Source organism: Vibrio sp. TRT 2004 (assembly GCF_050113735.1).
Lineage (GTDB): Bacteria > Pseudomonadota > Gammaproteobacteria > Enterobacterales > Vibrionaceae > Vibrio.
The window spans coordinates 1-182005 of record NZ_JBNJOH010000003.1; the positions used below are offsets into that span (position 1 = coordinate 1).

The 182005-nt window shown below is 45.4% G+C and carries 152 protein-coding genes, 4 tRNA genes, 1 rRNA gene, 2 other RNA genes and 1 other annotated feature; of the genes, 111 read left to right on the forward strand and 48 right to left on the reverse strand.

The window, feature by feature from the left end:
- Nucleotides 1–132: 132 nt before the first annotated feature.
- The 3 genes from ACQEXR_RS01880 to ACQEXR_RS01890 all read left to right on the forward strand — a co-directional run bounded on the left by ACQEXR_RS01880 (nt 133) and on the right by ACQEXR_RS01890 (nt 529).
- A tRNA-Thr gene (locus ACQEXR_RS01880) sits at nt 133–208 on the forward strand.
- A gap of 58 nt (nt 209–266) precedes the next feature.
- Nucleotides 267–382 (forward strand): 5S ribosomal RNA (rrf, locus tag ACQEXR_RS01885).
- Between the two features lie 70 nt (nt 383–452).
- Nucleotides 453–529: transfer RNA gene (locus tag ACQEXR_RS01890), tRNA-Asp, on the forward strand.
- Nucleotides 530–638: 109 nt separating this feature from the next.
- Here the strand turns inward: ACQEXR_RS01890 and ACQEXR_RS01895 are convergent.
- The 5 genes from ACQEXR_RS01895 to leuA form a co-directional block, all read right to left on the reverse strand.
- Nucleotides 639–1421, reverse strand: a complete 783-nt coding sequence (locus ACQEXR_RS01895; protein ID WP_427019675.1) for a DUF547 domain-containing protein — start codon at nt 1419–1421, stop codon at nt 639–641.
- Nucleotides 1422–1541: 120 nt separating this feature from the next.
- Nucleotides 1542–2144 (reverse strand): 3-isopropylmalate dehydratase small subunit, encoded by a 603-nt coding sequence (gene leuD / locus ACQEXR_RS01900; protein WP_427019676.1) that lies wholly within the window; start codon nt 2142–2144, stop codon nt 1542–1544.
- A gap of 11 nt (nt 2145–2155) precedes the next feature.
- Nucleotides 2156–3556 (reverse strand): 3-isopropylmalate dehydratase large subunit, encoded by a 1401-nt coding sequence (gene leuC, locus ACQEXR_RS01905; protein WP_427019677.1) that lies wholly within the window; start codon nt 3554–3556, stop codon nt 2156–2158.
- Between the two features lie 71 nt (nt 3557–3627).
- Nucleotides 3628–4719: a 3-isopropylmalate dehydrogenase gene (gene leuB / locus ACQEXR_RS01910; protein ID WP_269376496.1), complete on the reverse strand. Its 1092-nt coding sequence runs from the start codon at nt 4717–4719 to the stop codon at nt 3628–3630.
- 56 nt (nt 4720–4775) lie between these two features.
- The gene (gene leuA, locus ACQEXR_RS01915; RefSeq protein ID WP_426950684.1) at nt 4776–6323 is read right to left on the reverse strand and encodes a 2-isopropylmalate synthase; all 1548 of its coding nucleotides are present in this window, start codon (nt 6321–6323) and stop codon (nt 4776–4778) included.
- A gap of 502 nt (nt 6324–6825) precedes the next feature.
- Here leuA and ACQEXR_RS01920 point away from each other — a divergent pair.
- The 6 genes from ACQEXR_RS01920 (at nt 6826) to ilvN (ending at nt 14388) form a co-directional block, all read left to right on the forward strand.
- On the forward strand, nt 6826–7359 hold the full coding sequence (locus ACQEXR_RS01920) for a phosphatase PAP2 family protein (RefSeq protein WP_138971872.1): 534 nt from the start codon (nt 6826–6828) through the stop codon (nt 7357–7359).
- Nucleotides 7356–8402: an MJ1255/VC2487 family glycosyltransferase gene (locus tag ACQEXR_RS01925; RefSeq protein WP_427019678.1), complete on the forward strand. Its 1047-nt coding sequence runs from the start codon at nt 7356–7358 to the stop codon at nt 8400–8402. Before ACQEXR_RS01920 ends, ACQEXR_RS01925 begins: the two co-directional genes overlap by 4 nt.
- 393 nt (nt 8403–8795) lie before the next feature.
- Nucleotides 8796–9755, forward strand: a complete 960-nt coding sequence (gene leuO, locus ACQEXR_RS01930; RefSeq protein WP_426950688.1) for a transcriptional regulator LeuO — start codon at nt 8796–8798, stop codon at nt 9753–9755.
- Nucleotides 9756–9919: 164 nt separating this feature from the next.
- Nucleotides 9920–11728: an AMP-dependent synthetase/ligase gene (locus tag ACQEXR_RS01935; protein ID WP_427019679.1), complete on the forward strand. Its 1809-nt coding sequence runs from the start codon at nt 9920–9922 to the stop codon at nt 11726–11728.
- A gap of 438 nt (nt 11729–12166) precedes the next feature.
- The gene (locus tag ACQEXR_RS01940; RefSeq protein ID WP_427019680.1) at nt 12167–13891 is read left to right on the forward strand and encodes an acetolactate synthase 3 large subunit; all 1725 of its coding nucleotides are present in this window, start codon (nt 12167–12169) and stop codon (nt 13889–13891) included.
- Between the two features lie 2 nt (nt 13892–13893).
- Complete coding sequence (ilvN, locus tag ACQEXR_RS01945; protein ID WP_138971867.1) at nt 13894–14388, forward strand: acetolactate synthase small subunit; 495 nt, start codon at nt 13894–13896, stop codon at nt 14386–14388.
- 65 nt (nt 14389–14453) lie between these two features.
- On the opposite strand, the gene serA is transcribed toward ilvN, so the two are convergent.
- The 5 genes from serA to ACQEXR_RS01970 all read right to left on the reverse strand — a co-directional run bounded on the left by serA (nt 14454) and on the right by ACQEXR_RS01970 (nt 17785).
- Nucleotides 14454–15683 (reverse strand): phosphoglycerate dehydrogenase, encoded by a 1230-nt coding sequence (serA, locus tag ACQEXR_RS01950; protein ID WP_138971866.1) that lies wholly within the window; start codon nt 15681–15683, stop codon nt 14454–14456.
- Between the two features lie 252 nt (nt 15684–15935).
- Entirely contained in the window at nt 15936–16592 is a 657-nt protein-coding gene (rpiA, locus tag ACQEXR_RS01955; protein ID WP_331416157.1) for a ribose-5-phosphate isomerase RpiA, read from the reverse strand.
- A 62-nt stretch (nt 16593–16654) separates the two neighbouring features.
- Complete coding sequence (locus ACQEXR_RS01960) at nt 16655–17242, reverse strand: 5-formyltetrahydrofolate cyclo-ligase (protein ID WP_427019681.1); 588 nt, start codon at nt 17240–17242, stop codon at nt 16655–16657.
- Nucleotides 17243–17275: 33 nt separating this feature from the next.
- Nucleotides 17276–17458, reverse strand: a non-coding RNA gene (gene ssrS / locus ACQEXR_RS01965) — 6S RNA.
- 18 nt (nt 17459–17476) lie between these two features.
- Nucleotides 17477–17785 (reverse strand): cell division protein ZapA, encoded by a 309-nt coding sequence (locus tag ACQEXR_RS01970; RefSeq protein WP_138971863.1) that lies wholly within the window; start codon nt 17783–17785, stop codon nt 17477–17479.
- Between the two features lie 237 nt (nt 17786–18022).
- Between ACQEXR_RS01970 and ACQEXR_RS01975 the strand changes: the two genes are divergently transcribed.
- The 3 genes from ACQEXR_RS01975 to ACQEXR_RS01985 are packed head-to-tail and all read left to right on the forward strand — an operon-like array spanning nt 18023 to nt 21042.
- Nucleotides 18023–18598, forward strand: a complete 576-nt coding sequence (locus ACQEXR_RS01975) for a YecA family protein (protein ID WP_427019682.1) — start codon at nt 18023–18025, stop codon at nt 18596–18598.
- An 11-nt stretch (nt 18599–18609) separates the two neighbouring features.
- Nucleotides 18610–19785, forward strand: a complete 1176-nt coding sequence (gene ubiH / locus ACQEXR_RS01980) for a 2-octaprenyl-6-methoxyphenyl hydroxylase (protein ID WP_427019683.1) — start codon at nt 18610–18612, stop codon at nt 19783–19785.
- 24 nt (nt 19786–19809) lie between these two features.
- Complete coding sequence (locus ACQEXR_RS01985; RefSeq protein ID WP_426950691.1) at nt 19810–21042, forward strand: FAD-dependent 2-octaprenylphenol hydroxylase; 1233 nt, start codon at nt 19810–19812, stop codon at nt 21040–21042.
- Between the two features lie 40 nt (nt 21043–21082).
- Here the strand turns inward: ACQEXR_RS01985 and ACQEXR_RS01990 are convergent, their stop codons facing one another.
- From ACQEXR_RS01990 to ygfZ, 3 genes are all read right to left on the reverse strand, one after another.
- Nucleotides 21083–21289, reverse strand: a complete 207-nt coding sequence (locus ACQEXR_RS01990) for a DUF1107 domain-containing protein (protein ID WP_138971859.1) — start codon at nt 21287–21289, stop codon at nt 21083–21085.
- Between the two features lie 635 nt (nt 21290–21924).
- Nucleotides 21925–22401: a YbaK/EbsC family protein gene (locus ACQEXR_RS01995; protein ID WP_331427467.1), complete on the reverse strand. Its 477-nt coding sequence runs from the start codon at nt 22399–22401 to the stop codon at nt 21925–21927.
- Entirely contained in the window at nt 22394–23362 is a 969-nt protein-coding gene (ygfZ, locus tag ACQEXR_RS02000) for a tRNA-modifying protein YgfZ (protein WP_427019684.1), read from the reverse strand. Before ygfZ ends, ACQEXR_RS01995 begins: the two co-directional genes overlap by 8 nt.
- Before the next feature lie 201 nt (nt 23363–23563).
- On the opposite strand from ygfZ, the gene ACQEXR_RS02005 reads away from it, so the two are divergent.
- A complete protein-coding gene (locus tag ACQEXR_RS02005; RefSeq protein WP_138971856.1) occupies nt 23564–23824 on the forward strand; it encodes a succinate dehydrogenase assembly factor 2 in 261 nt (86 codons plus the stop codon).
- Nucleotides 23825–23879: 55 nt separating this feature from the next.
- Nucleotides 23880–24191 (forward strand): hypothetical protein, encoded by a 312-nt coding sequence (locus tag ACQEXR_RS02010; protein ID WP_331416244.1) that lies wholly within the window; start codon nt 23880–23882, stop codon nt 24189–24191.
- Nucleotides 24192–24207: 16 nt separating this feature from the next.
- Here the strand turns inward: ACQEXR_RS02010 and nadB are convergent, their stop codons facing one another.
- Nucleotides 24208–25821: an L-aspartate oxidase gene (nadB, locus tag ACQEXR_RS02015; protein ID WP_331416162.1), complete on the reverse strand. Its 1614-nt coding sequence runs from the start codon at nt 25819–25821 to the stop codon at nt 24208–24210.
- Nucleotides 25822–26224: 403 nt separating this feature from the next.
- Here nadB and rpoE point away from each other — a divergent pair, with 403 nt between their 5' ends.
- From rpoE to acpS, 11 genes are all read left to right on the forward strand, one after another.
- Nucleotides 26225–26803: an RNA polymerase sigma factor RpoE gene (gene rpoE, locus ACQEXR_RS02020; protein ID WP_331416163.1), complete on the forward strand. Its 579-nt coding sequence runs from the start codon at nt 26225–26227 to the stop codon at nt 26801–26803.
- Between the two features lie 25 nt (nt 26804–26828).
- Nucleotides 26829–27443, forward strand: a complete 615-nt coding sequence (locus tag ACQEXR_RS02025) for an RseA family anti-sigma factor (protein WP_426950694.1) — start codon at nt 26829–26831, stop codon at nt 27441–27443.
- The gene (gene rseB, locus ACQEXR_RS02030) at nt 27440–28405 is read left to right on the forward strand and encodes a sigma-E factor regulatory protein RseB (protein WP_138971851.1); all 966 of its coding nucleotides are present in this window, start codon (nt 27440–27442) and stop codon (nt 28403–28405) included. The genes ACQEXR_RS02025 and rseB overlap by 4 nt, the downstream gene beginning before the upstream one ends.
- Nucleotides 28402–28872, forward strand: coding sequence for a SoxR reducing system RseC family protein (locus ACQEXR_RS02035; protein WP_331416165.1), 471 nt, complete (start codon nt 28402–28404; stop codon nt 28870–28872). The genes rseB and ACQEXR_RS02035 overlap by 4 nt, the downstream gene beginning before the upstream one ends.
- A 103-nt stretch (nt 28873–28975) precedes the next feature.
- Nucleotides 28976–30769: a translation elongation factor 4 gene (gene lepA / locus ACQEXR_RS02040; protein WP_269376520.1), complete on the forward strand. Its 1794-nt coding sequence runs from the start codon at nt 28976–28978 to the stop codon at nt 30767–30769.
- 176 nt (nt 30770–30945) lie between these two features.
- A complete protein-coding gene (lepB, locus tag ACQEXR_RS02045) occupies nt 30946–31842 on the forward strand; it encodes a signal peptidase I (RefSeq protein WP_331416167.1) in 897 nt (298 codons plus the stop codon).
- Nucleotides 31843–31859: 17 nt separating this feature from the next.
- Nucleotides 31860–32537, forward strand: a complete 678-nt coding sequence (gene rnc, locus ACQEXR_RS02050; protein ID WP_138971847.1) for a ribonuclease III — start codon at nt 31860–31862, stop codon at nt 32535–32537.
- Entirely contained in the window at nt 32530–33507 is a 978-nt protein-coding gene (era, locus tag ACQEXR_RS02055; protein WP_138971846.1) for a GTPase Era, read from the forward strand. Before rnc ends, era begins: the two co-directional genes overlap by 8 nt.
- A gap of 91 nt (nt 33508–33598) precedes the next feature.
- On the forward strand, nt 33599–34327 hold the full coding sequence (gene recO / locus ACQEXR_RS02060) for a DNA repair protein RecO (RefSeq protein WP_138971845.1): 729 nt from the start codon (nt 33599–33601) through the stop codon (nt 34325–34327).
- Nucleotides 34328–34370: 43 nt separating this feature from the next.
- Nucleotides 34371–35102, forward strand: a complete 732-nt coding sequence (gene pdxJ, locus ACQEXR_RS02065) for a pyridoxine 5'-phosphate synthase (protein ID WP_331416169.1) — start codon at nt 34371–34373, stop codon at nt 35100–35102.
- Between the two features lie 3 nt (nt 35103–35105).
- A complete protein-coding gene (acpS, locus tag ACQEXR_RS02070; RefSeq protein WP_331416170.1) occupies nt 35106–35486 on the forward strand; it encodes a holo-ACP synthase in 381 nt (126 codons plus the stop codon).
- Here acpS and barA read toward each other — a convergent pair.
- Entirely contained in the window at nt 35483–38269 is a 2787-nt protein-coding gene (gene barA, locus ACQEXR_RS02075; RefSeq protein ID WP_427019685.1) for a two-component sensor histidine kinase BarA, read from the reverse strand. The genes acpS and barA overlap by 4 nt on opposite strands.
- 219 nt (nt 38270–38488) lie before the next feature.
- On the opposite strand from barA, the gene rlmD reads away from it, so the two are divergent.
- From rlmD to eno, 5 genes are all read left to right on the forward strand, one after another.
- Nucleotides 38489–39808: a 23S rRNA (uracil(1939)-C(5))-methyltransferase RlmD gene (rlmD, locus tag ACQEXR_RS02080; protein WP_426950698.1), complete on the forward strand. Its 1320-nt coding sequence runs from the start codon at nt 38489–38491 to the stop codon at nt 39806–39808.
- A gap of 73 nt (nt 39809–39881) precedes the next feature.
- Complete coding sequence (gene relA, locus ACQEXR_RS02085; RefSeq protein WP_331416173.1) at nt 39882–42101, forward strand: GTP diphosphokinase; 2220 nt, start codon at nt 39882–39884, stop codon at nt 42099–42101.
- A 374-nt stretch (nt 42102–42475) separates the two neighbouring features.
- Nucleotides 42476–43279 carry a nucleoside triphosphate pyrophosphohydrolase gene (gene mazG / locus ACQEXR_RS02090; protein ID WP_331416174.1) on the forward strand — a complete coding sequence of 268 codons (804 nt, stop codon included), beginning with the start codon at nt 42476–42478 and terminating at the stop codon, nt 43277–43279.
- A gap of 146 nt (nt 43280–43425) precedes the next feature.
- Nucleotides 43426–45066, forward strand: coding sequence for a CTP synthase (locus ACQEXR_RS02095; RefSeq protein ID WP_427019686.1), 1641 nt, complete (start codon nt 43426–43428; stop codon nt 45064–45066).
- A 77-nt stretch (nt 45067–45143) separates the two neighbouring features.
- The gene (gene eno / locus ACQEXR_RS02100) at nt 45144–46442 is read left to right on the forward strand and encodes a phosphopyruvate hydratase (RefSeq protein ID WP_331416176.1); all 1299 of its coding nucleotides are present in this window, start codon (nt 45144–45146) and stop codon (nt 46440–46442) included.
- A 152-nt stretch (nt 46443–46594) separates the two neighbouring features.
- Here eno and ACQEXR_RS02105 read toward each other — a convergent pair whose 3' ends face one another.
- Nucleotides 46595–47815 carry a multifunctional CCA addition/repair protein gene (locus tag ACQEXR_RS02105; protein ID WP_427019687.1) on the reverse strand — a complete coding sequence of 407 codons (1221 nt, stop codon included), beginning with the start codon at nt 47813–47815 and terminating at the stop codon, nt 46595–46597.
- Nucleotides 47816–47903: 88 nt separating this feature from the next.
- Here ACQEXR_RS02105 and ACQEXR_RS02110 point away from each other — a divergent pair, with 88 nt between their 5' ends.
- Together ACQEXR_RS02110 and ACQEXR_RS02115 are read left to right on the forward strand one after the other, a co-directional pair.
- Nucleotides 47904–49526, forward strand: a complete 1623-nt coding sequence (locus ACQEXR_RS02110; RefSeq protein WP_427019688.1) for an AAA family ATPase — start codon at nt 47904–47906, stop codon at nt 49524–49526.
- The gene (locus tag ACQEXR_RS02115; RefSeq protein ID WP_426950701.1) at nt 49519–50292 is read left to right on the forward strand and encodes a general secretion pathway protein GspB; all 774 of its coding nucleotides are present in this window, start codon (nt 49519–49521) and stop codon (nt 50290–50292) included. The genes ACQEXR_RS02110 and ACQEXR_RS02115 overlap by 8 nt, the downstream gene beginning before the upstream one ends.
- A 49-nt stretch (nt 50293–50341) precedes the next feature.
- Here ACQEXR_RS02115 and ACQEXR_RS02120 read toward each other — a convergent pair whose 3' ends face one another.
- The 3 genes from ACQEXR_RS02120 to ACQEXR_RS02130 all read right to left on the reverse strand — a co-directional run bounded on the left by ACQEXR_RS02120 (nt 50342) and on the right by ACQEXR_RS02130 (nt 53199).
- Nucleotides 50342–50953: a TIGR04211 family SH3 domain-containing protein gene (locus tag ACQEXR_RS02120; RefSeq protein ID WP_426950702.1), complete on the reverse strand. Its 612-nt coding sequence runs from the start codon at nt 50951–50953 to the stop codon at nt 50342–50344.
- A 173-nt stretch (nt 50954–51126) separates the two neighbouring features.
- On the reverse strand, nt 51127–52386 hold the full coding sequence (locus ACQEXR_RS02125; protein WP_138971832.1) for an inorganic phosphate transporter: 1260 nt from the start codon (nt 52384–52386) through the stop codon (nt 51127–51129).
- A gap of 132 nt (nt 52387–52518) precedes the next feature.
- A complete protein-coding gene (locus ACQEXR_RS02130) occupies nt 52519–53199 on the reverse strand; it encodes a TIGR00153 family protein (RefSeq protein ID WP_171052190.1) in 681 nt (226 codons plus the stop codon).
- 206 nt (nt 53200–53405) lie between these two features.
- Between ACQEXR_RS02130 and ACQEXR_RS02135 the strand changes: the two genes are divergently transcribed.
- Complete coding sequence (locus ACQEXR_RS02135; RefSeq protein ID WP_427019689.1) at nt 53406–54923, forward strand: CYTH domain-containing protein; 1518 nt, start codon at nt 53406–53408, stop codon at nt 54921–54923.
- A gap of 30 nt (nt 54924–54953) precedes the next feature.
- On the opposite strand, the gene ACQEXR_RS02140 is transcribed toward ACQEXR_RS02135, so the two are convergent.
- Entirely contained in the window at nt 54954–55718 is a 765-nt protein-coding gene (locus ACQEXR_RS02140; RefSeq protein ID WP_426950706.1) for a potassium channel family protein, read from the reverse strand.
- A gap of 109 nt (nt 55719–55827) precedes the next feature.
- Between ACQEXR_RS02140 and ACQEXR_RS02145 the strand changes: the two genes are divergently transcribed.
- The 3 genes from ACQEXR_RS02145 to hldE all read left to right on the forward strand — a co-directional run bounded on the left by ACQEXR_RS02145 (nt 55828) and on the right by hldE (nt 61528).
- Entirely contained in the window at nt 55828–57084 is a 1257-nt protein-coding gene (locus tag ACQEXR_RS02145) for a methyl-accepting chemotaxis protein (RefSeq protein ID WP_427019690.1), read from the forward strand.
- Nucleotides 57085–57196: 112 nt separating this feature from the next.
- Nucleotides 57197–60037, forward strand: coding sequence for a bifunctional [glutamate--ammonia ligase]-adenylyl-L-tyrosine phosphorylase/[glutamate--ammonia-ligase] adenylyltransferase (gene glnE / locus ACQEXR_RS02150; protein ID WP_427019691.1), 2841 nt, complete (start codon nt 57197–57199; stop codon nt 60035–60037).
- Between the two features lie 60 nt (nt 60038–60097).
- The gene (gene hldE / locus ACQEXR_RS02155; protein ID WP_138971826.1) at nt 60098–61528 is read left to right on the forward strand and encodes a bifunctional D-glycero-beta-D-manno-heptose-7-phosphate kinase/D-glycero-beta-D-manno-heptose 1-phosphate adenylyltransferase HldE; all 1431 of its coding nucleotides are present in this window, start codon (nt 60098–60100) and stop codon (nt 61526–61528) included.
- A 108-nt stretch (nt 61529–61636) separates the two neighbouring features.
- Here the strand turns inward: hldE and arcA are convergent, their stop codons facing one another.
- Nucleotides 61637–62353, reverse strand: coding sequence for a two-component system response regulator ArcA (gene arcA / locus ACQEXR_RS02160; protein ID WP_138971825.1), 717 nt, complete (start codon nt 62351–62353; stop codon nt 61637–61639).
- 325 nt (nt 62354–62678) lie between these two features.
- On the opposite strand from arcA, the gene ACQEXR_RS02165 reads away from it, so the two are divergent.
- Together ACQEXR_RS02165 and ACQEXR_RS02170 are read left to right on the forward strand one after the other, a co-directional pair.
- Nucleotides 62679–63071 (forward strand): DUF3293 domain-containing protein, encoded by a 393-nt coding sequence (locus tag ACQEXR_RS02165; protein ID WP_426950711.1) that lies wholly within the window; start codon nt 62679–62681, stop codon nt 63069–63071.
- Nucleotides 63072–63104: 33 nt separating this feature from the next.
- Entirely contained in the window at nt 63105–63590 is a 486-nt protein-coding gene (locus ACQEXR_RS02170; RefSeq protein ID WP_138971824.1) for a putative 4-hydroxy-4-methyl-2-oxoglutarate aldolase, read from the forward strand.
- Here the strand turns inward: ACQEXR_RS02170 and ACQEXR_RS02175 are convergent.
- Nucleotides 63587–64048, reverse strand: coding sequence for a hypothetical protein (locus ACQEXR_RS02175; protein WP_426950712.1), 462 nt, complete (start codon nt 64046–64048; stop codon nt 63587–63589). The genes ACQEXR_RS02170 and ACQEXR_RS02175 overlap by 4 nt on opposite strands.
- Before the next feature lie 284 nt (nt 64049–64332).
- Nucleotides 64333–64452: a sequence feature (Thr leader region), on the forward strand.
- 28 nt (nt 64453–64480) lie between these two features.
- On the opposite strand from ACQEXR_RS02175, the gene thrA reads away from it, so the two are divergent.
- From thrA to thrC, 3 genes are read left to right on the forward strand one after another with little or no spacing between them, the layout of a single operon-like run.
- The gene (thrA, locus tag ACQEXR_RS02180; protein WP_331427092.1) at nt 64481–66940 is read left to right on the forward strand and encodes a bifunctional aspartate kinase/homoserine dehydrogenase I; all 2460 of its coding nucleotides are present in this window, start codon (nt 64481–64483) and stop codon (nt 66938–66940) included.
- A 16-nt stretch (nt 66941–66956) separates the two neighbouring features.
- Nucleotides 66957–67913: a homoserine kinase gene (gene thrB / locus ACQEXR_RS02185; RefSeq protein WP_138971879.1), complete on the forward strand. Its 957-nt coding sequence runs from the start codon at nt 66957–66959 to the stop codon at nt 67911–67913.
- Nucleotides 67910–69193 carry a threonine synthase gene (gene thrC / locus ACQEXR_RS02190; protein ID WP_269376550.1) on the forward strand — a complete coding sequence of 428 codons (1284 nt, stop codon included), beginning with the start codon at nt 67910–67912 and terminating at the stop codon, nt 69191–69193. Before thrB ends, thrC begins: the two co-directional genes overlap by 4 nt.
- A gap of 198 nt (nt 69194–69391) precedes the next feature.
- Here the strand turns inward: thrC and ACQEXR_RS02195 are convergent, their stop codons facing one another.
- The 4 genes from ACQEXR_RS02195 to mtnN form a co-directional block, all read right to left on the reverse strand.
- A complete protein-coding gene (locus ACQEXR_RS02195; protein WP_426950714.1) occupies nt 69392–70012 on the reverse strand; it encodes a TRIC cation channel family protein in 621 nt (206 codons plus the stop codon).
- A gap of 73 nt (nt 70013–70085) precedes the next feature.
- Nucleotides 70086–70907 (reverse strand): vitamin B12 ABC transporter substrate-binding protein BtuF, encoded by an 822-nt coding sequence (gene btuF / locus ACQEXR_RS02200; protein ID WP_138972568.1) that lies wholly within the window; start codon nt 70905–70907, stop codon nt 70086–70088.
- On the reverse strand, nt 70908–71861 hold the full coding sequence (locus tag ACQEXR_RS02205) for a cobalamin biosynthesis family protein (RefSeq protein WP_138972567.1): 954 nt from the start codon (nt 71859–71861) through the stop codon (nt 70908–70910). It abuts the gene before it with no gap.
- 14 nt (nt 71862–71875) lie between these two features.
- Entirely contained in the window at nt 71876–72571 is a 696-nt protein-coding gene (mtnN, locus tag ACQEXR_RS02210; protein WP_138972566.1) for a 5'-methylthioadenosine/S-adenosylhomocysteine nucleosidase, read from the reverse strand.
- Nucleotides 72572–72894: 323 nt separating this feature from the next.
- On the opposite strand from mtnN, the gene rpsO reads away from it, so the two are divergent.
- From rpsO to ACQEXR_RS02235, 5 genes are all read left to right on the forward strand, one after another.
- Nucleotides 72895–73164: a 30S ribosomal protein S15 gene (gene rpsO / locus ACQEXR_RS02215; RefSeq protein ID WP_005472830.1), complete on the forward strand. Its 270-nt coding sequence runs from the start codon at nt 72895–72897 to the stop codon at nt 73162–73164.
- Between the two features lie 288 nt (nt 73165–73452).
- Nucleotides 73453–75585, forward strand: coding sequence for a polyribonucleotide nucleotidyltransferase (gene pnp / locus ACQEXR_RS02220; protein WP_426950717.1), 2133 nt, complete (start codon nt 73453–73455; stop codon nt 75583–75585).
- A gap of 120 nt (nt 75586–75705) precedes the next feature.
- Entirely contained in the window at nt 75706–76620 is a 915-nt protein-coding gene (gene nlpI / locus ACQEXR_RS02225; RefSeq protein WP_427019692.1) for a lipoprotein NlpI, read from the forward strand.
- A gap of 109 nt (nt 76621–76729) precedes the next feature.
- Complete coding sequence (locus ACQEXR_RS02230; RefSeq protein ID WP_331416193.1) at nt 76730–77140, forward strand: MarR family winged helix-turn-helix transcriptional regulator; 411 nt, start codon at nt 76730–76732, stop codon at nt 77138–77140.
- 60 nt (nt 77141–77200) lie between these two features.
- Nucleotides 77201–78538, forward strand: coding sequence for an MATE family efflux transporter (locus tag ACQEXR_RS02235; protein ID WP_427019693.1), 1338 nt, complete (start codon nt 77201–77203; stop codon nt 78536–78538).
- A gap of 45 nt (nt 78539–78583) precedes the next feature.
- On the opposite strand, the gene ACQEXR_RS02240 is transcribed toward ACQEXR_RS02235, so the two are convergent.
- The 3 genes from ACQEXR_RS02240 to ACQEXR_RS02250 form a co-directional block, all read right to left on the reverse strand.
- Nucleotides 78584–79462, reverse strand: a complete 879-nt coding sequence (locus ACQEXR_RS02240; RefSeq protein WP_426950722.1) for a U32 family peptidase — start codon at nt 79460–79462, stop codon at nt 78584–78586.
- A gap of 20 nt (nt 79463–79482) precedes the next feature.
- Nucleotides 79483–80496, reverse strand: a complete 1014-nt coding sequence (ubiU, locus tag ACQEXR_RS02245) for a ubiquinone anaerobic biosynthesis protein UbiU (protein WP_331416196.1) — start codon at nt 80494–80496, stop codon at nt 79483–79485.
- Nucleotides 80497–80610: 114 nt separating this feature from the next.
- A complete protein-coding gene (locus tag ACQEXR_RS02250; protein ID WP_427019694.1) occupies nt 80611–82650 on the reverse strand; it encodes a sensor domain-containing protein in 2040 nt (679 codons plus the stop codon).
- A gap of 198 nt (nt 82651–82848) precedes the next feature.
- Here ACQEXR_RS02250 and ubiT point away from each other — a divergent pair, with 198 nt between their 5' ends.
- From ubiT to truB, 10 genes are all read left to right on the forward strand, one after another.
- Nucleotides 82849–83376, forward strand: coding sequence for a ubiquinone anaerobic biosynthesis accessory factor UbiT (gene ubiT, locus ACQEXR_RS02255; RefSeq protein WP_138972559.1), 528 nt, complete (start codon nt 82849–82851; stop codon nt 83374–83376).
- Nucleotides 83360–83863 carry an N-acetyltransferase gene (locus ACQEXR_RS02260; RefSeq protein ID WP_331416198.1) on the forward strand — a complete coding sequence of 168 codons (504 nt, stop codon included), beginning with the start codon at nt 83360–83362 and terminating at the stop codon, nt 83861–83863. Before ubiT ends, ACQEXR_RS02260 begins: the two co-directional genes overlap by 17 nt.
- A 226-nt stretch (nt 83864–84089) precedes the next feature.
- Nucleotides 84090–84422: a preprotein translocase subunit SecG gene (gene secG, locus ACQEXR_RS02265; protein WP_138972557.1), complete on the forward strand. Its 333-nt coding sequence runs from the start codon at nt 84090–84092 to the stop codon at nt 84420–84422.
- A gap of 31 nt (nt 84423–84453) precedes the next feature.
- Nucleotides 84454–84537 (forward strand) — tRNA-Leu (locus ACQEXR_RS02270).
- Between the two features lie 56 nt (nt 84538–84593).
- Nucleotides 84594–84670 (forward strand) — tRNA-Met (locus ACQEXR_RS02275).
- Between the two features lie 206 nt (nt 84671–84876).
- Nucleotides 84877–85332: a ribosome maturation factor RimP gene (gene rimP, locus ACQEXR_RS02280; protein ID WP_269376563.1), complete on the forward strand. Its 456-nt coding sequence runs from the start codon at nt 84877–84879 to the stop codon at nt 85330–85332.
- Between the two features lie 24 nt (nt 85333–85356).
- A complete protein-coding gene (gene nusA, locus ACQEXR_RS02285; protein ID WP_138972555.1) occupies nt 85357–86844 on the forward strand; it encodes a transcription termination factor NusA in 1488 nt (495 codons plus the stop codon).
- Between the two features lie 22 nt (nt 86845–86866).
- Nucleotides 86867–89554 (forward strand): translation initiation factor IF-2, encoded by a 2688-nt coding sequence (gene infB, locus ACQEXR_RS02290; RefSeq protein WP_426950725.1) that lies wholly within the window; start codon nt 86867–86869, stop codon nt 89552–89554.
- A 113-nt stretch (nt 89555–89667) separates the two neighbouring features.
- Nucleotides 89668–90078, forward strand: coding sequence for a 30S ribosome-binding factor RbfA (rbfA, locus tag ACQEXR_RS02295; protein WP_138972553.1), 411 nt, complete (start codon nt 89668–89670; stop codon nt 90076–90078).
- A complete protein-coding gene (truB, locus tag ACQEXR_RS02300) occupies nt 90078–91028 on the forward strand; it encodes a tRNA pseudouridine(55) synthase TruB (RefSeq protein WP_426950726.1) in 951 nt (316 codons plus the stop codon). Before rbfA ends, truB begins: the two co-directional genes overlap by 1 nt.
- A 61-nt stretch (nt 91029–91089) precedes the next feature.
- On the opposite strand, the gene ACQEXR_RS02305 is transcribed toward truB, so the two are convergent.
- The 5 genes from ACQEXR_RS02305 to gltB (ACQEXR_RS02325) form a co-directional block, all read right to left on the reverse strand.
- Nucleotides 91090–91518: a DUF1499 domain-containing protein gene (locus tag ACQEXR_RS02305; RefSeq protein ID WP_331416202.1), complete on the reverse strand. Its 429-nt coding sequence runs from the start codon at nt 91516–91518 to the stop codon at nt 91090–91092.
- A gap of 95 nt (nt 91519–91613) precedes the next feature.
- On the reverse strand, nt 91614–93026 hold the full coding sequence (locus tag ACQEXR_RS02310; RefSeq protein WP_331427072.1) for an FAD-dependent oxidoreductase: 1413 nt from the start codon (nt 93024–93026) through the stop codon (nt 91614–91616).
- Between the two features lie 20 nt (nt 93027–93046).
- A complete protein-coding gene (gene gltB, locus ACQEXR_RS02315) occupies nt 93047–97510 on the reverse strand; it encodes a glutamate synthase large subunit (protein ID WP_426950728.1) in 4464 nt (1487 codons plus the stop codon).
- 428 nt (nt 97511–97938) lie between these two features.
- Complete coding sequence (locus tag ACQEXR_RS02320) at nt 97939–99408, reverse strand: glutamate synthase subunit beta (protein WP_426950729.1); 1470 nt, start codon at nt 99406–99408, stop codon at nt 97939–97941.
- Nucleotides 99408–103955, reverse strand: a complete 4548-nt coding sequence (gene gltB / locus ACQEXR_RS02325) for a glutamate synthase large subunit (protein WP_426950731.1) — start codon at nt 103953–103955, stop codon at nt 99408–99410. The genes ACQEXR_RS02320 and gltB (ACQEXR_RS02325) overlap by 1 nt, the downstream gene beginning before the upstream one ends.
- A gap of 531 nt (nt 103956–104486) precedes the next feature.
- On the opposite strand from gltB (ACQEXR_RS02325), the gene ACQEXR_RS02330 reads away from it, so the two are divergent.
- The 4 genes from ACQEXR_RS02330 (at nt 104487) to ACQEXR_RS02345 (ending at nt 110134) form a co-directional block, all read left to right on the forward strand.
- Nucleotides 104487–105434, forward strand: coding sequence for a TIGR01212 family radical SAM protein (locus ACQEXR_RS02330; protein ID WP_331416207.1), 948 nt, complete (start codon nt 104487–104489; stop codon nt 105432–105434).
- 59 nt (nt 105435–105493) lie between these two features.
- A complete protein-coding gene (locus ACQEXR_RS02335; RefSeq protein ID WP_426950733.1) occupies nt 105494–107242 on the forward strand; it encodes a diguanylate cyclase domain-containing protein in 1749 nt (582 codons plus the stop codon).
- 82 nt (nt 107243–107324) lie between these two features.
- Nucleotides 107325–109682 (forward strand): aerobic respiration two-component sensor histidine kinase ArcB, encoded by a 2358-nt coding sequence (gene arcB, locus ACQEXR_RS02340; RefSeq protein WP_426950734.1) that lies wholly within the window; start codon nt 107325–107327, stop codon nt 109680–109682.
- Nucleotides 109683–109687: 5 nt separating this feature from the next.
- Entirely contained in the window at nt 109688–110134 is a 447-nt protein-coding gene (locus ACQEXR_RS02345) for a hypothetical protein (RefSeq protein WP_269376574.1), read from the forward strand.
- Nucleotides 110135–110202: 68 nt separating this feature from the next.
- Here ACQEXR_RS02345 and tolC read toward each other — a convergent pair whose 3' ends face one another.
- The gene (gene tolC / locus ACQEXR_RS02350) at nt 110203–111531 is read right to left on the reverse strand and encodes an outer membrane channel protein TolC (protein WP_426950736.1); all 1329 of its coding nucleotides are present in this window, start codon (nt 111529–111531) and stop codon (nt 110203–110205) included.
- 233 nt (nt 111532–111764) lie between these two features.
- Between tolC and nudF the strand changes: the two genes are divergently transcribed.
- From nudF to parC, 6 genes are all read left to right on the forward strand, one after another.
- Nucleotides 111765–112394, forward strand: coding sequence for an ADP-ribose diphosphatase (gene nudF, locus ACQEXR_RS02355; RefSeq protein ID WP_138972542.1), 630 nt, complete (start codon nt 111765–111767; stop codon nt 112392–112394).
- Nucleotides 112382–112822 (forward strand): DUF1249 family protein, encoded by a 441-nt coding sequence (locus ACQEXR_RS02360; protein WP_138972541.1) that lies wholly within the window; start codon nt 112382–112384, stop codon nt 112820–112822. Before nudF ends, ACQEXR_RS02360 begins: the two co-directional genes overlap by 13 nt.
- Before the next feature lie 9 nt (nt 112823–112831).
- Nucleotides 112832–113653 carry a 3',5'-cyclic-AMP phosphodiesterase gene (gene cpdA, locus ACQEXR_RS02365; RefSeq protein ID WP_331427063.1) on the forward strand — a complete coding sequence of 274 codons (822 nt, stop codon included), beginning with the start codon at nt 112832–112834 and terminating at the stop codon, nt 113651–113653.
- A gap of 9 nt (nt 113654–113662) precedes the next feature.
- Nucleotides 113663–114244: an esterase YqiA gene (gene yqiA / locus ACQEXR_RS02370; protein ID WP_138972539.1), complete on the forward strand. Its 582-nt coding sequence runs from the start codon at nt 113663–113665 to the stop codon at nt 114242–114244.
- A gap of 272 nt (nt 114245–114516) precedes the next feature.
- A complete protein-coding gene (parE, locus tag ACQEXR_RS02375; protein WP_426950738.1) occupies nt 114517–116397 on the forward strand; it encodes a DNA topoisomerase IV subunit B in 1881 nt (626 codons plus the stop codon).
- A 3-nt stretch (nt 116398–116400) separates the two neighbouring features.
- A complete protein-coding gene (parC, locus tag ACQEXR_RS02380; protein ID WP_426950740.1) occupies nt 116401–118683 on the forward strand; it encodes a DNA topoisomerase IV subunit A in 2283 nt (760 codons plus the stop codon).
- 57 nt (nt 118684–118740) lie between these two features.
- On the opposite strand, the gene degS is transcribed toward parC, so the two are convergent.
- The 3 genes from degS to zapG form a co-directional block, all read right to left on the reverse strand.
- On the reverse strand, nt 118741–119805 hold the full coding sequence (gene degS, locus ACQEXR_RS02385; protein ID WP_426950741.1) for an outer membrane-stress sensor serine endopeptidase DegS: 1065 nt from the start codon (nt 119803–119805) through the stop codon (nt 118741–118743).
- Nucleotides 119806–119935: 130 nt separating this feature from the next.
- Nucleotides 119936–121303, reverse strand: a complete 1368-nt coding sequence (locus tag ACQEXR_RS02390) for a DegQ family serine endoprotease (RefSeq protein ID WP_426950742.1) — start codon at nt 121301–121303, stop codon at nt 119936–119938.
- A gap of 128 nt (nt 121304–121431) precedes the next feature.
- Entirely contained in the window at nt 121432–121893 is a 462-nt protein-coding gene (zapG, locus tag ACQEXR_RS02395) for a Z-ring associated protein ZapG (RefSeq protein ID WP_138972534.1), read from the reverse strand.
- A 152-nt stretch (nt 121894–122045) separates the two neighbouring features.
- On the opposite strand from zapG, the gene zapE reads away from it, so the two are divergent.
- From zapE to sspB, 8 genes are all read left to right on the forward strand, one after another.
- A complete protein-coding gene (gene zapE, locus ACQEXR_RS02400) occupies nt 122046–123152 on the forward strand; it encodes a cell division protein ZapE (RefSeq protein ID WP_426950743.1) in 1107 nt (368 codons plus the stop codon).
- Between the two features lie 249 nt (nt 123153–123401).
- Entirely contained in the window at nt 123402–123830 is a 429-nt protein-coding gene (rplM, locus tag ACQEXR_RS02405; RefSeq protein ID WP_138972532.1) for a 50S ribosomal protein L13, read from the forward strand.
- A gap of 15 nt (nt 123831–123845) precedes the next feature.
- Complete coding sequence (gene rpsI, locus ACQEXR_RS02410; protein WP_005436094.1) at nt 123846–124238, forward strand: 30S ribosomal protein S9; 393 nt, start codon at nt 123846–123848, stop codon at nt 124236–124238.
- Between the two features lie 329 nt (nt 124239–124567).
- Nucleotides 124568–125161 (forward strand): ubiquinol-cytochrome c reductase iron-sulfur subunit, encoded by a 594-nt coding sequence (gene petA, locus ACQEXR_RS02415; protein WP_138972531.1) that lies wholly within the window; start codon nt 124568–124570, stop codon nt 125159–125161.
- Nucleotides 125161–126426: a cytochrome b gene (locus ACQEXR_RS02420; RefSeq protein WP_006877361.1), complete on the forward strand. Its 1266-nt coding sequence runs from the start codon at nt 125161–125163 to the stop codon at nt 126424–126426. Before petA ends, ACQEXR_RS02420 begins: the two co-directional genes overlap by 1 nt.
- The gene (locus tag ACQEXR_RS02425) at nt 126423–127160 is read left to right on the forward strand and encodes a cytochrome c1 (RefSeq protein ID WP_138972530.1); all 738 of its coding nucleotides are present in this window, start codon (nt 126423–126425) and stop codon (nt 127158–127160) included. The genes ACQEXR_RS02420 and ACQEXR_RS02425 overlap by 4 nt, the downstream gene beginning before the upstream one ends.
- Nucleotides 127161–127256: 96 nt before the next feature.
- On the forward strand, nt 127257–127892 hold the full coding sequence (sspA, locus tag ACQEXR_RS02430) for a stringent starvation protein SspA (RefSeq protein ID WP_138972529.1): 636 nt from the start codon (nt 127257–127259) through the stop codon (nt 127890–127892).
- 11 nt (nt 127893–127903) lie between these two features.
- Nucleotides 127904–128389: a ClpXP protease specificity-enhancing factor gene (gene sspB, locus ACQEXR_RS02435; RefSeq protein WP_138972528.1), complete on the forward strand. Its 486-nt coding sequence runs from the start codon at nt 127904–127906 to the stop codon at nt 128387–128389.
- 46 nt (nt 128390–128435) lie between these two features.
- Here the strand turns inward: sspB and ACQEXR_RS02440 are convergent, their stop codons facing one another.
- The 4 genes from ACQEXR_RS02440 to ACQEXR_RS02455 are packed head-to-tail and all read right to left on the reverse strand — an operon-like array spanning nt 128436 to nt 131769.
- Nucleotides 128436–129005, reverse strand: a complete 570-nt coding sequence (locus ACQEXR_RS02440; RefSeq protein WP_331416246.1) for a BON domain-containing protein — start codon at nt 129003–129005, stop codon at nt 128436–128438.
- 3 nt (nt 129006–129008) lie between these two features.
- Nucleotides 129009–129599, reverse strand: a complete 591-nt coding sequence (locus tag ACQEXR_RS02445; RefSeq protein ID WP_138972527.1) for a phosphoheptose isomerase — start codon at nt 129597–129599, stop codon at nt 129009–129011.
- A 3-nt stretch (nt 129600–129602) separates the two neighbouring features.
- Nucleotides 129603–129968, reverse strand: a complete 366-nt coding sequence (locus tag ACQEXR_RS02450; protein WP_138972526.1) for a YraN family protein — start codon at nt 129966–129968, stop codon at nt 129603–129605.
- A complete protein-coding gene (locus ACQEXR_RS02455; protein WP_427019695.1) occupies nt 129955–131769 on the reverse strand; it encodes a penicillin-binding protein activator in 1815 nt (604 codons plus the stop codon). Before ACQEXR_RS02455 ends, ACQEXR_RS02450 begins: the two co-directional genes overlap by 14 nt.
- 63 nt (nt 131770–131832) lie before the next feature.
- Between ACQEXR_RS02455 and rsmI the strand changes: the two genes are divergently transcribed.
- The 16 genes from rsmI to lpxC all read left to right on the forward strand — a co-directional run bounded on the left by rsmI (nt 131833) and on the right by lpxC (nt 150063).
- The gene (gene rsmI, locus ACQEXR_RS02460) at nt 131833–132696 is read left to right on the forward strand and encodes a 16S rRNA (cytidine(1402)-2'-O)-methyltransferase (protein WP_427019696.1); all 864 of its coding nucleotides are present in this window, start codon (nt 131833–131835) and stop codon (nt 132694–132696) included.
- Between the two features lie 197 nt (nt 132697–132893).
- Nucleotides 132894–133322, forward strand: an RNA gene (rnpB, locus tag ACQEXR_RS02465) — RNase P RNA component class A.
- A gap of 186 nt (nt 133323–133508) precedes the next feature.
- A complete protein-coding gene (rsmH, locus tag ACQEXR_RS02470; RefSeq protein WP_427019697.1) occupies nt 133509–134459 on the forward strand; it encodes a 16S rRNA (cytosine(1402)-N(4))-methyltransferase RsmH in 951 nt (316 codons plus the stop codon).
- Between the two features lie 6 nt (nt 134460–134465).
- Nucleotides 134466–134783, forward strand: a complete 318-nt coding sequence (gene ftsL / locus ACQEXR_RS02475) for a cell division protein FtsL (protein WP_138972522.1) — start codon at nt 134466–134468, stop codon at nt 134781–134783.
- Nucleotides 134780–136501, forward strand: a complete 1722-nt coding sequence (locus ACQEXR_RS02480) for a penicillin-binding transpeptidase domain-containing protein (protein ID WP_427019698.1) — start codon at nt 134780–134782, stop codon at nt 136499–136501. The genes ftsL and ACQEXR_RS02480 overlap by 4 nt, the downstream gene beginning before the upstream one ends.
- A gap of 60 nt (nt 136502–136561) precedes the next feature.
- Complete coding sequence (gene murE / locus ACQEXR_RS02485) at nt 136562–138043, forward strand: UDP-N-acetylmuramoyl-L-alanyl-D-glutamate--2,6-diaminopimelate ligase (RefSeq protein WP_427019699.1); 1482 nt, start codon at nt 136562–136564, stop codon at nt 138041–138043.
- The gene (locus tag ACQEXR_RS02490) at nt 138040–139404 is read left to right on the forward strand and encodes a UDP-N-acetylmuramoyl-tripeptide--D-alanyl-D-alanine ligase (protein ID WP_427019700.1); all 1365 of its coding nucleotides are present in this window, start codon (nt 138040–138042) and stop codon (nt 139402–139404) included. The genes murE and ACQEXR_RS02490 overlap by 4 nt, the downstream gene beginning before the upstream one ends.
- Nucleotides 139404–140486 carry a phospho-N-acetylmuramoyl-pentapeptide-transferase gene (gene mraY / locus ACQEXR_RS02495; protein ID WP_427019701.1) on the forward strand — a complete coding sequence of 361 codons (1083 nt, stop codon included), beginning with the start codon at nt 139404–139406 and terminating at the stop codon, nt 140484–140486. The genes ACQEXR_RS02490 and mraY overlap by 1 nt, the downstream gene beginning before the upstream one ends.
- 13 nt (nt 140487–140499) lie before the next feature.
- On the forward strand, nt 140500–141825 hold the full coding sequence (gene murD, locus ACQEXR_RS02500; RefSeq protein ID WP_426950753.1) for a UDP-N-acetylmuramoyl-L-alanine--D-glutamate ligase: 1326 nt from the start codon (nt 140500–140502) through the stop codon (nt 141823–141825).
- Nucleotides 141826–141840: 15 nt separating this feature from the next.
- Nucleotides 141841–143040 (forward strand): cell division protein FtsW, encoded by a 1200-nt coding sequence (ftsW, locus tag ACQEXR_RS02505; protein ID WP_138972516.1) that lies wholly within the window; start codon nt 141841–141843, stop codon nt 143038–143040.
- On the forward strand, nt 143027–144088 hold the full coding sequence (murG, locus tag ACQEXR_RS02510) for an undecaprenyldiphospho-muramoylpentapeptide beta-N-acetylglucosaminyltransferase (protein ID WP_427019702.1): 1062 nt from the start codon (nt 143027–143029) through the stop codon (nt 144086–144088). Before ftsW ends, murG begins: the two co-directional genes overlap by 14 nt.
- A 12-nt stretch (nt 144089–144100) precedes the next feature.
- Nucleotides 144101–145561, forward strand: a complete 1461-nt coding sequence (gene murC, locus ACQEXR_RS02515; RefSeq protein WP_138972514.1) for a UDP-N-acetylmuramate--L-alanine ligase — start codon at nt 144101–144103, stop codon at nt 145559–145561.
- 183 nt (nt 145562–145744) lie between these two features.
- Nucleotides 145745–146527, forward strand: coding sequence for a cell division protein FtsQ/DivIB (locus tag ACQEXR_RS02520; protein WP_331416231.1), 783 nt, complete (start codon nt 145745–145747; stop codon nt 146525–146527).
- The gene (ftsA, locus tag ACQEXR_RS02525) at nt 146520–147782 is read left to right on the forward strand and encodes a cell division protein FtsA (protein WP_138972512.1); all 1263 of its coding nucleotides are present in this window, start codon (nt 146520–146522) and stop codon (nt 147780–147782) included. The genes ACQEXR_RS02520 and ftsA overlap by 8 nt, the downstream gene beginning before the upstream one ends.
- Nucleotides 147783–147812: 30 nt before the next feature.
- Nucleotides 147813–149048, forward strand: coding sequence for a cell division protein FtsZ (gene ftsZ / locus ACQEXR_RS02530; protein ID WP_331416232.1), 1236 nt, complete (start codon nt 147813–147815; stop codon nt 149046–149048).
- 97 nt (nt 149049–149145) lie between these two features.
- A complete protein-coding gene (gene lpxC, locus ACQEXR_RS02535; RefSeq protein WP_138972510.1) occupies nt 149146–150063 on the forward strand; it encodes a UDP-3-O-acyl-N-acetylglucosamine deacetylase in 918 nt (305 codons plus the stop codon).
- Between the two features lie 57 nt (nt 150064–150120).
- Here lpxC and ACQEXR_RS02540 read toward each other — a convergent pair whose 3' ends face one another.
- Entirely contained in the window at nt 150121–150573 is a 453-nt protein-coding gene (locus ACQEXR_RS02540) for a DUF721 domain-containing protein (protein WP_331416234.1), read from the reverse strand.
- 319 nt (nt 150574–150892) lie between these two features.
- Between ACQEXR_RS02540 and secA the strand changes: the two genes are divergently transcribed.
- The 6 genes from secA (at nt 150893) to ACQEXR_RS02570 (ending at nt 160998) form a co-directional block, all read left to right on the forward strand.
- Nucleotides 150893–153619 carry a preprotein translocase subunit SecA gene (gene secA, locus ACQEXR_RS02545; RefSeq protein WP_331416235.1) on the forward strand — a complete coding sequence of 909 codons (2727 nt, stop codon included), beginning with the start codon at nt 150893–150895 and terminating at the stop codon, nt 153617–153619.
- A gap of 199 nt (nt 153620–153818) precedes the next feature.
- The gene (gene mutT, locus ACQEXR_RS02550; protein WP_426950760.1) at nt 153819–154217 is read left to right on the forward strand and encodes an 8-oxo-dGTP diphosphatase MutT; all 399 of its coding nucleotides are present in this window, start codon (nt 153819–153821) and stop codon (nt 154215–154217) included.
- A 96-nt stretch (nt 154218–154313) separates the two neighbouring features.
- Nucleotides 154314–155123, forward strand: a complete 810-nt coding sequence (dapB, locus tag ACQEXR_RS02555) for a 4-hydroxy-tetrahydrodipicolinate reductase (protein WP_138972506.1) — start codon at nt 154314–154316, stop codon at nt 155121–155123.
- Nucleotides 155124–155648: 525 nt separating this feature from the next.
- A complete protein-coding gene (carA, locus tag ACQEXR_RS02560; RefSeq protein WP_138972505.1) occupies nt 155649–156788 on the forward strand; it encodes a glutamine-hydrolyzing carbamoyl-phosphate synthase small subunit in 1140 nt (379 codons plus the stop codon).
- A gap of 16 nt (nt 156789–156804) precedes the next feature.
- Complete coding sequence (gene carB / locus ACQEXR_RS02565; RefSeq protein ID WP_138972504.1) at nt 156805–160038, forward strand: carbamoyl-phosphate synthase large subunit; 3234 nt, start codon at nt 156805–156807, stop codon at nt 160036–160038.
- 180 nt (nt 160039–160218) lie between these two features.
- Entirely contained in the window at nt 160219–160998 is a 780-nt protein-coding gene (locus ACQEXR_RS02570) for a TSUP family transporter (protein ID WP_427019703.1), read from the forward strand.
- Here the strand turns inward: ACQEXR_RS02570 and ACQEXR_RS02575 are convergent.
- Nucleotides 160934–161794 (reverse strand): LysR family transcriptional regulator, encoded by an 861-nt coding sequence (locus tag ACQEXR_RS02575; RefSeq protein ID WP_138972502.1) that lies wholly within the window; start codon nt 161792–161794, stop codon nt 160934–160936. The genes ACQEXR_RS02570 and ACQEXR_RS02575 overlap by 65 nt on opposite strands.
- A 116-nt stretch (nt 161795–161910) precedes the next feature.
- Nucleotides 161911–162288: an autonomous glycyl radical cofactor GrcA gene (grcA, locus tag ACQEXR_RS02580; RefSeq protein WP_138972501.1), complete on the reverse strand. Its 378-nt coding sequence runs from the start codon at nt 162286–162288 to the stop codon at nt 161911–161913.
- A 328-nt stretch (nt 162289–162616) separates the two neighbouring features.
- On the opposite strand from grcA, the gene nfo reads away from it, so the two are divergent.
- The 3 genes from nfo (at nt 162617) to ACQEXR_RS02595 (ending at nt 165078) form a co-directional block, all read left to right on the forward strand.
- Nucleotides 162617–163501: a deoxyribonuclease IV gene (gene nfo, locus ACQEXR_RS02585; RefSeq protein WP_427019706.1), complete on the forward strand. Its 885-nt coding sequence runs from the start codon at nt 162617–162619 to the stop codon at nt 163499–163501.
- Between the two features lie 237 nt (nt 163502–163738).
- Nucleotides 163739–164422: a uracil-DNA glycosylase gene (gene ung, locus ACQEXR_RS02590; protein WP_138972499.1), complete on the forward strand. Its 684-nt coding sequence runs from the start codon at nt 163739–163741 to the stop codon at nt 164420–164422.
- A 104-nt stretch (nt 164423–164526) separates the two neighbouring features.
- A complete protein-coding gene (locus ACQEXR_RS02595; protein ID WP_138972498.1) occupies nt 164527–165078 on the forward strand; it encodes a hemerythrin domain-containing protein in 552 nt (183 codons plus the stop codon).
- A 38-nt stretch (nt 165079–165116) separates the two neighbouring features.
- Here ACQEXR_RS02595 and ACQEXR_RS02600 read toward each other — a convergent pair whose 3' ends face one another.
- Nucleotides 165117–165299 carry a DUF3545 family protein gene (locus ACQEXR_RS02600; RefSeq protein ID WP_269376620.1) on the reverse strand — a complete coding sequence of 61 codons (183 nt, stop codon included), beginning with the start codon at nt 165297–165299 and terminating at the stop codon, nt 165117–165119.
- Nucleotides 165300–165996: 697 nt separating this feature from the next.
- Here ACQEXR_RS02600 and ACQEXR_RS02605 point away from each other — a divergent pair.
- From ACQEXR_RS02605 to deoD, 10 genes are all read left to right on the forward strand, one after another.
- Nucleotides 165997–167427: an alanine/glycine:cation symporter family protein gene (locus ACQEXR_RS02605; protein ID WP_426950763.1), complete on the forward strand. Its 1431-nt coding sequence runs from the start codon at nt 165997–165999 to the stop codon at nt 167425–167427.
- A 114-nt stretch (nt 167428–167541) separates the two neighbouring features.
- Nucleotides 167542–168315, forward strand: coding sequence for a peroxide stress protein YaaA (gene yaaA / locus ACQEXR_RS02610; RefSeq protein ID WP_426950765.1), 774 nt, complete (start codon nt 167542–167544; stop codon nt 168313–168315).
- A gap of 14 nt (nt 168316–168329) precedes the next feature.
- A complete protein-coding gene (locus ACQEXR_RS02615; protein ID WP_331428432.1) occupies nt 168330–168479 on the forward strand; it encodes a DUF5363 family protein in 150 nt (49 codons plus the stop codon).
- Nucleotides 168479–169252: a TatD family hydrolase gene (locus ACQEXR_RS02620; RefSeq protein ID WP_331418455.1), complete on the forward strand. Its 774-nt coding sequence runs from the start codon at nt 168479–168481 to the stop codon at nt 169250–169252. The genes ACQEXR_RS02615 and ACQEXR_RS02620 overlap by 1 nt, the downstream gene beginning before the upstream one ends.
- A 204-nt stretch (nt 169253–169456) precedes the next feature.
- Complete coding sequence (locus tag ACQEXR_RS02625) at nt 169457–170722, forward strand: NupC/NupG family nucleoside CNT transporter (RefSeq protein ID WP_427019704.1); 1266 nt, start codon at nt 169457–169459, stop codon at nt 170720–170722.
- 384 nt (nt 170723–171106) lie between these two features.
- Nucleotides 171107–171277 (forward strand): XapX domain-containing protein, encoded by a 171-nt coding sequence (locus ACQEXR_RS02630; RefSeq protein WP_138973512.1) that lies wholly within the window; start codon nt 171107–171109, stop codon nt 171275–171277.
- A gap of 263 nt (nt 171278–171540) precedes the next feature.
- On the forward strand, nt 171541–172317 hold the full coding sequence (deoC, locus tag ACQEXR_RS02635) for a deoxyribose-phosphate aldolase (RefSeq protein ID WP_331428430.1): 777 nt from the start codon (nt 171541–171543) through the stop codon (nt 172315–172317).
- A gap of 229 nt (nt 172318–172546) precedes the next feature.
- Complete coding sequence (gene deoA / locus ACQEXR_RS02640; RefSeq protein ID WP_427019705.1) at nt 172547–173890, forward strand: thymidine phosphorylase; 1344 nt, start codon at nt 172547–172549, stop codon at nt 173888–173890.
- Nucleotides 173891–173956: 66 nt separating this feature from the next.
- On the forward strand, nt 173957–175177 hold the full coding sequence (locus tag ACQEXR_RS02645; RefSeq protein WP_138973508.1) for a phosphopentomutase: 1221 nt from the start codon (nt 173957–173959) through the stop codon (nt 175175–175177).
- A 75-nt stretch (nt 175178–175252) separates the two neighbouring features.
- The gene (deoD, locus tag ACQEXR_RS02650; RefSeq protein ID WP_005473519.1) at nt 175253–175972 is read left to right on the forward strand and encodes a purine-nucleoside phosphorylase; all 720 of its coding nucleotides are present in this window, start codon (nt 175253–175255) and stop codon (nt 175970–175972) included.
- A 189-nt stretch (nt 175973–176161) separates the two neighbouring features.
- Here the strand turns inward: deoD and ACQEXR_RS02655 are convergent, their stop codons facing one another.
- Entirely contained in the window at nt 176162–176767 is a 606-nt protein-coding gene (locus ACQEXR_RS02655) for a YtjB family periplasmic protein (RefSeq protein WP_426950769.1), read from the reverse strand.
- Between the two features lie 104 nt (nt 176768–176871).
- Between ACQEXR_RS02655 and serB the strand changes: the two genes are divergently transcribed.
- Nucleotides 176872–177852: a phosphoserine phosphatase gene (gene serB / locus ACQEXR_RS02660; RefSeq protein ID WP_426950770.1), complete on the forward strand. Its 981-nt coding sequence runs from the start codon at nt 176872–176874 to the stop codon at nt 177850–177852.
- A gap of 27 nt (nt 177853–177879) precedes the next feature.
- On the opposite strand, the gene ACQEXR_RS02665 is transcribed toward serB, so the two are convergent.
- On the reverse strand, nt 177880–180219 hold the full coding sequence (locus tag ACQEXR_RS02665) for a PilZ domain-containing protein (protein WP_426950771.1): 2340 nt from the start codon (nt 180217–180219) through the stop codon (nt 177880–177882).
- A gap of 152 nt (nt 180220–180371) precedes the next feature.
- Between ACQEXR_RS02665 and radA the strand changes: the two genes are divergently transcribed.
- Entirely contained in the window at nt 180372–181751 is a 1380-nt protein-coding gene (gene radA / locus ACQEXR_RS02670) for a DNA repair protein RadA (RefSeq protein ID WP_138973504.1), read from the forward strand.
- Nucleotides 181752–182005: the final 254 nt, after the last annotated feature.

Below are 182005 nucleotides of genomic sequence, written 5' to 3' on the forward strand. Positions count from 1 at the left end.
AGAAGTGAAACGAATTAGCGCCGATGGTAGTGTGGGGCTTCCCCATGTGAGAGTAGGACATCGCCAGGCTTTAAATTACTAAGAGCCCGTTTGTAAGAACGGGCTTTTTTAGTCCCACAGGGATATCTTGATGCTGATATAGCTCAGGTGGTAGAGCGCATCCTTGGTAAGGATGAGGTCCCCAGTTCGAGTCTGGGTATCAGCACCAGTTACTGTTTGTTATAAACTTTATGCATTGAGTTTAAAGCAAAACGTAAAGAATTTTACTTGGCGACCATAGCGATTTGGACCCACCTGATTCCATTCCGAACTCAGAAGTGAAACGAATTAGCGCCGATGGTAGTGTGGGGTTTCCCCATGTGAGAGTAGGACATCGCCAGGTTCCCTTTCTGTTTTTGGATTTCAGAAAAATCCAAAGGCAAAAAACTTAGACTTAAGAGTCTAACCAGTGCGGAGCGGTAGTTCAGTTGGTTAGAATACCGGCCTGTCACGCCGGGGGTCGCGGGTTCGAGTCCCGTCCGCTCCGCCACTTATTCCAGACCCCAGCAGAAATGCTGGGGTCTTTTTGTTTTATCCGCGTATTGTGCACTTCGACTACAGGTTGCCTGCGACGCACCTTCACCGTTTTAAAAGCGCTTTTATCTCTTCACATTTAAATCCCAATCATACTCATAGCTCGCTCCTTTAACCGATATGATCGGTTGCTTGCGATACCGATTGATATGAGTAACTAGCTGCTGTTGATCGCCAAAATCAGCGATAAACCAATCATAGATAGATGAGAGGCGGATATTGTCACCATTTACTAACACACCCTTATCGCTATTGATAAACTGCTTTGCAGCGAGTTCCAATAACTGTTCTGTGTTCGCTGCGGTGAAGGCTTGGCTCTGTAAGTTAGGGCAACCTAAGCTTGCACAGTTAACTGCGTAGTGTGTTCTAGGATCGTTCCAGATAGGGCGTAAGATACGATGCTCTATGTCATTTAGAGAAAGCGGTTGTCCAGCCACAGTAATCACTTCATCTCCCCATGGCCCAAAGCTAAAAAGGCCACCTAACTTGGTAATCGACTTAATTGGATAGGCATCGACAATGAGTTGAACTGTGATTGCATTGTATAGGTTAACCCAGTAGGCATACTGTTCATCCAGTGAGTATGTTCGAGGATCGATCTTGGCAAGAGTAGAGATGTACAGGTCTAGTTGTTGCTTGTCTTGTTCGGAAACGTCGTCATATTTCACGAGCGTGTAGTCACTGTCTGTAACTAGATAGCTATCAAGGAAAGTTTGCCATGCTTGGTGTGAAATGCTGGCCTGGTTACTCTGATTGGCTTGTTGCCAATAAGGCCAAAGATCTGACTTGGGGGCGGCAAAAACATTGAGAGAGATCAGTGTGACTAGCAGAGCAATAATACGTGTCATAGGCTAAATTCCAGTGGTGATAGACTTTTATTACTAGACCAAGCTTATTGGGTGTTTGTTTCAGCTACAAACAAAAAAGGCTAGCTTAAGCTAACCTTTGTTATTTATTGGCAGATTGAATTACTTCAAGAAGCTAGGGATGTTGGCTTCGTAACTCGCGATCTTATCTTCGTGTTGTAGAGTAAGACTGATGTTATCTAAACCGTTTAGTAGACAGTGACGGCGGAATTCATCGATTTCAAATGAGTACTCTTTGCCATTTGCTCGTACTTTGTTTGCTTCGAGATCAACTTCGACTTCAGCACCTTCGTTGGCTTCAACAAACTTGAAGATTTCATCAACTTCTTGCTCAGTTAAGCGGACCGGAACCATTTGGTTGTTGATAGAGTTACCGTAGAAAATATCTGCGAAGCTTGGAGCTATCATTGCGCGAATGCCGTAATCGGCAAGCGCCCATGGAGCGTGTTCACGTGATGAACCGCAGCCAAAGTTTTCACGAGCAAGCAGGATAGATGCCCCTTTATAACGCGGCGCATTCATCACAAACTCTGGATTTGGCTGTTTGCCAGCGTCATCAAGAAAACGCCAATCATGGAAAAGGTGCTTACCAAAACCTAAACGAGATACCTTCTGTAGGAACTGTTTAGGGATAATTGCATCGGTGTCGACGTTTGCTGCGTCTAGAGGAACAACTAAGCCTTTATGCTGTTTAAAACCTGACATGTTGTTTCTCCTTAATCCAAGTTACGAATGTCGACAAAATGGCCAGCAATTGCTGCTGCTGCTGCCATTGCTGGGCTGACTAAGTGTGTACGTCCATCACGACCTTGACGGCCTTCGAAGTTACGGTTTGATGTAGATGCACAACGCTCTTGAGGACCCAATCGGTCATTGTTCATTGCTAAGCACATCGAACAACCTGGTAAGCGCCACTCAAACCCAGCTTCTTTGAAGATAACATCCAGACCTTCCGCTTCTGCTTGCGCTTTCACTTGCTCTGAACCTGGAACGATCAAAGCTTGAACATGAGCGGCCACTTTACGACCTTTAGCGACTTGCGCAGCAGCGCGCATATCTTCGATACGAGAGTTAGTACAAGAGCCGACAAACACTTTGTCTACTGAGTATTCTGAAAGTGATTTGCCCGCCTCTAAGCCCATGTAAGCAAGTGCTTTTTCCGCTGAAGCTTTTTCTACTGGGTCTGTAAAGCTTTCTGGCGCAGGGATAGGTTGGTCAACAGCGATAACTTGACCTGGGTTCGTTCCCCAAGTGACCTGAGGTTTAATATCTGCGGCTTCTAGTGTAACGACAGCGTCGAACTCGGCGTCATCATCGGTTTTTAAGGTCTTCCAGTACTCTACTGCTGCATCGAAATCTGCACCTTGAGGAGAGAACTTACGACCTTTAACGTAGTTGAATGTGGTTTCATCTGGCGCAATTAAGCCAGCTTTAGCACCTAGTTCAATCGCCATGTTGCAAACTGTCATTCGACCTTCCATTGTAAGGTCAGTGATGGCTTCACCACAGAACTCAACAACGTAACCTGTACCGCCAGCGGCGGTAGTTTTACCGATGATTGCCAATACGATATCTTTGGCTGTGATGCCCGGTGCTACTTTGCCTTTAACTTCGATCTTCATGGTTTTAGCGCGAGCTTGTTTTAGAGTCTGAGTTGCTAAAACATGCTCAACTTCTGAAGTGCCGATACCAAACGCTAGTGAACCAAAAGCTCCGTGTGTTGCCGTATGTGAGTCACCACAAACGATAGTCATACCAGGTAGAGTGATACCAAGTTCTGGCCCCATGACATGCACGATACCTTGGTATTTGTGGTTGATATCGTAAAGGGTGACACCAAACTCTTCACAGTTCTTCGATAGCGTTTCCATCTGGATACGTGCCATTTCACCTGACGCATTGATGTCTTTGGTCGTGGTCGATACGTTGTGATCCATCGTAGCGAAGGTTTTACTCACCTGACGTACTTTACGCCCTTTTTCTCGCAGGCCATCAAAGGCTTGAGGTGATGTTACTTCATGAACTAAATGGCGGTCGATGTACAAAATTGGGTTCTCACCCTCTGCGGCTACGGCGACGTGAGCGTCGTAGACTTTTTCATATAGTGTTTTGCCCATTATTACTTTCCTGTGTATAGCAGCAGGTAACGGCTTACCTACTGCTAATTCATTATTATTAAATTGGTTTACTACGAATTAAGAATGTACTCTGCAATCTTGTCGCCCATCTCAGAGGTGGATAGCGCCGGCTTGTCACCTGAAAGATCTGCGGTTAATTCCCCTGCTGATAGTGCTTTTGATACCGCTGTTTCGATGTCCTGAGCTGCTGCTTCTTCACCTAGGCTGTAACGTAACATCAGAGCTGCTGACAGGATTTGCGCCACTGGGTTAGCGATATTTTTGCCCGCGATGTCTGGTGCGCTTCCGCCCGCTGGTTCGTATAGGCCAAATTTGCTTTCATTAAGAGAGGCTGAAGGCAGCATTCCCATTGAACCTGTGATCATTGCACACTCATCAGAGATGATGTCACCGAAGATGTTCGAACATAGCATGACGTCAAATTGCGATGGGTCTTTAATGAGTTGCATTGTGGCGTTGTCGATGTACATATGCGACAACTCAACATCAGGATAGTCTTTCGCGATCTCTTCAACCACTTCACGCCAAAGGATAGAGCTTTGCAGCACGTTCGCTTTATCAATCGAGCATACTTTGTTGTTACGAAGGCGGGCTGACTCGAACGCAATCTTAGCAATACGTTCGATCTCGTAACGGTGATAAACCTCGGTATCAAATGCTTTCTCATTTGCGCCTTCACCTTCACGTCCCTTTGGCTGGCCAAAGTAGATACCACCAGTTAGCTCACGCACAACAACAATGTCGAATCCGCGCTCTGAGATATCTGCACGAAGAGGAGAGAATGCTTCTAAACCTTTATGGATTTGCGCTGGGCGAAGGTTACAAAATAGCTGGAAGTGTTTACGTAGTGGAAGTAGGGCACCACGTTCTGGTTGATCGTTAGGCGGAAGATGTTCCCACTTAGGGCCACCAACAGAACCAAAAAGCACGGCATCAGATTCTTCACAAGCTTTCACTGTGCTGTCTGGTAATGGGCAACCGTGGTTATCGATCGCAATGCCACCAACATCGTGTTCTTCACGCACAAATTCGATCGCGTATTTTTTCTCGATAGCGTCTAGCACTTTGTGTGCTTGTGACATTACTTCTGGGCCAATGCCGTCACCGGGTAGTACAGCAATTTTGTATGATTTGTCTGTCATGGTAATCCTTTAATTTTTATTTTCCTCCAAGGCGACTCGCGTCCTTGGAGTCTCACTTATACTGTTGCGATTTTTTTCTGTTTGATTTCTTCGATTTTGTTGGCGCGATGGATGCTGTTAATCACATGCAATAGCGCTTGACCAGAAGCTTCTACGATATCAGTTGAAACACCTGTGCCGTGATATTTGCGACCTTTGTAGTTAGCGATGATGTCAGCTTGACCTAAGCCATCCTCACCTTCGCCTTTCGCGGTTAAATCAAACTTATCTAGAACAATATCATAACCAGTTACACGATAGATACACTGGTAAAGAGCATCAACAGGACCGTTACCGACTGCGGCTTCACAAGTTTCCTCATCACCACACTGTATCTTGATGCTTGTGGTTGCCATTACGCTTCCTGACTGAACGCTTAGATAGTTCAATTTATAAAAGTCATCTTCTTCACGTAGATTAGAGAAATGCATCAAGGCTTCTAAATCATAATCAAACACTTGGCCTTTACGGTCAGCCAACTTTAAGAAGTCTTCATAAAGTGCATCTAGGTTGTACTCATCTTCTTTGTAGCCCATTGCATCCATATGGCTTTTCACTGCTGCACGTCCACTTCGGCTAGTTAGGTTCAACGCTTGATTCTTAAGACCTATCGACTCAGGTGTCATGATCTCGTAGGTATTCTTGTTCTTTAACATGCCATCTTGGTGAATGCCTGATGAGTGGCTAAATGCATTCGCACCTACTATTGCTTTGTTGCTTTGAATCGGCATGTTGCACAATTGACTAACCAATTTACTGGTGCGATGGATTTCATCATGCTTTAAACCAGTGTGAACACCAAGTAGCTCCTGTCTGGTCTTGATGATCATTGCGATTTCTTCAAGTGAGCAGTTGCCAGCACGTTCGCCAATACCATTAATGGTGCCTTCAATCTGACGAGCACCTGCTTGTACAGCGGCAATGGAGTTTGCTACTGACATGCCTAAGTCGTCATGGCAGTGTACCGAAATGATCGCTTTGTCGATATTTGGCACTCGGTTGAACAGGGTTTGGATAATGCCACCAAATTCATTTGGCACTGTGTAGCCAACTGTATCTGGGATATTGATCGTTCTTGCCCCTGCGTTGATAGCGGCTTCAACCATGCGACATAAGTTATCAATAGGTGTGCGCCCCGCATCTTCACAAGAAAACTCGACATCATCGGTGTAATTACGAGCATGTTTGACTGCTTTTACACCCATTTCGACGACGTCATCGTAACTGCGACGAAGTTTGTCTTGAACGTGAACGGTGGAAGTAGAAATAAAGGTATGGATTCGGAACTGGTCTGCAACTTTTAAAGCTTCGGCAGCGGCATCAATATCTTTCGCAACGGCTCGCGAAAGGGCACAAATTCGACTGTTCTTAATGTTGCGAGCGATGGTTTGTACCGACTCAAAATCACCAGGAGAAGAAACAGGAAAACCCGCTTCAATAACATCAACGCCGAGCCTTTCAAGCGCATAGGCAATCTGCAGTTTTTCTTTAACCGTCAAGCTTGCTGACAACGCTTGTTCGCCATCACGCAAGGTGGTGTCGAAAATAATGACTTGATCATTCATGTTTACTTCCTTAGTGATTATGTGCATTTGCACGAGTTAATCGTTTACTTCCGGTATTTAGATATAAAAAAACCCGCATCTGAGTGCGGGTTTGTTGTAATTCTGTGTGGTTGTTTTTCTTCCACAGCCTACCCGCGCGATTATGTCACGATAAGGAGGAGGCTCAGCAGGATAGAAAAACGGTTCATCATTGTTAACGATTCCTTTAGGGGCGTTAAATAATCCACATATTTAAGTTAACAAATTAGTACCGCACTCAACGGACAACGTCAACCCTAAAGTGTGTTTTTTATTCATCTTAGATCAGTTCCAGCGGCAAACTGCCAGTTTAACAGATGAATCGTCGGTTGGTATTTCAGTAATGTGCTCTGGAAGAATAGGTTGAACCAATGACCACTCGTCCATGCTGGTGAGCTTGTCATCGAAACTCAGTCAAAGTTTCACCTGCCTGTCACCAACTCGAATTAAGTTTAAGCAAGATAGGTAATAAAAGGAGCTGGAAATGCGTTCAATGGAGCCCATTGCTAAGTTTGATTTAGCGTTTTCCCTATTCTGTTTACAACATAAATTTTGTTATCCAGTGTCGCGTTTAAGTAAGGTGATTTCTCACACGGGAGATGGCCATCTATACGCTTTGCTCGGACTTTTCGCTTTTGTTTATGGTGGTGTGGAAGGGCGAACATTTCTTGCTGTTGGTTTGTGCGCTTTTGTTATAGAACTGCCGATCTATTGGTTGGCTAAAAACCTATTTAAACGTCGTCGCCCAGAAGAGCTTTCCGATTTAGTCACTTCTTTTATTACACCTTCAGACCGCTATAGTCTGCCGTCTGGGCATACTGCTGCCGCTTTCCTGATGGCGACTGTCATCGGTCATTTTTATATGGAATGGCAGCTATTTGCGTTTGTTTGGGCGGCCTTGATTGCAAGCTCAAGAATTTTGTTAGGCGTTCATTTCTTAACGGACGTTCTTATCGGCGTATTGCTTGGAGTCGGTAGCGCGCAGTTCGCTCTGATCGCATTGGGGATGAATGGATGAAAATATTGTACGGAGTTCAAGGGACAGGCAATGGACATATTGCGCGTGCTCGTGCGATGGCAAAATGTCTCGCTAATGAAGGTTTAGATGTTGATTACCTCTTTACGGGAAGAAATGAGCAGCACTATTTCTCGATGGAAGCATTCGGTCATTTTCAAACTCGGGCAGGTCTTTCATTTGCTACCCACAAAGGTAGGGTAGATATGGCTAAGACACTGGTGTCGAATAATCTTTGGAAATTTTGGCGTGATGTCAGTCAGTTTGATTTGTCCGACTATGACTTAGTACTGAATGATTTTGAGCCGGTATCTGCTTGGGCCGCTAAAAGGCAGAAGATTCCCTCGATCAGTATTAGTCATCAAAATGCTTTTCGCTACTCGGTACCGATCAAAGGAGCGAGTTGGCTGGACAAACTGGTTATTAAGCATTTTGCTCCGGCCACACACCATATTGGCTTGCACTGGTATCACTTTGACCAGCCTATCCTCCCTCCGATTATTCACACTGAGAAAGGGCACTGGAGGGAAGAAGACTATGTGCTCGTTTACTTGCCATTTGAAAGCTTATCTGACATCACGGATTTGTTGCTACGCTTCTCAAATCAGAAGTTTGTATGTTATCACCCAGAGATTGTAGAGCCTCAAGTGCTTGCCAATATTCACTGTTTGCCACTTAGCCTCGACTCGTTTCAATCCCATTTACAGCGTTGTGAAGGTGTTATTGCAAATGGGGGATTTGAGCTGCCTTCAGAGGCGTTGACTCTAGGAAAAAAACTGTTGCTTAAACCTTTAAGTGGCCAGTTTGAGCAGATAAGTAATGTCGCGACATTGGAAGGACTTGGCTTGGCATCGTGTATGGATGATTTAGATGCATCCGCAGTGAGGCGATGGCTTGATGAAGACTCGGCTGAAAGTGTCCAATATCCTGATGTGGCCGCAGCGATCGTGAGCTGGATTAAACAAGGCAATTGGGACGACCAATCTCTATTGACTGAGAGCCTGTGGGAAAAAGTCGATTTCCCGAGTTATGCGATTAACGTATAGATCTTCTTTCTTAGCGTAAAATGGCTTCAAACTATTGATGCCATTTTTACGTTGTCGTTGTCATTGATAAGTCCCATCCATAAATCCCTTTCTAAAAATAAGTTAGAAATTAATATCAAATAGATCTAATAATCACTATAAAAACGACCTTGATATTTTTTTATAATCTTTTTAAGCGATTGTTTTTGAAGGGATCAGTGTCGAGTTAAGTAAAAAATACTGATTAATTGTCAATCTTATTGCTAATTGCTGAATTATTCGTTGATAGTAGTGATTCGCCATAAAGCATCTAACAACTAAATATAATGGATGCGGCGAACCTTTGGTTTTCTATTCCCAACTCATTTTGAAGTTAGTAACCATTTACGTTGATGAATTAAAGAGGCTTGCCCAATGATTGACAAAAAAGAGTCTATGAGTGCTATCGCTAGCTACCGCATGGAAAGTACTTTACGTGGAGTAGATTTAAACCTTTTAACTGTGTTCGATGCGGTCATGCAAGAACAAAATATCACTCGCGCTGCGCATAATCTGGGTATGTCACAGCCAGCAGTAAGTAACGCTGTAGCGCGTCTTAAAGTGATGTTTAATGATGAGCTATTTATGCGTCAGGGACGCGGTATTCAACCGACTCAACGAGCTCGTCAGCTGTTTGGTCCTGTTCGTCAGGCTCTGCAACTTATTCGTAATGAATTACCAAGCTCAGTTTTCTCTCCAGAGACATCTACTCGTCTATTCAAACTGGCAATTTGCAGCCCATGTGACATGCGTTTTGCGCCAAAGATAATGTCAACGATTCACGAGCTTGCACCTAATGTACAGCTCCACCTAGATGCTGAATTCGATCGCCAACTTGCAGAGAGAATGCGTTACCAAGAGATCGACTTTGTTATCGATTATGCTCGTTTTGATGAGCAAGGCTTTTCAAGCACAGAAATCTTCCAAGATGAGTTGGTTGTAGTGGCATCTAAAGCACACCCACGTATTCAAGGGTCAGTAAGCCCAGCACAATTGTTTGGTGAACGTCATGCTAAGTTATCTAAAGTTCACGGTCAGCGTAGCTTCTCTGAGCAAGCGTACCGAGATCTGGATGTTCAGGCATACTATGAGGGTACGAGCCTAAGCAACGTTCTCTACGTTGTAGGTCAATCTGAGCTAGTGACAATCGCGCCACGCTGGATGGTCGAAAATGCAGCAAACAAAGAGCAGTTGCAAGTCATCGAGTTCCCGTATGAAAACGGTCAAATCAGTGGCTTCTTAAGCTGGCATGAATCAAGCGAAAAAGACAAGGGCCATATCTGGCTGCGCGATCAACTGATGATGATCTGCGGTGAAGTGGTTGCCCTAAAGTAATTGTCAGTATTCATTGATAGGAAAAGCCTTGGATGGTTCGCGCCATTCAAGGTTTTTTACTATTTTAATTGATAACTTTGATGCTCATCAGTTGCCTTTTCTAACCCGAAATGTACACTTGTGCGCTTAATAAAGCTTACAGGTGTAAGCTAAAGGTAGTAAAGATGGCCAACCTAGATTTTCACATTGTAAAACGAATTCGAGAACAGATTGCGAAAGGCAGCGACCGCATTGCGCTCAAACATAAAGTGGGCAACATGTGGAATGGTATTAGCTGGAAGCAGTTTGGTCAGCAAGTTGATTCTCTTTCACTTGCACTATTGGCTCAGGGAATACGAGTCCAAGACAAGATTGGTATCTTCTCCAACAACATGCCACAGTGGACAGTGGCAGATTTCGCAGCATTACAACTGCGTGCCGTCACAGTACCTATTTATCCAACCAACACTGCCGCTCAGTCAGCTTACATCCTGCAGAATGCGGATGTCCGAGTATTATTTGTCGGTGAGCAAGCTCAATTTGACGCTGCTGTATCCATCTTTGACCAATGCGAACAATTAGAACTGATTGTGGCTATGTCCGATGACGTACAAGTTGGCGAACATAGTTTTGCTATTGGTTGGCAAAAATTCATTGCTCAGTCGAACGAAATGCATCAACCAGAATTGAATGCCCGATTAGAGCAGGTATGCTTCGACGACCTACTAACACTTATCTACACATCGGGTACTACTGGGCAGCCTAAGGGCGTAATGTTGGATTACGCGAATATTGCTGCGCAGTTGGAAGGCCACGATCAGAGATTAAGTTTGAGTGAATCTGATGTGTCGCTCTGTTTCTTACCTCTTTCGCATGTATTTGAGCGCGCTTGGACGTTCTACGTGCTGTACAAAGGGGCGACGAACTGTTACCTACAAGACACTATGCAAGTTCGTGAAGCCCTGAGTGAAGTACGCCCGACAGTGATGTGTGCGGTGCCTCGCTTCTACGAAAAGATCTTCTCAGCGATCCATGAAAAAGTGGCTAAAGCACCATTTATTCGCAAAGTTTTATTTACTTGGGCAGTAAATATGGGTGCGAAAATGGCATTGTGTCATCAAGAAGGGCGCAAACCTTCCATTGCTCTGAAGAAAGCGCATGCATTGGCAGACAAACTGGTCTTGTCAAAGCTACGTGCTTTGCTTGGCGGTCAAATCAATTTTATGCCGTGTGGTGGCGCTAAGCTCGATGAAACCATCGGTCGCTTCTTCCATGCGATTGGTATCAACGTAAAGTTGGGTTACGGCATGACAGAGACCACAGCGACCGTATCGTGCTGGGATGATAAATGTTTCAATCCTGACTCAATAGGTATGGCGATGCCGGGCGCTCAGGTCAAGATTGGTGAGAACAACGAGATTCTTGTTCGTGGTCCAATGGTCATGCGTGGTTACTACAAAATGCCGGAAGAGACAGCGAAAACCTTTGACGAACATGGCTTTCTGAAAACAGGTGATGCTGGTCATATCGATGAGAATGGCAATTTGTTCATTACAGATCGAATCAAAGAGCTAATGAAGACGTCGAATGGTAAGTATATCGCTCCACAAATGATTGAAGGCGCAATCGGCAAAGATCACTTTATCGAGCAGATTGCTGTTATTGCGGATACGCGCAAATTTGTCTCTGCTCTGATAGTGCCGTGTTATGACTCGTTAGAAGAATACGCTAAAGAGCTCAACATCAAATATCATGATCGGGTCGAGTTGATTAAGCACCATCAGATAGTCGAAATGCTAGAAAAGCGCGTCAATGACTTACAAAAAGAGTTGGCGAAGTTTGAGCAAGTGAAGAAGTTCAAGTTATTGCCGAAAGCCTTCTCTATGGACGATGGTGAACTGACACCGACACAAAAACTGCGTCGTAAGGTGATTAACGACAAGTATCAAGATGAAATCGAAGAAATGTACAAGGACAAGTCGGATAAAAACTAATATTTCCGATAGTTAATTTTCTGAGTGATTAAAAATCCCCCAACAAGCAAGTTCGCTTGCTGGGGGATTTTTTATTGTGCTTATATGATGGTTTTGATGTTGCTTATTCATGTGGCTTGAAAAAAAGAACAGAATTTATTACTTAATTTCTAGTTTTTGCAGGTGATTGAATCTGTTTGAAAGGGTTGTTTTAGACTCATCTTGCTATAAATAATTACTTTCCAGTGCAATCTTCAAAGTGGGAGATAAATCGCATTAGACCCGTTGATAATAAAACGTTACATTTGTTGCGTTACTTTGCTTTATGTTACCTATGAGCAAGACATAGCCGAAAAAGTGGAAATATTTCGAATTAGGCTACGAATAAGACCTAGACTATGGAAAACCAGCTCATCAGATTGACCTTATCCGATGACAAACTGGTTTAAGGAGAAAAATATGGCAGCAATGTTGTCCGGAGCAGAGATGGTTGTTCAATCTCTGATCGAAGAAGGCGTAGAACAGATCTTTGGCTACCCAGGCGGTTCTGTTTTAGATATCTACGATGCGCTTCACGCAAAAACTGATCAAATTAAGCATGTACTCGTTCGTCATGAACAAGCAGCAACTCATATGGCTGATGGCTATGCACGAGCCACTGGCAACCCAGGTGTAGTGCTTGTCTGTTCTGGCCCTGGTGCTACCAACACCATTACTGGTATTGCGACGGCGTATATGGACTCTATTCCAATGATCGTAATTTCGGGCAACGTACCGAATAACATGATTGGTAATGACGCATTCCAAGAGTGTGATATCGTGGGTGTATCTCGCCCAGTTGTTAAACACAGTTTCTTAGTAAAGAAAGCTGAAGACATTCCTGAAACGGTTAAGAAAGCCTTCTATATTGCAACCACCGGTCGCCCTGGCCCTGTACTTATTGATTTACCTAAAGATGTAATGAATCCTCAGGTTAAGCTGCCGTATGAGTACCCTCAAGCTATTTCAATGCGCTCTTACAAACCGACAACGACTGGTCACAAAGGTCAAATCAAGAAAGGTCTGAAGACCCTTCTAGAAGCAAAACGACCTGTGCTGTATGTAGGTGGTGGCGCCGTTATTTCTGGTGCAGAAGAGCACCTAACTAAATTGGCTGAAGCGCTAAATCTACCTGTAGTCAGTACTTTGATGGGGCTTGGTGCATTCCCCGGCACTCATAAAAATTCCTTAGGCATGTTGGGTATGCATGGTGTGTATGAAGCCAATATGGCGATGCATAGAGCGGATCTCATTTTTGGTGTCGGCGTTCGCTTTGATGACCGAACCACAAATAGTCTAGAGAAGTACTGCCCAGACGCTAAAGTAATGCATATCGATATTGATCCTTCATCAATCTCGAAAAACGTGAAAGCGGATCTGCCTATTGTAGGCTCTGCAGAAAAAGTTCTCGAAAGCATGGTTAAACTGCTTGAAGAGCAGGGTAGCACGAACGATCAAGATGCTTTAAATCGCTGGTGGGATGAGATCCAAGTGTGGCGTGATCGTGAGTGTTTGTCTTATGAGACATCATCTGAGCGTATTAAGCCTCAGCAAGTTATTGAAACCTTGCACAAGCTGACAAATGGCGACGCTTATGTTGCTTCTGATGTAGGTCAGCACCAAATGTTTGCAGCCCTTTACTACCCATTCAATAAACCTCGCCGCTGGATCAACTCTGGTGGTCTTGGCACGATGGGCTTCGGTCTACCAGCAGGTATGGGTGTTAAGTTCGCCAAGCCTGAAGAAGAAGTGGTGGTAGTGACTGGTGACGGCAGTATCCAAATGAATATTCAGGAACTATCGACAGCAATGCAATACGATATCCCTGTTAAAATCATTAACTTGAATAACCGATTCTTAGGCATGGTAAAACAATGGCAAGACATTATTTACCAAGGCCGCCATTCAAACTCATATATGAGTTCTGTTCCTGATTTTGCCGCCATTGCTGAAGCTTATGGCCATGTTGGTATCCGAATTGAGTCTCCAGATCAGTTGGAATCTGGTCTAAAACAAGCACTTGATATGAAAGATCGCTTAGTGTTTGTTGATATCAATGTGGACGAGACTGAGCATGTATACCCAATGCAGATCAAAGGTGAGGGTATGGACAAAATGTGGTTAAGCAAGACGGAGAGAACGTAATTATGAGACACATTATTTCACTACTAATGGAAAACCAACCGGGGGCTTTATCGCGTGTTGTTGGTCTGTTTTCTCAACGTGCTTACAACATCGAATCTCTAACGGTTTCACCGACAGATGATGAAACATTATCGCGTTTAAACATTACAACCATCTCTGATGACATGGAACTGGAGCAGATCCAGAAGCAACTTAACAAACTGATTGATGTCCTTAAAGTGCAGGAAGTGACAGAGCTTGACCATATCGAACGTGAACTTATGATGGTGAAAGTGAAAGCCAGCGGTTTTTCACGTGCGGAAGTTAAACGTACTGCTGATATCTTCCGTGGTCAGATTGTTGATGTCACGGCTTCCCAGTACACGGTACAGATGGCAGGAACCAGCGAGAAACTTGATGCCTTTATTCAGGCCATTTCTGAAGTAACAGAAGTGATCGAAGTTGCGCGCAGTGGTGTAGTTGGAATCGCTCGTGGTGAACGCGCTTTAAAACCTTAAAAGTCGCTGTTTAGCCAATAAAAAAAACCACCGTATAACGGTGGTTTTTTGCATTTATGAATTGATTAGTGAAGGATACGAGCGCGAATAGTACCTTCGATGCTTTTGAGCTTCTTCAGTGCTTCTTCAGAGCGTTCCGTTTCTACATCAATAACCACATAACCGAAGTCTGCTGCTGTCTGTAGGTATTGACCTGCGATGTTAATCCCCTCTTCAGCGAAGATGGTGTTAATTTGAGTCAGAATACCTGGACGGTTTTCGTGAATGTGCAGCAGTCGTGAACAATCGCGATGCTCTGGTAGAGAAACTTCAGGGAAGTTAACGCTTGATAGCGTTGAACCATTGTCTGAGTACTTAGCCAACTTTCCTGCTACTTCTACGCCAATGTTTTCTTGAGCTTCTTGAGTTGAGCCGCCTACGTGAGGAGTTAGGATCACGTTATCGAATTTTTGCAGTGGAGACTCAAATGGATCTGCGTTGGTTTTTGGCTCGGTCGGGAATACGTCAATTGCCGCACCAGCAAGGTGACCTGCTTCCAGACTATGGCAGAGTGCTTCGATATCAACCACGGTACCACGAGCAGCGTTGATAAAGATTGAACCTGGCTTCATGCGAGCGAACTCTTCGGCACCCATCATGTTCTTTGTATCAGCGGTTTCAGGAACGTGAAGTGAGATGACATCACATTTATTCAGAAGCTCACTCATAGTGTGGACTTGAGTCGCGTTACCTAGTGAAAGCTTGTTCTCAATATCGTAGAAGTAGACACGCATACCCAGGTTTTCAGCAATAATACCTAACTGTGTACCAATGTGACCATAACCGATAATACCTAAACGTTTACCGCGTGCTTCGTATGAATTGTCAGCACTCTTCTTCCAAATACCACGGTGAGCTAGCGCGTTCTTTTCTGGAATACCGCGTAGTAGCAATAAGATCTGACCTAGTACCAATTCCGCAACACTACGTGTATTTGAGAAAGGTGCGTTAAATACTGGAATACCGCGAGATGCGGCTGCTTTAAGATCAACTTGGTTGGTACCAATACAGAAACAGCCAATGGCGACTAACTTTTCGGCAGCGTTGATCACTTCTTCTGTCAAATTAGTGCGCGAACGGATACCAATAAAATGGACATCCTTAACGGCTTCTAGAAGCTCATCTTCTGGAAGTGAACCTTTGTGATACTCAATGTTGGTGTAGCCGGCAGCCTGAAGAACTTCTACTGTTGATGGATGTAGACCTTCAAGCAAGAGAATTTTTATTTTGTCTTTTTCCAGTGAAACTTTGGCCATTGTCTTCTTCCTTAAAGTGGGGAAATTGGGCTTAAGTGGCGCACATTAGACTAAAGCAGATAAAGCAAACGTTTTTATCAGCGTTATGTAGCACGCAAACGTTTTCCTTGTGCGTCTTCTGACCATTAACTTAACAAAAAAAATACAGTTTGGGTAAGAAAATTACGGAATAAGGCAGAATATTTATTGATTAAAATGAAAAAAACGGCGCCAAATGGCGCCGCTTGTAATGAAATAACCAAAATTGATGGGTTACTCTTCGATTTTTGCCCCTTCCGGCGTGCCAGTGATGACAACATCAGCACCACGGTGTGCGAATAGACCAACAGTGACGACACCAGCAATAGAGTTGATTTTATCTTCTAGATCTTTTGGATCAGTAATCTTCATGCCATGCACATCAAGAATAACGTTGCCATTGTCAGTGACTACACCTTCACGGTAAGCAGGATCACCACCTAATTTAACCAACTGGCGAGCGACGTAAGAGCGTGCCATTGGGATAACTTCTACTGGTAGTGGGAATTGGCCAAGTACGTCGACTGCTTTAGTATTGTCAACGATACAGACGAACTTCTCAGAAATAGCAGCAACAATTTTCTCACGAGTCAGTGCTGCGCCACCGCCTTTGATCATGTCACGAGATGCGTTGATCTCATCAGCACCATCAACATAGATGTCTAGCATCGCAACATCGTTGCAGTCGAAGACTTCAATGCCGAGACCTTTTAGCTTTTCAGTTGATGCTTCAGAGCTTGAAACAGCACCTTTGATGTCATCTTTCATTGTTGCAAGTGCATCGATGAAGTGATTCACAGTAGAGCCTGTACCAACACCAACAATGCTGCCTTTTTCAACATACTTAAGTGCTGCCCAACCAGCTTCTTTCTTCATTTCATCTTGAGTCATGCTCATCTCCTAGAGGCGGTAGTAAAATCGTTTGCGGCGGCGATTATAGCTGCAAATTGGTTTTATTCCCAATCCCAGATCTGGCTTGGCGTCACTATTTTAGGTAGAGGTACATCCCAAGACTCAATAGGCAGTGAGTCGACTTGTTGGCAGTCATGGGCTAATCCAATCGGTTTAGGCCCGAGGCGTGTGTTGAACCAAGGCTCTAGCGTTCGATCGTAGTAGCCCCCTCCCATTCCTAGGCGATGTCCAGTCGAGTCAAAAGCGACTAAAGGGGTGCAGATGAGATCAAGCTGAGCGACAGGAATAATCTGAGTCTGGTTTAATTTGGGTTCTGCAATTGCATAGCGGTTTAGCACCATAGGTGTCGTGCTTGAGTATCGAAGAAACAGTAGATGACCGTGGGAGAAGGGATGAATTACAGGCAAGTAGACATCCTTTCCCTGATGCCATAGCCATTCAATGAGTGGTTTAGTATCGATCTCGCCATCTGCGGTGATGTACAAAGCGATGTGTTGTGCTGAGGCGATCTCAGGCAATTGCTTGAATTGTGTCACTAAGTCTAATCCTGCCAGATATTGCGTGTCGCTACTGAGCGCATTGCGTTTCTGTCGAATGACTTTGCGTAAGTCTTGGCGTGAAAGAGTCATGACATTACCCATGGTTGCTGGGTATCGAGATAGGGATACCCCAGAGTGCCGTTGGAGATATGGACCCTTGAACCAGCTGGTTCAAGGCGGATCAGCAGAGATAACCGTAGGCTTCTCGGTACAAGCCGAGCTTGCTCAATAGCTATCAAGTACTAACCCTTGGGTATTGCTTATCGGCTCAGGGACTTAATCCCCTCACGAACACTCCAGGGTAAATTCTTGATGGTGTAAAGGTTACTGCTGTCCTGGCTTAACTTTACTAATTGCATCATCCAAAGACGCAGAGAGCAGTTCCATACGCTCAACCATTGCATCTTGTTCCTGCTTTGAATCGTTGTCGCGGACTTCGAGTTCGTGACAAAAGTTTAAGGCAACAAAGGTCAGCAGCTGTACTTCGTTGGTCATCTTGGTTTTAGCCGCTAACTCTTTAAGGCGATCATCTAAACGTGCTGCTGCATTGATCAAAGACTCTTCTTGTCCTGCTGGACAGTTAACACGAGTTAGTTTGCCTAAGATTTCGACTTCTACCGCTTGATTACTCATACCGACTCTATATCTGTTGTCTAAGGTGATAAAGCAGATAATCACCGAGGGAGAAACTATAGAAAAAGCCTTATTAAGATTCAAGCTTTTCAGTTAGACCTAACCAAAATCAGTGTGTAACAACACAGTAATTGGGCAATTTGTGTAAAAGCTCCCCACAATTGCGCAATCACGCGTTTTCGCCTGCTTTGGTAAGTGATACGATTGAGGATATTTACTTTATTTTAGGTCATAGCAATGAGCGACACCAAATTACCTGATTATCTGACATTTGCCAGTGAGTTACAGTCGGCAGGCTTAGCGGTTAACCCAGCAGAACTTCACGGCTTGCTCACTGGAATGCTTTGTGGCGGTTTGAGCCTAATAGATAAAAGTTGGCAGCCACTTGTTTATGACTATGTGAGTGAAGGTATGGGGTGGCCTACAAAATCTTTGCAGTTAGCCGAAGGCACTTTAGATGCAACTATTCAGGAGCTAACAGGTTCTGGAATGGATCTTGAGCTACTCCTTCCCGATGATGAAGCGAGTGCAACACTGTTTGACGTCGCAGATGGTTTGGCCGAATGGGTTAACCACTTTATTTCTGGTCTTGGTCTTATCAACGCCGCATTAAGCAAAGCGTCAAGTGATGTCAAAGAAGCGCTGGCAGATTTAGAAGAGATCGCCAAGCTTGGTATTGATGAAGACGATGACCTTGAAGAACAAGCTCAATTGCTTGAGCAGGTGATCGAGCACGTTAAAGCGTGTGTGTTAACTATTCACGCTGAGTTTGGTCAAAAGCCGGCCGAGAAACAGGCTCCAACGATTCATTAATAGGTATCTCGATGAAGCAGTTTGATGTCGTTATTGCTGGTGGCGCGATGGCGGGGATGACCCTGGCGCTGGCAATTAACAAGCTCTCTCAACAACCTTTGTCTATTGCCGTGATAGAGCCATTTCAGGTTGATCATCAGGCTCATCCTGGCTTTGATTCACGTTCGATTGCACTTTCCTATGGTAGCGCGGCGATCCTGAGGAAGTTTGGTTTATGGGAAGAAATTGCAAAAATTGCCACGCCAATTGAACACATTCATGTCTCCGACCGAACCCATGCAGGTCTGACCGATATCGCAACTCAGGAAGTGGGTCTAGAAGCCTTGGGGTATGTTGTCGAATTGGCTGATGTTGGTCGTATTTACAATAGTCAGGCTCAGTTAGACGGCAATATTGAACTGATCCAAGCCTCTGTAAGTCAAGTTACTCGTCATGAGAAAAAAGTGCAGATAAGGCTCACCAATGAAACGGTGGTTGAAGGTAAATTGTTGGTTGCGGCAGATGGCGCGATGTCTACCTGTTGCCAGCAGTTGGGGCATGAACTGACTGAGCATAACTGCGATCAAGTTGCTGTGATAGCGAATGTTACCACAGAGCTTGCTCATAAGGGGCAAGCATTTGAGCGTTTCACCGAGTCTGGACCTGTTGCCCTGTTACCTATGTCGGAAGGGCGTATGTCCTTAGTTTGGTGTTTGCGTCCAGAACATGCCACAGAAGTCATGGACTATGATGACAAACAGTTCTTGTCAGAGCTTCAAACGGCATTTGGTTGGCGGTTAGGTAAGTTAAAAAAAGTCGGACAGCGAGCGAGCTACCCGTTACTACTTAGATACCGAAAAGAAAATGTTTCGCACCGCTTTGCTGTTGTCGGGAATGCGGCACAAACGCTTCACCCTATCGCTGGACAGGGATTTAACTTAGGTATCAGAGACGTCGCTACCTTGGCTGAAAGTATTGCAAATTCGACACATGATGTGGGTTGTTATCAGGTTTTAAAATGCTTTAAGCAGTCTCGATGTGATGATCGTGATGCGACAATTGAGATGACCTCTGCGTTAGTACATCTGTTTTCAAATGATTACTTAGCGACGCGGATCGGGCGAAATGTGGGTCTGTTTGCGATGGATAATTTGCCGATACTCAAAACACCACTATTGAGAAGAACATTAGGTTTGGTGTCTCGTTAGAGATATCAGCAAGGACACAAAGATATGATGCAAAGTGTAGATATCGCCATTGTTGGTGGTGGAATGGTTGGCTTAGCGCTCGCCGCTGCGTTCAAAGATACAGAACTACGTATCGCGGTGATCGAAAGTCGTGAACCAGAAAGTGAGCTTGGTGAGCTTCCTGATGTGCGTGTTTCAGCATTAAGTCGTTCTAGTGAGACAATTTTGCGAAACCTAGGGGCATGGCAAGGAATCGTTCAGCGTCGAGCGGCCCCTTATCGTGCAATGGAAGTCTGGGAACAAGACAGTTTTGCTCGAATTGAGTTCGAAGCACAGCAGCTAGCGCAACCGGACCTCGGTCATATTGTAGAGAACCGAGTTATTCAACTTGCGTTACTTGATCAAGTTAAGCAGCAAAGTAATGTCACTCTATTTATGCCGGCGAAATGTGCTTCGATGGCGATTGGAGAGAGTGAAGCATGGATCAACTTAGATAGCGGGCAATCATTGACGGCCAAGCTAGTTGTTGGTGCTGATGGCGCCAACTCTTGGGTACGCAAGCAGCAAGATATTCCTTTGACACATTGGGATTACGGTCACAGCGCGATTGTTGCTAACGTTCGTACTCAAGAATCTCACCAAAGTGTTGCACGTCAAACCTTTACACCTCAAGGTCCAGTGGCTTTTCTTCCTTTAGGTGAAGATAATTTGAGTTCTATTGTGTGGTCGACGGAACCGAATCGTGCTGAACGTTTACTTGGTATGTCAGCCAATGAGTTTAGTAAAGTGCTTACTGCTGAGTTTGACAATCGACTTGGCTTGTGTGAAGTGCTTGGTGAGCGATTCGCCTTCCCATTAAAAATGCGCTATGCACGCGACTTTGTGACAGAGCGAGTTGCATTAGTTGGAGATGCGGCACATACCATTCACCCACTCGCAGGGCAGGGGGTAAACTTAGGTTTGCTTGATGCGGCGAGTCTAGCCCAACAAGTACTAGAAATGTGGCAGCAAGGTGAAGACTTTGGGACTAAACGAAATCTACGGGGTTATGAACGTTGGCGTAAAGCTGAGGCCGCTAAGATGATTGCGGCAATGCAAGGATTTAAAGATCTCTTCGAAGGCAATAATCCAGCGAAAAAACTGCTCCGCGGTATAGGTATGAAGCTAGCAGGCCAACTTCCTGGTGCAAAAGATGAGATTATGAAGCGCGCATTGGGTTTGAAAGGTGATTTGCCGAAACTGGCACAGAACAGAGGAATAAAATCTCAAACCCACTAAAGTGGAAAGGGTTGGCATTGCCAACCCTTTTTAAATTCTGTTATGCGTATGCACAGCGGAGTTTCATGATTTCTTTATTGATCTCTTTTACCGCTTGAAAATGCCTGCGCTCTGCCTTTTCTGGCAGAATTAGCTTACCGTTATCAAACTCAAATTTACCTACTCCGTAGATATAAATCCTTCCTTTAAATAGTCGACTAATGTGTTTAGCAATCATACCTGGTGTATAGCGCTTAAACAGTCTCATACATTTGTCCTTATGTTTAGCAAGCACCGCAATTATACTGAGTTCCCACCATTAATAGTGTGATTGTCATGGGGGAATATGCAGTCAAAACTGTGTTATTTGGATATTTGTGTTGCTGTAGGCAAATTCGCGGATAAATATCCAAATTATTGTGATAATTACCTCATTTATGTTCTGAGTTAGGAACTTATAGAAGGTCTTAATCGTGAAGTATTAAGCCTCAACTATGTGACAGTTTTAAGAATAGTTTAACTTTTTAACTAGGTGTTAATTTGGTGTTAAATTTGCAAAAAAAAAGCCCGCTTCAAGGCGGGCGAATAGTCACAGATGCATTACACAAAAAGTGGATGTCCTGAAACAATCAGTGGATTCACTTTTTTTGTTGGAGAAGGAGTGCACTCGCATTGCAAGTTATGTACAGACTCTTCAGCGAGTGTCGAACGGGGCACATGACCTTTGTTCGAACTTTAACCAACAAAAACAGAATACTTCAAAAAACACACCATGACTACTTATGCTTTTAAATTGAATAATAATTTAACAACCAATACTTAGGCGTGAGACGCTAATCACCAATTGATGCAATCGATTGCAAAAAAATATCTGAATGTTATCCAACTTGGGTAGGTTTCGTTTCAGTCGCGGCAGATATTGGCGACTCTAGGTTGGCAAAGGCGAATCAAATCATCACATTGGAGGGCAATGCCCGCCATATTGGAGCCACTGCTGATGGTGACTTCAGGTTCACTCAAAAGTTGTTGATCGAAGATCACGGTCATTGGCGTTTTTAAAAGAAGGGGAACGACGGTACCAATCTGGTAGCCCGTTAAACTCGCTACCTGTTCCATAGATACGCAGGTCATACGTCGCCACTCTAGTAAAGCCCTGACTTTCTTGGGATCGATAGATTGATCTCCGGGTGCACAAGCGATGGCGTAACGATTGCTCATATCTCTCAGTACAATCGACTTCACCATCTGACTTGGGCGAATACCTCTTTGCATCGCCGCATCTTCAATTGTGACGGCTGGACGTTGATGAGGCAGCAGGCGAAAATTGACCTGCTGCGATTCAAGGTATTGGGTAATATGAGTAGAAAACGGACTAGTCATTGTCTTCAAGTGAGTAAGGAAGGGACGCGAAAGTCCACTGACTTTGAGTCTGGTCTTTAAGGCGTAGCTGAGTGTCCTCTTCCAAGTTGTTTGGTAATACAACAAGAGCCAAGGCATGGTTATCACTATAGCGATAGTGTGCGAGCAATTGACCCGCGCTACGCCAGTTTTCTCCAACAGCACGCTCTAGTTCTGCGTTAGCAGCAATCTCCTGCTGTGCTTCCCCTTTAATAATGAATAGCGCACGTTTGTTAATCCCGCGATATTTAGCTCGTGCTACCGTTTCCTGTCCGGTGTAACAGCCTTTAGTGAAGCTAATACCCGCTAAAGCTTGAACATTGAGTGCTTGTGGTATGTGCTCATTTTGCTGTTCAGCTGTTAAGATCGGCAAACCCGCTTGGATATCGAGGAGTGTCCAAAGTGTCTCATCAACCTTGTCAGCTTGGCTTGAAGCCACAATGTGCTGTGCCGCCTCTTGTGTTACCAGCAGCAACCAGCGCTGGTGGTCTATTTTAACGGCTGTTCCACCCTCTATTGGGCGCACATCTCCAGATAGAGTAGAGAGTGTATCAACCAGTTCGGTTGCCTTTTCACCCATCACACCCAGAGCGATCTCGTCGGCTTGCTTGATTTCTACCTTTGAAAAAACGGCATATTTTTTAATTTCTGCCAGCTCTTTTTCGATCACTGCTGACGGTTGAAACATGGCATAACCATCATTGTGATGGAAGAGTCGGAATACACTCCAGACTTTACCTTTGGCATCGCAGTGTGCGCCAAATGTGGATAAATGTGGTTCTAGCTTAACCACATCGCAGGTAACTTGGCCTTGTAAGTAAGACTTCTTATCTTCACCAACCATGGTGATTGCAGCCCATGAGTTGAGAGGGGCAATCGCCAGTTGGGGAAGAACATCATTTGACGCGAGTTGTAAGGGTGCAAAGTCGTTGTGCCAATCCATGATAGTTACCTAATAAGTAGTTGATGGCCGTATGTTATCGCCTATTCCTAGTGATAAACAACCTTTTGAATTGTGTGCCATTCATAATCTAGATAGTGAACGAAAATAGTGACCTTAGTCGGGAGTGTGACTGACGTACTAGTTGTAAGCTTATTTGCTTGTTACACTCGGCGCAAACAACCGATAAGGTGAGGAAGTAGAATGTATCCCGCAGAACAAAAAGCGCGTATTAAATGGGCGTGTCGCCGTGGAATGTTAGAACTCGACGTAGTGATCATGCCATTTTTTGAAGAATGCTTTGATGGCCTACAAGAAAATGAACAACGTGACTTTGTCTCACTGCTGGAGTGTGATGATCCAGATTTGTTTACCTGGATTATGGGACATGGTCGAAGCGAGAACTTAGGCCATGCAGCAATGGTAGATAAGATTGTCGCGCATAACCTCAGCAAAGTGCGTTAATCTCACTTTAACCCCATCAGCTATTGCTCTAAAGGCCAATACCTTGCTACTGGTTTTGGCCTTCTCAATAATTACCCTCTCTACATTACCATTAGCCCCAACCTTTTTGCTTTTGTTTGTGCTTTTTAAACACGTCAAGGCAGAACCGTTACTTATTAAGTCATTGCGAGATGAAGTGAGTTTTTTTTCTGCAACGCAATATCAATCAACTCGTGGTCGGCATAAGATCAAAAAAGTGATGTTCACGTTTTTACCGATCGGCTTGGTGATCATTCATCGCAATGAGGAAAGAGTGATGCTGTGGCGAGATAGTGTCACAGAAGCAAAATATCGTGAGTTAGTGGTGATGTTAAAAAGGGAGCCTTAGGCTCCCTCAAGTGAGATTATTTTAGCTTCTCTGGTACTAAAATTGTTGGGCCACTGTCTTCGGCAAGTTCAGGGTAGTCTAGAGTGTAGTGGAGGCCGCGGCTCTCTTTGCGTTCCATTGCACAACGTACCATAAGCTCAGCAACCTGTAGTAGATTACGCAGTTCAAGTAAGTTGTTAGATACTCTGAAGTTACTGTAGTACTCGTGTGTTTCCTGCTGAAGTAGCTGGATTCGGCGCAATGCACGCTCCAAACGCTTATCGGTTCTAACGATCCCCATGTAGTCCCACATAAAGAGACGTAACTCATGCCAGTTATGCTGAATGACGACCTCTTCATCTGAGCAGCTAACCTGACTTTCATCCCAAGCAGGAAGACTTGGTGGCAACGTTGCTTGATCGAGATTTGTGATGATGTCATTGGCAGCAGCCCACGCGTAGACCACACACTCAAGCAAAGAATTTGATGCCATGCGGTTTGCACCGTGTAGACCGGTATAGCTGACTTCACCGATTGCATAGAGTTGAGAGAGATCCGTTTGGCCTGTCTGCTCAACCATAACGCCACCACAGGTGTAGTGTGCCGCAGGAACCACTGGGATTGGTTCTTTGGTCATATCTATGCCGAGCTCGAGCAGGCGCGTATTGATGGTTGGGAAGTGCTTCTCAATAAAATCTGCTGGCTTATGACTAATGTCTAGGTACATACAGTCTGCACCCAGTCGTTTCATTTCAAAGTCGATAGCACGAGCGACCACATCACGTGGTGCAAGCTCTTCACGTGGATCGAAATCAGGCATAAAGCGAGAGCCGTCAGGACGACGCAAATAGGCGCCTTCACCGCGCAAAGCTTCTGTGAGCAAGAAGTTTCGAGCTTCTGGATGATATAAACAGGTTGGATGGAATTGATTGAACTCTAGGTTTGCCACTCGACAGCCAGCGCGCCAAGCCATCGCGATACCATCACCGGATGAAACGTCAGGGTTAGATGTGTATTGGTATACTTTTGATGCTCCACCTGTCGCAAGAACGACGAACTTTGAACGTACGGTTTCGACGTGCTCCTGATTACGGTTCCAGATGTATGCACCGACAACCTTTTTGCTGTCTCCACCGACCTTGTCTTCGGTAATTAAGTCTAGGGCGTTATGACGCTCTAAAACCGTAATGTTTGGGTGATTATGAACATTGTCTTGCAGAGAGGTTTGCATTGCCATACCTGTAGCATCGGCGGCATGTAAAATGCGACGATGGCTGTGACCACCCTCTCTGGTTAAGTGATAACGAGGGGCCTCATCACTATCGTTTTCTTCACGATCAAATGGAACGCCACCGTCGATTAGCCATTGCACACACTCTTTGGCGTTTCGGGCAATAAACTCAACCGTCTCTTTTTCGCAAATGCCTGCACCTGCGATTAGGGTGTCTTGAACGTGCGATTCAATACTGTCTGACTCATCGAAAACTGCGGCGATACCACCTTGCGCGTAATAGGTCGCTCCTTCGCTACGAGCTCCTTTACTCAGCACGATGACTTTGCCGTATTCAGCGACACGCAACGCCAACGATAGACCTGCTGCGCCACTACCCACCACCAACACATCACACTGATGTTCACAGTTTGCGTTCATAAAACTTTATCATTCCCGAGTTAAGTTGTATCTGTGCGCCTTCCTTCCCGAAAAAACGCATAGACAACAGAGCGATCCCGCTCTTAAATCTGTCATTGAATTGCATATTTGACTCACAAAACAAAAGAGTCAATCCGCTATAGTACCACTCCAAGAATGGCTTTGCATAAATGCAATTGTTCGTAAATAGCATTGCTTTTCTTTACCTACATCCCCACAATTTGGAACATAGGTAGTTTGATGCATCATTGCGTAAAAATAGTTTGAAGAATTTTTGAACTTATCTTTATTAGCTAGGTCACAATAGTGCTCAAGTAAGCAGTGGTGTCAAGACTACATTTTGCATAATTAATGTCCATGTCAGAGAAGATAGGGGCGAATAACAATAGGAGTACCCGCTCGAATGAACGAGCAGCTGACCGATCAAGTATTAATTGAGCGAGTTCAGAATGGGGATAAGCAAGCATTCAACTTGTTGGTGACTAAGTACCAGAACAAAGTTTGCAATCTTATTTCTCGCTATGTGAATAATCCTGGTGATGTTCCCGATGTAGCACAAGAAGCATTTATTAAGGCGTACCGAGCGATACCAAGCTTTCGTGGTGAAAGTGCCTTCTATACTTGGTTATATCGGATTGCCGTTAATACTGCAAAGAACCACCTTGTCGCACAGGGCAGAAGACCCCCTGCACAAGATGTGGATACTGAAGATGCTGAATATTACGAAACGGGTAATGCATTAAAAGAAATTTCGAACCCTGAGAACTTAACGTTGTCCAATGAATTGAAACGTGTTGTTTTCAGTGCGATTGATGCACTGCCTGATGATTTAAAAACCGCAATGACGTTGCGCGAGCTCGATGGCTTAAGCTACGAAGAAATAGCAGCGGTTATGGATTGCCCTGTAGGAACGGTACGTTCGCGTATCTTCCGTGCTCGTGAAGCGGTTGAAAAGAAAATTCAACCCCTTTTGCAACGCTAGACCAGTAACATTAATGGTGAAAATAATGGCTGACAAAGAGAAACTTTCAGCACTCATGGATGGAGAGTTGGTTGATAAAGCTCTGATAAGTGAACTAGAGCAAGACCAAGAAAGCCTGCAATCATGGCACAATTATCATTTAATTGGTGACGTGATGCGTGGTGAGGCTCCGGAAAAACCGGAGTGGAACATTGCTGAAAGCGTAGCGCTAGCACTTGAAAATGAACCAGCGCACTCAACAGTAACTCAGTTAGCGCAGCACCGTCGTGTTGAGTCTCAACCGACGCCGTCACAAGCTCGTCGTCAAATGCCTGCTTGGTTAAGCCAATTTGGTCAGGTCGCTATGGCTGCCTGTGTCTCGTTGGTTGTTATTCTTGGCGTGCAACAATATGGCGGCTCGGATGCTAGCGTTCCAGAAGCGGAAACTTTACCTGTTCTGCAAACCATTCCTTTCTCTGGAAGTGCTGAACCAGTGAGCTTAACCCGCTCTTCGCTTGAACAATCGAATACCAATGAATTAAATGTTCAGGAACAACGTCGTCGCATTAATGCGATGCTACAAGACTACGAATTACAGCTACGCTTGAATAGTGACAACGGCCTTGAGCACAGTGATAATCCTGAAACGGTAGTTGAATGAAAAAAATTCTGATCAGTGTGCTGACACTGCTCAGTTTGAATACAACATTGGCCTTTGCAGATGATGATTCTGCAGAGGCTTTGTTGCATCAAATGAACGAGGCAAGTCAGCATTTAAATTACGAACTGTCTTATATTTTAATTAAGAAAAATAGCATTGAACCACTGCTGTACCGACACGCTCGCGCAGAGGGTAAGCAACTTGCTCATCTACTTTACTTGAGTGGCCCAGTAAGAGAGGTTATTCGACGTGGTGATGAAGTGAGTTACATCGAACCTGGCGTCGAACCTTTTACGATTGAATCCGGTAACTTGGTTGCACCAACCATCCCTATGCTCAATGCCAATGTTGATAAGTTGAAAGGGTTTTACGACTTTATTCCTGTCGGACGCGCGCGCGAAGCGGGTACCGCATGTCAGGTGTTACGTGTTGTGCCTAAAGATGGGCAGCGTTACTCGTATGTGCTGTGGGTAGATGAAAAAAGCAAATTACCTTTACGGGCTGATCTGGTTGATCGAGACGGTGAAGTGTTAGAGCAGTACCGAACCATCTCATTTAGTGTTAACGATCAGATTGGACAGGCGATGAGTGGACTGAATCAGGTCAAATTGCCAGAAGTTCTCTCTTTGCCTAAAGGTCAGGTGAGCAGTTCATATTGGACGGTTGGTTGGATCCCTAATGGTTTCGAGCCGAAAGAGCTCAATCGTTATCGAATGAACAATACCGACCGCATGGTCGAAAGCCAAATGTACAGTGATGGCTTATTTAATTTTTCTATCTATATCTCGGATAGTGATGACTTGTCGCTTAAAGGACAGCTAGTGAGACAAGGTCGCAGAACGCTGCATAGCTTTGTTCGCGGCGAGTACGAAATCTCTGTTATCGGTGATATCCCCCCTGCTACTGCCAAACGTATTGCTCTGTCAGTGACGTTTGTAAAGAGTGAGAGTACCACCCAATGATGACCGCATTGGCAACAGTTTCTGAGGTGACAGAGCTGGCATCGGGATTTGATGTCGAGCTAAGTTGCGAACAGCAGACGAGCTGCAGTAGCTGTTCATCTCAGAAGAGCTGTGGGACGGGCATTGTATCTAAAGCCGTGGGGAAAAAATCGCTCCACTGGCATCTAGTGACAGATAAGCGAGTTGAGAAAGGGCAAGTGGTGGAAATCGGTTTGCCTGAAAAAAGCGTATTGCAGTCCGCAGCGCTGGTTTATCTCTTGCCACTGTTTGCGATGATCATTGGCGCGTTGGTCGCTCAATGGTGGATTGTCCCTGCGTTTTCTCTCGGAGAGGGGGTAGTCATCCTCACTTCGGCTCTTGCAACGGTTGGAGGGATTTATCTAGCAAAAAGATTATCTTTCAGATTAGAGCAGCAATCTTCGCAGCAAGTCATATTATTAAGGGTATTAGGTGAGCCAATTAGCTAGTGCGAAGCGGCTAGAAATTGGGTAGAATCTGCCAACTTGATTGAAATGCCGTCACAAGACGGCTTTCTTGTCCCCATTTATAAGAGTTTAGTCACCCCAAATCATGAAGCACATTCGTAACTTTTCGATTATCGCCCACATCGACCATGGTAAGTCGACCCTATCAGACCGTTTAATCCAAGTATGTGGTGGTTTAAGCGACCGTGAAATGGCCGCACAGGTTCTGGACTCCATGGATCTAGAGCGTGAGCGTGGTATCACCATCAAATCACAGAGTGTGACGCTAAACTACACCGCTAAAGATGGTGAAACGTATCAGTTGAACTTCATCGATACTCCGGGACACGTTGACTTCGCCTACGAAGTATCCCGTTCTTTAGCCGCTTGTGAAGGTGCGCTACTGGTTGTTGATGCGGGTCAGGGTGTAGAAGCTCAAACTCTTGCTAACTGTTATACGGCGATCGAGATGGATCTTGAGGTTGTGCCAATCTTAAACAAGATCGACCTTCCTGCTGCCGATCCTGAGCGTGTTGCTGAAGAGATCGAAGAAATCGTAGGCATTGATGCGATGGAAGCGACGCGTTGTAGTGCAAAAACAGGCCTTGGTGTGGATGATGTGCTTGAAAACATTGTCTCTGCGATTCCTGCACCAGAAGGTGACCCAGATGGGCCACTTCAAGCTCTAATCATTGACTCTTGGTTTGACAACTACCTTGGTGTTGTTTCTTTGGTTCGTATTAAGAATGGCCAGTTGAAGAAAAACGAAAAAATTAAGGTAATGAGTACAGGACAAGTGTGGGGGGTTGATCGTCTAGGCATCTTCACACCGAAACAGGTTGATACAAATTCACTAAGTACGGGTGAAGTGGGCTGGGTGGTTTGTGGTATCAAAGATATTCTAGGTGCTCCTGTAGGTGATACGCTCACACTGGCTAAACATGGTTGTGATGCACCGCTACCGGGCTTTAAGAAAGTAAAACCTCAGGTTTATGCCGGTCTATTCCCTGTATCATCTGATGATTATGAAAACTTCCGTGATGCACTAGGCAAGTTAAGTCTAAATGACGCCTCTCTGTTCTATGAGCCAGAGAACTCTGCAGCTCTTGGCTTTGGTTTCCGTTGTGGCTTCCTAGGCATGCTACACATGGAGATCATTCAAGAGCGTCTAGAGCGTGAATACGATCTAGACCTTATTACTACAGCACCAACCGTAGTTTATGAAGTAGAACAGACGGATGGGACGATTATATACGTAGATAGCCCTGCAAAATTGCCTGCGGTAAATGATATCGAGGAAATTCGTGAGCCAATCGCACGTTGTAATATTCTTGTTCCAGCAGACTACCTAGGTAACGTGATCACACTATGTGTTGAGAAACGTGGTATTCAGGTTGATATGGTTTACCACGGTAACCAAGTTGCTGTGACTTACGATATCCCGATGGCGGAAGTTGTTCTTGATTTCTTTGACCGTCTGAAGTCTACATCACGTGGCTATGCGTCACTTGATTACAACTTCCAGCGTTTTGAATTGTCTAACATGGTTCGTGTAGACGTACTTCTTAACGGTGATAAGGTGGATGCTTTAGCATTGATCACACATAAAGAGCAGGCGCAAACTCGCGGTCGTCAGCTTGTTGAAAAGATGAAAGAGTTTATCCCTCGTCAGATGTTCGATATTGCGATTCAAGCAGCGATCGGCAACCACATCATCGCCCGTTCAACAGTGAAACAGCTACGTAAGAACGTTATCGCAAAATGTTACGGTGGTGACGTGAGCCGTAAGAAGAAGCTACTGAAGAAGCAGAAAGAAGGTAAGAAGCGTATGAAGCAGATTGGTAACGTAGAGTTGCCTCAAGAAGCTTTCCTAGCGATCTTACACGTAGGTAAAGACTAAGTATCCTTGATACTTTCTGACCCACTGCATGTCATCGGATAATCACTGATTTCCTTATCGCGTAATGTGTAGAGAACTCAGTGATTTGTCCAGTGTCATAGATACCGACTAAAGCATTCAATTGAGTGGAAGAGTTATGCTCTTTCACTTTCGTATTTTTGAGAGAAGGGAAGTCAATGGCGAATACATTTTCACTCATCCTAGTGATCGTTACTTTAGTAACGGGCGTTGTCTGGGTTCTGGAAAAGCTCGTTTTTGCTAAAAAGCGTCAAGAAAAACTGGCTGAAGTTGAAGCTCAAACCAATGGTTTGGATGCAGCCGTTCTAGCAAAAGTGCAGACTCAGCCTTGGTGGGTAGAGAATAGCGTCTCTATTTTCCCAGTTATTGCTGCTGTCCTTGTATTGCGCTCATTTATCTATGAACCTTTTCAAATTCCATCAGGCTCGATGATGCCAACCCTGCTGGTGGGCGATTTTATCCTGGTTGAAAAATACGCCTATGGCCTGAAAGATCCAGTATGGCGCACTCAGTTAGTCGAAACAGGCAAGCCTGAGCGTGGTGACATTGTAGTATTTAAGTACCCACCTCAGCCAAATATCGATTACATCAAGCGTGTTGTAGGCCTTCCGGGAGATACGGTTCGCTACAACAGCAAGAAAGAAATCTGCATTCAGTCTTCAGGTGAGACCAGTTGTCAGCCAGTCAAACTGTCTAATGTAGAAGAGAGCCAGTTCATTCAAAATGGCATCCCATTGATTCAATTGGATGAAAAGTTGGGTGAAGTGGGTCATCAGATTTTGGTTAACCCACTGCGTCGTGACCGAGTTGAATTGTATCAACCTCGCAACGGTGTGAATGAGTGGGTGGTTCCAGAAGGTCAGTACTTTGTGATGGGGGATAACCGTGACAACAGTGCTGATAGCCGCTACTGGGGCTTTGTCCCAGAAGCCAACCTAGTGGGTAAAGCTGTTGCTATTTGGATTAGCTTCGAATTCGAACGCGATGCAGATAGTGTCTTACCTTCTTGGATTCCAACTGGTGTTAGGTTTAACCGCATCGGTGGTATTAACTAAATTATGAATGAGAGAGCATGAATTCTCCTATTGCAAAACTAGAGAAAAAGCTCGGCTATCAATTTAATGATGCCGAGCTAATCAGCTTAGCACTGACACATCGCAGTGCTAATGGAAAACACAATGAGCGTCTTGAGTTTCTGGGCGATTCAATTTTAAGTTTTGTCATTGCTGATGATCTTTACCATCGTTTCCCAAAAGTGAATGAAGGGGACATGAGCCGCATGCGTGCCACCTTAGTGCGTGGCAATACACTCGCGGAGCTAGGTCGTGAATTCGAACTAGGAGATCACTTAAAATTAGGTCCAGGTGAATTAAAGAGCGGCGGCTTTCGTCGTGATTCAATCCTTGCTGACGCTGTAGAAGCGATCATTGGTGGTATCTACTTAGATAGTGATATCGAAGTCGTGCGTGGCATCATATTGAGTTGGTACAAAACTCGCCTTGATGCGATTAAGCCAGGGGTTTCACAAAAAGATCCTAAAACTCGTCTACAAGAGTTTCTTCAGGGTCGAAGAAAACCTCTACCTGCTTACACAGTGACTAATATTAAAGGTGAAGCACATAACCAAGAGTTTACGGTTTCGTGTGATGTAGCAGGTATTGGACAACCTGTTATTGGTAAAGGCACCAGCCGCCGCAAGGCAGAACAAGCGGCTGCTGAATTAGCACTAGAGCAACTGACCAATGACTGATTCAACAGACAACAACGAATTTGATATCGATGCGTTTTTCTCATCGAGCAATGAACAGACAAGTTCGCCAGACAATCAACACTGTGGCTTTGTGGCGATTGTAGGTCGTCCAAACGTGGGTAAATCAACACTTCTTAACCGTATCCTAGGTCAGAAGATTTCGATTACTTCACGTAAACCTCAGACGACTCGTCACCGTATTATGGGCGTTGATACCGAAGGCGACTACCAAGCTATTTATGTCGATACTCCGGGTCTGCATATTGAAGAGAAGCGTGCGATTAACCGTTTGATGAACCGTGCAGCTAACTCTTCACTCAGTGATGTTAACCTAGTCTTTTTCTTGGTTGATGGCACGCACTGGACCAGTGACGATGAAATGGTGTTGACCAAACTGCAAAAGTCTAACTTCCCAGTGGTACTGTGTGTCAACAAAGTTGACAATGTACAAGACCGCAATGACGTAATGCTGCATATGATGGAAATGTCTAAGCGCATGGACTTTGTTGATGTGGTGCCTATCTCGGCGAAGCATGGCAAAAACATTGATGTGTTGCGTAAACATGTTCGTGAGCACTTGCCGAAGGCGACACACCACTTTCCTGAAGAGTATGTCACTGACCGTTCTCAACGCTTTATGGCGTCAGAGATTGTTCGCGAAAAGTTGATGCGTTTTACGGGTGAAGAGCTTCCTTACTCTGTTACCGTTGAAATTGAACGCTTTGACTACAACCCAGAAACAGACGGATTCCACATTAACGCTTTGATTTTGGTTGAACGCAGCGGCCAGAAGAAAATGGTAATTGGTAAAGGCGGCGAAAAGATCAAAACGATCGGCCGTGAAGCGCGTCTGGATATGGAAGAGTTATTTGGTCGCAAGGTTTACCTTGAAACTTGGGTTAAGGTGAAATCTGGCTGGGCGGATGATGAGCGCGCTCTTCGTTCACTCGGCTACATCGATGACCTTTAACGAGTGCGAGGCTTGAGCTTCGCTCCGTAGAATACGAAATAAGGAGCCACTGGCTCCTTCTTTTTTATGTAACACTAATCTGGCAGATTCTATGTCTTCTGATGGCTTACAGCGTTGCTTTGTTTTACACCGTCGCCCTTACAGCGAATCAAGTTTAATCCTTGATGTCTTTAGTGAGGAATATGGCCGTATTACCTTGATGTCTAAAGGTGCACGTAGTAAACGTTCTAACCTGAAAGGGGCTTTGCAGCCATTTACGCCTTTATTGCTCAAGTGGTCAGGCAATGGTTCGATGAAAACGTTACGTCAGGCTGAGCCAATTAGTCTCGGGTTACCACTGTCGGGGATCTCCCTTTATTCGGCTATGTATGTTAATGAGCTTGTCGGTCGAATTTTGATGGCGGAAGTTCCAATGCCTGCGCTGTTTCACGATTATTTACATGCCCTGACGGAATTGGCGCAGTGTGAAAATCCAGAGCCCGCCCTGAGACGATTTGAACTCGCTATGTTGTCAGCAATGGGCTATGGCGTCGATTTTATGCACTGCGCGGGTACGGGTGAACCCGTTGAACCGGCAATGACTTACCGTTACCGAGAGCAGAAAGGCTTCATCGCTTCGGTACGCAAAGATAACCTAACGTTTTACGGCAGTGAGCTTATCGCGATTAGTGAGCGTAGATTCACCACAAAAGAACAACTTAAAGCGGCAAAACGCTTTACACGCATAGCCTTAAAGCCGTATCTTGGCGGCAAACCATTAAAAAGCCGGGAACTGTTTTTATCCAGAGCAAAGGTTCCCTATACCAAGAACATTAATTGATAGACGATTGATGGGCTGGGTATTAAGCACGGAGTATTGGAAAATGAGCTCAATCTATCTAGGTGTTAATATCGATCATATTGCGACTTTGCGTAACGCGCGAGGTACAAAGTATCCAGATCCTGTACATGCTGCGGAAGTCGCGGAGCGAGCTGGCGCTGATGGTATTACCATCCACCTACGTGAAGACCGTCGTCATATCAATGATCGTGATGTACGTATCCTACGTGAAACGCTTCAAACGCGTATGAACCTAGAGATGGCTGTGACTGACGAAATGGTAGAGATCGCGCTAAAAACTAAGCCTGAATACGTGTGTCTGGTACCTGAAAAACGTGAAGAATTGACCACTGAAGGCGGTCTAGATGTTGTTGGTCAGCTAGAGAAAGTTAAAAACGCGACACAAAAACTGACTGAAGCGGGTATTAAGGTATCGCTATTTATCGATGCAGACCGTGAACAGATCGATGCAGCAAAAGCATGTGGAGCGCCATTCATTGAGCTTCATACTGGTCACTACGCTGATGCAGAGAGTGAAGAAGATCAGCAAGATGAGCTGAAAAAAATCGCTGCTGGCGCAAGCTACGCGAACGATCTTGGTATTACAGTGAATGCTGGACATGGCCTGACTTACCACAACGTCGCACCGATTGCTGCTATCCCTGAAATTTATGAGCTGAACATTGGCCATTCAATTATTGGTCGTGCGGTGTTTGATGGTCTTCATAAAGCCGTTGCTGATATGAAAGCGCTAATGGTTGCAGCGCGTCGTTAAGTTATGGCAATTGTTGGCTTGGGGACGGATATTGCTGAAATTGAACGAGTAGAGAATGCGCTCACCCGTAGCGGTGAGCCCTTTGCTAAACGCATTCTCACCGCCAATGAACTCGCAAAGTTTACAGGACTGAAGCAGCAAGGACGTTTTTTAGCTAAGCGTTTTGCGGCTAAAGAAGCAGCTTCAAAGGCGCTAGGAACCGGCATCGCGTTGGGGGTTAGCTTTCAAGACTTTGAAATTACCAACGATGCGTTAGGTAAACCAGTGCTGACATTAAGTGGCAAAGCTTTAGAAATGGCACAAAAAAAACAGGTGGAGCATATCCACCTGTCCATCTCCGATGAGCGCCACTATGCCGTGGCGACAGTGATATTAGAAAGCTAGCTGCCTAAGTAGGGCTGAGCACTCGCCACTACTTTTTCCATTTCATCCTGCAATTCAAATAACTCAGGCTCAATGTCCTCGATACTTGAGCCTGAACGAAGCTCCTTCTCAATCGTTGCACAGATATTCTTGAGTCGTGGTACGCCACAATAAGAGCTACTGCCATGCAGTTTGTGCACATGATGAATCAACTGTTTAGTGTCAAAGTGATCATCTTCAAGGGCGCCTTCAACAATCGCACTCACTTCAGGCACATAGTCGACAAGCATCTGTAGCATGTCGCGTGCGAGATCTTCTTTATTCGCAGACTGTTTAAGTGCCGCTTGCCAATCGATGATCATATTGCTGTGCTCTGAATGAGCAGCTTGTTCAACCGCTTCCTCAATCACGGCTGAAGTGCTGATATCGAGTTTTTCGAGTTCTTCTTGGTTGGTATGCGGATTCCAGTGCATTAGAACCTGTTGAAGCACATGTTCTTCGATCGGTTTGGTTAGGTAGTCGTCCATGCCTGCTTTCAATAGTCGATCACGTTCGCCACTCATAGCGTGAGCAGTAACTGCGATCACTGGCGTGTTGGCATTCAACTCTGTTTGTTTAATCTTCTTACACGCGGTCACCCCATCCATATGCGGCATTTGAATGTCCATCAGGATAATATCGAAATGCTGAGCTTCTGCTTGTTTGACGGCATCGATACCATTGGTACAGGTAATGACTTGGTCAACACGCTCTTGCAGAAGGGCACTGATGAGCTTCAAGTTGGCAGGGTTGTCGTCGACAGCCATGACGGTCAGTGGCAGCGTTTTTCTATTCTCTGTAACACTTTCCAGCAACGGCTCGCTTTCTTGATTCGCCGCCAGAGTCTGAAGCAATTTGCGTCTAGAGAGTGGCTTGGTGATACAGTGAATATGATACTTCTGGATCAGGTGATCTGATAGCGCGAGGCTGGTACTAGGTGTACCAACGACGACGTGTGGAGCACAGCGCATCGCTTGTTCCACCCAGCTCTGTACTGTCGCCACTTCGTTATCGCCGCTCGGCGATAGGTTGAGTAGAACGTAGTCATATTTCTCCACTTCCTCTGGTAATGAGGAGCGATAAGTCACGACTAAGCCTTCTTGAACCAGTGTCTGCTGAATGACAGATGCTGCTTGCATGTTTGGCTCAACCAGTAGCAATGAGCGTTGACGTAGTACTTGAGTTTCTAGCAACTCACTGACTGGCATATCGGTTGACGATAGACGTAAAGTAAACCAGAAGGTAGATCCTTGGTGGAGGCGACTGGTAAGACTGATTTCACCGCCCATCTGGCTAACCAGTTTTTGCGTAATAACCAAGCCTAGACCTGTACCGCCATAACGTCTGGAGATACTGGCATCAGCTTGGCTGAACGCTTGGAATAGTTGCGATTGCTGACGCTCTGAAATACCGATACCAGTATCTCGCACCATAAATTGCAATTCGACAAAGTCATCTTTCTGAGAGCGCATCTCAACACTGATATCGATGTTGCCACGTTCTGTAAACTTGATCGAGTTACCGACTAAGTTAGTCAGAACCTGTTGAATACGCAGAGGATCCCCCACCAACCCAGCTGGAATTTTAGGATCGATTTTTAATGTTAATTCGAGCCCTTTCTCATGGGCGCTGGTGGCCTGAAGATTGACCACTTCTTCCAGCGAGCCTTGGAAATCAAACGGGATGTTCTCCAGTGCCAGTTTACCCGCTTCCAATTTAGAAAAATCTAAAATGTCATTGATGATATTGAGTAAGTTGTTTGCCGACTTTTCTATCGTTTGTAAGTAGTCGGCTTGGCTATTGGTTAGAGTTGTCTTGAGCATTTGTCGAGTAAAGCCGATGACACCATTAAGAGGGGTACGCAGTTCGTGGGACATGTTGGCCAAAAACTCGGATTTGACTCGAGCGGCTTCTTGAGCGCGTTTTTTGGCGATGTCGAGCTCGACGTTTTGAATTTCTAGCTGTTCAAGCGTTTCTCGTAAATCGGAGGTTGCTTGGTCAATGCTGTGTTGCATTTCTACGTGATATTCCGACAGTGACACCGCCATCGAGTTGATACCGTTTTTCAGGGAGTCTAACTCGCCATGCATCTTACCTTCGATACGGACATCAAGATGACCGCGACGAATTCGGTCGACCATGTTTTTCATATGGGAGATAGGGCGTGTCACGTCATACATCAATCGGTAAGCGAAGACGGCGGATAGACCTAACCCGATCAAGAGTACTAAGCAAGCCGAAAATATTTCCTGATACTGCTGCAAACGAAGTGAGGATAAATCGAGTTCAATCGCGACATAACCCAGAGCGGGGTTATTTCCCTGATCTTTCATTGTCGCCATGAGGCCTGATTCAGCGATCACAGGCGCTCTAAGTACCAAGGTGTTGTCGGTTAAATCAGAACTGACTAATAGTGGAATCGGTTCCGTGCGAGGAAAAGTAAGCAGCTCGAAATTGGGGTGAAAGTTTGAGGTAACAAAGAGGTCATGATTGTAATCGAATACTGCAATGCTTCGAACAAACTTAGAATTTTTTCGATGTGCATAACTAATGATTCGGCGGACTGACTCGCGGCTATTATTTTTTAACCCCTCTTCACTCGCGATCGCTAATGGTTCGATAATACTTAAACCTGAATTGATCACTTGCTTTTCAAGATCGTGATAGCGATTGAAAGAGAAAAATGCGCTCAAAAGCAGGCCGATAATCAGCGTAGGTGCTAACGTGAGTGTAATAACGCGGGCGCGCAAGCCATATCTTGTCATTATTATCTAAACATCGTGGTGTGGATATGGGAAAATGACTTCCAAAATTAATCGAAGTCGTCGAGTCCTTAAGCATAATCAACTCAGTCGGCTCAGACAATGATTCAGGCGTAAAAGCTTGGGACGTATACCTAAATAACCTCTAGATGAGGTTTGTCTTACGGGTATTTTAAGCAATTCGAGCACAAGGTCGTTAGACCATAGAAATAGGCACACAGCATGGCGCGTTTTTTCCAACCGAAGAAGAAAACTCAACTCAATACTAAGCATCAATCGCTAACCATTGAAAAACTCGATCATCACGGCGCAGGCATGGCTTATCAAAATAACAAACCTATCTTTATTGAAGGTGCTCTGCCCGGTGAGCAAGTGTTGGCGCAGCTGACAGAAAGTAAGAGTAAGTTTGCACGAGCCAAACTCATCAAAATTCAGCAACCCAGCCAGCAACGTATTGAACCTTTCTGTGCACATTATCATGAGTGTGGGGGCTGTAATATGCAGCACCTATCGAGTGCAGCGCAGCAAGAGTATAAGCAACAGACGTTGAGTCAGTTAATGAGTAAGTTTGCTGGGCAAAGTATTGAATTGGACGCGCCAATTTTAGGGGACTCTCAGAGTTATCGCCGTCGTGCCCGAGTGAGTATCAAGCTAAACAAAAAAACACGTCAGCTTGAATTTGGTTTCAGAAAAAAGAACAGTCAGGATATTGTCAACGTGACCCACTGTCCTGTGCTGGATACAGAACTGGATGCTTTGCTTGCCCCGCTGTATTCACTGCTACGCGGTTTCTCCAATCAAGAGAACATCGGTCATTTAGAATTGGTAAAAGGCGACAACACCAACGTGATTGTGTTGCGCCACTTAAAGCCTCTAAAAGCACAAGATCAGCAGGCACTTGAAGATTTTGCACAGCAGCAGGGAGCGGCGCTTTACCTCATGCCAGAGAGTGATCAGCTAAATCGAGTTGTTGGTGAGTCGGCACACTATCGAGAAGCGGGAGTGACGATTCCATTTGAGCCGAATAACTTTATTCAGGTAAACCAGAAGGTCAACCAAGCTATGGTGCAGCAAGCTATCACTTGGCTAGAATTGACGGCTCAAGATAGAGTGTTGGATCTGTTCTGCGGTCTGGGCAATTTCAGTTTACCTATCGCTAAGCAGGTGATGAGTGTCGTTGGGGTTGAAGGTGTTGACGTTATGGTTGAAAAAGCCGCATCCAATGCCCAGTTTAACCAAATAGACAATGCGTCATTTTATCAGGCGAATTTGGAACAAGACGTTTCTGGTCAGCTCTGGGCCGCTGAAAAATTTGATAAAATACTGCTCGACCCGGCCAGAGCGGGGGCTAGTGGTATTATTGAGCAAATCTCTGCGTTGGGTGCAAGTCGAGTAGTTTATGTTTCTTGCAATCCTGCTACCCTAGCCAGAGATTCGCAAAGCTTGCTAAGTCAGGGCTACAGATTACAAAAATTGGGTATGCTTGACATGTTTCCGCATACCAGCCATTTAGAGTCGATGGCACTCTTTGTAAAGGATTAAACGAACTTCCTCAGCGGCTGGTAGTCTCAATGCTGAGGATATCGAAGATAAAAAATATAACAGGACGAAGATAATGGTTGCGGTAAGAAGCGCACATTTAAATCAAGACGAACAGTTTGAGCTAGATAAGTGGATTGCTAGCTTAGGGCAAGACCCTAAAATTGCTAAGCGCTTAAAAGAAGTTTACCGTCGTGGCGAAGAAATCTTAGAGGGGAACGATCAAGGCCCACTGCTTTTGTGGCGTGGTCGGGAAATGATCGAGATCTTGATTACTTTGTCGATGGACAAAGCGACGTTAGTCGCTGCATTGCTATTTCCGCTGGTGACCAGTGGGGCTTACGATAGACAGCAATTTGAAGAAGATTTTGGTAAAGAGACCATCAAGCTGATTGATGGCGTTGAAGAGATGGCCGCGCTTGGTCAATTGAACGTCACAATGGAAGGCGGTGCTGCCTCAACGCAAGTGGACAATGTTCGTCGCATGTTACTCGCGATGGTCGATGATTTCCGTTGTGTGGTTATCAAGCTTGCAGAACGAATTGCTAACCTAGTCGAAGTTAAAAAGGCGCCAGAAGAAGTTCGTCAAGCGGCAGCAAAAGAGTGTGCCAATATCTATGCGCCTTTGGCTAACCGACTTGGCATTGGTCAGTTGAAATGGGAAATGGAAGACTACGCGTTCCGTTATCAGCAACCAGAAACCTACAAACAGATAGCTAAGCAACTTTCTGAACGCCGTATCGTGCGTGAAAAATATATCCAAGACTTTGTCGATGACCTGATGGCAGAGATGAAGGCCTCGTCGATCAATGCAGAGGTCAGTGGTCGTCCTAAGCATATCTACAGTATTTGGCGAAAAATGCAGAAAAAAGGTCTCGCATTTGATGAGCTATTTGACGTGCGAGCGGTACGTATCATTGCTGATAAGCTTCAAGATTGTTATGCCGCGTTAGGTGCTGTCCATACCAAATACAAGCATCTCCCTAGCGAGTTTGATGACTACGTCGCGAACCCGAAACCGAATGGATACCAATCGATCCATACCGTGATACTTGGCCCTGAAGGTAAGACGATAGAAATTCAGATTCGTACTAAAGATATGCACGAAGATTCTGAGTTAGGCGTGGCCGCGCACTGGAAATACAAAGAAGGTGGCGGTGGTCGTAGCGGTTACGACGAGAAGATTACTTGGCTTCGTAAGCTGCTGGATTGGCAAGAAGAAATGTCAGATTCAGGCGAGATGCTTGATGAACTGCGCAGCCAGGTGTTTGATGATCGCGTTTATGCCTTTACACCACGTGGTGATGTCGTCGACTTACCTATGGGCGCGACGCCTTTGGACTTCGCTTACCATATTCACTCAGAAGTCGGACATCGCTGTATCGGTGCGAAAGTCGCGGGACGTATCGTACCGTTCACTCACAAGCTGGCGATGGGTGATCAGGTCGAAATCATTACATCCAAAGAGCCGAATCCATCACGCGACTGGCTAAACCCTTCAATGGGCTTCGTCACTTCAGGTCGTGCTCGCGCTAAGATTAATGCTTGGTTCCGCAAACAGAGCCGTGAGAAGAACCTAGAAGCTGGACGTGAAATTCTCGAAACGGAACTGGCGAAAATCGGCGCGACGCTAAAAAATGCAGAGCACTATGCCATTAAGCGTTTTAACGTCAACAGTGCAGATGAGCTCTATGTTGGTGTCGGTAGTGGTGATTTGCGAATAAACCAAATCATTAACCATATCAACGCCTTGGTGAATAAGCCGACGGCAGAAGAGGAAGATAAGCAAGCCCTCGAAAAACTGCAAGAAGCAGAAAGCCGAGCTCCGGCTCAGAGCCGACCAAAGAAAGATGCCGTTGTCGTTGAAGGGGTTGATAACCTGATGACTCATCTCGCGCGTTGCTGTCAGCCAATCCCTGGGGATGAAATCGCAGGTTACATTACTCAAGGTCGAGGTATTTCTGTTCACCGAGCTGACTGTGAGCAGCTAGAAGAGCTAAGACATCACGCCGCAGAACGTATCATCGATACGGTGTGGGGCAGTGGCTTTGTTGGTTCATACATTTTGACGGTGCGCGTAGAAGCAATGGAGCGGAGTGGCTTGCTAAAAGACATTACCACCTTGTTTGCCAACGAAAAAATCAAAGTCACCAGCATGAAGAGTCGTGTCGACTATCGCAAGCAGTTGTCGATTATGGACTTTGACCTAGAGGTAACGAACGTTGAAGTACTGTCTCGTGTATCAAAGCGCGTAGAACAGATCAAAGATGTGATGTCGGTAAAACGCCTAGGCTAATTTTTACGTCGTATTTGGCTCCCTAACAGCGTTAGCTGCACTTACTCGCTCCATCACATAGACGAGCTATGCTCAGGAGCCTCATAAGTTTGCTGCCTTGTTCGGAGAGCCAACTACTTAGTAAAAATAGTTTGTCGTATTTGGCTCCCTAACATCGTTAGCTGCACTTACTCGCTCCATCACATAGACGAGCTATGCTCAGGAGCCTCATAAGTTTGCTGCCTTGTTAGGAGAGCCAACTACTTAGTAAAAATAGTTTGTCGTATTTGGCTCCCTAACATCGTTAGCTGCACTTATTTAGAGAACTGATCAACATATAATCAAGGTGAGTGGTTTTGGCTACTCGCCTTTTTGTTTAAAGGAAGAGATTAAAGATGAGTCACCCAATTGAACAGTTAGAACAGATCATGGCAACGCTGCGTGATCCTGAAAAGGGTTGTCCATGGGATCTGAAACAGAGCTTCGACACCATAGTCCCTCACACCATCGAAGAGACATATGAAGTGGTTGATGCGATTCAAAACCGTGATTGGCCAAATCTCAAAGAAGAGTTGGGTGACTTGTTATTTCAGGTTATTTTCTATAGCCAGTTGGCTAAAGAGCAGGGCTTGTTCGACTTTTCGCAGGTCGTTGATACGGTCAATGAGAAGCTCACACGTCGCCATCCACACGTGTTTTCGGATATCGAATTTGAGAATGAAGAGCAAATTAATGCCAACTGGGAGGCTGAAAAAGCCAAAGAGAAAGCGCAAGTAGGCAAAACTGAGCAAAGTATTCTAGACTCAATACCAGTCTCTCTACCGGCTCTTTCGCGTGCTACAAAAATACAGAAGAAATGCGCGAAATTCGGTTTTGACTGGGATTCAATCGGGCCTGTTGTTGACAAGGTTCATGAAGAAATTGAAGAGGTTATGGACGAAGCACTGCAGGTGACACCTAGCGATGAAAAGATAGAGCTAGAGCTTGGTGACTTGTTGTTTGCGACGGTAAATTTAGCTCGTCATTTAGGAGCCAATCCGGAAGTGGCCTTGAGCAAAGCTAACCTCAAGTTTATGCGTCGCTTTAAAGGTGTAGAAGGTTTGGTTGCAGAACAAGGCAAGCAACTGACTGATTTTACTTTAGAACAGTTGGATGCTTTCTGGGATGAAGTGAAAAGGCAAGAGGTCGGTGTTGATTAAACCGTCACTCGAATTTGATTTGAAGCAAAAAATAAAAAATTGCAGTGTGATAGATTTCACGTTGTAGCGGAAAAGGGCTTCTGGTATATTTATATCCCGTCCAGAAGAAATCCATTTTCCCTCATTCAACCAATTTCAGGTTAAACATGACGACAAATTACATTTTTGTTACTGGCGGGGTTGTATCCTCTCTAGGTAAAGGTATTGCAGCAGCATCTCTTGCGGCTATTTTAGAAGCTCGTGGTCTTAAAGTGACTATGATGAAGCTTGACCCTTACATCAACGTTGATCCAGGCACAATGAGCCCGACTCAGCACGGTGAGGTGTTCGTCACTGAAGATGGCGCTGAAACTGACCTTGACCTTGGTCACTACGAGCGTTTCATCCGCACTAAAATGACCAAGCGCAACAACTTCACTGCAGGTCGTGTTTACGCTGACGTACTACGTAAAGAGCGTCGTGGCGACTACCTAGGTGCAACGATTCAGGTAATCCCTCACATCACTAACGCTATCAAAGACCGCGTAATCGCTGGTTCTGAAGGACATGATGTTGCTATCGTTGAAGTGGGTGGTACGGTTGGTGATATCGAATCACTACCATTTATGGAAGCTATTCGTCAGCTAGCGGTAGAACTAGGCCGTGAGCGCGCAATGTTCATGCACCTAACTCTTGTTCCTTACCTAGCAGCAGCGGGCGAAGTGAAAACTAAACCGACTCAGCACTCTGTAAAAGAGCTACTGTCTATCGGTATCCAGCCAGATATTCTTGTTTGTCGTTCAGATCGTATGATCCCTGCGAACGAACGTAAGAAGATTGCTCTTTTCTGTAACGTTCCAGAGAAAGCAGTTATCTCTATGAAGGACGTAGATTCAATCTACAAGATCCCTCAACTAATCAAGTCTCAAGGTCTAGACGATCTTGTTTGTGCTCGTTTCGGTATTTCTGCACCTGAAGCTGACCTTTCTGAATGGGAACAGGTTATCTATGAAGAGGCGAACCCAACGGCTGAAGTGACTATTGGTATGGTTGGTAAGTACATCGAACTGCCAGATGCATACAAGTCAGTGAACGAAGCACTGAAACACGCAGGTCTTAAGAACCGCCTAAGCGTGAAAATTAAGTACGTTGATTCTCAAGATGTCGAAACTAAAGGTGAAGAAGCTCTGCACGGTCTTGATGCGATTCTTGTTCCTGGTGGTTTCGGCGATCGTGGTATTGAAGGTAAGATTCTTGCTGCAAAATACGCTCGTGAGAACAAAGTACCTTACCTAGGCATTTGTTTGGGTATGCAAGTGGCACTGATCGAATACGCACGTAATGTGGCGGGCATGGCAGGTGCACACTCAACAGAATTTAACAAAGATACTAAGTACCCAGTTGTTGGTCTAATCACTGAGTGGGTTGACGGCGAAGGTAACGTAGAAGAGCGTACTGAGAAATCAGATCTTGGTGGTACTATGCGTCTAGGTTCACAGCTGTGTCACCTAGAGAAAGGGACTAAAGCTTACGAACTTTACGGTAGCGCGACGATCCATGAACGTCACCGTCACCGTTACGAAGTGAACAACAATCTTCGTCCAAAAATTGAAAAGGCAGGCCTGAAAGTATCGGGTCTATCAGCGGACAAGAAACTGGTAGAAGTTATTGAGAACCCAGCTCACCCATGGTTTGTAGCGGCTCAGTTCCACCCAGAGTTCACTTCTACACCTCGCGATGGTCACCCACTATTTGCAGGTTTCGTTAAAGCAGCTGGTGAATTCCAGCGTGGCGAATTAGAGAAGTAAAGGATACAGGCAGTAGCGTTAGTAGTGCTGCTGCCTTTAATTTTGACATTATATATTCAACGAGAAGGAAACATTCAATGTCTAAGATCGTTAAAGTTCTAGGTCGTGAAATTATCGATTCACGTGGTAACCCAACTGTAGAAGCTGAAGTACACCTAGAAGGCGGTTTCGTAGGTATGGCTGCTGCTCCATCTGGCGCATCAACTGGTTCACGCGAAGCTCTTGAGCTACGTGACGGCGACAAAGCTCGTTTCCTAGGTAAAGGTGTTCTTAAAGCTGTTGAAGCTGTAAACGGTGCAATCGCTGAAGCTCTAGTTGGTAAAGATGCTAAAGACCAAGCTGCAATCGACGCTATCATGATCGAGCTAGACGGTACTGAAAACAAATCTAAGTTCGGTGCTAACGCAATTCTAGCTGTATCTCTAGCGAACGCTAAAGCTGCTGCAGCGGCTAAAGGCATGCCTCTATACGAGCACATCGCTGAGCTAAACGGTACTGCTGGTCAGTTCTCTATGCCTCTACCAATGATGAACATCATCAACGGTGGTGAGCACGCAGACAACAACGTTGACATCCAAGAGTTCATGATCCAACCAGTTGGTGCTAAGACTCTTAAAGAAGGTCTACGTATCGGTGCAGAAGTATTCCACAACCTAGCTAAAGTTCTTAAGTCTAAAGGCTACAGCACTGCAGTTGGTGACGAAGGTGGTTTCGCTCCTAACCTTAAGTCTAACGCTGAAGCTCTAGAAGTTATCGCAGAAGCTGTTGCAGCTGCGGGTTACGAACTAGGTAAAGACGTTACTCTAGCTATGGACTGTGCAGCATCTGAGTTCTTCGACAAAGAAGCTGGCATCTACAACATGAAAGGCGAAGGTAAAACGTTCACTTCTGAAGAGTTCAACCACTACCTAGCTGAGCTAGCTAACCAATTCCCAATCGTTTCTATCGAAGATGGTCTAGACGAGTCTGATTGGGCTGGCTTCAAGCACCAAACTGAACTACTAGGTGACAAGCTGCAACTAGTAGGTGACGATCTATTCGTTACTAACACTAAGATCCTTGCTGAAGGTATCGAGAAAGGTGTAGCTAACTCTATCCTTATCAAGTTCAACCAAATCGGTTCTCTAACTGAGACTCTAGCTGCAATCAAGATGGCTAAAGACGCAGGTTACACAGCTGTAATCTCTCACCGTTCTGGCGAAACTGAAGATGCAACTATCGCTGACCTAGCGGTAGGTACTGCTGCAGGTCAAATCAAAACTGGTTCAATGAGCCGTTCTGACCGTGTAGCTAAGTACAACCAACTAATCCGTATCGAGGAAGCTCTAGGTGAGCGCGCTCCTTTCAACGGTCTTAAAGAAGTTAAAGGTCAATAATTCATAGTTTGGATTATTAGCTTAAAGCTCTAATAAATGCCTCACTTTTTAGTGAGGCATTTTGCGTTTAAGGCTCTAAGAACAATGAGCCGTTCTGCCCGTGTTGCTGTCGAAAGGGTTGGTAAGAGTTATTGCCTAAAAGAGCTCATATTCTAGTTAGCGGCTAGTTCTTTAATTGCCGTAACTCTGCGTTTTTCCATCTCTTCTCGAATATCCGCACCTTTGAAGCCATCCTGAATGATTGATTGGACGTCGACAGACAATGCCGCTTGGTAGGCTTGCTCAAAAATCGCTTTTTGCGGGTAATCAATCTCTTCATGGCCTGTTCTGCCACGGCTATCGGCCATACAGCACAGTAGAATGTCTTGTAGGCGCTCTGGCTTGCGCCATACATCGAACTTATTAAGCACTTTGAGTTTGGTTTCAGGGCGAAGCTCAGCTGCACGATGGATATTTGAGTGCTGTTCACAAACCATCAATGCTAGGTCACGATATTCGTTCGGCACTCTCACTCGTTCGCATAACTGCTTAATTAACTTTAGTCCTGTGTGGCAATGCATTTTATGGCTCGGCCATTCAGAAGGAGGGGTGACACCTTTGCCTAAGTCATGAACTTGCGCTGCAAAGCGCACAGGTAACGAGTTGCTGAGCAAGGCTGCTTGCTTAGCGACCATTAACGTGTGAATACCGGTATCTATTTCTGGATGCCATTTTTCTGGCTGAGGCACACCGAATAGGGCATCAAGTTCAGGAAGCAATACGCTAAGAGCACCACATTGCCTTAATACAGATAAAAATACTTGTGGGTTGGGGGTTGAAAGAGACTTTTGCCATTCAAGCCAAACTCGCTCGGGAGTAAGGTTATTCAATTCTCCAGAATGTACGATTTGGCGCATTAGCGTTAAAGTTTCATCAGCAACACTGAACCCCAAATGATCAAGCTTAGCGGCAAAGCGAGCGACGCGTAACACGCGCAACGGATCTTCAGTAAAGGCACTAGAGACATGGCGCAAAATACGATCTCTTAGATCAGCTTGACCATTGAATGGATCGATGATGGTGCCATCAGGATCTTGTGCCATCGCGTTGATAGTAAGATCTCGGCGCAGGAGATCTTCTTCTAAAGTCACATCGGCGGCAAAGTAACACTCAAATCCAGTATATCCCGAGCCAATCTTGCGTTCGGTGCGGGCAAGGGCATGTTCCTCTTTCGTTTTAGGATGAAGGAATACAGGGAAATCTTTACCGACAGCGGTATAGCCTTTTTCAAGTAGTTGTTCGGGTGTTGCACCGACCACGACCCAATCTTTGTCATAGACGTCGATCTCGAGTAACTGATCGCGGATTGCACCACCAACAAGGTATCTTTGCACCTAGCTCTCCCTTTTATCTATAATGCCATTGGCTAATTGTGCCAGCAATGGTACTTTCCTTAGCGACAAATTCCCAGAGACGAGAAGTATGTATCAACAATATTTTGCGCTAACAGAGCTGCCATTTTCGATTGTGCCTAACTCTCGTTTTGTATTTCAAAGTCGCCGCCATAAAGAAGCCATTTTTCAAATTCAAGCCGGGCTTGGAGAAGGCGGTGGCTTCGCGATGCTTACTGGTGAAGTGGGCACAGGTAAAACGACCATCGCTCGCTCAATACTAAATACTCTAGCAGAGACAACACAGGCAGGGTTAATCCTCAATCCTACCTTTTCTGATATTGAGTTGCTTGAAGCGGTATGTGATGAGTTTGAACTCGATTATCCGCAGCAAGCGTCACTTAAGCAGCTAAACCAACGTATTCATAAGTTCTTACTGGATAATCACTCTAAGGGGATTCAGACCTTACTGGTGATTGATGAGGCACAACATTTATCTGCGGATGTTCTTGAGCAGCTAAGGTTGCTGACGAATCTTGAAACCGAAAGTCAGAAACTTCTCAAAGTCCTTTTAATCGGACAACCGGAGCTACAACTTAAGCTACAGATGCCACAACTGAGGCAGCTAGCTCAACGCATTACGGGGCGATACCATTTGCTCCCGTTAAGTAGCGATGAAACTCGAGATTACATTCGATTCCGGCTTACTCTTGCAGGTGGCTCCCCTGACTTATTGCCTGCCAATGCAATTAAGTACATCGCGCGTAACACGCAAGGAATACCGAGATTAATCAACCTCGTCTGTGATGCAAGTTTAAAGCGTGCGTATGCGAATGGAGAAAATCATCCGACGGTGACGACTGTTCAACAGGCTTGCGATGAAGTGATGAGTTTTCAAACCGCGTCTGTTCAAACCTCGGCAGTGATTGGCAGCCATCCACCGCCACGCATCGTTAAGTACATGACGGCGATGAGCGTAGGTGGATTACTCTCTGTGATGGTCTATTTAATGACGCCTAGTCTAGTGAGCTCGACTATCTCTGAGTTATTGCAACAACAGTATCCAAGGGTTGAAAACGTTGAACAGATAACGACGGTATTTCCTCAACAGCTTAAAGCACAGTTGGCGCAAGCGAGCGATCAGGAGCAGGCGATTTCGGATCTTTATCGAGTATGGGGCTATCGGGCTTCAGTACTGGATCAGCTATGTTTGGGTAATGGCAATTCCCAGTTCCGCTGTGAACTGGCGAACGGCACATTAGGTGAGCTTATTGAACTCAATACACCTGTCGTCCTCACTCTGAATATTGATGGACAGGCTCGTTTTGCTGTTCTCTATGCGCTTTCGAACAGCAAAGCAAAGTTATTGGTCAATAATGAGCTGGTGGCGTTTGATACTCAATGGCTAGAAAGCATCTGGCATGGTGAATATCGGCATATCTGGCGCGGTTATTGGGACGAAACGCTCAAGCCAGGTATGCAAGGTGAGAAGGTAGTAATACTTGACCAGTTTATATCTCAAGCTCTCGGGCAGCCAAAATCGGCGACGTTTGTATTTGATCAACAGCTAAAAGAGAAAGTCGAACTATTTCAACGTTGGAAAGGGCTGACAGTGGATGGTATTGCAGGGAAAAAGACCTTGCGGTTACTGGAGATGTTATCTCAGCCAGATAGACCCAAACTAACAGTAGATAAGGAAAATACCGATGTCTAAGGTTATGCGACAACTCAAAAGTTCAGAGCGAAGCCGATGCTCAACTGGCATGCAAGCGCCAATGTTGGCTCCTGTCATGACGACGCAGCCACAGCCTATAGGCAGGTTGCGATACTTCTCGATAGCATTCGTTCCGCCTATGGTGATAGCGGGTCTAGTCGTTATTCATACCTATCAGTCACAAAAACAAGCTTGGCTTGAATCCAATGTTAGTGAGACGGTATCAATTGAAGTTCCGTTCGAATACCAGATTGAAAAAGCGCCAGACTTTGGGCCACTGGCTGCGACCTATTCTCAGCGTGATGATAAAGTGTCTAACGTTATCGAAGGTGAAATAGACGATGACGCTCTGGCTGATGAGATACTCGGCAAGGCTGGAAACACCGTTCAAAGTGTAGCTTCAGATCAAACCGATCTGCTGACAGGTCTCGATTTGTCAGGTCTATCACCAGAGCTGGCGCAACGGTTTGCAAGCGCCGTTAATACAATCCCTCAAGTTGAGCCAGTGAACTCGGATGAGCGAGTGTCAAACCTGTCACAACAGCCTGATAGTTGGTATGGAAAACTGCCAGCAATGAACTTTCAGACGCATGTCTACTCGAGCCGAGCCGATAAGCGTTGGGTTAAGGTAAATGGGGTAGAGTACAGTGAAGGTGACTGGATTAGCGCGGATGTTGAGTTGGTGGCGATCGAGCAGCAAGCCTGTCGGATTCGCTACAAGGGCGAGTTGATAGAAGTGCCTGCCTTATATGATTGGAAAGGTTAACTGATTAAAAAAGGTCACGACATCGTGACCTTGTTAATTTCTGTTCTACTTACGCCCAACCGGATGGAGAACGTTTTCTGCGTGGAATGATATGTGGCAGAATCAAGCCAAGTAGTAGACCGATACCTGCAACGCCACCGCCATACATAAAGTATTTCAGTAGTAAGTCATCTTTCTGTGTATCCAGTTTCGCACGCAGTTTGCGAACTTCTTCCTGAGAAGCGGATAGCTGTTGGCTCATTTCGTTGTAGCCTAGTTCTAACTCACTGATTTGGCGGTTACGAGTTTCTAGCGAATCGACTAATCCCGCTTTTTCTTGATCAGCATTTGAGCGAGCATTCGCCAGCTTCTCTTTAACGTCTTTTAGCTCATCTTCAAGCTTAGGTAGTCGTAAAGCCATGCTTTCTTGATTAGTAACGAATCGGCTTTCAATCCAGCCTCTACGTCCTTTGCTGTCTTGAACTTCTGTATATCCAGAGTCTTTGTTTGTCGACAGTAGTTTTACTTTTTCGCCAGCATCAATACTGCCGATAATGCGGAATTGGTTGCTTGGACCAGAGTGCATATAGGTAAAAAGCTTATCAGAAATATAACGGTCTTGAGCAAATGCCGCTGGCACAGCAAGCATCGAGGCCAAAACGAAGCAAACCAGTTTTTTCACGGTAAATCCTTTAACAGTCTAAGAGGGTCTGCAAACCCATTATCTATATAATTCTAGAGCCAAATAGTAAGTAGTTTCTGAGATGACTGCAACAAAGAAGGGAGGCTTAGCCTCCCTTTATGCGGTTTTGAGTCAATAATGACAGTGAGTTAACACATCACTGACGTCATTGATTAAACAAACATCGCTTGAATCGCGTAGAAGAATACCACTGCCAATAGCGCACCTGCTGGCAGTGTAACGATCCAAGATGCAACGATGTTACGCACAACACCAAGGTTAAGTGCTGCGATACCACGAGCAAAACCAACACCTAAAACAGCACCAACGAGTGTTTGAGTGGTAGAGATTGGCAGACCTGTACCTGACGCTAGTACTACAGTACATGCAGTAGCAAGCTGAGCGGCGAAGCCACGGCTAGGTGTTAGTTCTGTAATACCAGTACCAACCGTTGCCATTACTTTGTGACCAAGAGTCGCAAGACCAACAACAATACCAAAGCCACCGAGTGGTAGAATCCACCATGCGATCGTACTCTTGGTTGTAATCTCGCCCATGTGCTCCACTGTCGATACAACCGCAGATAGAGGGCCAATGGCGTTAGCGACGTCGTTTGAGCCGTGAGCAAATGCCATCGCACAAGCTGTGATAACCATCAGAACGCTGAAGATGCCTTCTACACCAGCAAAGCCATGATCATCTTCGCGGCTAGCAAATTTCTTCTGAATGTAGAAGTAACCACCAGCCATTACGATTGCAGATACAATGGCTGCCCACATCCAAGCTTCACCGTTGGATAGGTGCAGACCAACGTGCTTAAGGCCTTTCTTAATCGTAACCAGAGCAATTACCATAGTGGTAATGAACATGTAAACAGGTACGAAGCGTTTAGCGTTAAACAGAGGTTTTTCAGTATCGAATATCAGTCGTTGTGCACTGACAAAGATGACGTAAGCAAAGAAACCAGAGATAACAGGAGTAATAATCCAGCTACCTACAATGCCTTGAACACTGCTCCAGTCAACCGCTTCTGTACCTACTGAAACACACGCAAAACCGATGATTGCACCGATGATTGAGTGAGTCGTTGAAACTGGCCAACCCATGTAAGAAGCGAGTAGTAGCCATGTACCAGCAGCTAAAAGCGCTGACATCATACCGAAGACAAGTACGTCAGGTTGGTGAGCAAATAGGGACGTTTCAATTACGCCTTTACGGATAGTGTCGGTTACTTCACCACCTGCTAAATATGCACCAGCAAACTCAAAGATCATCGCAATGATGATTGCTTGTTTGACGGTTAGCGCTTTTGACCCCACAGATGTGCCCATCGCATTGGCTACGTCATTTGCGCCAATACCGATAGCCATCATAAAGCCAAAGACTGCTGCAATAATAATCAGGACAGTGCCGTAGTTCGCAAGGATATCCATCGTAATACCTAGTTGTTGATAACAAGCGGAGCAAAAATTAAGAACGACGAAACCCCTTCAGCGCGTCAGTATATATCGCCTATAAGGGGTGTGAACTAGTTAGATGCTCTTCGTTATTTGGTTAACTTATATTTATGAGCGAGACAACATTACTTCCAGACGCGCACCAACACGTTGCGCCTGATCAGCAATACCGCCTACCCACTCTAGAATTTTGTAAAGGAACATCACATCAACAGGATTTAGATCCGATTCGATCGCCATTAGTTGTTGGCGAAGTTGGATCTGCATCGCGTCTGTGTCGTCCTCAATCACATCCAGTTGGTGGATCATTTCAGCCACAAGCGTTACTTCGCGGCCTTTAAATCCAGTTTCCAATAACTCATCAAGCTCATTGATAACTTTTTGCGCTTGTTCAGCTGCGTCTAGGCAACGTCTTACGTACGCAATAAAATTCTCTTGAAGAGGTGCAGGGATAGTCAATTGACGGCCATAAACTCGGCCAGCAATGTCTTTTGCAAGGTTTGCGAGTTTGTCCTGTTGTGTCAGTAGTTCAAGCATGTCGCTGCGATCCACTGGCATAAACAAACCACGAGGAAGTTTTAGACGAATTTCGCGCTTAAGTACGTCGGCTTCCTTCTCAAGATGAGAAATCTGTGCACGAATTTCAGATGCTTTCTCCCAATCCCCTTTTGAACTTACTTCGAAAAAGTTGATTAGGTGTGAGCAACATTCATTTACACACACAACGTGGCGCTGCAAAGGTTTAATAGGGGACTTTGCAAATAGCCCCATAATTGTATTTACTGGCATGGTCATTCAACCCAATTAATATAACCTAAAAACTAACATACACCATTTCATGGCGAAATGTTGAACGATGGCTATAAAGGCGCGCATGTTAACTCATTAAATCCATCATTAAAACTGTTTTAGATCATCATTAAGTCGATATTTCTTTCTTGCCGAGTAAGAAAATTGGCAATATCCTGTCTCTATCTGCTTTGAAAGGTATAACTATGGAAACCGAGATAGAACTGAAGTTTTTTGTATCTCCCGATTTTTCAGACACTTTACGAGACAAGATTTCTGAAACAAAAGTACTTCAGCACAGCTGTCGAGAGTTAGGTAACACTTACTTTGATACGCCGGATAACTGGCTTCGTCAGCACGATATTGGTCTAAGGATTCGCCGTTTTGATGACGTCTATGTTCAGACGGTGAAAACATCAGGTCGTGTGGTTGCAGGATTGCACCAGAGACCGGAGTACAATGCTGAACATGACAGCAATGACCCGCAATTAGCCCTTCACCCGGGCGATATTTGGCCGGCAGGAAAAGATATCGCCACGCTACAGTCTGAGCTTCAGCCACTTTTCTCTACTAATTTCACCCGAGAGCAATGGTTGATTGGTATGCCTGATGGTAGCCAAGTTGAGGTTGCGTTTGACCAAGGCATGGTCGAAGCCAATGGTAAGCAAGATCCGATTTGCGAAGTTGAGCTCGAGCTAAAGTCCGGACAGACCGATGCGTTATTTACATTGGCTCGTAGCTTCTCTGAAGATGGCGGTATGCGCTTAGGCAACTTGAGCAAAGCAGCCAAAGGCTACCGTTTAGCGATGGGCTACACGGGAGACGAAGTAAAACCGTTAACCTTAGTTGCAACGAATAAGAATGACACCGTTGAGTCGTGCTTTATCAACTCTTTAGAACATGCTCTTTCTCATTGGCATTACCATGAACAGATTTATTCAGAGCGTGATTCGATCGAAGCGGTGCATGAAATAAAAAATTCGCTCAGCTTCATTCGACAGATTTTAACGGTTTACGGTGGTGTGGTTCCTCGTCGTGCAAGTGCTATTTTGCGCCAAGAGCTTAAATGGCTTGAGCAAGAACTTGAGTGGTTACATGATTACGACTACCTCGAAGATCTGCTTGATGACAAAGGCCATGCGCTACGTAAACTCGATGCGCGTAAGTTTCTTGTCAGTGAATTGAAACTGCTTCAGGAACAGCTACCGAGTCGTGAACAAGTTTTGGAGTTACTGAATTCAGCACGTTATACCGGCTTGTTGTTAGATTTAAGTCGCTGGATCCTGACTCGCGGTTGGCAGCCTTTCCTTGATGATAAGTCTCGCGAAAAAATGGCACTTAATATTGAGCATTTCTCAATACAGCAACTTGATCGCACATGGGCTGAGTTGATGGAAGCTTTCCCACCAGAACGCAACCTAACTAGCCAAGACTACATTGAGCAGCAATACCGTTTGATGCGTAATCTATATACTGGTGTTAGCTTTGCTAGCTTGTTTGATGTTGATGAGCGCAACGGTTTTCGTTTGCCTTGGAGTGATCTATTGCATGGTACGGATGACCTGCAAAAGCTAAAAACGTTAGAGCAATTAGTGGACAAGCTAGAAGGCGAAGAGCGTGAACAACTCGAGCGTTGGTTGGCACGACAAGAAAGCTCGATACTTCATGCTATGGAGCAGACTCGAGTCATTTGTATTGAAGCTCAGCCATATTGGCAAAGCTAATCAGTAAATAACGTAAAAGCAACGGGAGCCTTATGGCTCCCGTTTTGATTGTTGTTGCTGCTCGAGTCGGTCTAAACGTTTTAGAATCTCATCTTGTTTCTCGACCAGTTCGACCAGCAATCGCTCTTTGTTCTCAGAGCGTTTTGTTTGGATTTTATTTGGCGAAGTGATCAACGAGGTAATCAAACCTGTGATCATACCAAATAGGCCGACACCACATATGATCAAACCGGATGCCAGCAACTTACCGCTATTGGTAACCGGGTAATGATCGCCATATCCTACCGTAGAGATCGTCACCAGCGCCCACCACAGGGCATCCCCCCCTGTCTGAATATTGGCATCAGGATCCGAGCCTTCAATAAACAGCATCATACTCGATCCAACCGTCAGCAGTACAACCATAAGCAATAGGATAGAAGCAAGCGTCGTTTCACGTCGATTGCTGAGAAGTTGCTTTAACAAGTAGCGACTAGATCGAATGACCAAAATGACACGCATGATATGAAATATGCGCGCAAAGCGAAGAGGTTCTACCATTGGAATACTGGCAAGAAAATCGATCCAATGACGTTTCAAAAATTGCACACGATCTGTCGCACGGATCATATCTATGCTGAGTTGTAGGATGAAAATGCTACAGATAATAAAGTCTAAGCCGATAAAAACTTGTCGAGTTTCTGGGGTGAGTGGAAAGAACAATAAGCCCGAGATCACAAATAGCGCCATAAATGACAGGATCAGTGACAACAAGCTCATCGGTTTAGTGTCGTCTTTGGTAATATCTCTTTTCATACGAGGCTCGAAAAAAATCATAATCAGCGCGTTCGAGGGAGTGGATTCGCCGCATCACTCTAGTATAAAGCACTGAAATCAAAAAATTTCATTTATTGGAGAACGGACAATGACCAAGATGGCATTTAAGCCGTGGGAACGAGTTATCACGGATATTCGACTGGTTCCTAAAATGGTGATGCTAATGGTGTTCAGTACAGTACTGATCATCGGAAAGCAACTATGGGATGCGAGTGTCTTCTACGACGCTCTTCTTGCAGCAACTCAAGACGCTCAAGTCGCGCAACAGCATTATGAAGCCTACCTAGTACAGGTGGCTTGGCAAACTGTTGCCATGATTGTTGTTTTCGTCGTTCTCCTTTTATTCGCTGCACGGGTTATGTTACGTCAAACCCAATACCTAAGCGAGTCAATTAAATTAATGGCGGCCAGAGACCTTTCTGTTCCTATTGAGATGGAATGTAAGGATGAATATGGTGATGTTGCGCGTGAGCTTGAAAGAACCCGCGTTCAGCTACAGGAAATGATCCGCTTGCAAATTGATGCGTCTCAAGAGCTCGCAGGACTGACGGAAGTGATGACATTAAGTATGTCCGAAACCAAGGAGTCTGCGCAGGAAGAGTTTAATGAGATTGATCAGCTAGCCACGGCGATGAGCGAAATGACATCGACAGTCCAAACTGTTGCTGGCCACGCTCAAAACGCTTCATCACTGACTGAAAGTGCGTCTGGACAAGCCGAGACAGGTCAACGCTTTGTCCAAGATACGGTCTTGAAAATCAGTGAACTTTCTAAAGATATTTCAGCTTCAGCACAGGCTGTCAATCAAGTAGAAGAGAGTGTCGATTCCATTGGTAGTGTGGTTGGTACCATTCAAGGGATCTCTGAGCAAACTAACTTGCTAGCGCTCAACGCCGCGATTGAAGCGGCACGTGCGGGTGAAGCGGGTCGAGGCTTTGCGGTTGTTGCCGACGAAGTGCGCAACCTTGCTCAGCGTACTCAGCAGGCGACTGTCGAAATCCAAGAGATGATTTCTCAGCTACAATCAAGTGCCAACTCTGCGGTTGAACTGATGGAAAAGAGTGTGGTTGAAGCCGCTGAAGGTGTGGAATTGGTGACCAACGCGGGTAGCGAATTGGATGGTATCGTGAGTCAGGTCAATCAAATCAATGATATGAACTTCCAAATCGCCACCGCAGCAGGTCAGCAGAGCAGTGTTGCGGAAGAGATGAGTCAAAACCTGACGAATGTGCGAGAGCTGGTGCAAGCATCGGTCACCGTGGTTTCCGAGTTGCTCGAAACATCAGAAATCATGCAGCAAAATGCTGAGGAACTGGATAAGAAAATCACTTCATTTAAGGTGTAGCTTCTCAACTTAATTGCAATAAACGCCCACTTGCTACTAGTGGGCGTTTTTTATTGGTATAAATAGAGCGTTACCTTTCACTCAACTGGTATTTCTATCACAAGGAAGAATCATGCAACTGCCAGAAAGTCTTGTCTCCATCTCCCAGTCTGCGACCGACTCATTATTTCAATCTGATGCAATTTCACACTGGCCTGACTCTTTGACCCAGCAACTTAGCTACGTCGCAGGTTTAAGTCAGTTTGTCTGTAATACCTTGGTGGCAGATGAGCAACTTCAGCAATTGTTGCCACATATGTTGGCAGAGAATTCGCGCTGCGAGCAATACCGAGAAAGATTGGCCAGTATGCTGAGTGAATGCAGCGATGAAATGCAGGGACATCGAGTCCTGAGACAGTTCCGCAACAGAGAAATGGTTTATATTGCGTGGCGTGATTTCACCGCTTCGTGGTCACTAGAAGAGAGCCTTACTCATTTATCCCAGCTTGCCGAAGCGATGATTTTCGAGACATATCATTGGCAGTACGATGCTTGCTGTGAACTGTGGGGAACGCCGATGAATGCTCAGGGTGAGGCTCAGCCAATGCTAATCATTGGCATGGGTAAGCTTGGCGGAGGAGAGCTCAATTTCTCTTCCGATATCGATCTGATCTTTACCTATCCAGAAAACGGTGAGACGCAAGGAACACGCCGCAGTATTGCGAACGCTCAATTTTTTACTCGTTTAGGCCAGCGCATCATTAAAGCCCTTGATCAGCAGACCTTTGATGGTTTCTGTTATCGGGTTGATATGCGCCTGCGTCCTTTTGGTGACAGTGGTCCGCTGGTAATGAGCTACGCTGCTTTGGAGGACTACTATCAGGAGCAGGGGCGTGATTGGGAACGCTACGCAATGATTAAAGCACGGGTCATGGGCAGTGAGATGTATCCGCAATATCAAGAATTGCGTCAAATGCTGCGCCCATTTGTGTTCCGTCGCTATATCGATTTCAGTGCGATTCAGTCTCTTAGACGGATGAAGTCGATGATCAGCAGCGAGGTTCGCCGTCGTGGTCTCAGCAATAACATTAAGCTCGGTGCTGGTGGTATACGTGAGATTGAGTTTATTGCCCAGGTATTTCAGTTGATAAGAGGTGGCCGAGAGCCAAGTCTACGTCAGCGCGGACTGCTCGTCACGATTGATGCCGTTGAAGCGTTAGAGTTACTTACGAAACCAGAAACGCAGGCTTTAAGAGAGGCCTACAAATTCTTACGTCGATTGGAAAACCTGCTTCAAGCGATGGCAGACAAACAAACTCAGACTCTTCCTGAATGTGAAACTGAGCGATTGCAGCTTGCGGTTGCCATGGGGTACGGCGCTTGGGCAGATCTTATCGCGGATGTAGAAACGCACATGGCGAATGTACATGGCGTGTTTGCTGCGCTGATCGGAGACGATGAAGAAGAACAGCAAGACATTGCACAGCATTTTGTTGAACTATGGGATATGGCGGCAAAACAAGATGTTATCGAGAACATTCTTGAACAGGATATGGCCGTTGAATCGCCTCAGACTATGGCCAGTACCATCATGCAATTCAAGCAAGATTTAGCGAAAAAGACCCTCGGGCCACGTGGTCGTGAAGTTCTTAATCGCTTGATGCCAAAAGTGTTCGCTGCTATTTACTCTCATCAAGACGCCAAGTTTGGTTTGCCTCGAGTGCTGCACTTATTGCATAACATTGTTACGCGAACAACGTACCTTGAACTGTTAGATGAGCACAATGCTGCGTTAACCCAGTTAGTCCGTTTATGTACGGCCAGTCCAATGATTTCCGAGCAGTTGGGGCGCTACCCGATTTTGCTTGATGAGTTGATTGACCCACAACAATTGTATAACCCGATTCCACTGGAGAGTTACCGCACTGAGTTGCGAGACTTTTTGACCCGTATCCCTGAAGATGATATGGAGCAACAGATGGAAGCTTTGCGCCAGTTTAAGCAGATTTGTATCTTGCGTATCGCCGCAGCCGATATCGCGGGTGCACTGCCGGTAATGAAAGTAAGTGACCACTTAACCTATTTGGCGGAAGCGATTGTTGAGTCGGTGGTTGGGCAGGCGTGGTTGCAGATGGCTGAAAAGTATGGAGAGCCGACTCATCTTAAAGAACGGAGTGGAAAAGGCTTTGCCGTCATTGGCTATGGCAAGGTTGGTGGTTGGGAGCTAGGCTACAACTCAGATTTAGATATCGTCTTTATGCATGACTGTCCGGCTACTGTATATACCGATGGTAAGAAAGAAATCGATGGCCGCCAGTTTTATCTCAGACTGGCACAACGAATTATTCATATATTCTCAACCCGAACCGCTTCAGGGATCTTGTACGAAGTGGACACTCGCTTACGTCCTTCTGGTGCATCTGGTTTGCTGGTCAGTCCTAGTGATGCGTTCGACCTATATCAACGAGAAGAAGCTTGGACGTGGGAACATCAGGCGCTCGTTCGTGCACGAATGATATATGGTGACGAATTATTACAGCAGGCATTTGCAAAGACCCGCCATGAAATTCTTTCACTTCAACGAGACGAAGCCACTTTGAGGAAAGAAGTGTCTGAGATGCGAGTGAAGATGCGCGACCATCTGGGGGGGAAAAAGGCAGGTCGCTTTATGCTCAAGCAAGATCCAGGAGGCATCACCGATGTCGAATTTCTCGCTCAGTACCTTGTACTGCGCTTTAGTCAGCAAAAACCAAAACTGACCCGCTGGAGTGATAACGTTCGAATCTTTGAGAGTATGATGGCACAAGGCATCATGGAGGAGCAGGATGCGATGGCATTGACCTGTGCTTATACCACCATGCGTGACCAAATCCATCATCGTAATCTTTTGAACCTTGATGCAGATGTTGCTGAAGATAAATTCATCAATGAACGTGAATTGGTGACTAAACTATGGCACGAGTGGCTCGAATAGGTTTTGACCACTAAAACACTATGTTAAACTCTTGCCCGAATTAGAATTTGGAGATCCACAATGAAGCCAATCCTACCGAACTACAGTGATTCTGGTGTGCTAATTATCGGCGATGTAATGCTAGATCGTTATTGGTATGGCCCTACAGGCCGTATTTCACCTGAAGCTCCAGTACCTGTAGTTAAAGTAGAAAATAACGAAGAGCGACCAGGTGGTGCTGCTAACGTAGCGATGAATATTGCCTCACTTGGTGGACATGCTCATATCGTTGGTTTAACAGGGATTGATGAACCTGCCAAAGTTCTCAACGAAACTCTCTCTGCATTGAAAGTGAAATGTGATTTTGTGGGACTGCCAAACTACCCAACTATCACTAAACTCCGCGTTCTTAGCCGTGGTCAGCAACTTATCCGTCTCGACTTTGAAGACAAGTTTGAAAATGTTGATGCTGAGCTTATTCTGGATCGTATGGAGCAAGCGCTACCAAAAGTGAAGTCAGTTGTCTTGTCTGACTACGCTAAAGGTGCTTTGGAACACGTACAGCAGTTTATTCAAAAAGCGCGCGCTGCAAACGTGCCAGTATTCATCGACCCAAAAGGGGCGGACTTCGAACGCTATCGTGGCGCGACTCTACTGACTCCAAACATGGCGGAATTTGAGCATGTCGTCGGTAAAGTTAAGTCGAATGATGAGTTGGTTGAGAAGGGCTTAGCGCTAATTGAACAGTTTGATTTTGAAGCCCTGCTTGTTACTCGCAGTGAGCATGGCATGACGCTGCTTCGTCGTGGTCAAGAGCCGTTCCATTTACCAACACAAGCAAAAGAAGTGTACGACGTGACAGGTGCGGGAGATACGGTTATTTCTGTTCTCGCTGCCTCTGTTGCAGCTGGTAAGCCTCTAGATGAAGCGTGTGCGCTTGCAAACGCTGCTGCGGGCGTAGTTGTTGGTAAACTCGGCACTTCAACCGTTTCGACTATTGAATTGGCTGAAGCCGTTCATGGAAGTCAAGACACCGATTTTGGTGTTATCTCTGAGCATGCCCTCATTGAAGCGGTTAAAAAGGCTCAAGCATGTGGTGAGAAGGTTGTGATGACCAATGGTTGTTTCGATATTCTTCATGCAGGTCACGTCTCTTACCTTAACCATGCAGCACAATTGGGTGATCGTCTTATTGTTGCGGTTAACACGGATGAGTCAGTAAAACGCCTAAAAGGCCCAGGTCGTCCTGTGAACCCAACGGATCGCCGTATGGCTGTACTTGCAGGTTTAGGTGCAGTGGACTGGGTTGTGCCATTTGGTGAAGATACTCCACAGCGCTTAATTTCAGAAGTGCTTCCAGATCTGCTGGTGAAAGGTGGTGATTACAAACCCGAAGATATTGCTGGTGGTAAGGAAGTAATTGCCAACGGCGGTGAGGTGAAAGTACTTAACTTCGAAGATGGCTGTTCAACCACTGAAATCATCGATGCGATTAAAGGTGGTAGGGGCTAACCTTACTATCCATTGCTAACAAAATGCTCACCAGTCCGGTGAGCATTTTTTATAACAAAGAAAAATGGAGCCATTTGGCTCCATTTTACTAATTGATTCAGAGGTGAATTAGTCCTCTAGGTCACCACAGAAGCGGTAGCCTTCACCATGAATGGTTGCGATGATTTCAGGTGTACCTGAAACAGATTCGAAGTGCTTACGGATGCGACGAATGGTTACGTCAACAGTACGGTCGTGTGGCTTAAGCTCACGGCCAGTCATCTTCTTAAGCAGGTCAGCGCGAGTCTGGATCTTACCTGGGTTCTCACAGAAGTGCAGTAGTGCACGGAACTCTGAGCGAGGTAGTTTGTAACCATCACCACTTGGACTAACAAGTGAGCGGCTATTGATATCCAGAACCCAACCGTTGAAAACGTATTTATCTACACTACGCTTCTCTTCACTAACGACGCTTGAATTCATCGAACGACTTAGTAGGTTACGAGCACGGATAGTCAATTCACGCGGGTTGAATGGCTTAGTGATGTAATCGTCAGCACCAATTTCTAGGCCAAGGATCTTATCAACTTCGTTGTCGCGGCCTGTTAAGAACATTAGCGCAACGTTAGCTTGCTCACGTAGCTCACGAGCTAGCAATAGACCATTTTTGCCTGGTAGGTTAATGTCCATAATGACCAAGTTAACTTGGTTATCAGACAGCACCTGGTGCATCTCTTCACCGTCACTGGCCTCAAAAACAGCGTATCCCTCTGCTTCAAAAATACTCTTAAGAGTGTTACGAGTTACTTGCTCATCTTCGACAATAAGAATGTGCGGGGTTTGCATTGGCGGTACCTAAACTTGTGAAAAATTTGTGCTAATAGAATAAATTCTAGGCAAAAACATAACATACAGGTAATGTGATGTTGATAATAAACCAAAGACTGTAAAAATACACTCTCTTTGATTGCCCGCCATCCGTGGTACTTCTTTTCTACCCTTAGAGGTCCTTTATCCTCTGAATCCTACTAGTCTTTGAGGCGGATTCTATAATGTTAACAGCATGCTAACAACGTAGAAGTGTTAATTCCAATCACTTTGTTGATTTATATCAAGAGTTAGAATGTAACAAATATTAATAGTGTCCAGTAAATGTAAAACTGTTGGTTTTATGATAATTGATGCAAAGCTATGGCAAGCCTATTGTGATCCTTATTTTCGTTTCGAAGGTAAGATCAAGTACGAAAATTTTGCCATCATAACAGCTTGGAATCCGAGTAGCGTTTGGCTCTCACCGGACGAGAATTATCGAAATAATCAGTACTTAGCAGCAGAAATAGGCCATACTTGCTGTATGTCGGTCAATGTTGGCAATGAGGATTTCTCGTGGTGCGAAGAGAGTTTCGTCATCGCTGTAAGCCCATCTCGAGCCATCGAGCTAGGGCGTAAGTACGGCCAAAATGCCATCTATTTTGTGCAACGAGATAAGCTTTACCTTATCTCGTGCCTAGAACAAAAACAGACAACGGTGTTGCTTGGTGACTGGCGATCCCGTTGCAGATAAAGGATTTACTTTTTAGAAGTTCAAGGAGGAAAAATGAAAGATATTACCCCTGATATTTGTGATAAACATGCGGATAAAGTCACCTTGCTCGAGCTGCCATTGCATAGCTTCGGTCGCAAGGATGCATTCTTTGGCGAAATTGTCACTGTTCGTTGCTATCACGATAATTCCAAGGTTCGTGAAATGCTCAGTCAGGATGGTACAGGCAAAGTGTTGGTGGTCGATGGGCATGGCTCATGTCAAAGAGCTTTGCTTGGTGATCAATTAGCTATTCTTGCGATTGATAATAATTGGGAAGGTGTCATCGTTAATGGTGCTGTACGTGATGTTGCTGCAATGGCCGAAATGGATCTTGGGGTTAAAGCCTTGGGTGCTTGCCCGTTTAAGACAGAAAAACGCGATGTCGGTGAAATCAATGTCACTTTAACAATACACAACCAAATGATTCAGCCAGGTGATTACATCTACGCCGATTGGAATGGTGTTTTAATGTCTACTGAATTGTTAGATTGGATCTAGAAGCGAAATCCAAGACCAACTTCAATCCCTTTCTGCCACTCTTGATAGTCGAGAGTGGCATGAATATCTAGATTCTCAGTCAGCTTCATATGACTCGAAACTTCTGCTGCAATTGTCGATTCTTTACCATCATTCAGAGTGTCATCACTGTAGGAGTGAAGGGTACTTTTTACTGAGAATCTTGGTGTCAATTGGTAACTTACGCCACTCAAAAAACCGGTCTCGTTTGCTCGTTCGCTATTGTTTAAACGAGCACCTACGTACAGGTCGACCTTGCTGAAAATGTTATAAGAATAACCACCGTCTATTTTCCATGAATCAAAGTCATTGTTGTCATTTGTACTGGAAATAAAAAGCTTGTGTGGTGAAACGCTTTGTTGGGAAGGGAGTACGGGCAAGTCAGCAGCAAATGACGAGCAGGCGCAAAGTAGCACTGATAGGCTAAATATTGTTTTCATACGCCACTCCTTTGCTGTTGTCTGCATTCCACTGCAAAATTAATTAAAGCATAAAACTTCCGGACTAGATGCAACTTTTATATAGCAATTAGTTATTATGATATGTGCCTATGGTTTCATTGGTTGTTGGAATTATGAGAAAGTTGGTCACATTGTGTAAAGACTGCAGAGTCGGAGTGTGAACAAAAAATAGTAACTTTTCATTGACGTGAAGATGAAAAATAGGTTAAACGTATGGGTAAGCAAACACACATTGTTATAGAAAACTAATTTTATGCAGCACCAAAGCCTAGTAATGACCACTACCATTATTATTACCGACATCGCTATTGTTGGGGCAGGCTGCTAAGCGAAAGAAAATCATAAATAAGGCCTGTATCCCACAAGATACAGGCCTTTTTTTATGTCAATTTAAGACATTTGGAGGAAGGGATGCGAGTTTTAAAGTTTGGAGGATCATCATTAGCCGATGCTGATCGTTTTTTACGAGCGGCAGATATCATTGCTAATAATGCTCAACAAGAAGAAGTCGCAGTCGTGCTTTCAGCACCAGGTAAGACGACCAATAAATTAGTTTCTGTCATTGAAGGGGCGTTAAAAAATGGCGAAGCAGAATTGCAAATCGCCGAGCTTGAGGATTCTTTCCGCGACCTTTACCAAGACATCAAACAAGTGCTGCCGAACATCAATGGCAGTGCTTACGACAATCAAGTTAAAACATCGCTATCTCAGCTGCGCCAATTCGTTCATGGCATAAACTTGCTGGGTATGTGCCCTGACAACGTCAACGCACGTATCATTAGTAAAGGTGAACGAGTTTCTATTCAGCTTATGAAAGCGGTATTAGAGGCGAAAGGCCAACCAGCCAGTCTGATCGACCCAGTGCAATACTTATTTGCTCGTGGTGATCATCTTGAAGCGATGGTTGATGTTGAAATCTCTACTCAAAACTTCCGTCAGAATCCTCTTCCACAAGGCCATGTAAACATCATGCCTGGCTTTACTGCTGGTAATGATGAAGGCGAGTTAGTGACGCTAGGACGTAATGGTTCGGACTACTCAGCAGCGGTTTTGGCCGCGTGTCTTCGTGCCGATTGTTGTGAAATCTGGACTGATGTTGATGGCGTTTATAACTGTGACCCTCGTTTAGTAGCGGATGCGCGTTTATTAAAATCTCTCAGCTACCAAGAGGCGATGGAGCTTTCGTATTTTGGTGCGTCTGTACTGCATCCTAAGACCATCGCGCCGATTGCCCAATTCCATATTCCTTGTCTGATCAAAAACAGTTTTAACCCACAAGGTGCGGGGACGCTCATTGGCCAAGATACGGGTGAAGATAACCTAGCGATCAAGGGTATTACCACACTCAGCGACCTGACGATGGTTAACGTGTCTGGCCCTGGTATGAAAGGCATGGTTGGCATGGCTAGCCGCGTATTTGGTGCGATGTCCTCAGCGGGGGTATCGATCGTTTTGATTACTCAGTCTTCCTCAGAGTACAGCATCAGTTTCTGTATAGAAGCTCAAGATCAGGCAATCGCAGAGCAAGCGCTTGGTGATGCTTTTGAGCTTGAACTGAAAGATGGTCTGTTGGAGCCTGTTGAGTTCCTTAATGATGTTGCGATCGTAACGTTAGTGGGTGATGGAATGCGCACTTCTCGTGGTGTTGCGTCTCAATTCTTCTCTTCGTTAGCCGAAGTTAACGTTAATATTGTTGCGATTGCTCAAGGCTCATCTGAGCGTGCTATCTCAGCAGTGATCCCAGAAGATAAGATTTCAGAAGCCATCAAAGCCTGTCATGAAAACCTATTCAATTCAAAACACTTCCTCGATGTGTTTGTGGTTGGTGTTGGTGGTGTGGGTGGCGAACTGGTGGATCAGATTGATCGTCAGCAAGCGAAACTGGCTGAAAAAGGCATCATCTTACGAGTTTGTGGTTTGGCAAACAGTAAAGGTCTTCTGTTGGATAGCGAAGGGCTTCCACTTGAACACTGGCGTGATCGTATGAAAGATGCGTCAGAAGAGTTCAGTCTGGCACGCTTAATCTCACTGGTGCAACGCAACCACATTATCAACCCAGTATTGGTTGACTGTACTTCTAGTGAATTAATCGCGAATCAATATGCTGACTTCTTAGCTGCTGGTTTCCACGTGGTTACGCCGAACAAAAAAGCGAACACCGCGAGTATGTCTTACTACCATCAATTGCGTGATGTTGCGCGTAGCTCACGCCGCAAATTGATGTACGAAACAACCGTTGGTGCGGGTCTGCCTGTTATTGAAAACCTACAGAATCTTATCTCAGCGGGTGACGAACTGGAACGTTTCAGTGGCATCTTGTCTGGTTCACTATCATTTATATTCGGTAAGTTGGATGAAGGTATGACACTTAGCCAAGCGACGAATATTGCTAAAGAGAGTGGTTTTACAGAGCCAGATCCACGTGATGACCTGTCGGGTATGGACGTAGCACGTAAACTACTGATTCTTGCTCGTGAAGCCGGTATGAACTTAGAACTGGAAGATGTCATTGTTGATCAAGCACTGCCACCAGGCTTTGATGACTCAGGCACTATAGAAGAGTTTATGCAGCGTTTACCTCAAGCAGACGCTTATTTCCAACAACTTTCTGCGCAAGCAGCCGAAGAAGGAAAAGTGCTACGCTACGTGGGTGAAATCTCGGATGGTGAATGTCGAGTAAGCATTGCGGCGGTCAATGAAAACGACCCAATGTTTAAGATTAAAGATGGTGAAAATGCGTTGGCGTTTTACAGCCGTTACTACCAGCCAATTCCATTAGTATTACGAGGTTACGGTGCGGGTACTGAAGTGACAGCGGCAGGTGTGTTTGCTGATGTGATGCGTACATTAGGTTGGAAATTAGGAGTATAAAGAAATGAGTCGAGGTATGGATGTCGTTGTTTATGCTCCTGCGTCAATCGGTAATGTGAGCGTTGGTTTCGATGTTTTGGGGGCGGCCGTGTCCCCCATTGATGGCACGCTACTGGGTGACCGAGTTATGGTTAAATCAGGCGATGAGCCGTTTAGCCTAAAAACAGCAGGTAGCTTTGTCTCAAAACTACCTGAAAACCCGAAAGAGAATATTGTTTATGACTGCTGGCGTGTATTTGCTCGCGAGCTAGACAAGAAAGGTCAAGCGCTTTTGCCCCTAGAGATGACTCTAGAAAAGAATATGCCTATTGGCTCAGGATTAGGTTCAAGTGCTTGTTCCATTGTGGCTGCTTTGGATGCGCTCAACCGTTTCCATGGCGAACCTCTCAACGAAACTGAGTTGCTTGCGTTAATGGGGGAAATGGAAGGACAGATATCTGGTGGTGTTCACTACGATAATGTCGCACCATGTTACCTTGGCGGCGTACAGTTGATGTTGGAAGAGTTAGGTATTATCAGTCAAGAAGTGCCATGTTTTGACAATTGGTATTGGGTAATGGCTTATCCGGGAATCAAGGTCTCGACTGCCGAAGCGCGTGCAATTCTGCCATCACAATATCGCCGTCAGGACATTATCGCCCACGGTCGTCATCTTGCTGGCTTTATACATGCTTGCCACTCTAATCAGCCTGAACTGGCAGCGAAAATGATCAAAGACGTGATCGCTGAACCGTATCGTGAGAAACTGTTACCTGGTTTTGCTGAAGCGCGTAAATACGCTGTAGCAGCCGGCGCTTTGGCGACGGGGATTTCGGGTAGTGGTCCAACGCTATTTAGTATTTGTAAAGATAAAGATGTCGCTGAGCGTGTGGCACGCTGGCTTGAACAAAACTACGTACAAAATGAAGAAGGATTCGTCCATGTTTGTCGTCTCAACAAGCAAGGTTCGAACGTAACAGGAAGTGAGCTATGAAGCTGTACAACATAAAAGAAAATGACGAACAAGTATCCTTTGGCCAAGCCGTGCGCCAAGGGTTAGGTCGTAACCAAGGCCTTTTTTTTCCATCAGAACTGCCTAAGTTTGACGATGTAGATGCGCTTTTAGCTGAAGACTTTGTTTCACGTAGTACTAAGATTCTCTCAGCACTTATTGGTGATGAGTTAGCAGAAGAAAAAGTAAATTCAATGGTTGATGCAGCGTTCCAATTTCCTGCACCAATCAAGCAAGTAAAAGAGGGTGTTTATGCCCTTGAACTGTTTCACGGTCCAACTCTAGCGTTTAAAGATTTCGGCGGCCGCTTTATGGCTCAGTCGTTAGCTGCTGTTTCTAATGGTGGTAAAATCACCATTCTGACAGCAACGTCCGGCGATACTGGTGCGGCAGTGGCACACGCTTTTTATGGGATGGAAGATATCAACGTTGTTATCCTTTACCCGAAAGGCAAAATCAGCCCTCTACAAGAAAAGCTATTCTGTACGCTTGGCAACAATATCCACACGGTTGCTATCGATGGTGACTTTGATGCTTGCCAAGCGCTCGTTAAGCAAGCTTTCGATGACGCCGCTCTGCGTGAAGAGATTGGCTTAAATTCCGCTAACTCAATTAACATTAGCCGCCTAATGGCTCAGATCTGCTACTACTTTGAGGCCGCTTCTCAACTAAGCAAAGAGCAGCGTGAAAACCTCGTGGTATCGGTACCAAGTGGTAACTTTGGGAACCTGACAGCCGGTTTGTTAGCAAAAGCTCTAGGTTTGCCGATTAAGCGTTTCATTGCTGCGACTAACGCGAACGATACCGTGCCACGTTACTTAGAAACGGGTAAGTGGGATCCAAAACCAACGGTTGCAACCACTTCAAACGCGATGGATGTGAGTCAGCCAAACAACTGGCCGCGTATCGAAGAGCTATGCCAAGTGAAAGATTGGGGCTTAGAGACGTTAGGTAAAGGTGCGGTGAGTGATGAGCAAAGCGCGGAATCAGTAAAAGAGCTGTACCAACAAGGTTATCTGTGTGAACCGCACGGTGCGATCGCCTACCGAGTGCTGCAAGAGCAGCTTCAAGAAGGTGAGACAGGGTTATTCCTATGTACAGCACATCCAGCGAAGTTCAAGGAAGTGGTTGACGATATTTTAGGTACAGATATTGACCTGCCAGGCCCGCTAGCAAAACATGCAGTGATGGATTTGCTGTCTGAAGACCTCGCCAATGATTTCGATGCATTGAAAGAAGTCCTGCGTCGAGTGCAGAAATAAGTTAGCAAAGGTCGCTCAGGCGGCCTTTGTTTTTTAGAGCGCTTCGAATCGAGAACGGACTTCGCCCTGCGAGAGGAGCTTGTGAAGAGCGAGTCGAAAGTTGCAGGCAGCGCTGGCTAAGATTTGAGTTTAATTATCTGAATTTAAAAGAAAAGGGTTGACACTGTGTGTCAACCCTTCAACATTTTGTCGTTTCTCTTATCTGTTCAAAGCAAATGTCGGTAACGAAAGGTGCCAGCGAATAGCGCCTAAGCGAATAATCAGTGTAGAAGCGACACCTGCGAGGAAAGCTGTATCGTTATCATAGCCAATCGCTAAGGCTGTGGTGTGGAATACCCCACCAATCAAACACGCAGTCGCATAGACTTCACTTCGTAGTACCATTGGGACTTCACGCGCTAATACATCGCGAATGATGCCGCCGCCACAACCCGTTATTACACCCATGATGATAGCGACCAACGCTGAATCTTGATAATGCATCGCTTTGTCTACACCAATACCGACAAAGACGGCTAATCCAATCGCATCACACACAGGTAAAACCCACCACGCTAGGCGTTTAGGTCGTCGAACGATGAGCATAGTGATCAAACAGGTAATTAGGATAGTCCATAAGTAGTTGGTGTCAGTGATCCAGAATACCGGGGTTGCTCCAAGAGCCATATCACGAATCGTACCGCCACCGATAGCAGTGACACTGCCCAAAACGGTGACACCAAATGGATCCATCTTTAAGCGGCCTGCAAGTAGAACGCCTGAAATGGCAAAAATAGCTGTACCGAACAAGTCGATCAAATAAAGCAGCATGGAGTCCATGTTACTAAAATCTCTTACTAAAAAGTTGCGAATAAAAGTGAGACTGGATTGTACGAGATATCACCATTGACCGTTAGTGTTTTCGCCTAACGTTATCAAAATACTCGCAAACTTGTTTGACTGCTAAGAGTGTTCTTGGCGTCGGTCGGTTTAGCCAGTCTGAGTTTAATGACCAGACATGTTTATTTTGAACAGCATCAAGTTGGTTTGCCCATTTGTGCCACATATTGCCATCGGCAATAGCATGTTCAGAAGAGAAGATGACATCTGGGTTACTGATGATAACTTGTTCCAGCCCAACTTGAGGATAAGGCGCGACACTGTCGGCGAAGACGTTGACGCCCCCGCAGAATGTAAATACCTCACTTGGCCATTTCTCTTGGGCGAGGGTTATGATGGGTTGGGCGCTTAATTGATAGAAGTAGCGAACAGGTGTTTCTGTGTGGTACTCGTTTTTAAGCTTTTCTAACTGTTGTCTAAAGTCGGCTGCGGCTCGTTTGCCTATATTGGGATCGTCTGAGTATTCACTTAACTGTTCGAGATTATTAGCGATATCGCTAAGAGACGAGGTTTGTGAGTAATAAATATTGATGCCAAACTGCTTTAGCTTCTCCAGCTCACCGTTTGGGTTACCTGCGGGCCAAGCGATGACTAGGTCTGGTTGAAGTGCAATGATTCGCTCGATTTTTATGCCCTGATAATTGGACACTTTTTCCAGCGTTTTTGCCTGTTCTGGATAGTCGCTACGCTCACTGACCGCAACAAGCTTGTCACCCAGTCCCGCAGCGAAAGCAATCTCTGTCGCATGTGGCGCTAAACTAATGATTCGCTCGACGGGGGCTGCGAAAAGGCTGGGAATAACCAGTGCAGCTAAACTGGCAACGATAAGGCGCATCTAAATACCTTGATAGAATAGGCCCATAAGCAGGCTTTGAATAATGATCCAAATGAACATGCGCCAAGCCAACATCTTCTGAACTTGAGCCACATGTATGGCAGATGGTGCAATACGACCGCCGAGCTTAGCGCGTACGGATTTTTTACCGTCGTAGATGGCAGGGCCACCCAAAGATAGCTCCAACTTACCGCCCACAGCGACGATCAGCCAAGCCGGTCCAGGAAGAGGCCAAGAACTTGCTTGCTGTTGAATGAGTTGGACAGAGGCTTTTGCTCGGTGACCGACGGCGATCATGAGCGCAAACAGGCGCAAAGGGATAAAATCGAGGACGGCGACAGCACGCACAGCAGTCAATCCAAACGGCGAGAACTTTTGTCTTGAAGGGGACCAAGCACGAGCCAGTTCTACCGACATTCGATAGCCAAAAGCCCCAATACCGCCAGCAATGGCATACCAAAACAGTACTCCAACGACATTACGTCCGTAAGACATAATTAAGGTTTCAGAGCCGGCTTTGCCAAGTCCAAGTAGCGATAACGGATCGGTGGAGCGATTTATCAGCGGCTTAATTAGCATCTTTGCTTGCTCTTTGTCCTCGCGGGCGAGAGCGGCAACGAATTGAGCGGTAAATTTATCTGTATTGCGCCAATCAATGGCAAGAAGGAGAAAGGCCAGCTCAAAAAGTTGCGGCTGCCAAACCAATGGCTTTAACGCGATTAAAACGGCGAGCATAGGCAGAATCATTAGTAGCCAAGCTAAGCTGCCTGAAATGATACTTTGCTGGTAGCTGTTGTTTACGTTGACTTTATCGGCTAATTGCTCGGCGAATTTATGCCACAAAATGGCTGGATGAGCTTCGCGGGGAAAGGGCAATATCAGATGGCATAATAAAGCGCCCCACAACACGAGGAGCGCACCATTTGAGTAGAGTTGCTGAAACAGATCTTCCATGATGTCTCTTTAACTTACTTTAGAAGTTCAACCATCTTGATAACCATTTCAGATGAGCTTTGAGCGGCTAGCGGAAGAAACTCATCAAAGCTCATACCTGCTTCTTTGTCAGCCACATCAGAGATTGCGCGCACTACAACGAAAGGAACTTTGAACTGGTGACAAGTTTGAGCGATCGCTGCGGCTTCCATTTCTACCGCGACAACCGATGGGAAGTGTTTGCGGATAAATGCCTGACGTTCCGCACTACATACAAAAGCGTCACCAGTACATATTAGGCCGCGAACTGCGTGCTTATCTTCCATTTGTGACAGCGCTTTCTCTGCTACATCCATCAATTTTTCATCTGCAATGAATGCCGCTGGTTGTTGTGCCATTTGCCCCATTTCGTAGCCAAATGCCGTCACATCGGCATCGTGGTGGCGAACTTCAGTTGAAATCACAACATCACCAACGTTGAGGCTAGAATCAAAACCACCCGCAGAGCCAGTGTTAATGATCACGTCAGGTTGGTACTCGTCCAGTAAAATTGTGGTGCCAACCGCTGCTGATACTTTGCCAATGCCGGATTGAAGCAAAACGACATCCACACCGTTGATCTGTCCAGAGAAGTAAGTACAGCCTGCTTTGCTTACTTCTTGGCGGTTTTCAATTGCTTGTTTAAGGATGGAAACTTCTTGTTCCATTGCACCGATGATGCCGATTTTCATAATGAATCCTGTTAATTGACATGGGTCTAATCGAATGGTGCTAAGTGTAACAGAAAAGGGCTAGATGGGAACGGGTTGCGCCCTATGGATAACTGGATCGGACTTTGCCCTGCTGGAAGTGGGGCCGGGCAGTAAGTTGATAAAACCTATAGTGTGAAAGGTATTGACAGAACTACTCCTTAAATAAGACATCATGTTCTCGATTCTCGATCAATTACCTATTGCTTAACCCATATACATCTCATATAATCCGCGCTTCGCGTAGCGGCTGAATCAGAGATTGGCTGCTACAAATTTAAACTTACTCTTATTAGGAGAGAATTATGTCTCTGAATGCAGAAACTAAAGCAGCAATCGTTGCAGAATACGCTCAAACTGAAGGCGATACAGGTTCACCAGAAGTTCAAGTAGCTCTACTTACAGCTTCTATCAACCACCTACAAGGTCACTTCAAAGCGCACAAAGGCGATCACCACAGCCGTCGTGGTCTTCTACGTATGGTTTCTCGCCGTCGTAAGCTTCTTGACTACTTGAAAGGCAAAAACCTTTCTCGTTACCAAGATCTAATCAAGCGTCTAGGCCTACGTCGCTAATCAGCGGCTGCATAGAACAGTTTGTCGAAAAAGGGGCTATACGCCCCTTTTTTGTGGCCTAAATTGTGCCAAACCTCTGCTAAGTAGTTTATACTACCTCCGGCTATAACCACCTTAGTGGTTTTATCTCCACAATACTTTTTGCATTACAGTCACCGATGTCGGCCAAAAGGTCGCGACTATTAAAAGGCTATTGCCCCGCAGTATTCTTTTACTAGTCGCGATTCGTAATGCCTTGAGTAATTTAATTAACTCAATCTAAGCACGTGCTTAGAGAAAGGAATAACAATGTTCGAAAAACCAGTTGTTAAAACGTTCCAGTACGGTAACCACACAGTTACTCTAGAAACTGGCGTTATCGCTCGTCAAGCTACAGCTGCCGTTATGGTAACTATGGATGACACAGCAGTATTTGTTTCTGTTGTTGGTAAAAAAGAAGCGGTTGAAGGTCAAGACTTCTTCCCTCTAACAGTTAACTACCAAGAGCGTACTTACGCTGCAGGTAAAATCCCTGGTGGTTTCTTCAAGCGTGAAGGTCGCCCATCTGAAGGTGAAACTCTGACTGCTCGTCTAATCGACCGTCCAATTCGCCCTCTATTCCCAGATGCGTTTAAAAACGAAGTTCAAGTAATCGCTACGGTTATGTCTGTTAACCCAGACGTTCAACCTGATATCGTAACTATGATTGGTACTTCAGCAGCGCTAGCTATCTCTGGTATCCCATTCAATGGTCCTATTGGTGCTGCACGTGTTGGTCACATTGACGGTCAACTAGTACTAAACCCAAGCAACACTGAGCTAGAAACATCTAAGCTTGACCTTGTTGTTGCGGGTACGGAATCTGCAGTTCTAATGGTTGAGTCAGAAGCTGACAACCTAACTGAAGAAGAGATGCTTGCAGCAGTTGTTTACGGCCACGATCAACAGCAAGCTGTTATCAACGCAATCAACGAGTTCGCAGCAGAAGTTGCTACTCCAGCTTGGGATTGGGTTGCTCCAGAAGAGAACACAGCACTTGTAGCTAAGATTGCAGAACTTGCAGAAGCTAAGCTTGTTGAAGCGTACCAAATCACTGAGAAGATGGCTCGTTACGGTCGTATCCACGAGATCGCGGCAGAAGTTAATGAAGTGCTGCTTGCTGAAGATCCAGAAGCAAACACCAAAGAAATCCACACTATCTTCCACGATCTAGAGAAGACAGTTGTACGTCGCAGCATCATTGCTGGTAACCCACGTATCGACGGTCGTGAGAAAGACATGGTTCGTGCTCTAGACGTTCGTACTGGCGTTCTTCCACGTACTCACGGTTCTTCACTATTCACTCGTGGTGAGACTCAGGCACTAGTAACTGCGACTCTAGGTACGCAGCGCGATGCTCAAATCATCGATGAGTTAACTGGTGAGCGTAAAGATCACTTCCTACTACACTACAACTTCCCTCCATACTGTGTTGGCGAAACGGGTTTTGTAGGTTCTCCTAAGCGTCGTGAAATCGGCCACGGTAAACTGGCTAAGCGTGGTATTGCAGCTGTAATGCCATCTATCGATGAGTTCCCATACACAGTACGTGTTGTATCGGAAATCACTGAATCTAACGGTTCATCTTCAATGGCTTCTGTATGTGGTACGTCTCTAGCACTTATGGATGCTGGTGTTCCAATCAAAGCGTCTGTTGCGGGCATCGCAATGGGTCTAGTGAAAGAAGGCGATGATTTCGTTGTTCTTTCTGACATCCTTGGTGACGAAGACCACCTAGGTGACATGGACTTTAAAGTAGCAGGTACTAACGAAGGTATCACTGCACTTCAGATGGATATCAAGATCGAAGGTATCACTAAAGAGATCATGCAAATTGCTCTTAACCAAGCGCAAGGTGCACGTAAGCACATCCTATCTGTAATGGATGAAGCGATTTCTGGTGCTCGTGAAGATATCTCTGAGTTCGCTCCGCGTATTCACACAATGAAGATCAGCGCAGAGAAGATCAAAGATGTTATCGGTAAAGGTGGTGCAGTTATCCGTGCTCTAACTGAAGAGACGGGTACAACTATCGAAATCGAAGATGACGGTACAATCAAGATTGCTGCAACTGAAGGCGCAGCAGCAAAAGAAGCGATTCGCCGTATCGAAGAGATCACTGCTGAAGTTGAAGTAGGCCGTATCTACACAGGTAAAGTTGCACGTCTAGCTGACTTTGGTGCTTTCGTTACGATTCTTCCTGGTAAAGATGGTCTTGTACACATTTCTCAAATCGCAGACAAGCGTGTAGAAAAAGTGTCTGACTACCTTGCTGAAGGTCAAGAAGTTCAAGTTAAAGTTCTTGAAATCGACCGTCAGGGCCGCGTTCGTCTAAGCATGAAAGAAGCGGTAGAACAGACTGAAGAAGTCGTTGCTGAAGAAAAACCTGCTACAGACGCATAATGCGAGCTTGATAGGCTAATTAGCTTATTACGCTAAAAGCATGTTATAAAGGGAGCATTACGCTCCCTTTTTTATTGCGGATTACTCTGAGTGAAAACTCAGTAACAGGAGTATCGATCTGTGAAATGGTTTCAAACCGCTACGCTTAGTCTCGCTTTAGCGATTACGGCAGGCTGTGCATCGACCTCAAGCAACAACGCTCAGTGGCTATATCCACCAATGGCGGTTCCTTTGCAAGCCAGTGTGCAGCAAGAAGTTCAGATTGCGCGTTTATCTCAACTCTTACAAAGACCCGATCTTTCGAATGATATTCGAGCCAAAATGCTTTATGAACGCGGTAACTACTATGACAGTGTTGGTCTGAGAGATCTCGCTCGTTTAGATTACAATCAGTCACTTGCTCTTAATCCTGCTCAGCCAGATCTGTTTAATTTACTTGGCGTTTATTTTACCCAGGTAGGTGAGTTTGATGCTGCGTACGATGCCTTTGATTCTACCTTAGAGTTAGATCCGGATAATTCTTATGCCGCACGCAACCGTGCCATTGCGCTTTACTATGGTGATCGGATTGACCTCGCTTTAGAAGATATGCAAAAGCATTATGATGAGGACCCAAGCGATCCATTTCGTGCTTTGTGGCGCTATATCATTAAGCAGGAAAAGCAACCGGATGTTGCTCGTGAAGAGCTACTCAAAGTCTACCAGACTCGTGATGAGCAATGGGGTTGGGTACTGGTTGCCATTACGCTTGGAGAAGTGTCTGAAGATCAGGCCTTTAAAGCCATTTTAGCCGGAACCCGAGACAATACTGTTTTGGCTCAGCGTCTAACAGAGGCTTATTTCTACTTGGGTAAGCGCTATCAAGCTGAAGGTGACTTTGCGAGCGCCATATCGTTATACAAACTGGCGATTTCGTTCAACGTCTTTGAGTATGTAGAACATCGTTATTCGTTCTTGGAACTTAGCCGAATCTACAATCAAGTTAAAGCTGAACATCTTGCCAAGAATAAAGCCAAAGCGCTTGAGACAGAATAAACATTGATGATGTGAGTTCGGATAGCCGCTGCTTTGCAGCGGCTTTTTTATTGCCAGATGGAAAAATGAAGACTAAAATAGTTAGCCTTGCTAACTAAATGTGCAGACAATGACTCTAGAAAATAGCTTAATGGAACTGGAACGATTCTGTTCCAAAGCGTGGCGAGTTCATGCCAAAGAAGATGCTTTATCAAACTTGAGTTTTAATGAATACGATTATCTTCGAGTGATACAAGAACACGCTCAGGGGATTCGCATCACCGATTTAGCTCAAGAGATGAAAGTGAGTAAGCCTTCCGCCTCGAATATGGTGGCACGATTGCAGAATAAAGGCTTAGTTTCACGGATATCATGTAATGAAGATGGACGCGCTAAGCGAGTGATTCTAACGGAGCAGGTCATTAAAGACCTTTCGCTTGAACAAGTGGTTTACCGCAGGATCGCGGAGTCTATTGGCAACAAACTGACTGAGGTTGAAAACAGCCATTTGATCAGCTTGTTAGAAAAAGCACTTAAATAATTAACTCGAAGTCAGAAAAATTTATCTATTTAGTTAGCCATGCTAACTAGTGGTGAGAAAATGCAAACATCCATTTATAAACAGTTTTGGAAATACACGATACCTACCGTGGCAGCAATGCTGGTCAACGGTCTATATCAAGTCGTTGATGGCGTCTTCATTGGTCGCTATGTTGGTGCTGATGGCTTAGCGGGCATTAACGTCGCTTGGCCTATGATTGGTTCGATTCTTGGGCTAGGTATGCTGGTTGGTGTCGGAACCGGAGCACTCGTTTCAATACAACAAGGAAAAAAAGACAACCAAGGTGCAAAACAGATCCTCGCGACGGGATTACTGCTACTTATCGCTTTGGTGCCTGTGGTCTCGGTTGTTCTTTATCTGTTCGCAGATGATTTTCTTCGTTGGCAGGGAGCTGAAGGCCGAGTATTTGAGCTGGGGTTACAATATTTACATATCTTGATTGGGGCCTGTATTTTTACTTTGGGCTCGATTGCGATGCCTTTTTTGCTGCGTAATGATGAAAGCCCAAATATTGCGACCATGCTTATGGTCATTGGTGCATTCGTTAACATCGCCTTAGATTACCTCTTAATTGCTGTGTTGGGCTGGGAGTTAACCGGTGCCGCGATAGCTACCGCTATTGCACAAGGTGTGGTCACCGTATCGGGTTTGGCTTACTTTTTTTCATCTCATGCGAGATTGCGTTTGAAGTGGGCTGATTTGCGTTTAAAGCTGGCTATCATTCCCAACATCTTTGCGATTGGCGCATCCAGTTTCTTTATGTATGCCTATGGTTCTATGATGGTTGCACTGCACAACGCACTATTTGCTCAATATGGCGATCAGTTGATGATTGGCGCTTACGCCATACTAGGTTATATCGTCACCGTCTACTATCTCACAGCAGAAGGTATTGCAAACGGTATGCAGCCTTTGGTCAGCTACAACCATGGGGCGAGAAACCAACAAAACATCCGCAAACTTCTAAAAGTTGCGATGTATTCAGCGGTGATAGTGGGCGGTGTATTTGTGGTATTACTCAATCTATTCCCAACTCAATTTGTCTCTGTCTTTAATAAGGATGACGCACAGTTGATGGAACATACGGTGATGGGAATTCGTCTGCACATGTTTTCTATGGCACTCGACGGCTTCTTAGTGGTTGCTGGTGCTTACTACCAAGCGATCAACAAGGGGAGTAAAGCGCTGTTTGTCACTGTTGGCAATATGTTGGTGCAATTGCCTTTCTTGTACCTGATGCCTAAGTTGTTTGGTGTGCCGGGTATCTGGATTGCGTACCCATTGTCTAACATTGCACTCAGCTTGGTGGTGATGACGATGCTGTGGAAAGATATCAAGCGCATAAAAGTGACATCGACCGAACAGGTCATCGCATAGAGAAAAGGGCTCATTTGAGCCCTTTATCATGTGTCATAAATTTAACTAGACGTTCTTCACTTCTAGACCGGCCAGTTGATGCCAGTAACCGTTGCACTGACGGTTATCGATTTGATCTGGGCTATGACCACTCTCGTTCGCGCGGAATTTTTCAACTTGCGAGAAGGTATCGAGGCCAAGTGGACTCAGGCGTACGACATCGACCAATCCTTGCATACTTGGCAGATCGTTGATCAGGTTATAGCAATAGCCTGATTGAGTCTGGATGCCGTTCAGGTTGAACACTTGCTGGCCTTCTTGGCTGCTTACTTGAATGCCTGTTGGGTATTTAATACAGCAGGTCTCACAATCGTCTTTGGCACGATTCTCTGCTCTTGCGGTAAAGCATCGAGCTGAGTAAGCCAAAGGTAGGTAGCCATGACTGAAGACTTCGACCTCGAACTTATCCTTAATACCAATCTCATCACATTGGGTTAATACTTTGCTCAGCCACTCACGAGACAGCTCGACAGGCATGCACCAACGGATCATGCCCTGTTTAAGAAACAGGTTGAGTGTGTGGGCATTGTAAGTATTGACCGCAGGGCCAACCACAAACGGTACCTTACGCTCAGAGGCTAGCTGGATTGCAGAAACGTCATTGGCTTCAATCGCGAAGTCACCATTATCGATGTACTTCTTCATGATGTTGACTTCGCTCGGCGCTTCGAGAAGAGCCATGGTCGAAAGGACAACTTGTTTGCCAGCAGAATTAAGCTCTTTGGCAATATCAAACCAATGATTTGGTTTCATTTCACGTCGTTTAGAGCAAACACTTTCACCCAAATAAATGATATCTGCTGAACTGCTTTTAGCCTGATTATAAAAAGCTTCGACATCCTGCTTTGGCCAGAAATAGAGTAGTGGGCCAAGCGCGTATTTCATGTTTTTTTCCATATTGACCTCTACTGCCACTTGCGGTGGTATGCACCGAGTGTTGTTTGCTTACCTTCTGACACGTTTGCTAGAGTCGCATCCCAAGCCGCTTCGACTTGGTAGCCTTCAGGGTTTGCGAGATAGCGATCAATAGCGGCTCGCCAAGTACGTGTCACCTGCTCCACGTAGGCAGGGCTGCGTTGGCGTCCTTCGATTTTTACCGAGGCTACGTTCGCGGCAAACAGCTCAGGGAGCATAGAGAGGGTGTTCAAACTGGTTGGCTCTTCCAAAGCATGATAAGCCTTGGTTTGCTCTTCTAGATCGGCGGTGAAACGGCCTTTACATAAGGTCGGATAACCTGCATTTTCACCTTCGCTGTAACGGTCAATAAGAATGTTGTTGAGGCGAGACTCAAGCCCTTTCTCGGTTTCTTGCCAACGAACATATTTAGCAGGCGAGCATGCCCCCACTGTGTTTGGTGATTCGCCAGTCATGTATGAGGAGAGATAGCAGCGTCCTTCAGACATGATGCATAGGCTGCCAAACGCAAACACTTCAAGTTCGACATCGCTGGTGATATTACGTGATAGCTGTTTCACCTGATGAATCGAAAGAACACGAGGCAGAACAACGCGCTTGACGTTAAAGTTGTTCTTGTAGAAATCGATAGCCGCGACGTTTGTTGCCGAGGCCTGTACTGATAAGTGAAGTTCTAAGTCAGGATACTTTTGCGATGCGTAATCAAGTACCGCGATATCTGCCACAATCAGAGCATCTACGCCATTATCCGCTGCACGGTCGACCGCATCGGTCCAACGGCTAAAGCCGTCTGGATGAGCGAAAGTGTTGAGAGCGACATGAATCTTCTTCTTATGGTCATGAACGTACTGAACGGCTTTTTCCAGTTTCTTACCTGTAAAGTTTAAACCCGCAAAGTGACGGGCATTGGTATCATCTTTAAAACCGATGTAAACCGCATCAGCGCCACAATCAATTGCAGTTTTTAGTGCAGGCAAGTTACCTGCAGGGCATAGGAGTTCCATTGCTCTTACCAGACTGTCTCATAAAATTGTTGAGCATTTTATGAAGAATTATGAATGGCGAATTTGATGTAAGGCAGGTTTGAGTGAGTTTCTAAGTGAAATAATTACTTAGGGTTAGTTTTTGTGGCGACGATTTTGTGCAAATAGCTCTTCAACCTCTTGTCTTGGCTGAGGGCGATGGAAGTGGAAGCCTTGAATTGAGTTACAGTTTAGATTAGACAGCAGAGTCGCTTGTTGCTGTGTCTCTACACCTTCGGCGACGACAGTCAAATTGAGTGATTTACCTAGATTGATGATATTTTCTATGACTGTGATTTGTTTAGGCAGCGTATCAATATCAGAGATAAATGCTCGGTCAATTTTGAGTTCATCGATTGGAAATCTCGCTAAGTAGGAGAGCGATGAATAGCCTGTTCCGAAGTCATCGATTGATAGAGCAAAACCTAGTCGCTTAATCGCATTCAACATTTGAAGAGTGTGCTCACTATCACTCATCACCGCACTTTCTGTCAGCTCAAAAGTAATACAGCTTGGATCTAATTCTGTTGTGCGCAGCAACTTCTCCATGTAGTCGATTAACTTAGGGTTGCCAAATTGTTCAGGGGAGAGGTTGATCGCCACTCGACCCGGTAAAATACCTTGCAGCTTCCAGCGTTTGACTGTGGCAAAGACCTCGCGCATGACCACTCGGCCTAAATGCTCGATCAAGCCAGCTCGTTCCGCAACAGGAATAAATGCACCAGGGCTAATATAGCCTTCTACGGGATGTTTCCAACGAATCAGTGCTTCTGCGCCATTGATACTGAAGTCTCGCGCATTGACTTTAGGTTGATACCACACCTCAAGTCCATTTTGTTGCAGCGCTTTCTGTAATTCGATTTCCAGCCATAAGCGCATACGAGCTTCTTTGTTCATCTGATCGTTGAATTTGATCAGTCGGTTGCGACCACGATCCTTGGCCTCATACATTGCTGTGTCAGCGTTTTGTAGCAAGATACGAGCATCGTTGCCATCGCCAGGGTAGGCAACACTACCAATAGAGCACGCAAGTCGCTTGCTGAAGTGGTGTAGATCAAACGGTTGATTCACGAGAGAGATAATGCGTTCTGACAGCATTTCTGCCATGCGATTATTATCAGGTTCAGGCAGTATGATGCCGAACTCATCTCCTCCTAAATGCCCTAAAACCGCATGTGGAGGTAAAAGACGCTTAAGACGAGAAGAGACTTCCTTGATCACTTTGTCCCCAATATGGTGGCCAAGTGAGTCGTTGATATTTTTGAAGTTATCGATATCAAGATAGAGCATGATCAACGGCGTATCGTTGTGGATCAGTTGCTCTAAACGTTTGGTGAATCCGAAACGGTTATACAAGCCAGTGAGTGAGTCAACATGCGCATCTTCATGTTGTGTTGGAGAGAGCTTCTTAGGTGTCGAATCTGCATCTTGGATCAAAACCAGTTGAGAATCACTACCGAGAATCATTGTCGCGTCAGCTAACAGCTGGACTTTGCGTTCAAATCCACAGCGAGGACCAGTCAAACACGTTAATGGTGCTTCACCGAGTGAGTTGACTAATGAGCTAGAAAAAACCGTTTTTGTTTTTTCATCGACAAATAGCCGTGAAAGGTTTTCTCCGAGTAGATCTTGTACCGACTCAAAACCAAGTAATCTTAACGCAGCAGGATTTGCTGAAATGATGCAATCGTCTTCCACTAACATGATTCCCTCAGGAACGAGAGAGGTCAAAGTCGAAAACTTACCTTCTGACTCTTCCAAAGAGCGAATGAGGATCTGTTTTTCAGAGGTGTCGAGAGCATGAAAGATGATGTGCTCGATCTTACCATCGGTATTCAGTGGCGAGATATTGAAATGCAGGCTGGTCTCTAAGTCGAGATCACCCATCGTCATCTCAGCTTCGATCGATTCGCCTTTAAAAGCGCGATCATAATAAGGCTTGAGATGATTATAAAACTGTTGCCCCATGATCTGGCTGTCACTCATACCAACCAGTTCAGGAGGAGTAAGACCTGCGATATCACAATAGCGCCCGTTAACCACGGCATAATTATGCTGGTTATCTAAGATAGCGAAAAAAAACGGGCTGTTAGCCGTTATTTCTTTAAACCAGTGCTGTAATTGTTGCGATAGCATCAAGTTTTTCCAACTCTCCAACAGAGCTTGTGATTCACATCGGTTGTGAATATGAATGATGTAATAACTATAACTGTCATTGCCTGTAGTTTAAAGAGTTTCAGGCATCACGCAGATTCTTTGACAAATAACAGGAATCGTTAGTTAAACATACTTTATGATGAGCAATTCCAACCCACAAAGTAACGGATAATTCGCGTGATTAACAAGATTCGCACTCAACTAGTTCAAAACGCTGCATCAATTTTGCGATCTCCAGTCCACTTATTGCCTCAATCTGTACAAAAAAAAGCCTTGCTTGAAGGGCTAAAAACGGTGTTTAAAGAGGCTCTTGAAGATGGGGATTTCGAATTCCTTGAAGATAAGTGGTTAAAAGTTGAAGTAAAAGATATGCAGCTGAGTTGGCTGATTAGCTATCAAGACGAACAGCTTGTCGTTGGTGATAAAAGTGTGAAGGAAGATGTGTTGTTTGGAGGGAATCTGAATGACTTAGTTTTGATTGCCGGACGCAAAGAAGATCCTGATACCCTGTTTTTCCAACGTCGCCTAACCATAGAAGGTGATACGGAATTGGGTTTGGAAGTCAAAAACTTGATGGACAGTGTCGATCTTGATTCATTGCCGAAAGCTGTTCAGACCTTGTTAAATCAGCTAGCCGAATTTGTGCAAAAAGGCTTACAATCGCCTTCAACACACAAAGAGGTTGTAAATGCTTATTCGAACTGAAGCACCAGCAGATATTCTGGCGGTCGATAGACTTCTAAAAGGAGCCTTCGACACAGAAGCAGAAGCGAACTTAGTGATGACACTAAGAGAAAATGGTCGCCGTACATTGTCGCTTGTTGCTTGCAACGATGAAGGTGAAGTCGTGGGTTATGTACTGTTTAGTCCGGTCACATTAGACGGTGAAGACCTAAACTGGCAGGGATTAGCGCCACTAGCTGTTCGTCACGATTACCGAAACAAGGGAATTGCCGCCGATCTCGTTAAAGAAGGATTAGCTTCTTTACTGGAGTTTGACTACCCAGCTTGCGTGGTACTTGGTGATCCTGCTTATTATGCTCGATTTGGCTTTGAAGCAAGCGAAAAGCATAATATGCGTTGTCAGTGGGATGTCCCTCAAGGTGCATTTCAGGTGCTAGGTTTAGTGGAAGGAGAGCTAAATCAGCGCACAGGTTTGATCGAATACAGCAGAGAATTTTCAGAACTTTAGCTTTGTTCGCCGCAGAAAAGGATGAAAAATTATCGTTTTGTCCTTTTTTTGACCGCTTGGCGGCCAGTAGCTAATTTTTTGCAAAAATCTACTTGTCAGCAATAGCGTGTTTCGCTAGTATTGCTCGGCCTTCGATAAGGAGGTCGCTAGCCTTGTTCAAAAACCTATTGAAAAGTAATGTTTTCGAGCGGCGCTGGCTCAACAATTTGGAACATAGGTGGAAACAATGTTTACAGTTCTACTTGTGATTTACCTGTTGGCAGCGGTTGGTGTAATCGGCCTAGTGTTGATTCAACAAGGTAAAGGCGCAGATATGGGAGCCTCATTCGGTGCAGGCGCATCAAACACAGTGTTTGGCGCAAGCGGCTCAGGTAATTTCCTAACCCGAATGACTGCAATTTTTGCAACAGTATTTTTCGTCCTCAGCTTGGTGCTAGGCAATATGTCTACACACAAAACTGAATCTCAGTGGGTTGACCCAACACAAGGTCAAGTTATCCAGCAAGCTGACGATGCGAGTGAAATTCCTGCCCCTCAAGGTAGTGAAATTCCTCAATAAGCTATTTTCTAGCTGAGAAATAGAATTAGCTGCCGAGATGGTGAAATTGGTAGACACGCTAGCATGAGGTGCTAGTGCCTTAGGTGTGAGGGTTCGAGTCCCTCTCTCGGCACCATTGATTTACAAACTTGTAAAACACCTTGGAGAGCGTATAATGCTCGACAAGTCGGACGCGGGGTGGAGCAGCTTGGTAGCTCGTCGGGCTCATAACCCGAAGGTCGTCGGTTCAAATCCGGCCCCCGCAACCAATCCTGTTAGGATTTGGACAAGTTTGCGCAGTAGCGATACTGCGAGTTAAGCGACAATGATTTTGCTTAACGTATCAGGGTCCAGCAACAAAAAACCCCGACTTTTCGGGGTTTTTTGTTATCTAAATTTCTGAAGAGAAATTTAGAGCTTTGCTTGGAATTTAAATTGGGCTGTGAGCCCTTTTTTTGTTTCTGGAGTGGTTAAAATGACTGGTTTAGAAAGACAACTTACTGAAATGCTTGAAGCTCCTGTAGCTGCATCAGGTTATGAGTTAGTTGGATTAGAATTTATTCGCGCAGGCGAGCATTCAACGTTGCGTATTTTTATCGACCACGAAAACGGCATTACTGTCGAAGATTGTGCGGAAGTTAGCCGTCAAGTAAGTGCGGTTATGGACGTTGAAGATCCAATCACAGTGGCTTACAACCTTGAAGTGTCTTCACCAGGTTTAGAAAGACCACTTTTCAAAGCTGCACACTATGAACAATTTATTGGTCACGAGGTAAGCATCGTTTTGAAGATGGCTGTAGGCAACCGTCGCAAGTGGAAAGGTGTAATCCACTCAGTGGATGGTGAAACTATCTCTGTTACTGTTGATGGTAATGAAGAAGAGTTTGCACTAAGCAATATCTCAAAAGCTAACCTGATCCCTAAATTTTAATTAAAGTCTTAGAGGCTATTTAAAATGAGTAAAGAAATTTTAGCGGTAGTAGAAGCGGTATCGAATGAGAAAGCGGTACCTCGTGAGCGTATCTTTGAAGCCCTTGAAATTGCTCTAGCAACTTCTACTAAGAAAAAACACGAAATCGAAATTGACGTTCGTGTTCAAATTGACCGTAAAACGGGCGAGTTCGAAACTTTCCGTCGTTGGTTAGTAGTAGAAAACGTTGAACATCCAACGAAGGAAATCTCTCTAGAAGCTGCTCAGTACGATGATGCAGAAGTTCAACTAGGTGATTACGTTGAAGATGATATTGAGTCTGTAACATTTGACCGTATTACGACTCAAACTGCTAAACAAGTTATCGTACAAAAAGTACGTGAAGCAGAGCGTGCACAAATCGTTGAACAGTTCATCGACAATGAAGGTGAACTTGTTACTGGCGTAGTTAAGAAAGTAAACCGTGAAACGGTTGTTCTTGACTTAGGTAACAACGCGGAAGCAGTAATCCTACGTGATGACCAACTTCCTCGTGAAAACTTCCGCCCAGGTGACCGTGTGCGTGGTCTACTATACAAAGTGGCTCCAGAAGCGCGTGGCTTCCAGCTATTTGTTACTCGCTCGAAGCCTGAAATGCTTGCTGAGCTATTCCGTGTTGAAGTTCCTGAAATTGCGGAAGAGATTATTGAGCTTAAAGGTGCAGCTCGCGATCCAGGTTCTCGTGCAAAAATCGCAGTGAAAACAAACGACAAACGTATTGACCCAGTGGGTGCGTGTGTTGGCATGCGTGGTGCACGTGTACAAGCCGTTTCTGGTGAGCTTGGTGGTGAGCGTATCGATATCGTTCTTTGGGACGATAACCCAGCGCAATTTGTAATTAACGCAATGGCGCCTGCAGACGTTGCTTCTATCATCGTAGATGAAGATGCGAATGCTATGGATATCGCAGTTGAAGCGGACAACCTAGCACAAGCTATCGGCCGTAACGGTCAGAACGTACGTCTTGCATCTCAACTGACTGGTTGGGAACTTAACGTAATGACAGTAGAAGATCTTCACAAGAAACATGCTGAAGAGTCTCAAGCTGCTATTGATAGCTTCATGAAGCACCTAGATATCGAAGAAGACTTTGCTCAACTGCTTGTTGAAGAAGGCTTCTCAACTCTAGAAGAAGTTGCTTACGTTCCAGTTAACGAACTACTTGAAGTTGATGGTCTAGATGAAGATCTAGTCGAAGAACTACGTAATCGTGCTAAGAATGCACTAACGACTCTTGCGCTAGCACAAGAAGAGTCTTTCGAAGGCGTTGAGCCAGCAGAAGACCTACTAGGCCTTGAAGGTCTTGAGCGTGAGATGGCATTTAAACTGGCAGCTAAAGGTGTATCAACACTAGAAGACCTAGCTGATCAGGGCATCGATGATCTTGAAGGTATTGAAGGCCTGACCGAAGAGCGTGCGGGTGAGCTAATTATGGCAGCTCGTAACATCTGTTGGTTCGGCGACGAAGCATAATTTTCAGCAAGGAGAAAGCGGCATGACACAAATTACTGTTAAGGCACTGAGTGAAGAAATTGGAACTCCAGTGGACCGCTTAATTGAACAACTTGCTGATGCTGGTATGAACAAAGCGAGCAGTGATCAGGTTTCTGATGAAGAAAAGCAGAAACTTTTGACTCACTTAAAGAAAGAGCACGGTGACACTACGGGTGAATCTGAGCCAACTCGTTTAACTCTACAGCGTAAAACTCGCAGCACACTTAGCGTAAATGCTGGTGGCGGCAAGAGTAAGGATGTTCAAGTAGAAGTACGCAAGAAGCGAACTTATGTTAAGCGCAGCATTATCGAAGACGACGCAAAACGTGAGGCTGAGGAAGCAGCAAAGCGTGAAGCTGAAGAGCTTGCGAAGCGTGAGGCTGAAGAGCTAGCAAAACGTGAAGCTGCAGAGAAAGCACAACGCGAGGCCGATGAGAAAGCGAAGCGAGAAGCGGATGCAAAACGTGACGCAGAAGAAAAGGCAAAGCGCGTACAAGCTGATAAGGCTAAGAAAGACATGAATGCAAAAAATGCGGACGCTAATGCGCAAGCGAAAAAAGAAGCTGACGAACTAAAACGTCGTCAGGAAGAAGAAGCCCAACGTAAAGCTGAACAAGAAGCTGCAAAGCTTGTTGAAGAAGCTCGTAAACTAGCTGAAGAAAATGAAGCTCGTTGGAATGAAGAAGAACAGAAGAAGAAAGAGCTTGAAAACTCTGACTACCATGTGACTACTTCTTCGTATGCACGTGAAGCAGAAGATGCTGCTGACCGCAAAGAAGAAGGCGCTCGTCGCAGGAAGAAAAAGAAATCTTCTCTAGATGAAGAGCCACCTCGCCCTAGCCGCAACCAACGTGGTGGTAAAGGCCGTAAGCAAGGCAGACTTTCTAAGCCAGCTTCAATGCAGCAAGGCTTCGATAAGACCGCTACTGTTGCTAAAGCAGACGTTGTGATCGGCGAAACAATCGTTGTATCTGAACTTGCTAGCAAGATGTCGGTTAAAGGCACAGAAGTTATCAAGGTGATGATGAAGATGGGCGCTATGGCGACTATCAACCAAGTTATCGACCAAGAGACGGCTCAGCTAGTTGCTGAAGAAATGGGCCACAAAGTTATTCTGCGTAAAGAGAATGAGCTGGAAGAAGCGGTACTGTCAGATCGTGACAACAACGCTGAAGCCGTTCCTCGCGCACCTGTTGTTACTATCATGGGTCACGTTGACCATGGTAAAACGTCTACGCTTGACTACATTCGTCGCACACACGTTGCGTCTGGTGAAGCAGGTGGTATTACACAGCACATCGGTGCATACCACGTAGAAACAGACAACGGCATGATCACCTTCCTTGATACTCCTGGACACGCGGCGTTTACCGCTATGCGTGCTCGTGGTGCTCAAGCGACGGATATCGTTGTTCTTGTTGTTGCAGCGGACGATGGCGTTATGCCACAAACAGTTGAAGCGATTCAGCACGCGAAAGCGGCAGGCGTTCCACTGATTGTTGCGGTTAACAAGATCGATAAAGAAGACGCAAACCCAGACAACGTTAAGAATGAGCTAGCTCAGTACGACGTAATTCCTGAGGAGTGGGGTGGTGAGAACATGTTCGTTCACATCTCTGCGAAACAGGGTACTAACATTGACGGTCTTCTAGAAGCAATCCTTCTTCAGTCTGAAGTTCTTGAACTTAAAGCTGTGAAAGAAGGTATGGCGTCTGGTGTAGTTGTTGAATCTCGACTAGACAAAGGTCGTGGTCCAGTTGCTACAGTACTTGTTCAGTCAGGCACACTAAACAAAGGCGATATCGTTCTTTGTGGTCAAGAGTACGGCCGTGTTCGTGCGATGCGTGATGAGCTTGGTAAAGAAATCACAGAAGCGGGTCCTTCTATCCCTGTAGAGATCTTAGGTCTTTCAGGCGTGCCTTCTTCAGGTGACGAAGCGACTGTAGTACGTGATGAGCGTAAAGCGCGTGAAGTTGCTAACTACCGTGCTGGTAAGTTCCGTGAAGTGAAACTTGCACGTCAGCAGAAATCTAAACTAGAGAACATGTTCTCGAACATGACGGCTGGTGAAGTTGCTGAACTGAACGTAGTACTGAAGGCTGACGTTCAAGGTTCTGTTGAAGCGATTGCAGACTCACTACTGAAACTATCGACTGACGAAGTGAAAGTAAACATCGTGGGTTCTGGTGTTGGTGGTATTACAGAAACTGACGCAGTTCTAGCTGAAGCTTCAAACGCTATCATCCTTGGCTTTAACGTTCGTGCTGACGCTTCTGCGCGTCGTGCGGTTGAAGCGGCAAGTGTTGACCTACGTTACTACTCAATCATTTACCAATTAATTGATGAAGTGAAACAAGCAATGGGCGGTATGCTTGCTCCGGAATTCAAGCAAGAGATCATTGGTCTTGCTGAAGTACGTGACGTGTTTAAGTCACCGAAACTGGGTGCAATCGCTGGTTGTATGGTTACTGAAGGTCTAATTAAGCGTAGCAACCCTATCCGTGTACTACGTGATAACGTTGTTATCTACGAAGGTGAGCTAGAATCACTACGTCGCTTTAAAGATGACGTTCAAGAAGTTAAGAATGGCTACGAGTGTGGTATCGGCGTTAAGAACTACAATGATGTTCGCGTTGGTGACCAGATCGAAGTATTCGAAATCGTAGAGATTAAACGTACTCTTGATTAATTGACTAAAATTACGAGCAAGATCTTCTTAAGATAAGCTGTAATTGGTTGTTGAATACGCCATGGGGGGCTGGTTACGACCATCCCCCCATTCTTTCTAATAAGAGAAAAGATATGTCAAAAGAATTTAGCCGCACGCAGCGAGTGTCACAACAGCTGCAAAAAGAGCTCGCTCTGATCCTTCAGCGCGAAGTTCGTGATTCACGCCTAGGCATGGTGACGATTTCTGATGTAGAAGTGTCACGTGATCTAGCGTATGCAAAAGTATTTGTTACCTTCCTTTGTGTTGGTGAGCAAACACCAGAGTCATGCCTTGAAGCATTACGTGAGCATGAAGTTCATATCCGCATGATGCTAGGCAAGCGTATCCGTCTGCGTTTAACGCCAGAAGTTCGTTTCTACTATGACAACACCTTGGTTGAAGGTATGCGTATGTCGAACCTTGTTTCTGAAGTCGTTAGCGAAGATAAGCGTAAGCAAAGAGACTCAGGTCGTGAAGAAGAACAGACTGGGGAAGACAGCTAATGGCTCGTCGTCGTAAAGGTCGTCCAATTAACGGTGTGATTCTGTTGGATAAACCAACGGGAATTTCATCGAACGATGCACTGCAGAAAGTAAAGCGAATCTATTTTGCTGAGAAAGCAGGTCATACGGGTGCACTGGATCCCCTAGCGACAGGTATGCTGCCGATCTGCCTCGGTGAAGCAACCAAGTTCTCGCAGTTTTTGCTTGATTCCGACAAGCGCTACCGTGTGATTGCTAAGCTTGGTGAGAGAACCGATACCTCTGATTCTGATGGTGAAGTGGTAGAGACGCGTCCTATCAATGTTGATATGGATAAGCTGCTCGCTTGTATCGATAAGTTTCGCGGTGAATCTGATCAAGTGCCTTCAATGTTCTCTGCGCTCAAGTACCAAGGTAAGCCTTTGTACGAGTATGCGCGTCAAGGTATTGAAGTACCGAGAGAATCACGCAAGATCACGGTTTATGAAATCATCTTGCATCGCTTTGAAGGCGATGAAGTGGAAATGGAAGTACACTGTTCGAAAGGTACTTACATTCGCACAATCGTTGATGACCTAGGTGAAATGCTTGGTTGTGGTGCTCATGTCACTATGCTGCGTCGTACCGCGGTTGCAAATTACCCTTACGAGAAGATGGTGACGTTAGAGCAACTGAATGAGTTGCTTGAGCAAGCTCAACGTGAGGAGATTGCACCGAAAGATCTACTTGATCCACTGCTATTACCAATGGATACCGCAGTAGAAGATCTGCCGGAAGTTAACCTTAACGCAGAGCTTACCGATCTTGTTCAGCACGGTATGCCAGTCCAAGTGTTTGGTGCGCCAGAAGGTACCCCACTTCGCATGACATCTGGAGAAGAGAAACTCTTCATCGGTGTGGCTGAAGTCAACGCAGATGGCAAAGTCGCTCCGAAGCGACTGGTTGTCTTCCGAGATGAGACTCAGCAGTAATACCATCTAGAGAAAAGCCGAAGCACTTGCTTCGGCTTTATATTACACCACATTCTAAATGCTATTGGATGAGCCCTTTTTCACTCAGAAGGGTACGAAGTTGATCCGCGCGTTTACGGTTAACGCCAAAGTCGGAGTAACCCATTCTAGACTCAGAACGTACCAACAGCTGTTCACCTTCAATGCGTAATTCGAGGTCATCAACAAATCGCATGATCTTTGAGGTGCATTCAATACGAAGATAATCCTGCTCCTTCACGGCTGTTTTAGCTCCGGGTAATTGCAGCGCGGCAGCTTCGATGGCATCAATACTGGTGCTGCTCGCCAAAGTAAAGGGTGCAAGCTGATGCTTCTCTCGTGCATCTTGAGTCGAGACACAGTTAGGTTTGTCACCACAAGGGAGCGAAGTGCGATCTGTCATGGTTGTGACTCCTTGGCTACATGCCGTTAAGGTGAGTAGGGTCAGAGAAAGGAGAGCCCCTTTTTTCATCTTGGATTCCTTAGTATTGGAACTGGTCAGATAATTATATGTTTTAAATAAAAAAAGGATCCAAAAATAGGATCCTTTTTCGTGGTTATGAGAGGTTAAACTTCTAGGAAGTCGAGAATACCTTCAGCCGCTTTACGTCCTTCATCGATGGCTGTTACAACCAAGTCAGATCCACGAACCGCGTCACCACCAGCAAAGATTTTCTTATTGCTGGTTTGGAACATAAACTCCTGATCCGACGGCGCTTTAATACGCCCCCACTCATCGAGCTCGACGCCAAAAGGTGTTAGCCATGACATTTGATGAGGCTGGAAGCCAAACGCCATGATGACAGCGTCAGCAGCAAGCACGTGTTCACTGCCTTTTACGGGTTGAGGACGACGTCGTCCAGCATCATCGGGTTCACCCAGCGCAGTTTTAACGACTTTAACACCAGAGACTTTACCACTGGCATCAACTTCGACACCGAGAGGCTGTAAGTTAAACATGAAGTCGACGCCTTCCTCTTTAGCGTTTTTCACTTCTCGACGTGAGCCAGGCATGTTTTCTTCATCACGACGATACGCACAGATAACGTTGGAGGCGCCTTGACGAATCGAAGTTCGAACACAGTCCATCGCAGTATCACCACCACCTAGGACAACGACCTTTTTTCCTGCCATATCGATAAATGCTTCTTCACTCGGTAACTCCATTACTTTATAAGTATTGGAGATAAGGAAAGGCAAGGCATCGTAGACGCCTTGAGCATCTTCATTCTCAAGTCCGGCACGCATATTCTTGTAGGTTCCTACACCTAGGAAGACGGCATCATATTCATCGACAAGCTGCTGCATCTCAATGTCTTTACCGACTTCTACACCCAAACGGAACTCAACGCCCATTTCAGTGAATACTCGACGACGGTTTTCCATCACGCCTTTTTCAAGTTTAAACGATGGAATACCAAACGTAAGTAGGCCGCCAATTTCAGGGTAGCGGTCGAAGACAACCGGCTTCACACCGTTTCGGACCAAGATATCCGCAGCGGCAAGGCCAGCAGGACCTGCACCGATAATCGCGACTTTTTTATCTGTCCAAACCACTTTAGACATGTCCGGTTTCCAGCCCATTTCAAAGGCTTTGTCGGTGATGTACTTTTCGATATTACCGATAGTGACCGCACCAAAGTCTTCGTTTAGGGTACAAGAACCTTCACAAAGACGATCTTGCGGACAGACGCGTCCACAAACTTCTGGAAGACTGTTGGTCTGGTGAGAGAGTTCTACCGCTTCCAGAATTCGCCCCTCATTCGCTAACTTTAGCCACTGAGGAATGTAGTTGTGAACCGGACACTTCCATTCACAGTAAGGGTTACCACAGTCTAAACAGCGATCTGCCTGAGCGGTAGCTTGCTGATTAGTAAAGGGTTCATAGATTTCAACGAACTCGATCTTACGAATTTTAATTGGTTTTTTCGCAGGATCGACGCGCTGAACATCGATAAATTGGTATACGTTCTGACTCATGATTCAAACATCCTCCATGATTACTGCGCTTGAACGCGAAGTTCTGCGGCACTGCGACTTTGATGACCAAGCAGAGTACTTAAATCTGCTGCCTGCGGTTTAACCAAGTAGAACTTCGGAATCCATTCATCAAAGTTCGCTAGGATGTTTTCTGCGTGGACTGAGCCTGTTTCTTCTAGGTGCTCAGCGATCAAACCGCGCAGGTGTTCTTGGTGGATATAAAGATCCGATAGCGCAATCGCTTCGACAGATTCTTGGTTTACTCGTCCTTGGAACTCTTCGTTCTCATCAAGCACGTAAGCGAAACCGCCTGTCATACCCGCACCAAAGTTAACTCCGGTCGCACCAAGGATAGCGACAATACCACCCGTCATGTATTCACAAGCGTTGTCACCTGCACCTTCAATCACGGCAATCGTACCTGAGTTACGGACACCAAATCGCTCTCCTGCCGTACCTGCTGCGAAAAGTTTTCCGCCAGTCGCGCCATACAAACAGGTATTACCAATAATCGTTGCTTCATTACACTGGAAGGCAGTGCCTTGGTGAGGCTTGATGCTAATTTTGCCTCCAGCCATACCTTTACCCACGTAGTCGTTCGCATCGCCTGTCAGGTAAAGTTCAACACCGCCAGCATTCCAGACACCAAATGACTGACCAGCAGTACCATCTAGGTGAAGCCTAATCGGGCTTGCTGCCATACCTTGATTGCCATAGCGTTTCGCGATTTCACCAGATAAACGAGCGCCAATAGAACGGTCAGTGTTAATTACTTTGTAGAACAAGTCTTTAGACTGACATGCCTCAATAGATTCAAGCGCATCCGAGACAATCTTTTGGTTCAATTCAGCTTTATCAAATGGAGCATTTGATTCCGTCCAGTAAAGAGGGTGGCCTTGTGGCGATATTGGTGATTCAAGAATACCCGAAAGATCTAGCTTGCTCTGTTTCGCTGTTAGCCCCTCAACGGCTTCTAAGAGATCGGTGCGACCGATTAAGTCAGTCAGTTTCTCAACCCCAAGTTGTGAAAGTAACTCACGCACTTCATCAGCGAGGCCGATAAAGTAGTTCATCACCATTTCCGGCAGGCCTTTGAAGTACTGTTTGCGTAAGGTGTCATCTTGAGTCGCAACGCCAGTCGCGCAGTTATTTAAGTGGCAGATACGTAAGAACTTACAACCCATAGCAACCATAGGCGCCGTACCGAAACCGAAGCTTTCTGCACCAAGAATCGCAGCTTTAACGACATCAAGTCCAGTTTTCAAGCCACCATCGACTTGAAGACGAATCTTATGGCGTAGACCATTGGCGACTAACGCTTGCTGAGTTTCTGCAAGACCCAGTTCCCAAGGGCTGCCAGCATATTTGACCGACGTTAATGGGCTAGCCGCAGTACCACCGTCATAACCTGAGATGGTAATTAAATCGGCGTATGCCTTGGCAACACCCGTCGCAATAGTGCCAACGCCCGGCTCAGAAACCAGTTTGACCGAAATCAGTGCTTCTGGGTTGACCTGTTTTAGGTCGAAAATCAGCTGAGCGAGATCCTCGATAGAGTAAATATCGTGGTGTGGTGGCGGAGAAATCAGTGTTACCCCTTGTACTGAGTAACGTAGTTTCGCGATCTCAGCGGTGACTTTATGTCCCGGTAACTGTCCACCTTCACCCGGTTTTGCTCCTTGCGCTACTTTGATTTGCAGTACATCTGCGTTGGTCAGATAGTGTGGTGTCACACCAAAACGACCAGAAGCAATCTGTTTAATGCGTGAGTTGCGCTCTGTACCAAAACGTCTTGGATCTTCACCACCTTCGCCTGAGTTTGAGTAACCGCCTAAACGGTTCATCGCGGTTGCTAGGGCTTCATGAGCTTCTGGGCTCAATGCACCGATTGACATCGCCGCCGAGTCAAAACGTTTGAAGAGTTCTGTACTCGGTTCAATTTTTTCTAATGGCAGCGGCGTTGACGATGTCTTCAGGTGCATTAAGTCGCGCAGCATAGCAACGGGACGTTCGTTTACCTGCTTAGCAAAGCTTCGGTAATCAGAAGTGTCACCAGATTTTACCGCTTGTTGTAGCGTACCTACGACATCTGGGTTGTAGGCGTGGTATTCGCCGCCGTGAACGTATTTCAACAATCCACCATGTTCAATTGGCTTACGTTTCGTCCATGCTTTGCGAGACAGATTGTAAAGATCTTGCTCGAAGTCTTCGAAGTTCGCCCCTTGAATTCGGGTTGTGACTCCCTTGAAGCAGAGATCGACGACATCTTGGCTTAGACCTACTGCTTCAAATAGTTGAGAGCAACGATATGAGGCAACGGTTGATATGCCCATTTTCGACATGATCTTGTATAGACCTTTGTTGATGCCACTCTGGTAGTTTTGCATCACCTGTCGATAGCTCTTGGCGATAGCACCATCATCAATGACTTTCGCTAAGGTTTCATAAGCCAGATATGGATAAACCGCTGTTGCACCGAAACCAAGCAGTACTGCAAATTGGTGAGGGTCTCGCACAGTGCCTGTTTCGGCGATGATGTTGGCGTCACAGCGAAGGTTTGCATCGATCAATCGGCTTTGTACTGCCCCTACAGCCATGGCTGCTGGGATCGGTAATCGGCCTTTTTGTAGTACTTTGTCTGAGAGAACCACGAGAACGGTTCCTTCGCGAACCGCTTGCTCTGCCTGATCACAAAGATCAAGAATCGCTTGCTCAAGGTCTTTGTCGTCGGGATTGTAGTTGATGTCTAGTACCGTACTACGGTAGTGCTCATCACTTAACTCAAGTAGTTGCTGCATGTCTGAGTAAAGCAGAACCGGTGAATCAAAGGTTACACGATGAGCGTGACCGTCGGTCTCGCAGAATACGTTCATCTCTTGGCCGACACTGGTCGCCAATGACATGACGTGTTTTTCACGAAGTGGATCGATCGGTGGATTGGTTACCTGAGCGAATTTCTGACGGAAATAATCAGTAATCAATCTCTCTTTAGACGACAACACTGCCATTGGCGTATCGTCACCCATTGAGCCGACTGCTTCTTGTCCCATATCGCCAAGAACACGCAATACCTGATCAACCTCTTCGTTGCTCATCGCAAACTGCTTTTGATAGGTCTTTAGTTCATCTTCATCGAAGCTACGTTCGCCCACTTGGTCTTCTGGCAACTTAGAGAATGGTGTCAGTTTATGGACATTATTTTCCATCCATTCACGGTATGGGTGGCGATCTTTGAGGTCATTATCGATCTCACTTGATTGCCAAAGCTTTCCACGGCGAGTATCAATAACTAAAAGCTCGCCTGGACCCACTCGTCCTTTTTCTGCGACTTCATCGGGAGCGTAGTCCCAGATACCAACCTCAGACGCTAACGTAATTAACTTATCTTTTGTTATGACATAACGAGCAGGACGTAAGCCATTACGGTCAAGGTTACATGCGGCGTAACGACCATCTGATAAGACGATACCAGCAGGGCCATCCCACGGTTCCATGTGTTTGGAGTTGAAATCATAGAAGGCACGTAAGTCAGGATCCATATCAGGGTGGTTTTGCCACGCTGGCGGAACGAGCATTCGCATCGCACGGAAGATATCCATACCCCCAGCTAAAAACAGATCGAGCATGTTGTCTAAGCTTGATGAGTCTGAACCTGTCTCGTTAACGAAGGGTGCAGCTGTTTGCAGGTCAGGTAGCAGTGGTGACGCGAATTTGTACGCTCGTGCTCGAGCCCATTGTCGGTTGCCTTGAATCGTATTGATTTCACCATTGTGAGCCAGATATCTGAATGGCTGAGCGAGTGGCCAACGAGGCTGAGTATTCGTCGAGAAACGCTGGTGGAACAAACAGATAGCAGATTCCATACGCAGGTCTGCCAAGTCGAGATAAAACCTTGGTAGGTCGGCTGGCATGCATAGACCTTTGTACACTATGACTTGTGTCGACAGGCTACAGACGTAGAACTCACTATCATCAACAATGCGTTTTTCAATACGGCGGCGGGCGATATATAGGCGACGTTCAATATCGCGTTCACGCCAGCCAGCAGGCGCTGAAATAAAAACTTGCTGAATGTTTGGTAAAGAATCTGCGGCAATTGGTCCGAGTACTGTTGGGTTGGTTGGCACGTCACGCCAGCCAGATACAGTCAGAGTTTCTTGGGCAAGTTCTTGATTGATAATGTCTTTTGCTTGCTGTGCTTTGGCTGGGTCTTGGTTAAAGAAAATCATGCCAACGGCATATTGTTTACCAAGCTTAAAGCCATTTTCTTCGGCAATAAGACGTAGATATGAATCGGGCTTTTGCAGTAATAGACCACATCCGTCACCCGTTTTTCCATCAGCCGCGATGCCGCCACGGTGGGTCATGCGATCAAGTGCTGAAATTGCGGTACGTACCAGTTTATGGCTTGGCTCACCTTCCATATGTGCAATTAAGCCAAATCCACAGTTGTCTTTCTCGAGACTAGGATCGTATAGAGCCATTGCAATTCTCCCTTTGCTTTTCTGTCATCCCGACAGAACTACCAACATTTAAAGGGTTGGTATTTATGACTAACTATTCATTTTAATTGTTATATATCGTATAGATATGCAGTAAATGTTCTTAAAACATTTAACAAAATTTGACGAATTCATTTTCATCGACTTCACAACGTATAGGTTATTATGAAAAAGGTCAAGTTCTTGGTGGAAAATCACGCTAATATACAATTTACCACGGAATACGCTGTAATTATCTATAGAATTCAGTTGGTTAGAATTTTGATTGTTACAAGTTTGCAACATTTGAATGTCAGGGAAATAAAAAAGACCAGCACAATGTACTGGTCAAATGGAAAAGTTTGGAAGGAATGATTGGTTATTCTAAACCACCTAGAATCTAATAAAATTCTTCATCTAGGTGGCTCGCTTTATGCGGAAAGCATTAGTGAGTCGGCTTTCGCTTCAAGATTTGAGTTACCCATTAGATAACTATCAATAGCGATTGCACACTCACGACCTTCATTGATACAGCGAACAACCAGAGATTGGCCTGTACGCATATCACCGGCAGCAAACACACCTTTTTGGTTCGTTGCAAAACCGTCGGTCGCCACGTTACCACGTTCATCTAGCTTAACATCTAGCTGCGCCAAAACACCGTTTGGCTCTGGATGTAAGAAGCCCATAGCCAAGAATGCCATGTCGCATGGGATGATACGCTCTGAGTTAGCAATTTCTTTAAACTCTGGGCGTTGACCCGGTTGTGCATCTTGCCACACGATGTCAGCAATACGCAGACCCGTCACTTCACCTTTATCGTTGCCAATAAATTCCTTGGTCAAAATGTTCCAATGACGTTGACAGCCCTCTTCGTGCGAAGTGGTTGTTTTCATGATCATTGGGTATTGTGGCCAAGGCATATTTGCAGGGCGCTTTTCTGGTGGGATCGGCATGATCTCTACCTGAGTTACGCTCGCGGCTTTGTGACGGTTTGAGGTACCCACGCAGTCAGAACCGGTATCACCACCACCGATGACGACAACATGCTTGTCTTTAGCGTGAATCTCTTCACCTTTCAGATCCATGTCGTTAGCACGGCGGTTATTCTGAGCTAGGAACTCCATCGCGAAGTGAACGCCTTTTAGTTCACGGCCTGGTACTGGCAAATCACGAGGAACCGTTGAACCGCCAGTAAGCAGAACAACATCAAACTCCTGACGTAGTTGCTGAGCGTTAACGTCAACACCGATATGTTGATTGACCTTGAACTCAACGCCTGCGTCGGCCATCAGGTTGATCTTGCGATCAATCACATCCATACCCAGTTTGAAGTCTGGGATACCAAAACGCAGTAGTCCACCAACTTTCTCATCACGCTCAAATACAGTAACAGAGTGACCTGCGCTGTTGAGCTGCTCGGCTGCGGCTAGACCTGCAGGGCCTGAACCGATGATGGCGATCGTTTTACCAGTGCGAGAACGAGGCGTTTTAGGTTTTGCGTACCCTTCACGGTACGCAGTTTCGACGATGGTTTTCTCAATGTTACAGATAGTGATTGGATCTTGGTTGATACCTAGTACACAAGCACTTTCACACGGGGCAGGACATACTCGACCTGTGAACTCTGGGAAGTTGTTGGTTGAACTTAGGATGTTCCATGCTTCTTCCCAGCTATCACGGTATACCGCATCGTTGAACTCAGGGATGATGTTACCAATCGGACAACCGTTGTGACAGAAAGGCACACCACAATCCATACAACGAGAAGCCTGAGTATTGATTTTGTCGCCAAACTCTTCGTTTAGAACGAATTCTTTGTTGTTTTCAATACGAACTGATGGGTCGAGCTTCTTTGGAAGCTCACGACCATGTTCTAAAAATCCAGTAGGCTTACCCATTATACTGCCTCCACTTGTTCCGTTTGTGCTTGTTCAGCGGCTGCCTTACGCTTTTGAAGTACCGCTTTGTAGTCGCGCGGCATAACCTTAACCATGGTTTCTAGGCTTGCTTCAAAGTTGTCGAGGAAAGACTTCGCTACTTCACTTCCTGTGAATTGAACCTGCTTAGTGAGCATCTCTTTTAGTAGTTCACGATCTTCAGCTTCGATTGGATCTAGATCGACAAGTTCAGGGTTCAGCTTAGTTTCAAAGTCACCAGACTTATCCCAAACGTAAGCGACACCGCCACTCATACCCGCTGCAAAGTTACGACCTGTTGAACCTAGGATGACAGCAACACCGCCAGTCATGTATTCACAACCGTGGTCACCGATACCTTCAACAACGACTTTTGCACCTGAGTTACGAACACAGAAACGTTCACCAGCCATACCACGAATGTATGACTCACCTGAAGTTGCACCGTAGAAACATACGTTACCTACTACAATGTTGTCTTCAGCGACGATGGTTGACTTCGAGTCTGGGTAAAGAACCAGCGTACCGCCTGATAGGCCTTTACCCCAGTAGTCGTTCGCATCGCCTTCAACCTCGAATTTCACGCCTTTTGCTAGGAATGCACCAAATGATTGGCCAGCAGAACCGGTGAACTTAACGTTCATTGGTTTTGGTAAACCTTGGTCTTTGTACACTTTCGAAATTTCATTCGATAGCATGGTACCAGCAGAACGGTCAGTGTTAATGATCGGGAACTCAGCGTTAACGGCTTCGCCTTTCTCAAGCGCAGGGATTGCAGCTTGAATCAGTTTGCGGTCAAGAACCTGTTCTAAATTGTGGTTCTGTTCAGTCTGATTAAAGACACCATCGTTTTCACGCGCATGCTCAATGTGCAGTACTGGAGATAGATCAAGGTTCTTGTATTTCCAGTGACCAATATCTTCGCGAACTTTCAATTTGTGAGATTGACCAACCATCTCATCGATGGTGCGGAAACCGAGCTCTGCCATGATTTCACGTAGGCCTTCTGCCATGTATTGGAAGAAGGTTACGACGTCTTCAACACGACCATCAAAACGTTCACGTAGGGTCTTGTTCTGAGTTGCGATACCAACAGGACAGGTGTTTTTATGACACTTACGCATCATGATACAACCTTCAACAACCAGTGCCGCTGTCGCGATACCCCATTCTTCAGCACCAAGCAGTGTTGCTACCGCTAGGTCACGAGGTGTTTTCATCTGACCATCTGACTGAACTACGATACGGTTACGTAGGCCGTTTTTCAGCAGTGTCTGGTGTGTTTCTGCTAGACCCAGTTCCCAAGGCAGACCTGTATGGCGAATCGAAGACATTGGTGATGCACCTGTACCACCGTCAAAACCAGCGATAAGAACCACATCCGCCTTCGCTTTCGCTACACCAGAGGCAATCGTACCTACACCGGCTTCTGATACCAGCTTGACGTTAACTCGGCCAGCACGGTTGGCGTTTTTCAAATCAAAGATTAGCTGAGCCAAATCCTCAATTGAGTAGATGTCGTGGTGAGGAGGTGGCGAGATTAGACCAACACCTGGTGTGGAGTGACGAGTCGCACCAATCCAGTCATCAACCTTATCACCTGGTAGCTGACCACCTTCACCCGGCTTAGCACCTTGAGCCATCTTGATTTGTAGCTCATCGGCGTTAGTTAGGTAGTAAGACGTCACACCGAAACGACCTGAAGCAACCTGTTTGATTGCTGAACGCTCCCAATCACCATTCTCTTTACGCTCGAAACGAGAAGGGTCTTCACCACCTTCACCTGAGTTCGATTTAGCACCAATGCGGTTCATCGCGACTGCGAGAGTAGAGTGTGCCTCGTAAGAGATCGAACCAAATGACATTGCACCGGTAGCAAAACGTTTAAGGATGTTTTCAATCGGCTCCACTTCTTCTAGCGGGATAGAACCTGCTGGATTCTTAACGAAATCGAGCTGGCTACGTAGCGTTGCTGCGTTATCGCCTTGATCATCAACCGCTTTCGCATATTGCTTAAACTGAACATAGTCTTTGTTACGAGTTGATTGTTGAAGCAGTGAAATAGTTTCAGGGTTAAACAGGTGTTTTTCACCACGCTGTTTCCACTGATAAACACCACCAACATCCAGTACTTGAACAGGGATTTCACGTGTTGGGAAGCCAATACGATGACGTACAAGCACTTCTTTGGCGATGTCATCAATAGTAAGACCTTGGATACGCGAAACCGTACCAGTGAAGTACTTGTCGACAACAGACTTGCTGATACCCAGAGCTTCAAATATTTGTGCACCGTGGTACGACTGCAAGGTTGAAATACCCATTTTCGAGAAGATCTTCAATAGACCGCCGTTGATCGATTTGCGGTAGTTCTCGAACAGTTCTCGAATGTTGGTTTCAGGATCCAGTTTTTTGATGCGTTGCAGTTCAACCATAGTCTCAATAACTAGGTATGGGTTGATTGCGTTTGCACCGTAGCCAATCAGAGTCGCAAAGTGGTGCGTCTCACGAGCATCACCAGTCTCGATAACTATGTCACACTTAGCACGGAGACCTTTACGGATCAGGTGATGGTGTACAGCGCCAACGGCGAGCATTGCTGGAATAGCTGCGTGGTTAGAGTTTACTGCGCGGTCTGTTAGCAAGATGATTGAGTAACCATCGATCACGGCATCTTCTGCATATTGACAGATACGCTTCAGTGCACGCTCTAGCTTGCCTTCATCTTCACTTGCTTGGAATACGATATCTAACGTCTTAGCCTGTAAGTGCTCGTTATCGATAGCACGAAGTTTTTCAAGCTCAGAGTTTGAAAGTACTGGCGATTCAAGCTCAACTTTTTGACAGTGCAGTGGTGACTCGGCAAGAAGGTTCTGATCCTTACCTAGGTAAGTATTCAGAGACATAACCATACGCTCACGAATCGGGTCGATAGGCGGGTTAGTTACCTGAGCAAATAACTGTTTAAAGTAGTTTGAGAGGTGTTGCGACTGGTGCGAAAGGATCGCAAGTGGCCAGTCGGCACCCATAGCCGAAAGTGGCTCTTTACCATCACGAGCCATAGGAACGATAATCTCGTTCACTTCTTCTGAGCTCACGCCAAATGCTTGCTGCTTGTGCAGAAGCTTTTCCGGTGACGGTTGGCTGAATTCGTTGCTCGCATCCGGCAGTTTCTTCAGGCTGAGCAGATTCTCTGCTACCCATTTCTCGTAAGGCTGTGCTGATGCAATGCCGTCTTTTACTTCTTCATCAGAAATAATACGCCCTTGCTCTAGGTCAGCAACGAAGATACGACCCGGTTGTAGGCGACCACGGAATTCGACGTTTTCTGGTGCAATATCCACAACACCAGACTCAGACGCCATGACTAAGAAATCATCTTTTGTCACTGTGTAGCGAGAAGGGCGAAGGCCGTTACGGTCAAGAGTTGCACCTACCTGAACACCGTCTGTGAAACAGACTGAAGCTGGGCCGTCCCATGGTTCCATGACGTTGGCATGGTATTGGTAAAACGCACGACGAGTTGGATCCATGTTTTTGTTTTCTTGCCACGCTTCTGGAATCATCATCATCAATGCGTGTGGCAGGCTACGACCCGAAAGAACCAGAAGTTCTAGCGCCATGTCGAAGTTAGATGAGTCGGAAGCACCTTCCTGACAGATAGGCAATAACATATCGATTTCAGCTTGAGTAAACAGGTCTGATTCGATGATCGCCTCGCGTGCTTTCATCCAGTTCAGGTTACCGCGAACGGTGTTGATTTCACCATTGTGAGCGATGTAACGGAAAGGTTGAGCTAAGCGCCATTTCGGGAAAGTGTTGGTTGAGAAACGAGAGTGAACCAGCGCAAGTGCTGTCACCATCGTTGGATTCTGTAGATCGAGGAAGTACTGTGGTACTTGCTCTGTTGTCAACTGACCTTTGTAGACAAGTGTTTTGTATGACATTGAGTTGATGTAGAAATCATCACCAATGTTAGAGACACTTTCTAGACAGACTCGAACTGTGTAGTTACGCAGTACGTACAACTTACGCTCTAGCTCTTCAGGCGTGATGCCAGGACCACCAGAGATGAATACGTGTTCGAATTGCGGTTCAGTGCTTAAAGGGTCAGCACCGATCATTGAGTTGTCTGTCGGCAAGACACGATAGCCGATAACATCGAGCTCTAGACGTTTAGCATTACGTTCTAGGATATCGCGACATTGCGCGCGTTTGTGTTCGTCTTTTGGGAAAAGCACCACACCAACGCCGTATTTCTCGAAAGAAGGCAGCTTGATACCAAGCTTAACGGCTTCTTCTAACAGAAATTCGTGTGGTTTTTGTAGCAAGATACCAGCGCCATCACCTGAGCAAGGATCACATCCTTGACCACCACGGTGCTCCATCCTTGCAAGCATATCAAGAGCTTGCGTAACTACTTCGTGCGATTTACGGTTTTTTAAGTGAGCAACAAAACCGATACCACAAGCGTCATGCTCCAATTCAGGAGTGTACAGACCTTGTGAAGTTTGCTCTCTATCTACCATGGATACATCCTTCCAGTTCAAATAGGCGCAATTGGGCTAGTCGAAACTAGTTCTACGTCCTGTCCTTTATTTTTATGATTCGAAGTCAGCCTAGCTGGCGACTTTGATTCCATTCCGTCTCTCGCTGAAAAATATGGCGAGAAAAACAATCCTTGGTGAAATCCAGTTTTTTTGTATCACAATCTAGTGATTTATATAGGTAGGAGTAGGAGTTCACCGATGTTTTGCCAAATTTTAATGTAATAAAAAACACAAAATGCAGCAAAATCTGTAAGTATCCTACAATTTACTCAGCACAAAATGCAATCAAAAGTCGTGCTTGTTGCCCAGATTTTTTGCGTTATAAATTGATATTATGTTTAACTTTTGCTTAACAATTGGCTTGAGGCACATTATTTCTGCATGTTTATTGACTTTGCATAACAACAACCCCGTTTGAAAACGTTACATTTATTCCCAAATTGCTTTCAATATTGTAATTAAATTACATAGATCTTAATGATATTTATTTCGTTTTAGGCAAGGGTAAAAATGCAACTTCACGAGCTGGTCAACACTATTGGACAAGACTTACAGAGAAGGTACGGGGAAAAAGTTCATAAACTGACACTGCATGGTGGGTTCAGCTGCCCAAATCGAGACGGCACGATTGGCCGTGGTGGATGCACATTTTGCAATGTCGCTTCGTTCGCTGATGAAGCCGCGCAAATAAAAACTATCCATGAGCAGTTAATCGATCGAGCTGGAGAGATTGCTCGAGCCAAGCGCTACCTTGCCTATTTTCAGGCTTATACAAGTACTTATGCCGAAGTACAGGTTCTTAAAAACATGTACGAGCAAGCATTGAAAGCGGCTGACATTGTGGGATTGTGCGTAGGGACTCGTCCTGACTGTGTTCCTGATGCCGTCCTAGAACTGTTGGCAAATTACGTCGAACAAGGGTACGAAATCTGGCTGGAGCTCGGTTTACAAACGGCAAACAATCAGACGCTAAAGCGCATCAACCGAGGCCATGATTTCGAATGTTATGCTGAGATTACTCGACGTGCACGCGCACTTGGCATCAAAGTTTGTACGCACCTGATTGTGGGCTTACCCAGAGAAACACGTGAAGACAATATCGCGACAATGAAGCAAGTATTGGCGGTTGGCACGGACGGCATTAAACTTCATGGTCTTCATATTGTTGAAGGCAGCACCATGGCGAAAGCATGGAAAGCGGGCAAGTTGTCAGCTCCAGAGCTCCAAGAATACGTGTCGATTGCCAGTGAGCTAATACGTATGACACCTCCCGAAGTGGTGTATCACCGTGTCTCTTCAGCAGCACGTAGACCTACGTTATTGGCACCTTTATGGTGTGAAAACCGTTGGTTAGCCATGACTCAAATCGGTCGTTCTCTACACCAGTTAGGGGCGCAAGGCTCTTTGATAAATCAACCATTTGAATACACAAGGCCGATATTAAAGGCTGATAATTAAGCAATAAGCTGATATCTTTTGTACCCTTATAAAGATTATTCATTGAGTCAGAGTTATAAATGGAGCAAGTATTAGTTTGGTTGTGGGACTCTACCCGCGGGCACGGTTTTGACTTTGTTGTCATCCTACTTGCTATTTTTGCAGCAATAGCTATTTATGCGAAAAATCAGGCGCACCTGATTGAACTACTTGAGACAACGCCCAACGCATTACTGTTAATTGACAGTAAAACTGGTGAATTAATGCTTGCTAACCCAGCCGCGACCCAAGTTTTAGGGGTGCGTAAAGTGGGTAAGAGCTTTATGTTACCAGATTTAGTGACACCTCAGTTTCTGCTTTCTATTCCCTCGTCGTTTACCGGTTCGCGTTTCTCTTCACATATGTTGAGCTGGCCTATTTCGCAAACCAGAGCGATTAAACTTGATGTCTCTGGGCATAAAACTCTGTTTCGCCGCCGTGCAACTTGGTTACTCTATTTCTCTCCGCATCATTTGACCGATCAAGAACTAAAGAAAGAGATCAATTCACTTTCAATGATCAAAAGTGCGTTCGACAACTTGTCTGAGTTGGTCTTTATCAAGAACAATGACGGCCAGATCATCTCAACTAACCGAGCGTTTCAGCGCTTTTGGCATAATCGCGAAGAAGAGGGAACTGCCGATATCCAAGGTGTGATTAAGGGGCGGGCAAGTCAAAGGCGTTGGACAGTGACTCCAGATGGCCGTAGCTGCCTGCTCGAAAGTTACCAGAATATCTTGCTGTCATCTGATGGAGAAAAGCTAGGCACACTGTGTATTAGCCACGATGTGACGGATTGGCACGATATGCAGAAAAACTTGCGCGACGAGATGGAGAAGCGCCGAGATACTGAAGTCGCGCTAGCACAACGCGACACGATCTTACAAAACATCCTCGAATCAAGCCCGGATTCTATCGGTATCTTTAATGAAAACATGGTCTATCAAGCATGTAATCAGCCGTTTGTGAAAGCGTTAGGAATTGCTGACGTTGATGATTTGATTGGTAAGCGTCTGCAGGATGTAATCCCTAATGATAGCTACGAACGACTATCAGAAACGGATAAAAAGGTGCTTTATGAAGGTAAGTCGTTGCGCTATATCGATCGCATGATCAGCAGTAACGGTGCATATATTTGGTACGACGTGGTGAAATCTCCATTCAGAGACCCTGCTTCTGGAACCAATGGCGTACTGATCATGGCTCGTGATGTTTCAGAGCGTTACTTAGCGGAACAAAAACTGGAAGAGGCCAATCAAGAGTTAGAGCGTCTGAGCTTTATTGATGGATTGACTCAGATTTCAAACCGTCGTCGCTTTGATGAACAACTTGAAACACTTTGGTATCTCCATATCCGCGAGCAGCAGCCACTTACGATTATCTTGTGTGATATTGATTACTTTAAAGGTTACAACGACTTTTATGGTCATCAACGCGGTGATGAAGCACTGATCAAAGTGGGGGAAGTCTTTAAGAAAGTGCTTACCCGCTCAAGTGATTGTGTGGCTCGTTATGGCGGAGAAGAGTTCGGCTTCATCTTGCCAAATACCACCACAGAAGGCGCACTGTTAGTGGCTCAGCGTATTCATGAAGGTGTGGCTGAACTTGCTCTAGAGCATCAGAAATCTGAGGTATCCAACCAGATCACGACCAGTATTGGTCTTGTTTCGATTGTGCCTAAACCGATGACCAGCAGCGAAACGATTATCGCTTTGGCTGACAGTGCTTTGTACCAAGCAAAAGCCAACGGTCGCAATCAGACCTGTGTGCATCACACATCAGAGAATTAGCACTTTTTGTTGTAAGGATTCCTTTAGCTGTCGGTAGTGAAAACAGGTAATATTTAACGACTGTTACCGTGCGGAGTTCTCGATGAAGCCGATTAAAAATCTTGCTCAGTATTATGTCGATTTGTTAGTCAAACTGGGCATCCTGCGTTTTTCTATTCTTCTTGCTTTGGCCTTGGTGGCACTTGCTGTTGTTGTCCAAGTCGGAATTACTCTTGTTTTAAGTGGGCACGTCGATGACATCGACATCGTACGCTCAGTTTTCTTTGGCTTATTAATTACTCCTTGGGCGGTGTATTTTCTATCGGTGGTTGTCGATCAATTGGAAGAATCGCGCCAACGTCTCTCCAAGCTTGTCTCGAAATTGAAAGATATGCGTTCACGAGATCAGGAACTCAACCACAAGCTTCAACAAAACATTGCCAAGCTTAATCAAGAAATTGAAGAGCGTATTAAAGCTGAAGAAGCGCGTGAAGAAGCGATGAAAGACCTTGAGAATGAGGTCTACCAGCGTGAGAAAACACAGGTCGAATTGGCGGAGAGAACCGCACTGCTACGTTCGTTTATTGATGCTTCTCCTGACCTTATTTACTACCGCAACGCAGAGGGCGTTTTCTCCGGCTGTAACCGAGCAATGGAAGAGCTGACGGGTAAGAAAGAGAGTCAACTGGTCGGTCTGACACCTTGGGATGTTTACAGCAAGGAAGTCGCTCAACAAATTGTTGATACAGACCAGAAAGTTTTCTCTGATAATCAAGCACTAACTTATGAGCAGTGGCTTGAGTATCCTGATGGACGTAAAAACTATTTCGAATTGCGTAAAGTTCCTTTCTACAGCAAAGAGGGCCGTCACTTAGGTCTGGTGGGCTTTGGTCGTGATATCACAGAGCGTAAGCGCCATGAAGAATCGCTAGAAAAAGCCAGCCGAGATAAAACAACATTTATATCGACGATCAGTCATGAGCTGCGCACCCCCCTTAACGGTATCGTTGGTTTGAGTCGAATGCTGCTTGATACTCAGCTTACCGAAGAGCAGCGTAACCATATGCAGACCATTAATGTCAGTGCAATTACCTTGGGTAACATCTTCAACGACATTATTGATATGGACAAGTTCGACCGCCGCAAACTCGAACTTTATCCATCGACACTTAATTTTGAAGAATTTGTCGCAGAGATGGAGAGCATCTCTGCATTGATGGCGTCGCAGAAAGGGCTGCGCTTTGATCTGGAACGTCTGAGCGAACTGCCTAGTGCGATTGAAGTCGATGCGACTCGTCTCCGTCAGGTACTTTGGAACCTCGTCAGCAATGCGATGAAGTTTACCAAAGAGGGAGGGGTGGTGATGACGGTCAGCTCTGAGATAGAAGACCAACACGCTCATATTACGATGGAGATAGAGGATAGCGGTATCGGTATCCCAGATGCTGAGCTCGAAAAAATCTTTGCCATGTACTATCAGGTCAAGTCTGGGAAAGACAACCTCCATGCAGTCGGAACAGGTATCGGTCTTGCTGTGTCAAAGCAGCTAATCAATATGATGAACGGCGATATTACCGTCTCGAGTGAAGAGGGATTTGGCAGTACTTTCACCGTCACTATCAGTGTGCCATTGGCAGAAGTTGAAGAGTCTTTATCATCAGTGGCTGCACCATCGCAAGAACTCAATATCTTTATGGTTGAGGATATTGAGCTCAATATTACGGTTGCTCGTTCACTGCTAGAGAGTATGGGACATGAAGTTTCAGTTGCCATGACAGGTATGGAAGCGATGGAAATGTTTGATCCTGAAATTTACGACTTGGTGTTCCTAGATATCCAGCTACCAGACATGACCGGGTTTGATGTTGCAGAATACTTTAGACGCACATACTCGGATCTGCCGCCATTGGTAGCCTTGACGGCCAATGTCCTCAAGAACAAACAAGAGTACCTTGATAAAGGGATGGATGATGCGATCAGTAAACCTCTTTCAGTGACTGCGGTGCAAGAGGTTCTGGCTAAGTTTACTCAAGGAGAGGTGGAGCAAACCAAGTATCAAACCGTCGAGCCCGAAGTGATCGCCGAAGGTGGGGAGATCTATTCTCGTATACTTGACCTAGATATGCTTGAGTCCTATGTCAGTATTGTTGGGCCAGAGCCTGTACTTAGCAGCATTGAGATGTTTGAAGAGATGATGCCAGAGTACTTGCAAGTGTTGGACTCAAACATGGTCGCCAAGCATCAGGAAGGTATAGTTTCAGAGGCTCACAAAATTAAAGGAGCCGCAGGCTCTATTGGATTAAAGCATATTCAGAGCGTGGCGCAGAAAGCGCAGTCGCCAGATTTTCCAACTTGGTGGGAAAACATCGACGATTGGGTTGAAGAAATAAAGAATGAGTATGACAATGATATTCATATCTTGAAAGAATGGTTACAACACCACTCGGAACGACAAAGGTGAATCAAATGAAAAAGTTAGCAGCACTCTCACTTGGTGTGGCGTTAATGGTGGGCTGTACTTCACAACCTGTAGGCTGGGAGCAAGGCAACCAGTTGGAATTCGCCGATACCACTGTAGTACTCAAAAGTAATCTTTGGATCAATAAGATGCCCACCATTGGCGAAGTGCAAGACAGTACTCTACATGGTGCGCTCTATTTAGAATCTGACAAACCGTTACCAGCGGAGCTAGATGTTGAAAGCGTGTCTATTCAGCAAGGTGATCAGAGCTGGATTATCGACGGGGATTTACTCGAACTTCGCACCCATAATCAGAACCAGTGGGAAGTGGTGTTTGTATGGCAAATTCCCCTCGATTTGGACCAACCAGTTGACGTGGCATTGCATATCAAACGCGAAGACAAAGTGGATTGGTTAGTCGAGAAAAACGTCAAGATAGATACCGTCTACTAACGCAGACAGATAGAAATAAAAAGGCTTGCTCCAAGGGAGCAAGCCTTTTTTATCGAATGATTAGTATGTTATTTGCTCGCCGTCTTGAGACCAGCATTAACATCGAGGATGTCTTGCTCACTCAGTGTACCAACGGCTTGACGTAGCTGAAGCACACTTAGAATGTAATCGTAACGAGCGTTAGATAGGCTCTTATTGGCATCATATAGACGACGAGTAGAATCTAGAACGTCAACAATGGTACGTGTACCAACATCAAACCCCGCTTCTGTTGCTTCAAGGGCTGATTGTGCCGAGACAACGGTCTGCTCGTAAGCACGTAGAGCACCAATTGATGCGCTGATGTTGTTGTTGAATGCGCGAACATCTTTCACAACACTACGGTAAGCAGCTTCAAGATCTTGGCTTGCTGCAACATAGCTGTATTCAGCCTGTTTAGTTTGCGAGCTAATGTTGCCACCTGTGTATAGTGGCACATTCAGATTGACGCCAATGTTGAAGTTATTGGTTGTGCCGTTTGAGCTGATGCTGTCTGAAATATCGCCGTAGTTGTATCCACCATCAAGTGTTAGCGATGGTAGGTGTCCTGAACTGGCTAGCGAAATGTTGTCTTTGGCTACGTCTTGCGCGATACGTGCAGATAGCAAGCTTAAGTTTTTCTCTTGGGCTTCGTTCACTAGTGCATCAATTGCCGTAGATGTCTTACTTGCTGAGAAACGCTTAGTATCAAGAACATCAAGATTCGAGTGCTCTTGACCGGTAATTTCACGCAGACCTTCGTAGCTGTTGACTAGGCTGTTTTGTGCCAATACTTCATCAGCGAGTACTGCGTCGTACTGTGCTTGAGCGTCATGTACGTCAGTGATTGCTGAAAGCCCAACCTCAAAACGTTGCTTCGTTTGCTCTAACTGACGGCCAACCGCTGCTTTCTCTGCCTGAACAAACTCTAGGTTGTCTTGTGCACGCAATACATCAAAGTACGCGGTCGAAACACGCAGAATCAAAGCTTGTTGTGCTGCGGCATAAGACGCATCTGCTTGGCGTGCTGATTTTTCAGACACATCCAGAGCAACCCAGCTAGAACGTTGGTAAAGTTCTTGCGAGAAGTTGATGCCAGCTGTTAGCGCATTCTTATCGTTGTCAATAGTACTACCCGCGTCCAAATCCGTGTCGCCACGTGTTAGGTTGTAACCAGCAGTCAAATTAATTTGTGGTAGAAGTGTTGCACGGCTAGAGGTCACGGCTTCAAAGGCAGCATCACGCTGGGCTGCGGCACTAAGTAGCGTTGGGTCATTCTCTTTTGCTTGATTGTAAATGTCTGCCAGAGTATCAGCGAAAGCGTGAGTACTTAGGCTGCCTAGTGCTGCACTGATAACTAGTGGAAGCAGTTTCTTCATAGGTTCAATTCCTGCCAAAAAACGAAAAATATTAGTCATCAAGAGTTTAACTCAATTGATGGCAATTCACTCGAAAACTTTGCAAAGTTTTACACTTAACTATCCAGCTGTGCAATAAATATAATTCATCAATTTAAATTAAACTGCAAAAATTGTATGAAAAGTTGAGCCACGTCCTTGGAAGTTACGCTTAGGTCTGAGTAAACTATAAGATTCACTCAGAGAGGTGCCAAATGCAACAGTCTGACCAGCAACATAAGCAGTTTACTCGCCAAGATGTGGAAATAATCTCAAAAGAAACACTGTTTCAGGGATTTTTTAAAATGATTAAGTACCGCTTCAAACATAAGTTGTTTGAAGGTGGGTGGAGTGAAACTATCGAACGCGAAATGTTCGAGCGTGGACACGCAGCGGCTATGCTACCTTACGATCCAATTAGAGACGAGGTGGTATTGATTGAACAGATCCGCGTTGGCGCTCTTGAACATGACAGCCCTTGGCAGCTGGAAATCGTCGCAGGCATGATAGATCGTGAAGAAGACGCTGAAAGTGTTGTTCGACGTGAAGCAGTAGAAGAAGCCGGTATTGAAGTAGGTCAGTTAGAGAAAGTAACCTCGTATTACCCTTCATCAGGCGGTTGTTCCGAAAAACTTGATGTGTATGTCGGTCAAGTTGATGCGAGTACAGCGAATGGGATTCATGGTTTAGACTATGAAGGTGAGGATATTCGAGTTCATGTGGTATCCCGCCAGCAAGCCTACCAATGGGTTATTGATGGGAAATTTGAAAATGGTGCCTCCATTATTGCATTGCAATGGTTGGAGCTTAACCAGCAACGTTTGAAGAGACAATGGCGCACGTAGCACTAAAGAAACCGTATCATGTTGATTTATCTGACCTGATGCGCACATATGAGACAAATTACGCAAAACTGAACGCTTTGCTGCCTTATCAGCCGAGTGTCGGTGATGTACGCTGCTATCAAGCTGCTTATATGACGTATCAGATTCAAGTGGTCGAAGTCACAAAGTACACAACTTTGGTCGACATTTGTCAAAGTGATGACGTTCCAGTATTTCCATTGCCAACAATGTCTGTCAGGCTCTACCACGATGCTCGCGTAGCAGAAGTTTGTAGCTGTGAACATCTTAAACGTGTGAATGCGCGATACGACTACCCGAATGATAAGATGCTGCAACAAGATGAAAAGGTACAACTCAATCGTTTTCTCGGTGATTGGCTGTCATTTTGTTTGAAACAGGGTATCAGTCGCACTCCATTGAATATTTAGGTTTTAGTTTTGAAAGTAACGTCAAGTTCCTTAGATAGCGGCAGTATAAAGCTACTCCAGATTACTGATACTCATTTATTTGAGCCAGCGGATGGTAGTCTGCTCAGTGTTAAAACTCTCGATAGTTTTAGTGCAGTTATTGCCGCTATTGTGCAGGAGAAGCGATCGTTCGATGCGATTCTCTCAACGGGTGATATCTCTCAGGATCACTCTGCTGGCTCCTATCAAAGATTCGAGCAAGGCATTGCACCACTTGAGAAAACATGTTTCTGGTTACCGGGCAATCATGACTTTAAACCGGCCATGGGTTCGGTCTTACCTTCACCTCAGATTCAACAGGTTGAACATGTCTTGCTCGGTGAAAAGTGGCAAATGATATTGCTTGATTCTCAGGTTGTCGGTGTACCTCATGGTCGCTTGAGCGATCAACAACTGACACTGCTTGATGAAAAGCTCACCGAATATCCAGAGCGTTATACGCTTGTTTTAATGCACCATCATCCCCTGTTGGTTGGTAGCCGTTGGTTAGATCAGCATGCACTGAAAGATGCTGAAGATTTTTGGCAAGTGGTAGACAAACACAGCAGCGTTAAAGCGGTGTTATGTGGGCATGTGCATCAAGATATGAACGTTGTGTATAAAGGTGCGAGAGTGATGGCCACGCCATCGACTTGTGTTCAGTTTAAACCTAATAGCGATGACTTTGCGTTGGATACGCTTTCCCCAGGCTGGCGTGAACTAGAGTTACATGCCGATGGCAGTGTGTCGACAGAAGTAAAACGCTTACCAGCTGGCAGTTTCCAGCCTGATTTCACTTCTGCTGGCTATTGAGGAAAGGAAATGAAACCGTCTTTACTACTTTATATTCACGGTTTTAATAGTTCACCATTGTCACTCAAAGCAAATCTAATGCGAGAGTACTGTGAACAGTATCGTCCAGATATTAAGGTAGTGATACCGCGTTTACCTTGTTTTCCTGAGCAAGCTGCACAGCATCTGTTGGATATTGTCAATCAATACAAAGATGATTATCAGATTGGCTTGGTCGGAAGTTCGCTTGGTGGTTATTTTTCGATGTGGCTCAATGCGCAGTTTGCCTTTAAAGCGGTAGTGGTTAACCCTGCGGTCAAGCCTTATGAGCTGCTTGCGGATTTTCTTGGTGAGCAAGAAAACCCGTACACTCAAGAGCGTTATGTTTTAGAGCATCACCATATTGTTGAACTCAAGCAACTCGACACTCCGGTTATTAACACGCCGTCGGACTTTTGGTTGCTACAGCAAACCGAGGATGAAGTTCTCGATTATCGTCAAGCAGTGCAACATTTTTGTGGAGCTAAGCAGACTGTCGAGCAAGGTGGTGATCACAGCTTCGTCAACTTCGAGCGTTATCCGGCTAAGATCATCGAATTCTTGGCGCTTTAATCTGCCTGCTTAGTGTTGATGAACCTAACGTCTTTCGCTCTCAATGACATATTCATTGAGGGAAGAGTCATAATTTTACTTGTTACTTACTTATCTCTCTTGACATAATTGGGTCTGTTCCAGACTATGTCTCACCAGTACTTGTGTGGATTTGAAGTGTTTGGATTTTCGTCGTTAACCTTGCGGATACCCGACAAGGTTGCCATTTAAGCCGACGCATTTAAATCGCCTGCCAAGTAAACCTTTTATTACCTAAAACGAAATTCCGTATTATGACTGAACAATATAATGCTGGGGCCATTGAGGTTCTTAATGGTTTGGAGCCAGTACGTCGCCGACCAGGGATGTATACGGATACAGCGCGCCCAAACCACTTGGGCCAAGAAGTCATCGACAACAGTGTCGATGAAGCGCTAGCCGGACACGCTTCAAAGGTTCAAGTAATTTTACATGCCGACCAATCACTTGAAGTGATCGATGATGGTCGTGGCATGCCTGTAGATATCCACCCTGAAGAGAAAGTTTCAGGGGTTGAACTGATACTATGTAAGCTGCACGCTGGTGGTAAGTTTTCGAATAAAAACTACCAATTTTCAGGTGGCTTACACGGTGTTGGTATCTCGGTAGTAAACGCGCTGTCTAAGCGTGTTGAAGTGACCGTTCGTCGTGATGGGCAAGTGTATGAAATTGCATTTGAACATGGCGAGAAAGTATCTGACCTAACCGTGACTGGTACTTGTGGTCGTCGCAACAAAGGTACCAGTGTTCACTTCTGGCCGGATACGAAGTATTTCGATTCAGCAAATTTTTCTGTTACACGTCTAGTCAATAACCTACGAGCAAAAGCGGTTCTTTGTCCTGGCTTAGAAATTACCTTTAGCGATAAGGTAAATGGCAAAGATTACAGTTGGTTATACGAAGATGGCCTTAAAGACTACCTAGCTGAAGGTGTCAAAGGGTACACGGTTCTACCAGAAGAACCTTATACCGGTGAGTTTTCTGCTGAAACCGAGGCTGCTAACTGGGCCGTGATCTGGCAACCAGAAGGTGGTGAACTGATCACCGAAAGTTACGTTAACTTGATTCCTACGGCACAAGGCGGTACTCACGTTAACGGTCTACGCCAAGGCTTGCTCGATGCAATGCGTGAATTTTGTGAGTTCCGTAATCTGCTGCCGCGTGGCGTGAAACTGACGGGGGATGACGTTTTCGATCGTTGTTCTTACGTATTGTCGGTGAAAATGCAAGATCCGCAGTTTGCTGGTCAAACTAAAGAAAGACTCTCTTCACGTCAGACAGCGGCATTCGTTTCTGGTGTCGTTAAAGACTCATTTAGCCTGTGGTTGAATGAAAAGCCTCAGTTAGCTGAGCAACTGGCGGAAGTCTGTATCGCCAACGCACATCGTCGTATGCGCGCGAGTAAAAAGGTTGTACGTAAGAAAGTCGCTTCAGGCCCTGCTTTGCCAGGTAAGTTGACGGACTGTTCCGTTCAGGACTTAAACCGCACTGAAATCTTCTTTGTCGAAGGTGACTCGGCAGGTGGTTCTGCTAAACAGGCGCGTGATCGTGAGTTTCAAGCGGTAATGCCGCTACGAGGTAAGATCCTGAATACTTGGGAAGTCTCGCCTGATCAGGTTTTAGCGTCTCAGGAGGTTCATGACATCTCTGTGGCATTAGGTATCGATCCTGATACCGAGAACTTAGACGGTCTTCGCTACGGTAAAATTTGTATCCTTGCCGATGCGGACTCGGATGGTCTTCATATCGCAACTTTGCTATGTGCATTGTTTACACGCCATTTCCGTTCGCTAGTTGAAGCGGGGCACATCTATGTCGCGATGCCTCCACTCTATCGTATCGACTGTGGTAAAGAGGTTTTCTATGCGCTTGATGATGATGAGAAAGAAGGCATTTTAGAGCGTTTGTCGAAGAAGAAAGCCAAGATCAACGTGCAGCGATTCAAAGGTCTGGGTGAAATGAACCCACTTCAGCTACGTGAAACGACCATGGATCCCAACACTCGTCGTTTGGTTCAGTTAACGATTGACGATAGCGAAGCAACGATGGAAATGATGGATATGCTGCTAGGTAAGAAGCGAGCGGATGACCGTCGCTCTTGGTTGCAAAGCAACGGCGATATGGCAGAGGTTTAACGAATGTCGACAGAAATTACATATGATGGCGTTGAACAGTTGCCAATGCGCAAGTTCACTGAAGACGCTTATCTAAATTACTCAATGTACGTAATCATGGATCGTGCTTTGCCATACATTGGTGATGGTTTAAAGCCGGTTCAGAGACGTATCATTTACGCAATGTCAGAGCTGGGTCTCTCAGCCTCTGCTAAGTACAAAAAGTCAGCCCGTACCGTTGGTGACGTGTTAGGTAAATATCACCCACATGGTGATTTAGCATGTTATGAAGCTATGGTTCTTATGGCTCAGCCATTCTCTTACCGCTACCCATTAGTGGATGGTCAAGGTAACTGGGGTGCGCCAGATGATCCTAAATCGTTCGCTGCGATGCGTTATACCGAAGCTAAACTATCTAAGTTTGCTGAGGTACTGCTAGGAGAACTAGGGCAGGGTACGGTTGAATGGCAGCCTAACTTTGACGGCACAATGAAAGAGCCGCAAATGTTACCAGCGCGTTTGCCTCACATTCTACTCAATGGCGTGACAGGTATTGCGGTTGGTATGGCAACGGATATTCCACCTCACAACGTACGTGAAGTGGCGGATGCAACGATCCATTTGATCGACAATCCAAAGTCAGAACTTGCCGATATCATGAACTTTGTTAAAGGTCCTGACTATCCGACTGAAGCAGAGATCATTTCTCCAAAGGCAGATCTAGATAAGATTTATCGTACTGGACGAGGCAGCATTAAGATGCGTGCGGTCTGGCACAAAGAGGGCAATGAGATTGTCATTACCTCTCTTCCTCACCAAGTGTCAGGTGCCAAGCTTCTAGAGCAAATCGCTGGCCAGATGCGTGCGAAAAAACTGCCGATGGTTGATGATCTTCGCGATGAATCTGATCATGAAAACCCGACACGAATTGTTATTGTACCGCGTTCCAACCGAGTGGATAGCGAACAGTTGATGAATCACTTGTTTGCATCGACGGATCTAGAAAAGAACTTCCGTGTTAACCTAAACATGATTGGTCTTGATAACCGTCCTCAGGTTAAAGGATTAGTTCAGATTCTCTCTGAGTGGATCGAGTTCCGCCGTACAACTGTTCGTCGCCGTCTACAGTATCGATTAGATAAAGTTCTTGCTCGACTACACATCTTAGAAGGTTTGTTGATTGCCTATCTAAACCTTGATGAAGTGATTGAGATTATCCGTACTGAAGATGATCCAAAAGCCGTGCTGATGGCACGTTTTGGCATCACTGATATTCAAGCCGATGCGATTCTAGATACCAAACTTCGTCACCTAGCCAAGCTAGAAGAAATGAAGATCCGTGGTGAACAAGAAGAGCTCGAAAAAGAGCGTGACAAGCTAGAGTTACTGCTAGGTTCTGAGCGTCGTCTTAACACGCTACTTAAGAAAGAGATTCAAGCTGACGCTGAAAAATACGGCGATGACCGTCGTTCACCTATGGTTGAACGCGCTGAAGCGAAAGCGTTGACTGAAAGAGATCTTGTGCCTAGTGAACTAATCACGGTTGTTCTTTCTGAAAAAGGCTGGATTCGTCACGCGAAAGGTCACGATGTTGATGCGGGCACACTGAACTACAAGTCTGGTGATAATTACCTTGCCCATGCGCGCGGTAAGAGTAACCAGCAAGCGGTATTCTTAGGCAGTGATGGACGTAGCTACTCACTAGAGTCACACTCGCTACCATCTGCACGAACTCAAGGTGAGCCAATTACAGGACGCTTGAACGTCAACGCAGGGACGAGTATTCGTCACGTTGTGATGGGTGAAGAAGATCAACTGTGGTTAGTTGGTTCGGATGCCGGATATGGCTTTGTGTGTAAAGGCAGTGACCTATTGTCGAAGAACCGCAGTGGTAAAGCATTAGTGAGCTTACCTCAAAACTCAGAGGTACTATTACCAAAAGCGATTGGAGATCTGGATAGTGATGAGATCTTAGCCATCACGAACCAAGGGCGCATGCTGCTGTTCCCGATCAAAGATCTTCCTCAGCTTGGCAAAGGTAAAGGTAACAAGATCATCAACATACCGGCGGCAAAAGCCAAAGATCGTGAAGAGTTTGTTTCTCACTTGATTGCTCTACCACAACAGAGCACCGTTACGCTTTATGCAGGTAAACGCAAGCTCGGTCTTCGCCCATCGGATCTTGAAAACTTCCGTGGTGAAAGAGGACGACGTGGTGGTTTACTACCTCGTGGGTTACAAAGAGTGACGCGGATTGAAATTGAAACCGCTGGCTCTAGCGACATAGAGCCTGATGTTCAAGAGTGATAAAAAACCCATGCATTGCATGGGTTTTTTGTTATCCAATTAGAATGACCATCAAGGTTATTCGCGGGTATCTTCTTTTATCGTCACTTTAAGTGTCTTCTCTTGCCCTTTATGCAGGATCAGCACATCAACGACAGTACCAGGACGAAGTTCGGTGACTATGTCCATGACGCTCTGGCGGCCATTAATTTTTTGTCCGTCAATCTTGAGAATGATGTCTTGTTCTTCAAAACCAGCTTCCGCTGCTGGGCCGTTAGGATCAACCCCAAGAACCACAATGCCACCGAGATGTTCGCTACCTAGCAGGCGAGAGGTCACCGAGTTAATATCTTGCCCATCAATGCCGATATAGCCGCGAATAACGCGACCGTCAGCAATAATTTTCTGCATTATTTTATTGGCGAGTGAAAAAGGAATCGCAAAAGAGATACCGTAGGTTTCCAACTCCGTTGCCTGCTGGAATGAAGCAGTATTGATACCGACCAATTCACCTTGAGTATTGACCAAGGCCCCCCCAGAGTTACCCTCGTTGATCGCGGCATCTGTTTGAATAAAGGCTTGATGTCCGTCGGCACTAATTGAAGAACGACCTGTCGCTGAAATAATGCCGAATGTGGTTGTTTGGCCGAGGTTATATGGATTTCCAATAGCTAAAACAACATCACCGACTTTTGGCGAGTAGTCTGGATTTAAAGGAATGACGGGTAGGTTTTCGCCTTCGACACGAAGTACGGCAATGTCTGTACGTCTGTCTTTACCAACCAGCTGTGCCGCGGCTATCCGACCGTCTTGTAAAGCCACAATGATTTGGTCTGCTTGAGCAACAACATGATAGTTAGTAATGATGTAGCCTTTTTCACTAACAATGACTCCCGATCCAAGTCCTTGTGTGAGTAATTTCGAACGGTCTTCTTCGGTGTACTTACGGCTATAGATATTGACCACGGCAGGAGCCGCTTTACGGACGGCTTGATTGAATGAAATCTGTACCTGAGTGCTATCAATATTGCTGGTTTGTACCGTCGCAGGGACAAGGTTGGAACGCAAGGATGGAACCGCGAGCAATAGCAGGACAGCGGTAGCGAGTCCCAAACCTACAGAACGCAATACGAATTGCAGCATGCTTTCCTCATCAATAGTCATAAAGTGTTTTAGTCGGTGAAGAATAGCATTAGATGAGAAAATAACAAAAGGACAGCGGGTTGAGCTGCTGTCCTTTCAAAGCGATATCGCGTTTTGAGTGAAATGTTATTTAACGAATAACAAGGTAAATGCTTCGTTCACCACGCTGAATGTTGAGTGCAAGAACACCTGACTGTTTCTCAACTATTTTTCTAAACTCGGCTAAGTTCTTCACTCTTTGACGGTTTACACCGATGATAATGTCATCCTTTTGCAGCTGATAAGCTTCCGCGTTGGAGCCTTTTTCGACGGTTGACACCTTAACACCCTGCACTTTATCACTGGCCGTTGTGTTGGTGAGCTCTGCCCCTGCCAAACCTTCATGAAGTTTGTCGGCTGTGGTTTTAACATTGGTTTGCGCACCAAGAGTGACATCAAAAGACTTCTGCTTACCATCTCTGACGACACCTAGCGTTACCTTTTTACCAGCACCCAGGGTGGCGACTTTAGCTCGAAGTTCACTAAATGAGTTAATTGCCTTGTCATTTACCGAAACGATCACATCGCCAGCCTCAATGCCGGCTTTATCGGCTGCACTGTCTGGTACCACTTGGCTAACAAACGCACCTTTACTTGATTCATAGCCTAAGGCTTCTGCAAGTTCAGAGGTAATCTCACCGCCTTGCACACCAAGCATACCGCGCTTCACTTCACCAAATTCTAAGATTTGGTCAGTGAGGTTATTCATCATATTGGAAGGAATCGCGAAACCTATCCCAACGTTACCACCATTTGGTCCAAGAATTGCGGTGTTGATACCAATCAACTCACCCTTCAGGTTGACCAAAGCACCACCTGAGTTACCACTATTGATCGCCGCATCGGTTTGGATAAAGTTTTCGAAGTTCTCAATGTTTAGACCACTGCGACCCAGAGCAGAGACAATACCAGACGTCACGGTTTGACCAAGACCAAATGGATTACCAATCGCAACAGTGAAATCGCCGACTCGCAACTTGTCTGAATCTGCAATCTTGATTTCGGTAAGATTTTTCGCTTTTTCGAGCTTTAACAGGGCAACATCAGACATCTGGTCACCACCGACCAACTCTGCGTCATATTCTCTGCCATCGTGAAGTTTGACGCGAATTTTTTCTGCACCATTAATCACGTGGTAGTTAGTCACTACATGACCTTGCTTGGCATCGATAATCACACCAGAACCTAAACCACGGAATGGCCTTTCTTGCAGTTGTTCAGTTGGAAAATCAGGACCGAAGAAAAAGCGAAACTGTTCAGGAATTTGTTGGCGAGACACTTGAGTGCCTTCAACTGAGATACTGACTACCGCGGGAGTGACTTTCTCAAGCATCGGAGCGAGGCTTGGCAGTTGTTCACCATCAACCGTAAACGGTAAAGCAGCAGTCGCTTGCATTGGCGTGATGATTGAACTTAGGCTTAGAGAGAGAACGGTTAAGGCAAGCAAAGGTTTTTTCATCGGATACTCCTATATAGTTAAGCCCCAAAAATTCAAACGTTTATACGTTGAAGAAGAATTAAAGGGGCACTTATCGGAATTTAAGACTCAAAAAACGATGTAAAGTTCATCACAAAAGAAAGATTGGGTTATGACGCTTTAGCGGAGACCACGTCTTGTGAGTCTAGAATTTCTTTTTTCTGGTCTTTTAGTAATCCAGTTGAACCTGCTGCGTAGTCTTTTGGAGCTTCGCTAAGAGGTTGAACCGTAGAATCAGAATCGAAAACGTGAGAATCGACCTCTGATTGTTGACTAATCTTCTTGATAAACGGATTGTCTTGTTCAGGAAGATTAGGCAGTAACTCCGCAGAGGTTTTAGCCATGTGTTGATAAAGCTTAGTGTACTCTTTACCTAGTGAGTCGAGCATTTCAGCAGACTGTGCAAAATGATCAGCAAGATCTTGTTTTTGTTGCTCTAATTCAAATTTGGCCTTATCCAAATCTTTCTGAACGTTCTTCTGCTTCTTATATCCGGGCGTCGTAAGACGTGAAATGACAGCGCCTAAAAGCATCCCAACAAGCAAGCCTACAAGGGCGTAAATCCAAGGCATAATTGCTCCTTATCATTGTTATTTAACATGTTTTTTACTGGTTAGTTACACATGTTCAAATCACATGGTACTATGAGTGCTTAAGCCAATAAAGAAAAATGCATGTGCTCTACATAGCAGTTTAACAGTCTTCTTCATTAGGTATCGAAGCGATGACGCCACTAGAAATCTATAATAAAGATATAAAAGAACACGGTTTTCAGAAAGATGCTGCTCAGTTACAAGCGGTAACCGCCTTAGATAAGCTCTATCATGAATTCATTGAGTACCTAGAAACCCCGATAGAAAAACCATCAGGGTGGAAAACTTGGTTCAGTAGTAAACAGCCTAAGCTTCCAGAATCGCCTAAAGGTCTTTATTTCTGGGGTGGGGTTGGGCGTGGTAAAACCTATCTAGTTGATACCTTTTTCGATGCACTTCCAACCGAAAAAAAAATGCGAGTTCACTTTCACCGTTTTATGTACCGCGTACATGATGAGTTGAACGCACTTGGGGATGTCAATGATCCACTTGAGTTGGTTGCTGATAAATTCAAGGCAGAAACCGAGATCATCTGTTTTGATGAGTTTTTTGTTTCAGATATTACCGATGCCATGATTTTGGGGACTCTGTTTCAGGCGCTGTTTAAGCGTGGTGTCATTCTGGTTGCGACATCAAACATTCCGCCACAAGACCTTTACCGAAACGGATTACAGAGAGCTCGATTTCTCCCTGCGATTGCACTGATTCAGGCCAATTGCGTAGTACTCAACGTAGATAGTGGTATTGATTATCGCTTGAGAACGCTAGAACAAGCAGAAATCTATCACTCCCCCCTTGATGAGCAAGCCAGTAAGAACCTTTGTCACTACTATGAACAACTGGTTGGTGAAGGTAAAAAGGGGGTGAGTGTCATAGACATAAACCACCGTCAGATTGAGGTGGTGCAAGCGTCGGAAGGTGTGCTTCACGCCACCTTTGCTCAGTTATGTAAATCTGCGCGTAGCCAGAATGACTATATAGAGCTATCGCGTATTTACCACACCGTGCTATTGGCTGATGTTCAGCAGATGAACGCGAGCATTGATGATGCAGCTCGCCGCTTTATCGCCTTAGTCGATGAGTTCTACGAGCGTAACGTTAAGCTTATCATCTCGGCTGAAGTAGAATTGGAGGCTCTTTATGCGGGTGGTTTACTTGAATTTGAGTTCAAACGTTGTCAGTCGAGATTGATTGAAATGCAAAGCCATGATTATTTGGCGAAAGAGCATTTAGCTTAGCGAGCTTGTGGTTAAAGGGTTGAGCTTGAAAAAAAATGAAATTTTTATCCAAAAAAAGGTGATTTTTTCAACTGACTTCTCTATAATCCTGCGACCCACCGTTACTGCAGACCTTGATTATCGAAGGTATTTCGACATAACGGGTCGAGAGTGCCAACCACTCGAAGGGGTGTTGACTGGACTCTTAGTCAGTGGGAGCAAGCTTGCTCCTTAAGTGTAAATTTAAATATTGAACGGGTTATTATTAGCATGAAAACTTTCGTTGCTAAACCAGAAACTGTAAAACGCGACTGGTACGTTGTAGACGCTGAAGGTAAAACTCTTGGTCGTCTAGCAAGTGAAATTGCATCTCGCCTACGTGGCAAACACAAAGCTGAATACACTCCACACGTTGACACTGGTGATTACATCATCGTTGTAAACGCGGAGAAAGTTACTGTAACTGGTAACAAGGCTAAAGGTAAGATTTACTACCGTCACTCTGAATTCCCAGGCGGCCTAAAATCAATCAGCTTCGAGAAGCTAATTGATCGTAAGCCAGAGATGGCTCTTGAGCTAGCGGTTAAAGGTATGCTACCACGTGGTCCTCTTGGCCGTGCTATGTACCGTAAGCTTAAAGTTTACGCTGGCGCTGAGCACAACCATGTTGCTCAACAACCACAAGTACTAGACATCTAATCGGGGATTTCGGAAATGGCAGAGAATCAATACTACGGCACTGGCCGTCGCAAAAGCTCAGCTGCGCGTGTTTTCATCAAACCAGGCAGCGGCAACATCGTAATCAACAAGCGTAGTCTTGATGAGTACTTCGGTCGTCCAACTTCTCGCATGGTTGTTAAACAACCTCTTGAGCTAGTTGAACTAACTGAGAAACTAGACCTATACGTTACTGTTAAAGGTGGCGGTATTTCTGGTCAAGCTGGTGCTATCCGTCACGGTATCACTCGCGCTCTAATGGAATACGATGAGTCTCTACGTCCTACTCTACGTGCAGCTGGTTACGTTACTCGTGACGCTCGTTGCGTTGAACGTAAGAAAGTTGGTCTACGTAAAGCACGTCGTCGTCCACAGTTCTCTAAGCGTTAATCTTTTTTCGAAAAGATTCGCTTCCAATGCTTGCATTGGATGTGGCACCAAAAAGCCTGGCATTATGTCAGGCTTTTTTGTTTTTCCGCTCCAAAAAAATCCTTTGTCACCCGTACTTACTGTTTGATTTGTCGTACTTACGCAGCTTTTGTGACGTCACTGGCGATTCGCCTCACAAATGTTACAAAAAGGTAGCTTTATCTTGTCAAAAAGTAGGGTTTTATTTATCATTTCCCATCAAATAAATACAACTAAATTCGTATTTTGTTAGCCATGCTCTTTAAGCGGAATAACAATAATCCACAAGGAGCAAATGGGAGAATGTTTGGATGAGCAATGCGCCTTTAAATAACGGTCGCAGACGTTTCTTAACTGCTACAACAGCTGTTGTTGGTGGTTTAGGAGCAGCTGCTGTCGCCGTTCCTTTTATTAAATCTTGGAACCCAAGTGAAAAAGCCAAAGCTGCGGGTGCCCCTGTTGAAGTTGATATCGGTAAACTTGAAGAAGGGCAGATGGTACGTGTCGAGTGGCGTGGTAAACCTGTATGGGTTGTACGTCGTGCACAAACCGTAGTCGATGGACTGAAAGCAATTGATGGTCAACTACGTGACCCTGCATCTGGAGAAGAACAGCAGCCAACTTATGCTCAAAACGCTTACCGCTCAATTAAGCCTGAGTATTTTGTCGCTGTTGGTATCTGTACGCACCTTGGTTGTTCTCCAACCTATTTACCTGACAGTTTTGCTGAACAAGTTCAGGGTGTTAAGTCTGGTTTCTTCTGTCCATGTCACGGCTCTAAGTTCGACATGGCTGGTCGTGTATTCCAAGGTGTACCAGCACCACTTAACCTAGTTGTTCCAAAACACATGTACCTAAGTGATACCAGAATCCTTATCGGTGTTGACGAAGAAGGGGAGGCATAATGCAAGCTCTACTTGATTGGGTAGAAAAACGCATACCCGCAATGAATGCGTACAAGAAGCACCTTTCTGAGTACCCGATGCCAAAGAACTTTAACTTTTGGTATCTATTTGGCTCGCTAGCGATGCTTGTATTGGTCAACCAAATCCTAACGGGTATTTGGTTAACAATGAACTACGTACCGTCTGGTGATGGCGCGTTTGCGTCAATCGAATACATCATGCGTGATGTTGAGTACGGTTGGTTGTTACGTTACATGCACTCAACGGGTGCTTCGGCATTCTTCGTTGTTGTTTACCTACACATGTTCCGTGGCTTAATCTACGGTTCTTACCAGAAGCCTCGTGAGCTACTATGGATCTTCGGTATGCTAATCTTCCTCGTGTTGATGGCAGAAGCATTCATGGGCTACCTACTACCATGGGGTCAGATGTCTTACTGGGGTGCACAGGTAATCATTTCTCTGTTTGGTGCCATTCCTGTTATCGGTGATGATCTAACACTTTGGATTCGTGGTGACTACGTAATCTCTGGTGCGACGCTTAACCGCTTCTTCGCTCTACACGTTATCGCACTACCAATCGTACTATTGCTGTTGATCGTTCTACACGTTCTAGCTCTGCACGAAGTGGGTTCAAACAACCCTGATGGTATTGAAACTAAGCTACCAAAAGGCACGATGGGCGACGATTACCAGACACAGTTTAAGTTCCACGACTACTACACTAAGAAGTACGATATCATCGACTCTATTCCTTTCCACCCATACGGTACGGTTAAGGATATGGTCGGTGTAGCAGGATTCTTGTTCCTATTCTGTTACGTGTTGTTCTTCAACCCAGAAATGGGCGGTTACTTCCTTGAGCCACCTAACTTTGAAGCAGCGAACCCACTGAAAACACCTGAGCACATTGCTCCTGTATGGTACTTCACTCCGTTCTACGCGATTCTGCGTGCGGTTCCAGACAAGCTATTAGGTGTTATTGCAATGGGTGCGTCGATTGCGGTTCTATTTGTACTACCTTGGCTAGACCGTTGTCGCGTGCGTTCTTACCGCTACCGCAGTAAGTTCCATTTATTCAACATCATCCAGTTCACGATCAGCTTTATCGCGTTGGGTATTCTTGGTGCGCTTCCAGCAACACCAACGTACACGCTACTAGCTCAGATCTTCAGCTTAGCTTACTTCATGTTCTTCGTACTGCTGTACTTCTACAGTAAGAACGAAGCGACTAAGCCACTACCAGAAAGGGTGACATTCAAATGAAAAAATGGATTGTAATTTTATTTGCAATGCTGCCTTCATTGGCAATGGCAGCGGGTGCGAACGTACCACTAGATAAAGCAAACAACGATCTGAGTGACCAAGCTTCATTGCAAAACGGTGCAAAGCTGTTTATGAACTACTGTTTTGGCTGTCACTCAGCTCAATACCAACGTTACGAGCGAGTTGGTCGTGACATCGGTATTCCTCTAGATTTGCTAAAAGACAATTTAATCTTCGACTCAGAAGCAAAAGTGGGTGACTTGATGGAGAACGCAATTCCAGATAAGTCAGCGGCGAAATGGTTCGGTGCTCCACCGCCAGATCTAACACTTGTTGCTCGTGTTCGTGGTACAGATTGGCTATACACTTACCTACGTGCTTTCTACGAGGATCCAAGCCGTCCGTTTGGCGTGAACAACATTGTTTTCCCAAGCGTTGGTATGCCTCACGTTCTTGAAGAGCTACAAGGTATTCCTAAGCCAGTGTATGAAACGCACGTAGTTGATGGTAAAGAAGTGACGAAAGTTGTTGGCGTAGAAGCTGATGGCAGCGGTGAGCTTAACCGTGAAGAGTACGACAATGCAGTTCGCGATTTGGTGAACTTCCTTGAGTACTCAGGTGACCCAGTGAAGCTTGAGCGTCACGCTCTTGGCTGGTGGGTTATGGGCTTCTTAATCATCTTTACAATCGTTGTTGTATTGCTGAAGAAAGAGTATTGGCGTGATGTGCACTAATTGTGCTACGATACTGTGCTAATTCCCAAATTTTTAACTTAACAATGGAGGCTTAGCCTCCATTGTTTTTATTTTGTAAGTGTGCTGGAGGGCTCCATGGCTGTAGCTGCCAATAAACGTTCTGTGATGACTCTATTTTCAAGTGCATCTGATATGTATAGCCATCAGGTTCGTATTGTTCTAGCAGAGAAAGGTGTAAGTGTAGAAGTAGAGCTTGTTGATGAAGCAAATCTACCTGCTGAACTTATCGAACTTAATCCATATAAGACAGTACCAACACTTGTTGACCGTGAACTAGCGCTTTACGACTCAAAGATCATCATGGAATACTTAGATGAGCGTTTCCCTCATCCACCATTGATGCCTGTATACCCAGTAGCTCGTGGTAACAGCCGTCTAATGATCTTCCGTATCGAGAAAAACTGGTACACGCTTGCTGAAAAGATTGTAAAAGGCACTGCTGATGAAGCAGAAGCTGCCCGCAACAAACTGCGCAACGACCTGCTAACTCTAGGCCCTGTTTTCGCTGAGTATGAGTACTTCATGAGCGAAGAATTCAGCCTAATCGACTGCTACCTAGCACCATTGCTATGGCGTCTGCCTCAACTTGGTATTGAACTAGTTGGTCCAGGTTCGAAAGAGCTTAAAGTTTACATGAATCGTGTATTTGAGCGTGATTCATTCCTAGCTTCTCTAACGGAAGCTGAACGTGAAATGCGTCTAACTCGTTAATTGGCGAGAAGATGGATATTGTCAATATGACACCACGCCGACCATATATGCTTCGTGCGTTTTATGATTGGTTGGTGGATAACGATTTAACGCCGCATGTCGTAGTGGCAGCCGAATTGCCTGGTGTCCGAGTGCCGATGGAGTTTGTTCAAGATGGACAAATCATCCTAAATATTGCTCCTAGAGCGGTGGGTAACTTGGAACTAGGAAACGAAGCGATCACCTTTAATGCTCGTTTTAGTGGTCGTCCTCATTCTGTTATCGTCCCTTTGTATGCTGTTCAAGCTATTTATGCCCGTGAAAATGGTGCAGGTACCATGTTTGAACCCGAAGAAGCTTACATGGGCGAATATGAAGAAGAAGGGATTTATGAGGAACAAGATGAAGAGAACTCTTTGTCTGTTGCTGACGAGAGTGCGGAACGAGAGTCCCTCAACTCTGATGATGAGCCTCCAAGACCGACCAAAGGGCGTCCAAGCCTAAGAGTAGTCAAATAAAAAAGCAGCGCTAATGCGCTGCTTTTTTTATCTCAATTTGTTGTGCTTAGCCCTGTTGGTGAAAGGCACGTACCACCTGTTTTACACCAGATATGTTGCGCGCTAACTCGGTTGCAATGTCAGCATGTTGTTGAGAAACATAACCGAGTAGGAAGACTTCTTTGTCTTCGGTGATCACTTTAATTTTTACGCCGTTAAGCTCCGAGTTCGCCAGTAAAGCGGATTTCACTTTCGTCGTTATCCAACTATCGTGGCTAATCTCGCCCACAGACAATGGTGCTTTAACACGCAGTTGATTGTGAATGTTTTTAACGCCTTTGATTTTACGTGCTTGCGATTCAAACTCTTGCTTGAGTTGATCGCTGTTTGCCTGTCCCATCAAAACTACGGTGCCGTTGTATGAACTGGCAGTAATACGGGCATTGCCTCTGAATGGGGGCTTGTTACCAATACCCGCGACTTCAAACTCAATATTATTATCGTTCCAGATCTCTTGCGTTGTTCGAGGGTCAATAACGATTGCGGCTGTCGTTGCTGCGCCAGCAACAAATAGACCAGCGCATCCGGTGAGATTGAGTAGCAATAGAGATAACAGTAGAGGTTTAAACCAATTCATCATTTAGTCTTCGTGTGCAGGAAACAATACTTGGTCGATAAGATCGCATAAGCAGTGTAGCGTCACCATATGAACTTCGTGAATTCTTGCTGTTCTGTGAGATGGGATCCGAATCTCCACATCGTTCTCACCCAATAACCCTGCCATTTCACCGCCATCTTTGCCTGTTAAGGCGATGATAGTCATGTCTCTTGTCACCGCAGCTTCCATCGCCTTGATGATATTTTTGCTATTCCCGCTGGTGGAAATAGCCAGCAGAATGTCACCAGTCTGACCAAAGGCGCGAACTTGCTTAGAGAAAATCTCTTCGTAGTGATAGTCGTTTGCGACCGCGGTAAGAGTCGTGTTATCGGCGGTTAAGGCCATTGCAGGTAGGCTAGGGCGCTCAGTTTCAAAACGGTTTAAAAGGCAAGAAACAAACTGTTGTGCGTTCGAGGATGAGCCACCGTTGCCACAACACAGGATCTTGTTGCCATTAAGAAGACTAGCAACCATAGCTTGTGCGGCATGTGTAATGGCATCAGGCAATGCTTCTGCTGCGGCAATTTGAATTTGAATACTTTCAGTAAAACTGTCTTTAATGCTGTCTAGCATCGATTATCCTTGAGTTATTACGTTTTTGAGCCATTCGATTTGGTGACCATGGTTATGAATCGCCACCAAGTCAAAGCGAAAATCTGTCGAGTAAACGGATAAGCCGTTCTTCATTAGCCATACATTTGCGGTTTTTATTAGCTTGCGTATTTTGCTAGGCGTGACGGTCTCCGCAGCATGTCCGAACGATTGGCTTTTACGATAGCGTACCTCAACGAAGACGATAGTTGTACCATCGCGCATAATGAGGTCTATCTCGCCAGCTTTGGCTAGGAAGTTTCGCTCAATTAATGAGAGGCCGCAACCAGTAAGATACTTTTGTGCTGCGGCTTCGTAGTGTTGTCCGTGCTCTCTTTTATTGGTTGGCACTATGCTCCGCCCAACTGATCTCGCGCTGTACGACGCAGTTATCGTCGATACTTAGCAAGCCAGTATTTCCCTCGATAGAGTAGCCTTGAACGACTTTCATTTGAGGGAGATGTTCCATCAAACGGTAAGCATCCATACCTAGGGCTTGCAGGCGCTTCTCTGCGTTAGAATCTTTCGGCCACAATTTATCCATTTGAGCTTTCAGGCTTGCATCTGGTTGAATTAATAGTGGAATATCACTGTACATCACACCGGTTAGATCTTCATACTGCTGACGGCCACTATTGCTGCGTGAGTTAGAATAGAGCTTCGGTGGGAGCGTATCTGGGTTAATCGCTACTTCAATAAATGGTTTGATTAATGTTAACTCAGCACTGCTTGCAACGATGTAGACTGCATCGACATCGCGGCGACTGCGTGGTTGGCTCTCCAGCGGGATACTAAGTAAAGATTCCATCTGAGCAATGTGCTGCTGGCTATCTTGCAAACCGAATACTTTATTGATGTCACGTTGCAGTTGGCGTTTATCACCAAAGAGGTTTACCGCCACCTTGTTATCACTGTATTTGCTCCACTCTTGCTTAAACGCATCCACGACACGTGAGCCCAAACGTCCATTAGGAGCAAGGATGAGCGGGTATTGGTAGCCTTGTTTAGCTAAATGTTTTGCAGCTTGAGCAACTTCTTGCTCAGGCGAAAGGGCGAGATAGCAAGTGTTGTTTCCCGCTTCAACATTATCAGGGATGTTAAGCGCAAGCATCGGTAAACTTGAAGTAAAGCTTGCTTGAGCTTGTTGCAGTTTCTCAATGTTCTCTTTAAGTAACGGACCTACAACTGAATCAATTTGCTTTTCAACTAAGGTCGACTCTAATTCAGCTACGCTTGTTGCATTGGTATCGATCACGGTGAGCGTTGCGTTAGGATCTCGTTCCTTATCATTCATCATCTCTAGGATGAAGCCGTCACGAATTAGCTTAGCTTGTTGAGCAAACTTGCCACTAAGTGGTAGCAGTAGCGCTGTGTTAACGGGTTTAATGAGTTCAAGAGACAAAATTTCATTAATTGCCTGCGGAGTGTATAGCGATGCAGGGTGAGTTGGATTAGCCGCTAACCACTGTTCTAAGCTGCTTTTCAACTGCGGTAGGTTGCTCGCATAGTTCTTGGTGAAGCCAGTCACTTCAAGCCAGCCAGCGATAACAGGGTCAGTCTCTTGTTGCTTGAAGGTGTCAAGTTGAGTTCCGGTGTATTGGCCTAAATTGTTCCAGATACTTTGTGCCACAAAAGCTTGCTCACTTTCAGGTAAGTAACCGCTGCTTAACGATAGTTCACGAGTGGCATTGAAAAAATCACCTTGTTTTGTGAATAGGGAGGCGCGAAGTTGGTGGTAGCTTAGCCACTGCTCATCGGCAAGTTGCCACGATGGTCTGAAATTAAGTTGTGAGAGCGCTTCTTGGTGCTGATTTTGAGCAACAAGTAGTTCTGCACGAGCGAGTTGCCATTCGGCTTGCTGCATATCGGTTAAGGATTGACGAGCTAAACGCTTCATCAATAGCTCCGCTTGAGTTGCGTCTCCAGCATCGATAGAGGCTTTCAGTGCCATGATTAGCCAATCATTTTGTAGGCTTCCTTGGCTGCTATCAGCACGCATCAGATAGGTCTGGATTGGCTGATTTGGGTCGAGGGTAATATCGACACTTGTTGGCGCCTTTGGAGCAGAAGAACACGCTGCCAATGTGACAGCAAGTGCTACAGGAGTCAGTAAGCGTGTTACACTGAGACGCTTGTGGTTTTTCATGGCCATGAGCTCTTTGTTAATTCCGTATAAAATTGTGTCTATATTAATCGTTGAAGTGATGGTAAACAAATGACAGATAACAAAACCTTACTAACTGAGGTTCCTACCCTTTATATCGTACCTACACCCATTGGCAATCTGGGCGATATTACTCAGCGAGCGATTGAAGTGCTATCTAATGTCGATCTTATTGCCGCAGAAGATACACGTCATACAGGTAAGTTGCTTTCTCACTTCAATATTCAAACTAAAACTTATGCTCTCCATGATCATAACGAACAGCAAAAAGCGCAAGTCTTAGTCGACAAATTGTTAGCTGGGCACTCAATTGCACTCGTTTCTGATGCCGGCACCCCATTAATTAGTGATCCAGGATACCATCTTGTCACGCAATGTCGTCAGGCGGGCGTTAAAGTTGTCCCACTGCCAGGGGCTTGCGCAGTGATTACCGCGCTCAGCGCATCGGGATTACCTTCTGACAGATTCAGCTTTGAAGGGTTCTTACCTGCGAAAAGCAAGGGACGAAAAGATAAGTTCCTAGAAATCGCCAAAGTAGAACGTACATGTGTATTCTACGAATCCCCTCACCGCATCCTAGATTCACTTGCGGATATGCTAGACATTTTGGGGCCTGAGCGAGAAGTTGTTCTTGCCCGTGAACTGACCAAAACCTTTGAGACTATTCAAGGCATGCCACTGGGTGAATTGGTGGAATGGGTTAAAGTTGATGAGAATCAGCAGCGTGGTGAAATGGCGCTGTTGATTCATGGTTACCGTTCGAGTGAAGAAGAGACTTTGCCAGAGGAAGCGACTCGCACACTGGCGATTTTGACCAAAGAGTTACCCCTTAAAAAAGCCGCCGCATTGGCCGCAGAAATATACAACCTGAAGAAAAATGCGCTGTATAAGTGGGGGTTGGAGAACTTGAGTTAAGAGTTGAGACATTGGAGTCGAGAATCAAGAATAAGCCGCTTTAGCTCTAGCTTTCCATTGCTCGACTCTCGAAGGGCAGCGTTCTTGCCTCGCGAAGCAACGTATTCTGTCTGTTCCTTGACCACTTAACGCCTCGTTTGCATCATATTTGTGATCTCGCTAGACACTTAGTGGATTAGTCTATACAATCCGCCCTCGGAGCTGACTGGGTAGTCGCTGCTTTGTTGATGTCCTTCGGGAGACTGACGTTGAGGTCCCTTTGGGAGACTGACGTTGACGTCCTTCGGGAGACTGACAGAGGGGAGGAAAGTCCGGGCTTCATAGAGCAAGGTGCCAGGTAACGCCTGGGGGGCGCAAGCCTACGACAAGTGCAGCAGAGAGAAGACCGCCGATGGCCCTAGGGCACAGGTAAGGGTGAAAGGGTGCGGTAAGAGCGCACCGGACGACTAGTAATAGTTCGTAGCAGGGTAAACTCCACCTGAAGCAAGACCAAATAGGCCTCCACATTGCGTTGCTCGCGTAAGGAGGCGGGTAGGTTGCTCGAGCCAGTGAGCGATTGCTGGCCTAGACGAATGGCTACCGCCGCGCAAGCGGAACAGAACCCGGCTTATGTGTCGGCTCCACCTATTCGAGACCCATCGTAACTTTGTTGTTATGATGGGTTTTTTGCTTTTAATTGACCAAATTTATTTCCGAACCATTAAACTTGGCGCTAAATCACGAGTTCTCATGTGCTAATAGTGGCGATACGCCGCTAAATCAGTACACTGGAGAATCTGAATCCGTCAATGCGACAGCCACATGAGATAACTATGACCGAAGCATTTAAACACATATCCGTACTCCTGCATGAATCGATTGATGGCTTAGCAATAAAGCCTGACGGTATCTATATCGATGGAACATTTGGCCGTGGCGGTCACAGCCGAACTATCTTGTCGAAACTCGGTGAAAACGGCCGACTTTACAGCATCGACCGTGATCCACAAGCTATCGCAGAAGCGGCTAAAATCGACGATCCTCGCTTCACCATCATCCATGGCCCATTCTCAGGCATGGCGCAGTACGCAGAAGACTATGGCCTTGTTGGTAAAGTCGATGGTGTCTTGCTAGACCTTGGTGTGTCGTCTCCGCAACTTGATGACGCTGAACGTGGTTTCAGCTTTATGAAAGATGGTCCGCTGGATATGCGAATGGATCCAACGTCTGGTATCCCTGTTTCACAATGGCTGCTGGAAGCTGACTTGGATGATATTACTTGGGTTATCCGCGAGTTCGGTGAAGATAAGCATGCGCGTCGCATTGCTAAAGCGATCGTTGCTTACCGTGAGAACGAAGAGAACGAGCCTCTGACGCGCACCAGTCAGCTAGCCAAATTGATTTCAGACGCAGCACCAAAAAGTTTCAAAGAGAAAAAGCATCCAGCCACACGTGCTTTCCAAGCCTTCCGTATTTACATCAACAGTGAGTTAGAAGAAATCGATACGGCGCTAAAAGGTGCAGCGAAGATTCTTGCCCCACAAGGTCGACTATCAGTGATTAGCTTCCACTCTCTGGAAGACCGCATGGTAAAACGCTTTATTCGTAAAGAGAGTAAAGGACCAGAAGTGCCTCACGGTATTCCAATGACTGAAGAGCAGATCAAAGCTTTAGGCAGTGCGAACTTAAAAGCGGTTGGTAAGGCAATCAAGCCGTCAAAACAAGAAGTTGAACACAATGCACGTTCACGCAGTTCAGTGCTACGTATTGCAGAAAAGCTATAACAAACAATGAGTAAGTCAACGCCCAATCTCGCTAAGCTGATTGCACTCGATCTTTTGAGTGTTGGTCGTGTACCGCTAATCTTCCTCTTGATGATTTTTGCTAGTGCGATGGGGGTGGTATTTACGACTCACCACACACGCCAAGCCATTACCGAAAAAGATCAGGCCTTAGTTGAACGTGAGAGGCTTGATAATGAATGGCGTAATTTGTTACTTGAAGAAACTGCATTAGCCGAGCACAGTCGCGTACAAGCCGTGGCAAAACAAGAGCTGGAAATGAAGCGTCCAGATTCCGATAAAGAAGTCATTATTAACCTCCCATGAGCAAGAAAGAAAAACACGCTGAGCCTAAAGCCGAGCCGCAGCCAACTCATCTTATCCGTTGGCGATTCTATGTAGTGCTATTTTTTGTTTTTTGTGCCTTTGCAGCACTTGCTGGTCGTATCGCTTATATCCAAATTATTGAACCTGATAACTTGATCAAGCAGGGGGATTTACGTTCGGTTCGAGCCAAAACGCTGCATTCAGCTCGCGGCATCATTTCTGATCGCAATGGTGAACCTTTAGCGGTAAGTGTTCCTGTTGAGGCGGTTTGGGCTGATCCAGTGGCCATTTTCAAAGCCGGTGGTCTAGATGATATAAACCGTTGGTACGCACTCGCTGATGTACTTGGTTTGGATCGTCAAGGTCTGATTAACAAAATCAAAAAGAACGAAAAGCGCCGTTTTATCTATCTACAACGCCAAGTTAGCCCGGCAATGGCGAATTACATTCGTGAACTCAAACTACCAGGTGTTGGCTTGAAGTCGGAATCTCGTCGTTATTACCCGGCCGGTGAGGTTAGTGCTCACTTAGTTGGTGTAACTGGCATTGATGGCCACGGCCTAGAAGGCGTGGAACGAAGCTATGACGAGTGGTTAACTGGTGCAGCGGGCAAGAAAACCATCCGTAAAGACCGTTATGGGCGCGTGGTAGAAAACATTGCTCTTGAAGAGAAACAAGAAGGTAAACCACTGCAACTGACAATTGATCAGCGCATTCAAGCGGTGGCGTATCGTGCTATCAAGCAGGCAGTGGCCGATCATCGTGCAACATCTGGATCGGTTGTGATTCTTGATGTAAAAACCGGTGCGGTTCTTGCGATGGTGAATGCACCTTCTTACAACCCGAATAACCGCAGTGATTGGCAAAGTTACAAAATGCGTAACCGTGTGATTACTGACTCATTGGAACCTGGCTCAACCATTAAGCCTTTTGTTGTTTTGGCCGCATTAGAAAATGGGGTGGCAGACAAAGATACGATCGTTGATACGGGCAACGGTATTCTTCAACTCGGTGGTAGCCGCGTTCGTGATGCGCCAAAAGTCGGCAAAGCGAGCCTAACTACGATTCTAAAGAAATCGAGTAACATCGGTGTGACTAAGCTGGCGATGCAAATGCCGGTTGAAGCTTTACTTGGCTTGTACAGTTCTGTTGGTCTTGGCGAGTTGTCAGGTTTGAACTTGGTTGGTGAAGTGGTGGGTATTTTCCCGAGCCGCTCGCGTTGGTCTCCAATTGAGCGTGCGACTATCTCGTTTGGTTATGGTTTGTCAGTTACGCCAATCCAACTAGCGCATGCCTATGCGACGCTAGGTAACTTGGGCAAGTATGAGCCGATTCATATCATCGAAAGTAACGATAATGACATGGCGCGCCAAGTCGTGAGCAAAGAGAATGCTCGTCTCGTCTTAGACATGCTTGAAACGGTAACGCAAAAAGGCGGCTCTGCTCGTCGTGCTGCGGTTCCAGGTTACCGAGTCGGTGCCAAAACAGGTACTGCGCGTAAGGCAAGTGCAGGTGGCTATAGTGATGAGTACATCAACTATACGGCAGGTGTTGCGCCAGTAAGTGACCCACGTTTAGCGCTTGTGGTTGTGGTTAATGAACCACAAGGTGACGACTACTACGGTGGTTCGGTAGCCTCGCCGGTTTTCTCTGAAATCATGAAAGGCGCACTGCAAATTCTGAATGTTGCCCCTGACGAAAATAAATTCCAACAGTAGGCTTATTAGCGTACTGAGAAACAAAATGAAGAAAGCTGAGCTAATGCTCGGAGAATAAATATGACTAAAGCCATCAGTATGGACACGCTGCTTTCCACTTGGGTCGATTGCCCGAGCTTGTCGTCCATTCTTGTTTCTGAATTAGAGCTCGACAGCCGACGAGTTCAGTCTGGAACAACCTTTGTAGCTCTCATTGGCCATGTTGTGGATGGACGTAAATTTATCCCAACCGCGATTGAGCAAGGTGCGAATGCGGTGATTGCTCAAGCTTGTGAGCAAAAAGTGCATGGCACGATTGAGATTGTTGATGATGTTCCAGTGATTTACCTTGATGCGTTGGATAAGTGCCTATCTGAAATTGCGGGTCATTTGTATACCTACCCGACGATGGATTTGATTGGTGTCACTGGTACCAACGGCAAAACCACCATCACTCAGCTTATTGCTCAATGGATTGATTTGGTCGGTTCAAAAGCAGCGGTCATGGGTACGACAGGGAATGGCTTTCTAGATAATCTACAAGAAGCCGCGAATACCACGGGTAATGCGGTTGAAATCCAAAAGACATTGTCGTCTTTAGCGGAACAAAAAGCACAATACACAGCGCTTGAAGTGTCTTCCCACGGTTTGATTCAAGGCCGCGTTAAAGCGCTGTCTTTTGCTGCTGGCGTGTTTACTAACCTGAGTCGTGATCATCTCGATTACCATGGCACAATGGAAGAATACGCCAACGCTAAGTTAACCCTGTTTACTGAGCATCAATGTGGTCACGCTGTTATCAATGTCGATGATACGGTGGGAGCGTTGTGGGCAAAACAACTGACTAACGCGCTTGCTGTATCTCTCAAACCAAACACTGAATTTCCTCAAAGCGTATATGCAAACCACATCGCTTATGCTGAATCTGGTATCACGATTGAGTTTGATGGCAAATTTGGTGAAGGTACTTTGCATGCACCACTTATCGGTGAGTTCAATGCGGCGAACCTGATGTTGGCATTCACAACGTTACTTAGTCTCGGTTTTAGCAAGCAAGATTTGCTGGCAACAGCAGGTCAATTGCAACCCGTTCTTGGTCGTATGGAACTGTTCCAAGCTGACGACAATGCCAAAGTAGTGGTGGATTACGCTCACACGCCTGATGCGCTAGAAAAAGCCCTGCAAGCATTGCGTGTGCATTGCCAAGGTGAGCTTTGGGCTATTTTCGGTTGTGGTGGTGATCGTGATGCTGGTAAGCGTCCAATGATGGCGGAAATTGCCGAGCGTTTGGGTGACAAAGTGGTACTTACCGATGACAACCCTCGTAGCGAAGATCCAGCGCTGATCATGAAAGACATGTTGGCTGGCCTAACGAAACCAGCTGAGGCGATTGTGCAACATGACCGTTTTAAAGCGTTGTCTTACGCACTTGAGCATGCCTCTTCACAAGACATTATCCTTCTGGCGGGTAAAGGCCATGAGGACTACCAAATTTTAAATTCTGGAACCATCCATTACTCTGACCGCGAGTCAGCCATGACACTATTGGGGCTTTCATCATGATCACAGTAACGCTTTCTCAAATTGCCGATATCACTGGCGGTGAACTGGTTGGCAATGACCTCTCTATTGAATCTGTTTCGACCGACACTCGAGCTATCGAACAAGGCGCTCTGTTTGTTGCTTTGGTTGGAGAGCGTTTTGACGCTCACGATTTCTGCCAACAAGCGGTTGAATCGGGAGCGGGTGCGTTATTGGTACAAAAAACGCTTAATGTGAATGTGCCTCAAGTCGTTGTTGCCGATAGTAAGGTAGCATTAGGTCAAGTGGCAGCTTGGATTCACCAAGCATGCCAAACGCCGACGGTCGCGATCACTGGTAGCTGCGGCAAAACCACCGTGAAAGAGATGGTTGCCAGTATTTTGCAGCTAAAAGGCAAAGTGCTATTTACTGCAGGTAACTTCAACAATGACATCGGCGTGCCACTGACGTTGCTGCGCTCCCAACAAGACGATGACTACGCAGTGATTGAGCTGGGTGCGAACCATGTTGGTGAAATTGAATACACGACTCAACTGGTTAAGCCTGACATCGCGATGGTAAACAACGTGGCGGCAGCGCACCTAGAAGGGTTTGGTTCTATTGATGGCGTGAAACAAGCTAAAGGTGAAATCTACCAAGGGCTAGCTGCTGGTGGTATTGCGATTGTTAACCTAGACAGCAATGGTGAAGCCAAGTGGGAGCAAGTGTTAGCTGATAAGAAAGTCATCACTTTTTCACAAAATAATACTGACGCAGATTTCTACGCTTCTAACATCGTGTTGAACGCCGCAGGCGAAGCAAGCTTTGACTTACATATCGCAGCAACTTCACAAGAAATTGAACTGTCTCTGGGTATTATTGGTCAACACAACGTGGCGAATGCGATTGCTGCTTCTATCATCGCGTTGCAATTTGGCGCAACCTTGGAAGAGGTTCGAACGGGCCTGAAGCACTTAAACAAGGTTAAAGGCCGTGTTGAAGTGGAAGAGCTTAGTGATAACGTCAAATTGATTGATGATAGCTACAACGCGAGCGTTCCAGCTATGAAAGCGGCAGTTGATCTTCTGTCGGCTTTTCAGGGACAACGTTGGTTGATTTTAGGCAATATGGCGGAGTTGGGTGAGGAAAGTCTTGCACTTCATCGTCAAGTCGGGGAACATGCTGCCCCACAAAAATTTGAACATGTTCTCACGTATGGTGCAGATGCGAAGGTTATTAGCGAGCTTTGCGATGGCATCCATTTCGAGACACATCAAGAGATGATTGACTACATCAAGCAGCATCTAGACCAAGCGGGTCCTGAACACCACACAATGCTGGTGAAAGGCGCGAACGGTGCACGTATGTTTGAAGTCGCTGCTGCTTTGAAGGAGTATTATTAATGATTATTTGGCTTGCCGAGCTGCTACAGCCATACCTATCTTTTTTCCGATTGTTTGAATACCTGTCTTTTCGAGCAATCCTCAGCGTACTTACCGCTCTAGGTCTCTCTCTATGGATGGGACCTATCATGATCAAGCGTCTACAGATGCTCCAAATTGGTCAGGTTGTTCGTAACGAAGGTCCAGAATCCCACTTTAGCAAACGTGGTACCCCAACAATGGGCGGTATCATGATTTTGGCTGCTATCTCTATCACTATTCTTTTATGGACTGACTTATCGAACCCATACGTATGGGCGGTACTGACGGTGCTGCTTGGTTATGGTGCTATCGGCTTTGTCGATGATTATCGTAAGGTCGTGCGTAAGAACACTGACGGTTTGATTGCTCGTTGGAAGTACTTTTGGCAATCGTTAATTGCGTTTGTAGTGGCGTTTGCGTTGTACGCTTACGGCAAAGACACTGCCGCAACTCAACTTGTTGTGCCGTTCTTTAAAGACATCATGCCGCAACTTGGCTTGATGTACATTGTACTGACTTACTTCGTTATTGTCGGCACCAGTAATGCGGTGAACTTGACCGATGGCCTGGATGGCCTAGCGATTATGCCAACGGTATTAGTTTCAGCTGGTTTTGCGGCTATTGCTTGGGCGACGGGCAACGTCAACTTTGCTAATTACCTACATATTCCATACATTCCGCAAGCGTCGGAGCTAGTGGTCGTTTGTACCGCAATAGTGGGCGCAGGACTTGGTTTCCTATGGTTCAACACTTACCCAGCACAAGTGTTTATGGGTGATGTGGGCTCACTCGCCTTAGGTGGTGCGCTTGGTACCATTGCCGTGTTGGTTCGTCAGGAGTTTGTTTTAGTGATTATGGGGGGTGTTTTTGTAATGGAAACGCTTTCTGTAATCTTACAGGTCGGTTCCTATAAGTTGCGTGGTCAACGTATTTTCCGTATGGCACCAATTCACCATCATTACGAGCTAAAAGGTTGGCCTGAACCACGAGTGATCGTTCGTTTCTGGATCATCTCTATTGTGCTTGTTCTTGTCGGTTTAGCGACGCTTAAAGTTCGATAAGGAAGTTCACACCATGACCACGGATCGTTGGCAAGGTATTGAGAAAGTCGTTGTTGTAGGGCTCGGTATCACCGGGCTCTCTGTCGTTAAGTACTTAACCTCATTGCAGAAAACGCTAGATGTTCGCGTTATCGATACGCGTGAAAACCCACCAGGCAGTGAAGCCTTACCACAGGGGATTGCTCTACATAGTGGAAGTTGGAATCTGAACTGGTTACTTGAAGCTGATCTGGTTGTGACTAATCCCGGAATTGCTTTAGCGACGCCCGAAATTCAGCAGGTGCTCGCCAAGAGTATCCCTGTTGTTGGCGATATTGAGCTGTTTGCGTGGCAAGTCGATAAACCAGTGATCGCCATTACTGGCTCAAATGGTAAGAGTACCGTCACAGATTGGACGGGGCAGGTTGCTAAAGCGGCCGGTCTTACAGTCGGTGTTGGCGGCAACATTGGTGTGCCTGCGTTAGATCTTCTTGCGTTGGATGCGGACTTATATGTTCTAGAACTGTCCAGCTTCCAGTTAGAAACGACGCGCTCATTAGCGCCAAAAGCGGCGGCGTTTTTGAATCTATCTGAAGACCATATGGATCGTTACCAAGGTATGGAAGATTATCGCCAAGCGAAGTTGCGCATCTTTGAGCATGCTGAAGCTTGTGTGGTCAATGCTGACGATAAACAAACCTACCCAGACCATGATGGGCATAACCTGATCGAGTTTAGTCTGGTTGAGCCAACCCAGTTTGCCGTTACTGCGCAGCATGGTATCGAGTATATTTCAGTCAATGGCACGCTTATTTGTCCTACATCGGAACTCTCACTTGTTGGTCGTCATAATGTTGCCAACGCATTAGTGGTATTAGCCTTGTTAGCGCAAGTCGGCGTTGATATCGAAAAAGGCTTAGCTGCGTTGAAATCTTACCGCGGTTTGACACATCGCTGCCAAGTGGTTGCCGATAATCGTGGTGTTAAGTGGGTCAATGATTCGAAAGCGACGAATGTCGCCAGCACTATGGCAGCCTTGGCGGGTCTTGAGCTGGAAGGCACCCTGTATCTTTTAGTGGGTGGTGTCGGTAAAGGTGCTGATTTCTCTCAGTTAGAACCGATACTCAAGCCTTTGAAGCTGCAATTGTGCTGTTTTGGTGAGGACGGTGACCAGTTTATGCCGCTCCACCCAAGCGCTCAGCGTTTTGACGATATGGAAGAGATCATTCAGTGGTTAGCACCCAATGTGATTGCCGGAGATATGGTATTACTTTCTCCAGCCTGTGCCAGCTTTGACCAGTTCAGTAATTTTATGGCTCGTGGAGATTCATTCACCGAGCTAGCGAAAGCTTACGCATAAATAACGTAGGGAACTATGCAAATTCGAAACGTTTTTGGCAGCATCAAACGTTGGGTGACTACATCGTCACCCGAAGCCCTGTATGACCGACAGTTAGTATGGATCTCTTTGGGGTTGATGCTGACTGGGTTGGTGATGGTGACCTCTGCTTCGTTTCCAATCAGTTCTCGGTTAACTGACCAACCTTTTCACTTTATGTTTCGCCACGCTATTTTTTTGGTGCTGGCCATCTCCACCTCGGCCGTTATCCTTCAAGTCCCGATCAAGCGTTGGTTAGAGTTCAGTACTTGGCTTTTGTTGCTTTCAATCGGACTACTCATCGTCGTGCTCGTTGCGGGTAAATCGGTGAACGGTGCTTCGCGATGGATTCCATTAGGCTTGTTTAACTTACAGCCAGCAGAAGTCGCCAAACTGTCGTTGTTCATCTTCATGTCTGGTTATTTAGTGCGAAAGAGTGAAGAAGTTCGGTCCAGCTTTTTCGGCGGTTTTATCAAGCCGATTATTGTCTTTGCAACGCTGGCGAGTTTACTGTTGCTCCAGCCTGACTTAGGGACCGTCATCGTGATGTTGGTTACTCTGTTTGGTATGTTGTTTATTGCTGGAGCCAAGCTGACTCAGTTTCTCGCTTTAATGGTCGTAGGCTTGGTTGCGGTTGCAACGCTTATCTATATCGAACCTTACCGCATGCGCCGTGTTACCTCTTTCATGGATCCGTGGGATGACCCATTTGGTAGTGGATATCAGTTAACTCAATCTTTGATGGCATTTGGCCGTGGCGAGTGGTTCGGCCAAGGGTTAGGCAACTCAATTCAAAAATTGGAATATCTACCAGAAGCGCATACTGACTTTGTCTTCGCCGTGCTAGCCGAAGAGTTAGGTTATGTGGGGGTTGTACTGGTATTGATGCTGATTTTTAGTTTGGTGTTAAAAGCGATTTATATTGGTCGTAAGGCATTTGAAAACAACCAACTCTTTGGTGGCTATTTAGCATTTGGTATCGGGATTTGGTTTGCTTTCCAAACTCTAGTCAACGTCGGTGCTGCTGCGGGTATGGTACCCACCAAAGGTTTGACGTTACCTCTGATCAGTTATGGTGGTTCGAGTTTGATCGTCATGGCTGTTGCCGTTTCCATTTTACTGCGTATCGATCATGAGTGCCGATTGGGTAGTGCAGAAACACAAGAACAAAAGTTAAATACAGATGAAAACGAATAAAAGATTAATGGTTATGGCTGGCGGGACAGGTGGCCATGTTTTCCCGGGACTTGCCGTAGCGAAAAAGCTTCAGTCGCAAGGTTGGGATATTCGCTGGTTGGGTACTGCTGATCGTATGGAAGCGGATTTGGTGCCGAAACACGGTATCGAGATCGATTTTATCAAAGTAAAAGGTCTACGCGGTCAAGGCATTGGCCGATTAATTGCCGCACCATTGCAGATTATCAATGCTGTGTTTCAGGCGAGAGCTCATATGAAGCGTTGGAAGCCAGATGCAGTTCTTGGTATGGGTGGCTACGTAAGTGGACCGGGCGGAATCGCCGCATGGTCACTTGGTATCCCTGTTGTTTTGCATGAACAAAACGCAGTCGCGGGCCTGACAAATCAATGGCTATCTAAGATAGCTCGTCAGGTTTTTCAGGCTTTCCCAGGGGCTTTCCCAGCGGCTCCAGTTGTTGGTAACCCTGTGCGTGAAGATGTGGTGGCCATTGACCCGCCAACTAGCCGGATGGGTCAGCGTGATGGTGATATCAGAATTTTGGTTATGGGAGGCAGCCAAGGTGCTCAGATCCTTAACCGAACGTTACCTGAAGTGATGGCTAAGCTTGGCAGTGGCTATCAGATTCGCCACCAGGCTGGTAAAAACAACCAGCAGGAAGTAGCGCAAGCATACGCCGAGCATCAAGTCGAGAGCGCGGAAGTGGTCGAGTTTATCGATGATGTATCCGCGGCTTATCAATGGGCCGATCTACTTGTGTGTCGCTCAGGTGCGCTGACCGTATCTGAAGTATCCGCTGCGGGTGTCGGGGCTATCTTTATCCCGTTTATGCATAAAGATAGACAGCAGGCCTTGAATGCTGACCATTTGGTAGAGTGTGGCGCAGCAAAAATGATTGAGCAGCGTGACCTCACCGTAGAGAAACTTGCGAACGAAATTCAACAGCTAGATCGCGCGGCTTTGCTTGATATGGCAAAGAAAGCACGAGACGCTGCTAAGTTAGATGCAGATAGTGTGGTCTCTGAAGCCATTATTGCACTGACGAAATAACGAGAAAGAATCATGACAGTTAAACATACTCAAGATTTGGCTCAGATTAGAGCTATGGTGCCAGAGATGCGCCGCGTAAAATGCATTCACTTCATCGGTATTGGTGGTGCAGGTATGAGCGGTATTGCCGAAGTATTACTGAATGAAGGATATCAAATTTCTGGATCAGACATTGCGGCTAATGTGACGACAGAACGTCTGATTAAGAAAGGCGCGACAGTATTTATTGGCCATGCAAAAGAAAATGTTTCAGAGGCGAGTGTTGTCGTTGTTTCAACTGCCATCAATGAAGAAAACCCAGAGATAATAGCGGCGCGCGCAGCACGTATTCCGGTCGTTCGTCGTGCTGAAATGCTTGCTGAGTTAATGCGCTTCCGCCACGGCATTGCGGTTGCTGGTACACATGGTAAAACCACAACCACTGCACTTGTCACACAAATTTACTCAGAAGCTGGCTTAGATCCAACGTTCGTTAATGGCGGTCTTGTTAAGAGTGTCGGAACTAATGCTCGTCTCGGTTCGAGCCGTATCTTAATTGCAGAAGCGGATGAAAGTGATGCTTCATTCCTACACCTTCAGCCAATGGTCAGCATTGTCACCAATATCGAAGCTGATCATATGGATACCTATGGTGGTGATTTTGAGACTCTAAAGCAGACATTTATCGATTTTCTTCACAACCTTCCATTTTACGGTCAAGCGATCGTATGTATTGATGATCCTGTGGTACGAGAATTGGTTCCAATCATTAGCCGTCAGGTGATCACCTATGGTTTCTCTGAGGATGCGGATGTACGCATTACTCATTACCGACAAGAAGGGCAACAAGGCAAATTCACCGTTATTCGCCATGGCAAACCGGATTTAGATATTACTCTCAATATTCCTGGTAGGCACAACGCACTGAATGCGTCTGCGGCAATCGCGGTTGCTACTGAGGATGACATCAGTGATGAGGCCATTCTAAAAGCCATGGCCGGAACTCAAGGTACAGGACGCCGATTTGAACACCTTGGTGAGTTCAATACCGGTAATGGTCAGGCCATGCTGGTCGATGATTATGGACATCATCCAACGGAAGTTGATGTGACCATTCAAGCTGCACGCAATGGTTGGCAGGATAAACGTCTCGTTATGATTTTTCAGCCTCACCGTTATAGCCGAACACGAGATCTTTACGATGATTTCGCCAATGTACTCGAACAAGTTGATGTTCTGATCATGTTGGATGTTTATTCTGCAGGTGAGAAACCTATCTCGGGAGCCGATGGACGCTCTTTATGTAGGACTATTCGTAGTCGCGGTAAGATTGATCCGATTTTTGTTCCAGATAGCAAGGCGTTACCTTCAGTTCTCGCTAATGTTTTACAAGATGGTGACTTAGTACTAACTCAAGGTGCGGGTGATGTTGGTAAGGTAGCGAAACAGCTCGAAGCTCTTGAGTTAAATATCGATAAGATGTCTCAAGCTTGATTTAAACATTGAATTTTGACTAATTGCGTCACTTATTCGGTTTTAAGTGGCGATTTCTTAACATCAGTGTTTGATACTTTCTATGACGCCAGTATAATCCGAAGGTTAAAGTAAGTGCTTTTGCCTCTATATACGAATTGAGATAGGGAAAATAAGCGAGCTAATTGGCAAGGACTATGGACTTTGATTAAAAGTGCTTTTAATGAAGGCCGTCGTTTAACCTCTAAACCACTAGTTAAAGAACACGCTCTAGGTGGCGCATTCTTGCTGGTGGTATTGTTGTTAATAGGCTCTCTCCTTTACTCTACGATCTCTTGGATGTGGGATGACCAGCGTCTTCCGCTATCTAAAATCGTGCTCCAGGGTGAATTACATTACGTTTCAGCCGCTGATGTACAGCGAGCATTTGCTCAGCTTGATCATGTTGGAACGTTTATGTCGCAGGATATTAACGTGCTACAAAATATGGCCGAGTCTATCCCCTGGGTATCACATGCCTCAATTCGTAAACAATGGCCTGACACGGTTAAAGTCTTTCTTACTGAGTTTCATGCAGAGGCTATCTGGAATGGCAATGCACTACTCAATGAAGATGGGCAAGTTTTCGACGGTGACATAGCCAAATTGGATGAAGAGCGAGTAAAACTTTATGGACCGCAAAACAGTAGCGAAGAAGTGTTGCGAGTGTGGCGTGAGATCAGTCCAAAGTTTCAGTCACTTAACTTAACGATTACTTCCTTGGTGTTGAATGAACGCCGAGCTTGGCAGATTATCCTAGATAACGGAATTCGCCTCGAGCTAGGCAAAGAGTCACTACAGGAACGGATAGAGCGCTTTGTTTCGCTTTATCAGAATTTGGGTAGCGATGCTCAGCGAGTAAGCTACATCGACCTCAGGTATGATACGGGAGCCTCAATTGGATGGTTCCCAGAACAAGAGTTAGAGCAAGAGAATACAGATGACTAAGACCGCTGATGACAGCATTATTGTTGGTCTTGATATAGGCACTGCAACCGTATCGGCTCTCGTGGGTGAAGTATTGCCTGACGGTCAAATCAATATTATTGGCGCAGGCAGCAGTCCTTCCCGCGGGATGGATAAAGGTGGCGTGAATGACCTTGAATCGGTTGTAAAATCGGTTCAGCGAGCGGTCGATCAAGCAGAGCTGATGGCAGAATGCGATATCACGAATGTGTTTATCTCCCTTTCAGGGCGTCACATTGCTAGCCGAATTGAGAAAGGCATGGGAACCATTTCGGATGAAGAGGTCTCTCAAGAAGATATGGATCGTGCGATTCATACTGCCAAATCAATTAAGATTGGTGACGAACAGCGCATTCTGCACGTTATCCCTCAAGAATTTACGATTGACTATCAAGAAGGGATAAAAAATCCGCTAGGTTTATCAGGAGTGCGCATGGAAGTTAGCGTGCACCTGATCTCTTGTCACAATGATATGGCGAGAAATATCATAAAAGCAGTCGAGCGTTGTGGACTCAAAGTTGAGCATCTGGTTTATTCAGGGTTAGCAGCAAGTAATGCTGTGATCACTGAAGATGAACGAGAGCTTGGTGTTTGTGTTGTAGACATCGGTGCTGGTACGATGGATGTATCCATTTGGACTGGCGGCGCATTGCGTCATACCGAAGTGTTTTCATACGCTGGCAATGCAGTGACAAGTGATATCGCTTTTGCCTTCGGTACCCCAGTTAGTGATGCTGAAGAAATTAAAGTGAAATATGGCTGTGCTCTAAGTGAGTTAGTCAGTAAAGATGATACAGTTAACGTTCCAAGTGTAGGCGGACGCCCATCACGCAGTTTACAAAGACAGACTTTGTCTGAAGTGATTGAGCCTCGTTATACTGAGTTGATGGGACTGGTTAACCAAACTATCGATACCGTACAAGAAAAACTGCGCGAAGAAGGGATTAAACATCACCTAGCCGCAGGAGTGGTGCTCACAGGAGGAGCGTCACAGATTGAAGGTTTGGTAGAATGTGCGGAACGTGTATTCCGCAACCAAGTTAGAGTCGGCAAACCCTTAGAGGTGAGTGGCTTAACTGATTACGTTAAAGAGCCGTATCATTCTACGGCAGTTGGTTTACTTCATTACGCAAGAGATGCACGAGTAAATGATGATACTGAGTATAACGAGCCCTCTCGTGCCTCTGTAACGGGTTTATTTGGTCGTTTGCGTAATTGGATACAAAAAGAGTTTTAACCTGAGCAGCAGGAAAAACGGAGATAACACATGTTTGAACCGATGATGGAAATGTCTGACGATGCAGTAATTAAAGTCGTTGGGGTTGGTGGCGGTGGCGGTAACGCCGTTGAACACATGGTACGTGAATCCATCGAAGGTGTTGAGTTTATTAGTATTAATACTGATGCTCAGGCACTTCGTAAAACCAGCGTGAATAGCGTTATTCAGATTGGTGGTGATATCACAAAAGGACTTGGCGCAGGTGCAAACCCACAAGTTGGGCGTGACGCAGCTCTCGAAGATCGTGATCGAATTAAAGAAGAGCTGAGTGGTGCCGATATGGTATTTATCGCAGCTGGTATGGGTGGTGGTACTGGTACAGGTGCAGCCCCAGTAATTGCAGAAGTAGCAAGAGAGCTCAATATCTTGACTGTTGCTGTAGTGACTAAGCCATTTAGCTTTGAAGGCAAGAAACGCCTAGCGTTTGCTGAACAAGGTATTGAAGAGCTTTCTAAACATGTGGATTCATTAATCACGATTCCTAATGAAAAGCTTCTCAAAGTACTTGGTCGTGGTATTACACTACTTGAAGCCTTTGCGAGTGCTAACGATGTATTGAAGAATGCAGTACAGGGTATTGCAGAGCTGATTACTCGTCCTGGCATGATTAACGTCGACTTTGCTGACGTACGTACAGTTATGTCGGAAATGGGTCATGCGATGATGGGTAGCGGTGTTGCAAAAGGTGAAGACCGTGCAGAAGAAGCGGCTGAAATGGCGATTTCAAGCCCGCTGCTTGAAGATATCGATCTTGCTGGCGCACGTGGTGTACTTGTGAACATCACTGCGGGTCTAGATATGCGTCTAGACGAGTTTGAAACTGTAGGTAATACAGTAAAAGCTTTCGCATCAGATAACGCTACGGTTGTTATTGGTACTTCACTTGATCCTGATATGGCAGATGAAATTCGTGTAACAGTTGTTGCTACGGGTATTGGTAACGAGAAGAAACCTGACATCACGCTAGTTGCGGGCGGTAAGGCGAAAGTTGCGCCAGTTGCTCAGCCACAGACTCAACCACAAGCGGTGACATCTCAGCATGCAACCGTCAATAAAGTGGAAGAGAAAACGGCATCAACTTTGCAGGACAAGCCACAGGTAACTCCTCAGCCAACGACATCTGCGTCGTCTGGTTCGAGTGCAAGCCAAAGTGCAGCGCCGAAAGCGGACAAAGAAAGCGGCTACTTAGATATTCCAGCCTTCTTACGTCGTCAAGCTGACTAATACAATCGCAATTTGACACTGTTCAATTTTGTGGTAGCATGCACGGTCAATATCACCATTGACCGTGATTTGTAGCATTTTTACTGAGGCAAAGTAGATGATCAGACAACGTACTCTGAAAGAAATAGTGAAAACAACTGGTGTGGGTCTCCACTCTGGTCGTAAAGTCACACTTACTCTTCGCCCAGCAGCTGCAAATACAGGCATTATTTACCGCCGTACCGATGTAAATCCACCGGTTGATTTTCCTGCGGATCCAGAATCTGTGCGCGATACAATGCTATGTACAGCGCTGGTGAATGATCAAGGTGTACGTATCTCTACAGTAGAGCACTTAAATGCGGCTCTTGCTGGTATGGGCATTGACAACATCGTTGTTGAAGTCGATGCGCCAGAAATTCCAATTATGGATGGCAGTGCGAGCCCGTTCGTATTCTTGTTGCAACAGGCTGGTATTGAAGAGCAAAACGCGGCGAAACGCTTTATTCGCATTAAAAAGCCAGTACGCTTTGAAGATGGCGATAAGTGGGCTGAGTTTGTTCCTTTCAATGGCTTCCGCATGGATTTCGAAATTGAGTTTAATCACCCAGCGATTGATGCAGATGAGCAACACTTGTTGTTTGACTTCTCTTCTCAAGGCTTCGTGAAAGAAATCTCTCGTGCACGTACGTTTGGTTTCATGCGCGATATTGAATACCTTCAATCACAGAACCTAGTTCTAGGTGGTAGCTTCGATAACGCTATCGTGCTTGATGAGTACCGTATCTTGAATGAAGAAGGCCTTCGTTTCGAAAATGAGTTTGTGACGCATAAAGTTCTTGATGCAATTGGTGATCTTTACATGTGTGGTCATCCAATTATTGGTGAGTTCCGTGCGTTCAAATCAGGCCATGGTCTAAACAACCAGCTACTTCGTTCAGTACTTGCTGATCAAGAAGCGTGGGAGTGGGTGACTTTCGAAGAAGAATCAACGTCTCCGGTAGCATTTGCCGAGCCAAATGTAGTATTGGCATAAGTAGATTGAATTAAAAAAGCCAGACGAGAGTCTGGCTTTTTTATGCCTACAATAAAACTAATCTTTGTTAGCAAGCTTCGCTAAGCTTTCCAAACGAGCCTTAACTTTAGGTGATGCACCACTGGCAATCATTTCTAAGTACTGAGCGGCTGTTTCAGAAATAGGGTCGCGAGGCTTAGAGCTCTCTTTTTTCTCTTCACGACTTCGATAAAGATCTGGGTTGATCTGTACCGTTACACCAATGAGGCGAGCAAAACCTTTTGCTCGTAATTGATTAAGGATATGCAAACGCTCATAGTCGATCTTCATTTTGATCGCTGCACTGGCCACTTCGAGGATCAGTTGATTATCGCGAATGTTTGCCACCCGGCAATGATCTTCCGCGCCTCTGGGCAGAATTACCTTTAATTCTTTGTTGATCGTCATGATCTCTTTTGCGTGCTGTTGGAGCTGCGAAAGTCGTGAATCGGCAATGATCTCGTCACCTAACGTCGGGCGATGGTCTCTCATAATGAGCCTCAAGTTCCATAGTCAGCCCTATTTTAGTCAAAGGATTGGTACGAAGATAGGGCAGATAACGAATAAACTTCCATCATATAACGTCAAAAAATAAAGAATGCTTCAAACAAATCACCTTGTTATTGGTTGTCGGAGGCAAAATTTCATAAACTATGCGCCACTTATAGTGATATAAGCCTTGAAATCTAGAGTTCTCATCTCAATATCTGAGTTACGTGATTTATCTCAGTATTCTTAGTAAAAAACTGTTAGAGACTGAAGGCATTGAAATAGATCGGGCCCGATCTAAATAAAGAGAGATTCATAGCAAATGATAACTAAGCTACTGACAAAGGTAATTGGCAGTCGCAATGACAGAACACTGCGACGCCTGAGAAAAATTGTAAAAGAGATTAATAATTACGAACCAACGTTTGAAGCTCTATCTGACGAAGAGTTAAAAGCTAAAACGGTTGAGTTCCGTCAGCGTTTAGAACAGGGTGAAACGTTAGATAAATTACTACCAGAAGCTTTTGCAACGGTACGTGAAGCATCTAAGCGTGTTTATGGCATGCGCCATTTCGACGTTCAGCTTATCGGTGGTATGGTACTGAACGCAGGCCAAATCGCAGAAATGCGTACAGGTGAAGGTAAAACATTAACAGCAACCTTGCCTGCCTACTTAAATGCCCTTCCAGGTAAAGGTGTCCACGTTGTTACGGTGAATGACTATCTAGCCAAACGTGATGCAGAAACAAACCGTCCTTTATTTGAATTCCTAGGTATGACTGTTGGTGTGAACGTGCCTAACATGGCGCCACCAGAGAAGAAGCAAGCTTATCTAGCCGATATTCTGTACGGCACAAACAACGAATTTGGTTTCGACTACTTACGCGATAATATGGCTTTCCGTGCCGAAGACCGCGTACAGCGTGAACGCTTCTTTGCTGTTGTCGATGAGGTGGACTCGATTCTGATTGATGAAGCGCGTACGCCGCTGATCATTTCAGGCCCTGCTGAAGATAGCTCAGAGCTCTACACTCGCATTAATACCCTGATCCCACATCTACAAAAACAAGATAAAGAAGATTCAGAAGAGTACCGCGGTGACGGTCACTACACTGTAGATGAGAAGTCTAAGCAAGTTCACTTGACTGAAACGGGTCAAGAATTTGTTGAAGAGCTAATGATTAAAAATGGACTGATGGAAGAGGGTGACACACTTTATTCACCAACCAATATCAGTCTACTACATCATGTGAATGCCGCTCTGCGCGCTCACGTATTGTTTGAGAAAAACGTCGATTACATCGTTACCGAAGATGGTGAAGTGGTTATTGTTGACGAACACACTGGCCGTACAATGCCGGGACGTCGTTGGTCAGAAGGGCTACACCAAGCGGTAGAAGCAAAAGAAGGCGTGAAGATCCAGAATGAAAACCAGACTCTGGCATCGATCACTTTCCAGAACTATTTCCGTCTATACGAAAAACTGTCAGGTATGACAGGTACCGCAGATACAGAAGCGTTCGAATTCCAGTCTATCTATGGTCTTGAAACGGTTGTTATTCCAACCAACAAGCCAATGATTCGTAACGATATGCCAGATGTGGTTTATCGTACCGAAGCTGAAAAATTCAACGCGATCATCGAAGACATTAAAGAACGTGTTGAGAAAGGTCAGCCATCTCTAGTGGGTACGGTTTCGATTGAAAAATCTGAGCTTCTTTCTAATGCATTGAAGAAAGCCAAAATCAAGCACAATGTTCTTAACGCCAAGTTCCACGAGCGAGAAGCAGAGATCGTTGCAGAAGCAGGTATTCCTGGCGCGGTCACTATCGCTACTAACATGGCTGGTCGTGGTACCGACATCGTGTTGGGTGGTAGCTGGCAAGCGAAAGTGGAGGCATTGCAAAATCCTTCACAAGAGCAGATTGATGCAATTAAAGCTGAATGGAAAGTGGTTCACGACCAAGTTCTGCAAGCGGGTGGTTTGCATATTATTGGTACAGAGCGTCATGAATCTCGCCGTATCGACAACCAGTTACGTGGTCGTTCTGGTCGTCAAGGTGATGCAGGTTCTTCTCGTTTCTACCTATCGATGGAAGACTCACTGCTGCGTATCTTCACCTCTGATCGTATGGCAAGCCTGATCCAAAGTGGTATGGATGAGGGTGAAGCGATTGAATCTAAGATGTTATCTCGTTCGATCGAGAAAGCTCAGCGTAAAGTAGAAGGTCGTAACTTCGATATTCGTAAGCAGTTGCTCGAATACGATGACGTGGCGAATGACCAGCGTAAGGTTGTTTACGAACTTCGCGATGAACTGATGAATGTTGAAGACATCAGCGAAATGATCGAACAAAACCGCGTTGATGTTCTGTCTGCAACGATTGATGAGTACATCCCACCACAATCTCTGGAAGATATGTGGGATATTGAAGGCCTTCAAGAGCGTCTTAAAAATGACTTTGACCTCAATGCCCCAATCAAACAGTGGCTTGAGGAAGATGACAAGCTATACGAAGAAGCATTGCGCGAGAAGATCCTAGATACCGCGGTAGCCGTTTACAAACAGAAAGAAGAAGTGGTCGGTGCGCAAGTACTCCGTAACTTTGAAAAATCTGTCATGCTACAAACGCTAGATACATTGTGGAAAGAACACCTAGCTGCGATGGATCACCTTCGTCAAGGTATTCACTTACGTGGTTATGCACAGAAGAACCCTAAGCAAGAATACAAACGTGAGTCATTTGAACTGTTTGAAGGTCTTCTTGATTCTCTAAAAGCTGACGTGATCACGATTCTTTCTAAGGTCCGCGTTCAACAGCAGGAAGAAGTAGAACGTATGGAAGCTCAGCGTCTTGCTCAAGCTGAAGAAGCGGCTCGACGTGCGCAAGCTCAACATGCGTCTGCTGATAATCAGTTGTCTGATAGTGATGAATCGCAAGGTGCTCACCAACCGGTCGTTCGTGATGAACGTAAAGTGGGACGTAACGAACCATGCCCATGTGGTAGTGGTAAAAAATACAAGCAGTGCCACGGACAAATAAACTAATGTCTTGGCTGAGGACAGCGTCGGCAGTGCCTATTTACTCACGTAAACTCCGCATTGCCTGGTTGTCCTTAACGCGTGCTGCTATGGAAAATTGATAATATAAAGAGTCGCGTTTGCGGCTCTTTTTGTATCTAATGGTTGTAATTAGAACAGTCTGCCCCGTTGCAGGGTATGGCAACCAAAGTAATTAGGAAGTCAGATGAAAAGAATCCATATTGTCGCGGGTATTATTTTTAACCTCGATAAATCACAGGTATTCATTACAAAACGTCCAGATGACAAGCATAAAGGGGGCTTCTGGGAGTTTCCTGGCGGTAAAGTTGAGCAAGGTGAAACCATTGAACAGGCCATGATTCGAGAGCTTGAAGAAGAAATTGGTATTACGACTACCGAGCAGCAACCTTTTGAACACTTGGAGTTTGATTATCCAGATAAGTCACTCAAATTTGATTTCATGACAGTGACTCAATTTGAAGGTGAACCCTACGGTAAAGAAGGGCAACAGGGTTTGTGGGTTGCGATAGATGAACTTGTTAATTACACCTTTCCTGAAGCCAATGTGCCGATTCTAGAGCGAGTAGTAAAAGAGTTTTGCTAACTTGCACTCTATAGCCGACTAGCCATCGCCTATTAATACTGTTAGTTTTATCCAATTGGCTATAAGAACAACTATTCGAAGAATGGAGAAAATGCAATGGTACGTATTGCAATTGCAGGAGCAGCGGGTCGCATGGGCCGCAATCTAGTTAAAGCGACTTACTTAAACCAGCAAGCTCAAGTGGCAGCTGGCTCAGAACGCCCTGAATCATCATTAGTGGGTGTGGATATCGGCGAATTATGCGGTGAAGGGAAGCTCGACGTTTTTCTGACTGATGACCTAGCAAAAGAGGTTGATAACTTTGATGTGATCATTGACTTTACCGCCCCCGCGAGCACGTTGGCGAATATTGAGCTTTGTAAGCAACACGGAAAGTGCATTGTGATCGGGACAACCGGATTTTCAGATCAAGAACGTGAAATGATTGATCAACATGCTAAAGCGATCCCTGTAGTAATGGCGCCAAATTACTCGGTTGGCGTTAACCTAGTATTTAAACTTCTAGAGAAAGCCGCCAAAGTAATGGGTGATTACTGCGATATCGAAATTGTAGAAGCTCACCACAGACATAAAGTTGATGCTCCTTCAGGGACTGCTATTGGTATGGGCGAAGCGATTGCTGAAGCTATGGGCAATAAGCTCAATGACGTCGCCGTATACGCACGTGAGGGTATTACGGGTGAACGTACAAAAGATGAAATCGGCTTCGCAACCATTCGTGCAGGCGACATCATTGGCGAACATACCGCTATGTTTGCTGATATTGGTGAGCGTGTTGAGATTACACACAAGGCGACCGATAGAATGACGTTTGCCAACGGTGCTGTGAAAGCCGCGGTGTGGCTAAAAGAGAAGCCAGCCGGTTTTTATACAATGACAGATGTACTTGGGCTCAATGAACTCTAATTTGGGGTGAATGGGTCTATACGCTCAAATCATTAAAGCAATATTAAATAATTATGCGCTGGGTTGTCCCGGCGCTTTTTGTATCTGCCCATAGTTAGGGGCTGCTATACCCTTTATTAAAGCGCAGTGACTAGTTAAGTTTAGTTGTATTTTTGGCGATTATTGCCACTTATTGGTATTAAATGCTTAAAAGTGATAGTTAACTTTGGTGGTGCAACGTTTGCGTAAATCACGGCTAAAAAAGTGTGATCTGAAATCTGTTATGGTTAGTGAGATTCATCGTATTTTCATGAACACGATTGCTAATCGCGAGTAAACTTGTTTTTTTGGGGGTCTAAAACCATTTTTTGTTTTAACTGCTTTAAATAGTAAATTTATTTTCATGTCTATGTTGACACGAACCGCAAGCGTCTTTAGAATACCGCCAATTTGTCTAAAATACCTATTTGCGCTTTTTTATTGCGCCAAGGAAGGCAAATTTGCAGTTAAATTTATTATTTTTGCATTTTTATTCTGGAGGTTGTCTTGAGTAAATCAGCACTGTTAGTCCTAGAAGATGGGACAGTGTTCCGCGGTGTTTCCATTGGAGCAGATGGTTTATCCGTTGGTGAAGTTGTTTTTAATACCTCGATGACGGGGTACCAAGAAATCCTCACTGATCCTTCCTATTCCCAACAGATCGTCACCCTTACTTATCCTCACATTGGCAATACCGGTACTAATACCGAAGACGAAGAATCTTCTTCAATCCACGCACAAGGCCTTGTGATTCGCGATCTTCCTCTTATCGCTTCTAACTTCCGTAACCAACAATCCCTTTCTGACTACCTTAAATCGCAAAATATCGTCGGCATTGCTGATATCGATACGCGTAAACTTACTCGTATTTTGCGTGAAAAAGGTGCACAGAACGGTTGTATCGTCGCTGGTAACAACTTAGACGAGGCTCTAGCTCTTGCTAAAGCGAAAGAATTCCCTGGCCTAAAAGGTATGGACCTTGCGAAAGAAGTTACAACAAAAGAAGCGTACCAATGGAAACAGGGCTCGTGGACGCTTGAGGGTGGACTTCCTGAAGCGCAAGACGATAGCGAGCTGCCATATCATGTTGTTGCCTACGACTTCGGTGCAAAACGCAACATCCTGCGTATGCTTGTTGACCGAGGCTGCCGCCTAACCGTTGTGCCTGCTGAAACTTCAGCGGAAGAAGTCTTAGCTCTGAATCCAGATGGCGTATTCTTATCGAACGGCCCTGGCGATCCAGAACCATGTACTTACGCAATTGAAGCGACAAAAGTATTCCTAGAAAAAGGTTTGCCAGTCTTTGGTATCTGTCTTGGCCACCAAATCCTAGCACTAGCTTCTGGTGCGAAGACTGTGAAGATGAAGTTCGGTCACCATGGTGCTAACCACCCAGTTAAAGACCTAGACCGCAATGTTGTGATGATTACTTCTCAGAACCACGGTTTTGCGGCGGATGAAGCAACGCTACCTGAGAACTTGCGTGCAACTCACGTGTCACTATTTGATGGCTCTCTTCAAGGTATCCACCGTACGGATAAGCCAGCATTTAGCTTTCAAGGTCACCCTGAAGCAAGCCCAGGTCCACATGACGCGGCTCCGCTATTTGACCACTTTATCGAACTAATCAAACAACACAGCGCTTAATTCGGAGTAGTAGAGAATGCCAAAACGTACTGACATAAAAAGTATTCTAATTCTAGGTGCAGGCCCGATTGTTATCGGTCAGGCATGTGAGTTTGACTACTCTGGTGCTCAAGCATGTAAAGCACTGCGTGAAGAGGGTTACCGAGTAATTCTTGTTAACTCGAACCCAGCAACCATCATGACTGACCCAGACATGGCGGATGCCACTTACATTGAACCAATTCAATGGGAAGTCGTGCGTAAGATCATCGAAAAAGAGCGTCCAGATGCGGTTCTTCCAACGATGGGTGGTCAGACAGCGCTTAACTGTGCACTAGACCTAGAGAAGCACGGCGTCCTTGCCGAATTCGGTGTAGAGATGATTGGTGCAACGGCTGACGCTATCGATAAAGCAGAAGACCGTTCTCGTTTCGATAAAGCGATGAAGTCTATCGGCCTTGAGTGTCCACGTGCTGATACGGCGAAAACAATGGAACAAGCTTACGCTGTTCTGGATATGGTTGGCTTCCCTTGTATTATTCGTCCTTCATTCACTATGGGTGGTACCGGTGGTGGTATCGCGTATAACAAAGAAGAGTTCGAAGAGATCTGTCGTCGTGGTCTTGACCTTTCTCCAACAAACGAACTGCTAATCGATGAATCTCTAATCGGTTGGAAAGAGTACGAGATGGAAGTGGTTCGTGATAAAGCGGACAACTGTATCATCGTATGTTCTATCGAGAACTTCGACCCAATGGGTATTCACACGGGTGACTCAATTACAGTTGCTCCAGCTCAAACGTTGACCGACAAAGAATACCAACTGATGCGTAACGCATCTCTAGCGGTACTGCGCGAAATTGGTGTTGAAACAGGTGGTTCTAACGTACAGTTTGGTATCAACCCGAAAGATGGCCGTATGGTTATCATCGAGATGAACCCTCGTGTATCTCGCTCTTCTGCTCTAGCTTCTAAAGCAACAGGTTTCCCAATCGCGAAGATTGCAGCGAAACTGGCTGTTGGTTTTACGCTTGATGAGCTACAAAATGACATCACGGGTGGTGCAACTCCTGCATCATTCGAACCAACTATCGACTATGTAGTAACAAAGATTCCTCGTTTTAACTTCGAGAAATTCGCAGGTGCTAACGATCGTCTAACAACTCAGATGAAGTCCGTTGGTGAGGTTATGGCGATTGGTCGTAACCAACAAGAATCTCTACAAAAAGCACTTCGTGGTCTAGAAGTTGGTGCAAATGGTTTTGACGAGATGGTTGACCTAGATGCGCCAGACGCACTAACAACTATTCGCCATGAGCTGAAAGAAGCCGGTGCCGAGCGTATTTGGTACATCGCTGATGCATTCCGTGCTGGTATGTCAGTCGATGGCGTATTCAACCTAACGCAAATTGACCGTTGGTTCCTTGTTCAAATTGAAGAACTTGTTAGCCTAGAAAACCAAGTTAAAGCGGGTGGCTTTGCTGGTCTAACGGAAGATGTTCTGCGTAAGATGAAGCGCAAAGGTTTCTCTGATGCTCGTCTATCTTCAATCCTAGGTGTATCGGAAAGCGAAATCCGTCGTCTGCGTGACCAGTATGATATTCATCCGGTATACAAACGTGTTGATACGTGTGCGGCTGAATTTTCATCTGATACGGCTTACATGTACTCATCTTACGATGACGAATGTGAAGCTCAACCGACAGATAGAGATAAGATCATGGTTCTTGGCGGAGGTCCAAACCGTATCGGCCAAGGTATTGAATTTGACTACTGTTGTGTTCACGCATCACTTGCTCTACGTGAAGATGGTTACGAAACTATCATGGTCAACTGTAACCCAGAGACAGTTTCTACCGATTACGATACGTCTGACCGTCTGTACTTCGAACCTGTAACACTGGAAGATGTACTTTCAATCGTGCGTGTTGAGAAGCCAAAAGGCGTTATCGTTCAGTACGGTGGTCAGACTCCACTTAAACTGGCTCGTGCGCTTGAAGCCGCGGGTGTACCAATCATTGGTACTAGCCCAGATGCAATCGACCGTGCCGAAGATCGTGAGCGTTTCCAAGCAGCAGTTGAGCGTTTAGGCCTGTTACAGCCAGAAAACGCGACCGTAACCACTATGGAACAAGCGGTTGAGAAGTCGAAAGAAATTGGCTTCCCACTTGTTGTACGTCCTTCCTATGTACTTGGTGGTCGTGCGATGGAAATCGTATACGATGAGCAAGACCTACGTCGTTACTTCAATGAAGCGGTTAGCGTATCGAACGAGTCGCCAGTTCTTCTTGACCGTTTCCTAGATGATGCAACGGAAGTTGATATCGATGCTATCTGTGACGGTGAGCGTGTGGTTATCGGCGGTATCATGGAGCATATCGAGCAAGCGGGTGTTCACTCAGGTGACTCGGCATGTTCACTTCCTGCTTACACGCTAAGCCAAGAAATCCAAGACAAGATGCGCGAGCAAGTTGAGAAGCTAGCCTTCGAACTTGGTGTACGTGGTCTAATGAACACTCAGTTCGCAGTGAAAGATAACGAAGTTTACCTAATTGAAGTCAACCCACGTGCTGCACGTACGGTTCCATTTGTATCGAAAGCAACAGGTGCACCACTAGCGAAAATTGCTGCGCGTGTTATGGCGGGTCAATCTCTTGAGTCTCAGGGCTTCACTAAAGAGATCATCCCACCATACTACTCAGTGAAAGAAGTTGTACTACCATTCAACAAATTCCCAGGTGTTGACCCACTGTTAGGCCCTGAAATGCGCTCTACTGGTGAAGTGATGGGTGTCGGTGCAACGTTTGCTGAAGCTTACGCTAAAGCAGAACTTGGTTGTGGCGCGGTTTACCCAGAAGGTGGTCGTGCGCTACTGTCTGTTCGTGAAGGCGATAAACAGCGTGTAGTGGACCTTGCTTCTAAACTAACTAAGCTTGGTTACCAACTAGATGCAACGCATGGTACAGCGGTAATTCTAGGTGAAGCGGGCATTAACCCTCGTCTAGTGAACAAGGTACACGAAGGTCGTCCACACATTCTTGACCGTATCAAGAACAATGAGTACACCTATATCGTCAACACGGCTTCTGGTCGTCAAGCGATTGAGGATTCTAAAGTACTACGTCGTGGCGCACTGGCAGAGAAAGTAAACTACACAACGACGCTAAACGCAGCTTTTGCTGTGTGTATGGCACACACTGCAGACGCGAAAACGTCGGTAACTTCAGTTCAAGAGCTGCACGCAAGAGTCGCGGCGAACGAAGCGAAATAAAAATCAGTAGGCTCGCAACAGAGCTTATATGACAACCTCATTGCCCGCTCATTTGAGCGGGCTTTTTTATCTCGATATTGTTGAAAATATGGAATGGGTTGTAGTCGAATCTTTCTCTAAGTGAATTGTTAACTTGATGATATTTTGATTAACAGATAGCTGATAACCAATTGATTGAGAATGGAACTAACACTCGAAATTCTGACGATTCTTTTCATCGCAGCGACCACTGCTGGCTTTATTGACGCAATGGCTGGAGGCGGTGGTTTAATTACGCTGCCTGCACTTCTTGCTGCTGGTGTTCCGCCTACGCAAGCGCTGGCAACCAACAAACTTCAAAGTTCGTTTGGCAGCTTTTCCGCAAGCTGGTATTTCGTGCGTAATAGCTTAGTGAGCATTAAAGAAATGCGTTTGGCGATAGCATGTACGTTTATCGGTTCAGCCGTTGGTGCTGAGGCGGTGCAATATATCGACGCAGGCGTCTTAACAAGCCTAATACCGATTTTGCTGGTTGCTATCTCACTCTACTTTCTTCTTACCCCAAAAACCAAGCAGTATTCAGGGCAGGCAAAGATCTCTGAAGCCATGTTCGCCTTTTCCGTTGGCGGAGGCGTGGGATTCTATGATGGATTTTTTGGTCCGGGAACTGGTTCTATCTTTACCGTTTGTTTTGTGGCTTTAGGTCACTTTTCGCTGGTGGATGCGACCGCTCGAACCAAGGTACTTAACTTCACATCTAATATCGCCGCATTACTATTTTTTGTTCTCGCTGGCTTGCCTGTTTGGGAGATCGGTTTAGTCATGGCAGTAGGAGGATTTATCGGAGCACAACTAGGCGCAAAGGTCGTGGTGACTAAAGGGCAAAAGTGGATCCGCCCTCTGGTGATTACCATGTCTATGCTAATGGCACTGAAGCTGCTTTGGGAACAGCATCAGCAATGGTTGTTATCAATGTTCTGATCCTTGGGTTTTGATAAGAAGACGTTCGACAACAAATATGAATCGGGCGGTATAGAGAGCTCAATTGTTCGAAATGAGAACAGTATTTGGGCTCAATTTTCATCGCCTTGATCACCGAGATTGGTACTAAAGCTGGCGCTATTCCTTGCATTGCTAGTTGAGCTGCGGCTGAATAGGAGTCCATCTGCATGATCGGCTTGATATTAAGACGGGTTAAAATATCGAGTTGGTAACTGTTCGCTGGATTATTCAGATCATTGGTAATGATCGTATTGGGTAGGGCGGCAAGCTTTTGATCCGATACGATATAGAAGGCTTCATCAATCAAGTGAAACTGCATAAGATTGTTCTGCTTGGAAAGATGACCGGCACATACACCAATGTGTGCTTTACCGGATTGAACGTGTTCAACGATTCTTGGTGTGTGATTAGTGGTTAGAGTCAGATAGGGATCAATTTGAAAGTAGTCCGCGATAACCGTCGATAAATAGCCTGCAACCAAGGTTTCCGAGCAATCGAGTTTTAAAATGCTTTGATCCGCCATGACCTGTTGATCATTGATCAGTCCCTGTAGCTCGTTAAAAGCGGGCCCAATACTATTGATAAGATTGAGGGCATCCTGAGTGAGTTGAACATTTCGTCCATCTGGCACGATCAGCTTTTTACCGAGCTTGCTTTCTAAATTGGCAATACGTTTACTGACGGCCGATTGGCTAATGTAGAGCAGACTGCCAGTGCGGCTCATGGTTTTCGCTTTGCTTAAAACGAGTAAGGTTTCGATACCTTCTAATAGCATCTTGTCAATTCTGTAGCGGAAGAATAGGGTTAATGTATCTTACACTCGTGTGGCTAAGATAGAGCAAACATAAAAAAGGCGCTCAATGAGCGCCTTTTCGAGTTCATAAACTGAGATTATAGAGACTCAGTAAAAGTACGTGCGATTACGTCACGTTGCTGTTCAACTGTTAGTGAGTTAAAACGAACTGCGTAGCCAGAAACGCGGATAGTCAATTGTGGGTACTTTTCTGGGTGAGCAACAGCATCTTCAAGAGTTTCACGCTTAAGAACGTTAACGTTTAGGTGTTGACCACCTTCGATGCGTGGTGCTGTTTCGATAGCAACTTCGCGGCTTTCGTACTCGCCAAGTTCGTTGATCGCAACAACTTGATCTGCTTCAAAGCCTGCGTTTGCTGCAACACAGCGTGCTTCGTTTTTCTCGCTGTCTAGTAGCCAGATTGAGTTAAGTAGATCGTCGTTTGCTGCTTTAGTGATTTGAATACCTTGGATCATTACTATCTCCTAGTCCACTTAGTGGTTAATTGGTGTTAACTTTCGAATTTTGTTGAGCTACGTATTATATAGCCAATATCCACTATGATAGTATTGATTTATGTCAAATAACAACCAAAAACATTAAATAAATGAAGGTTGTTTTATTGTTCTAAATCAATAAAATCTTTAAAAACAATGTATTTACAATAAATTTGAATGTATAAAAAATATTTAAATGACCTTTTTGTTGTAAATTTACTACAAAATTAGCTGAAAAATTGAACCTAGTGCACTAAATACCTGTTAATTGGTAGCCATTCTGAAAGTGTAAAGTGATTAAATGACAATGATAAAAATTAGCGACGGAAAGAAATTTATTGGTGCTCATGTCTCAGCCGCGGGTGGTGTTGATCAAGCTCCACTCAGAGCTCGTGAAATCGGGGCCAATGCCTTTGCTCTGTTTACGAAAAATCAGAGGCAGTGGGTGGCCAAGCCATTGGATCAGAAAACCATCTCGGCCTTTAAAGCAAACTGCAAAATGTTGGGTTTTTCTGCGCAGCAGATATTGCCACATGATTCATACCTGATTAATTTGGGCGCGCCTGAAGAGGACAAACTCGCTAAGTCTCGGGCTGCGTTTATTGATGAAATGGAGCGCTGTCATCAGCTTGGTCTAACACTGCTCAACTTCCACCCAGGGAGTCACTTAAAGAAAATTTCAGAAGAAGAGTGTTTATCTCGTATTGCCGAGTCTATTAATCTTGCTCACCAAGCGGTTCCAGACGTCGTTGCCGTTATCGAAAATACGGCGGGTCAAGGAACCAACTTGGGATGGCGATTTGAACATCTCGCAGAGATTATTGAGCAGGTGGAGGATAAATCACGTGTGGGGGTCTGTATTGATACCTGTCATACATTTGCGGCTGGTTACGATTTGAGCAGTTTTACTGCTTGTGACGCAACGTTTGCTGAGTTCGATTCTATCGTTGGTATGCGCTATTTGAAGGCAATGCACATTAATGACTCAAAAATAGCGTTAGGTGGCAAAGTAGACCGCCATCACTCTTTAGGAGTTGGGGAGATAGGCTGGCACTGTTTTGAATATATTGCCAAAGATGCAAGATTTGATGGCATACCTCTGATTCTAGAGACCATTGACCCCGATATTTGGTCGCAAGAAATCGCCAAATTAAGAGAGTTTCATCATCAGGCATTAAGTGAAACTGAATAAAAGAAAATGTTGGCATTAATTTTTCATGGCTTGTTCTGTGTTCAATGCAATGGAGAGGTCATTATGCCTTATTCTTCTTTTTATACTGCTGCGCGTCCTGTTCGTTACCCTATGCCAAATCGTCACATTACGGGACAAGGTCACTACCGTACACCACAGAAGCAGTAATCTTATCTTTGTTCCTTCTACTTATTTTGCGACAATTGAAGCGCAAGTTTTAGGTAGAAGGAATAGAGGATGAAGTCTCAACTCACATGGCACGATGTTATCGGAGCTGAAAAACAGCAAGATTACTTTAAACAGACTTTAGCGTTTGTAGAAAGTGAAAGGGCATTGGGCAAAGTGGTTTATCCTCCAGCAAAAGATGTGTTCAACGCGTTTAAATCGACTGAATTTGGCGATGTGAAAGTGGTGATTTTGGGTCAAGATCCTTACCATGGCCCCAATCAAGCTCACGGATTATGTTTTTCTGTTCTTCCTGGTGTAAAAACACCGCCTTCACTTGTCAATATGTATAAAGAACTCGCACAAGATATCGAAGGGTTTGAAGTGCCAGCCCATGGCTATTTGCAAAGCTGGGCTGAGCAAGGTGTCTTATTATTGAATACTGTATTAACGGTAGAGCAAGGAAAGGCACACTCTCACGCTAAGTCAGGATGGGAAACGTTCACAGACAGAGTGATAGAAGCCGTTAATCAACATCAGAGTGGTGTTGTATTCCTTCTCTGGGGAGCGCATGCGCAGAAAAAAGGTCGATTTATTGATCGCAATAAGCATTTTGTCTTGGCAGGTCCGCATCCCTCTCCGCTTTCTGCTCATCGAGGCTTTTTTGGCTGTCGCCATTTTTCACAAGCAAACCAGATATTGATTCAGCAAGGATTGACGCCGATTGAATGGCGCTTGCCGTTGCAAGTGGACTGAACGTCTCCTATTGTTCGATGTTTGTCTAAATTTTGGTCATGATCAAAGCGGGAAGAGCGGTCCTCTTATACACTTATTAAATATAGGTGTTAAGGAGAGTCGCTATGATGATTGAAAGGATACGTCGAGAGCATGGCTATATGGTTCGTTTACTTGCTCTGCTACGTCATAAGTTAACGCAGTTGAAAAGTGAGCGCCCGGTGAATTATCGTGTATTAAGAGAGTTAGTTGATTACCTCGCTAACCATTCAGAAAAAGTTCACCACCCTAAAGAAGACATTCTGTATCACTACTACACAGAGCATTATGGTCATCACCACCAAATTGATAATTTGGAGTTAGAGCACGAGACCTTGTCCAAGAAGACCCATGATTTTCTTGGTGTTGTCGATATGGTGTTGCAGGACGCCGTGATTCCACAAGATATGTTTATCGAGCAACTCGAGGGTTTTCTTGATTCACAGAAAGCGCATCTAGAAATAGAAGAGAAGTCGATATTCCCTTATCTGATCGATAAGTTTACGGTACAGGATTGGCAGGCTGTAGAACAGCAATGGAGTGTGTGTGAAGATGATCCTGTCTTTGGCACTACGATTGCTGAGCAGTACAAAGAGTTGGCCGAACGTGTTCATCAAACCGAACACGAATGCATTTAATATAAAAAAGTAAAAAAAGAGGCGAAAACGCCTCTTTTTTATAATTCAACTTTCTCTAAATCATCAAAGCCGATATCCATATCCATTAACTCTCTTTGTAGTCGCTGGCGATCTTTTATCGCTTCGATTTCTCGCCATTTACGCTTAACCGGTTTTGAACGGCCAACTCGTCCTTTTGGAAAATCCTGTTCATACATTTCTTCAAAGTTTAAGCCTTCCATAAGCTACCTCGTTATGATTTTTGTCCCTCTAAATGGGGTCATTTTTTAATACCATATCTAAATCAACCGTAACCTTGATTCGTTTCTCATTTGTTACGTTTCAATGAAGTTTTTGCTGATATTGTGCTAGCGAGTCACAAATTGACAGGGTGTGACTGGTTGTTTTTTGTTCGGTTGGGTGGCAAATTGGCGCTAATTTGCCATCGCTAGGTTGTTAACTCGCTGTACAACACTTCATCTTGGTGAGAGTCAATTGGCTATGTGTCTATGAGCAGAAGAGGTCTTGGTGATTTATACCTTATTACATTAACTCAATGCCTTGCGTGGTAAGGCATCTTAATGATGACATGCTCATCAAAATAATATGTTTCGGAATATGCTGGTTGTTGTAATTTTTTAGAGTAATTGTTTTGCTTTTGTGGGGTAATTGCATTGCTATGTGTTAATTGTTGGTAACTATATGGTGAAAAATAACAAATGAATACATCTGTTTGCATATTGATTTTTGTTCTTCTTCGCTGCATTATCCGCCCGTCAAAAAATACGCTGATACGTAAAATGGAAGCATGAGGCGAGTTTTACAGGTCTAAACTGCATAGAACAACTATATCAACGCTAAGCAATATTGACACTTAGTGGGGCAGTTAGATGGATGGCTGGGAAGCGGAGATCAGCGAAATCTCAATATGAGGATGTTATGACAGACTTAATTAATTTAATGAATGACCTGCTTTGGGGTTCAATTCTTGTTTATCTTCTGGTCGGTGTGGGAATTTATTTTACAGTCCGCTTGGGCTTCATCCAGTTTCGCCACTTCGGTCACATGTTCTCGGTACTGAAAAACAGCCGTAAAGCTGATAAAGCAGGTATCTCATCTTTCCAAGCACTTTGTACGAGTTTAGCGGCGCGTGTTGGCACGGGTAACATGGCGGGGGTTGCCGTTGCTCTAACCGCTGGTGGCCCTGGCGCTATCTTCTGGATGTGGCTAATCGCAATGCTGGGTATGGCAACTTCGTTTGCAGAAAGTACCCTAGCTCAGCTATACAAAACCAAAGATGATGACGGTAACTACCGCGGTGGCCCAGCATACTACATGGAAAAAGGCCTAGGTATGCGCTGGATGGGAGTTCTCTTCTCGGTATTCTTGATCATTGCGTTTGGTTTGGTTTTCAACGCGGTACAAGCCAACTCTATTGCCAATGCAATGCATAATGCATTCGGTTGGGATGATACTTACGTTGGTATTGTGGTTGTCCTGCTATCTTCGATTGTTATTTTTGGTGGTATCAAGCGTATCGCTCGTGTCGCAGAACTGATTGTTCCAGTTATGGCATTGGCTTACCTACTTCTTGCTATGTTTGTCATGGTGATTAACATCGAAAAGCTTCCAGCGGTTCTGACGTTGATCTTTAAGAGCGCGTTTGGCTTACAGGAAGCGGCTGCAGGTGGTTTAGGCTATGCTATTGCTCAGGCGATGATTAACGGTGTTAAACGCGGTCTATTTTCAAATGAAGCTGGTATGGGTTCAGCACCTAACGCTGCAGCATCCGCGACACCATATCCGCCACACCCAGCCTCTCAAGGTTATGTACAGATGTTGGGCGTATTTATGGACACGATCGTTATCTGTTCAGCTACAGTTGCCATTATCCTGATGTCTGGTGAGTATGTTCCTCACGGTGAAATTACCGGTATCGAGCTAACTCAAACGGCGTTGAGTTCTCAGGTCGGTGACTGGGGTAGTATCTTTGTTGCGGTAGCGATTTTCTTCTTCGCCTTTACCTCTATTATTGCTAACTACTCTTACGCTGAAACTAACTTGATTTTCTTAGAGCACAACCATAAAGCAGGTCTTGGCATTTTCCGTATTATCGTGCTTGGTATGGTGATGTTTGGTGCAGTCGCCTCTCTACCTGTTGTGTGGTCGCTTGCTGATGTTTCAATGGGCTTGATGGCGATAGTCAACTTGATTGCTATTCTTCTGTTGTCTGGCATCGTGATCAAACTTGCTAAAGATTACAATCGTCAACTTGGTGAAGGCAAAGTTCCTACGTTTGATTCAAACGACTTCCCTGAGCTAAAGTCTCAACTTGAAGATGGTATCTGGGATCAGAGCAAAAAGAGCTAATCGATAGTTATCAGATTTGCCTATTAAAACGATTCAAAAAGCCATGCAGACATCGCATGGCTTTTTTTGTACCCTAAACTCAATAAAACAGATAAATGGATAGAGTATAAAGTCATGTTAATTGTCGTTTCTCCTGCGAAAACGTTAGATTATGAATCTCCTCTGGCGATTGAGAAGTTTACTCAGCCGGAGTTAGTTGAATATTCCAAAGAGTTAATTGATGTTTGTCGCAAGCTGACTCCTGCAGATGTCGCCAGCTTAATGAAGGTCAGCGATAAGATTGCTGATTTGAATGTAGGCCGTTTTCAAGAGTGGAGTGAAGAGTTCACGACTGACAACGCACGCCAAGCAATTCTGGCGTTTAAAGGGGATGTGTACACGGGATTGGATGCGGAGTCACTAAGTGAAGAGGACTTTGAATACGCGCAAAAACATCTGCGTATGCTATCGGGTCTCTATGGCTTGTTAAAACCACTTGATTTGATGCAACCCTACCGTTTAGAGATGGGCACCAAACTCGCCAATGGTAAAGGGAGCAACTTGTACCAGTTTTGGGGTAATGTGATTACCGATAAGCTCAATGAGGCGATTACTGCCCAAGGTGACAATGTACTTATCAACTTAGCATCAAATGAATATTTTAAAGCAGTAAAACCTAAGTTGTTGGACGCGCAGGTGATCACGCCTGTCTTTAAAGATTGTAAAAACGGCCAGTATAAAGTGATCAGTTTTTACGCCAAAAAAGCACGGGGCATGATGGCGCGTTATATCATTGAGCAACGTATCTCTAGTGTGGCTGATTTAACGAAATTTGACACTGCGGGCTATTACTTTGTTGAAGATGAGTCAACACCAACAGAGTTAGTTTTCAAACGAGAAGAACAGTAATAGAAGGCACTGAAATGTTGAACTGGTTTAAGCGATGGTTAGCCAAGTATGATCAGTGGTGTTTGTCATTGGGATTGACACCAGAGCATAAACGTAGCTGTGTTCCTTACCGAAGTGAACCAGAACAGTCTTCAGTAGAAACTACCAAAAAGGCGCAGCGATGATGCGCCTTTTTGATACGCATTGCCACCTTGATTTTGAGTGCTTTTCTGAACACTTTGCTGACCATTTAGAAACGGCTCGAAGGCATCAAGTCGAGCGCGTCTTATTGCCTTCAATAGGCATGTCTAACTGGCAAAAAGTGATATCTCTTGCAGAGCACCACACCGGTGTCTACTACGCGCTTGGAATGCACCCTTTATTTTTAAATCAGCAAAGTGAGCACCAAGTTACCGAATTGCGTCTACTATTAGAACGGCAACAGGATTTATGTGTCGCGGTAGGAGAGTGTGGTTTAGATGCCATGATTGATGTCGACATGGAACTGCAAGACCGGCTTTTCGTTCAGCAAGTCGAACTGGCTATCGAGTTTAAGCTACCTCTCATTTTACATAGCCGCAAAACGCATAACCGTTTGCTACAGATTATTAAGCAGAAGCAGTTCAAGTTTGGCGGTGTATTGCACGGTTTTTCTGGTAGCTATCAGCAAGCAATGCAGTTTGTTGAGCTTGGTTTTTATATCGGTGTCGGTGGTGTGATTGCTTATCCAAGAGCCAACAAAACGCGTTTAGCGATAGCGCAGTTACCGCTTGATGCTTTGGTGTTAGAAACAGATTCTCCCGACATGCCACTTATGAATGAGCAAGGCAAGCCTAACCATCCCCAAAACCTGAATAAAATATTGCTTGAGCTCGCATTGTTAAAGAATACCTCCACGCAAACGATTGCTGAAAGCGTTTGGAAAAATAGTCATGTGCTGTTCAATATTTGTGAATAAATCCGAAAGATAACGCACCTTCAATCACGACATTTCCATTGAATAGTGACAATGTTCACATTGTTGAGTGAATCACTGATGAATCTTATAAGAAAGTGTGAAGGTAGCATTACTTTATCGTTGGTTGGGTGAGTATAATTGCCCACGCTTTTAAGCTCCATTTTGTAACACGCCAACATATAACTAATAAGGAAATCATAAACTATGAGCCTGTTTATGAGTATTGTAGGGATGATCGTCCTGCTAGGATTAGCAGTTCTTTTATCTGACAATCGAAAAGCGATCAACTTCAGAACTGTAGGTGGTGCTTTTGCGATTCAATTTATTTTAGGTGCATTTATTCTTTATGTCCCTTGGGGACAAGAGTTGCTGAAAAACTTCTCTGATGGTGTATCAAGTGTAATTGCATATGGTAATAAAGGTACTGAATTCATCTTTGGTGGTTTAGTCTCTGGAAAAATGATTGAAATATTCGGTGGTGGCGGCTATGTTTTTGCTTTCCGCGTACTTCCTACCCTAATCTTTTTCTCTGCCTTTATCTCTGTACTTTACTACATTGGTGTAATGCAATGGGTTATCAAGATTCTTGGTGGCGGTCTACAAATAGCACTAGGTACTTCACGTGCCGAGTCAATGTCTGCAGCAGCTAACATCTTCGTTGGTCAAACTGAAGCACCTCTAGTGGTTCGTCCGTTTGTTCCTAAAATGACTCAGTCTGAGCTATTTGCAGTAATGTGTGGTGGTCTAGCTTCTATCGCAGGTGGTGTACTTGCAGCATTTGCTGGAATGGGTGTTCCAATTGAATACTTAGTAGCAGCATCATTCATGGCTGCGCCTGGTGGTCTACTGTTTGCCAAAATTATCATGCCCGAAACTGATACACCTCAAGAAGACCTAGGTAGTGACATCGACGGTGGCGCTGACAAACCCGCAAACGTTATTGATGCAGCAGCTGGTGGTGCAGCAATGGGGTTACAACTCGCTCTTAACGTAGGTGCAATGCTACTTGCATTCATCGGTTTGATCGCTCTAGTTAATGGTATGCTTGGTAGTATTGGTGGTTGGGTTGAAATGCCTGAACTAACTTTAGAGCTAATTTTAGGTTGGTTATTCTCTCCACTGGCATTTGTTATCGGTGTTCCATGGGAAGAGGCGACACTTGCTGGCTCATTCATCGGCCAGAAGATCGTTGCTAACGAATTTGTAGCTTACGCAGCATTCTCGCCATACCTAGCTGAAGGCGCTGAAATTGTTCTTTCGGATAAAACGAAAGCAATTATTTCATTCGCTCTATGTGGTTTCGCAAACCTTTCCTCTATCGCGATCCTTCTAGGAGGTCTAGGTAGCCTTGCCCCTGAACGTCGTCACGAGATCGCTCGTATGGGTGTTAAAGCGGTTTGTGCTGGTACGCTATCTAACCTAATGGCGGCAACAATTGCAGGTTTCTGTTTGAGCCTAGCAGCTCTTTAATTACGCCGTAATTAATATATATAGACGCCGTTTTAAAAAGCCCCGTAGTCACACGTTGTGTGCTACGGGGCTTTTTTATTTTTTCTTTCGTCGTTTGTTGCTTGCTAACGATGTTAACTGCGAATATTCACCCCAATCATTTAGTGAAATGAAACACCTTGGGAGTCACATTCTTGTTGCCTTTGTTCGCGAACAAAATACTTGGAAATACATCAGCCTAATTGGATTTAGGCGATAAATTCACTGCGTTTGGATATTGATAAGATTGAGCAAACGTTAAGCAGAATCTTTTTTGAGATACAAACCGTTTGCGCTCTATGAGCCACTACAGTTCTACGACAAATAGCTATAATGTAGGTATCTATAGAAAGTAGGGTTAAACTTATGAACGAAGTTATCCTCGCAACCTTAGCGGGTTTTGTCGTTGGAGTCCTGTTTTCCGCCATCAAGCTTCCGGTACCTGCGCCACCTGTTTTGGCAGGCGTTATGGGCATCGTCGGAGTGTACTTAGGTGGTGTAGCCTATCAATGGATTATTGAAAGGTTTTTTAGCTAGTGATAATTCATACAAGGAGTATGATTGGCGCTGGCAGCAACTGACCGTTGCTTGGGTTAAAGCCCATATACGTTAGACACCGCAATCGTAGATTGTTGTGCCATAGACCAAACTGGTACTGTGCGGTGACAAGGATAGCAATTGGCATATTAAAATTCGCTGTATATGCCGAGTCTTCAAGGAACCAAGTCCGTTCATAAATGACTGCAGTTCTGCAAACGATGCAGAGCAGTGACTTTTTTGAATATTGATCGGAGATAGAAATGAGCGATTTAAAAGCAGCAGCACTACGTGCACTTAAACTAATGGACCTAACTACGCTGAATGATGATGACACTGATGCGAAAGTTATTTCTCTATGTCATGACGCAAAATCAGCAGTAGGTAACACGGCTGCAATTTGTATTTACCCTCGCTTTATTCCTATTGCTAAGAAGACACTTCGTGAGCAAGGTACGCCAGACGTTCGCATTGCAACAGTAACAAACTTCCCTCACGGTAATGACGATATCGAAATCGCAGTTGCTGAGACAAAAGCCGCTGTAGCTTACGGTGCTGATGAAGTTGACGTAGTATTCCCATACCGCGCCCTAATGGCGGGTAACGAAGAAGTGGGATACGAGCTGGTTAAGCAATGTAAAGAAGCGTGTGGCGATATCCTTCTAAAAGTTATCATCGAAACGGGTGAGCTGAAAGAAGAAGCACTTATCAAGAAAGCATCAGAAATTTGTATCAAAGCGGGTGCAGATTTCATTAAAACTTCAACGGGTAAAGTGCCAGTAAATGCAACTCCAGAGTACGCTCGCATGATGTTAGAAGTGATTCGTGACATGGGCGTTGCACAAACGGTTGGTTTCAAACCAGCGGGTGGTGTGCGTACTGCGGAAGATGCGCAAGCATACTTAGCAATGGCTGACGAAATCCTTGGTGACAACTGGGTAGATGCTCGTCACTACCGTTTTGGTGCGTCAAGCTTGCTGACGAACCTACTTAATACATTAGAAGTAACAGACGAGACTGCAGATCCTGCAGCATACTAATTCTCTCGTCCTATTTGACGCCGCAGCGTTGTTGACTGCGTAAGTTCATCCTAATCACATAGGGCCTCTATGCTCATAGGAATGAACTTACTTGTCGCCTAGCTGCAACGCCAAATAGTTTGAGAGTAAATAATGACAAAGTCAAAGTCTGTTTGGTGGGGTGGTAAGTCGCCACTCCACATTACCTCTTTACCTTACAACCATTGCTAAAAAAGCATGGGAGGATCTAATGTATTTACCTCAAGCTTTCTTACCACAAGAAGTGATTCGTAAAAAACGCGACGGCGAAATTCTTACTGCCGACGAAATTAACTTCTTTATCCAAGGTGTAGCGAAGAACACTGTATCTGAAGGTCAGATCGCAGCGTTTGCTATGGCTATCTTTTTCAACGAAATGACTATGCCAGAACGTATCGCACTCACTTGTGCAATGCGTGACTCTGGTATGGTTATCGATTGGAGCGACAAAGAGTTTGGCGGCCCGATTGTTGATAAACACTCAACCGGTGGTGTCGGTGATGTGACCTCGCTTATGCTAGGTCCTATGGTTGCTGCATGTGGTGGTTTCGTTCCGATGATCTCAGGCCGTGGTCTTGGTCATACGGGGGGAACTCTCGATAAGCTTGAATCGATTCCTGGCTACAATATCACGCCGACCAATGAAGTGTTTGGTGATGTTACTAAAGATGCTGGTGTGGCGATTATTGGCCAGACGGGTGATCTCGCTCCTGCCGATAAACGTGTATACGCCACTCGCGATATCACAGCAACCGTTGACAACATTTCTCTGATCACAGCATCGATTCTTTCGAAGAAACTTGCTGCTGGTCTAGAGTCGCTTGTTATGGATGTCAAAGTGGGTTCTGGCGCTTTTATGCCAACTTATGAAGCATCTGAAGAATTAGCTAAATCTATTGTAGCGGTTGCAAACGGTGCGGGTACTAAGACAACGGCAATCTTAACGGATATGAACCAAGTTCTAGCCTCCTCTGCTGGTAACGCAGTAGAAGTGCGTGAAGCTGTTCAGTTCCTGACTGGCGAGTATCGTAACCCGCGTCTTCTTGAAGTGACGATGGCGTCATGTGCTGAAATGTTGGTGTTAGCTAAACTCGCTGACAATACGGAACAAGCACGCGCTAAACTGATGGAAGTACTTGATAACGGTAAAGCGGCGGAATGCTTCGGTAAAATGGTCGCTGGTCTTGGTGGTCCTGCTGACTTCGTAGAAAACTATGATAGCTACCTAGATAAAGCAGAAATTATTAAGCCGGTTTATGCGGAACAATCGGGCGTAGTCTCTGCTATGGATACTCGAGCAATTGGTATGGCCGTGGTTGCGATGGGCGGTGGACGCCGAGTTGCAACTGATACGATTGATTATGCTGTCGGTTTCGATCATTTTATTCGTTTAGGCGAACAAGCTTCGAATGATAAACCTCTCGCTGTTATTCACGCACGTAGTGAAGAGCAATGGCAGGAAGCGGCAGATGCGCTGAAGAAAGCAATTACGATTGGCGGTGAGTACATTGCAACGCCAGAAGTTTACTGCCAGATTCGCGCGGAAGACGTTTAATTAAATTACACAAAGGCCTGCTTGCACCACAAATAGTCAAAGTTGAGTGGGCCTAAGGAAAGAGCAATGAAAAGAGCATTTATTTTAGTCCTAGACTCATTTGGCATCGGTGCAACTGCAGATGCAAAAGACTTTGGTGATGTCGGTTCTGACACCTTAGGTCATATTGCAGAGCAGTGTGAGAAAGGTTTAGCGGATAACGCAGAGCGTAGTGGTCCTCTTCGTCTACCAAACTTGTCTAAACTTGGTCTTGCGATGGCTCATAAAGAGTCGACAGGTAGTTTTGCTCCGGGCCTTGACGCTGATGCAGAAATCATTGGCGCTTACGGCCATGCTGCCGAGCTATCTTCAGGCAAAGACACGCCATCTGGTCACTGGGAAATTGCAGGTGTGCCTGTACTTTTCGACTGGGGTTACTTCACAGATAAACAAAACAGTTTCCCTAAAGAACTGACGGACCGAATCCTTGAGCGTGCAGGCTTAGATGGTTTCTTAGGTAACTGCCACGCATCAGGAACACAAGTTCTTGATGATCTTGGTGAAGAGCACATGAAAACAGGTCAACCGATCTTCTATACTTCGGCTGACTCAGTATTTCAAATTGCGTGTCATGAAGAGACATTTGGTTTAGACCGCCTACTTGAACTGTGCCAAATTGCGCGTGAAGAGCTGGAAGATTACAACATTGGCCGCGTTATCGCTCGTCCTTTCATTGGCCCTGGTAAAGGTCAGTTTGAGCGTACTGGTAACCGTCGCGATTTGTCAGTTGAACCACCTTCAGCCACTGTTCTACAAAAACTGGTAGAAGAGAAGCAAGGCAATGTTGTTTCAATCGGTAAGATTGCTGATATCTACGCTAACTGCGGCATCACCAAGAAAGTGAAAGCAACAGGTATCCCAGCGCTGTTCGAAGCGACTCTTGAGCAAATCAAAGACGCTGGCGACAACACTATCGTGTTCACTAACTTTGTAGACTTTGACTCTGCATACGGTCACCGTCGTGATGTGGCGGGTTATGCAGCCGCACTAGAATATTTCGATGGACGAATCAACGAAGTACTAGAGTTAATGGAGCAAGATGATGTTCTTATCCTGACGGCTGACCACGGTTGTGACCCAACTTGGCCAGGTACTGACCACACTCGTGAACACATTCCAGTGATTGTTTACGGTCCAAAAGTTCCAGCGGGCTCTCTTGGTCTACGTGACACATTCGCTGACATCGGTCAGACACTGGCGAGTCACTTTGGTATTTCGCCAATGGATTACGGTAAAAACTTCCTGTAATCCAAGCAGTTTAATTGAAAAATAGAGGGCTAGTCCCTCTATTATTTTGTCATTTCTAACTAAGGAAATTGAATCATGGCAACTCCACATATCAACGCAGAAATGGGTGCATTCGCAGATGTTGTTCTAATGCCGGGTGACCCGCTACGTGCTAAATACATTGCAGAAACCTTCTTGGAAGATGTTGTACAGGTATGTGACGTACGAAACATGTACGGCTTCACGGGCACTTACAAGGGCCGTAAAGTATCAGTAATGGGTCACGGTATGGGTATCCCATCATGCTCGATCTACGCGACGGAACTTATCAAAGATTTCGGCGTGAAAAAAATTATTCGCGTAGGCAGCTGTGGTGCAGTAAGCGAAGACATTAAAGTTCGCGACGTTGTTATCGGTATGGGCGCGTGTACTGACTCGAAAGTGAACCGTATCCGTTTCAAAGGTCATGACTTTGCTGCAATCGCTGATTACAAGATGGTTCGTGCAGCTGAAGATGCAGCGAAAGCTCGTGGCATTGAAGTAAAAGTAGGTAACCTATTTTCGGCAGAACTCTTCTACACGCCAGATCCTGAAATGTTCGATGTTATGGACAAGTACGGCATCGTAGGTGTTGAGATGGAAGCCGCTGGTATCTACGGCGTATGTGCTGAGTACGGCGCGAAAGCGCTAACCATCTGTACTGTTTCTGACCATATCAAGACGGGTGAGCAAACGACTTCAGATGAGCGTCAGACGACTTTCAACGATATGATGATCATTGCGTTGGATTCAGTGCTACTAGGTGACGCAGAGTAATTAAGAGCGGGCTGCGCCCTGCGAGAACTTAGAACGCTACGCTTCTAGATCGGACTTCGTCCTTCGAGAGGAGCTTGTGATGAGCGAGTCGAAAGTTGCAGGCAGTGCTGGCTAATCTTATAGTCTAATTATCTGATTTTAAAAGAAAAGGGTTGACATGGTGTGTCAGCCCTTAAAAATTTTTCTCGCTTACATATCCTTCAACAACAAATTCTCGCCTTTGTGTTTGTTAGGCTTACGTCGCACGATCAGTGTTAATAGAAGACCAGCGATAAAACTGAGTCCGACCATGGTATACATGTATCGATCACTCTTTCGGTAGTAGTGGTCAGAGAAAGCGGTCAGCTTGCCAGTTTCGAAGGTGATACGCACAAAACCGATCACAGAGCCGTCATGTAAAACCGGCTCAACGAGCTGCTGTTTACCGATACGTGCGGTTTCCAGAGGGGTATCAAGACCAAGCATTTCGCGCACTGATTTAGCTTGATCGCTGGCTGCTAGCTTTACACCCTCAGCATCATAAATGGTTGCATCAACAACCAGATTGTCTTTAGCCAGCTGATTGGTCAGTCTCAGTAGGCGCTCTTGATCCTGATTAACGATCATATCGCTAGCGGAAAGTGAAGCCTGTGAAATCAGAATATTGGTTAGCGTTTCTAACTGATTAGCCTGAATCTGTTCATTGCCCTTGGTTATTTTGACGCTGTTGATCGCGATAGACGCCACCATCGCAATTAAGGAGACAATTCCTAGCACCTTCATGGCCATTCGAAATGAGAATAGGGAGGTGTCCATTTTTCACCTAAATCGAGCTTAATTGTACTTTAGAGCATATTGAGACTTGCGCATCCAAATTGCAATAGGTTAACGTGATGGGAGATTTTATAGGAATTGCAAACATGGACACGTTGAAGACTCTCTCTATTCGTAAACATACCCCTTTAATTAACCGCTTACCTGAAACCCGACTAGCAACGCAATTTGACAAGGCGAAAGCTGGATGGGTCGTTTTTGCTGACTATCTATGCCCAGATCAGTTTAATGATATTGATTTCTTCGTCGGCTATAACAATGCCGTTGTTGATGTATGGAAAGTTGGAAACTACGAAGTTGCATTAATGGCAGGGGAGCTCACCGCAGAGCATGAGGAAATTTTACAAGCTCTGAAATTAGACTATTCCGCTCTGCATGATATGCCCGATTTGACTAAGCCGGGTTTGGTGGTACTCGATATGGACTCAACGGCAATTCAGATTGAGTGTATCGATGAGATCGCTAAGCTAGCAGGTGTTGGCGAGGAAGTGGCAGAAGTGACCGAACGTGCAATGCAAGGCGAGCTCGATTTTGAGCAGAGCTTGCGTCAGCGCGTTGCCAAACTTGAGGGCGCAGATGAATCTATATTGTCTGAGGTACGCCAAACACTCCCTTTAATGCCTGATTTGCCTGAACTGATCGGTACACTAAAGCAGTATGGTTGGAAGACAGCTATCGCATCCGGTGGCTTTACCTACTTTTCCGATCACCTTCAGCAGCGCCTTGAGCTAGACCATGCACAGTCAAATCAACTAGAGATTGTCGACGGCAAGCTAACCGGTAAGGTCGTTGGTGACGTGGTATCTGCACAGACGAAGGCTGACATCCTACTCGAATTAGCTGAGCAGTATGATATTGAAGCGCACAATACGATAGCGGTTGGTGACGGCGCTAATGATCTAGTGATGATGGAAACGGCTGGATTGGGTGTTGCTTATCACGCTAAACCTAAGGTAGAGCAGCAAGCAAGAAGTGCCGTGCGTTACGCTGGGCTGGGCGGCATAATCTGCATTCTATCTGCAATCCTAGTTAAGCAGAAACGGGTTAGCTTTAAGCCTCAACCTTAAAGAAAAGCGAGACATTGTCTCGCTTTTTTATCGAGTTAACTCCAGTCGGATTAAGACTTCTTCAGTGATGTCGATAAGTTCACCGTAGCCAACAATACTATGCATCTCTTTTTCTAAGCTTCGAGCTTGATGCATGCTGACTTGAGCCAGCTCGTTTAAGTCTTTGCGCACTAAAGCTGTTATCGGATCAAATACAGGGGCACCACAAATACGGATGGCATAAAACTCACCCATCGCTTGTGACTTTTTGATAAACATAATGCGTTCTTTGATATTGGCAAATTCACTGCTCAGCTTTGATTCGACAGATTGGATTCGAGTGCCGAACTTGACTGTCGCTAGGTAGAGTTCGTGGTATTGAGGCTCTGCACCCTCGATACGCTTCATGGGTTGTGCTAGCAGCGTATTGGTCCGTCCCTTATAGATTGGTGCTAAGGAGAAGCTCTTTTCATCGCCTAGTTTCGCTAAGATTGCGAGATAAGACTTGAGTGGATAGTTCACTCCAATCGCTTTAGGTCTGAGACTGCCCCCTTTCTTCTCTACGTAGAGAGGCGTGCTGACCATCTTATCGAGCAGGATGTTGTGTAAACCTTCCAATAGCTCATTACTTGGGAGCAACTCTTTTTTAGCGATGAGTTTATCTTGGTTGTGTTCGATTAACTTGCCGAAAAAGGTAATAGTCCGCATCATCTGGCTATCTTCAATGATGGCAAGTTGGAGCGTTTTTTCACCTGGGCTGACACGAATAATGGTGTATGGCACCACATCCAAAGGCAGCTTCTTGTCGTAAAGCTGAAGTTCTTTAAAGTTAATCGTACAAGTATCCCCGGCTTTTAAGCTGCACGGCTGTGTTAATGCGATGCTCATACCGTGTTTGGAAATATCGACACTGACGCCTTCAATACTTTGACCACTGGGATGTGAAAGCGTAATAGGGGAACGGAACTGATACCTAGGTTCTCTGCGTCGAGATTTTGCATCAAAGTAAACACAAGCAGGATTGCTTTCAGGGTTTCGAGCATGTCGAAAACGATTGAGCTCGTTGCTTGCGAGCTGAGGTTTATCCGTTAGCAGGTAGTCCTGTCGGCTACTTTCGTCGGCGATCTCTTGTAAGATACCGCAGTGAGTCAAAGACTCTGTTTCCAACTCACTGGAGTGGTTTGCCAGTGTTTGTTTTTCTGCTTCAGACAACTCAAACACAGACAGGCGGAATGCCTTCCAGCTCTCCTTTTTGGCTCCAATATGCCAAAACAACTGACGCAATTCGCGAGTCGCTTCCGGCATCATCATTGAGAAGAAGAGGGTTTTATCTTTATGCTCATGAGTGAACGAGTAAAGTACATTGTTACTGCCTCTCATGCCTTCAGCCGTTAGCTGCGTCATACGCTGTTCATGAAAAAGGCTGCTTAGTGTCTGTTGATTGCGCTCGTCATGCCAGTACTGCCAGATAGGCTGATTATTTTCCGTCATCAGTACGAGCTTAAGCTCATTGCCGCTAAAAAAGACAGGTAAGTTGCAAGTGTGTTTTAAATAGGTGTGCTCGAAACCTCGTGAACGAGCACGGATAATCTTGTCCTGATTGTCATGACGAGCTTTCTGCGTGTCACTTTTCACTACGTAGTCGATAACTTGTTCAATGATGTTTGACGTATCAAGCTTTAGTAGGCGAAGGAACTTAACCGCATCGTTTTCGTATGACTCATCAATCCCAACAATGCGATATGGGATCACGGAATCAATACCACCAATGTCGACATTTTTGCTCAGTTCTACTAGACGAACATCGATCACTTCACCGAGTTTGTAATCAAACGCGGAAGGGACTTTAAATTTAGCGCCTGAAGGTGAGAGATCGATGGTGACCGCGTGGACCACTTGTCTATTGGCCAACTTGAGTTCTATTTGAGAAGACAGTTTTAGGCGGTTCTCTTTACGCTTAAGATCATAGCCTAACGTGATTGCTTCGACGTTGATGCCATTCGTTTCTATGCTGACTTCAGTGCCTAGGGGCTTGCCACGCTTTTGCATGACGCGGAAATTATTATGGGTGTTACATAGCGCTTCCCAAACACCCTCAGTATACCCACCAAATTTACGGGTGTTCTTATGATAGGCGTTGAAAGCGACATCATCTAACCAGTGCTTGAGACCATCGAGTTCGTATTCGCGACACTCTCCCTTGACTCGTCCGCGTAAATCGATGGGTTTAGTGCAAGGCGCCATAACACGGTTAAGCTCCATTTTTACTAGGATCTTAACGGAAGGAGGATCCCCCTCTGTCATTTGACCGAGAAGATAATCGAAGTCTTCTGAGTGATAAACGGGAATTAGACGTTCCGCGAGAGAGAGTATTTCTGGCTGCTGCATATTTTTTGTTAGAGTATCCCTTACTCATTTCATATCGGCCTTGATATAAAGATCTTTAGTGATATGTTACTGCGAATCAAGTAGAGAAGATGATATAAGCTACTTCCGTCGTAGTTTATGTCACAAATACATAATTTAAGACCTGAGGTTACATGGCAAAAGCGAAAACAGCGTACGTATGTAATGACTGCGGTGCAGATTTCCCACGTTGGCAAGGACAGTGCAACGCCTGTGGCGCGTGGAACACTATCAGTGAAGTCCGATTGGCAGCATCTCCAAGTGTTGCTCGTAACGAACGTCTATCGGGATATGCAGGTTCAACTACGGAAACCAAAGTTCAGACACTGTCAGAGATCGATCTGCAAGAAGTCCCTCGTTTTACGAGCGGCTTTAAAGAACTCGATCGAGTTCTGGGTGGCGGTGTCGTTCCTGGGGCTGCGATCCTTATCGGTGGTAATCCGGGGGCTGGTAAATCCACACTGCTACTACAAACTATGTGCTATTTGGCATCACAAATGCCGACCTTATATGTGACTGGTGAAGAGTCACTGCAACAGGTCGCGATGCGCGCTTCTCGGTTAGGTCTGCCGAAAGATAATCTAAAAATGCTTTCGGAGACCAATGTTGACCGAATTTGTCAGATCGCTGAAAAAGAGCAGCCCAAAATTATGGTGATTGACTCTATTCAAGTTATGCATGTATCAGATGTTCAATCTTCACCAGGTAGTGTGGCTCAGGTACGAGAGTCTGCTACTGCGCTCACACGGTACGCTAAACAAAACAATGTCGCGGTATTTATCGTTGGTCATGTTACCAAAGATGGTACGTTGGCGGGGCCAAAAGTATTGGAACATATCATTGACTGCTCCGTATTGCTCGATGGCGGGGCAGACAGTCGTTTTCGTACTTTACGCAGCCATAAAAACCGTTTTGGTGCGGTGAATGAGTTGGGGGTCTTCGCTATGACGGGTCAAGGCTTAAAAGAGGTGAGCAATCCATCTGCAATCTTCCTTTCTCGCGGCGAGGAAGAGACGTCAGGCAGCTCGGTGATGGTTGTTTGGGAAGGAACACGCCCACTTCTTGTAGAGATACAGGCGTTGGTTGATTATTCACAGTTGGCCAATCCACGTCGTGTTGCTGTTGGTCTCGAACAGAATCGTTTATCGCTTTTACTTGCAGTGCTGCACAAGCATGGTGGTCTACAGATGGCGGATCAAGATGTTTTCGTCAATGTCGTCGGCGGGGTAAAAGTGACAGAAACCAGTGCCGATTTAGCGTTAGTGATGGCATTACTCTCTAGCTTCCGTGATCGACCATTGCCTAAGGATGTGGTGGTGTTTGGAGAAGTTGGATTGGCTGGTGAGATTCGCCCTGTTCCCAGTGGTCAAGAGCGACTTAACGAAGCCTTTAAACACGGCTTTAAGCGAGCGATAGTGCCTGCGGCAAATATGCCCAAAGGTGGTATTGCTGGAATGCAGATTCATGGGGTTAAAAAGCTTAGCGAAGCGATTGAAGCGTTTGATGAGCTTTAAACAGAGGGGCTTCGCCCTGCGAGAATCTAGAACGCTTCGCGTCGAGATCGGGCTGCGCCCTTCGAGAGGAGCTTGTGATGAGCGAGTCGAAAGTTGCAGGCAAAGCTGGATGAGATTTAAGCTTAATTGTATGAATTTAAAAGAAAAAGGTTGACGCACACTGTCAACCCTTCCAAGATTTTCTCGCTTCTCGCTTCTCGCTTCTCGCTTCTCGCTTCTCGCTTCTCGCTTCTCGCTTCTCGCTTCTCGCTTCT

What these genes read in the sequence shown, in the direction of transcription:
- leuC (WP_427019677.1), bottom strand. Translation starts at nt 3,556, where the DNA reads ATGGGCAAAACACTATATGAAAAAGTCTACGACGCTCACGTCGCCGTA.
- ACQEXR_RS02195 (WP_426950714.1), bottom strand. Translation starts at nt 70,012, where the DNA reads ATGGACTCCATGCTGCTTTATTTGATCGACTTGTTCGGTACAGCTATT.
- ACQEXR_RS02130 (WP_171052190.1), bottom strand. Translation starts at nt 53,199, where the DNA reads ATGCCAGTAAATACAATTATGGGGCTATTTGCAAAGTCCCCTATTAAA.
- tolC (WP_426950736.1), bottom strand. Translation starts at nt 111,531, where the DNA reads ATGAAGAAACTGCTTCCACTAGTTATCAGTGCAGCACTAGGCAGCCTA.
- ACQEXR_RS02005 (WP_138971856.1), top strand. Translation starts at nt 23,564, where the DNA reads ATGTATCCCGCAGAACAAAAAGCGCGTATTAAATGGGCGTGTCGCCGT.
- nfo (WP_427019706.1), top strand. Translation starts at nt 162,617, where the DNA reads ATGATAAAAATTAGCGACGGAAAGAAATTTATTGGTGCTCATGTCTCA.
- ACQEXR_RS02140 (WP_426950706.1), bottom strand. Translation starts at nt 55,718, where the DNA reads ATGAAAAGAGATATTACCAAAGACGACACTAAACCGATGAGCTTGTTG.
- infB (WP_426950725.1), top strand. Translation starts at nt 86,867, where the DNA reads ATGACACAAATTACTGTTAAGGCACTGAGTGAAGAAATTGGAACTCCA.
- mutT (WP_426950760.1), top strand. Translation starts at nt 153,819, where the DNA reads ATGAAAAGAATCCATATTGTCGCGGGTATTATTTTTAACCTCGATAAA.
- ACQEXR_RS02360 (WP_138972541.1), top strand. Translation starts at nt 112,382, where the DNA reads ATGGCGCACGTAGCACTAAAGAAACCGTATCATGTTGATTTATCTGAC.
- ACQEXR_RS02600 (WP_269376620.1), bottom strand. Translation starts at nt 165,299, where the DNA reads ATGGAAGGCTTAAACTTTGAAGAAATGTATGAACAGGATTTTCCAAAA.
- acpS (WP_331416170.1), top strand. Translation starts at nt 35,106, where the DNA reads ATGGCAATTGTTGGCTTGGGGACGGATATTGCTGAAATTGAACGAGTA.
- relA (WP_331416173.1), top strand. Translation starts at nt 39,882, where the DNA reads ATGGTTGCGGTAAGAAGCGCACATTTAAATCAAGACGAACAGTTTGAG.
- thrB (WP_138971879.1), top strand. Translation starts at nt 66,957, where the DNA reads ATGGATGTCGTTGTTTATGCTCCTGCGTCAATCGGTAATGTGAGCGTT.
- ACQEXR_RS02165 (WP_426950711.1), top strand. Translation starts at nt 62,679, where the DNA reads ATGATAATTGATGCAAAGCTATGGCAAGCCTATTGTGATCCTTATTTT.
- ACQEXR_RS02625 (WP_427019704.1), top strand. Translation starts at nt 169,457, where the DNA reads ATGAGCCTGTTTATGAGTATTGTAGGGATGATCGTCCTGCTAGGATTA.
- rpsO (WP_005472830.1), top strand. Translation starts at nt 72,895, where the DNA reads ATGTCTCTGAATGCAGAAACTAAAGCAGCAATCGTTGCAGAATACGCT.
- ftsL (WP_138972522.1), top strand. Translation starts at nt 134,466, where the DNA reads ATGAGTAAGTCAACGCCCAATCTCGCTAAGCTGATTGCACTCGATCTT.
- grcA (WP_138972501.1), bottom strand. Translation starts at nt 162,288, where the DNA reads ATGATCCAAGGTATTCAAATCACTAAAGCAGCAAACGACGATCTACTT.
- ACQEXR_RS02335 (WP_426950733.1), top strand. Translation starts at nt 105,494, where the DNA reads ATGGAGCAAGTATTAGTTTGGTTGTGGGACTCTACCCGCGGGCACGGT.
- lepB (WP_331416167.1), top strand. Translation starts at nt 30,946, where the DNA reads ATGGCGAATACATTTTCACTCATCCTAGTGATCGTTACTTTAGTAACG.
- ACQEXR_RS02540 (WP_331416234.1), bottom strand. Translation starts at nt 150,573, where the DNA reads ATGAGAGACCATCGCCCGACGTTAGGTGACGAGATCATTGCCGATTCA.
- sspA (WP_138972529.1), top strand. Translation starts at nt 127,257, where the DNA reads ATGGCTGTAGCTGCCAATAAACGTTCTGTGATGACTCTATTTTCAAGT.
- nusA (WP_138972555.1), top strand. Translation starts at nt 85,357, where the DNA reads ATGAGTAAAGAAATTTTAGCGGTAGTAGAAGCGGTATCGAATGAGAAA.
- degS (WP_426950741.1), bottom strand. Translation starts at nt 119,805, where the DNA reads ATGCTGCAATTCGTATTGCGTTCTGTAGGTTTGGGACTCGCTACCGCT.
- leuA (WP_426950684.1), bottom strand. Translation starts at nt 6,323, where the DNA reads ATGAATGATCAAGTCATTATTTTCGACACCACCTTGCGTGATGGCGAA.
- mtnN (WP_138972566.1), bottom strand. Translation starts at nt 72,571, where the DNA reads ATGAAAATCGGCATCATCGGTGCAATGGAACAAGAAGTTTCCATCCTT.
- lepA (WP_269376520.1), top strand. Translation starts at nt 28,976, where the DNA reads ATGAAGCACATTCGTAACTTTTCGATTATCGCCCACATCGACCATGGT.
- ACQEXR_RS02145 (WP_427019690.1), top strand. Translation starts at nt 55,828, where the DNA reads ATGACCAAGATGGCATTTAAGCCGTGGGAACGAGTTATCACGGATATT.
- glnE (WP_427019691.1), top strand. Translation starts at nt 57,197, where the DNA reads ATGCAACTGCCAGAAAGTCTTGTCTCCATCTCCCAGTCTGCGACCGAC.
- ACQEXR_RS01935 (WP_427019679.1), top strand. Translation starts at nt 9,920, where the DNA reads ATGGCCAACCTAGATTTTCACATTGTAAAACGAATTCGAGAACAGATT.
- gltB (WP_426950728.1), bottom strand. Translation starts at nt 97,510, where the DNA reads ATGGCTCTATACGATCCTAGTCTCGAGAAAGACAACTGTGGATTTGGC.
- ACQEXR_RS02135 (WP_427019689.1), top strand. Translation starts at nt 53,406, where the DNA reads ATGGAAACCGAGATAGAACTGAAGTTTTTTGTATCTCCCGATTTTTCA.
- ACQEXR_RS01925 (WP_427019678.1), top strand. Translation starts at nt 7,356, where the DNA reads ATGAAAATATTGTACGGAGTTCAAGGGACAGGCAATGGACATATTGCG.
- rpiA (WP_331416157.1), bottom strand. Translation starts at nt 16,592, where the DNA reads ATGACTCAAGATGAAATGAAGAAAGAAGCTGGTTGGGCAGCACTTAAG.
- ACQEXR_RS01995 (WP_331427467.1), bottom strand. Translation starts at nt 22,401, where the DNA reads ATGACTAGTCCGTTTTCTACTCATATTACCCAATACCTTGAATCGCAG.
- pdxJ (WP_331416169.1), top strand. Translation starts at nt 34,371, where the DNA reads ATGAGCTCAATCTATCTAGGTGTTAATATCGATCATATTGCGACTTTG.
- ACQEXR_RS02605 (WP_426950763.1), top strand. Translation starts at nt 165,997, where the DNA reads ATGACAGACTTAATTAATTTAATGAATGACCTGCTTTGGGGTTCAATT.
- ftsW (WP_138972516.1), top strand. Translation starts at nt 141,841, where the DNA reads ATGCAAATTCGAAACGTTTTTGGCAGCATCAAACGTTGGGTGACTACA.
- lpxC (WP_138972510.1), top strand. Translation starts at nt 149,146, where the DNA reads ATGATCAGACAACGTACTCTGAAAGAAATAGTGAAAACAACTGGTGTG.
- rseB (WP_138971851.1), top strand. Translation starts at nt 27,440, where the DNA reads ATGAAAAAAATTCTGATCAGTGTGCTGACACTGCTCAGTTTGAATACA.
- ACQEXR_RS02455 (WP_427019695.1), bottom strand. Translation starts at nt 131,769, where the DNA reads ATGGCCATGAAAAACCACAAGCGTCTCAGTGTAACACGCTTACTGACT.
- truB (WP_426950726.1), top strand. Translation starts at nt 90,078, where the DNA reads ATGGCTCGTCGTCGTAAAGGTCGTCCAATTAACGGTGTGATTCTGTTG.
- rpsI (WP_005436094.1), top strand. Translation starts at nt 123,846, where the DNA reads ATGGCAGAGAATCAATACTACGGCACTGGCCGTCGCAAAAGCTCAGCT.
- ACQEXR_RS02615 (WP_331428432.1), top strand. Translation starts at nt 168,330, where the DNA reads ATGTTGAACTGGTTTAAGCGATGGTTAGCCAAGTATGATCAGTGGTGT.
- ACQEXR_RS02115 (WP_426950701.1), top strand. Translation starts at nt 49,519, where the DNA reads ATGTCTAAGGTTATGCGACAACTCAAAAGTTCAGAGCGAAGCCGATGC.
- ACQEXR_RS02620 (WP_331418455.1), top strand. Translation starts at nt 168,479, where the DNA reads ATGCGCCTTTTTGATACGCATTGCCACCTTGATTTTGAGTGCTTTTCT.
- ACQEXR_RS02445 (WP_138972527.1), bottom strand. Translation starts at nt 129,599, where the DNA reads ATGCTAGACAGCATTAAAGACAGTTTTACTGAAAGTATTCAAATTCAA.
- ACQEXR_RS02645 (WP_138973508.1), top strand. Translation starts at nt 173,957, where the DNA reads ATGAAAAGAGCATTTATTTTAGTCCTAGACTCATTTGGCATCGGTGCA.
- ubiH (WP_427019683.1), top strand. Translation starts at nt 18,610, where the DNA reads ATGAAGCAGTTTGATGTCGTTATTGCTGGTGGCGCGATGGCGGGGATG.
- ACQEXR_RS02345 (WP_269376574.1), top strand. Translation starts at nt 109,688, where the DNA reads ATGAAAAAGTTAGCAGCACTCTCACTTGGTGTGGCGTTAATGGTGGGC.
- nadB (WP_331416162.1), bottom strand. Translation starts at nt 25,821, where the DNA reads ATGAACGCAAACTGTGAACATCAGTGTGATGTGTTGGTGGTGGGTAGT.
- ACQEXR_RS02035 (WP_331416165.1), top strand. Translation starts at nt 28,402, where the DNA reads ATGATGACCGCATTGGCAACAGTTTCTGAGGTGACAGAGCTGGCATCG.
- ACQEXR_RS02665 (WP_426950771.1), bottom strand. Translation starts at nt 180,219, where the DNA reads ATGCAGCAGCCAGAAATACTCTCTCTCGCGGAACGTCTAATTCCCGTT.
- arcB (WP_426950734.1), top strand. Translation starts at nt 107,325, where the DNA reads ATGAAGCCGATTAAAAATCTTGCTCAGTATTATGTCGATTTGTTAGTC.
- leuD (WP_427019676.1), bottom strand. Translation starts at nt 2,144, where the DNA reads ATGTCAGGTTTTAAACAGCATAAAGGCTTAGTTGTTCCTCTAGACGCA.
- ACQEXR_RS02330 (WP_331416207.1), top strand. Translation starts at nt 104,487, where the DNA reads ATGCAACTTCACGAGCTGGTCAACACTATTGGACAAGACTTACAGAGA.
- ACQEXR_RS01920 (WP_138971872.1), top strand. Translation starts at nt 6,826, where the DNA reads ATGCGTTCAATGGAGCCCATTGCTAAGTTTGATTTAGCGTTTTCCCTA.
- deoA (WP_427019705.1), top strand. Translation starts at nt 172,547, where the DNA reads ATGTATTTACCTCAAGCTTTCTTACCACAAGAAGTGATTCGTAAAAAA.
- rpoE (WP_331416163.1), top strand. Translation starts at nt 26,225, where the DNA reads ATGAACGAGCAGCTGACCGATCAAGTATTAATTGAGCGAGTTCAGAAT.
- yaaA (WP_426950765.1), top strand. Translation starts at nt 167,542, where the DNA reads ATGTTAATTGTCGTTTCTCCTGCGAAAACGTTAGATTATGAATCTCCT.
- ACQEXR_RS02175 (WP_426950712.1), bottom strand. Translation starts at nt 64,048, where the DNA reads ATGAAAACAATATTTAGCCTATCAGTGCTACTTTGCGCCTGCTCGTCA.
- rimP (WP_269376563.1), top strand. Translation starts at nt 84,877, where the DNA reads ATGACTGGTTTAGAAAGACAACTTACTGAAATGCTTGAAGCTCCTGTA.
- serB (WP_426950770.1), top strand. Translation starts at nt 176,872, where the DNA reads ATGGACACGTTGAAGACTCTCTCTATTCGTAAACATACCCCTTTAATT.
- pnp (WP_426950717.1), top strand. Translation starts at nt 73,453, where the DNA reads ATGTTCGAAAAACCAGTTGTTAAAACGTTCCAGTACGGTAACCACACA.
- nudF (WP_138972542.1), top strand. Translation starts at nt 111,765, where the DNA reads ATGCAACAGTCTGACCAGCAACATAAGCAGTTTACTCGCCAAGATGTG.
- ACQEXR_RS02310 (WP_331427072.1), bottom strand. Translation starts at nt 93,026, where the DNA reads ATGAGTCAGAACGTATACCAATTTATCGATGTTCAGCGCGTCGATCCT.
- rsmI (WP_427019696.1), top strand. Translation starts at nt 131,833, where the DNA reads ATGACAGATAACAAAACCTTACTAACTGAGGTTCCTACCCTTTATATC.
- gltB (WP_426950731.1), bottom strand. Translation starts at nt 103,955, where the DNA reads ATGGTAGATAGAGAGCAAACTTCACAAGGTCTGTACACTCCTGAATTG.
- deoD (WP_005473519.1), top strand. Translation starts at nt 175,253, where the DNA reads ATGGCAACTCCACATATCAACGCAGAAATGGGTGCATTCGCAGATGTT.
- ACQEXR_RS02235 (WP_427019693.1), top strand. Translation starts at nt 77,201, where the DNA reads ATGCAAACATCCATTTATAAACAGTTTTGGAAATACACGATACCTACC.
- ACQEXR_RS01895 (WP_427019675.1), bottom strand. Translation starts at nt 1,421, where the DNA reads ATGACACGTATTATTGCTCTGCTAGTCACACTGATCTCTCTCAATGTT.
- zapG (WP_138972534.1), bottom strand. Translation starts at nt 121,893, where the DNA reads ATGCCTTGGATTTACGCCCTTGTAGGCTTGCTTGTTGGGATGCTTTTA.
- ftsZ (WP_331416232.1), top strand. Translation starts at nt 147,813, where the DNA reads ATGTTTGAACCGATGATGGAAATGTCTGACGATGCAGTAATTAAAGTC.
- zapE (WP_426950743.1), top strand. Translation starts at nt 122,046, where the DNA reads ATGACGCCACTAGAAATCTATAATAAAGATATAAAAGAACACGGTTTT.
- thrC (WP_269376550.1), top strand. Translation starts at nt 67,910, where the DNA reads ATGAAGCTGTACAACATAAAAGAAAATGACGAACAAGTATCCTTTGGC.
- ACQEXR_RS01990 (WP_138971859.1), bottom strand. Translation starts at nt 21,289, where the DNA reads ATGAGACTGTTTAAGCGCTATACACCAGGTATGATTGCTAAACACATT.
- ACQEXR_RS02250 (WP_427019694.1), bottom strand. Translation starts at nt 82,650, where the DNA reads ATGCTATCGCAACAATTACAGCACTGGTTTAAAGAAATAACGGCTAAC.
- ftsA (WP_138972512.1), top strand. Translation starts at nt 146,520, where the DNA reads ATGACTAAGACCGCTGATGACAGCATTATTGTTGGTCTTGATATAGGC.
- ACQEXR_RS02575 (WP_138972502.1), bottom strand. Translation starts at nt 161,794, where the DNA reads ATGCTATTAGAAGGTATCGAAACCTTACTCGTTTTAAGCAAAGCGAAA.
- rplM (WP_138972532.1), top strand. Translation starts at nt 123,402, where the DNA reads ATGAAAACTTTCGTTGCTAAACCAGAAACTGTAAAACGCGACTGGTAC.
- ung (WP_138972499.1), top strand. Translation starts at nt 163,739, where the DNA reads ATGAAGTCTCAACTCACATGGCACGATGTTATCGGAGCTGAAAAACAG.
- ACQEXR_RS02170 (WP_138971824.1), top strand. Translation starts at nt 63,105, where the DNA reads ATGAAAGATATTACCCCTGATATTTGTGATAAACATGCGGATAAAGTC.
- secA (WP_331416235.1), top strand. Translation starts at nt 150,893, where the DNA reads ATGATAACTAAGCTACTGACAAAGGTAATTGGCAGTCGCAATGACAGA.
- rbfA (WP_138972553.1), top strand. Translation starts at nt 89,668, where the DNA reads ATGTCAAAAGAATTTAGCCGCACGCAGCGAGTGTCACAACAGCTGCAA.
- ACQEXR_RS02230 (WP_331416193.1), top strand. Translation starts at nt 76,730, where the DNA reads ATGACTCTAGAAAATAGCTTAATGGAACTGGAACGATTCTGTTCCAAA.
- recO (WP_138971845.1), top strand. Translation starts at nt 33,599, where the DNA reads ATGTCTTCTGATGGCTTACAGCGTTGCTTTGTTTTACACCGTCGCCCT.
- ACQEXR_RS01970 (WP_138971863.1), bottom strand. Translation starts at nt 17,785, where the DNA reads ATGAGTAATCAAGCGGTAGAAGTCGAAATCTTAGGCAAACTAACTCGT.
- parE (WP_426950738.1), top strand. Translation starts at nt 114,517, where the DNA reads ATGACTGAACAATATAATGCTGGGGCCATTGAGGTTCTTAATGGTTTG.
- murE (WP_427019699.1), top strand. Translation starts at nt 136,562, where the DNA reads ATGACTAAAGCCATCAGTATGGACACGCTGCTTTCCACTTGGGTCGAT.
- parC (WP_426950740.1), top strand. Translation starts at nt 116,401, where the DNA reads ATGTCGACAGAAATTACATATGATGGCGTTGAACAGTTGCCAATGCGC.
- carB (WP_138972504.1), top strand. Translation starts at nt 156,805, where the DNA reads ATGCCAAAACGTACTGACATAAAAAGTATTCTAATTCTAGGTGCAGGC.
- murC (WP_138972514.1), top strand. Translation starts at nt 144,101, where the DNA reads ATGACAGTTAAACATACTCAAGATTTGGCTCAGATTAGAGCTATGGTG.
- dapB (WP_138972506.1), top strand. Translation starts at nt 154,314, where the DNA reads ATGGTACGTATTGCAATTGCAGGAGCAGCGGGTCGCATGGGCCGCAAT.
- ACQEXR_RS02125 (WP_138971832.1), bottom strand. Translation starts at nt 52,386, where the DNA reads ATGGATATCCTTGCGAACTACGGCACTGTCCTGATTATTATTGCAGCA.
- ACQEXR_RS02240 (WP_426950722.1), bottom strand. Translation starts at nt 79,462, where the DNA reads ATGAAATACGCGCTTGGCCCACTACTCTATTTCTGGCCAAAGCAGGAT.
- ACQEXR_RS02595 (WP_138972498.1), top strand. Translation starts at nt 164,527, where the DNA reads ATGATGATTGAAAGGATACGTCGAGAGCATGGCTATATGGTTCGTTTA.
- ACQEXR_RS02110 (WP_427019688.1), top strand. Translation starts at nt 47,904, where the DNA reads ATGTATCAACAATATTTTGCGCTAACAGAGCTGCCATTTTCGATTGTG.
- rsmH (WP_427019697.1), top strand. Translation starts at nt 133,509, where the DNA reads ATGACCGAAGCATTTAAACACATATCCGTACTCCTGCATGAATCGATT.
- ACQEXR_RS02095 (WP_427019686.1), top strand. Translation starts at nt 43,426, where the DNA reads ATGACGACAAATTACATTTTTGTTACTGGCGGGGTTGTATCCTCTCTA.
- serA (WP_138971866.1), bottom strand. Translation starts at nt 15,683, where the DNA reads ATGGCCAAAGTTTCACTGGAAAAAGACAAAATAAAAATTCTCTTGCTT.
- arcA (WP_138971825.1), bottom strand. Translation starts at nt 62,353, where the DNA reads ATGCAAACCCCGCACATTCTTATTGTCGAAGATGAGCAAGTAACTCGT.
- era (WP_138971846.1), top strand. Translation starts at nt 32,530, where the DNA reads ATGACTGATTCAACAGACAACAACGAATTTGATATCGATGCGTTTTTC.
- sspB (WP_138972528.1), top strand. Translation starts at nt 127,904, where the DNA reads ATGGATATTGTCAATATGACACCACGCCGACCATATATGCTTCGTGCG.
- leuO (WP_426950688.1), top strand. Translation starts at nt 8,796, where the DNA reads ATGATTGACAAAAAAGAGTCTATGAGTGCTATCGCTAGCTACCGCATG.
- deoC (WP_331428430.1), top strand. Translation starts at nt 171,541, where the DNA reads ATGAGCGATTTAAAAGCAGCAGCACTACGTGCACTTAAACTAATGGAC.
- ACQEXR_RS02425 (WP_138972530.1), top strand. Translation starts at nt 126,423, where the DNA reads ATGAAAAAATGGATTGTAATTTTATTTGCAATGCTGCCTTCATTGGCA.
- barA (WP_427019685.1), bottom strand. Translation starts at nt 38,269, where the DNA reads ATGACAAGATATGGCTTGCGCGCCCGCGTTATTACACTCACGTTAGCA.
- ACQEXR_RS01960 (WP_427019681.1), bottom strand. Translation starts at nt 17,242, where the DNA reads ATGACTCTTTCACGCCAAGACTTACGCAAAGTCATTCGACAGAAACGC.
- ACQEXR_RS02320 (WP_426950729.1), bottom strand. Translation starts at nt 99,408, where the DNA reads ATGGGTAAGCCTACTGGATTTTTAGAACATGGTCGTGAGCTTCCAAAG.
- ACQEXR_RS02655 (WP_426950769.1), bottom strand. Translation starts at nt 176,767, where the DNA reads ATGGACACCTCCCTATTCTCATTTCGAATGGCCATGAAGGTGCTAGGA.
- ACQEXR_RS01985 (WP_426950691.1), top strand. Translation starts at nt 19,810, where the DNA reads ATGATGCAAAGTGTAGATATCGCCATTGTTGGTGGTGGAATGGTTGGC.
- mraY (WP_427019701.1), top strand. Translation starts at nt 139,404, where the DNA reads ATGATTATTTGGCTTGCCGAGCTGCTACAGCCATACCTATCTTTTTTC.
- ACQEXR_RS02025 (WP_426950694.1), top strand. Translation starts at nt 26,829, where the DNA reads ATGGCTGACAAAGAGAAACTTTCAGCACTCATGGATGGAGAGTTGGTT.
- ACQEXR_RS02630 (WP_138973512.1), top strand. Translation starts at nt 171,107, where the DNA reads ATGAACGAAGTTATCCTCGCAACCTTAGCGGGTTTTGTCGTTGGAGTC.
- ACQEXR_RS02570 (WP_427019703.1), top strand. Translation starts at nt 160,219, where the DNA reads ATGGAACTAACACTCGAAATTCTGACGATTCTTTTCATCGCAGCGACC.
- murD (WP_426950753.1), top strand. Translation starts at nt 140,500, where the DNA reads ATGACCACGGATCGTTGGCAAGGTATTGAGAAAGTCGTTGTTGTAGGG.
- eno (WP_331416176.1), top strand. Translation starts at nt 45,144, where the DNA reads ATGTCTAAGATCGTTAAAGTTCTAGGTCGTGAAATTATCGATTCACGT.
- ygfZ (WP_427019684.1), bottom strand. Translation starts at nt 23,362, where the DNA reads ATGGATTGGCACAACGACTTTGCACCCTTACAACTCGCGTCAAATGAT.
- thrA (WP_331427092.1), top strand. Translation starts at nt 64,481, where the DNA reads ATGCGAGTTTTAAAGTTTGGAGGATCATCATTAGCCGATGCTGATCGT.
- ACQEXR_RS02490 (WP_427019700.1), top strand. Translation starts at nt 138,040, where the DNA reads ATGATCACAGTAACGCTTTCTCAAATTGCCGATATCACTGGCGGTGAA.
- ACQEXR_RS01975 (WP_427019682.1), top strand. Translation starts at nt 18,023, where the DNA reads ATGAGCGACACCAAATTACCTGATTATCTGACATTTGCCAGTGAGTTA.
- hldE (WP_138971826.1), top strand. Translation starts at nt 60,098, where the DNA reads ATGAAGCCAATCCTACCGAACTACAGTGATTCTGGTGTGCTAATTATC.
- ACQEXR_RS02260 (WP_331416198.1), top strand. Translation starts at nt 83,360, where the DNA reads ATGCTTATTCGAACTGAAGCACCAGCAGATATTCTGGCGGTCGATAGA.
- ilvN (WP_138971867.1), top strand. Translation starts at nt 13,894, where the DNA reads ATGAGACACATTATTTCACTACTAATGGAAAACCAACCGGGGGCTTTA.
- ACQEXR_RS02440 (WP_331416246.1), bottom strand. Translation starts at nt 129,005, where the DNA reads ATGAATTGGTTTAAACCTCTACTGTTATCTCTATTGCTACTCAATCTC.
- murG (WP_427019702.1), top strand. Translation starts at nt 143,027, where the DNA reads ATGAAAACGAATAAAAGATTAATGGTTATGGCTGGCGGGACAGGTGGC.
- ACQEXR_RS02420 (WP_006877361.1), top strand. Translation starts at nt 125,161, where the DNA reads ATGCAAGCTCTACTTGATTGGGTAGAAAAACGCATACCCGCAATGAAT.
- yqiA (WP_138972539.1), top strand. Translation starts at nt 113,663, where the DNA reads ATGAAACCGTCTTTACTACTTTATATTCACGGTTTTAATAGTTCACCA.
- radA (WP_138973504.1), top strand. Translation starts at nt 180,372, where the DNA reads ATGGCAAAAGCGAAAACAGCGTACGTATGTAATGACTGCGGTGCAGAT.
- leuB (WP_269376496.1), bottom strand. Translation starts at nt 4,719, where the DNA reads ATGACAGACAAATCATACAAAATTGCTGTACTACCCGGTGACGGCATT.
- ACQEXR_RS02205 (WP_138972567.1), bottom strand. Translation starts at nt 71,861, where the DNA reads ATGGAAGATCTGTTTCAGCAACTCTACTCAAATGGTGCGCTCCTCGTG.
- ubiU (WP_331416196.1), bottom strand. Translation starts at nt 80,496, where the DNA reads ATGGAACTCCTATGCCCTGCAGGTAACTTGCCTGCACTAAAAACTGCA.
- rnc (WP_138971847.1), top strand. Translation starts at nt 31,860, where the DNA reads ATGAATTCTCCTATTGCAAAACTAGAGAAAAAGCTCGGCTATCAATTT.
- rlmD (WP_426950698.1), top strand. Translation starts at nt 38,489, where the DNA reads ATGGCGCGTTTTTTCCAACCGAAGAAGAAAACTCAACTCAATACTAAG.
- petA (WP_138972531.1), top strand. Translation starts at nt 124,568, where the DNA reads ATGAGCAATGCGCCTTTAAATAACGGTCGCAGACGTTTCTTAACTGCT.
- ACQEXR_RS01940 (WP_427019680.1), top strand. Translation starts at nt 12,167, where the DNA reads ATGGCAGCAATGTTGTCCGGAGCAGAGATGGTTGTTCAATCTCTGATC.
- ACQEXR_RS02390 (WP_426950742.1), bottom strand. Translation starts at nt 121,303, where the DNA reads ATGAAAAAACCTTTGCTTGCCTTAACCGTTCTCTCTCTAAGCCTAAGT.
- secG (WP_138972557.1), top strand. Translation starts at nt 84,090, where the DNA reads ATGTTTACAGTTCTACTTGTGATTTACCTGTTGGCAGCGGTTGGTGTA.
- ACQEXR_RS02305 (WP_331416202.1), bottom strand. Translation starts at nt 91,518, where the DNA reads ATGAAAAAAGGGGCTCTCCTTTCTCTGACCCTACTCACCTTAACGGCA.
- btuF (WP_138972568.1), bottom strand. Translation starts at nt 70,907, where the DNA reads ATGCGCCTTATCGTTGCCAGTTTAGCTGCACTGGTTATTCCCAGCCTT.
- ACQEXR_RS02480 (WP_427019698.1), top strand. Translation starts at nt 134,780, where the DNA reads ATGAGCAAGAAAGAAAAACACGCTGAGCCTAAAGCCGAGCCGCAGCCA.
- mazG (WP_331416174.1), top strand. Translation starts at nt 42,476, where the DNA reads ATGAGTCACCCAATTGAACAGTTAGAACAGATCATGGCAACGCTGCGT.